This is a genomic window from Polynucleobacter sp. Latsch14-2, from assembly GCF_018881925.1.
Classification (GTDB): domain Bacteria; phylum Pseudomonadota; class Gammaproteobacteria; order Burkholderiales; family Burkholderiaceae; genus Polynucleobacter.
The window spans coordinates 1-230686 of record NZ_JACVPL010000003.1 but is presented as its reverse complement, the minus strand read 5'-3'; the positions used below and the strand labels follow the sequence as shown (position 1 = coordinate 230686).

At 46.0% G+C, this 230686-nt stretch carries 232 protein-coding genes, 2 tRNA genes, 1 other RNA gene and 1 pseudogene (1 of these 236 cut by a window edge); 158 read left to right on the top strand and 78 right to left on the bottom strand.

What is annotated here, in order from left to right; all coding sequences use genetic code 11:
- The 10 genes from ICN46_RS04935 to ICN46_RS04890 all read left to right on the top strand — a co-directional run.
- Positions 1–1031, top strand: partial view of a class I adenylate-forming enzyme family protein gene (locus tag ICN46_RS04935; RefSeq protein ID WP_216205335.1) — the 3' portion only. 562 nt of this gene lie to the left of the window's left edge; 1031 of the gene's 1593 nt are visible here — the last part of the coding sequence; its start codon lies beyond the left edge, outside the window; the stop codon is at positions 1029–1031.
- A gap of 34 nt (positions 1032–1065) precedes the next feature.
- Positions 1066–2055, top strand: coding sequence for a Bug family tripartite tricarboxylate transporter substrate binding protein (locus tag ICN46_RS04930; protein ID WP_216205331.1), 990 nt, complete (start codon positions 1066–1068; stop codon positions 2053–2055).
- A 33-nt stretch (positions 2056–2088) separates the two neighbouring features.
- On the top strand, positions 2089–2463 hold the full coding sequence (locus ICN46_RS04925; RefSeq protein WP_370625484.1) for a Zn-ribbon domain-containing OB-fold protein: 375 nt from the start codon (positions 2089–2091) through the stop codon (positions 2461–2463).
- 8 nt (positions 2464–2471) lie between these two features.
- A complete protein-coding gene (locus ICN46_RS04920) occupies positions 2472–3623 on the top strand; it encodes a thiolase family protein (RefSeq protein WP_216205328.1) in 1152 nt (383 codons plus the stop codon).
- 86 nt (positions 3624–3709) lie between these two features.
- Positions 3710–4600, top strand: a complete 891-nt coding sequence (locus tag ICN46_RS04915) for an SMP-30/gluconolactonase/LRE family protein (RefSeq protein ID WP_216205325.1) — start codon at positions 3710–3712, stop codon at positions 4598–4600.
- Positions 4601–4614: 14 nt separating this feature from the next.
- On the top strand, positions 4615–5538 hold the full coding sequence (locus tag ICN46_RS04910; RefSeq protein WP_216205322.1) for an SMP-30/gluconolactonase/LRE family protein: 924 nt from the start codon (positions 4615–4617) through the stop codon (positions 5536–5538).
- 55 nt (positions 5539–5593) lie between these two features.
- The gene (locus ICN46_RS04905; RefSeq protein ID WP_216205319.1) at positions 5594–6595 is read left to right on the top strand and encodes a Bug family tripartite tricarboxylate transporter substrate binding protein; all 1002 of its coding nucleotides are present in this window, start codon (positions 5594–5596) and stop codon (positions 6593–6595) included.
- Positions 6596–6625: 30 nt separating this feature from the next.
- Positions 6626–8242, top strand: coding sequence for a class I adenylate-forming enzyme family protein (locus ICN46_RS04900; RefSeq protein WP_255538748.1), 1617 nt, complete (start codon positions 6626–6628; stop codon positions 8240–8242).
- An 88-nt stretch (positions 8243–8330) separates the two neighbouring features.
- Entirely contained in the window at positions 8331–9275 is a 945-nt protein-coding gene (locus ICN46_RS04895; RefSeq protein ID WP_216205317.1) for a Bug family tripartite tricarboxylate transporter substrate binding protein, read from the top strand.
- A gap of 4 nt (positions 9276–9279) precedes the next feature.
- On the top strand, positions 9280–10449 hold the full coding sequence (locus ICN46_RS04890) for a cupin domain-containing protein (RefSeq protein ID WP_216205315.1): 1170 nt from the start codon (positions 9280–9282) through the stop codon (positions 10447–10449).
- A 21-nt stretch (positions 10450–10470) separates the two neighbouring features.
- Here ICN46_RS04890 and ICN46_RS04885 read toward each other — a convergent pair whose 3' ends face one another.
- From ICN46_RS04885 to ICN46_RS04875, 3 genes are all read right to left on the bottom strand, one after another.
- The gene (locus tag ICN46_RS04885) at positions 10471–11163 is read right to left on the bottom strand and encodes a hypothetical protein (RefSeq protein ID WP_216205312.1); all 693 of its coding nucleotides are present in this window, start codon (positions 11161–11163) and stop codon (positions 10471–10473) included.
- A gap of 53 nt (positions 11164–11216) precedes the next feature.
- Positions 11217–12443, bottom strand: coding sequence for an ATP-binding response regulator (locus ICN46_RS04880; RefSeq protein ID WP_216205309.1), 1227 nt, complete (start codon positions 12441–12443; stop codon positions 11217–11219).
- 540 nt (positions 12444–12983) lie between these two features.
- Positions 12984–13577: a response regulator transcription factor gene (locus ICN46_RS04875; protein WP_216205305.1), complete on the bottom strand. Its 594-nt coding sequence runs from the start codon at positions 13575–13577 to the stop codon at positions 12984–12986.
- A gap of 287 nt (positions 13578–13864) precedes the next feature.
- Between ICN46_RS04875 and ICN46_RS04870 the strand changes: the two genes are divergently transcribed.
- The 6 genes from ICN46_RS04870 (at position 13865) to ICN46_RS04845 (ending at position 18383) form a co-directional block, all read left to right on the top strand.
- Positions 13865–14017 (top strand): hypothetical protein, encoded by a 153-nt coding sequence (locus tag ICN46_RS04870; protein WP_216205302.1) that lies wholly within the window; start codon positions 13865–13867, stop codon positions 14015–14017.
- Positions 14018–14037: 20 nt separating this feature from the next.
- Entirely contained in the window at positions 14038–14358 is a 321-nt protein-coding gene (locus ICN46_RS04865; RefSeq protein WP_216205299.1) for a hypothetical protein, read from the top strand.
- Positions 14359–14416: 58 nt separating this feature from the next.
- The gene (locus ICN46_RS04860; RefSeq protein WP_216205296.1) at positions 14417–14731 is read left to right on the top strand and encodes a winged helix-turn-helix domain-containing protein; all 315 of its coding nucleotides are present in this window, start codon (positions 14417–14419) and stop codon (positions 14729–14731) included.
- Between the two features lie 177 nt (positions 14732–14908).
- Positions 14909–16612, top strand: coding sequence for a thiamine pyrophosphate-binding protein (locus tag ICN46_RS04855; RefSeq protein WP_216205293.1), 1704 nt, complete (start codon positions 14909–14911; stop codon positions 16610–16612).
- Positions 16602–17495: an SMP-30/gluconolactonase/LRE family protein gene (locus tag ICN46_RS04850; protein WP_216205290.1), complete on the top strand. Its 894-nt coding sequence runs from the start codon at positions 16602–16604 to the stop codon at positions 17493–17495. The genes ICN46_RS04855 and ICN46_RS04850 overlap by 11 nt, the downstream gene beginning before the upstream one ends.
- A 9-nt stretch (positions 17496–17504) precedes the next feature.
- Positions 17505–18383 carry an SMP-30/gluconolactonase/LRE family protein gene (locus tag ICN46_RS04845; protein ID WP_216205287.1) on the top strand — a complete coding sequence of 293 codons (879 nt, stop codon included), beginning with the start codon at positions 17505–17507 and terminating at the stop codon, positions 18381–18383.
- Here ICN46_RS04845 and ICN46_RS04840 read toward each other — a convergent pair.
- The 4 genes from ICN46_RS04840 to ICN46_RS04825 all read right to left on the bottom strand — a co-directional run bounded on the left by ICN46_RS04840 (position 18380) and on the right by ICN46_RS04825 (position 21482).
- Positions 18380–18913 carry a cupin domain-containing protein gene (locus tag ICN46_RS04840; protein WP_216205285.1) on the bottom strand — a complete coding sequence of 178 codons (534 nt, stop codon included), beginning with the start codon at positions 18911–18913 and terminating at the stop codon, positions 18380–18382. The two genes, ICN46_RS04845 and ICN46_RS04840, sit on opposite strands and share 4 nt — an antisense overlap.
- Positions 18913–19497: a cupin domain-containing protein gene (locus ICN46_RS04835; protein ID WP_216205282.1), complete on the bottom strand. Its 585-nt coding sequence runs from the start codon at positions 19495–19497 to the stop codon at positions 18913–18915. The genes ICN46_RS04840 and ICN46_RS04835 overlap by 1 nt, the downstream gene beginning before the upstream one ends.
- Before the next feature lie 10 nt (positions 19498–19507).
- Entirely contained in the window at positions 19508–20470 is a 963-nt protein-coding gene (locus ICN46_RS04830; RefSeq protein WP_216205279.1) for a Bug family tripartite tricarboxylate transporter substrate binding protein, read from the bottom strand.
- 106 nt (positions 20471–20576) lie between these two features.
- Positions 20577–21482: a LysR substrate-binding domain-containing protein gene (locus tag ICN46_RS04825; protein ID WP_216205276.1), complete on the bottom strand. Its 906-nt coding sequence runs from the start codon at positions 21480–21482 to the stop codon at positions 20577–20579.
- Positions 21483–21581: 99 nt separating this feature from the next.
- Here ICN46_RS04825 and ICN46_RS04820 point away from each other — a divergent pair, with 99 nt between their 5' ends.
- Positions 21582–22034, top strand: coding sequence for a GlcG/HbpS family heme-binding protein (locus ICN46_RS04820; protein WP_370625483.1), 453 nt, complete (start codon positions 21582–21584; stop codon positions 22032–22034).
- A gap of 6 nt (positions 22035–22040) precedes the next feature.
- Here the strand turns inward: ICN46_RS04820 and ICN46_RS04815 are convergent, their stop codons facing one another.
- Genes ICN46_RS04815 through ICN46_RS04785 form a run of 7 tightly spaced genes read right to left on the bottom strand, consistent with a single transcriptional unit; the run spans position 22041 to position 28702 of the window.
- A complete protein-coding gene (locus tag ICN46_RS04815) occupies positions 22041–23021 on the bottom strand; it encodes a tripartite tricarboxylate transporter substrate binding protein (RefSeq protein ID WP_216205274.1) in 981 nt (326 codons plus the stop codon).
- Positions 23022–23026: 5 nt separating this feature from the next.
- Positions 23027–23824: an alpha/beta fold hydrolase gene (locus ICN46_RS04810; RefSeq protein WP_216205271.1), complete on the bottom strand. Its 798-nt coding sequence runs from the start codon at positions 23822–23824 to the stop codon at positions 23027–23029.
- Between the two features lie 11 nt (positions 23825–23835).
- Positions 23836–24399: a carboxymuconolactone decarboxylase family protein gene (locus ICN46_RS04805; RefSeq protein WP_216205267.1), complete on the bottom strand. Its 564-nt coding sequence runs from the start codon at positions 24397–24399 to the stop codon at positions 23836–23838.
- Positions 24399–26075: a thiamine pyrophosphate-binding protein gene (locus ICN46_RS04800; protein ID WP_255538747.1), complete on the bottom strand. Its 1677-nt coding sequence runs from the start codon at positions 26073–26075 to the stop codon at positions 24399–24401. Before ICN46_RS04800 ends, ICN46_RS04805 begins: the two co-directional genes overlap by 1 nt.
- Before the next feature lie 28 nt (positions 26076–26103).
- Positions 26104–27141, bottom strand: coding sequence for a Bug family tripartite tricarboxylate transporter substrate binding protein (locus ICN46_RS04795; RefSeq protein ID WP_216205263.1), 1038 nt, complete (start codon positions 27139–27141; stop codon positions 26104–26106).
- Positions 27125–27712 carry a cupin domain-containing protein gene (locus tag ICN46_RS04790; RefSeq protein ID WP_216205260.1) on the bottom strand — a complete coding sequence of 196 codons (588 nt, stop codon included), beginning with the start codon at positions 27710–27712 and terminating at the stop codon, positions 27125–27127. The genes ICN46_RS04795 and ICN46_RS04790 overlap by 17 nt, the downstream gene beginning before the upstream one ends.
- 36 nt (positions 27713–27748) lie before the next feature.
- The gene (locus tag ICN46_RS04785) at positions 27749–28702 is read right to left on the bottom strand and encodes an alpha/beta hydrolase (RefSeq protein ID WP_216205257.1); all 954 of its coding nucleotides are present in this window, start codon (positions 28700–28702) and stop codon (positions 27749–27751) included.
- Positions 28703–28752: 50 nt separating this feature from the next.
- Here ICN46_RS04785 and ICN46_RS04780 point away from each other — a divergent pair, with 50 nt between their 5' ends.
- From ICN46_RS04780 to ICN46_RS04740, 9 genes are all read left to right on the top strand, one after another.
- Positions 28753–29733, top strand: coding sequence for a Bug family tripartite tricarboxylate transporter substrate binding protein (locus ICN46_RS04780; protein WP_216205253.1), 981 nt, complete (start codon positions 28753–28755; stop codon positions 29731–29733).
- Positions 29734–29781: 48 nt separating this feature from the next.
- Entirely contained in the window at positions 29782–30738 is a 957-nt protein-coding gene (locus ICN46_RS04775; RefSeq protein WP_216205250.1) for a Bug family tripartite tricarboxylate transporter substrate binding protein, read from the top strand.
- A 97-nt stretch (positions 30739–30835) separates the two neighbouring features.
- On the top strand, positions 30836–31702 hold the full coding sequence (locus ICN46_RS04770) for an isocitrate lyase/PEP mutase family protein (RefSeq protein ID WP_216205246.1): 867 nt from the start codon (positions 30836–30838) through the stop codon (positions 31700–31702).
- On the top strand, positions 31699–32661 hold the full coding sequence (locus ICN46_RS04765) for a tripartite tricarboxylate transporter substrate binding protein (RefSeq protein ID WP_216205243.1): 963 nt from the start codon (positions 31699–31701) through the stop codon (positions 32659–32661). Before ICN46_RS04770 ends, ICN46_RS04765 begins: the two co-directional genes overlap by 4 nt.
- Before the next feature lie 82 nt (positions 32662–32743).
- Entirely contained in the window at positions 32744–33547 is an 804-nt protein-coding gene (locus tag ICN46_RS04760) for a substrate-binding domain-containing protein (protein WP_216205240.1), read from the top strand.
- Position 33548: 1 nt separating this feature from the next.
- Positions 33549–34520: a Bug family tripartite tricarboxylate transporter substrate binding protein gene (locus ICN46_RS04755; protein ID WP_216205236.1), complete on the top strand. Its 972-nt coding sequence runs from the start codon at positions 33549–33551 to the stop codon at positions 34518–34520.
- A 47-nt stretch (positions 34521–34567) separates the two neighbouring features.
- Positions 34568–35776: a CaiB/BaiF CoA transferase family protein gene (locus ICN46_RS04750; RefSeq protein ID WP_216205233.1), complete on the top strand. Its 1209-nt coding sequence runs from the start codon at positions 34568–34570 to the stop codon at positions 35774–35776.
- Positions 35777–35864: 88 nt separating this feature from the next.
- Positions 35865–36851, top strand: a complete 987-nt coding sequence (locus ICN46_RS04745) for a tripartite tricarboxylate transporter substrate binding protein (RefSeq protein ID WP_216205230.1) — start codon at positions 35865–35867, stop codon at positions 36849–36851.
- An 11-nt stretch (positions 36852–36862) separates the two neighbouring features.
- Entirely contained in the window at positions 36863–37837 is a 975-nt protein-coding gene (locus ICN46_RS04740) for a fumarylacetoacetate hydrolase family protein (RefSeq protein WP_216205227.1), read from the top strand.
- Here the strand turns inward: ICN46_RS04740 and ICN46_RS04735 are convergent.
- From ICN46_RS04735 to ICN46_RS04725, 3 genes are read right to left on the bottom strand one after another with little or no spacing between them, the layout of a single operon-like run.
- Positions 37824–38792 (bottom strand): Bug family tripartite tricarboxylate transporter substrate binding protein, encoded by a 969-nt coding sequence (locus tag ICN46_RS04735; protein WP_216205224.1) that lies wholly within the window; start codon positions 38790–38792, stop codon positions 37824–37826. The two genes, ICN46_RS04740 and ICN46_RS04735, sit on opposite strands and share 14 nt — an antisense overlap.
- A 21-nt stretch (positions 38793–38813) precedes the next feature.
- Positions 38814–39872 carry an Ldh family oxidoreductase gene (locus ICN46_RS04730; protein ID WP_216205221.1) on the bottom strand — a complete coding sequence of 353 codons (1059 nt, stop codon included), beginning with the start codon at positions 39870–39872 and terminating at the stop codon, positions 38814–38816.
- Position 39873: 1 nt separating this feature from the next.
- Positions 39874–40791, bottom strand: coding sequence for an SMP-30/gluconolactonase/LRE family protein (locus tag ICN46_RS04725; protein ID WP_216205219.1), 918 nt, complete (start codon positions 40789–40791; stop codon positions 39874–39876).
- Between the two features lie 86 nt (positions 40792–40877).
- Between ICN46_RS04725 and ICN46_RS04720 the strand changes: the two genes are divergently transcribed.
- From ICN46_RS04720 to ICN46_RS04690, 8 genes are all read left to right on the top strand, one after another.
- Positions 40878–41831 (top strand): tripartite tricarboxylate transporter substrate binding protein, encoded by a 954-nt coding sequence (locus tag ICN46_RS04720; RefSeq protein ID WP_216205215.1) that lies wholly within the window; start codon positions 40878–40880, stop codon positions 41829–41831.
- A gap of 80 nt (positions 41832–41911) precedes the next feature.
- Entirely contained in the window at positions 41912–43102 is a 1191-nt protein-coding gene (locus tag ICN46_RS04715; protein ID WP_216205211.1) for a CaiB/BaiF CoA transferase family protein, read from the top strand.
- Positions 43102–43917 (top strand): enoyl-CoA hydratase, encoded by an 816-nt coding sequence (locus ICN46_RS04710; protein WP_216205208.1) that lies wholly within the window; start codon positions 43102–43104, stop codon positions 43915–43917. Before ICN46_RS04715 ends, ICN46_RS04710 begins: the two co-directional genes overlap by 1 nt.
- A 17-nt stretch (positions 43918–43934) precedes the next feature.
- Positions 43935–44909 (top strand): zinc-binding dehydrogenase, encoded by a 975-nt coding sequence (locus ICN46_RS04705; RefSeq protein WP_216205206.1) that lies wholly within the window; start codon positions 43935–43937, stop codon positions 44907–44909.
- Positions 44910–44958: 49 nt separating this feature from the next.
- Positions 44959–45933 (top strand): Bug family tripartite tricarboxylate transporter substrate binding protein, encoded by a 975-nt coding sequence (locus tag ICN46_RS04700; protein WP_216205203.1) that lies wholly within the window; start codon positions 44959–44961, stop codon positions 45931–45933.
- A gap of 30 nt (positions 45934–45963) precedes the next feature.
- Positions 45964–46908: a hydroxymethylglutaryl-CoA lyase gene (locus ICN46_RS11975; protein ID WP_255538746.1), complete on the top strand. Its 945-nt coding sequence runs from the start codon at positions 45964–45966 to the stop codon at positions 46906–46908.
- Positions 46909–48108, top strand: a complete 1200-nt coding sequence (locus tag ICN46_RS11970; protein ID WP_370625482.1) for a CaiB/BaiF CoA transferase family protein — start codon at positions 46909–46911, stop codon at positions 48106–48108.
- Positions 48108–49079, top strand: coding sequence for a Bug family tripartite tricarboxylate transporter substrate binding protein (locus ICN46_RS04690; RefSeq protein ID WP_216205201.1), 972 nt, complete (start codon positions 48108–48110; stop codon positions 49077–49079). The genes ICN46_RS11970 and ICN46_RS04690 overlap by 1 nt, the downstream gene beginning before the upstream one ends.
- Positions 49080–49112: 33 nt before the next feature.
- Here ICN46_RS04690 and pcaF read toward each other — a convergent pair whose 3' ends face one another.
- Positions 49113–50330 (bottom strand): 3-oxoadipyl-CoA thiolase, encoded by a 1218-nt coding sequence (gene pcaF / locus ICN46_RS04685; RefSeq protein WP_216860298.1) that lies wholly within the window; start codon positions 50328–50330, stop codon positions 49113–49115.
- Between the two features lie 3 nt (positions 50331–50333).
- Positions 50334–51113: an IclR family transcriptional regulator gene (locus ICN46_RS04680; protein ID WP_216205198.1), complete on the bottom strand. Its 780-nt coding sequence runs from the start codon at positions 51111–51113 to the stop codon at positions 50334–50336.
- 112 nt (positions 51114–51225) lie between these two features.
- Here ICN46_RS04680 and ICN46_RS04675 point away from each other — a divergent pair, with 112 nt between their 5' ends.
- Genes ICN46_RS04675 through ICN46_RS04625 form a run of 11 tightly spaced genes read left to right on the top strand, consistent with a single transcriptional unit; the run spans position 51226 to position 64384 of the window.
- Positions 51226–52179, top strand: a complete 954-nt coding sequence (locus ICN46_RS04675; RefSeq protein WP_255538753.1) for a tripartite tricarboxylate transporter substrate binding protein — start codon at positions 51226–51228, stop codon at positions 52177–52179.
- 22 nt (positions 52180–52201) lie between these two features.
- Entirely contained in the window at positions 52202–52999 is a 798-nt protein-coding gene (locus ICN46_RS04670) for an enoyl-CoA hydratase/isomerase family protein (protein ID WP_216205194.1), read from the top strand.
- Positions 53000–53008: 9 nt separating this feature from the next.
- Positions 53009–55105: an acetate--CoA ligase family protein gene (locus ICN46_RS04665; protein ID WP_216205191.1), complete on the top strand. Its 2097-nt coding sequence runs from the start codon at positions 53009–53011 to the stop codon at positions 55103–55105.
- 6 nt (positions 55106–55111) lie between these two features.
- Positions 55112–55930, top strand: coding sequence for an alpha/beta fold hydrolase (locus ICN46_RS04660; RefSeq protein WP_216205188.1), 819 nt, complete (start codon positions 55112–55114; stop codon positions 55928–55930).
- Between the two features lie 11 nt (positions 55931–55941).
- Positions 55942–58002 carry a 3-hydroxyacyl-CoA dehydrogenase NAD-binding domain-containing protein gene (locus tag ICN46_RS04655; protein ID WP_216205184.1) on the top strand — a complete coding sequence of 687 codons (2061 nt, stop codon included), beginning with the start codon at positions 55942–55944 and terminating at the stop codon, positions 58000–58002.
- Between the two features lie 2 nt (positions 58003–58004).
- A complete protein-coding gene (locus tag ICN46_RS04650) occupies positions 58005–58955 on the top strand; it encodes a D-2-hydroxyacid dehydrogenase family protein (RefSeq protein ID WP_216205183.1) in 951 nt (316 codons plus the stop codon).
- Between the two features lie 36 nt (positions 58956–58991).
- The gene (locus tag ICN46_RS04645) at positions 58992–60137 is read left to right on the top strand and encodes an acyl-CoA dehydrogenase family protein (RefSeq protein WP_216205179.1); all 1146 of its coding nucleotides are present in this window, start codon (positions 58992–58994) and stop codon (positions 60135–60137) included.
- 49 nt (positions 60138–60186) lie between these two features.
- Positions 60187–61161 (top strand): Bug family tripartite tricarboxylate transporter substrate binding protein, encoded by a 975-nt coding sequence (locus ICN46_RS04640; RefSeq protein ID WP_216205175.1) that lies wholly within the window; start codon positions 60187–60189, stop codon positions 61159–61161.
- 3 nt (positions 61162–61164) lie between these two features.
- The gene (locus ICN46_RS04635; protein WP_216205172.1) at positions 61165–62508 is read left to right on the top strand and encodes an MmgE/PrpD family protein; all 1344 of its coding nucleotides are present in this window, start codon (positions 61165–61167) and stop codon (positions 62506–62508) included.
- Between the two features lie 59 nt (positions 62509–62567).
- Positions 62568–63353, top strand: a complete 786-nt coding sequence (locus ICN46_RS04630) for a class II aldolase/adducin family protein (RefSeq protein WP_216205170.1) — start codon at positions 62568–62570, stop codon at positions 63351–63353.
- A 14-nt stretch (positions 63354–63367) separates the two neighbouring features.
- The gene (locus tag ICN46_RS04625; RefSeq protein WP_216205166.1) at positions 63368–64384 is read left to right on the top strand and encodes a D-2-hydroxyacid dehydrogenase; all 1017 of its coding nucleotides are present in this window, start codon (positions 63368–63370) and stop codon (positions 64382–64384) included.
- Positions 64385–64408: 24 nt separating this feature from the next.
- On the opposite strand, the gene ICN46_RS04620 is transcribed toward ICN46_RS04625, so the two are convergent.
- Positions 64409–65446 (bottom strand): alpha/beta fold hydrolase, encoded by a 1038-nt coding sequence (locus ICN46_RS04620; protein ID WP_255538745.1) that lies wholly within the window; start codon positions 65444–65446, stop codon positions 64409–64411.
- A gap of 62 nt (positions 65447–65508) precedes the next feature.
- On the opposite strand from ICN46_RS04620, the gene ICN46_RS04615 reads away from it, so the two are divergent.
- Positions 65509–66483: a dienelactone hydrolase family protein gene (locus ICN46_RS04615; protein WP_216205159.1), complete on the top strand. Its 975-nt coding sequence runs from the start codon at positions 65509–65511 to the stop codon at positions 66481–66483.
- A 16-nt stretch (positions 66484–66499) separates the two neighbouring features.
- Here ICN46_RS04615 and ICN46_RS04610 read toward each other — a convergent pair whose 3' ends face one another.
- The 4 genes from ICN46_RS04610 to ICN46_RS04595 form a co-directional block, all read right to left on the bottom strand.
- The gene (locus tag ICN46_RS04610) at positions 66500–66877 is read right to left on the bottom strand and encodes a hypothetical protein (protein ID WP_370625481.1); all 378 of its coding nucleotides are present in this window, start codon (positions 66875–66877) and stop codon (positions 66500–66502) included.
- A gap of 14 nt (positions 66878–66891) precedes the next feature.
- On the bottom strand, positions 66892–68499 hold the full coding sequence (locus ICN46_RS04605) for an MFS transporter (RefSeq protein WP_216205156.1): 1608 nt from the start codon (positions 68497–68499) through the stop codon (positions 66892–66894).
- A 64-nt stretch (positions 68500–68563) separates the two neighbouring features.
- On the bottom strand, positions 68564–69268 hold the full coding sequence (locus ICN46_RS04600; protein WP_216205154.1) for a substrate-binding domain-containing protein: 705 nt from the start codon (positions 69266–69268) through the stop codon (positions 68564–68566).
- Between the two features lie 60 nt (positions 69269–69328).
- Positions 69329–70420, bottom strand: a complete 1092-nt coding sequence (locus tag ICN46_RS04595; protein WP_216205150.1) for an NHL repeat-containing protein — start codon at positions 70418–70420, stop codon at positions 69329–69331.
- 211 nt (positions 70421–70631) lie between these two features.
- Here ICN46_RS04595 and ICN46_RS04590 point away from each other — a divergent pair, with 211 nt between their 5' ends.
- The 6 genes from ICN46_RS04590 (at position 70632) to ICN46_RS04565 (ending at position 77313) form a co-directional block, all read left to right on the top strand.
- A complete protein-coding gene (locus tag ICN46_RS04590) occupies positions 70632–71198 on the top strand; it encodes a phasin family protein (RefSeq protein ID WP_216205147.1) in 567 nt (188 codons plus the stop codon).
- A 90-nt stretch (positions 71199–71288) separates the two neighbouring features.
- Positions 71289–72269, top strand: a complete 981-nt coding sequence (locus ICN46_RS04585) for a quinone oxidoreductase family protein (RefSeq protein WP_370625480.1) — start codon at positions 71289–71291, stop codon at positions 72267–72269.
- Between the two features lie 166 nt (positions 72270–72435).
- Complete coding sequence (locus tag ICN46_RS04580; protein WP_216205144.1) at positions 72436–73296, top strand: metal-dependent hydrolase; 861 nt, start codon at positions 72436–72438, stop codon at positions 73294–73296.
- A gap of 160 nt (positions 73297–73456) precedes the next feature.
- Positions 73457–76147, top strand: coding sequence for a bifunctional acetate--CoA ligase family protein/GNAT family N-acetyltransferase (locus tag ICN46_RS04575; protein WP_216205141.1), 2691 nt, complete (start codon positions 73457–73459; stop codon positions 76145–76147).
- 52 nt (positions 76148–76199) lie between these two features.
- On the top strand, positions 76200–76655 hold the full coding sequence (locus ICN46_RS04570; protein WP_216205137.1) for an OB-fold nucleic acid binding domain-containing protein: 456 nt from the start codon (positions 76200–76202) through the stop codon (positions 76653–76655).
- A gap of 91 nt (positions 76656–76746) precedes the next feature.
- A complete protein-coding gene (locus ICN46_RS04565; protein ID WP_216205134.1) occupies positions 76747–77313 on the top strand; it encodes a hypothetical protein in 567 nt (188 codons plus the stop codon).
- A gap of 18 nt (positions 77314–77331) precedes the next feature.
- On the opposite strand, the gene ICN46_RS04560 is transcribed toward ICN46_RS04565, so the two are convergent.
- Positions 77332–77532, bottom strand: a complete 201-nt coding sequence (locus tag ICN46_RS04560) for a hypothetical protein (RefSeq protein ID WP_216205131.1) — start codon at positions 77530–77532, stop codon at positions 77332–77334.
- Between the two features lie 132 nt (positions 77533–77664).
- On the opposite strand from ICN46_RS04560, the gene ICN46_RS04555 reads away from it, so the two are divergent.
- The 18 genes from ICN46_RS04555 (at position 77665) to ICN46_RS04470 (ending at position 97334) form a co-directional block, all read left to right on the top strand.
- Positions 77665–79695 carry a PAS domain S-box protein gene (locus ICN46_RS04555; RefSeq protein WP_216205129.1) on the top strand — a complete coding sequence of 677 codons (2031 nt, stop codon included), beginning with the start codon at positions 77665–77667 and terminating at the stop codon, positions 79693–79695.
- On the top strand, positions 79692–80339 hold the full coding sequence (locus ICN46_RS04550) for a response regulator transcription factor (RefSeq protein WP_216205125.1): 648 nt from the start codon (positions 79692–79694) through the stop codon (positions 80337–80339). The genes ICN46_RS04555 and ICN46_RS04550 overlap by 4 nt, the downstream gene beginning before the upstream one ends.
- 143 nt (positions 80340–80482) lie before the next feature.
- Positions 80483–80839 (top strand): c-type cytochrome, encoded by a 357-nt coding sequence (locus tag ICN46_RS04545; RefSeq protein ID WP_216205121.1) that lies wholly within the window; start codon positions 80483–80485, stop codon positions 80837–80839.
- Positions 80840–80896: 57 nt separating this feature from the next.
- Positions 80897–81874 (top strand): DmsE family decaheme c-type cytochrome, encoded by a 978-nt coding sequence (locus tag ICN46_RS04540; protein WP_255538743.1) that lies wholly within the window; start codon positions 80897–80899, stop codon positions 81872–81874.
- A gap of 30 nt (positions 81875–81904) precedes the next feature.
- Positions 81905–84262 (top strand): MtrB/PioB family decaheme-associated outer membrane protein, encoded by a 2358-nt coding sequence (locus tag ICN46_RS04535; protein WP_216205118.1) that lies wholly within the window; start codon positions 81905–81907, stop codon positions 84260–84262.
- Between the two features lie 51 nt (positions 84263–84313).
- Positions 84314–84913 (top strand): NapC/NirT family cytochrome c, encoded by a 600-nt coding sequence (locus ICN46_RS04530; protein WP_216205113.1) that lies wholly within the window; start codon positions 84314–84316, stop codon positions 84911–84913.
- 67 nt (positions 84914–84980) lie between these two features.
- On the top strand, positions 84981–85634 hold the full coding sequence (gene ccmA, locus ICN46_RS04525; RefSeq protein ID WP_216205111.1) for a cytochrome c biogenesis heme-transporting ATPase CcmA: 654 nt from the start codon (positions 84981–84983) through the stop codon (positions 85632–85634).
- Positions 85631–86296, top strand: a complete 666-nt coding sequence (ccmB, locus tag ICN46_RS04520) for a heme exporter protein CcmB (protein ID WP_216205108.1) — start codon at positions 85631–85633, stop codon at positions 86294–86296. Before ccmA ends, ccmB begins: the two co-directional genes overlap by 4 nt.
- Entirely contained in the window at positions 86293–87069 is a 777-nt protein-coding gene (ccmC, locus tag ICN46_RS04515; RefSeq protein ID WP_216205106.1) for a heme ABC transporter permease CcmC, read from the top strand. The genes ccmB and ccmC overlap by 4 nt, the downstream gene beginning before the upstream one ends.
- Positions 87069–87260: a heme exporter protein CcmD gene (ccmD, locus tag ICN46_RS04510; protein ID WP_255538742.1), complete on the top strand. Its 192-nt coding sequence runs from the start codon at positions 87069–87071 to the stop codon at positions 87258–87260. Before ccmC ends, ccmD begins: the two co-directional genes overlap by 1 nt.
- Positions 87257–87688 carry a cytochrome c maturation protein CcmE gene (gene ccmE / locus ICN46_RS04505; protein WP_216205103.1) on the top strand — a complete coding sequence of 144 codons (432 nt, stop codon included), beginning with the start codon at positions 87257–87259 and terminating at the stop codon, positions 87686–87688. Before ccmD ends, ccmE begins: the two co-directional genes overlap by 4 nt.
- 11 nt (positions 87689–87699) lie before the next feature.
- Entirely contained in the window at positions 87700–89610 is a 1911-nt protein-coding gene (locus tag ICN46_RS04500) for a heme lyase CcmF/NrfE family subunit (protein ID WP_216205463.1), read from the top strand.
- A gap of 30 nt (positions 89611–89640) precedes the next feature.
- Positions 89641–90171 carry a DsbE family thiol:disulfide interchange protein gene (locus ICN46_RS04495; protein WP_216205099.1) on the top strand — a complete coding sequence of 177 codons (531 nt, stop codon included), beginning with the start codon at positions 89641–89643 and terminating at the stop codon, positions 90169–90171.
- Between the two features lie 3 nt (positions 90172–90174).
- Entirely contained in the window at positions 90175–90654 is a 480-nt protein-coding gene (locus ICN46_RS04490; protein WP_216205096.1) for a cytochrome c-type biogenesis protein, read from the top strand.
- The gene (gene ccmI / locus ICN46_RS04485; RefSeq protein WP_255538741.1) at positions 90654–91859 is read left to right on the top strand and encodes a c-type cytochrome biogenesis protein CcmI; all 1206 of its coding nucleotides are present in this window, start codon (positions 90654–90656) and stop codon (positions 91857–91859) included. Before ICN46_RS04490 ends, ccmI begins: the two co-directional genes overlap by 1 nt.
- A gap of 26 nt (positions 91860–91885) precedes the next feature.
- A complete protein-coding gene (locus ICN46_RS04480; RefSeq protein WP_216205091.1) occupies positions 91886–92371 on the top strand; it encodes a hypothetical protein in 486 nt (161 codons plus the stop codon).
- Between the two features lie 201 nt (positions 92372–92572).
- Entirely contained in the window at positions 92573–93835 is a 1263-nt protein-coding gene (locus ICN46_RS04475; protein WP_370625479.1) for an NAD(P)H-dependent flavin oxidoreductase, read from the top strand.
- Positions 93816–97334: a ribonucleotide reductase barrel domain-containing protein gene (locus tag ICN46_RS04470; RefSeq protein ID WP_216205088.1), complete on the top strand. Its 3519-nt coding sequence runs from the start codon at positions 93816–93818 to the stop codon at positions 97332–97334. Before ICN46_RS04475 ends, ICN46_RS04470 begins: the two co-directional genes overlap by 20 nt.
- On the opposite strand, the gene ICN46_RS04465 is transcribed toward ICN46_RS04470, so the two are convergent.
- Complete coding sequence (locus tag ICN46_RS04465) at positions 97335–98096, bottom strand: SDR family oxidoreductase (RefSeq protein WP_216205085.1); 762 nt, start codon at positions 98094–98096, stop codon at positions 97335–97337. It abuts the gene before it with no gap.
- Positions 98097–98213: 117 nt separating this feature from the next.
- Between ICN46_RS04465 and ICN46_RS04460 the strand changes: the two genes are divergently transcribed.
- Genes ICN46_RS04460 through ICN46_RS04440 form a run of 5 tightly spaced genes read left to right on the top strand, consistent with a single transcriptional unit; the run spans position 98214 to position 103002 of the window.
- The gene (locus ICN46_RS04460; protein ID WP_216205082.1) at positions 98214–99515 is read left to right on the top strand and encodes a TAXI family TRAP transporter solute-binding subunit; all 1302 of its coding nucleotides are present in this window, start codon (positions 98214–98216) and stop codon (positions 99513–99515) included.
- Positions 99516–99548: 33 nt separating this feature from the next.
- Entirely contained in the window at positions 99549–100520 is a 972-nt protein-coding gene (locus tag ICN46_RS04455) for a Bug family tripartite tricarboxylate transporter substrate binding protein (RefSeq protein ID WP_255538740.1), read from the top strand.
- Between the two features lie 14 nt (positions 100521–100534).
- Entirely contained in the window at positions 100535–101290 is a 756-nt protein-coding gene (locus tag ICN46_RS04450; protein WP_216205080.1) for a 2OG-Fe dioxygenase family protein, read from the top strand.
- A gap of 27 nt (positions 101291–101317) precedes the next feature.
- Entirely contained in the window at positions 101318–102670 is a 1353-nt protein-coding gene (locus tag ICN46_RS04445; protein WP_216205078.1) for an acyclic terpene utilization AtuA family protein, read from the top strand.
- Positions 102670–103002: an AtuA-related protein gene (locus tag ICN46_RS04440; protein ID WP_216205074.1), complete on the top strand. Its 333-nt coding sequence runs from the start codon at positions 102670–102672 to the stop codon at positions 103000–103002. Before ICN46_RS04445 ends, ICN46_RS04440 begins: the two co-directional genes overlap by 1 nt.
- Here ICN46_RS04440 and ICN46_RS04435 read toward each other — a convergent pair whose 3' ends face one another.
- Positions 103003–103986 (bottom strand): Bug family tripartite tricarboxylate transporter substrate binding protein, encoded by a 984-nt coding sequence (locus tag ICN46_RS04435; protein ID WP_216205071.1) that lies wholly within the window; start codon positions 103984–103986, stop codon positions 103003–103005.
- An 85-nt stretch (positions 103987–104071) separates the two neighbouring features.
- Here ICN46_RS04435 and ICN46_RS04430 point away from each other — a divergent pair, with 85 nt between their 5' ends.
- The 10 genes from ICN46_RS04430 (at position 104072) to ICN46_RS04385 (ending at position 113246) form a co-directional block, all read left to right on the top strand.
- A complete protein-coding gene (locus ICN46_RS04430; protein WP_216205068.1) occupies positions 104072–105295 on the top strand; it encodes an MFS transporter in 1224 nt (407 codons plus the stop codon).
- 11 nt (positions 105296–105306) lie between these two features.
- Positions 105307–107742: a heavy metal translocating P-type ATPase gene (locus ICN46_RS04425; protein WP_216205064.1), complete on the top strand. Its 2436-nt coding sequence runs from the start codon at positions 105307–105309 to the stop codon at positions 107740–107742.
- 9 nt (positions 107743–107751) lie between these two features.
- Positions 107752–107937: a cbb3-type cytochrome oxidase assembly protein CcoS gene (gene ccoS / locus ICN46_RS04420; RefSeq protein WP_216205061.1), complete on the top strand. Its 186-nt coding sequence runs from the start codon at positions 107752–107754 to the stop codon at positions 107935–107937.
- 145 nt (positions 107938–108082) lie between these two features.
- Entirely contained in the window at positions 108083–109525 is a 1443-nt protein-coding gene (gene ccoN, locus ICN46_RS04415; protein ID WP_216205058.1) for a cytochrome-c oxidase, cbb3-type subunit I, read from the top strand.
- 10 nt (positions 109526–109535) lie between these two features.
- Positions 109536–110186 carry a cytochrome-c oxidase, cbb3-type subunit II gene (gene ccoO / locus ICN46_RS04410; protein ID WP_216205055.1) on the top strand — a complete coding sequence of 217 codons (651 nt, stop codon included), beginning with the start codon at positions 109536–109538 and terminating at the stop codon, positions 110184–110186.
- Positions 110187–110205: 19 nt separating this feature from the next.
- A complete protein-coding gene (locus ICN46_RS04405; RefSeq protein ID WP_216860296.1) occupies positions 110206–110373 on the top strand; it encodes a cbb3-type cytochrome oxidase subunit 3 in 168 nt (55 codons plus the stop codon).
- Positions 110370–111296: a cytochrome-c oxidase, cbb3-type subunit III gene (gene ccoP / locus ICN46_RS04400; protein ID WP_216205052.1), complete on the top strand. Its 927-nt coding sequence runs from the start codon at positions 110370–110372 to the stop codon at positions 111294–111296. The genes ICN46_RS04405 and ccoP overlap by 4 nt, the downstream gene beginning before the upstream one ends.
- A 2-nt stretch (positions 111297–111298) precedes the next feature.
- Complete coding sequence (ccoG, locus tag ICN46_RS04395; protein WP_216205049.1) at positions 111299–112753, top strand: cytochrome c oxidase accessory protein CcoG; 1455 nt, start codon at positions 111299–111301, stop codon at positions 112751–112753.
- Between the two features lie 29 nt (positions 112754–112782).
- Positions 112783–112986 (top strand): hypothetical protein, encoded by a 204-nt coding sequence (locus tag ICN46_RS04390; protein ID WP_216205046.1) that lies wholly within the window; start codon positions 112783–112785, stop codon positions 112984–112986.
- Positions 112983–113246, top strand: coding sequence for a hypothetical protein (locus ICN46_RS04385; protein ID WP_216205044.1), 264 nt, complete (start codon positions 112983–112985; stop codon positions 113244–113246). The genes ICN46_RS04390 and ICN46_RS04385 overlap by 4 nt, the downstream gene beginning before the upstream one ends.
- On the opposite strand, the gene ICN46_RS04380 is transcribed toward ICN46_RS04385, so the two are convergent.
- Positions 113243–114016: a fumarate/nitrate reduction transcriptional regulator Fnr gene (locus ICN46_RS04380; protein ID WP_216205041.1), complete on the bottom strand. Its 774-nt coding sequence runs from the start codon at positions 114014–114016 to the stop codon at positions 113243–113245. The two genes, ICN46_RS04385 and ICN46_RS04380, sit on opposite strands and share 4 nt — an antisense overlap.
- A gap of 78 nt (positions 114017–114094) precedes the next feature.
- Here ICN46_RS04380 and ICN46_RS04375 point away from each other — a divergent pair, with 78 nt between their 5' ends.
- A complete protein-coding gene (locus ICN46_RS04375; protein WP_216205038.1) occupies positions 114095–114814 on the top strand; it encodes a sulfite exporter TauE/SafE family protein in 720 nt (239 codons plus the stop codon).
- Here the strand turns inward: ICN46_RS04375 and ICN46_RS04370 are convergent.
- Both ICN46_RS04370 and ICN46_RS04365 read right to left on the bottom strand, forming a co-directional pair.
- The gene (locus ICN46_RS04370; protein WP_216205031.1) at positions 114811–116442 is read right to left on the bottom strand and encodes a SulP family inorganic anion transporter; all 1632 of its coding nucleotides are present in this window, start codon (positions 116440–116442) and stop codon (positions 114811–114813) included. The two genes, ICN46_RS04375 and ICN46_RS04370, sit on opposite strands and share 4 nt — an antisense overlap.
- An 18-nt stretch (positions 116443–116460) precedes the next feature.
- Positions 116461–116862, bottom strand: coding sequence for a DUF2177 family protein (locus tag ICN46_RS04365; protein ID WP_216205029.1), 402 nt, complete (start codon positions 116860–116862; stop codon positions 116461–116463).
- Positions 116863–116947: 85 nt separating this feature from the next.
- Here ICN46_RS04365 and ICN46_RS04360 point away from each other — a divergent pair, with 85 nt between their 5' ends.
- Complete coding sequence (locus ICN46_RS04360; protein ID WP_216205025.1) at positions 116948–117385, top strand: universal stress protein; 438 nt, start codon at positions 116948–116950, stop codon at positions 117383–117385.
- A 79-nt stretch (positions 117386–117464) separates the two neighbouring features.
- Here the strand turns inward: ICN46_RS04360 and ICN46_RS04355 are convergent, their stop codons facing one another.
- Together ICN46_RS04355 and ICN46_RS04350 are read right to left on the bottom strand one after the other, a co-directional pair.
- A complete protein-coding gene (locus ICN46_RS04355) occupies positions 117465–118928 on the bottom strand; it encodes a M23 family metallopeptidase (protein ID WP_370625478.1) in 1464 nt (487 codons plus the stop codon).
- 96 nt (positions 118929–119024) lie between these two features.
- Positions 119025–119951, bottom strand: a complete 927-nt coding sequence (locus ICN46_RS04350; protein WP_216205022.1) for a 3-hydroxyacyl-CoA dehydrogenase NAD-binding domain-containing protein — start codon at positions 119949–119951, stop codon at positions 119025–119027.
- 106 nt (positions 119952–120057) lie between these two features.
- On the opposite strand from ICN46_RS04350, the gene ICN46_RS04345 reads away from it, so the two are divergent.
- The 3 genes from ICN46_RS04345 to ICN46_RS04335 all read left to right on the top strand — a co-directional run bounded on the left by ICN46_RS04345 (position 120058) and on the right by ICN46_RS04335 (position 123302).
- Positions 120058–121191 carry a mandelate racemase/muconate lactonizing enzyme family protein gene (locus ICN46_RS04345; RefSeq protein ID WP_216205019.1) on the top strand — a complete coding sequence of 378 codons (1134 nt, stop codon included), beginning with the start codon at positions 120058–120060 and terminating at the stop codon, positions 121189–121191.
- Positions 121192–121196: 5 nt separating this feature from the next.
- Positions 121197–122252: an Ldh family oxidoreductase gene (locus ICN46_RS04340; RefSeq protein ID WP_216205016.1), complete on the top strand. Its 1056-nt coding sequence runs from the start codon at positions 121197–121199 to the stop codon at positions 122250–122252.
- A 69-nt stretch (positions 122253–122321) separates the two neighbouring features.
- Entirely contained in the window at positions 122322–123302 is a 981-nt protein-coding gene (locus ICN46_RS04335) for a Bug family tripartite tricarboxylate transporter substrate binding protein (RefSeq protein ID WP_216205013.1), read from the top strand.
- Positions 123303–123332: 30 nt separating this feature from the next.
- Here the strand turns inward: ICN46_RS04335 and ICN46_RS04330 are convergent, their stop codons facing one another.
- From ICN46_RS04330 to ICN46_RS04315, 4 genes are all read right to left on the bottom strand, one after another.
- Entirely contained in the window at positions 123333–125345 is a 2013-nt protein-coding gene (locus tag ICN46_RS04330) for a TRAP transporter permease (protein ID WP_216205010.1), read from the bottom strand.
- Positions 125346–125406: 61 nt separating this feature from the next.
- Entirely contained in the window at positions 125407–126357 is a 951-nt protein-coding gene (locus ICN46_RS04325) for a TAXI family TRAP transporter solute-binding subunit (RefSeq protein ID WP_216205007.1), read from the bottom strand.
- Positions 126358–126387: 30 nt separating this feature from the next.
- Positions 126388–127314 (bottom strand): dihydrodipicolinate synthase family protein, encoded by a 927-nt coding sequence (locus ICN46_RS04320; RefSeq protein WP_216205005.1) that lies wholly within the window; start codon positions 127312–127314, stop codon positions 126388–126390.
- 12 nt (positions 127315–127326) lie between these two features.
- On the bottom strand, positions 127327–128256 hold the full coding sequence (locus ICN46_RS04315) for a 2-hydroxyacid dehydrogenase (RefSeq protein ID WP_216205000.1): 930 nt from the start codon (positions 128254–128256) through the stop codon (positions 127327–127329).
- Between the two features lie 84 nt (positions 128257–128340).
- Here ICN46_RS04315 and ICN46_RS04310 point away from each other — a divergent pair, with 84 nt between their 5' ends.
- Positions 128341–129282 carry a 3-hydroxyacyl-CoA dehydrogenase family protein gene (locus tag ICN46_RS04310; protein ID WP_216204997.1) on the top strand — a complete coding sequence of 314 codons (942 nt, stop codon included), beginning with the start codon at positions 128341–128343 and terminating at the stop codon, positions 129280–129282.
- Positions 129283–129320: 38 nt separating this feature from the next.
- On the opposite strand, the gene ICN46_RS04305 is transcribed toward ICN46_RS04310, so the two are convergent.
- A complete protein-coding gene (locus tag ICN46_RS04305) occupies positions 129321–130526 on the bottom strand; it encodes an MFS transporter (RefSeq protein WP_216204993.1) in 1206 nt (401 codons plus the stop codon).
- A 43-nt stretch (positions 130527–130569) separates the two neighbouring features.
- Here ICN46_RS04305 and ICN46_RS04300 point away from each other — a divergent pair, with 43 nt between their 5' ends.
- Positions 130570–131253, top strand: a complete 684-nt coding sequence (locus ICN46_RS04300; protein WP_216204992.1) for a cytochrome b/b6 domain-containing protein — start codon at positions 130570–130572, stop codon at positions 131251–131253.
- Here ICN46_RS04300 and ICN46_RS04295 read toward each other — a convergent pair.
- Positions 131240–131686: a c-type cytochrome gene (locus ICN46_RS04295; protein ID WP_216204990.1), complete on the bottom strand. Its 447-nt coding sequence runs from the start codon at positions 131684–131686 to the stop codon at positions 131240–131242. The two genes, ICN46_RS04300 and ICN46_RS04295, sit on opposite strands and share 14 nt — an antisense overlap.
- Before the next feature lie 73 nt (positions 131687–131759).
- Positions 131760–132422: a site-2 protease family protein gene (locus ICN46_RS04290; RefSeq protein ID WP_216204989.1), complete on the bottom strand. Its 663-nt coding sequence runs from the start codon at positions 132420–132422 to the stop codon at positions 131760–131762.
- Positions 132423–132450: 28 nt separating this feature from the next.
- Between ICN46_RS04290 and ICN46_RS04285 the strand changes: the two genes are divergently transcribed.
- Genes ICN46_RS04285 through crcB form a run of 4 tightly spaced genes read left to right on the top strand, consistent with a single transcriptional unit; the run spans position 132451 to position 133979 of the window.
- Complete coding sequence (locus tag ICN46_RS04285) at positions 132451–132618, top strand: hypothetical protein (RefSeq protein ID WP_216204986.1); 168 nt, start codon at positions 132451–132453, stop codon at positions 132616–132618.
- A 44-nt stretch (positions 132619–132662) separates the two neighbouring features.
- Entirely contained in the window at positions 132663–132800 is a 138-nt protein-coding gene (locus ICN46_RS04280) for a hypothetical protein (RefSeq protein WP_216165368.1), read from the top strand.
- A 12-nt stretch (positions 132801–132812) separates the two neighbouring features.
- Positions 132813–133592, top strand: a complete 780-nt coding sequence (ygiD, locus tag ICN46_RS04275; RefSeq protein WP_216204983.1) for a 4,5-DOPA-extradiol-dioxygenase — start codon at positions 132813–132815, stop codon at positions 133590–133592.
- 9 nt (positions 133593–133601) lie between these two features.
- The gene (crcB, locus tag ICN46_RS04270) at positions 133602–133979 is read left to right on the top strand and encodes a fluoride efflux transporter CrcB (RefSeq protein ID WP_216204980.1); all 378 of its coding nucleotides are present in this window, start codon (positions 133602–133604) and stop codon (positions 133977–133979) included.
- A gap of 52 nt (positions 133980–134031) precedes the next feature.
- On the opposite strand, the gene ICN46_RS04265 is transcribed toward crcB, so the two are convergent.
- The 6 genes from ICN46_RS04265 to ICN46_RS04240 are packed head-to-tail and all read right to left on the bottom strand — an operon-like array spanning position 134032 to position 139536.
- Positions 134032–135012: a Bug family tripartite tricarboxylate transporter substrate binding protein gene (locus ICN46_RS04265; protein ID WP_216204979.1), complete on the bottom strand. Its 981-nt coding sequence runs from the start codon at positions 135010–135012 to the stop codon at positions 134032–134034.
- Between the two features lie 49 nt (positions 135013–135061).
- Positions 135062–135583, bottom strand: coding sequence for a chromate transporter (locus ICN46_RS04260; RefSeq protein WP_216204976.1), 522 nt, complete (start codon positions 135581–135583; stop codon positions 135062–135064).
- The gene (locus ICN46_RS04255) at positions 135580–136119 is read right to left on the bottom strand and encodes a chromate transporter (RefSeq protein ID WP_216204973.1); all 540 of its coding nucleotides are present in this window, start codon (positions 136117–136119) and stop codon (positions 135580–135582) included. Before ICN46_RS04255 ends, ICN46_RS04260 begins: the two co-directional genes overlap by 4 nt.
- A 10-nt stretch (positions 136120–136129) precedes the next feature.
- On the bottom strand, positions 136130–137107 hold the full coding sequence (locus ICN46_RS04250) for a D-2-hydroxyacid dehydrogenase family protein (protein WP_216204971.1): 978 nt from the start codon (positions 137105–137107) through the stop codon (positions 136130–136132).
- A 23-nt stretch (positions 137108–137130) separates the two neighbouring features.
- Positions 137131–138504, bottom strand: a complete 1374-nt coding sequence (locus tag ICN46_RS04245) for an MmgE/PrpD family protein (protein WP_216204969.1) — start codon at positions 138502–138504, stop codon at positions 137131–137133.
- Positions 138505–138534: 30 nt separating this feature from the next.
- Positions 138535–139536, bottom strand: coding sequence for a Bug family tripartite tricarboxylate transporter substrate binding protein (locus tag ICN46_RS04240; protein ID WP_216204966.1), 1002 nt, complete (start codon positions 139534–139536; stop codon positions 138535–138537).
- Positions 139537–139627: 91 nt separating this feature from the next.
- On the opposite strand from ICN46_RS04240, the gene ICN46_RS04235 reads away from it, so the two are divergent.
- Positions 139628–139930: an antibiotic biosynthesis monooxygenase family protein gene (locus ICN46_RS04235; RefSeq protein ID WP_216204963.1), complete on the top strand. Its 303-nt coding sequence runs from the start codon at positions 139628–139630 to the stop codon at positions 139928–139930.
- Between the two features lie 51 nt (positions 139931–139981).
- Here ICN46_RS04235 and pcaD read toward each other — a convergent pair whose 3' ends face one another.
- From pcaD to ICN46_RS04210, 5 genes are all read right to left on the bottom strand, one after another.
- Positions 139982–140779, bottom strand: coding sequence for a 3-oxoadipate enol-lactonase (gene pcaD / locus ICN46_RS04230; RefSeq protein ID WP_216204960.1), 798 nt, complete (start codon positions 140777–140779; stop codon positions 139982–139984).
- Positions 140780–140791: 12 nt separating this feature from the next.
- Complete coding sequence (locus ICN46_RS04225) at positions 140792–141760, bottom strand: Bug family tripartite tricarboxylate transporter substrate binding protein (RefSeq protein ID WP_216204957.1); 969 nt, start codon at positions 141758–141760, stop codon at positions 140792–140794.
- 25 nt (positions 141761–141785) lie between these two features.
- The gene (locus ICN46_RS04220; protein ID WP_216204954.1) at positions 141786–142544 is read right to left on the bottom strand and encodes a substrate-binding domain-containing protein; all 759 of its coding nucleotides are present in this window, start codon (positions 142542–142544) and stop codon (positions 141786–141788) included.
- 4 nt (positions 142545–142548) lie between these two features.
- On the bottom strand, positions 142549–143523 hold the full coding sequence (locus ICN46_RS04215) for a Bug family tripartite tricarboxylate transporter substrate binding protein (RefSeq protein ID WP_216204951.1): 975 nt from the start codon (positions 143521–143523) through the stop codon (positions 142549–142551).
- Between the two features lie 68 nt (positions 143524–143591).
- Positions 143592–144362, bottom strand: coding sequence for a sulfurtransferase (locus ICN46_RS04210; RefSeq protein ID WP_216204949.1), 771 nt, complete (start codon positions 144360–144362; stop codon positions 143592–143594).
- An 88-nt stretch (positions 144363–144450) separates the two neighbouring features.
- Between ICN46_RS04210 and ICN46_RS04205 the strand changes: the two genes are divergently transcribed.
- From ICN46_RS04205 to ICN46_RS04180, 6 genes are all read left to right on the top strand, one after another.
- Complete coding sequence (locus ICN46_RS04205) at positions 144451–145452, top strand: tripartite tricarboxylate transporter substrate binding protein (RefSeq protein WP_216204946.1); 1002 nt, start codon at positions 144451–144453, stop codon at positions 145450–145452.
- A 35-nt stretch (positions 145453–145487) separates the two neighbouring features.
- Positions 145488–146039 carry a carboxymuconolactone decarboxylase family protein gene (locus ICN46_RS04200; protein WP_216204943.1) on the top strand — a complete coding sequence of 184 codons (552 nt, stop codon included), beginning with the start codon at positions 145488–145490 and terminating at the stop codon, positions 146037–146039.
- A 15-nt stretch (positions 146040–146054) separates the two neighbouring features.
- The gene (locus ICN46_RS04195; RefSeq protein ID WP_216204940.1) at positions 146055–146909 is read left to right on the top strand and encodes a pirin family protein; all 855 of its coding nucleotides are present in this window, start codon (positions 146055–146057) and stop codon (positions 146907–146909) included.
- On the top strand, positions 146909–148066 hold the full coding sequence (locus ICN46_RS04190) for a 50S ribosomal protein L11 methyltransferase (RefSeq protein WP_216204937.1): 1158 nt from the start codon (positions 146909–146911) through the stop codon (positions 148064–148066). Before ICN46_RS04195 ends, ICN46_RS04190 begins: the two co-directional genes overlap by 1 nt.
- Before the next feature lie 230 nt (positions 148067–148296).
- Complete coding sequence (locus ICN46_RS04185; RefSeq protein ID WP_216204934.1) at positions 148297–149286, top strand: Bug family tripartite tricarboxylate transporter substrate binding protein; 990 nt, start codon at positions 148297–148299, stop codon at positions 149284–149286.
- Positions 149287–149306: 20 nt separating this feature from the next.
- On the top strand, positions 149307–151055 hold the full coding sequence (locus ICN46_RS04180) for a CocE/NonD family hydrolase (protein WP_370625477.1): 1749 nt from the start codon (positions 149307–149309) through the stop codon (positions 151053–151055).
- 114 nt (positions 151056–151169) lie between these two features.
- Here ICN46_RS04180 and ssrA read toward each other — a convergent pair.
- The 4 genes from ssrA to ompA all read right to left on the bottom strand — a co-directional run bounded on the left by ssrA (position 151170) and on the right by ompA (position 153655).
- Positions 151170–151528: a transfer-messenger RNA gene (gene ssrA / locus ICN46_RS04175) on the bottom strand.
- A gap of 72 nt (positions 151529–151600) precedes the next feature.
- On the bottom strand, positions 151601–152293 hold the full coding sequence (locus tag ICN46_RS04170; RefSeq protein ID WP_216204931.1) for an HAD family hydrolase: 693 nt from the start codon (positions 152291–152293) through the stop codon (positions 151601–151603).
- Positions 152290–152979 carry a bifunctional 2-polyprenyl-6-hydroxyphenol methylase/3-demethylubiquinol 3-O-methyltransferase UbiG gene (ubiG, locus tag ICN46_RS04165; protein ID WP_216204927.1) on the bottom strand — a complete coding sequence of 230 codons (690 nt, stop codon included), beginning with the start codon at positions 152977–152979 and terminating at the stop codon, positions 152290–152292. Before ubiG ends, ICN46_RS04170 begins: the two co-directional genes overlap by 4 nt.
- A gap of 97 nt (positions 152980–153076) precedes the next feature.
- Complete coding sequence (ompA, locus tag ICN46_RS04160; protein WP_216204924.1) at positions 153077–153655, bottom strand: outer membrane protein OmpA; 579 nt, start codon at positions 153653–153655, stop codon at positions 153077–153079.
- Positions 153656–153813: 158 nt separating this feature from the next.
- Here ompA and gyrA point away from each other — a divergent pair, with 158 nt between their 5' ends.
- The 13 genes and pseudogenes from gyrA to rfaD all read left to right on the top strand — a co-directional run bounded on the left by gyrA (position 153814) and on the right by rfaD (position 169664).
- Positions 153814–156522: a DNA gyrase subunit A gene (gyrA, locus tag ICN46_RS04155; RefSeq protein WP_216204921.1), complete on the top strand. Its 2709-nt coding sequence runs from the start codon at positions 153814–153816 to the stop codon at positions 156520–156522.
- Positions 156523–156550: 28 nt separating this feature from the next.
- Positions 156551–157648, top strand: a complete 1098-nt coding sequence (gene serC / locus ICN46_RS04150) for a 3-phosphoserine/phosphohydroxythreonine transaminase (RefSeq protein ID WP_216204917.1) — start codon at positions 156551–156553, stop codon at positions 157646–157648.
- Positions 157648–158730, top strand: a complete 1083-nt coding sequence (gene pheA, locus ICN46_RS04145) for a prephenate dehydratase (RefSeq protein ID WP_216204913.1) — start codon at positions 157648–157650, stop codon at positions 158728–158730. Before serC ends, pheA begins: the two co-directional genes overlap by 1 nt.
- A 26-nt stretch (positions 158731–158756) precedes the next feature.
- Positions 158757–159878: a histidinol-phosphate transaminase gene (gene hisC, locus ICN46_RS04140; protein WP_216204907.1), complete on the top strand. Its 1122-nt coding sequence runs from the start codon at positions 158757–158759 to the stop codon at positions 159876–159878.
- A complete protein-coding gene (locus tag ICN46_RS04135) occupies positions 159878–160753 on the top strand; it encodes a prephenate dehydrogenase (RefSeq protein ID WP_216204904.1) in 876 nt (291 codons plus the stop codon). The genes hisC and ICN46_RS04135 overlap by 1 nt, the downstream gene beginning before the upstream one ends.
- Positions 160753–162081, top strand: coding sequence for a 3-phosphoshikimate 1-carboxyvinyltransferase (gene aroA / locus ICN46_RS04130; RefSeq protein ID WP_216204901.1), 1329 nt, complete (start codon positions 160753–160755; stop codon positions 162079–162081). The genes ICN46_RS04135 and aroA overlap by 1 nt, the downstream gene beginning before the upstream one ends.
- Positions 162082–162100: 19 nt before the next feature.
- Positions 162101–162769: a (d)CMP kinase gene (cmk, locus tag ICN46_RS04125; RefSeq protein ID WP_216204898.1), complete on the top strand. Its 669-nt coding sequence runs from the start codon at positions 162101–162103 to the stop codon at positions 162767–162769.
- 129 nt (positions 162770–162898) lie between these two features.
- On the top strand, positions 162899–164572 hold the full coding sequence (gene rpsA / locus ICN46_RS04120) for a 30S ribosomal protein S1 (protein ID WP_216204895.1): 1674 nt from the start codon (positions 162899–162901) through the stop codon (positions 164570–164572).
- Positions 164573–164626: 54 nt separating this feature from the next.
- Positions 164627–164965, top strand: a pseudogene (locus ICN46_RS04115) (integration host factor subunit beta); the annotation flags it as partial.
- Positions 164966–165040: 75 nt separating this feature from the next.
- Complete coding sequence (gene lapB, locus ICN46_RS04110) at positions 165041–166252, top strand: lipopolysaccharide assembly protein LapB (RefSeq protein ID WP_216204887.1); 1212 nt, start codon at positions 165041–165043, stop codon at positions 166250–166252.
- A 71-nt stretch (positions 166253–166323) separates the two neighbouring features.
- Positions 166324–167688 (top strand): UDP-glucose dehydrogenase family protein, encoded by a 1365-nt coding sequence (locus ICN46_RS04105; protein ID WP_216204884.1) that lies wholly within the window; start codon positions 166324–166326, stop codon positions 167686–167688.
- A 30-nt stretch (positions 167689–167718) separates the two neighbouring features.
- A complete protein-coding gene (rfaE1, locus tag ICN46_RS04100) occupies positions 167719–168648 on the top strand; it encodes a D-glycero-beta-D-manno-heptose-7-phosphate kinase (RefSeq protein WP_216204881.1) in 930 nt (309 codons plus the stop codon).
- Positions 168645–169664: an ADP-glyceromanno-heptose 6-epimerase gene (rfaD, locus tag ICN46_RS04095; protein WP_216204877.1), complete on the top strand. Its 1020-nt coding sequence runs from the start codon at positions 168645–168647 to the stop codon at positions 169662–169664. The genes rfaE1 and rfaD overlap by 4 nt, the downstream gene beginning before the upstream one ends.
- An 8-nt stretch (positions 169665–169672) precedes the next feature.
- On the opposite strand, the gene ubiM is transcribed toward rfaD, so the two are convergent.
- Entirely contained in the window at positions 169673–170872 is a 1200-nt protein-coding gene (ubiM, locus tag ICN46_RS04090; protein ID WP_216204874.1) for a 5-demethoxyubiquinol-8 5-hydroxylase UbiM, read from the bottom strand.
- Positions 170873–171119: 247 nt separating this feature from the next.
- Between ubiM and ICN46_RS04085 the strand changes: the two genes are divergently transcribed.
- Positions 171120–171539: a ComEA family DNA-binding protein gene (locus ICN46_RS04085; RefSeq protein ID WP_255538736.1), complete on the top strand. Its 420-nt coding sequence runs from the start codon at positions 171120–171122 to the stop codon at positions 171537–171539.
- Between the two features lie 41 nt (positions 171540–171580).
- Positions 171581–172492 (top strand): cysteine synthase CysM, encoded by a 912-nt coding sequence (gene cysM, locus ICN46_RS04080; protein ID WP_216204872.1) that lies wholly within the window; start codon positions 171581–171583, stop codon positions 172490–172492.
- Here the strand turns inward: cysM and ICN46_RS04075 are convergent.
- A complete protein-coding gene (locus ICN46_RS04075) occupies positions 172489–173745 on the bottom strand; it encodes a lytic murein transglycosylase (protein ID WP_216860295.1) in 1257 nt (418 codons plus the stop codon). The genes cysM and ICN46_RS04075 overlap by 4 nt on opposite strands.
- 75 nt (positions 173746–173820) lie before the next feature.
- On the opposite strand from ICN46_RS04075, the gene ICN46_RS04070 reads away from it, so the two are divergent.
- The 5 genes from ICN46_RS04070 (at position 173821) to ICN46_RS04050 (ending at position 180038) form a co-directional block, all read left to right on the top strand.
- Positions 173821–174741 carry a histone deacetylase family protein gene (locus ICN46_RS04070; RefSeq protein WP_216204869.1) on the top strand — a complete coding sequence of 307 codons (921 nt, stop codon included), beginning with the start codon at positions 173821–173823 and terminating at the stop codon, positions 174739–174741.
- Positions 174742–174767: 26 nt separating this feature from the next.
- The gene (locus ICN46_RS04065; protein WP_216204864.1) at positions 174768–176420 is read left to right on the top strand and encodes an acyl-CoA synthetase; all 1653 of its coding nucleotides are present in this window, start codon (positions 174768–174770) and stop codon (positions 176418–176420) included.
- An 85-nt stretch (positions 176421–176505) separates the two neighbouring features.
- Positions 176506–177255 carry an electron transfer flavoprotein subunit beta/FixA family protein gene (locus ICN46_RS04060; protein ID WP_216204861.1) on the top strand — a complete coding sequence of 250 codons (750 nt, stop codon included), beginning with the start codon at positions 176506–176508 and terminating at the stop codon, positions 177253–177255.
- Complete coding sequence (locus tag ICN46_RS04055) at positions 177256–178200, top strand: electron transfer flavoprotein subunit alpha/FixB family protein (protein ID WP_216204859.1); 945 nt, start codon at positions 177256–177258, stop codon at positions 178198–178200.
- Positions 178201–178250: 50 nt separating this feature from the next.
- A complete protein-coding gene (locus tag ICN46_RS04050; RefSeq protein WP_216204856.1) occupies positions 178251–180038 on the top strand; it encodes an acyl-CoA dehydrogenase in 1788 nt (595 codons plus the stop codon).
- A 38-nt stretch (positions 180039–180076) separates the two neighbouring features.
- Here ICN46_RS04050 and ICN46_RS04045 read toward each other — a convergent pair whose 3' ends face one another.
- Together ICN46_RS04045 and ICN46_RS04040 are read right to left on the bottom strand one after the other, a co-directional pair.
- A complete protein-coding gene (locus tag ICN46_RS04045) occupies positions 180077–180511 on the bottom strand; it encodes a hypothetical protein (protein ID WP_216204853.1) in 435 nt (144 codons plus the stop codon).
- A 26-nt stretch (positions 180512–180537) separates the two neighbouring features.
- Positions 180538–181068: an META domain-containing protein gene (locus ICN46_RS04040; protein WP_216204849.1), complete on the bottom strand. Its 531-nt coding sequence runs from the start codon at positions 181066–181068 to the stop codon at positions 180538–180540.
- Positions 181069–181305: 237 nt separating this feature from the next.
- On the opposite strand from ICN46_RS04040, the gene rpsP reads away from it, so the two are divergent.
- The 6 genes from rpsP (at position 181306) to ICN46_RS04010 (ending at position 185255) form a co-directional block, all read left to right on the top strand.
- Entirely contained in the window at positions 181306–181551 is a 246-nt protein-coding gene (gene rpsP, locus ICN46_RS04035; protein ID WP_216204846.1) for a 30S ribosomal protein S16, read from the top strand.
- 93 nt (positions 181552–181644) lie between these two features.
- Positions 181645–182208 carry a ribosome maturation factor RimM gene (gene rimM / locus ICN46_RS04030; RefSeq protein WP_216204845.1) on the top strand — a complete coding sequence of 188 codons (564 nt, stop codon included), beginning with the start codon at positions 181645–181647 and terminating at the stop codon, positions 182206–182208.
- A gap of 25 nt (positions 182209–182233) precedes the next feature.
- On the top strand, positions 182234–182980 hold the full coding sequence (gene trmD, locus ICN46_RS04025) for a tRNA (guanosine(37)-N1)-methyltransferase TrmD (RefSeq protein ID WP_216204841.1): 747 nt from the start codon (positions 182234–182236) through the stop codon (positions 182978–182980).
- Between the two features lie 126 nt (positions 182981–183106).
- Positions 183107–183499: a 50S ribosomal protein L19 gene (gene rplS / locus ICN46_RS04020; protein WP_216204838.1), complete on the top strand. Its 393-nt coding sequence runs from the start codon at positions 183107–183109 to the stop codon at positions 183497–183499.
- 62 nt (positions 183500–183561) lie between these two features.
- Positions 183562–184299, top strand: a complete 738-nt coding sequence (locus ICN46_RS04015) for a CoA pyrophosphatase (RefSeq protein ID WP_216204835.1) — start codon at positions 183562–183564, stop codon at positions 184297–184299.
- The gene (locus ICN46_RS04010) at positions 184296–185255 is read left to right on the top strand and encodes a CobD/CbiB family protein (protein WP_216204832.1); all 960 of its coding nucleotides are present in this window, start codon (positions 184296–184298) and stop codon (positions 185253–185255) included. Before ICN46_RS04015 ends, ICN46_RS04010 begins: the two co-directional genes overlap by 4 nt.
- Here ICN46_RS04010 and rsgA read toward each other — a convergent pair.
- From rsgA to ICN46_RS03985, 5 genes are all read right to left on the bottom strand, one after another.
- On the bottom strand, positions 185200–186213 hold the full coding sequence (rsgA, locus tag ICN46_RS04005) for a ribosome small subunit-dependent GTPase A (RefSeq protein WP_216204829.1): 1014 nt from the start codon (positions 186211–186213) through the stop codon (positions 185200–185202). The genes ICN46_RS04010 and rsgA overlap by 56 nt on opposite strands.
- A gap of 6 nt (positions 186214–186219) precedes the next feature.
- Positions 186220–187479: a M48 family metallopeptidase gene (locus ICN46_RS04000; protein ID WP_216204827.1), complete on the bottom strand. Its 1260-nt coding sequence runs from the start codon at positions 187477–187479 to the stop codon at positions 186220–186222.
- Between the two features lie 105 nt (positions 187480–187584).
- Positions 187585–188958 (bottom strand): MmgE/PrpD family protein, encoded by a 1374-nt coding sequence (locus ICN46_RS03995; protein ID WP_216204824.1) that lies wholly within the window; start codon positions 188956–188958, stop codon positions 187585–187587.
- A 26-nt stretch (positions 188959–188984) separates the two neighbouring features.
- Positions 188985–190343, bottom strand: a complete 1359-nt coding sequence (locus ICN46_RS03990; protein WP_216204821.1) for an MmgE/PrpD family protein — start codon at positions 190341–190343, stop codon at positions 188985–188987.
- Between the two features lie 9 nt (positions 190344–190352).
- Complete coding sequence (locus ICN46_RS03985; RefSeq protein ID WP_216204819.1) at positions 190353–191381, bottom strand: Bug family tripartite tricarboxylate transporter substrate binding protein; 1029 nt, start codon at positions 191379–191381, stop codon at positions 190353–190355.
- Between the two features lie 199 nt (positions 191382–191580).
- Here ICN46_RS03985 and orn point away from each other — a divergent pair, with 199 nt between their 5' ends.
- Positions 191581–192165: an oligoribonuclease gene (gene orn / locus ICN46_RS03980; RefSeq protein WP_216205443.1), complete on the top strand. Its 585-nt coding sequence runs from the start codon at positions 191581–191583 to the stop codon at positions 192163–192165.
- 41 nt (positions 192166–192206) lie between these two features.
- On the opposite strand, the gene mog is transcribed toward orn, so the two are convergent.
- Positions 192207–192830 (bottom strand): molybdopterin adenylyltransferase, encoded by a 624-nt coding sequence (gene mog / locus ICN46_RS03975; RefSeq protein WP_216204816.1) that lies wholly within the window; start codon positions 192828–192830, stop codon positions 192207–192209.
- Between the two features lie 26 nt (positions 192831–192856).
- Here mog and pmbA point away from each other — a divergent pair, with 26 nt between their 5' ends.
- Complete coding sequence (gene pmbA / locus ICN46_RS03970) at positions 192857–194203, top strand: metalloprotease PmbA (RefSeq protein WP_216204813.1); 1347 nt, start codon at positions 192857–192859, stop codon at positions 194201–194203.
- 62 nt (positions 194204–194265) lie between these two features.
- Complete coding sequence (locus ICN46_RS03965; RefSeq protein WP_216204810.1) at positions 194266–195348, top strand: TRAP transporter substrate-binding protein; 1083 nt, start codon at positions 194266–194268, stop codon at positions 195346–195348.
- A gap of 67 nt (positions 195349–195415) precedes the next feature.
- Here the strand turns inward: ICN46_RS03965 and ICN46_RS03960 are convergent, their stop codons facing one another.
- The 4 genes from ICN46_RS03960 to fdxA are packed head-to-tail and all read right to left on the bottom strand — an operon-like array spanning position 195416 to position 198158.
- A complete protein-coding gene (locus ICN46_RS03960; RefSeq protein ID WP_216204807.1) occupies positions 195416–195904 on the bottom strand; it encodes a dihydrofolate reductase in 489 nt (162 codons plus the stop codon).
- 16 nt (positions 195905–195920) lie between these two features.
- On the bottom strand, positions 195921–196715 hold the full coding sequence (locus ICN46_RS03955; protein ID WP_216204804.1) for a thymidylate synthase: 795 nt from the start codon (positions 196713–196715) through the stop codon (positions 195921–195923).
- A gap of 37 nt (positions 196716–196752) precedes the next feature.
- Entirely contained in the window at positions 196753–197799 is a 1047-nt protein-coding gene (locus tag ICN46_RS03950) for an NAD(P)/FAD-dependent oxidoreductase (RefSeq protein ID WP_216205440.1), read from the bottom strand.
- 35 nt (positions 197800–197834) lie between these two features.
- Positions 197835–198158 (bottom strand): ferredoxin FdxA, encoded by a 324-nt coding sequence (gene fdxA, locus ICN46_RS03945; RefSeq protein ID WP_216204801.1) that lies wholly within the window; start codon positions 198156–198158, stop codon positions 197835–197837.
- A gap of 150 nt (positions 198159–198308) precedes the next feature.
- Here fdxA and ICN46_RS03940 point away from each other — a divergent pair, with 150 nt between their 5' ends.
- Positions 198309–199295, top strand: a complete 987-nt coding sequence (locus ICN46_RS03940) for a 2-hydroxyacid dehydrogenase (RefSeq protein ID WP_216204798.1) — start codon at positions 198309–198311, stop codon at positions 199293–199295.
- A 15-nt stretch (positions 199296–199310) separates the two neighbouring features.
- Here ICN46_RS03940 and ICN46_RS03935 read toward each other — a convergent pair whose 3' ends face one another.
- The 5 genes from ICN46_RS03935 to ICN46_RS03915 form a co-directional block, all read right to left on the bottom strand.
- Positions 199311–199604, bottom strand: coding sequence for a hypothetical protein (locus ICN46_RS03935; protein ID WP_216204795.1), 294 nt, complete (start codon positions 199602–199604; stop codon positions 199311–199313).
- Between the two features lie 11 nt (positions 199605–199615).
- A complete protein-coding gene (gene moeA, locus ICN46_RS03930) occupies positions 199616–200932 on the bottom strand; it encodes a molybdopterin molybdotransferase MoeA (RefSeq protein WP_216204793.1) in 1317 nt (438 codons plus the stop codon).
- Complete coding sequence (gene mobA / locus ICN46_RS03925) at positions 200929–201534, bottom strand: molybdenum cofactor guanylyltransferase MobA (RefSeq protein ID WP_216204790.1); 606 nt, start codon at positions 201532–201534, stop codon at positions 200929–200931. Before mobA ends, moeA begins: the two co-directional genes overlap by 4 nt.
- The gene (gene moaA / locus ICN46_RS03920; protein WP_216204787.1) at positions 201534–202649 is read right to left on the bottom strand and encodes a GTP 3',8-cyclase MoaA; all 1116 of its coding nucleotides are present in this window, start codon (positions 202647–202649) and stop codon (positions 201534–201536) included. Before moaA ends, mobA begins: the two co-directional genes overlap by 1 nt.
- 83 nt (positions 202650–202732) lie before the next feature.
- Positions 202733–205351 (bottom strand): Rne/Rng family ribonuclease, encoded by a 2619-nt coding sequence (locus ICN46_RS03915; RefSeq protein WP_216204784.1) that lies wholly within the window; start codon positions 205349–205351, stop codon positions 202733–202735.
- A gap of 453 nt (positions 205352–205804) precedes the next feature.
- On the opposite strand from ICN46_RS03915, the gene ICN46_RS03910 reads away from it, so the two are divergent.
- From ICN46_RS03910 to ICN46_RS03900, 3 genes are read left to right on the top strand one after another with little or no spacing between them, the layout of a single operon-like run.
- Complete coding sequence (locus ICN46_RS03910) at positions 205805–206824, top strand: RluA family pseudouridine synthase (protein ID WP_216204781.1); 1020 nt, start codon at positions 205805–205807, stop codon at positions 206822–206824.
- 19 nt (positions 206825–206843) lie between these two features.
- Positions 206844–207524, top strand: coding sequence for an HAD-IA family hydrolase (locus tag ICN46_RS03905; protein ID WP_216205437.1), 681 nt, complete (start codon positions 206844–206846; stop codon positions 207522–207524).
- Positions 207525–207562: 38 nt separating this feature from the next.
- Positions 207563–208522, top strand: a complete 960-nt coding sequence (locus ICN46_RS03900; protein WP_216204778.1) for a S49 family peptidase — start codon at positions 207563–207565, stop codon at positions 208520–208522.
- 30 nt (positions 208523–208552) lie between these two features.
- On the opposite strand, the gene ICN46_RS03895 is transcribed toward ICN46_RS03900, so the two are convergent.
- Together ICN46_RS03895 and ICN46_RS03890 are read right to left on the bottom strand one after the other, a co-directional pair.
- Positions 208553–209326 (bottom strand): SAM-dependent methyltransferase, encoded by a 774-nt coding sequence (locus ICN46_RS03895; protein ID WP_216204774.1) that lies wholly within the window; start codon positions 209324–209326, stop codon positions 208553–208555.
- Between the two features lie 12 nt (positions 209327–209338).
- Positions 209339–209953 carry a Maf family nucleotide pyrophosphatase gene (locus ICN46_RS03890; protein ID WP_216204771.1) on the bottom strand — a complete coding sequence of 205 codons (615 nt, stop codon included), beginning with the start codon at positions 209951–209953 and terminating at the stop codon, positions 209339–209341.
- A 43-nt stretch (positions 209954–209996) separates the two neighbouring features.
- Between ICN46_RS03890 and ICN46_RS03885 the strand changes: the two genes are divergently transcribed.
- The 17 genes from ICN46_RS03885 (at position 209997) to nagZ (ending at position 225341) form a co-directional block, all read left to right on the top strand.
- Positions 209997–210578, top strand: a complete 582-nt coding sequence (locus ICN46_RS03885) for a YceD family protein (protein ID WP_216204768.1) — start codon at positions 209997–209999, stop codon at positions 210576–210578.
- 102 nt (positions 210579–210680) lie between these two features.
- Positions 210681–210860, top strand: a complete 180-nt coding sequence (gene rpmF, locus ICN46_RS03880) for a 50S ribosomal protein L32 (RefSeq protein WP_011902241.1) — start codon at positions 210681–210683, stop codon at positions 210858–210860.
- 84 nt (positions 210861–210944) lie between these two features.
- Positions 210945–211955, top strand: coding sequence for a phosphate acyltransferase PlsX (gene plsX / locus ICN46_RS03875; protein ID WP_216204765.1), 1011 nt, complete (start codon positions 210945–210947; stop codon positions 211953–211955).
- The gene (locus ICN46_RS03870; RefSeq protein ID WP_216204763.1) at positions 211955–212941 is read left to right on the top strand and encodes a beta-ketoacyl-ACP synthase III; all 987 of its coding nucleotides are present in this window, start codon (positions 211955–211957) and stop codon (positions 212939–212941) included. Before plsX ends, ICN46_RS03870 begins: the two co-directional genes overlap by 1 nt.
- A gap of 44 nt (positions 212942–212985) precedes the next feature.
- Positions 212986–213921 carry an ACP S-malonyltransferase gene (fabD, locus tag ICN46_RS03865; protein ID WP_216204760.1) on the top strand — a complete coding sequence of 312 codons (936 nt, stop codon included), beginning with the start codon at positions 212986–212988 and terminating at the stop codon, positions 213919–213921.
- Positions 213922–213948: 27 nt separating this feature from the next.
- Positions 213949–214692 carry a 3-oxoacyl-ACP reductase FabG gene (gene fabG / locus ICN46_RS03860; RefSeq protein ID WP_216204757.1) on the top strand — a complete coding sequence of 248 codons (744 nt, stop codon included), beginning with the start codon at positions 213949–213951 and terminating at the stop codon, positions 214690–214692.
- Between the two features lie 103 nt (positions 214693–214795).
- Positions 214796–215035, top strand: coding sequence for an acyl carrier protein (acpP, locus tag ICN46_RS03855; protein ID WP_015421596.1), 240 nt, complete (start codon positions 214796–214798; stop codon positions 215033–215035).
- Positions 215036–215067: 32 nt separating this feature from the next.
- Positions 215068–216315, top strand: a complete 1248-nt coding sequence (gene fabF / locus ICN46_RS03850; protein WP_216204754.1) for a beta-ketoacyl-ACP synthase II — start codon at positions 215068–215070, stop codon at positions 216313–216315.
- 52 nt (positions 216316–216367) lie between these two features.
- On the top strand, positions 216368–217816 hold the full coding sequence (locus ICN46_RS03845) for a Do family serine endopeptidase (RefSeq protein ID WP_216204751.1): 1449 nt from the start codon (positions 216368–216370) through the stop codon (positions 217814–217816).
- 136 nt (positions 217817–217952) lie between these two features.
- Positions 217953–219758, top strand: a complete 1806-nt coding sequence (lepA, locus tag ICN46_RS03840; protein ID WP_216205434.1) for a translation elongation factor 4 — start codon at positions 217953–217955, stop codon at positions 219756–219758.
- Positions 219758–220564: a signal peptidase I gene (lepB, locus tag ICN46_RS03835; protein WP_216204749.1), complete on the top strand. Its 807-nt coding sequence runs from the start codon at positions 219758–219760 to the stop codon at positions 220562–220564. The genes lepA and lepB overlap by 1 nt, the downstream gene beginning before the upstream one ends.
- A gap of 3 nt (positions 220565–220567) precedes the next feature.
- Entirely contained in the window at positions 220568–221359 is a 792-nt protein-coding gene (gene rnc / locus ICN46_RS03830; RefSeq protein ID WP_216204746.1) for a ribonuclease III, read from the top strand.
- A gap of 44 nt (positions 221360–221403) precedes the next feature.
- Positions 221404–222300 (top strand): GTPase Era, encoded by an 897-nt coding sequence (era, locus tag ICN46_RS03825; RefSeq protein WP_216860294.1) that lies wholly within the window; start codon positions 221404–221406, stop codon positions 222298–222300.
- A gap of 5 nt (positions 222301–222305) precedes the next feature.
- The gene (recO, locus tag ICN46_RS03820) at positions 222306–223040 is read left to right on the top strand and encodes a DNA repair protein RecO (RefSeq protein WP_216204740.1); all 735 of its coding nucleotides are present in this window, start codon (positions 222306–222308) and stop codon (positions 223038–223040) included.
- Between the two features lie 12 nt (positions 223041–223052).
- Positions 223053–223796, top strand: coding sequence for a pyridoxine 5'-phosphate synthase (pdxJ, locus tag ICN46_RS03815; protein WP_216204736.1), 744 nt, complete (start codon positions 223053–223055; stop codon positions 223794–223796).
- Positions 223797–223821: 25 nt separating this feature from the next.
- Entirely contained in the window at positions 223822–224214 is a 393-nt protein-coding gene (acpS, locus tag ICN46_RS03810; protein ID WP_216204733.1) for a holo-ACP synthase, read from the top strand.
- A 53-nt stretch (positions 224215–224267) separates the two neighbouring features.
- Positions 224268–225341, top strand: coding sequence for a beta-N-acetylhexosaminidase (gene nagZ / locus ICN46_RS03805; protein WP_216204729.1), 1074 nt, complete (start codon positions 224268–224270; stop codon positions 225339–225341).
- Positions 225342–225416: 75 nt separating this feature from the next.
- Here the strand turns inward: nagZ and efp are convergent, their stop codons facing one another.
- Together efp and earP are read right to left on the bottom strand one after the other, a co-directional pair.
- Positions 225417–225977, bottom strand: coding sequence for an elongation factor P (efp, locus tag ICN46_RS03800; protein ID WP_216204727.1), 561 nt, complete (start codon positions 225975–225977; stop codon positions 225417–225419).
- Between the two features lie 87 nt (positions 225978–226064).
- The gene (gene earP, locus ICN46_RS03795) at positions 226065–227120 is read right to left on the bottom strand and encodes an elongation factor P maturation arginine rhamnosyltransferase EarP (protein WP_216204724.1); all 1056 of its coding nucleotides are present in this window, start codon (positions 227118–227120) and stop codon (positions 226065–226067) included.
- Here earP and uvrC point away from each other — a divergent pair.
- From uvrC to ICN46_RS03770, 5 genes are all read left to right on the top strand, one after another.
- On the top strand, positions 227119–229032 hold the full coding sequence (uvrC, locus tag ICN46_RS03790; protein ID WP_216204721.1) for an excinuclease ABC subunit UvrC: 1914 nt from the start codon (positions 227119–227121) through the stop codon (positions 229030–229032). The genes earP and uvrC overlap by 2 nt on opposite strands.
- A 23-nt stretch (positions 229033–229055) precedes the next feature.
- Positions 229056–229631, top strand: a complete 576-nt coding sequence (gene pgsA / locus ICN46_RS03785) for a CDP-diacylglycerol--glycerol-3-phosphate 3-phosphatidyltransferase (protein WP_216204718.1) — start codon at positions 229056–229058, stop codon at positions 229629–229631.
- 126 nt (positions 229632–229757) lie between these two features.
- Positions 229758–229833 (top strand) — tRNA-Gly (locus ICN46_RS03780).
- A gap of 49 nt (positions 229834–229882) precedes the next feature.
- Positions 229883–229956: transfer RNA gene (locus tag ICN46_RS03775), tRNA-Cys, on the top strand.
- 86 nt (positions 229957–230042) lie between these two features.
- The gene (locus ICN46_RS03770) at positions 230043–230501 is read left to right on the top strand and encodes a hypothetical protein (protein WP_216204716.1); all 459 of its coding nucleotides are present in this window, start codon (positions 230043–230045) and stop codon (positions 230499–230501) included.
- Positions 230502–230590: 89 nt separating this feature from the next.
- Here the strand turns inward: ICN46_RS03770 and ICN46_RS03765 are convergent.
- Positions 230591–230686: IS3 family transposase (locus ICN46_RS03765; protein WP_216205431.1), on the bottom strand; the 96-nt coding region annotated here is incomplete at its 5' end.

Genomic DNA, 230686 nt, shown 5'->3' with positions numbered 1-230686 from the left:
AAGGTGCGATGCATAGTCAACGAAATTTCATCACCTCAGGCGAGGCCAATATTTCAAGGCTTTGGTTGCAGACTGATGAGAGAGTGTTAACAGTGCTACCCTTATTCCATATCAATGCTTTGTTTTACTCGCTAGCAGGAACGATTGCAGCTGGGGCTACGATTATTATTGTTGAGAGATTCTCAGCGAGTACCTTCTGGGACACTGCCGCCGAGACAAGGGCAACGCAGGTCAATTTTATTGACACTGTTGGACTAATTCTGAAATCGAGACCGCGTTCAGAATTTAACCCTAACCATCAAATTCGGATTATCTATGGACTACGTCCTGAAGAAGAGGCTTTTTTCCAAGAGACATTTAAGGTAAGCGATTTAATTAACGGAATTGGCATGACTGAGATTCCTGGAATTATTTGCAACCCCTATGATGGCGAAAGAAAATTTGGCAGTCTGGGCCCGGTTGGTCGCCATCCAGATCCTAATAAACCATGGGCACAATGCCGCCTAGTGGATGACGATGGTGTTGATGTAGCCACTGACGAAGTTGGTGAGTTATGGGTTAAGCACCCAATAGTGATGCAAGGTTACTATAAGAATCCTGAGCAAACAGAAGCGGCTTTTGAGGGTGAATGGTATAAAACTGGCGATCTGATGAGACGCGATTCAGATGGATACTTTTACTTTGTCAGTCGTAAAAAAGACTTGATCCGTCGCCGTGGTGAGAATATTGCTGGCGCAGAAATTGATAAAGCTGTGGCATCACACCCCTCTGTTAAAGAGGTGGCTGCTGTTGGAGTGCCTTCCGAGTTGGGTGGCGAAGAAATTTTGGTTGCTATTGTGACCCATCCCAACGCCAAATTGGATGCTGCTGAGGTGGTTTCATGGTGCGCTGAACGTTTAGCAAAGATCAAGATCCCAAGATATGTTCTTTTTGTCGATGATCTGCCTCATACACCCACTTACAAAGTAGCTAAAAATGTATTGAAGTCTGATCCAAATTTAATGCAACAAGCAATTGATACTGAGGCTTAGAAGTCCTAATAAATATAGTTATCTGGAGGCGCCAATGTTTAAGTGTGTACAACGGTCTATTCTGCCTGTCTTGCAAATCGCGGTTTTGCTTGCTGGTACCTATTTATCAGGACCAACCTTCGCTGCTGATTATCCAACCAAGCCAATTAAGTTGATTGTGTCTTTTGCGCCAGGTGGCGGCACGGATGTCATTGCGCGAATTATTGGCAAATATCTTTCTGAAGATCTCGGGCAACCAGTCATTGTGGAAAATAAAGCGGGTGGCGGCGGCAACATTGGAGCCCATTTTGTGGCCACCGCGGAACCAGATGGCTACACCATCTTGGTAACTAGTACGGCATTCGCAATTAATCCAAGTCTATTCAAAAATGCTGGCTATGATCCGATAAAGCAATTTACCCCAATTATTAATGCTGGATATAGCCCTACAATTATTTTTGTTCACCCAGATGTTAAAGCCAATAATTTAAAAGAGCTTCTTACCTTAGCCAAGACAAAAGATTTGTCTTATGCCACCGCTGGTATTGGGACCGTGCCTTTCTTGACTTCTGAGAATCTTAATAAAATGGCCTCGGTTAACATCACCCACATACCTTTTGCGGGTGCCGGACCTGCTTTGAATGCGGTCATCGGCGGGCAGGTGCCTGTAGGTTCTGCTGCATTTGCAACTCCAGGGCTGATTGATTGGCTTAATAGCGGAAAAATTAGGCCTATTGCGATTTCTAGCGCGGTTCGCTCCAGATTTGTTCCCAATGTCCCAACGATTATTGAGTCTGGTTATCCTGGCGTTGTTGATGACACCTGGATTGCTTTCTTTGCGCCAGCTAAAACACCTAAAGATATTGTGGTGAAGCTCAATCAAGCGATCTCTAAGATCATTAAGCAACCGGTTGTGCTTGAGCAAATATCTAAAATTGGCTTTGATTGGAACCCCAATACTAGTGATGAGTTTGCTCAATATATTCAGGGTGAAGTGACTAAGTGGGGCAAGATTGTGAAAGAAACAGGAATTACACAAGAGTAAGTATTTATCAAGAACGATGTGAGGAGGCAGGCCGTGGCTGCAATTAGTTTAGTGACAACATCCCCTTTTGGGGAGTATCAAAAATATTTAACAGAGGGAAAACTGGCGTACCAAGAATCTGCTAGTGGCAAAGCCGTTTTCTATCCCAGGGTTTGCGCTCCTGGCACAGGGGAAGCTTTGACTTGGAAGATCTCAAAGGGTTTAGGCGAGGTGTACTCCACAACAGTCATTTATAAAAAAGATGTTCAGCCATACAACGTTGCCTTAATTAATCTTGATGAAGGCTTTCGAATGATGAGTCGCGTGGAGGGGATTGCTCCTGAAGCTGTGAAGATTGGTATGCGCGTGAAGTTTGTCGCAGCCAAAGATAAAGATGGTAATCCTTTAGCAATTTTTAATCAGGTCTAGGAATTTATATGCACGGTCTTAAACGAGGAAGTGTTGCGATAGTTGGGGTGGCGGAGTCGGATTTGGGCTTATGCGCGCCTGGTACTCAGGTGGTTGATCTAATGGCGCAAGCAACCATGCGGGCTTTAGATGATTGCGGATTAAAGCTTTCAGATATTGACGGTATATTTACTGCAACTACTCAAATGAGGATGTCGAGCTTAGCTCTCAAGGAGTATTTAGGGATTGATCCAAAGTACCAAGACAATACCCAGATTGGTGGCTCCTCCTTTATGTCGCATGTTGGGCATGCAATGCTCGCAATTGAGCATGGCTTATGCGAGGTGGCTTTAATCACTTACGGTAGTACACAAAAATCAGTGAGTCGCGCCTTGGCTAGCCCACGTGAATTTAATGCTTATGAAACTCCATACGATCCATTTATTCCACCTACAGCTTACGCAATGGCTGCGGCTAGGCATATGCATCAATACGGCACAACCCGGGAGCAATTAGCTCAAGTGGCTGTTGCTGCAAGACAATGGGCTTTGCTTAATCCTGTCGCCTGGGAAAAGAAGCCTTTAACAGTGGAAGAGGTTCTCAGTTCGAGGATGGCCTCCTATCCACTCACCGTACGAGATTGTTGTTTAGTCACTGATGGTGGCGGAGCAATTATTCTCACGAGTGCTAAGCGTGCTAAAGAGCTCAAGAAAAAGCCTGCATATGTATTAGGTGTTGGTGAAGCTTTATCGCATGCAAATATTTCCAGCATGCCAGATTTAACCGTTACGGCTGCTAGCCGTTCTGGTCCCCAGGCATACAAAATGGCTGGTTTAAAACCAAGCGACATGGATGTCGCCATGCTATATGACGCCTTTACGATCAATACCATTTTATTTTTAGAGGATCTTGGTTTTTGTCCAAAAGGCGAGGGCGGTCACTTTATCGAAAATGGTGCGATTGCACCGGGCGGTAAATTTGCGGTTAATACCAATGGAGGTGGTTTATCGTATTGCCACCCTGGAATGTACGGCCTATTTTTACTAATCGAGGCAGCACGACAAATTCGTGGTGAGTGTGGCGATAGACAAGTTTCTAATTGTGAACATGCCTTAGCACACGGTAATGGTGGTGTCTTATCTAGCCAAGCAACTGTGATTCTAGGAGCAAGCCCAGACTGAGGTAGTTGATATCAAGTGAGCGCTTCATCAAATTAAATAATAAGAAGTGCTCACTATTAAGACGCAAGATAAAGAAGGAGACAAAAATGGAAGTAGATATGGCCGTGCCTGGTTTCGACAGGATCGTTCCTAAGGAGTCCTCCCTAAGGCTGATTGCAGACGGTGTACGGTTTGGTGAAGGACCTGTTTGGAATAAAAGAACGCAAGAGCTTTTCTGGGTCAATATCGTTGGCGACAGTATTTGGAAGTGGAAAGAAGGCGTTGGTAAGTCAGTTGTCATGAACCCAAGCTACAAAGCGGATGGCATGACATTTGATCAAGAGGGGCGTTTAATAGTTGCTGGCTGGTCTTGGCGTCGAGTGTGGCGTTTAGAGCATGATGGTTCGGTAACGACATTATGCTCAGAATTTGAGGGCAAAACACTCAATAGCCCAAACGATATTATCGTTAAATCAGATGGCTCTATTTATTTTACTGATCCTACTGGCGGCTTATATAACGTTGAAATGCATGGCGATGATATCCAGCGCTACATAGATTACAACGGTGTATATCGAATCGCTCCAGATGGCAAAACTACCCTGGTGACAAAAGATTTTACCTACCCTAACGGCTTGGCATTTAATGCAGATGAATCATTGCTATATATCAATGATTCACGAGACGATTTAATTAATGTGTTTGATGTGAACGCTGATGGCAGCATTCAGAATGGACGTTTGTTTTATCGTTTGATTGGTCGTGAGCCTGGTGTAGCCGATGGTATGAAAGTAGATGTCGAGGGTAATGTGTATTGCACAGGCCCTGCTGGTATTCATGTAGTTTCCCCTGGTGGAGAGTTGCTCGGACGAATCAAGATTCCAGGACATTCCACCAATTTATGCTTTGGAGATGAAGATTGGAAGGGGCTTTATGTCACTACCTATGACTCAGTATTCAAAGTGCGGCTTGGTGTTGCCGGTATTGCTGTTTGGTAAACAAGGGGAAAAAGATGACTTGGAATTTTGAAAAAGTTTATGGCGATGCAAATAGACCCCTGGGCGGATTAGCCTGGGATGGTCAAAGGATGTTGGTCACCGACATCAATGACGGAACTTTGCTTGCCTTTGACCCTAATACAAAGAAGACGGAAGTAGTTCGCCGACATCTTAATCGGGTCAACGGCATTGCCTTTGGTAATGATGGCGCTTTGTATGGATGCCAAGAAGGATCCCGGCGAGTTATCAGGATGTTAGAAGACGGTTCTGCCACGATTACTGCAACACAAATTCATGGAGAAAATCATAATCATCCGCATTTGTTGACTGTAGATCATAAGGGCAGCATCTGGTTTAGTGACATTCATCATCCAGTAAAAGCATCCGGTCCGCAGATATTCCCTTACTTGCATCATCAGTCAATCTTAAAGTTAACACGTGAGTCAAGGCCGCGAGCTCATTGGCATATTGATAGGATGACTATTGATACCGTTAACCCAACAGGTTTAGCCTTATCGGTAGATGGAAAGACGCTCTATGTTTCTGAAAATAATCTAGAGCATGACGGCGTGCGGGAACTGCGCGCTTACCCTATTTTAGAGAATGGTAAGTTGGGCTTGTATCGTGTCTTGCATACATTTGGCAAGGATAGTTATGGGGTGCATCAGGGCATTAGCGGCATGTGTGTTGATGAATCTGGCAATATATTTGCCTGTGCCGGCTCAAAGGAGAGCGGTCCTGGCCCCATGATTTACGTGTTCTCACCACAAGGAGTCATCCTTGGTGCATACCCATTTCCCGTGGATATGCCGACTAACTGTGCTTTTGGGGATTCGGACCACAAAACGCTCTATGTAGCGACTTCTAACGGCAGTTTATATAGAGTTCAGGGCACGGAATATAAAGGATATATCCCGTATACAAAAGTCTCAAAGTAAAGTTTTTAATCCACTTGCTTATTTGAATTGAATTTATCGAGAGATTGAATTTGGTATGAAGCAATTAACACTATCGAATGTATTTTTTCGTGCTGATCTAGTAGTTGGCTTGATGTTGACTGTCCTATTGACAAGCTTTACATCAAACGCTTTTGCACAAAATTACCCCACACATCCCATAAAAATTGTGGTGCCATATCCGCCAGGTGCAGTGGGCGATATTATGATTCGATTGGTGACGCAAGGCTTATCCGATAAATATAAGCAAGGATTTGTGATTGAAAATAAAGCAGGTGGGGGCGGTATGGCCGCTGCCGAGGGGGTCGCAAGAAGCCCGGCTGATGGTTATACCCTTTTGTTTAACGGCCCAAATCACGTAACAAACTTAGCCTTATATAAAAAAGTGCCTTATGACCCAGTCAATGATTTCACACCCATTAGTTATGTAGCTTATTCACAGACTGTCTTGGTAGTTCATCCGAACACAGGCATTAAAACAGTCCAGCAGCTAGTAGATGCTGCAAAAAGTAAGCCAATGAGCCTGAACTATGGATCTTCAGGCAATGGCACAGGGTCGGCCTTGAAGATGCAGATGTTGATGCGCGTTACGGGAATGCAGATGACGCATATTACCTATCGGGGATCTTCTCAGGGAATAGTAGCGCAAGCAGCAGGCGAAATTGACACCTCTTTTGCTTCTACGCCGGTCGTTCTCGAATTTATTCGATCTGGAAAATTAACTCCATTGATGGTTAATGGTACCCAGCGCTATCCTGGCTTACCTGATGTCCCTACATCCAAGGAGCTAGGACTGCAAGACTCTGATGTTGAGGTTTGGTTCGGCTTATTTGGACCCAAAAATACACCCCCCGCTATTGTGAAGATGCTTTCGGAAGATATTCAGAAGGTATTAAGTGATCCTGCGGTGGCTGAGAAATTTAGTACTGTCGGTTTAACAATAGTTGGCTCGAATCCAACGCAGTTCGCCAATTTTGTCAAAAGCGAAACAATGCGTTGGCCAAAACTCATTCGTGAATTTGGTATTAAAGCTGAATAAGTGATTTTTAACTACTAAGGATTTTTGTATATGAATCAAAAGAAGCATATGAGCCCATTGGAAGTCATTGGCCTCTATCCCAATCATCATTTCACATTAACGTCCCTGTTAAAGAGTCGCTTAGACCTTGATCCCAGTCGACCCTTTATCATTTTTAATGAAAAAACGATTACCTGGGGTGAGTTTGCTGCCGCCAGGGATAAGACGGCGCAGATGTTGCTTGCCAGGGGTGTTAAAAAGGGCGACAGAATTGCAATCATGGCTCATAACCATGATGCACATGTTTTATTGCTGTTCGCCTTGGCTCGAATCGGAGCAATTATGGTTCCGGTAAATCCGGAATTTGGAGTGGAGGAGGCAAAATATATCCTCAATCATTCAGGCGCTTTGGGCATCTTTTGTTCGGCTCAAACTTATCCTATTGCCAAAGAGGCTACCCAAGGTTTTGATGTGCAGCCTTGGTTCTGTTCAATGGACGGTGAGATTGTGCAGGTGCCCGATCTGATGCAAAGCATTGCCGACCCTAAAGCGGTGGCATTACCAGAAGACGTGTTTGCTGATGATATTTGTGTATTAGTGTATTCATCAGGAACCACAGGATTTCCAAAAGGCGTCATGCATAGTCAACGTAATTTAGTGCTCTGTGCTGAGAGACAGGTTGCGCGTGTAGAGTTGCAGCCGGACGATCGCTGTATGTGTGTACTTCCGATGTTCCATGTCAATGCTTTGTTTTACTCTATCTTAGGTACGGTTGCAGCTGGTTGCTGTTTAGTGATCGTGGGTAAATTTAGCGCATCCAAATTTTGGGAGACGGTAGCCAAAACGGGTACTACCCAAGTCAATCTCATTATGGCAGTGACATCCATATTGGCGAGAAGATCTAGGGAAGAGTTTGTGCCTGGTGTGCGTCTACGTTGTGTGAGCGGCTCCCCATTTACAAAAGAGACTATGGATGTCTTCTTGAATGAATTCGGTGTTGAGCGAGTCATTGAAGGATTTGGTATGACTGAAATCCCCGGAGCATTTAGTAATCCCTATGATGGCCCACATCTTTTAGCTTCCATGGGCTATCCAGGTAAGCACCCAGATCCTGATATGACATGGACAGAGGCTAGAGTAGTTGATGATGATGGAAATGATGTGCCCCATGGAACTACTGGTGAGTTGGTGGTGAAGATTCCTACGATGATGAAAGGTTACTTCAATGACCCAGAGCAAACTGCCGCAGCGTTTCGAGATGGTTGGTTTTTGACGGGTGACTTGGTCTACCGAACCCCAGAGGGATGTTTCTATTTCGTAGCAAGGAAGAAAGATATTATTCGTCGCCGTGGAGAAAATATTGCAGGGGCTGAATTAGATCGCATTATTGGTCAGCACCCTAATGTACTTGAGGTTGCAACTATTGCCACTGACTCTGAGCTTGGGGAAGATGAGATTATGGCGGTAGTAGTCCCAAGGCCGGGCACCAATTTAGTTGAGGAAGATGTGCGCACTTGGTGTACTGAGCGTTTGGCTGCGCACAAAATTCCTCGATTCGTTATTTTTGTCGACAAGTTGCCTTACACACCAACACACAAGATTGCAAAATTTGTGTTGAAAAAGGATCCTTCTTTGCGTGCAAGAGCCATAGACTTTCAGAATCGCTAAAGGGTAACTTGGGGCAATAATGAATAGCAAAAAAACAAGGCAAGTTTTCTCAAGACCAATCCAGTGGCTCTGGTGGGCCACTGTTTTCTTGAGTATATTTTTTGGCAAGAGCATCTTAGCTCAGCCCACTGATGATTACCCCAAAAGACCCATTCGACTCATTGTTTCATTTGCTCCAGGCGGCGGCACTGATATTATTGCGCGCGCTCTCACAGTCAAATTATCGGATATATTGAAACAGTCAGTCTTTATTGAAAATAAACCTGGTGCTTCAGGCAATATTGGCACGCAGTATGTTGCTAATGCTGTGCAAGATGGCTATACATTTCTGATGACTTCTTCAGCTTATGTAGTGAATTATAGTTTTCAAAAGAATCAATCTGGTTACGACCCTGTCAAAGATTTTTCGCCGGTGATCATAGCGGCTTCGCAACCGATGGCTATTGTTGTCAATGAAAAATTTGCCGCTAAAAATATGCAGGAATTAAAGAATCTGGCAGCAAAGACCTCTTTATCCTATTCTTCTGCGGGCGCAGGCACTCCGCCACAAATCACCTGTGATGGTTTATTCAATGGGGTTTGGAAGAGTGATGCGGTACATATTCCCTATAAGGGTGCTGCGCCAGCTTTAACTGCCTTGATCAGTGGAGAGGTGCCTATTTTTTGCGGCACTGTTGGCGGGGTTAGCCAATACGTCAAGCAGGGTTCAGTTCGTATTTTGGCTATTTCCAGCGAGAAGCGTTTGGCATCAATGCCAGATATTCCGACCCTCTCTGAGTTGGGTTATCCGCAGTTAAAAAATGATGTTTGGCAAGGGATGTTTGCTCCAGCAAAAACGCCAAAGTATATGGTTGAGAAAATGAATCAAGCCATGAATCAGGCCTTAAAGAGTGAAGAGATACAAGAGAAGTTTAAAGGTTTAGATTTAGTAATTGTTGGGGGTAGCACTGCGCAAACCACTGAATATATTCAGTCTGAATTAAAGCGCTGGGACTGGATTAGTAAAAACAGTAGTACTTTAAAGATTGATTAAGTAAATGACTCTCGATACATTTAAATTCATTAGGCGTCTTGTAACGGCGAACAACGAGCAAGGCTTATCTTATGTATTGCTTGATGGGCCAGCACCAAAGTCTCATCAGAGAGAAACGGGGCCTGTGCGTGGCCATACCGATTTGTGGGTTTGGGATCAAACACCCCTGCCATTGGGTGGTAGCGAAGATGCGGGTAATTTCCCTTATGATTTTCCTGGTTCAGCGGCTGGTGGTCATTTACGCGCCGTGCAATCTCGGTCTAAGCCAGAGTCATATGATGTGACGAAAGATCCAGCCATTGTTCCAGAGCACCCAGTGAAGGTCATGGCTAACGGCAGAAGATGGGATCGAGGTGGAAGCAGTACTTTTGTGGGCGCTATGCACAAAACACAGACGATCGATTACGCTATTTTGATCGAAGGGGAGCGCGTTTTAGAGCTTGATGACCGTGAAATTCGCTGGCAGCCTGGAGATGTTGTGATAGATGTGGGTGGCTGGCATCGCTGGAATAGCCCAAACGAAGAGGGTATTGTCGTCTTTGACATGATCGCAGCAGAATTTGTGGATGGTCCCGATGGTTTGATTCAAGGGAGCGATCCAGTATTGGTCGGCAAGCCCCAAACGCAGCTACCTCCTGGGGTGGAGCCCACGCGTCGCATTGTTGTGGGGGATTGCGAGCCAGGATTATCTAAGGTGTTGAGCGATGGCTTTTCTCCGGAGATGTATTTGGATCCAGCTAGGCCTGGGTACGCATCAAGCAAATTGTGGATTGTTCAGGATTTTCCCGCCAAGCTCTTTTTTGAAACCATTCATTTGCCGTATCCAATGATTCCACCTAAAGGTGGGTCACTTTGTCGTATGGTGACGCTTCCGCCGGATCGCTCATGGCAGGGGAAGGTTACCCCCAAGGATGTCGAAAACTTCTTTCAAGATATGAAAGCACCAGCGGCCTCCACCGGCGGAAATAATGCTAAGCATCCTTATATGCAAAAAACTGAGACTGTGGATTTTTGCGTGATTATTAGTGGCGAGGTCACCCTCATTTTGGATACAGAAGAGCGCATTTTAGGCGCTGGTGACGTGGTGATTTTAAGAGGTGCAAATCATGCGTGGAGTAACCACTCATATGCACCAGTCAAGATTGCGATTGCGTCGCATGATGCGGTTGCCTAATGATTCAGGGGCTTATTAAAACTAAAAACGGTAACCAATACCAAATATAAAATCATATCCAGTGGCGTTAGCAGTAGAATTCACCACAGCTCCATTATCAGTGACTACAGTGACGGGTTTTGCCCTATTAACAGCATAATTTCCTTCGCCAAAAGCATAAATTGAGCCTGAAATAATTTGCTTGTAACCAAAGCCATACACCGTACCATTGACATGGGTGACTTGTTCCGGGTAATGTCCGGCTGAGCTGGCATGAATATTGGATCCAGCATATCCAATTTTGGCGTAGATCAAGCGGTCATTGTCGATCACATATCCCGGTAGCAAGCTGAAACTAAACACATTGGATACGTCATAAACCCCTGAGCTAACAGTCCCAGCGCTACTTGCTGTTGAACTGGCAGATCTCGAGTGCCCTGGATACAAGCTGGCTCCAATGCCTAATGTATAGGTACTATTGATACCAAAGTTATAGCCAACGGAGATATTGGCAGCAGGGCCATTGGCATGGTTAGCGGTAGAGCTATTGCTATAAGTATTGCCAAGGTATGTAGTTGTACCGCTAGATGCTTTTGGAATATAACTCTCGTAGCCAATTAGGCCAATTTGACCATAGGCGCCCTCCCAGGCATTTGTGCTCGACTGTGCCATCGAATTGCCGAGGCTTAAGGCGCTGATGGCTAGGCCGATTAAGTGTGCGTAATATTTTTTCATGATTGTCTCTGCTATATTTTTTTATATATTGATTGGTCTCTTGAGGATATGACTTAAGGATTTTTAAAGAGCAGTGATTTAATGGCGTCAACTATCTCGCTATATCCGATTGGCTTATAGAGTACATTGATGTTTAGCTCGCTGAACAATTGAATATGCTGTGGGGAGGTATCTGCGGTAATAATAATTGCCGGAATATCCACCCCAAAACTATCTCTGAGTTGCTGAATGATAAGGTCGCCAGTTGTCGAGGTCAGTCTGTAATCACTTAAGATGCAATCAATATGATTAATGTTGGCCAGTTGATTTGCCAACTCAGCACTATTTTCGGGGAGCGAGATAATCGAAAAACCATTTTGCGATAACGCCTTTTGGTAGGCATCAAAGATAGTTGGATCATCCTCAAAAATAGCAATATATTTGGTTGTAAATAAAACCTCTTGTTTATTTTTGCTATGCGTTGAGACGTCCCGATCATATTCTTTGGCGGGATTGAGTAATGTTGAAGTTAAATATTGGGTTTGGATATTAAAGACTGTGCCAGTGCCGAGTTCAGATCTTACGGCAAGCTCGGCGTGAGCAATTTTGCAGAGCCGTTTGACAATCGAAAGGCCTAATCCAAGACCATCATGCATATTTCTTGTGGTATCAACCCTAAAGAACTCATCAAAAATTTTCTCGAGGGCTTGTGAGTCCATCCCACACCCAGTATCTTTAATTTCCATATGTAGGCAGTGATTTACTGTTGTAAATTTTACCAATACCATACCCTGTAGGCTGTATTGAATTGCATTTGAAATTAAATTGCCAAGGAGTTGCTGTAATAACAAGCGATCTCCATCGATCATAGAATTAACATATTCAAACTTGATGTCAATATTCTTGATCGAGGCAATCGGGGTGTAAGTGCTCGATAGTAAGGAGGCAAGTTCAACAAGCTCAAAGGGTTTTTGTAGCTTATCTGATGAGCCCGAATCAAGTTTGCTGAGATCTAATAGTGAGTTGAACATGGCATTTAAAGAATGAATGCTCTTTTTAATTTGTAAAAAATTAATACGATCTTTGGGGTTGAAGCCCTGGGCCTCAAAAAGGTCTAGGTAAATATTTACTGCATGCAGTGGTTGCCTTAAGTCATGGCTAGCGGTTGCAATAAATTTAGATTTTGTAATATTTGCTGAAATAGCTATATTTCGTTCTAGCTCTAAGTCTTTATTGAGAATCTGATTTTGAATTTTTAGGCTGACCGTTTTGATCCATGAGTCAGAAAAGTAAGATGCCATTTTTAATGTGTACAAGGCAAATGCAAACTCGCCCAAAAGAATAGGCCAAGGAAAAATAATGGGCGGAATGAGTGAGATGGTAAATTGGCAGATAAAAATCGGCAAAGCAAAACATAGAAATGTTGGGCGATGAATTGAGTACCCGTATAAGCCAACGAATATCGCCGTTGAACTCATCAATAGATAGAGGCACTGCAGGTTAAATACTAGGGTTGGAACTACTATGAGCCATCCAAGGCCCCAGCAGGCGGTTACTGAAAAGACGCCTAACCCTATATTGAAAATCTTACGCTCAGTCGAGAGATCCCCCTTTTTATTTCTTATAAAAACGATATAGGCTCTAAAGGTAACGCAAGCAGCCATAACTGAAAGCCATATCGCCAGCTTTCGAAGGTCAGTGTCTTGGAAGATTAGCGCAGCAGTTAATAGGGGCCCCAGGATAGTTCCAAGCGTATTGGTCTTGGAGGCAGTTTGGAGAAAGAGATATTTTTCCTCTTATAGCAGTGAGGCATCTTGATTGATGGAAATCGACTTCATGTTTTAGACCCAGCCATTTTCTTTGGCTTTAATAACCGCTTGAGTCCTATTAAAAACTTTGATTTTCTTAAAGATTTCTCCGAGGTGTACTTTGACTGTTTGTTCGCTAATATTGAGTGAATAGGCGATCATTTTGTTGGAGTGCCCCTCAGAAATTTGAGCCAGAATTTCTTTTTGCCTATCAGTCAATTGGGTTATTTGAGGGTCTGGAGCAGTCAGGCCCATTAATGTGCAAAGGCTTTCATAGATGCTGGTGCTATCGCTATTTTTTGAGATAAAGACACTGCATCCAGCATCTAGGCATGGTTTTTCGATCACATCCCTTTCGAGACCAGAAATTGCAGCGATAGCCATGACGTTTTGAAGCTCTTTGAATTCTTGAATGCCGGAAAGTTGATTTTTTGAATCTGGCATTAGTAAATCTAAAAGTACGACCCAACTTGTCGATCTACTTTCGGCAATAGCCACCCCTTCGGAAACCGAGCTAGCAGAAAATACTTGGACGTTACAGGGTAAAAATTTTCTGGTTAGGAATTGATATAAAGCATCTCTATAAACCGGATGGTCATCAACGATTAATACTGAAGCAGATTTCATAACACTACCCTTTTTTTTGGGTTTTATATTTAATTTTTGGCTCGGTTTTTGATTATGGCACTCAAGCTCTCCTGCAATCTAGTACTTTAGTGCTATATCAAAAATTGACCAAGATCAATTATTTTCTTTTGCTAACGATTTTTAGAGTGCTCAAGGGGGTTTGTCTGCATCGACTTTGACAGTTGTACTGGCAGGCCTTGAAGGCTTTTTTTCTATAGAACTAAAGTTCTATATCTAATGCTAACCTTACTTCCTAATATGAGCTCATTACTGTCTTTGAGGTCATGATGAATAGATTAATTAGTTACCTTTTGATTGCTGCTGTTGCCTTTTTTGCTGGCCTGGTCAGCGCTTCGAATCTTGGTGTGTCAGGCGCTCAGTCAACACAAAGCATCGTTTCATATTTCAATGCGGCCATTGCGCAAGATCAAGCTTATTAAGTAGAAAGATACAAATGTTTATGAATAATATTTTGAGTCGGCACCCGCGCATGGGTTTTTTGGCTATTACTTCTATATTAATTGGCTGCATAGCGCTGATAGGTACTAAAGCAGTAGCCAATATCGATAAGCAGTCCGAGGTGACGCGGGCCAATCCCCATCATCTGCCTGATGATCTTAACCCAAGAGTCAAAAGAACTTTAGAGTATCTAGAGCCTATTGCCAATGTAATTAAAGGTGAGGTAACGGAGTCTGTCAATACCCTTCATAGTGGCGCTTTTGGAAAGCGTTTTGCTTATGTTCAGCCTACCTTTGATTACACAACGGGCACGTCGAATTAAGGCCTAATTTAATCGCATTCCGACTTCTAAATTTCATTACCCCTGACAGCCTGCCAATATGCTTAGTCAAGTGCAAATATTGCGTAATGCTGAAATATTTGAAGCGCTCGGGCATGAAACCAGGTTAAAGGTATTTCTTTTCATCTATCAATCAGGCAAAAAAGGCGCTAGACCCAAGGAAATGATTGATGAGTTTGGTGTGGATTCAGGAACTCTTGATTTTCATCTCAAAAAGCTTGTGGCTGTTCGATTAATTGCCCTGAAAGAGGGCTGCCCAAGAGGTACATACTGTCCAAATGAGCATCTCCCCCTCGATCTAGCTTTGTTAATGCCGGCCGGAGCAGTCGCTCGACCATCTGTTCAAGAAAATTAAGCTAAGTCTAGCTATAGTACTAAGGGTATTTCCGCAGCAGTCGTATCTTGTGGGGCGGGGATGGCTGGTCTTTTTTCTCTTCAATGATAGCTGGGCAATCTAGAGAATAACCAATAGTTCATATTCAACTACAAGCCCTTTTAGTATGATTTATCAACACTAATTTAGGGGGATACCATGACTCAAATGACAGGATCGCGTCTTTTTGCTGAGATGCTGCGTGATTATGAAGTAAGTCATGTTTTTTATATTCCGGCCATTATGTTGGGCGCGATTGCCGAGATGGAAAAAATGGGCATTAAGAGAATCATGACCCATGGTGAAAAATCTGCAGCTTATATGGCTGATGGCTATGCGCGAGCAAGTCGTAAGCCTGGTATTTGCATGTCCCAGCAAATAGGTGGCTCCAATTTGGCGGCAGGCTTGCGGGATGCCTACATGGCATCCGCTCCTTTGATTGCGATTACGGGTGGCCCTCCTACTCATGCGCATTATAAAAATGGCTACCAGGAAGTGGAAGACATGAGTCAATTCGATAGCGTGACTAAATTTAATGCGCGCGTTGAGGATATCTCCAGAATTCCAGACTTACTACGTCAGGCTTTTCGTGAGGCAACTAGCGGCTCTCCAGGCCCAGTGCATTTGGAAATTAGAGGCCCTCATGGTCAGATTGCCAACGCCCAAGCAGACCTCAACCCGATGGTTGAAAAGCGTTATGTCAAGACGCCACCATTTAGGCCAATGGTTGATCAAGCACAGATCGATGAGGTTCTGAGTTTCATTAAGCAATACAAAAAACCCATTATTGTTGCTGGTGGGGGTGTGATTGCATCGGGAGCAGAAGGTCAGCTCAAGGCATTTGCCGAGCAATTGCAAATCCCGGTGGCTACATCTTTAAATGGCAAGGCGAGCATGCCAGATAATCACCCGCTATCTGTGGGCGTTGTGGGTAATTACTCAAGAGAATGTGCCAACCGGGCCGTGTGTGAAGCAGATTTAGTTTTCTTTATTGGTAGCAAAACGGGCGGGCAAACTACGGTTGATTGGGCGGTTCCGCAAACGGGTACCGCAGTAATACAGCTCGACATTAATGCGGTTGAACTGGGTAGAAATTATCCAAATTCAATGTCACTCAACGGTGATGCTAAAGCTATCCTTCAGCAGCTAACTACGACTGCTCAGCAAGAAAAAGGAGCTGATTTCAGTGCATGGCTCAGCCATACCCAAGGGCTGGTAAGTGAGTGGCGCAAGCACTTTGAACCACTCCTCAAATCAAATGCAACCCCAATCAGACCCGAGCGGATTTGTCAGGAAATATCAAATGCACTTCCTGCGGATGGCGTGGTGGTTTCAGATACAGGCCATTCTGGAATGTGGACTGGAGCGATGATTCAACTCAATCAACCGGGTCAATCCTATGTACGTTGCGCAGGCTCAATGGGCTGGGGCTTTCCAGGTGCAATGGGTGTGAAATGTGCGTTGCCAGATCAAGCGGTCGTTTGCTTTACAGGTGATGGGGCCTTTTATTACCATATCGCCGAACTAGAAACTGCGGCACGATTTAATATTAATTTGGTTGTAGTGGTGAATAACAATGGTGCGCTGAATCAAGAAATTCCGCTATGGGACAGCGCTTATGGCAGTAAAGAGGCTGCAGCGCAAGCCGATCCAAATCCTTTATGGAAATTTGAGCCGATTAATTTTGCAGAGTTAGCTGAATCATTAGGCTGTGTCGGTATACGCGTGACTGATCCCAATGAGCTGCAGGGTGCTCTCAAAAAAGCATTTTCATTAAATGCCCCAGTAGTGATCGATGTTGTAAGTGACATTAACGCTTTTGCTAAAAAGGCTTGGACGCCGAAGGATACATATGGATATTGAGTCTTATGCACCAGAGTTCCTAGATATTGTTGATCCTCACCCTCCCTTGGTGAATGTTGCCCAGGGCTTCACTTTTGCTGAGGGTCCTGTCTGGGACAAGCGCACTAATCAACTGTTCTTTGTCGACATTATTGGTAGCAAAGTATGGAAATGGAAACCTGGCGTTGGTAAGGAAACCATCTTAAATTCTTCTGGCCACATGAATGGCATGACATTTGATCATCAGGGCCGCTTAGTCGTTGCTGGATGGTGTAACCGTGCCATTTTGAGGTTTGAAAAAGATGGCAGTATCTCGACCATAGCCTCGCATTTTGAGGGCAAGAAATTTAACAGTCCGAATGATATTGTGGTGGATTCAAAAGGAGCTACATACTGGACTGATTCTGCTGGGGGTTTAGTAATTCCTGGGATGGTTGCAAACGATGTACAGCGTTACTTAGACTACCAAGGAGTTTATCGCCTGTCACCAGATGGGAAAGAAGTGAGCTTGGTTATCGGAGATTGCACTTACCCCAATGGCTTGGCATTTTCGCCGGATGAGAAGTTACTCTATGTCAACGATACCCTCTTAGCCCAAATTCGGGTATTCGATGTTAAGTCCGACGGTAGCATGGGCCCGGGCAGAGTATTCCATCAGTTGACAGGCTCGGAAGATGGTGTGGCTGATGGTATGAAGGTTGACAGTAAAGGTAATGTTTACTGCACTGGTCCTGGTGGAGTCCATGTGATCAACCCCGAGGGAAAATTAATTGGGCGCATGAGAATTCATGAGCACTGCACCAACATGGCCTGGGGTGATGACGATTGGAAATCACTGTACATCACCACCTTTAATAGTATTTATCGCACACGAATCAATATCCCTGGTATTGAAACTTGGTAAGGACGTAACATGACTTGGAATTTTGAATGCGTTGCCGGCCCTTTTAATAGTGAGCTTGGCGGAATTCTGTGGGATGAGGGTGGATTAATTTTTAGCCTGATTAATGAATTGCAATTGCAAAAATTAAATCCAGCCAATGGTTCAATTTCAGCATTTAGATCTTATACAGGTCGAATGAATGGATTAGCAAAAGCAAAAGATGGCAGCATCTTTGCTTGCCAGGACGGCGGTCGTAGAGTCATTCAGCTGCAGCCAGATGGCAGTGCTAACGTTACCGCCACTCGCTTTGAGGGGCAAATTCATAATCATCCCTACGATCTCTGTGTCGACAGCAAAGGGCGTGTTTGGTTTTCAGACCCCCATAGTGCGACCCCAGCTTTTGGCCCACAAATTTTCCCGCCTTTGCCATACGCTTCTATTATGCGTTTGGAGCGTGACAGAATTGGTCATTGGATCATCAAGCGGCTTAGTTTTGATACTACTGCTCCCAAAGCCATTCTACTTTCAGATGACGAGAAGACTTTGTTTGTAGCTGAGAACCCGGATGATGAGCATCGTAACCGCGAGCTGCGTGCCTATCCCATTGATGAGGATGGAAATTTAGGAGAGTTTGCTGTCTTACATAGCTTTGGCAGGGATCACAAAGGATTGCATGCTGGCATTCATGGCATGTGCAAAGATAGTGCTGGCCAAATATATGCCTGTGCAGGCGATACAAAGAGTGCGCGACAGGCTTCTATCTATCAGTATTCAAGTGCAGGCCAATTATTGCGAGCCATTCCTTTTCCACATGGAACACCCATCAGATGTTGTTTTGCAGGTGAGGAGGACAAACACCTTTACATCACTAGTAGTGATAAATGCATTTATCGCTTAACGTTGGGTTAAATCTGTTTTGCGCAGTGCGAAGAGATGGCAATAGTGCAAGGATGCGAACTTCGATTGCTCCATGCATGACGAGTAGCCCTTTGCACAACTGAATCACCCTCCTGTAAATCCACCTCGGCAGTATCAAGAACGAGTGTGATTTTTCCTTGCAGGATGATGCAGAGATCAAGGGTATCTGTTTTTTGCATGTAAGGATGCACCCCTTTACTTCTTTCTATCAGGTGCTCTGCATTCACGGATTTGAAATACTCCGCTACTTTTCTAGAGTCAATATTTCCCTTCCATGAGCTATCGGGTGGAAATTGGTAGATATGAAACAGGGATCCCCCTTCAAGAGGCTCTAAAAGCTCTGGCGCTGAGTCGACCCAAGACATATCATTTATTCTGGCAGGGCTAGAGTCGGTCATCCATATTTTTTGACGAAAAAATCCTGGTCTAGCCAAATCTAATAATGGTGCTTGTAGATCTTCATCTGCAAGCGCAAAGGATTTTTCATCCGCTCCATCGATGGTAATAATTCGCCTTACCATTAGGATTTATCCTTTGGAGGGTGTGCTCTGGGCACGCCACCCATCATAATAAATGCCATAGAACTTTCTTCATTGGGGTTGGTCCAGCCATGCCAGTTAGCTAGTTGGACAACCGTATCCCCTGGTAGCATTTCTCGTAGGCCATCATCCAGAATTAAGGTGCGTTTGCCAGACATCATCACGCCATAGTCAATCGTTTCGGACTGGTGAACTGGTGAACTGTAGGCATTTTGCCCGCCACGATCCCATGTATGGCCATTGGGTCTGAGTCGAGCCTCATGAAGAGGAACGGCTGTTGTATCCAAGTCGGCCCTATAGTCGGCCGGCTTACCGGCGGATTGAACAATTCTGAGATGCCCACCTTGAGCAGGAGGGTCAAATGCAAAGGGGAGGTTGCCATCATCTCGCACGCCGGTGACTGGGGCTGGAGTTTGGTGATACACCCAAACATCAGTCATTCCAGCGCTTGCTGCAACAGTGCCAATATTGACATTCGGAGCATCGCTATCAAATATCACTCCAGAGCGACCGAGCTGATCGTTGCCGGTCACTACTCTTCGAACGGGGCGCATTTTGAGGGGCATGATCAATCGCTTAGAAGGGTTGTATATTGCCGGCCTTAATGACTTCACTTGAGCGGGCGATATCCCGTTTCAAAAACTGAGTGAATTCATCTACGGAGCTTCCAATGGGTTCAAAACCTGCGGCGATAGCTTTTTCTTGCACATCTTTTTGATGCATGATCTTAACGAACTCTTTATTCAATTTCTCTATAACATTGGCGGGTGTCTTGGCTGGAACGTTAATGCCATTCCAACCCACAATAGCAAAGTTAGGATAGCCTTCTTCGGCAACGGTTGGAACCTCTGGTAATACAGAGTAGCGTTTGGGGCTGCTAACAGCTAAGGCGCGTAATTGATTAGCGCGAATAAAGGGTAAAGCTGAAGGCGCAGGTACAAACATTAAGTTCACTTGTCCTCCTAGTACATCAGTCACTCCAGCGGCTGCGCTTTTGTACGGAATGTGGGCAATATCGATGCCTGTCATTTGCTTGAGCATTTCACCGGCTAAATGGGCTGGAGTCCCATTGCCCGAAGAAGCGTAGTTGAGTTTTCCAGGTTGAGATTTTGCGCTGGCGACTAAATCTTTGACCGACTTAATTGGTGAATTTGAGTTGACTACCAAGATAAATGGCAGGGTAGCCAGTAGGCTAACGGGGGACAAATCCTTTTGGAAGTCGTAAGGCATTTTAGGTTGTAAAACACTGTTAATCGTATAGGATCCAGTGCTTAACAAGAGGGTATAGCCATCAGGCGTGGCTTTTGCAACGGAATCTCCAGCCACTATGCCGCCGGCTGCTGGTCGAGGATCCACAATGACGGCTTGCCCCCAGTCTTCGGTTATTTTTTCACCAGCAATTCTGGCAAGACTATCTGGCCCTGGTCCAACAATAATTCGAATGGGTTTATCGGGGTAGGTTTGGGCAAAACTAACTGATGTGTAGGAATAAAAAAGGGAGAGAATGACAAGAAGTAATCTTGAGATAAGAGATTTCATTTGAGTTGGCTGCCTTTTGAATAAATTGCCCAAGCCTAGTATAGGGTCAACAAATACTACATTAATAACAATTGCTTATTATTCATTTATTCAGGTTATAAGTCGATTACCCGCTAGTTTTTTGGGGTCTTGCCAGGTTGACCATGGAGATAAAATCTTCCATGTAGTGCCTGAGATACTTGCCTTGCCTAATTTGAATAAAAATGGGCGTTGGTGGAAATAAGTGAGAGGCATCTAGGTAGCGCAATGCTTTGTCCCTGTCTGGGTCGAAGGCAATAGATGGAACAATAGCTACACCATGTCCGATTTCAACATAGGTTTTGATAACGTCTGTATCGGCGGCACTTAAAACAATGTTGGGTTTAAGGCCACATTCTTCAAAGACTTCTTTGACGGATGCGCCACCTGCAAAATTAGCGTCCAAGGAGATCAGCGGAAATTTTGCCAAGGCTTCGAGTGTCAGAAGTTTGATCTTTTCTAAGGGGTGCTTCGCTGAAAATAATATACAGCGCTCAATGGTTGAGTACGGCATTAATACAAGCTCTTCGTGACCCTCTGTCTCCGCCGCACTAATGGCAAGATCCACTTCGCCAGAGATAATCCAGTTGGCAATTTGTGCGGGGTGCCCCTGTCTTAAGCTGACTGTAACATTTGGATATTTCTCACTAAATTTATGGATAATTTTAGGGAGGGTGTAACGGGCATGAATATGAGTGGTTGCAACCACTAGCAGACCTTTATTTTTTGAGGAAAATTCTTCCCCAATTTTTTTGAGATTGCCAGCATCGCTCAGCATCCGCTGTGCTACAAGATAGACTTCTTTTCCTGGGGGAGTAAGGCCAATGATGCGGTTACCCTTGCGCTCCAGCAAAGTTACTCCAAGCTCGCGCTCGAAAAGCTGAATTTGTTTACTGATACCGGGTTGCGAAGTGTATAGACGATCCGAAGCTTTAGAAACGCTAAATTTAGATTCAACAACCGCGCAGAGATATTTCAGTTGCTGTAAATTCATAAATTAAGAAAGGTGTAAATACTTAATGATAGGATATATGATGGATGCTGAACAGCATTTTAAGTAGCTTAAATCATTTCAACTTATTCTGGGGACACTGTGACACTTTCTATTCAGACGATATCTCTTAAATCGGCATTGACCATTGCTCAAAACACGCTTGAATGCGCAAGATCTGAGAAAATGCAGCCAATGACTGTCGTAGTGTTGGATGTGCGTGGGGTTGTAAAAGCCTATTTGGCCGACGACGGAACGAGCCTGCTAAGGTTTGATATTGCGTTAGGTAAGGCTGCGGGGGCATTGGGAATGGGTTTTGGTGGCCGAGAGCTTGAGCGTAGAGCTGTTGCCGTCCCTCATTTTATGGGCGCCCTGCAAGCCATGACTGACGGCAGAATGGTTCCAGTGAGGGGTGGATTGCTAATAAGGGACCAGCAAGGTCAAATTGTTGGTGCTATTGGCGTTAGTGGCGATACCTCGGTAAATGATGAGGTTTGCGCTATCAAGGGAATTCAAAGTGCCGGTCTTGTTGCTGATCACGGCGACAAAGAATAGTAAAAATTAATCTAGCTGAATATTGGCTTCTTTAATTACTTTTGCCCATTTAGCAATGTCTTTGGCGATGAGGTGCTGAAACTCTGCAGGCGTGCTTGTTGAGCCTGTAGCACCTTCTTGACGGAGTTTTTTTGTGAACTCCACAGAAGCAACGGATTTAATAATTGCCTTGTTGAGTTTTTCGATTACATCTGGAGGGGTTCCTGCCGGAGCAAGAATTCCATTCCAGCCCTGCACATCATAACCTCGGACAATTTCAGACATTGAGGGCGTGTTAGGCAGGATTGACAATCTATCTTTTGTACTCACGCCTAAGGCTTTGATCTGCTTGGCCTTGATGAGAGGTAGCGCACTGCTGGCAGATGCAACGAGATACATATCAGCCTCTCCAGTTACCAATGCTGTCATGGCTTGCGGACTTCCTTTATACGGAACGTGTGTCATCGTGGCGCCAATCATTGAATTAAAGAGCTCGGCACCAAGGTGTCCTAGACTGCCACTGCCCACAGTTGAAAAATTCAATTTCCCTGGATTGGACTTTGCGTAAGTAATAAATTCTTTGAGGCTATTTGCTGGAGAATCTTTTGGTACAACAAAGACCATGGAAACGCTACTAACAAGGGAGACAGGGGAAAATGCCTTGGTGGTGTCGTAAGGCAGCTTGCTGAATAAAGATGGGTTGGTGACGTGAGAAGGAAACACCATTAACAAGGTATAACCATCAGGTGCAGCGGTGGCAACAAATTGTGTGCCACTAATGCCGCTGGCTCCCGGACGATTTTCAATAAAAACTTGCTGACCCAGGTTTTGACTAAGCTCTATGGCCAGCAAGCGCGCCAGACTATCTGTTACGCCACCCGCCCCAGAGGGAACAACCAGGCGGATGGGGTGCTCTGGAAAAGCGGCCCGCAGGTGCTCAATGAAGGTCAGGTTACAAACTAGCAGTAGGACATAAAAAATATTCTTATAGGAGCGATTCATATTCATTGACCTTACTTCATTGGATGTTTGGCTAAAAAATCCAGAATAACTTCGCTGCATTGGTCTGGTGCAACAGCTCCCGTGTGGTATCCGTCTACATCGATCATGGCTAATTCGGCGTTTGGTATGAGTTGAGTGTATTGTTCAAATTGGGCGCGACCACGGCGTTTTGATTCATTGCCCACTATCAATACCGATTGCTTTACTTGGGGCAGGCTGGCTTCTAAATTAACGCCAGATACCCATCTTAAGTAAGCGTGGGCTGTACTTGCGGCTGTTTTCCCCATGAGATTGATCCACCATTCAACTCCAATTTTAGGCATCTTGCTACCCAATCTATCGCCCATCGTCCATCTTGCCCAACTAGTCATTCCGTGCAAGTCAATATGCTCCAGCCAGCCCGTGGCTTCCGGAGCCTTAATAGCAGGACTTACCATCGAGATCGTCTTGACTAGCTCGGGATGGGCAAGCGCTGTAGCAATGGCGCAAATATTGCCACTTTTCCCAGCAATGAGATGAACTGGTTTGTCTGGAGAGACGGTTTGAATGAGTTGCGATAGATCGCTTACAAGTAGTTCGGTAGAGTAAGTAAATGAATCTGGCACCGATCCAGAACGTCCAAAACCTCTTTGATCAAAGCGAACTATTTGATACTTTCTAGCGAACTGCGGAATCCAGCAGCGCCAAACTTCAGTGCTTTCTGTAAATCCGTGGACAAAAATAATAGTTTCAGGCGTATCCCACGGATTGGTGCTGTCATCAAGGCTATAGAATAATTTTGAATTTAACGCAACATCTAATAACGGCATATTTAACTTGTTTATAATTGGGGTAGCTGTATGCCGCCTTCTGGGACTGGCTGACGAATGGCGTTCAGTATGACAGAAACAAAGCCAAAGTAGCTGGTGGTAACTAATATATCTAGCACTGTGAGCTCACCAAAGCGTGCGAGCGTTGCGGCGTATGTGTTGTCGCTGATATCTTTATCGTCGAGAATCTCAGTGCAGAACTGATAAATGAGACTTTCGTCTGCAGTTAGATTTTTAGGCTTCTCACCTAGACCAATAGCATCAATAGTCTCTTGTTTGATGCCAAGCTCGGCAGCAAGTTTGCTGTGGGCATGCCACTCATATTTTGCCGACCAAAATCTTGCAGTAATCAGAATCGTAAACTCTCTTAAGGCAGGCGGTAAAGAATTTTCAAAGCGAATGCTATCGCCTAGTTGACGCACGCGATCCGCTAATAATGGGTTTCGTAATAAAGCATTAAAAGGCCCACGAATACCTCCGCGAGGGCCATTAATGAGTTTATCTGCTGTAGACTTTTGCTCTTCAGACATTGCCTCAAGAGGAATGGGTGCAAAGCGTATTGGAGTAGTTGTCATTACACTGGCACCCATGCTAGTTGTGCTTGATAGGCAAACTCTGTTTTAACATCGATCACTGCCGGTAGATTACTCGCAACTGCAGCATCAAATGCCGCTTTGAAGTCCTTTGGATCTTCCACTGTTACTCCGAAGCAGTTGAACGATTGAGCAATCTTGGCGAAATCTGTTTTCTCGTAAACATAGCACTCAGATTTGCGTGTGTGTGCTCTATCGCCATAGGCGATGTTTAAGTTCTTCACGCCTTGGGAGAGGCATTCATTGTTGTTCACAATCACAATGACATTTAAGCCCATGCGTTTGGCCGTCTCTAATTCTGGCAGGTGGTATGAGAAGCCACCATCTCCGGTAAAGCAAACGACTGTTCTGTTTGGGGCGGCAGCTTTAGCGCCAATCGATGCCGGGAAAGACCAGCCTAATGAGCCGGCAGCGCGCATATAAGTTTGCTTGGGGTGCAGCATATCGACCAAATTACCAGTCCATAGCGCTGAGTAACCAGTATCTGCAACCAAAATAGCATCGTTTGGCAGTACCTTGGTTAATTCATGGCATAGTCTTTGTGGGCGCATGGGAACATCAGATCGCGTGAGCTCAACCTGCATTTCAGTTTTCCATGCATCTACCAGTGATTGAGTGTGTTTTAGCCACTCATCACGCTTTGCAGCTGCTGCTGCATTTGCTAGAGCTTCTAAGCCAAGCTTAACGTCACTTTGAATACCAATTGTGCCAGGGTAGTTTCTGCCAATTTCGACTGGATCTAAGTCGATCTGAATGATAGGAGTTCCAACTTTTGGCAACTTCCAGTTTGCAGTGGTGTGGTCACTAGTATTGCTACCTGCATAAATAATTAAGTCAGCTTCATCAACAATGTGATTGGTGCAGCTACGACCATACAAACCAACCATTCCCCTGAATAGTGGATCGGTTTCTAGGATCGCTGATTTAGCATCTAGGGTTGCTGTGATGGGGGCTTGAATTTTTTCACCAAGAGCCTTCAGTGCATCCTTTGCTCCGGAGATGATTACACCTCGATCGGCAATGACGACCGGTTTTTTACTTTGGGCAATTGCTTTAGCTGCGCGCTCGATTGCGGAAGTATCTGGCGCAGGCCTAAATGCAGGGAAGCGTGTATGACAGTCATCGACTGAAATATCAGCCTCAAGCTCTAAGGGGGTAAGTGCATCGCCGGTAAATCCAGCCACATCTAGATGTACTGGTCTTGGGGTGGCTGTAGTAGCTTCGCGAAAGGCTTGGCGGATGAGATGTGGCATCTGCTCTACCACTTCCATCTGCGCATGGAATTTGGTTACCGGCGTAAAGAGTGGCCCATGCTCTACCTCTTGATAAGAATTACGATATTGCATCGCTGCAATATGTCGACCAGTCAGAGCAATAACAGGAGAGTGACCAAGATAAGGGTCTTGCATGGAGGCGGCTAAATTAGCTGCGCCTACTGACTGCGCCATACAAATACCTGGACGACCAGAAATACGCGCATAGCCATCGGCCATATATCCCACACCCTTTTCTGAATGCCCTAGCACTCGAACAATTTTAGTGTCTTCAACTTCAGCCAAGGCGCGTCGCAAAATCGCATCCATGAAGAAAATATGAGTAACACCATATGCTTCTAATAGTTGCGCAAAGTATCTTGCACCAGTCATTTTTTTGGACATGATTTTTCCTTAATCGGTTGAGTGTTAGTTAGCTTGGTTGAATATTGATTTTTCGCATAATGTCGCCATAACGATGGACATCATCTTTTAGTTGTTTTGAAAATTCGGCAGGCGAACTCCCGTCTGCAACATAGCCTGACACACCATTGACCCACGCTTGCTTCAGGGCGGGCTGTTGTATTGCTTTGGTGATGGCCTGGTAAAGACGATTAACGATGGCTGGAGATAGTGCCTTAGGCCCTAGTAATCCCATCCATGTGCCCTCAAAGACAAAATCATTCACTCCAGCCTCAGCCATAGTTGGGACATCTGGTAAGTCGGCCAATCTCTTTTTGCCTGTGAAGGCTAAGGCTTTCAATTGCCCGCTACGAATAAACGGCATCACAATCGCTGGGGGCATAATGCCGATCTGAGCCTCGCCAGAAACGATGGCATTCAAAGACGGTGCACTGCCCTTGTAGGGGACATGCATAAAGTTGGTGCCAGCCTTTTGATTAAATAGTTCGCTGGCAATATGAACTGTATTGCCAATACCTGGCGAGCTATAAGTGAGAGTGTTGCCACTCTTTTTGCCAAGGGCAATGAGTTCTTGAAGTGTATTGACTGGAACTGAACTATTAACAATCACGATAAACCCAACCCCTTGCATTAATGCGGAAATCGGCGTGAAGTCCTGCAGCACATCGTATTTTAGGTTTTTATAGATGCTAGGATTCAAGGCAAAAGAAGCCGAGGTTGCAATTAAGGTATAGCCATCCGAGGGTGAATTGGCAACATACTCTGCGCCAATCACGCCATTGGCACCTGCACGATTATCAAGATATACCGTTTGACCCAAGATAGTCGATAGTTGTTGGCTTAATGGACGCATTGCAACATCAAGAGTGCCGCCTGGCGCAAACGGAATCACAATGCGGATCGGTTTGGTCGGGTAAGAACCTGCGGCCTTAGAGGCACCAGGGAGCCCCACTGCAAATCCAGCCAAGCTGGCCCCAGCACCTTTTAATAGTAATCTTCGTTTCGGATTGGTGTGACTATTTTTACCCACTTTAAAGTTCTTTCCCAATCGTAAACTTCCAACCAAGGTTTTCTAATTTATCTACCATTCCTTGACCATGTTTTTCTGCAATTGCTTGTGCTGTTTCAGGAACGCGATCAACATCATCAAATTCATCTCGCTTCCCTTGGATGATGACCATTAGATGTGCATCATCTTGCGACCGATTGATAAATCTTCTAGTAACTCCTGGCGGCATCGCAATTAAATCAAGATGATCGAGCATCACCGATTCTTCCCCATGATCACCCCATTGAATCTCCCATTTACCAGTTAACGCCATAAATGTTTCATGCGTGTTGTAGTGCACATGTAGTCCTGGACCTTGATTGGGTGGGCAAGTGGCAATACCTAGGCGAAAGACGCCCGCATCTCCACCTTCAACAGCAGGCTTTGGAGAAAGTTGCCCAGGCAGGGGGCCTGGAGACATTACATTCCTAGTGGTCTTGGCCATAATCATCTCGAGGACATCGGGGGGAATCCCTTTTTCTTCAAGATGTAGTTTTTTTACAGAAGCCACTTCTTTGAAGCGAGCTATGCGAGGTTTCATTTCTTCTTGTGTTGGGGTCCAGCGCTTCATACAATCTCCATAAAAAATACTGAGTAAAAATCTTATTTAAAGGTGGTTTAGATTAGCTTTTGTTGCCAGTGCAGCAGACTGCAGCGCATCATAGGCGGGCTTTAAGGTGCCGCTGTACATAACAAATGCATGTGGAAGATTTGGATAGCTCACAAGGGTGGATTGCCCGCCAGCAGCCAGTATTTTCTGATGCGCCTCTACCGTATCGCTCATGAGTGGATCATTTTCGCCAACGCCTAGCCAGGTTGGTGGTAAGCCATGCAAATCGTCCAACAAGGGTACTGCATTCGAATTGGTAGAAAGGCCATCATGACCAAGATACTGCTTCCAGACCCATTGCGAATAAGCTCTTGCCGAAGGTTTTGGTCCACCAGCGTTGGTGTAAAAGAGGGTCAGGCCTGAAATGGATGTATCCGCCTTGTCTCTAAGAGATAGTGCGCAAGAGAGCGCAATGGTAGCTCCTGCAGATTCACCAAATAAAGCCAGCTTATTATTGAGCCCCCATTTTTTACCGTTTTCTTTGAGCCAGCTAATTAAATAAAGCACCTCATCTCTTTGGGTGGGGTACTGATACTCAGGCGTGCGCCGGTAATCAATTGCGCACACTACGCAGTTACTCATGAGTGATAGGCTGCGGATAGTTCTTGCATGGGAATCTAGTGAGCCCGCCCACCATCCTGCGCCGCGAATGAAAATGATGCAGGGTAGCGGCCCTGTTGCATCGGGATATACCAAGCGAATGGGAATATCGCCATAAGGGCCCGGTATGTGGAGATTTTTCTCGGCATGAACTTCAGGCAAGTCTTGATTAAGACTTTGAAAGTACAGGTCTTGTTTTGCGCGAGCATCTTCAATGGGAGTAAGTAAGGGATCTGCCGCAGCAAAGCCTGATAGAGACTGCTGTTGAGCGGCCTCGGTATATGTAGCAAACAAATTGTCTCCTAATTCTTTTTTATGATGCGTCAGCTTATTGCTAACAATTTTTTTCATTCTATGCCTAAAATCAATTAGTATCAAAAAAAACAAGAATGGAGACAAATATGCACCGCAAAATAATGTCGTCGTTAGTTCTGGTATTAGGGTTTTCTCTAGGTTCTTCAGTGATATTTGCTCAGTCAAGCACCTACCCGAATCGACCCATTCGCATGATTGTTCCTTTTGCTCCTGGTGGCTCGGCAGATGTTGCCGCACGCATCTTGTCGCAAAGGTTATCGGAAATTTTTAAGCAGTCTGTTTTTGTTGAGAATAAGGCTGGTGCTGGCGCCAGCATCGGCGTGCAATTTGTTGCAAACGCAGCACCTGATGGCTATACCTATTTAATGACCTCCCCAGCTCTATTGGTAAATGCAGCATGGAGCGGAAATGCAGGCTACAACCCAGATAAAGATTTTGCGCCCATCAGTATGGCGAGTAATACCCCTATGGGTATTTTTGTTGGTGAAAAAGTGAACGCTAATACCTTGGAGGAGTTAAGGCAATTGGCGATGAAAGAAAAACTATCTTATGCGACTGCTGGCGCCGCTACGCCACCTAACATCACTTGCGAAAATTTATTCAACCTTATTTGGAAGGCTGACATAACCCATATTCCCTATAAAGGCTCGGGCCCTGCGCTGTTAGCTACAGTTGCGGGAGAAACAGCAATTACTTGTGGGGCAATGACAGGCGTTAGTCAGTTTGCGAAGCAGGGCAAAGTAAAAGTGCTGGCTATTTCTAGCGAGAAACATTTACCCAGTCTGCCTAACGTTCCTACATTGACCGAGCTTGGATATCCAAACTTGAAAAATGATTTATGGAATGGTGTTTTTGCACCTGCTAAAACGCCGATGAATATTAAAGAAAAAATGAATCAAGCAATTAATCAAGCGCTTCTCAATCCGGATTTGATTGAGAAGTATGACCAAAATGATATGCTGCCTTTCGGTGGCAGCATCAAGCAAACAACCGAATTTATCAATGCCGAGAGTGATCGATGGAATAAAACGATCAAAGAAATGAAGGCGAAGGGTCAGGGTAATTGATCGAATTGTTATTTCACGTCTAATCAGAATTTAAAGGGTCCTCATTCCATGAAATTGGTAAAGATATTGCTGCCGGTCATATTGTTTTGTTTGACGAATGTATGTGTTGCACAGGGGTACCCAAACCGAACTCTCAAGATGATCATCGGCTATCCAGCTGGCTCCTCTGTAGATTTATACGGCAGAGCAATTGGCTCAAAACTGCAGGAAAGTTTTAAGCAGGCTGTGGTTGTTGAAAATAAGGTGGGAGCTGCGGGGACTGTTGCGGCAGAGTCTGTAGTTCATTCGCCTGCAGATGGCTATACGCTGCTCAATACTGCGTCGCAAATTGTCATCAACCCTTTTGTACAGAAACTATCGTTTAATACCGAGAAAGATTTAACTCCGGTTGCGCAAACCCTTTCTATTAGCTATGTTTTATTAACGGGCCCGAATTTTCCAGCGAACAATCTGACTGAATTGATTGATTACGTGCGAAAAAATCCCAAGAAATTTAACTATGGTTCTTATGGCAATGGCTCGGGACCACATTTAGCAATGGCGATGCTGCAGAAGGCCTCCGGTATTGAGGTAACGCATGTCCAGTACAAAGGGTCCGGACAAATGTTAACGGCTTTAATGGCGGATGATATTCAATTAACTTTTGATACCACTACCACCACTCTAGAGTTGCTAAAGGCTGGAAAATTAAAAGCTATCGCCATCGGTGGACCTAAGACTGTTGACGTGCTTCCTAATGTTCCGCCCATTGCGCAAAATTATCCGGGCTTTAATTCTGATGGCTGGCAGGGTATCTTTGTCGCTGCAGGAACTTCAGATGCTGTCGTTAAAAAGCTTAACTTAGAAATTAACAAAATCATTCAAGCTAAAGAGTTTCGTGATTTAGCTCGGTCTAGAGGGGTTGCGGTAGCGCCATCAACTCAAGAACAATTCGCTGCTTTTGTGAAGGCCGAGTTCAAGAAGTACGAACAACTTGTCCGCGAGAATAATATCTACTTAGAGTAAAAGTATGGCAATGAGGTCTTTACCAGCATTGGTGAAGATTTCTGAGATTAATCTGCCCCATATAATCTAGATAATCATGATAAAAAAAGGGGCTGGCATGCCAAAGTATTTAGGAACTACTTTACGAGAATTGGTCAATCAAAAGCGTGGGCTATTGGTCCCTGGGGCTGGTAACGCACTCGCTGCACGCGTGATTGAAGATGCCGGATTTGAGGCCGTTTATTTGAGCGGTGCTGGATTGACCAATCAGTTTTATGGCATGCCCGATTTAGGGTTTATTCATTTACATGATGTTGCGTCCCATGCGGCCGCAATTTCTGATGCTGTGCAAATTCCCTTGATCGTTGATATTGACACTGGTTTTGGGAATGCGGTCAATGTTTATCACAGTGTAAAGACATTAGGGCGCGCTGGCGCTCATGCTGTTCAAATTGAAGATCAGTCCATGCCTAAACGTTGCGGGCATTTTGCTGGTAAACAAGTGATTTCTAAAGAGGAAATGTGCGGGAAAATTAAGGCAGCAGTAGATGCTCGGGTGCACGATGATTTTTTGATTATTGCCAGAACGGATGCAAGAACTGTAAACGGCTTAAGCGATGCCTTAGATAGGGCTGTAAGCTATTCAGAAGCAGGTGCTGATATGACCTTTATTGAGGCTCCTGAAAGTATTGAGGAAATTAAAACGATTGCCTCTCAATCGTACTGCCCCCAACTCATTAATATCGTCATTGGTGGTAAAACACCTTCACTGTCTCAGGCGGAGTTATCTGAAATGGGTTTTGGGATAGTCCTGTATGCGAATGCCGCTTTACAAGGCGCTGTTCGTGGCATGACAAATGCGCTAAATCATCTGAAGCAGTTCGGTGAGTTGACTGAAGATCCCTTGCTGGTAGCCACTTTTGCAGAACGACAAAGCAGTGTAAAAAAAGAGTATTTTGATTCTCTAGAGAAAAAATTTTCATGAAAAAAATTAAAGCGCTAACCATCATCCTTTCCCTTTGTGCGGCAAATTTGGTTTTTGCTGATACTTGGCCAAGTCGCCCAATTAAATTTATCGTCGGTTTCGGTCCTGGAGGTGCAAACGATCTCGTTGCACGTGCCGTTGCTGAGGGTATGAGCAAGCAACTGGGTCAGCCGATTATTGTTGAGAACAAGCCAGGCGCGGGTTCGGTGGTTGGTGGAGATTATGTTGCCAAGAGTGCGCCTGATGGCTACACCTTTTATGCTGGTGCAGCAGGTGGCGTAGTTACCATCCCTATGCTGAGAAGCAGCATGCCCTACAAGCAGGAGGACTTAGTTCCTGTAGGCATGATGGCTGTAAGTCCATCGATCATCGTTGTCAACGCGGATTCGCCGGTTCAGAACCTAAAAGATTTAATTAAAAAAGCTCAGAGTACCTCGGGATTGACATTTGCAACTGCCGGTAGCGGCAGTACACCGCACTTTGTCGCTGAAATGCTTAAGCTCTACACAGGCGGCGGCAATTATGAAATTATTCCTTACAAAAGCGGTTCGGAAGGCGTCTTTGCTGTGGTGTCAAAACAAGTTGACGCTACATCTGAGGCTAGCGTAGTGGTGTTGCCGCAAATTGAAGGTAATAAGTTAAGGCCCATTGCCTCCACTTGGAATAAGCGCATTACTCGCCTGCCAAATGTACCCACTACTAAAGAGTTGGGCTATCCCAATATCTTTATTGGCCATTGGTCTGGAATATTTGCGCCCAAGGGCACGCCTGCTGACATTATTCAGAAAATGAATGTTGCTTTACAGGCTGCGTTGGATACGAATGCACTCAAGGCACGCCTCATTCCACAAGGCATCGAGCCAACCCCAGGATCTCAAGCAGACTTTATTAAGTTTTTGACTGAAGAGAGAAAGCGCCTTCAGCCTATTGTCAAAAACGCTAATATGAAAGATGAATAGGCCTGAGCTATTTGATTTCAGCGGCGCCTTTACGCAATGAATAACAACGAATCATTTTTTAAGAGACGAATGGAATGTCGATATGAAATCAAAGCTGAGTTTTAAATACTTGCTGCATTTTTGTTTTTTGCTAATCCTCCCAGCGCAAGGTGTGCTGGCTGCTGATGTTAAGGTAATGATTTCAGCTGGATTCTATGGGGTATATGAGAAGCTTGCACCTGCATTTGAGAGTGCTACCGGAAATAAATTAATCACGATACGGGGGCCTTCAATCGGAGATTCACCAGAAGCAATTCCAACCCGTTTAGCTGCTGGTCAGCAAGCTGATATGGTTATCTTGGATGGTGAAGCTGCAGAAAATTTAGCTAAGCGCGGATTGGTAAAGCATGATTCGATAACTATTCTTGCTCTATCGCAGATAGGCGCAGCTGTGAAGTTGAATGCGCCTAAGCCAGACATTAGTAATGTCGATGCATTTAGAAAAACATTGTTAGCTGCTAGCTCAATTGCTTATTCTGATAGCGGCAGTGGTACCTATATTGCGAACACCATGTTTAATAAGCTTGGGATCTTAGACCAGGTAAAGAGCAAGAGCATTAAGGTGCGTGGCCCACCTTCAGGTGAGGCTGTTGCAGCCGTGATTGCCCGTGGTGAAGCAGAGATAGGATTTCAGCAGGTCAGCGAAATTATTCACACCCCTGGGATTACATACCTTGGCCCGATTCCCAAAGATTTGCAGCCTGGATTTAGCTTCGCAGGAGCTATTACTACAAATTCCACTCAGCCAGATGCTGCTGCTGCTGCATTGATTCGTTTTTTAAGCTCACCGAACGTGATTGACGTGATTAACACTGCTGGGCTCATACCCGCGCCGCGATCTAAATAAGATGAATTCAGTCATTAAACTTGCCGTCTTTGGATTGATGGCGACCTTGGGATTGCTTGCTCGCGCTGAAAACTTTCCGGATAGACCAATCAAGATTATTGTTGGTTATGCTCCGGGCGGAGGAACCGATTTAGTCGCCAGAATTCTTGCGCCTTCTTTAGGTCGGGCTTTAGGTCAGCCGATTGTGATAGACAATAAACCAGGGGCAGGTGGATCGGCTGCAGCATCATTTGTTGCTAAGTCAAAAGCCGATGGCTACACATTGCTGATTTCGAGTGCAAGCAGTGTTTCTATTTATCCTGCCCTCAATTCTAAAGCGGACTATAAGCAATCTCAATTTGCTCCCGTATCTCAACTCACCATTGCACCTCTGGTACTGGTTGTGAACAAGGACTTAGGGGTACATTCTGTGCCCGAGCTGATAAAGCTAGCAAAATCAGCTCCCGGAAAATTGAACTACTCAAGCTCGGGGATTGGCTCTGGACCTCATTTTGCTGGCGTGCTATTTAATGAAGTTGCTAATGTGCAAATGACGCACGTACCATTTAAGAGCGGCTCTCCAGCCGTAGTATCGGTAGTGGCTGGCGAATCGCAGCTTACTTTTGCCACCACGCCTACTGTGATGCAGTTAATGCGCTCGGGCCAGTTAGTTGGTCTCGCAGTAACCAGTAAAGATGCTTCACCTATTGTTCCTAATCTTCCAGGTATGCGGGCTGCAGGCCTGTCGGGTTATGAAATATTTCAGTGGAATGCTATTTTTGCTCCTGCGGGAACGCCGCCAGATGTGGTTGATAAGCTTTATGCTGGAATCAAGACGGCCATGAATAGTCCATCAGTACGGCAGTCATTGGAGTCAGACGGAACTGAGGTTTTTGTTTCGGCGTCACCAGAAGCGTTTGGTCAGTTTTTAAGAAGCGATACTAAATTTTGGGAAAAGTTGATCGCTACTGGTGGCATTAAGGCGTTTGAATAGATCTCACTTTTGGATCATTTTTAAGTATTGTTTTTAGAAAGATAAAGATGCAAGCTTTTGATGGAATTCGAGTTCTTGATGTAACCCGTGTCCTAGCCGGGCCTTATGCTTCATATCAGTTGGGGCTTTTGGGTGCAGATGTTATCAAGATTGAGCCAGCCGGCAAAGGTGAATCTACCCGTTGGCGTTCGGAGGGTGATGCAAAGCTAGGGGATGTCGGGATGTCCCCATCCTTTTTAACTCAAGGAGCCAATAAGCGCTCTCTTGCTTTAAATTTGGATAGCAAAGAGGGTCAGGAAATATTTCTGAAGCTGGCATCTACCGCAGATGTCATAGTCGAAAATCTGAGAACTGGTTCCATGGCCCAAAGGAATATCGGCTATGAGCAGGTCTGCAAGGTCAAGCCGGATATTATTTACTGCTCTATGACGGGCTATGGTCAGAATGGGCCTAAAGCACGTTACCCTGCATACGATAGCGTGATTCAGGCTGCGGCAGGATTTATGAGCATCACTGGCAGCCCTGAAAGCGGACCCCTCAAGTCTGGCCCTCCTGTAGTCGATTATGCGATGGGGATGTCAGGTGCGTATGCAATATCAGCAGCTCTATTTCAGAGATCTCGTAGCGGTAAAGGCCAGCATATTGATATTTCAATGCTGGATAGCTGCATGGCTTTAATGTCGAGCATCCTTACTACCTATGTCAATACTGGTAACCCTCCGGGCTTGCGCGGGAATGAAGCGCCGAGCCGCTCGCCCGCTTCGACTACCTTCAAAACAGCCGATGGCTTGCTAGCGATCGCGATTAACGAGCAACATCAGTTCATGAATTTACTTAAATCCATTGGCTTAAGTAGTTTGTTGCAGGACGATCGCTTTAAAGATGCAGCCAGCAGAAGAAATCACACTCAAATTTTGCGTGAGGCAATTCAAGGGGCTTTATTAAAAGATTCCGCCCAAAATTGGGAGCCTATTATTAATAATGCTGGAGTGCCGGCTGCTAAAGTATTGAGCATTCCTGAGGTAATGGAAAGCGAACAGGTAAAAGCCAGAGAATTTTTTGGAGTATTTTCTCAAAAAGATTGTGGCTTGGATCGGGATATTAGACTGCCTAAGGCGGCATTTCAGTTTCTAACGGATGGCCCTCAGTTGCACAAATCGCCACCGCGTATTGGTGAGGATACGGATGCTTTGTTGGATAGCCTTGCGTATTCTGCCGACGAGATTGCAGCGTTTAAAAAATCAGGTGTGATTTAATGTTTCATGCACAACAAGCAAGGTTGATAGCATAGCAATCGACCTATTCACTCTTTAACCAACTATTATTTTTTCCTCGATTGCCATTATGAATTTTAATATCCGTAGCTTTCGCATTCTTTATATGTTCTCTATCTTATTTGCGCTACTGGTGACGCAAGGATCCTATGCGGTGGAGGCGTCGGATAGGATTGTTAATTTGATTGTGCCGCTAGCCCCCGGTGGAATTGCTGATATCACAGCAAGACCCTTGGCGGTTCCTTTGGGCAAAGAATTGGGCCAAGCTGTCATCGTTGAAAATAAAATTGGCGCTGGAGGTGCTGTGGGAATGGCGTATGCAGCTAAGCAAAAACCAGACGGCAATACACTTCTGATGGCCTTATCTAGCATCCTTATTATTCCTGAATCTGAAAAGGTGTCTGGCAAGCCTCAGTCTTATACGATGGCTAATTTCACGCCGATCGCTTTGGTCTCTGCTGATCCAACGGTACTAGTTGTGAAAGCTGATAGCCCCTGGAAAACAGTTGGCGATTTGATTAAAGATGCAAAAGCCAATCCTGGGAAGTTTTCCTATAGCTCTTCTGGAATTTATGGCACTACCCATGTTGCACAGGCCATGCTGTGGCAGGCGGCTGGGGTTGATCTTGTGCACGTGCCGTATAACGGCGGCGGGCCATCTATGACTGCCTTATTAGCAGGGCAGGTGGATGTCGTAGCGCAAGCTCCCGGCACTGCTGCGGCACATCAAAAAGCAGGCACAGTACGATTTTTAGGCACGTGGGGTGCAGAGCGTTTGAAGGCTTACCCCGATCTGCCAACGATGAAAGAGCAAGGCTATGATGTCGAGTTTTATATTTGGTCGGGCTTATTTGCTCCAGCAGGCCTATCTCAAGCAAAGCTGACACAGTTACGTAAAGCCGCAAAAAATTCAATTAACGACCCGGGATTTATAGCTGCAATGGGCGGAATGAATACGCCAATCAAATATCTTGATGGGGCTGATTTTGAAAAATTTATTGCCCAAGACCAGAAGCGACTTGCGTTAGTTGTGAAGAAAATGGGCAAACTAGAATAAGCGAAAGCATTATGAAATTAATTCGATTTTCAACAGTCAATCAACCGGATTTACCTAAGCTTGGTTTTTTATTAAACAATCAAGTGGCTGAAATTCATGCTTTGTCTGATAGGGGGGCTGTTTATCCCGGAGATATGGCGGGGCTCATCAAGCTATCCGCTGAAAAGAAAATAGATTTGCTGGCAATCCAGAAACATGCTTTTTTGGATCAGCAGAAAGTGCATGCACTAGATCAAATCAACTTACTTGCCCCAATGATTCCAAGCACTATCTTGTGCTCTGGAAGCAACTACCATTCTCACAATAAAGAGAAGGCAAATGCTCCCTTATCTGGCAAGGAGCCAGAATTCTTTGTAAAAACTGGGGATTGTGTTGTGGGACCTAATGAGGCGATTATCTATGACCCTTTGTTAACGGAAAAGCTCGATTCTGAAACAGAATTGGCGATTGTGATTGGTAAGCCGGGGCGGCATATTCCAGTGGAATCCGCCTTAGACCATGTCTTTGGTTACACAATTGTGAATGATGTTACTGCTCGCGACCGTCAAGTGCGCTTTAAGCCTGATGGTAGTACTTGGTATGAGCTTGGTAGGGGTAAAGCATTTGATTCATCTGCACCTTTAGGCCCCTGCATTGTGACGACCGATGAGATTAGGGATCCACAAACCTTAAGTCTACGAACCAGAATTAATGGTGAACTTCGCCAGTCAGGAAATACAGGGGATATGATCTGGACCTGCGCTGAATTAGTTCACTTCTTCTCAATTAATTTCACTCTGAGGCCTGGCATGGTGATCATTACGGGAACTCCGGCGGGGACCGCCTGGTCTTCGGATAAATCTTTGGGCGGCAATTGGATGCCACCAGAGGATGGTGAGAAGTTAGTACCCGCTAAAGGCTATAACCAGCCTGGAGATATTGTGGAGTCAGAGATTGAGGGTATTGGCACCCTCATTAACCCGGTGAGTCGATTTAATCCGGTTTGAGATTCCTGGCTTTAATAGTTTGCGCCCACAGATCCATTTCATTATTGACAAATACCTTGAATGCTTCTGGGGTGCTTCCAACTAAATCAATGCCACTTGAGCCAATCTTGTTTTGAATATCTGGTGTTTTAATCGCTTTATTCAAATCACTTGCCAGTTTCTTCATAGAGGCATCTGACATCGTTTGATTTGCAAAGATCCCATACCAGAGGGGGACTGAAAAACCTGGAATTGCAGCTTCCGCGACGGTGGGGAGTTCGCTTAATACGGGTGCGCGCTTGCTGGTGGTTACGGCAAGCGCTTTCACTTTACCCGCTTTAATATTGGGCACGCTTACTGGTAGTCCAGGTAAGTACATCTGTACATCACCGGCCATTACAGCATTCAGCGCCAATGCGCCGCTAGTGAATGGCACATGGGTCATTGTGATCCCAGCCTGAGCATTTAGTAATTCTCCCGCCATATGATCAGCGTTACCAATGCCTGCCGAACTAAAGTTCAATTCATTAGGGCGTTGTTTTGCGTACTCTATTAATTCTTTTAGATTTTTAACGGGGAGATTATTATTCACCACAACCACTAAAGGCATTGAGGTGATTTGACTGACAGGCTTTAAATCCTTCTTCAGGTTATAAGAAAGTTTTGGATAAAAAGAGGCGCTGATCGTAATAGCATTTTGCGCAATCAAAATGGTGTGATCATCTTCAACCCCAGCTACATAACCAGCAGCGACGTTACCTGCAGCCCCGGTTTTATTTTCCACTATGACCGGTTGGCCCCAAATCTCAGAAAGGGTAGGCGCTATTGTTCTAGCAACCAAATCCATGCTGCTCCCAGGACCTAACCCAGAAACAATTTTGACTGTTCGTGTAGGCCATGGAGCCGTCGGCTGAGCAAATCCTAGGTGGCTTAATACACAGCAGATGATGAAGCATAAATATTGGATGGTTTTCATGGATATCTTGGGTGATTCGATTTAGAAAGGGAGCAGCTTTTCTTGTCCAGATTCGATGGCAACTTGTTTGAGACTGAGTATGGTGTCCTCTGGCAGCAAAAGACCTAAGCGCCGATTTTCAGCATCTGCTTGTGCTTCCATCTCTCCGGGGAAATAAACTTGCTTATGTCCCTCGGCAAGTGGCACATCTTTCAATGAGTGAATGTATTCATCCATGCGCTCTTCAAATTCAGCTAGGGGTTGAAAGGCTGCTACATTTAAAGAGATGGCTAAGTGACCGGCACCACTTCTATTGACAGGGTCGTAAGGGCCGTGAACTTGATCTAAAAATGAGCTACCAGAAAGAACGCCAGACAATATATCGACCATGACGCCCATGACATACCCTTTGTGGCCTGCCATCGGAAGAATAAAACCTTCAATGGCTGCTTGCGGATCTGTTGTCGGGCGCCCATCTTTATCGATTGCCCAGTCATTTGGTATAGGCTGGCGACGCTTCTGAGCTAAATAGATTTTGCCGCGTGCTACGCCGGAGTTAGCCATATCCATCACGACTGCCCCATGTTTACCAGCAGGCACTGCGATTGACCAGGGATTGGTGCCGATTTTCTTTTTGCGACCGCCCCAAGGCGCCATGTTAGGCCCCGCATTACTCATCAGAATCGTAATGCAACCATTTTTAGCCCCCATTCTGGTGAAGTACATGCAGGTACCAAAATGATTTGAGTTTCTGACTGAGACGATGCCAACACTATGTTTCTTAGCGCGCTCAATTGACTCTTCAATTGCGCGTTTAGCAATCACTTGACCTACTCCATCGCCACCATCGAGAACGGCGATAGCATTGGAATCAACCGCTAGTGTGGTGTTGGTCTGCGCCTTCATGGCGCCAGAGCGAAGCCGAGCATAGTACCAAGATAGTCTCAATAAGCCATGTGACGAGTGTCCCCATAGCTCAGATTGAACTAAAGTGTCGGCGGCTAAATGCGCATCTTCCTTTGGGACTCCTTCGCTTTCGTAGACGGCTTGAGTGAATCGAACGAGGTCTTCCGACTTGATGTATTTTTGTTGATTGGTCATATTATTCGTGAGAGTAGAGAGGGAGTCCAGGGGTATCCATACGTGCTACAAGGATGCTGCCTGATTCAGATTCTGTAATGTAAAGATCTTGGCGATCTTTTCCACCAAAGGCAATGTTGGTTGTCATGAGTCCAGTACAAGAGTTGATGCGTAGCAGGGGCTCACCTTGTGGCGAGAATTTCCAAACAGCACCAAAGCCTGCATGAGCTACATAGATGTTACCAGTCTGATCAAGTGCTAGCCCATCAGGGCCCGAGCCGCCAGACATTTGTATAAAGTTGCCAACCCGAGTGATAGAGCCATCAGGAAGTAGCATTGCACGCCAGACGCTATTAGCACGAGTGGCGGCAATATATAAAACACTTTCTTGGGGGTTTAGGGCGATCCCGTTGGGGCTTGGAACATTATTCAAAAGACAGGCTAAATCTCCTGCTTTATTGAGACAGAAGACTCGACCGGATGGGTCTTGAAGGCCAGTTTGCCCTTGATCTGTGAAATAGAGATTACCATTTTTTGAAAAAACCAAATCATTTAAGCCCTTAAATGACTCGGTTTTATAGCGCTCAATAAACGGCTTTACCACGCCTTGAGGCTGATCTAAAAGCATTAAACCATTTTTATGATCCGCGATAAAAATCCGCCCATCTTGATGGATTTTGAGGCCATTAGGCTCACCATCATATTCGGCAACTAATTTCACCACCCCTTGGGGGCTAATTTGATAAATTAAGCCAAAGGCAATATCAACAATGTAGAGGTTACCCTCTCGATCAAATGAGGGTCCCTCAATGTAGCTATCGGTTTTAAGGGTGCCTTTTCCGGCCTGTAGGCGTTCGTTTGAGAGTTGTCCAGCTTTACGGTACTGATCGGGAATGCGAGCAAACACCTCTGTGCCTAGAACAGGGGGTGCATTAAACATTTTGTCTCCACTTTTTTAATTTATAGTTAGATGAATAACAAAGATCTTACTTGCCAGCTCTTTTTAAAACAAGGTAATAGGACTAAATGAGACTATTTTTAACTTTCTTTCTAGCGGTTTTCTGCCAATTTTCATTGGCAGCGAATGCTGCCGATTATCCCAATCGCACAATCAGGATGATTATTCCTTTTGCGCCTGGAGGTGGGTCAGATGCCTTGGGCCGAGTGTTGGCTGAAAAAATATCTGGGGAGTTGGGGGTTGCTGTCATTGTCGACAACAAACCTGGTGCTTCAAGCATTATTGGCACAGAGGCAGTTGCCAAAGCTGCTCCGGATGGCTACACCATTTTATTAACCAATAGCGCCATTACGAGCAACCCAACATTTTTTAAGCTGCCATTTGATACGCAGAGTTTGGTGGCCATTACTAAGGTTGCTAATGCCCCCCAATTGCTTGTTGCATATCCTGGTGCGCCCTTTAAAAATTTAAAGGAGTTATTGGCGTATGCAAAAGCAAATCCTGGGAAGGTGACAATCGGTACTGCTGGTGCTGGTCAGATCTCACATCTAGCGGCTGAGTTACTCGAAAAATCTAGCGGAACTGAAATGACAATGGTTCATTACAAGGGCAGTGGAGGAGCTTTAGCTGATTTGCTGGGGGGTCAAATTAACATGTCCTTTGGAACGGCTCCGGGTTTAATGCAGCATATTCGTAGCGGCAAGGTCATTCCAATTGCGGTCTCAAGTGGCCAAAGAATGCTATCGCTACCTAATGTTCCTAGCGTTGCTGAAGTGTTGCCGGGCTACGATATCAATAATTGGTTTGGTATTTTTGCGCCTCCACAAACTCCAAGGCCAATTGTCGATCGTATTTATCTGGCTATTACGAAGTCATTATCAAGTCCGGAGTTGAGTAAGAAGTTTGGCGATGAGGGCTTTGATATTATTGCCACTCCACCGGATAAGTTTGAGAAATCTTTTAAGCAAGAAATCCTGTATTGGCAGAAATTTGCAAAAGACAATAACCTGAAAATTGATTAATCAAGTGGGGCTTCTAGTTTTTTAGAGGCCCTGCGTTTCCAGAATTCATCCGAATATATTGATATTGAAGGCGCACTTTTATGCCACATTTACCCGCTTCTGCTGCACTCTCCCGTTTTCGCGTTATTGACTTAACGCAAGTTCGTGCTGGACCAACGGCTTGTCGCCAACTAGCCGATTGGGGTGCTGATGTCATTCAAGTGCAAATGCCAGAGCATATGCGTGGAGATGACACCTTAGGAGGTCAGGACGGCTCTGACTATCAATATACCCATCGCAATAAACGTTCAATCACTCTGAATTTAAAAGAGCCAGAAGGAATTGCCGTACTAAAGCAGTTGATTGCCACAGCGGATGTCGTGGTTGAAAATTTTCGGCCTGATGTCAAATTTCGCCTTGGGATTGATTACGAGACTTTAAGTAAGGATCACCCTAGTTTGGTTTATGCGAGTATTTCTGGTTTTGGACAAACTGGTCCACTAGCACAGCGTCCAGGCTTTGATCAGATTGCACAAGGCATGAGTGGCTTGATGTCAGTTACCGGCAAGCCTGGTGATGGTCCTATGAGAGTCGGTATTCCCATTGCCGATTTATGTGCCGGTATTTTTGCGGCCCAAGGTATTTTGGTGGCCCTCTTAGAGCGTGAAGCTTCGGGGAGGGGGCAGTGGCTACATACTTCTTTGCTGGAATCCATGGTGTATATGATGGATTTCCAAACATCGCGTTGGCTCATTGATAGTGATGTGCCGACTCAGGCTGGAAACTACCATCCAACCAGCATACCAACAGGTGTATACAAGGCAAAAGATGGGTATATGAATATTGCAGTATTTGGATCGAAGATTTGGGAGCGATTCTGCGACATTCTAGGCGCCCCGGAATGGGTGACGGATGAGCGCTATAAAGATAAGCAAGGCCGCTCTATTCATCGTGATTCCATTAATGCGGAAATCAATCGTCGCTTAGCCACTCAAGAGCGCGCTTATTGGGTTGAGAAGTTTAATGCCGGTGGTGTTGCCTGTGGTTTGATTAATGATGTCAAAGGCGTATTCGAAGAACCTCAGATACAACATCTAGGAATGGTTAAGGATATCGTATCTATTCATCAGGGCCCTCAACGGTTGGTGGGTCAACCAGTACAGTTAGAGCGTACACCGAGCACTATTGCTCGTGCAGCACCTAAACGTGGCGAGCACAGCGAAGAGATTTTGCGTGAGTTGGGCCTAGAGACCGACACGCTAACGCGTTTGAAAGCACAGGGAGTTTATTAATGAGCAGTATTCAATATGTATCAACAACTGATCGTGTAAAAGCGTGGATGGATCCCGATGGTAGTACCTTACACATCCAATTTAATAATCCAGCGCGTCATAATGCCCTATCGGTTGACATGTGGGAAGCAGTAAACCCCTTGCTGGCTCAAGCTGAGAGCGATGACAAGATTCGTTTGGTCGTTTTTTCTGGCGCAGGAGAGAAGGCCTTTGTTTCTGGTGCTGACATTACTCAATTTGAAGATATGCGCGCTGCCAAAGAGGCTGTAACGAGATATGAGTCCATGGCAGAACAAGCATTAATGGGAATTTATAACTTTAGCAAACCAACCTTAGCGTGTATTCGTGGTTATTGTATTGGCGGCGGCGTTAATGTGGCCATGAGTTGTGATATTCGTATCTCTAGTGCTGATGCTGTATTTTCTATTCCCGCTGCTCGTTTGGGGTTGGGTTATCGATATTCGGCATTAAAAAATTTAGTTGATCTAGTTGGGCCTGCTGTTGCCAAGGATTTATTTTTTACGGCACGTCGGATTGATGCTCAGGAAGCGCATGATGTTGGATTGATCACTCGTGTGTGCCCTACAGAAAAATTGAACGATTTGCTGAGCGAGTATCAGCAGTCATTGGCCGCCAATGCGCCCATCACAGTGAGCGCTGGTAAGGCAATTATTGCTCAGATATTAAAACCATCACCTGAGATTGATCATCAAATGTGCAATCAATTGATCCGTAATTGTTTTGAGAGTGAAGATTATGCGGAAGGTCGAAGCGCCTTTATGGGTAAACGTAAGCCCGTTTTCCGTGGCAAGTAAATTAACAAAGGAAATATATGCAATCGTATTGGATGCGGATAGATGGCGATAAAGCTGCAATTGAAATTCGTGAGCTTGAGCGCACTGCCCCAGGTGCACAGCAAATTGAAATACGCGTGCGAGCTGCAGCCCTAAATCGTGGTGAATTTATTTTGAGTCATGGCCTCCATAAACCCGGAGCTGCCAAGGCCATCGGCATGGAAGCTGCAGGGGAAGTGGTGGCTTGCGGTGAGAGTGTGAAAAATTTCAAAATTGGCGATCGCGTCATGGGGCGTTGTTCAGGTGCCTTTGCTGAATATGCCTTGATGGATCAGCGTGAGGCTATGCCCATGTCAAATAATCTAAGTTGGGAGCAAGCAGCAGCCTTGCCTTTAACTGCGATGGTCGTATTTGATATGGTGGTGATTCAAGGCCATTTGCGCGCAGGAGAATGGGTTTTGATACCCGGGGTGACTTCAGGTGTAGGTGTTACAGCGCTTGCCATGGCTAAGGCTCTTGGCGCAAAAGTCATTGGCACTTCCGGCTCTCAGGCGAAGTTAGATCGACTTCAATCTGAAGGCTTAGATTTAGGTTTATGTACACGTAAGCCTGACTTTTATGAGGCTGTTATGAGTGCCACTGAAGGGAAGGGTGTGAATCTTGTAATCAATACCGTGGGTGGGTCGATGTTTGCAGAATGCATTCGTGTAATGGCTTTTGAGGGGCGCCTGGCTACGGTTGGTTATGTAGATAATGTTCTAAATGCCGATATTGATATTCAGGCATTGCATACAAAGCGCCTTACTTTGTTTGGAGTCTCAAATAAATTGCGCACGCCCGAACAGCGTTCAGAAGCCGTCCCCGCTTTCAAAGAGCAAATTTTGCCTTTAATTAATGAGGGAAAAATTAAACCAATCATTGAACGAGTATTTCCTTTTCAGGATTTGATTGCGGCCAAGGAAATGATGGACACCAATCAGCATCTTGGAAAAATTGTTTTAAATGGCTTTTAGTCAGTATTGAATCAATAAATTTGAAATCATCGGCTAGGAGGAGACCCTAATGCATCAGCTAAATTTGTTATTTGTTGCCTTGGTAATGAGTGTTGTGTCATCGGTTGGCAATGCTCAGACTCCTGCCTACCCGAGTAAGCCGGTGAGATTGATTGTGGGCTTTGCGCCCGGTGGTGCAGCTGACTATGTTGCTCGAAATGTGAGTGTCGCTCTAGGGCAAGCTCTCGGTCAATCCGTCATTATTGAAAATAAACCAGGAGCTGGCTCTAGTATTGCTGCAGAGCAGGTTGCAAAATCGCCACCCGATGGCTACACCTTGCTGATTGCCAGCCCAAGCAGTATTTCAGTGAATCCCGCACTAAGCCCTAAGTTAGGTTATCGGCCAAGTGATTTTCAACCGGTCACGAAGTTAACAAGTTCACCGGTTGTGATTGCAGTTTATCCAGGGATAGGCATTACTTCAGTAAAGGAATTGATTGCAAGGGCGAAGCAAGATCCAGGCGGTTTAAATTATGGCACCTCAGGCAATGGATCTGCGCCTCATTTGGCGGCGGCGCTTTTTGGCCAAGTAGCGGATGTTAAGATGACGCACATCCCATTTAGAGGCGGCTCATTGGCTATTCAATCGGTTATTGCGGGTGATACGCAATTGACTTTTGGGACGCCTCCATCTGTATTGCCTATGATTCAAGCGGGTCGATTGCGGGGGCTTGCAATTTCAGCTCGTGAACGCTCTCCGCTGGCACCAAGCTTGCCTGGGATGCGCGAAGCAGGCTTACCCGATTATGCGATTGAATTTTGGTATGGTTTTTTTGTTCCTGCTGGAACGCCGCCTGCGATTGTGCAGAAAATTTTTGATGCAATCCAAACAGTGATGCGTCAGCCTGGCATAAAAGCTGCTCTAGCACGAGAGGGTACTGATGTTTCGCTCTCTTCATCGCCAGCACAGTTTGCTAAATTTTTAGCTGAGGATGAAAAGTTTTGGGTAAACCTAGTAAAGTCTGCCGAAGTTACTGTTGACTAAATATTGCACGAAACTTGTATAAGATAGAACATGATAAATACTGCAGCTGTAGATGTGTTAATTAGTGAGGTAGGCCCTCGCGATGGTCTGCAGTCAATTAAGTCCATCATGCCTACATTTGCCAAAAATGCTTGGGTTGATGCGCTGTATCAAGCGGGAGTTCGGGAGATTGAAGTTGCTTCATTTGTCCCCGCGAAGCTATTGCCTCAAATGGCTGATGCAGCGGAGGTGGTCAGGCATGCAAAAACTTTAGCGGGTTTGACGGTGATGGCATTAGTTCCAAATCTGAAGGGGGCTGAGGCGGCAATTGCGGCAGGCGTTCATAAAGTCACCATTCCTGTGTCAGCGAGCGCTGCACATTCACTTGCCAATGTTAGAAAAACCCGTGAAGAGATGATTCAGGAAGTTGCTAAGATTGTGCAATTTCGCAATGAATATGCCCCATCAGTCAAAATTGAGGCAGGCATTGCAACTGCGTTTGGATGCACCATACAGGGCTTGGTCTCAGAAGATGAAGTCATTTGGATGGCCGAACAAGTAGTGAGTGCTGGAGCGGATGAATCGGGTTTATCTGACACCACTGGTTATGCAAATCCCGCTCAAATTAAAAGACTGTTTCGTCGTCTCAAGGCTGCTATTGGCAGCAAAGCAGGGGCGGCACACTTACACAACACTCGTGGTCTTGGCTTGGCTAACTGTCTGGCGGCATATGAGGAAGGGGTTACTTCCTTTGATTCTTCCATGGGTGGTCTAGGTGGATGTCCATATGCGCCAGGAGCATCTGGCAATGTTGTAACTGAAGACCTAGTATTTATGTTTGAAGCCATGGGGGTGAAAACTGGCATCAATTTAGATTTGCTATTTGAGGCACGTAAACCGCTACAAGCAGGCATACCAAATGAAATGCTATATGGCATGGTACCCGAGGCTGGGGTACCCAAAGGATTTGAATTAACCAGCAAGTGGGAGGTCTAGGTGGATAAGCAGAAGTCCTTGCCTTACGCTGGTGTTCGAGTGGTGGAATTTACCCATATGGTGATGGGTCCAACTTGCGGAATGGTATTGGCCGATCTTGGTGCTGAAGTGATTAAGGTTGAGCCGATCACTGGCGATAAGACGCGTAAATTGCTGGGTTCAGGCGCTGGCTTTTTCCCCATGTTCAATCGTAATAAAAAGAGTATTTCGGTGGACATGAAGACCCCCGAAGGCATCGAGATTATTAAAAAATTAGTTGCTACTGCCGATATCGTGAGTGAAAACTTCAAACCAGGAACCATGCGCAAGTTGGGTTTGGATTATGAAACTCTTAAAAAAACGAATCCAAAGCTTATCTATGTTTCTCATAAAGGATTTTTGCCCGGCCCATATGATCATCGCACTGCATTAGATGAGGTAGTGCAGATGATGGGCGGCTTGGCTTACATGACCGGTCCTGAAGATCGCCCTTTGCGTGCAGGTACATCTGTTAATGACATCATGGGAGGGGTCTTTGGTGCGATTGGTGTGATGGCGGCATTAAGGCAGCGAGATGAAACTGGCTTTGGGCAGGAGGTTCAAAGTGCACTTTTTGAAAATAATGTTTTTCTCGTTGGTCAGCACATGATGCAATATGCGGTCACTGGTAAGGCCGCCAAACCAATGCCTAGTCGTATTTCTGCATGGGCAATTTATGATGTTTTTGAAGTGGCTGAAGGTGAAAAGATTTTCTTGGCAGTGGTATCGGACACTCAATGGAAGATTTTTTGTGATGCATTTGATTTTCAGGATCTATATGCAGATCCTAATCTGAAGCAAAATAATCAACGTGTCGAAGCAAGGTCGACCCTTATCCCCGAGGTAAAAAAACGCCTAGCGCCATTTAGTGCAAAACAAATTAGTGGGATCTTTGAGGAAAATGGCTTGCCATTTGCCCCAATCACAAAACCCGAAGAGTTATTTGAGGACCCTCATTTAATTGCTACTGGGGGACTTGCTCCGATCCGCCTGACTGATGGGCCCAAAGCCGGTCAAGACACCACTACTCCTTTGCTGCCCTTGATGATGGATGGTAAAAGATTGGGTATTCGACATAGCCCGCCTAATATTGGCGAGCAAACCGAAGAGATACTTTCCCAATTGGGTTTTTCTAACGACGAGATCGCTCAATATTTAGCCAATGGAACGATTCATTTTTAATGAACACAAAACTGATTCTTGCAATATTGTTATTGGTGGGCGCTACTGTTCAGAGCCTCTCCTATGCGCAAACCTATCCAGATAGGTCTATTAAGTTGGTTGTTCCCTACACTCCGGGTGGTGGCACTGACGCAGTTGCCAGAATGATTGCGGAAAAAATTTCTACAGACCTCAAGTGGACTATTTTAGTAGACAACAAACCAGGCGGTGGCGGTAATATTGGGATGGATTATGTTGCCAAGGCAAAGCCAGATGGGTACACCATTGGTATGGGGCAAACCTCTAATTTAGCAATCAACCCAGCGGCAATATCCAAGATGCCTTTTGATGCAGTCAGGGACTTTATACCTGTGGCACTTGTCGCAGAAGTCCCTATGGTTCTGGTTGTGTCAACGACATCCCCTTGGAAAACTTTAGGCGACTTAGTTAAGAGTGTTAAAGCTAAGCCTGAAGAATACAAACAAGCTACCGCTGGTGCTGGAACAGTTGGGCATATCGCAGGTGAAATGTTGGCCAATAGGGCAGGTTATAAAGTTTCTTTTATTCCCTATAAGGGGGCTTCACCTGCAATTACAGATCTCATCGGCGGTCAAACAGAATTTATGTTCGCCACACCGCAGTCAGTATTGGGTATGATTGCCGGCGGCAAGTTACGAGCTTTAGCAATTACTTCTGCTAAACGTATTCCCATTCTTCCTAAGGTGCCCACTGTGAGTGAAGAGGGTTATAAAGGATTTGAGGCGGTGGATTGGAAGGTGGTGGTTGCCCCTGCAGGAACGCCGCAGGAAGTGATCAGGCAACTGAATACTGCGATTCAGAAATCCATGAGAAGCCCGTCGCTGATTGAAAAACTACGCGAAGAAGCAAGTGCACCGATGTATGGCGACCCCGAAGAGGTGAAGAAATATATTCGCACTGAACAGGCGCAGTGGGATATTGCGGTAAAAGCTGCCGGGATAAATTTCGATTAATTTACCTCGGCAGATTTTCAACCTCAGAGTTAGTTACACTCGTTCAATCACAATAGCAATTCCTTGCCCCACCCCAATACACATTGTGCAGAGTGCATAGCGCTTTTGTTTTTCTTCTAACTCGACTAAGGCGGTTGTCACTAAACGTGCACCACTCATGCCTAGTGGATGGCCTAGTGCTATTGCGCCGCCATTGGGATTCACGCGCACATCATCGTCGGCAACACCCAGATCGCGCAAGGTAGCTAAGCCTTGTGCCGCGAATGCTTCATTTAATTCAATCACATCCATTTGATCTATCGAGAGGCCTAAGCGCTTTAGTAATTTTTTAGAGGCTGGCGCTGGACCAAATCCCATAATGCGAGGTGCAACGCCGGCTGTTGCCATCCCAATAATCTTCGCTCGTGGCTTTAGGTTATATTTCTTAGCTGCCTCTTCGCTCGCAAGCAGAAGTGCACAAGCCCCATCATTGACACCTGAGGCATTGCCCGCTGTTACTGTGCCATCCGCTCGCACAATCGGCTTAAGTTTCCCAAGTACTTCCATAGTAGTAGCACGTGGGTGTTCATCTTGAGTAACAATAATAGGATCTCCTTTTTTCTGAGGGATCACTACCGGTGTAATTTCTTTAGCTAAGCGCCCGCTAGCTTGAGCTGCAGCAGCTTTATTTTGACTTCTCACAGCAAACTGATCTTGATCTACCCGATTGATCTTGAAATCGTCAGCAACATTCTCAGCAGTTTCTGGCATGGAATCTACACCGTAGGCTTGCTTCATTAAAGGATTGATGAAGCGCCAGCCAATGGTTGTGTCGTGCACTACATTACTTCTGGAAAATTCTGACTCTGCTTTGGGCATTACAAATGGAGCTCGGCTCATGCTCTCTACGCCGCCAGCGATCATCAGATCATTTTCTCCTGAGGCAATTGATCTTGCAGCAGTACCAATCGCATCCATACCTGAGCCACATAGGCGATTAATCGTGGCTCCTGGAGCTTCTTGAGGGAGACCTGCAAGCAATGAGCTCATCCGCGCTACGTTGCGATTGTCTTCGCCCGCTTGATTGGCGCATCCATAGATCACATCATCGACTTGATCCCATTGGACTTGTGGATTGCGCTCCATAAGGGCTTTAATTGGCACAGCCCCAAGGTCATCGGCCCGAACGCTCGATAGAGAGCCGGCATAACGGCCGATTGGGGTTCTGATAGCATCGCAGATATAGACGGTACGGATATTTTTAGTTGTCATTTTTTAAGTTGAGCTTGTTAGTGTTTGGATTTCAGTTTGAATCTTATCTCTTAATTCTAGCAAGTGGTCGGAGTAATTTTCTAAAACCCGATTCAGATTGCTGTCACCTGGGGTGCTAAAGTTAAGTGATGCATATTGGCCGTTAATCAATTGAACCGATGTTGAAATAGCGCAGATTTCTGGTAACCAGGAAGCAACACAATAACCTTTTTTGTGTATTGATTCAATTGATTCAATAATTTCTTTTTCAATCTGTAGCCAGTTCTTATTTTTTTGTTTTTTGATTTGAGATAGTAGTTGCTTACGGGTATCAGGATTTAGGTGTGCTATCCATGCCCTGCCTAGAGAGGTTCGCTCTATGGGCACTCTTTGGCCAGCGACAACATTACGTAGGGCAATATTCTTCGTGTACCGAATCGTTTCTAGATAAACCATTTCTAGTCGATCGGCAACAGCAAGGCCAACATTGAGCTTGAATTTTTCCGAAGCTTTGCGCATCAAAGGTTCTGCAATCTTAATCTCTTGAGAGCCTGTTTTGTAGGCGTGACCCAAACTCAACACAGTTGGGGCTAATCGATACGCTGAGTGTTGGTGATCATGCTCTAGAAACCCAGATAACACTAAGGTTTGCGTTAGTCGACTAATAGTTGAGGGGGGCAGGCCGGTTTTTTCGGCAATTTCACCATTGCCCAGTAAGTCTGTTCCGGGTTTGAAGCAGCGCAAGATTTCAATTCCCCTCACGAGGGATCGATTGAGTTTGGGGCCGGTCTTTTCTAATTCCATCTAGTGGAATTAGACCATAAAAATACCTTCAAGTTGAGCCATACTTGCTTCCAAATAATTCCAGTAAATATCAGGCAGGAGATCCATTTTGAAGGTTAACCAAGTTTTAAGACTGTGCACCTTATTTTTTTGCTTTATTTTGGACTTGGGTCTAGCACATGCAGTTTATCCGGACCGACCGATTCGAGTGATCGTGCCTTTTGCTCCAGGCGGGGGAACTGATTTAGTAGCCAGAACGCTTGGTCTCACGATGACTGAGGAATTACATCAACCCATTATTGTTGATAACAAACCAGGCGGTAGCACCATTGTTGGAACTGATGCCCTTGCCAAAAGTGCTCCAGATGGCTATACCTTAGTGGTGGCTACTTTGGCTCATGCAGTCAATCCTAGCCTAAAAGTAAAACTTCCATACTCTCAGGATAAAGACTTTGCTCCGGTTATTTTGGTTGGAATTTCTCCGAATGTGCTTGTTGTCTCAGCGGATAGCCCCTATAAAACATTTCAAGACTTTCTAGCGGCAGCTAAAGCAAATCCAGGGAAACTCTCCTATGCCTCGCAAGGTGGCGGAACCTCAGCTCACCTGGCGGGAGAATTATTCAATTCGATGGCTGGTACAAACCTAGTACATGTGCCATACAAGGGTGCCGGTCCCGCCTTGACAGATGTTATGGGCGGTCAGGTAGATGTGATGTTTGCCACAGCCTCGGCGGTAGGTAGTCTGATAGAGGGTGGAAAGTTGCGCGCCTTAGCAGTCACAACTCTAGTGCGTTCCAGCACGCCCTTGTTGGCTAAAGTCCCAACAGTCTCTGAGTCAGGGGTACCGGGATATTCGGCTGGTAGTTGGTATGGTTACTTTGCCCCAGCGGGCACGCCAATTTCGGTCGTTAATAAATTGAATGCCGTCATAAAAAAAGGCGCGCAATCATCTGTGTTTAAAAATCGGGTCGAAAGTGAAGGTCTTGTTATTAAGACTGGCTCTCCTGACGATTTTGGAAAGTTTGTCAAGTCCGAAGAGGCACGTTGGCGAACTGTGATCAAGAACGCCAATATTACTGCTGACTAAATTTGCAATGAAGGAAGAAAATATGACTTATAAATTAATTCAGTTGGACGTAGCAAATGGGATCGCAATTTTGCGCCTAAATCGTCCAGAAAAAAGAAATGCAATGAGTGATGACATGCGCTCTGAATTTATTGATGCGCTTGAAGCGGTCACTGCTGATAAAGCGATTCGCGCATTGGTTTTGACTGGTAATGGCAAAGGATTTTGTGCTGGTGGAGATATTGCTGGGATGGAAAAGCGCATGAATTCTCCGACTGGTGAAATTGCATTTAATGGCTGGCATCGTCAGCAACGTGTACATCATGCTCAGTCTCTTTTGTACATGATGCCTAAACCTACGATCGCAGCAGTCAATGGACCTGCATCAGGATTGGGTGCTGATACAGCGCTTGCATGCGACTTTATTATTGCATCAGAGGGTGCTAATTTCACATGGTCATATATTAATAGAGCTATTATTCCTGATGGCGGTGGAATGTACTTTTTGCCAAGACGTGTGGGTCTAGCAAAAGCAAAAGAGCTAATTTTCTCTGGTAGAAAAGTAGAACTTGAGGAGGCCGCTCAAATTGGGATTGTTGACCGAATTGCCACTGCCCATTCTTTGGTTGACGATGCTCAGGCTTGGGCTGCAGAGCTTAGTAAGGGCTCCGCTACTGCGTTAGCCTTAGGTAAAACTATTCTCAATCAAACCTTTGAAACCAGTGCTGATCAGGTATTTGCACAGGGTAGTCAGGCTCAAGGCATTTGCTATTCCAGTACTGAACACCGCGAATCCGTACTCGCTTTTCTTGAAAAAGCTGCGGCTGCGAAGAATAAATAAGGTAGATCAATGAGTAATGCAATTCAGAAGCTAATGGAACCACGCAGTATCGCGATTATTGGTGCCTCAACTGATCCCAAGAAAACTGCAGGTAGGCCGATTGCTTATTTGCAGAAGCATCATTTTAAAGGAAAGATTTATCCAGTAAACCCTCGGGTTGAAGAGATCTCTGGATTGAAATGCTATCCAGATATTGGAGCTCTGCCAGAAACCCCAGATGTAGCCATCATTATGGTCGGAACCGATAAGGCCTTAAGTGCGGTAAAAGAATTGGCAGCATTAGGAACGCCGGCAGCTATTGTCCTTACTAGCGGTTTTGCCGAGCATGGTCCTGAAGGATTGAAGAAGCAAGAAGAGCTCATTGCTGCCGCTGGAAGTATGCGTATTCTTGGGCCCAACACTATTGGTATGGTCAATATTACCGATGACATTCCTTTGTCGCCGAGTAGTGCTTTAGAAATGGATGAGTTCCCTAAGGGTTCAGTAAGTGTTATCTCGCAAAGTGGCGGCATTTTGGGTTCGCTCTTATCACGAGCAACCGCTTGCGGCCTCGGATTGTCAAAATTGGTTTCAACCAGCAATGAGGCTGATCTTGGGCTGGCCGATTTTGTGGATTACTTGGTCAATGATTCGAGCACTAAGGTGATTGTGCTTTATATCGAAAGCATTCGTCATCCCGAGAAATTTCGTGCATCAGCCCTAAGAGCAAGACAAGCCGGTAAGCCAATTGTTGTCTATAAGGTTGGCAAGTCTGAAGCGGGTGTTAAGGCTGCCATTTCTCATACCGGCGCCTTAGCTGGTTCAGACAAAATGTACGATGCCTTATTTAAGCAGGTTGGTATTATTCGCGCCAATACATTTGCTGAGTATCTGGATATTCCTGCAGCATTAGCTTCCGGAAGAGTTCTCAAAGGTAAGCGAGTTGCGATTTTGACTTCAACCGGCGGTGCGGGAACATTGGTCGCAGATAGTTTGGGTGAATGGGGTTTCGAAACCCCTGTACCCGATGAAAAAACTGCTGCACGTTTGCGTGCGCTGCAGCCCGGGGATCAAGCTGTTTTAGATCGCAATCCAATTGATGTCACTTTAGCTGGTTTACAGCCCGATTTATTGCGAAGCGCAATCGGCGCCTTATTGGATAGCCCCACTTACGATGCCTTGATTTTAATTTTGGGCTCTTCTAGTTTATCAATGCCGGATTTAATGGCGGGTGCGGTCCGCGACTGTATGCTAACGAGCGATAAGCCTGTGATCGCCTATGTCAGTCCTCATGCGCCAATAGCAGGCGCTTTAATGACAAAGCTTGGCGTGCCAGCATTTTCACAACCAGAAAGCTGTAGCGTTGCCTTATCAAGCATGTTTCATGTCAGCAAGCTAAAAGAGAATACTTTGGCAGAGGGACTTGTTGCTCGGTCGTCAAAAAATCTCGATATAGATGCATTGCATGGATCTCTCAACGAACATCAGGCAAAAAATCTCTTTGCGGCATTTGGTATTGCTGGTGTTAAGGAATTAGTAGTTTCTGCTGGACAGGCGCATTTCGATGCGGCCAGCGAATTAGGTGAAAAGGTCGTTGTAAAAATTCTCTCAAATGAAATTTTGCACAAGACAGAAGTTGGTGGCGTTGCCTTGAATGTTCCAGTCTCTGGTATTGCTAGCAAAATTGCCGTAATGGCCCTGGAAGTCAAGGAAAAGTCGGGCGTTACTATTCAAGAATTTTTAGTGCAAGAAATGGCATCTGGCGGAATGGAATTTATGGTGGGGATGCATTGTGACCCACTTGGTACCGCTATTCTAGTAGGTATGGGGGGTGTTACTGCCGAGCTCTTTAAAGACACCCAGATGCGCTTAATTTCTCCAGGAAAGGCATTGAGCGGCGATGAAGTCCTAGAGATGTTGAAGGAGCTTAAAACCTGGCCTTTATTAGACGGTTATCGCGGAAGGCCTAAGTGCGATGTCAAGGCTTTAGTCGAAGCAATAGTGAGTTTTTCAGAGTTGGTGGCATCTTTAGATGGGCGACTAATAGAATGTGAGATAAATCCTTTATTTGTGTTTTCTGAAGGTAAGGGCATTAAAGCTGCAGATGGTATTGCAGTTCTAAGTTAACTCACCATGAATCAAAACTCTTCCAAGGTAATGCGCCCAATTCCATATCAAGATGGATATGTCGTTTGGCACGAATTTGGCGCACCGCGAGGTGATGCCTTGCCTTTGATCCTGTTGCACGGTGGGCATGGTAGCTGGGAGCACTGGATCAGCAATGTTGAGGCTCTATCAAAGCACTTTTATGTATTGGTGCCTGATATGCCTGGATACGGAGAATCCTCTCTATTTGACAGTCAATTCCAGGCGGGGATATTAGATCCCTTATTGACAACGATCAATGCGCTACTGGGGGCCGAGCAGTCATTCAACATTGCTGGCTTTTCTTTCGGTAGTTTTGTGGCGACTCATTTAGCCCTTCAAAGAAAAGACATTAATAAAATCGCATTATTAGGAACTGCTGGACATGGTGGGCCGAGACGTCCACGCGGCGATTTGCTGAGCTGGAGAAGTCTTTATGCCAAACGGGATTGGGATGGCGTAAGCGCTATCATGCGCAAAAATTTATATCTTCACATGATTAGCGAGTACGACAGGATTGATGCTTTAGCCATGAGGCTGCATCAAGACGCTTGCGTTGCTGCGCGCTTTAAAAGTAGGCCGATTTCTCGAGCGGGTGGTTTAGTGGAGCTCCTGCAGGATTATGGTGGAGAGGTTTTACTCATCTGCGGCGAGCATGATGTTACCTGTGTGCCGGAGTATTTAGAGGAAAGATTAGTGCATGGTCATTCCAATCGACAGATGGAGTTGGTAAAGGATGCAGGGCATTGGGTCCAATATGAAAAAGCAGACCAGGTAAATGCATCTTTGATTAAGTGGTTTGAGTAACGATTAAAAATATGACAAGCAAAATTAAAATTCACCATGAATCAGAGGTGATGGTAATCACTGTAGATAATCCTCCGATCAATGCCGGGTCAATCGAGGTTCGCCAAGGTCTTTTGGATGCCATTGCCGAGCTTGAGAGCCATGCTGAGTTGAAGGCTGCCATCATTATTGGTGCTGGCAGCACTTTTATTGCTGGCTCCGATATGAAGGAGTTCTCCCAACCATTAGCAGAGCCTCATTTGCCTAAGGTAATTGCAGCCATCGAAAATTGCCCAAAGCCAGTTGTTGCGGCATTGCATGGGGCGGCCCTTGGGGGTGGTTTTGAGCTAACCTTAGCTTGTGATGCACGCATTGCGTTGGTAGGTTCTATTATTGGTTTGCCAGAAGTAACGCTTGGCATTATTCCGGGCGCCGGTGGAACGCAGCGATTGCCTAGACTTATCGGCATTGAAAAATCGATCGAATTAATTTGTGCTGGAGCACGACTTAAGGTTGATGAGGCTCTCAAGCTAGGGATTATTGATCAAGTAGTTAAAAGTGATTTATTAGCCAATGCTATTGCGCTTGCAAAATCAATGGTGGGCAGCAAGAAAAGAATTCGGGATATTTCAACGCCGATCTCAACTGATCAAAGTATTCAAGCGGCTACACAAAAGGCATTAAAAGCGGGCAAAAATCGTCCGCAGGTGCAAGCGGCAATCGATATGATTTGCAATGCACAGGCGCTTCCGATTGACGAGGGACTAGCTCTGGAGCGTGAGGCCTTTCAAAATTTAAGAGTATCTACTGAAGCCAGAGCTTTAAGGCATCAGTTCTTTGCCGAGCGTAAGTTATTCAAGGCATTGAGTGGGAATGACGTTAAAGCGCAGCCAGTGAATCAGGTAGCGGTCATTGGCGCTGGGACGATGGGTTCTGGTATTGCAATAGCTTGCTTGTCAGCCGGATATTCTGTACTTCTTTTGGACCAGAGCGAGGCTGCCCTGGCTAGCGGCGTTAAAAAGCTTCAGCAATTTTATGCATCTCGCCTCAGTAATGGCAAGATGAGCCAAGAAAAGGTAAATGAAATTTTGCAACATTTTTCCCACTCTTCTGACTGGGCTGCGATTGCATCGGCGGATTTAATTATTGAAGCCGTGTTCGAAGATATTGATGTAAAGCATGAGGTGTTTCAGAAGATTGAGGCTCATGCAAATCAGAATGCTCTTTTGGCTTCAAATACTTCCTATTTAGACATTGATGCGATTGCAGCTAGAACCCGTAACCCATCTCGTGTGTTTGGGCTGCATTTCTTTAGCCCTGCCCAAGTGATGAAGTTACTTGAAATTGTGCGTTGCAAAGCTACATCACCAGCTGCAATTGCTACCAGCCTTAGTTTTGCAAAGCGCTTAGGAAAGATGCCCGTCATTAGCGGCAATACTTTTGGTTTTATTGGTAATCGTATCTATGCTGCATATCGTCGCCAATGTGAATTTATGTTGGAAGAAGGGGCCTATCCGGAGCAAATTGATAAGGCTTTGGAAGAATACGGTTTTGCTATGGGACCATTTGCTGTTGCGGATATGTCGGGCTTAGATATTGCATGGGGTATGCGCAAGAGTCAGTCCGCTACTAGAAATCCAGAACACCGCTATGTAACTATCCCGGACACCTTGTGTCGCCTAGGCCGCTTTGGGAGAAAGTCTGGTGCTGGGTACTACCAATATCTAGAAGGTACAAAGTTTGGCGCAGTCGATCCCTTGGTGACGCAATTGATCGATCGGGATAGCGTAGAAAAAGGTATTGTTCGCCGAGAGTTCACGTCACAAGAAATAGTTCATCGAGTTCTGATGTCAATGATTAATGAGGCCGCGCATGTAATGTCAGAAAAAGTAGCCTCTGTAAGTTCCGATTGTGATATTGCTTTAGTGAATGGGTATGGATTTCCGCGCTGGCGGGGTGGCCCTGTTTTTATTGCTGGCGAGATGGGGCAGGAGACCTTGGACGCTGAGTTAAAAAAACTGGCGGTAGTAAGTGGGGCAGGATTTGTGCAGGCCAATACGACTTTATTGTTTAAAGATCACGCAGAGGGATAAGTATGCGCATTGTTATTTCAGATGATCATCAAGATTGTATTCGGCATCTTGCTTGTTTTGACAAGCTCAAAAACCATCAGGTTGATATCTACAACGATACCGTTTCTGGAGTGGATGCTTTGGCCAAGAGATATCAAGATGCAGAGGCAATCGTCTTGATTCGAGAGAGGTCGGCAATCAATAAAGAGTTGCTGGATCGACTCCCAAAACTAAAAATCATTTCTCAAGCCGGCAAGATTGCTAGCCATGTCGACCTTGAGGCCTGTAAACAAAAAGGTATTGTGGTGGTGGATGGCAGAGGTTCTGGAACTGCTACTGCAGAGTTGAATATGTTGTTAATTCTGGCAGCTTTGCGTAGGTTTGTAGAAGAGGTAAATCGCCTAAAGAATGGTCAATGGCAAGGTTACCTGGGTGATCAGTTGTCTGGCAAGGTGTTAGGCGTCTATGGTTTTGGCCGAATTGGAAAGCAGGTTTGTGATCTCGGTAAGGCATTTGGAGCAAAGCCTCTGGTTTGGGGGCGGCAGAGCACTTTGGATAAAGCGATTCAGGAAGGTTTTGCTGTTGCCGAATCGAAGGAAGCGTTTTTCTCAACTAGCGATATTGTTTGCTTGCAGCTCAGACTCAATCCCCAGACACGCGGAATAGTTAGGGCTGCTGATTTAGCGCTTATGAAATCCACATCGATTCTGATTAATGTAAGTCGTGCAGAACTGATTGAGGATGGTGCGCTTGAATTTGGACTTAAGCAAGGACGACCTGCTTATGCAGCAGTAGATACCTATGAGGCTGAACCGATTTTAGAGTCAAACCATCCTCTGTTGAAGTTATCCAACTGTCTGTGTACTCCCCATATTGGTTTTGTTGAAAGGGATAACTATGAAGCTTATTTTGGGATAGCTTTTGACAACATTAACGCTTACATAGCCGGCACACCTCAGAATTGTGTTGATTGAAAATAGTAATGATGAATTATTTCGAAGGGTCTTGAAATGGATTTCAATTTAACAAGCGAGCAAGTTGCTTTTGCTGATGCGGTGCGTAAATTTTCTGAAAAAGAGCTTGCTCCTGGCGCACTAGAGCGGGCGCACAGCCCTAAATATCCTTGGGGTATTGCTGAAAAACTGAGCGCCCAGGGTCTTTTGGGCATTGCCTTTCCAGAAAAGGATGGCGGCATGGGTGGCACCTTAATGGATGCAGTTATTGCTATTCAAGAGGTTGCCTTACATTGCCCTAAGTCAGCCGACATTGTCCAGGCGGGAAACTTTGGCGCAATTAGAACCTTTGTTGAGTACGCAAGCGATGCACAAAAAGAAAAGTATCTCCCTGCTTTGTTGGCAGGGAAGAAAATTCTGGGGCTGGGTATGAGTGAGCCTGGTGCCGGCTCAGCTGTCACTGAATTAGTGACCTCTGCCAAAAAAGTGGATGGTGGTTATTTAATCAATGGCTCAAAGGTATTTTCAACTCATAGCCCTGAAGCAGGTGTTTTTTTGGTATATGTCCGTTTTGCTCCTGGACTCGATGGCATTGGCTCGGTCTTGGTCGATCGAGATGCGCCAGGTTTGACTGTAGGCCAGCCCAATAGTTTTATGAGTGGCGAGGAGTGGTCACAGTTATATTTTGAGGACTGCTTCATTCCAGACGAAGGTTTGTTACTAGGGCCAGGTGGCTTTAAGAAGCAAATTAGCGGTTTTAATGTGGAGCGTATTGGCAACTCATCACGCTCTCTGGCTTTGGGGCGTTATGCATTTAATAAAGCCAAAGAATATGCTACGGTACGTGAGCAGTTTGGTAAGCAGATTTGTGAATTTCAGGGCATACAGTGGAAATTTGCAGAAATGGCAGTGAAGTTAGATGCCGCTCAATTAATGCTTTATAGGGCTGCCGTTAATGCAGAAATCGGCCTGCCTTCTGCCTATGAAACAACTGCTGCTAAATTAATATGCAATACCACTGGTTTTGAAGTGGCAAATGAGGCACTGCAAATCATGGGTGCTACTGGTTATAGCCAGGAAACTTTGGTTGAGTATTGTGTGCGTCGCACCCGTGGGTGGATGATTGCAGGTGGTTCTATCGAGATTCTGAAGAATAGGCTTGCCGAAGAGGTGTTTGATAGACGATTTAACCAAAGAGCTTAGCATTTAATGTAGTATTTTTAAAAATAATGATTAGAGACAAGATAACGATATGAAATTTATTCAAAATATTGCAGTTCTTCTTGGGTGTGTATTGGGTGTTTTGCCAAACGCCTTTTCTCAGTCGGCTGCCAATTATCCCGATAGACCAATTAAGATTATTGTTTCATTCACTGCAGGCGGAACCACTGATATTTTGGCGCGAGAAGTTGCCAATCAATTGAGTATCCGCTGGAAGGTTCCCGTGATTGTTGAAAATAAACCGGGTGCTGCGGGCAACATGGGTACAGAGGTTGTCGGTCGAGCTGCACCTGATGGTTATTTGTTGTTGGCCAATTCAATTGGGCCTATTTCCATTAACCCCACTCTTTTTGGTAATCTGGCAGTCAATCCTCAAAAGGCCTTGCAGCCAGTGGCCCTTTTGGGTGATGTACCAAATATTTTGGTGGTCCCAACCACTATTGGGGTTAAAAACTGGAAGGAGTTCGTGGCTTATGCGAAGGCAAATTCAGGGAGTCTTAACTATGGTTCTACTGGCATTGGCACGACGGCTCATTTAATTAGCTATCTGTTTTCGCAAAAGGTAGGGCTGAATGCAAGCCATATCCCATACAAGGGTGCAGAAGCAACGCGAGATTTAATTGCTGGTCGCTTGCAATTTATGTTTGCGACTGCGCCATCAGTAGTGCCTTTAATCAAGGCTGGTCAGCTCAATGCGATTGCCGTGTCTTCTAAAAAAAGAATTAGCGCTATGCCAGATCTGCCAACTTTAAATGAATTGGGTGTTGATATTGCAACCGGCGCCTGGTTTGGTTTATTTGCGCCCATCGGCACAAATCCTGCAATTGTTAAAAAGCTGAATGAAACAGTTGTGAGTATTCTGGAAGAGCCGGTGATTAGGCAGAAACTGCTTAGCCTTGGAGCTGACCCAATTGCAATGAGTGTGCCGGAATTTACGAAATTTGTGCATAACGATTACGCCATGTGGGCGCCTATCGTAAAGGCCTCTGGTGCAAAACCTGAGTAAGTTATGACTTTATTACAAGAGTTTGGCCAATTTATTGAGGCGAGTCACCGCACTTCATTTACTCAGCACACAATGCATAGTGCTCGTAGAGCACTATTGGATTGGCATGGCGCACTGATTGCTGGCTCTGATACTGATGCTGCAATCAGACTCAGATCTGCCTATGCAGAGGAGTTTGGTGCTGGAGAGTGCTCGATAGCTGGCATTGATCAAAAAGTATTTTCTAGGGCTGCAGCATTTATGAATGGGACCATCTCCCACATCGCAGAGTTTGACGATATTTTTCGTGATGGCGCTTTCCATCCTGCATGCCCAACGATTGCAGCTGTTTTTGCTCTAGCTGAGCAGCGCAATGACTCCATAGAAGAGCTGCTTACTGCAATTATCGTTGGCTACGAGGTTTCCACCAGGATTAGTAAAGTTATTCAACCTAGTCACTATCAATTTTTCCATACGACAGGAACCGTTGGTGTGTTTGGGGCCGCTGCAGCTTGCGCATATTTACTCAATCTCAATGCGGCACAAGCATGCGATGCACTTGCTACGGCCGGAACATTTGCAAGTGGTCTGCAGCAAGCCTTTCGGTCTGATTCCATGACAAAGCCAATGCACCCTGGGCACGCAGCTGAGGTTGGATTAAATGCTGCGCTAGTGGCTCAGGCTGGCATGACTGGTACTCCAGATTTATTAGAGGGAGATGCAGGGTTTGGCGCTGCTCTTTGTGATGGCCCTCGATGGCATGAACTGTTTGATAATCTCGGCTCCACCTGGAACATTGATCAGATGACCTTTAAGAACCATGGGTGTTGCGGTCATAATTTTCCAGCAATTGATGCAGTCGCTAATTTATTAAGCAAACATGCAGTAAAAGTAGCGAAGATTAAAGAAATTAGGGTGGGGGTTTATCGGGCAACTAATGAGGTCTGTCGATATGTTCACCCCACTACGCCTTTTGAGGCGAAATTTAGTTTGACCTATACGGTCGCTGCAAGAATTATTCTCGGACGAGTTCGGGAAAAGGCATTCTTACCAGACGCCTTAAAGAGTCCTGATATTTATGCGCTCGAGGATAAGATCAAGCTATCCATTGATTCAGAATGCACTGATAAATTCCCCGTCCATCGCTCTGCTAAAGTTCAAATCGAAATGCAAGACGGAGAGATTTATACCCATCATCAACTCACTCGCCATGGCGACCCTGATGAGCCGCTCACCGATCAAGAGTTGTTGGATAAGTTCAATGAGTTAACAGAGCCGAGGATCGGCGTAGAGAGAGCGCAGGTTCTGTCTGCACAGATTTTGACTCAGTCAACATCGGTACGACACTTGACTCAATCTTGGTCGTAAATACCCTAATATCAGACGAAATATTTAAACTTAAGCTCTTTCAGTAAGGGATGTTAGATATGAATCCAGGTCGTTTGCAATTACCTTCTTTGAAAAACCAAGTCAGTCCTGAGGAGTGGAACGCTCGGGTTGATTTAGCTGCCTGCTATCGGTTGATTGCTCATTATGGAATGTCTGACATGATGGCAAATCACGTAACAATTCGCGTTCCTGGTGAAGATAATGCATTTCTCACCAATCCATACGGCATGATGTATGAGGAAATGTTTGCTTCATGTTTTATTAAAATTAATCATGATGGCCAAATATTATCTAAGCCTGATTTTGGTGAGCTAAATTATGGCCTTAATAAACCAGGTTATATTTTGCACAGCGCTGTTCATCATGCGCGGCCAGAGGTGAATTGCGTCATTCACACACATACTCCCGCCGGTATGGCTGTCTCCTCTTTGAAATGTGGCTTATTGCCGATTAATCAAACCTCCATGCGATTCTTGAAGATTAGCTATCACGACTATATGGGCGTGGTTTTGGATATGTCTGAGCAAGAGTTATTGGTTCAAGATTTGGGTACATCAGAAGCGATGATTTTGCGTAATCATGGTCTTTTAACTTTGGGTAGAACAGCGGGCGAGGCTTTTAATTGGATGCATCGTTTAGAGACTTCATGTCGCGCTCAACTTGCTGCGATGGCTTGTAATACACCTTTGCAGGCAGTGCCTCAAGCCGTTCTGGAAGAGACTTATATGAATTACCAGCCACAAACGCGTCGTCCTTATGGCTTGATGGAGTGGCCAGCTTTATTGAGAATGCTGGATCGCTTAGACCCAAGTTTTAGGGATTAATTGGCTGTATTGATATGATCCTCAAAGACCTTCAAAAGCCAATTCGTATTTTAGTGAGTCAAGTTGCATTGGTGGATTTGAACTCTAGGCTTGAGGGGCGTACTGATTTATCTTATGAATTATTGTCTAGCAGTAATGTTGCTCCCGGCGCTGAATTTGATGTGGCTCTGATTTCGCGAGATGTAACATCTACTTCTACCAAGCAGAACATTACAGCCTATACGCAGGCGTTTTATGATTTGCTACTAGGTTCGAAAGATTTACGTTGGGTTCAACTGCACTCCGCAGGGGCTGACCGCCATATTTATCTAGACTTGATGAAACGTGGCGTTGTGATCTCCGGATCCTCTGGTGTGAATGCGCAGATTGTGACGCAAAATGCTATTGCTGGCGTTCTGATGCTGGCAAGAGAATTTCCAAAAATGCTTAAGGCGCAGTCTGAGAGGCGCTGGGATTCATTAATTAACTATCCGCTACCACCGGATTTGGCTGGTCAAACTGCCGTTATTCTTGGCAGAGGCCCGATTGGCAATGGGATTGCAAAAATTCTTTGTCTATTGGGATTGCATGTGATTCGTATAGGTTTTTCGCAGCACACAGATTATGTGGCAGAGCTTGGTATTGAAGACCGGCATTTTTCAGAATTGAGGGATTTGCTACCTAAGGCAAACTGGCTCATTTTGGCCTGTCCTCTGAGTAAAGAGACGCATCATTTGCTCAACAAGGAAACGATTGCATTGCTACCTAATGCAGCTCACCTGGTTAATATTGCACGCGGTGAGATCATTTGCGAGCCAGACTTAATAGAAGCATTAGCTGCTAAAAAAATAGCTGGTGCATATTTGGATGTTTTCGCCTCAGAACCCCTAGGCCTAGACTCACCGCTTTGGAGCATAGATAAGGTGATCGTTACCCCTCATTCAGCAGGGCACTCTGCAGGCAATGAAAGTAGGGTTTTAGATCTGTTCGTTGAAAACCTATTGCGTTACGCGCATGGAGAAGTTCTTAAAAATACCATTCAGTCTTCCTGAATCAATCAAGGACTCATTGCCTTGTTAATGAGTCTCTAGAAATTGCTTAAGCCTGTCTTTCCACCATCTAGCCTGGCCAGTAGTGGAGTGCCCCGAAGTTTGATCGCTTGAAGGAATTAAGAATAATTCCGCTGACTTTATTTTCTTCAGCTGCTTTTCCATAATTCCCAGTTCAGGCGGATTTCTTTCGTCATCTGCAGCATTGATGACTAATACTTTTGCCCTAATTTGGGCTACCCGCTCGCCTGGATTGAAATCTCTAGAAGATTCCCATTGGTATAGAAAATCGTTGGCATCCATGGTGAATGGCGCACTCAAGCGCTCATTAATGATGGCATCGGCCTTCTCACTATTAGGGGCTAAGAACTGCAATCGTTTATTCCCACCCGCAGTGGCGGCTCCATAAAAAACACTCACAAATTGAGCGCTCTTGGGTTGCGTTTGATAATTGCCATTATTCCAGTCAGGATCGCGGCGAACGGCTTCAGAGATAAACCTGCGCATCATCCAATTGCGTCCTGACATTGCGCTGGGGGTGGATGCCATGGGTGCCAGATAGTCCATGTATTTCGGGTGCTCAATGCCCCAGAGCCAAGTCTGCATGCCCCCCATAGAGTTGCCTAATACAAGTTTTAGATGTTGTATGCCCAATCCTTCAGATACTAGTCTGTATTGGGCTTGCACCATATCGTCGTAGTTATATTGTGGAAACTGAGTTCTTAAGCCGTTAGAGGGCTTGGTCGATTTACCGACGCCGATTGCATCCGGAATAATGATGAAGTATTTATTTGCATCGAGCACTTGGCCTGCTTGAAAGAGTTCTTCACCAAAGTCTTTGTTGAGCATACCCTTAGCCGATCCTGCAGTGCCATGCAAAATAAGAATAGCCGGGTTATTTGGGTTACCAAGCGTGATGTAACCAATATTGAGCTCCTTAAAGCTCTCCCCAGTATGGAATTGAAAATCTTTTGCAACCCACACCCCCTCTTTTTGATTGGAGTAGTCGACCGCATATGACAGGCTGCTAAGCCCTAGGAGAATGGCCAAGAGGAGTCTTTTCATTGCGTTCCCGTTAGATGTAGTATTTGGCATTAGATTTATAAAACTATACAAGGAGATTGGGGATGTTTCTCAAACATATATTCACCACTACTTTAACTCTATTTTCTATAGCGACTTATGCCGCTGATTTAACTGGTATCGCTGCGCGTTCTGAGATTTATTCGATTCCTACACTTACGATAACTGACAAGCAATTCTTGCTTGGCGATAAAAATGGTAAAGAGGTGCTGGTCGGTGGCATTCTCCGATTTCCGCCTAAGCCAGTAAGTGAAAAAATTCCGGTTATCTTTTTAGTTCATGGCTCTAGTGGCATAGGGGCTAATGTTGATTTTTGGTCAAATCATTTTTTATCTGAGGGCTATGCGACTTTTAGCTTAGATGGTTTTACTGGCAGAGGTTTAACAGTGGTTGGTCCAAACCAAGGATTGCTTGGTAGATTAAATCTGATTTTAGATAGCTACAGAGCCATGGAGATATTGGGTAAGCACCCGCGTTTAGATGCCAATAAATTCGTGATGATGGGATTTTCTAGAGGAGGTCAGGCCGCCTTGTTTTCTAGTATTCAGCGCTTTAATGACACCTGGAATAACAGTGGAACCCAATTTGCAGCTCACATCCCGTTTTATGCAGACTGCGGGACGAGTTATATTGACGATGAAAAGACAACTGGTAAGTTGGTTCAGTTGCATCATGGCAAAGCTGATGATTACAACCCATTAGACTCTTGCAGGCCCTATGTCGCAAAGTTAAAAGCTGCAAACCAGCAGGTGGAGCTAAATGAGTATGATTTTGGACCGCATGCCTTTGACTCACCCTTGGGTGCAAGACCGCCTACTGTTTCTAAAGGGGCTCAGACAGTAAGAGATTGTCGAATTATTGAAAAAACTAAGGGTTTGTTAGTGAATGCAGAAACTAATCAAGAGTTTAAGTATTCGGATGCTTGTGTTCAAATTGGCCCGCATACCGGTATAGATGAGGAAGCTACTCAAAAAGCAGCGCAACGAATTGACGCCACCTTATTGCAGTTATTTAAATAGCGGTCGTTAACTGCTGCTAAATCTGAACGATGAGCTTGAAGTTTAGGGGTCTGATGCGTTCGTCAATGTAATAGCCTCCATACTCCCCATAGCGAAGATATTTGCGACTACAGTCAATGCATTCATATACATCACATCGATTGTAAGGATAGAAGCCAATTGCTATTGGAGCATCAGGAGACCACGAATGCGTGCCATGCGGATGATATTCTTCCCAAATCTCTGGGGCATCTTCTGAGCGCAGTGTGCCAAGCAGTCGCAATGATTTGAGAGGAAAGCTTCCTGGAACCGATTCCCAGCCAGGTCGCATAAGCGCATTGCAGGTAGCGCATTTTGAAGTGGCGTGGCTTGCAGTGGCCATTGCCATCAGCTCGCTAGCATTTAGTGCTTTCACTTTAAGTGCTCTAATTAGCTCTTAATGGCAGAGGCTATGCGCCTCGTTGCCTTAGGGGGGCTTGAGTCGATATGAAAACGATGACGCTCCTCTTGCATCGCTAAATCGTCAGCAGTGAAGCGATCAAATCTTCTAAGGTAATCAGCCCAGGTTTCGAATACAAAATATTCCAAAAACTTACCAGCGTGTTCGGCATCCTCAAATAGACTCCAAGATAACGCACCTTGCTTGAGTCTGGATCTTCTCGTCTTAGCCATTAACTTTTTGAATTCTTCCGAATGACCTTTATTCACGTGGTACTCCATAGAGATCATCACTGGCCCTTCATCAGGATCGATATCTCTGGCTGGATGAGGTCGTTCAATTGGGCAAACTGGACTGAGATCCTCACCGGCATAGCCATCGATTCGATGCTTACGAATAGCGGCTAAGGCAATGAGACCAAAGATTGCGCTAATGCAAACACTTGCAGTGACATTGCTTGAGCTAGTAATTTTCCCCCAAAGAAATGCGCCAATAGCGCTACCGCCCATCAGACTCATTTGATAAAAGGACATGCCTCTAGCCCGAATCCAGTTTGGTAAAGATAGTTGGGAGGAGGTGCCAAGAGTGTTTGCAACACAAAACCAAGACATGCCGCTAATTACCATTAATGGGAGTGCATACCAAATGCCAGGAACAAGCACTACGCCAACGGAGCTGAGCGACAGGATAATAATTCCATAGTTTGCTAGTTGTTGAGGTTTCCAGCGCACTCTAAGATGCTGGAGCTGAGAGCCAGCCAGAATTGCTCCGAATCCTAAAGAGGATAGCAATAACGTAAATGTATTGGCATTACCTTCAAAGTGATCTTTAGCAATCACTGGTAGAAGCGCAAGCAAGCATGAAGATTGGGTATAGAACAAAAATGATCTAAGCAAGATGGAGCGCATTGGCTTAGATTGACGTATATATTGTGCACCAAGTCGCATGGCGCCAAAGAAGCGCTCACCTGGTAACGTGGAAACATAGCTCTGGTTCTTCCATTTCACAACAATCCACGTTGCGCCCAAAGAGAGAATCATGTTGAGTGCAAAGACATACTCAGTACCAAAGCTGGCAATAATCAGTCCGGCAATCAATGGACCCAAAATTCGGGAGGTGTTCATTGCGATGGAGTTCATGCCCAGTGCGAGATGAAGAGAGTCTCTCGGAATAATTTCAGGAACAATGGAGGCGTAGACTGGCCAGCGCATTGCTAAACCCACTCCATTAACAAAAGTGAGTACGAGGAGCAGGCCGGGATCCAGCAGGTTAAAAGTAGAGGATATAAATAATAGGACTGCATTAACTGCAACCCAGAGCTGAGTAAATACTAAAAAGCGCTTGCGATTCAAGATATCCGCTAAGGCACCACAAGGTACACCCAACAACAGCACAGGCAAATTAGATGCGGTTTGCACTAAGGCGATCAGCGTCGCCGAGGTAGTCAGCGAGGTCATCATCCAAGCTGCAGCGACATCGTTTGTCCACATACAGATATTGGCGACAAGCCACGTAGACCATAGCGCCCTAAAGGCGGGGAATTTAAGGGGTGTTAGCCATACCGGTAATTTGGATAACAACGGGATGTGCGTGTTCATAGCGCCAATTTTACTTGAAGCTACCCAGATTGAGTATGCTGCCGCACTCTAGGCAACACTACTTTTATCGCCGGATGAGGTCCATCCCGCCATCTTCGATAGCTTGGGCTGACTGTTTAGAGCTTAAAAGTTGGATGAATTTTTGAGCAGATGCCGATTCTTTTGAGCCCACCACAATAGCCGCAGCAAAAGTCTGAATTAACTGAAGCTCTTGCGGGAGGCGGCCAATGTAATCAATTCCGGCAACATTCACTAGCTCGCTAGTAGGTTGTACCGCCATCGCCACTTGCTTTGCTGCCAATAGTGTAGTTGCCTGGCTGCCACGCTCTGTTACTGTGACTGAGATTTGATTGCTCACACCAAGACTAGGAAATAGTTCATTTGTGAGATAGATGCCGCTAGTGCTTCCTGGTACTGCGATGGACTTGGCATCAATTAGGCTTTGCTTAAATGCTGTGATGGTGCCGATATTGGGTTTTGGACTGCCACTAGGCACTGCTGCACCAAGGGGGGCGTTTGCTAGGTCAACATCCGTTCCAGGGATAATTCTTCCTTGCTCCATCAGTTCGGCAAGACCCTCTCTCGACATGATGACAATATCTGTGGCAATGCCTTTATTGAGCTGAGCTTTAATGGTTTTTGGGCCAGTGCCTTGAGATGCTCCCGAGAGGGTGTTCACGCTAATTCCAGTCATTTTTTCAAAATGGGGAAGCATTTGCTGGTATGGCCCATTAAAGCCGCCAGAGATCATTACGGTGAGTTGTGCCATGGCTGATGAACTAATAAATAGAGTAGCAATGATACTAATAATGTATTTCAATCTGCACCTTTATTTGATTCGAATAAAACGTTGAGCCCGTTTACCAGTATCGACTTCAGTTGTATAAACGCTGCCGTCTGAATCTACGGCAATGTTATGAACCCAGTGAAAATCGCCTGCATTTCGTCCGCTCCTCCCAAAAGAGCCGACTTTCTGGCCAGTCGCGCGATCTAGAACAGCAACTTCATTATTGGTGCCATCGGCAATCAAGATATATTTTTGGCTTGCGTCTGACGGAATGAGATCCCACACAGACCCTGAGCCTTTGGTATCGATTTCATAAGCCATCTCACGAATAAACTTGCCATTCTTTTCAAAAACCTGGATGCGGTTATTGGCACGATCACAAACAAGAAGTGTGTTGTCTTTCATCAGGCGAACACAATGCACTGGGTTGGAAAATTGCGATGACTTGGGATTAAAGCCATCCATCTTCTCATCGCTGGGTGTATTGCCATAAGCGCCCCAATGGCGCTTATAAGCCCCGGTGTTGGAATCAAAAACAATCACGCGTTTGTTAAGGTAGCCATCGGCAACATAAACTTCATTGGCAACTGGGTCTACATTCATATGGGCGGGGCGACCAAGCTGTGAGGTGCTATTACTTCCCAAACTTTTTCCTGATGAGCCGATTTGCAAAAGAAATTTTCCTTGGGGGGTGAACTTCAAAATCATGTGATCAGTCACATCGTTACCACCAACCCAAACATTCCCGGTTGGATCTATGTAAATACCATGCTCATTTTTGGGCCATTCATACCCAGCACCAGGACCGCCCCAAGCATGTAATAAGTTTCCTTGCTGATCAAACTCCAGAACTGGAGGTGCAGGTATGCAGCATTTAGAGCGTTTTGGAGTTAATGTCGCACCCCTCTCATCATCGGTTAATGTTAATGGTCGATGAATAACCCAAATATGATTATTCACATCGGTTGCAACACCGGACACTTGCCCCAAGATCCAGTTATTTGGCAAGGGTTTTGGCCAGCTGGGGTCAACTTTGTATTGAGGTGCTTTTGTGGTGGGAGAATTTTGTGCGAGCGTTGCTCCACCAGCGATCAACATTAGAACCAACAATGAAAGGCGAATAAATGCGCTCATGTAAAAGTCTCCTTTTAATAATTCTTTTTATTGCCAGAAGCTTAGCTCAAAACCATTAGTAGCAAGCCAAAGTTCAGGGGTATTCCCCTAGAATCAAAATGCAGTTCACATAACTTGAGAGCTACTAGTGGTATGTCTCTATAAGAAAGCAATTCAATCAAGAGTAGATTGTTTTTGATGACATTGATTGACCAAAACTGAGGAGACTTTGATGAGCAAGAGCCCATTTGATTTAAATGCAATGGCTAAACAGCAAAAGAGCATTGAGGTATCTAAGGCTGTGGGCCAGGTCGTGATCGAGAGTACTCAGGCAATTACCCAAATCAATCAACAGGCCGCCCAAGAGTTGGCCAGCCTCTTCCAGAAAAAAGTTGCGGCACTACTTAAAACCCAAGACCCTAAAGCTGCCTTTGATGATGTACATGCCGAAGTGTTACAAGATGCTGCGAAAGAAGTTTCCGAATATCAAGCTAAGTTAATGGGTGTGCTCAGTGGCGGCAATAAAGAGCTGAGCCGGATTGCTCAATCTATGATTGAGGAGTCAAAAGTGGACCTTATTCATTTTGTAAATGAAGCTACAAATAATGCGCCCCCAGGTTCCGAAGCTTATGTCTCTGTTTTTAAAACATCCTTCAACACTGCGCTGCAAAATTTTGAATTAGTGCGAGCTGCAATGGCCGATTCCTTCAATAGTTTTGAAAAGAGCGTAGAGAATATGTCTAACCTTGGTACTGCTAAGGCTAAGGTACCTAAGACCTCGACCAATAAGCGCCCTTAAAGTACCCATAGGCTCGTATTGGATAGGTATCACGCATTCATTGCTATTAAGGTATGATATTTTTTTCAATAAAAGTACATAAGGTGACACGTGACAACTGCTCGAATGGTCGTTCTCAAAGAATTGGGAATCGCTGACGTTATTCAATTGACTGACAAAGAATTAACCGCACCTGGTAAGGGTGAGGTACAAATTCGTCAAACAGCGATCGGTTTTAACTTTATTGATGTCTACCAACGCTCCGGTATCTATCCACTCGAACTACCTACTGGTCTTGGACATGAGGCTGCAGGTGTTGTGGAGCTGGTTGGCGATGACGTGACCAGATTTAAGGTGGGCGATCGCGTTGTCTATATGAATGCTGGAATTGGTGCTTATGCTAGTCATCGTAATGTTGCTGTTGATAAATTAGTTCCCATTCCTAGCGATGTTTCGGATGAGGTGGCAGCAGCCATTTTCTTTAAAGCAATGACTGCGCAGTATCTTGTTCAAAAAACCTACAAAGTGAAGGCTGGGGATGTAGTGCTGATCCATGCCGCTGCAGGTGGGGTAGGGCAGATCGTTGCTGGCTGGGCAAAAGCAATGGGTGCGTTTGTTGTGGGCACTGTCGGTTCGCAGGCCAAAGTGGCTGCAGCGAAAGCGGCTGGATGCGATGCAGTAATTGATTATTCGAAGCCTAATTGGGTGGAAGAGGTGCTCAAGGCTACAGGTGGACGTAAAGCAAATGTTGTTTATGACTCAGTAGCCAAAGATACCTTTATGGGCTCCTTGGATTGCGCAGCTCCTTTTGGGACTGTTGCCCTATTTGGCGCTGCATCAGGACCTGCCCCCGAGATTCAACCGGAAATTTTGAACAAGAAGGGCTGTCTATTTTTAACAAGGCCTTCCGTATTTCCTCATAACGCAACACCAGAACTACTTCAAGAAAATGCTCGTGCTGTATTTGAGGCAATTGCTAGTGGTGCCGTCAAAGTGCAGATCGGCGCTAAATTTAGCTTGGAGCAGGCCGCCGAGGCTCATAAAGCTGCTGAAGGTAGAAAGGTACCGGGCGCCATTGTGATGATCCCTTGATGATTTCCTGGGTGATTATGGATATATCAAGCCTCGTGATATTACGGGGCTTTTTTCTTTAGCGTCCCCAGTCAAGCTTAATTTGGTGCATTGCCATATAAGTCAGATGTCCTTTTCTGGGATATAGTTTTGGCAGGTTTATAAAAATATATTGGGAGATTTGTTCATGCGTATTCATTTGTTAAAAAGTTCTGTAGGTGCCACCCTAATGCTTGGCTTATTACTAGCCTTTGCTGCTGCTGGTGCGCAAGCGCAGAACTCCACTACTAGCGGCGCACAGGGTAAGGCTGAGGTCTTATGGCTTGGTCAAGCGGCATTTCGTATCAAGAGCCCTAATGGCAAGATGATTCTGATTGACCCATGGATCACTGGTGGACCTAAAACACCTCCAATGTATAAAAATGATTTATCCGCAATCGGGCCAGTTGATGTGCTGTTGGTGACGCATGCTCACGTTGATCATCTGGGCGATGCGCCAGCACTAGCTAAGATGTTTAACACCAAGCTATACGGCCCTGCAGACATGATCACACCTTTGAACACCTTGGGGGTTTTGCCGGCAGATCTTGGCCATCGTTTCAATAAAACGGGTAGCGTTACTCCAGTGCCTGGCATTAAAGTGACTGCAGTACAGGCAGAGCATTCTTCATTATTGGTTTGGAAAAATCCAGCGACTGATAAATTGGAGTCTCATCCAGCCGGTGAGCCGATGGGCTTCATTGTTGAGCTAGAGAACGGTTTCAAAATCTGGCATATGGGTGACACCGGACTTTTTAGTGATATGAAATTTATCAGCGAACATTACAAACCTGATTTGGTGTTGATTCCGATTGGGGGTAATTTCACCATGGCACCAGAGGATGCTGCGTATGCCTTGAAGACATGGGTTAAACCAAAGATGGTAATCCCGATGCATTACAACTCAAATCCCCTGGCCAAAGGCACTGTAGCTGAGTTCCAGGAGGCGATGAAGGGTAGTTCAATCAAGATCATTCCTATGACAGAGGGGCAGACAGTTCAGTTTTAATGCAAACCTTGCCCGAACGATCAAAACCCTGCGTAAACCGCAGGGTTTTTTTATGGGGCGGAAGAATTTATGCCGCAGTGCACTAAAGTTTGTTCTATATCAAATCCGTTCGCTCGAGGCTATCTGATACTAGAAGCTAAACGGGAATTGATTGATAGCCATGGACAAACATTACCTCTCTTACTTATTTCAGCCCAAAAGCATTGTGGTATTTGTCGGTGAGGCGGATGATTCGATCCGATCAAGTCCTTTTTCCCGGGATTTAGCGCAAGATCTCAATGCCCAGAAATTTAAAGGCACTCTTCAGTATTTGAATATTTATGCTCCCGATACCTTGCTGGAATTAGGTAAGCTCAAAGCGGAGTTGGCGATTATTTCGCTGCCACAGAAGGGTATTGTGACTGCATTAGATATGGCGGCTAGGATCAAATGTAAGGCCGCCCTAGTGATTGGAACCGGTATATCTTCCGGATTGGCTGCGGAAATTCATCAGGCGGCACATCGTCATGGTATTCATCTTTTGGGGCCAAACAGCTTGGGCTTCCAAATGCCAGCACTACAACTTAATGCCAGCGTGATCGGACCGATGGCAGCAGTTGGACCAGTAGGATTAATTTGCCAGTCAGGTGCATTGACAGCATCTATTTTGGATTGGGCCAAACAAAATCAAGTGGGGTTTTCAAATGTGGTGTCACTGGGCCCTAACTCTGACGTTGATATTGCCCAAGTGCTTGATTATTTGGCATCAGATTCACGCACACATAGTATTGTGATTTATCTCGAAGGTATTTCTAATGCACGTAGCTTTATGAGTGCATTACGTTCTGCCGCGAGAGCTAAGCCGGTAGTGGTTTTAAAAGCAGGTAGAAAATCGGCTGCGAATCTGGCTGCACAAACTCACAGCGGCGCCATTGTTGGTAGTGATGAGGTATTTGATGCGGCTCTGAGACGTGCGGGTGCCGTTAGGGTGCGGTCTTTTGTTGAGCTATTCTCAGCCGCTAAATGTTTGGCATCGCGCTATCGCCCAGTGGGCAAGCATTTAGCAGTCATCACTAATGGTGGGGGCCCAGGTGTTTTAGCTGCAGATTGGATTAATGAAATTCATCTGGAGTTAGGGATGTTGTCTCCTGAGGCAGTCGCGGCACTAAAGCCTATCGTCTCGCCACATGCCTCCCTAAGTGACTTGATTGATCTTTCTGAAGAGGCAACGCCAGAGCAATATCGCGCTGCTATTGAGGCTGCCAATAAAGAAAAAGATATTGATGGTTTGCTGGTAATTTATTCTCCAAAATTGGGTGTTGATGGTTTAGCTATTGCGCAGGCGATAGTGGATGTGAAGTCAAATATCAGCAAACCTGTATTGTGTTGTTGGATGGGTGATTCTTCAGTAATTAGCGCACGCGAGCTGATTGCTAACTCAACGATCCCAAGCTTTAGAACACCTGAAGCAGCGGTTGGCGCTTTCGGCAATATTGCCAGCTTCTATCAAAACCAGCGTTTATTGCAGCAAACACCGCCACCACTTTCAAATTTGGCTAAGCCTGACGTGGAGGGCGCGCGCCTGTTAATCGAGAATGTCCTTGCCGAGAGGCGCAACATATTGACTGAGATGGAATCAAAGGCATTACTTGCTGCATTCCATATTCCGGTTACTCAAACGATATTAGCCACCAGCTCTACTGAGGCTATGATGATTGCCACTCAGCTGGGGTACCCCGTTGCTTTAAAGATTGATTCACCTGACATTAGTCATAAGTCAGATGTGAATGGCGTAGCCCTTAATATCATGAACGCAGCTGGTGTTCGTGATGTATATAACGGCATCATTGAATCTGTTTCAGTATTGGCTCCAAAGGCTCGGATTAATGGGGTTACTGTTCAAAAAATGGCGCGTAGTAAACGCGGGCGTGAGCTTTATATTGGTTTAGTGACGGATGAGCCCTTTGGGCCGATGATTGCCTTTGGTGCTGGTGGCACCATGATCGAGTTACTCAATGACCGCACGATGGAACTACCGCCACTAAATCAATACCTAGCACACCGATTAATAGAGCGCTCACGTGTTGCTGAGACTTTAGGGGAGTGGCGTGGAGCGAGTGCAGTTGATGTTGCTTCGCTTGAACAGGTTCTATTACGCGTTTCAGAAATGGCTTGCGAGTTACCGCAATTGCGTGAGATGGATATTAATCCGATCATTGTTGATGAATTTGGCGCTGTAGCGGTTGACGCACGCATTGTGATTGATCGCCCACCTCAACCGGTAGATGGGCAATCACGCGTGTATAGCCATCTAGCGATTTTGCCCTATCCGCTACGCTATGAACAGATTTGGCCGATGAAGGGTGGTGGAGAATATGTCATTAGACCAATTCACCCAGATGATGCCGATATGTTGCAGCAGTTAGTGGCCGGCTTATCTCCAGAGAGTAGGTACTTCCGTTTTGTGGCTACTATCTCTGAGTTATCTCCAGCGATGCTTTCACGCTTCACTTTAATTGACTATGACCGTGAGATGGCTCTAGTCGCTATCTTGAAGGAGCGCAAATCGAATGAAGAAGGTGTTTCAGTTGAAACCCAAAGAATCATTGGGGTCTCGCGCTATATCACCAACCCCGATGTCGTAAGTTGTGAGTTCTCTTTGTTAGTAGCTGACGAATTTAGCGGGAAAGGTTTAGGCTCCCGTTTAATGTTGAGCATTATGGATGTTGCTCGCGACAAAGGCTTGAAGGAAATTGATGGCTTAGTTTTGGCGAATAATCCTGGAATGCTAAAGTTAATGACAGGCCTTGGATATAGGGTGAAAGAATTTGAAGAGGATCCTGATTTCAAAATTGTGACCCATGCCTTGTAGGTGTGGTTAAGATAGCTACTAAACGTTAAACACACTTCGACTGGTAAATATTATGAAAACATTGTTACTTACTGCCTTATTTAGCCTCACTTCTCTAGCCTATGCCGCTGATGCTCCGATGGTAAATCCCCATGGGAGCTCACCTCATGGCGCAGTTGCTAGCGCTGCCGAGGTAGGTGATGTCAATGTGGCTAAGGCTGTCGGTGCTAATGCCTATACGGTTGCTGAAATTATTGACCAATCAAAAATCTTGAAGGATAAGCCGGTAGTAGTTCGAGGCAAGGTGGTTAAATTTAGCCCGGAGATTATGGGTAAAAATTGGATTCATTTGCGCGATGGGTCTGGTACCGCTGCCGCTAAGAATAATGACTTAGTGCTCACCACCAAGGATCAGGCCAAGGTTGGTGCCGTGGTTATCGCGAGGGGCATAGTTCGTACCGATAAGGACTTTGGTCATGGTTATGCTTACGAGGTCATCATGGAGGAAGCCTCAGTTAGCGCTAAATAGCCCTATGGCGAACTTTAGGCTATAAGTTTGAGCTATATCAATATCTAGCAAAATATAGGGAGTACATTTTTCAAGACCAGTAGGAGTCTGAATGTATCTCTTTTTTGAACCAGCTTTAGATGATCCCAGGCGAAGCTTAGAAGACGCCTTGCGCTCCATCTATGGTTTGTCAGTGCAGGCTATTCCTAGTTACTTTTGCGATAACGCCTTTTGTTCTAGAAAGCCCATTAAGAGTTTTAGTCTCATCGAGTTACTCAAATACTATTGGATTAGAAGGTTTGATAAATCAGCGCTTTTGGTGATATTGCCAATTGAGCTTGAATCTGACTCTCAGCTCATTGGACATTTTGGTAGTGCCTATCTAGGATTTGTGTCAGGCAGTATTAAAAAAAGCGAGCTACAGACTTTGGCGCTCTCATATAGAAGGCTAGTGCAGACAGAGGGTAGTAGACGATTTTTCTCAGTGCCAAGCTTCGTGGTAGAAGAGCGACTAAAGCAAACGCCCTTTACTGAGGTAGAAATTAAAACTTTAATCAAACTTCAGGATAAGAACTTAAAGTTGGTTGATCAATTTATTCAACAAAAGGTAGATGATCTAAAGCGTGAGCTCAACACCTTACCGAGTGTTTTTAGAAGGGGGATTGGGCAAGAGGCTTAAAGTAGGTTTATGCAAAAACTAGGCAATATCTCCAAACTTACAGACTGAATTAGATGGGGTATAGCTTTCATTTTTTCTGGGGCTCGCTACTGCTGTAGAGAAATTACCAGCCAACGGGCAGGCGTCATCATCACAACATTCATGAAATGTGATGCAGTTTTCTTGTGTAATATCGACGCGCACTTCCTCATTTAATCGAGGGCACATTAAAGTTTTCATTTGCTGGATTCTCCATTCCTAAGCCGACAATTAAGTATAGGCATTGAAATTTAGCTTTCTATAGGGGCCATGGAGATACATCCCTACTTATTGATATAGATCAAATGCGCATCCATCGGTTAAGATAAAACCATGAATTTCCATGGGCGTCCCGCCTATCCCATTGGCTTTTTTGCCACTATCACGATTGTCATCGTAGCCTTGTCTACGAGCTTATTGTTATGGGACTTGCGTAAACGCGAGTTAGCTCACACGCGGATGGAAACCGTTGGGATTACCAAAATCTTCGTAGAGCAGACTGAGCGCAGTTTTGAGAGCGCTGATCTTGTCTTGAGGGGAGTACAGGATCGATTGAATTCTGTATTTGGTGTTCAGTTTCCCCTAGACAGTCTCGAGGTCCACTTGTTGTTAGGCACACGGGTATTGGGAATGCGCCAGTTAGATGCCTTGTTTCTGATTGATTCGGATGGAAGGCTGGCCAACTCTTCTATTGAGTTCCCTAGTAAAAAGATATCTGCCGTTAATCAAGATTACTTCAAGGCTTTTCTGAATCAAAAGGACAAGGGTCTTTTTATCGGTAAGCCATTTCGCGATCCACAGAAAAAAGAATGGACCTTGTATCTTGCTAGGAAAATTCAAGATCAAGATGGCGCGTTTAAGGGCGTTGTTGTTGGTGCAATTGATATTGCTCATTTCGAGGATATCTATCAATTACTGAAGTTGGATTACCCTCGGCCAGTTTCACTTTATCGTGATGATGGTGTTTTGTTGGCAAGTTTTCCGCATCGAGAGAGTTTGATGGGTGAGAGGGCGCCAGAGCTTGGAGAGTCTCCCCCTAATATTGCGCCTGGAAAAATTCAATTTTCAAGTCATAAAAAAAGTAGTGGTGAGGATGAGATTTTTGCCTTAGGTGCTGTTCCTAAATTCCCACTATTTCTTTCAGTAACAAATGATGAAGAAGAGGCTCTAGCTTCTTGGCGTGAGACGGCTATCCCAATTGTGATGAGCGCTGTATTAGTAAGCCTTTTTATTATCGCCGCCGCAGCTTTATTGATTCGAGAGGCGGTACGCCAACAGAAATTGGCTGATCAGTTGGGTGCCGCACACAATCGTTATCAACATACGATTGAATCAGTGATGGACGCCATCATTGCGGTAGATGAGGGGCAAAATATCATCTTATTTAATCCATCGGCTGAGCGCATGTTTGGTCTTCGAGCAAAGGATGTGATTGGCCAATCTTTGCTGGTGTTGCTACCAGAACGTTTTCGTGGTGCCCATCACTCCCATGTGCAGAAATTCAAAAAAACAGATAGTGGGTCAAGAACCATGGGGCCGCAATTGGGTATTGTTGGTCTTCGGTCTGATGGCACAGAGTTTCCGATTGAATCTACAATTTCTCAGACAGTGATCAATGGTAAAAAGCAGTTAACTGCGGTTCTTCGGGATGTGACCGAAAGGCGTCAGGCTGAAACTGAGTTGCGCGAAATGAATCTTCAGCTACGGGGTCTTTCAGAATCCTTGGAAAATATTCGCGAACAAGAAAGAACCAGAATTGCTCGAGAGTTGCATGACGATTTAGGTCAGCAATTAACGGGACTCAAGCTCGAGTTGTCATGGCTGAGTAATCGTGTGAAAGATGGCCAACTACCTCCAGTTGAGCGTATTACTGAGATGAAACAGCAGTTAGATGGCGCTATCTCATCGGTACGTCGCATCTCTACGGAGCTGCGCCCGATTATTTTGGATGACCTAGGTTTTGAGGAGGCTGTTAAATGGCTTGTGGGGGAATTTACCAAGCGTACGCATATTCCGGTCAATCTGGAGTTGAAGGCGGAAGTTTGCGTTAGCAATACAGATTTGGCGACTGCACTTTTTAGGATAGTGCAGGAGTCATTAACTAATATTGCACGACATGCCCAGGCCACTGCAGTCAATATTTCTCTTGATAAAGATAGCGGCCATTTAGTTCTCCTCATTTCTGACGATGGTGTAGGTCTACCCCCCGAATTGAAGTCTGGAGGATTTGGTTTAGTGAGTATGCGTGAGAGGGCAAATGCGCTTGGAGCAAAGTTTAGTATTGACAATGGCAAGCTAAAGGGCGTTACCATCCGAGTGGAATTTGCACTTGATTCACCAATTTTTACCGAGGCTAATGGATGAAGTACGAAGTACTAGTCGCCGATGATCACGCCATCATCCGTGATGGTCTGCGTAAGATATTGGCTGATACCGACGATTTGGTGGTGGCTGGCGAGGCTGCCAATGGTAACCAAGCGCTAGAGAAGGTGCGCGAGCGGGATTGGAGTATGGCAATTTTGGACTTATCAATGCCTGGCAGAAGTGGTATTGAGCTAATCAAGCTGATTAAGGCTGAGCGCCCTAAGTTACCAATCTTGATATTCAGTATGCATCCAGAAGAACAATACGCAGTACGTGCGATTCGGGCTGGAGCATCTGGTTATCTATCCAAGGAAGAAGATAGTGATAACTTCTTACCTGCGATCCGGAGGGTGGCAGCAGGCGGCATGTTCATTAGCCCTAAAGTTGCTGAATTACTTGCTGCAGATGCCTCTCCTGGGGCTGCTCACACCCATGCGCATAGCAAGCTTTCCAATCGAGAGCACGAAGTCCTCGTACGCATTGTGAAGGGGATCAGTCTTACTGATATTGCAGATGAGTTCTCTCTCAGCATTAAGACCATTAGCACTCATAAAACTCACATTCTTTCTAAATTGGGTTTGGCTAGCCAAGCTGACTTGATTCGCTATGCCATTGAGCACAAATTGCTAGATTTAGATAAATAGGCAGATTAGTCCTATCTCCTATAGGAATATTCCTATAGTTATTTACCTTAGCAATCCTATATCTATAGGACCCGTCAAAAAATAAAATTCTCTTTAAGCAATGAAGTCTTGGGCATTCCCAGGCTAGAACAAAGGAGAATTAAATGACACAAGCTAAACAAATCATCCGTGCTGTAGCAATCACTGCTGCAGCTTTGGTATTCACATCACTCGCTCACGCTGCGCCTGATGCAGATGCTGCAAAGGCATTGGCTAAGCAAAACAACTGCTTCAAATGCCATGCAGTCGATAAAGATAAAGATGGTCCTTCCTACCATAGTGTTGCTGAGAAATACAAAGGCAAACCAGGTGCTGAAGCCAAATTAATTAATCATATTACTTCTGGTGAAAAGGCCAAGTTTCCAGATGGCCACGAAGAAGAACACAAGATTGTTAAAACATCACCCCCAAAAGATCCTGAACAAATCAAGAATTTGGTTCAGTGGATTTTGGCTCAGTAAGTATTAATAAAAAAGCAATCTAAAAAACACTCGAAATCGTAAGCACGAGGAATGCAAATGAAGATCTTCAAAAAACTTCTAGTAATAAGCGCAGTAATGGGTGCCATAGGTTTGGCGCCCGTTGCGTTTGCACAAAATAACTTGCCTGATTTAGGTCAGTCAAAAGCGAATATTGCAAAAGCCGCATTTACAGAAGATGCCAAATGCACCAAGTGTCACGACGAGAGTGAAAATGCCCCAGTTCTTTCTATCTATCAAACCAAGCATGGTGTGAAGGGTGATGCTCGCACACCACAATGCACATCTTGTCACGGCCAAAGTGATAAGCACTTAGCTGGTGATAAGGATGGCAAAGGTCGCCCTTCCCCGGATTTTGTATTTAAGAAGGGCGTATACGATAAGAGCCCAAGTGCAGAACGTATGGATCGCTGCCAAACTTGCCACAAGGGGGAGAAACGCACGAATTGGAATGGCTCACAACATCAGGTAAACGATGTGGCTTGTAATGATTGCCATGTAGTACATAACCCGGTAGATAAAGTCAGAGTTAAAAAGACTCAAACCCAAGTTTGCTATGCCTGCCATAAAGAACAACGTGCAGATAGCTACAAAACTTCTACACACCCAATTGAGGTAGGAAAAGTAGTGTGCTCGGATTGTCATAACCCACACGGCTCTGCAGGCCCATCATTGCTCAAGAAAAATACTCTGAATGAAACCTGCTTCCTTTGTCATGCAGAGAAACGCGGCCCGGTATTGTTCGAACATCAACCAGTGGTTGAGAACTGCGCAAACTGCCACACACCTCATGGTTCCAATATCACACCATTGCTGAAAGATCGTCCACCATTCTTGTGTGACGACTGCCATGATGGTCCTCATAACAGTAAAACCCCCGTTGGTCTAAATGCTGGTGGAAAACAAGTTGCACCCGGCACCTCCCCGAGCACTAGCTATACCGGTCGAGCTTGTATGAATTGTCATGTGATGGTTCATGGATCAAATAGTCCAGCTGGCGGATTCCTACAACGTTAATGAATATGGTTGACAGATAAGAGGCTTGTGATGAAAAACGGATCTAAATTTAATTTAAAGTTAAGCGCAATTACTTTGGGCGTACTCGGATTATTCGCAGTAAGCTCTGCGATGGCAGATGATGAGGAAATCAAAGCATTAACTCAGCCACAAAGTACCGTTCAGGTTGAGGTGATCGGGGTAGACCAAAATTCTGCAAAATTTGGTGAATATAACGGTCTTTATGGCCATCCGTCTGGCGCATACCCCAATGGCGCTCTAAACGTTCGTGGAGGCAGTGCCTATACGAATAATGAACAAGGTGAAACCACTCGTTGGTCTGTAACTGGAGATAATCTTGGCCTAACGTCAAGATCAGCCAATGCCTCGATTGCCGATCAGGGTAGTTGGAATTTTGGAGTGAACTTTGATCAGCTCCAGCACAACATTACTAATTCGTATCAAACGCCCTATCAAGGGACTATGGGTGGCAATAGGTTTGTTTTGCCAAGTGACCTACAAAATACAAATATTGTTGATAGCGCCAGCAAGATTCCAGGCAACCTAGGGGCGATGACCATTTCAACAACCAGATATAACACCACAGTTAGCGGTGCTGCAATTGTCGATAAAAATCTTAATTTCACATTTGAATATAACAATTTGATTCAGACGGGGGCAAAATTACAGGCTTTCTCTGGAGCAACAATTCCAACGGGCGCCTCCTCTGGAAATGGCTCTGCAATTTCAATCCTACCTAACCCTACAAACTATACGACTGACACTGTCAATCTTGCAGCTAACTGGAAGAATGACAATGCACACTTTACCGCCTCTTATTTTGGTTCATTTTTTAATGATGGATATAACGGCGTAAATTGGCAAGTGATTAATAAATCTGCTGGTGGCACCACAACTCCGATACAAACAATGAGCACAATGCCATCGAATGCTTTCAATCAACTCAATCTCAATGGTGGTTATGACTTCTCAAATAAGACAAAACTAACGGCTAATTTATCGGCAGGTCAAAATACTCAAAATCAAGGTTACTCTGGTAGTTATGATCCAGGCATGGTCATTGGCACGCTGCCAGCGGCTTCAATGAATGGCTTAGTAAATACCACTCACGCAGACGTCAAGTTGACCGATCAATCGATCAAGGATTTAACGTTGGGCGCTATGGCGAAATTTGATCAGCGAGATAATTTATCGCAATCAAACATGTATAACTTTAATTCGATTGCTGCAGCGCCTAATAGTGGGCAGATTCCTAATACACCAATGAGCTTCAAGCAAAACCAGTTAGCACTGTCAGGTGACTATCGCATAACTAAAGATCAGCGAGTTGGTTTGGTTTTGGCAAACAATGCTGTTGATCGTTGGTGTAATCAGTACGGAACACCGGGGACAACGGTCACAAGCGCTACGGGCGGGCTTAACACCTACAATTCTTATTACAACAGCGCTAGTTGTGTTTCAGCTACATCTAGTAATGAAAATAAGGCTGACTTAACTTATAAGCTTAAAGCCTCTGAGTCGGTGAGTCTTAAATTTGCTGGTGGATATAGTAATCGGAAAACCCAGTGGAATCAAAATGCAATAGTTGCACTACCACTTGCCACTGAAATTAGTTATCCATCAGCTCAACCCGTTGGCTATAACAGCGGAAATGTATTGGGATTCCAACCATTTTTTGAAGCATCACGCAAACAATTTGTTGGAAAAGCTAATGCAACCTGGCAGGCAGACGATAAATTATCCTTTACCGTGGGTGGAAAGTATACGAATGATATCTACCCTGACTCCACTTATGGTGTTCAAAATGGCTACTCATGGAGTTTGAATCTAGATAGCACCTATGCTTATGCCGAAGCCGGTTCTTTAGTGGCCTATGTAACGCAGCAAAATCAACAGCGCTCGGCATCAAATGCAAATACTGTTTATACGGCTGGAGCTCTTACGGCACTGACCACATGGCAGAATAATTTAAAAACCAACGCTACTACCTTTGGTGTTGGTGTGCGCCAAGGAGAATTACTAGATGGCAAACTATTGCTAACTGCCGATGCCACAGTTTCATTAGCCAACTCTATTTACAGTACAAATACTCAATACGCAGGATCGGCATCTAGCAGTAATTGCTCTGCGGCTACGACTCAAACTTGTGGAATCCTGCCAGGCATTCAAAATAATATGGCAGCTATCAAACTTGGCGGAAATTACCAGTTAGATAAGAATTCAAAGGTGGGATTAATGTATTGGTATCAGCACCTGTATAGCAATGATTGGCTGAATAACCCCTATCAAGTCGGCTATACCCCATCTGGCGTTATGCCGACCAATCAGAGTTCGAATGGTTATAGCGTAAATGTAATCTCCGCTAATTACACCTACACATTTGATTGATGTTTGATTTTTGCTTTCGGAATACCTTTAAATAAAAGAACGGATTAAATTATGGATACCAAACAACCAGGCGCCATTAAGAGGTTTTGGGCCTTCGTCAAGAAGCCTAGTGCCAAGTATTCCATCCTGGCCATTTTCTCCGTTGCTTTTATCTCGGGTATTTTGTTCTGGGGTGCATTCAATACTGGTTTGGAGATGACCAATACCTTGGAGTTCTGTACTACTTGCCATGAGATGCGTGACAACGTGTATCAGGAGTACAAGGAAACGATTCACTACAGTAACCGCAGTGGCGTGCGCGCTATTTGTTCTGATTGTCATGTGCCAAAAGACTGGACTCATAAGATGATTCGTAAGTCCAAGGCTGCCTTTGAGGTTTGGGGCAAGATCACTGGTTCTATCGATACGCGCGAGAAGTTTGAGGCAAAACGCATGGAATTAGCTGGTCATGAGTGGGCTCGCATGAAGGAAAATAATTCACGGGAGTGCCGTAACTGCCATGATTTTGATGCGATGAGCCCTGAATTGCAGAAGCAAACCCCTTATAAGAAGCACATGAAGGCAAAAGAGGCTGGTAAGACCTGTATTGACTGCCATAAGGGTATTGCACATCAGTTACCAAAAGAGTACGAAGAGCCAGATGAAGATTAACGTTTGACAGCCTGTTAAGGCTCTTGGACAATGGCTGGGATGGTTCAATCCCGGCCATTTTCTATTCATGACAGTTCATATCCCAGCCCCCTCCAATTTGCTTTTAAATCAAGCCTCCCTCCGCGCTGAGGCATTAACTTGCATTCGGGGAGAGCGCACTCTTTTTACGGGGCTGGAGCTCCAAATTTCAGCGGGTGAGTGGCTACATGTCCGCGGCGAAAATGGCATTGGTAAAACAAGCTTGCTACGCCTACTAGCTGGACTCTCTATACCAGCAGCAGGAACAATCTCTTGGAATAATCAGTCTATTGCGACCGATCCTTCCGAATATCGCCGTAATTTACTCTTCTTAGGTCATCGTGATTCTCTTAAAGAAGATCTCACTGCGCTTGAGAACCTTTCCATAGCCACTGCATTGGATGGTCTAGCTGTTTCTGAAGACGAAATCTTGCTCGCATTGCATCGCTTTGGATTGCGAGGGCGGGAGGATCTTCCTATCCATTGTTTATCTGCTGGCCAAAAGCGTAGGGTGCTTCTGGCCAGATTGCTATTGCGCAAGGCAAAACTCTGGATTTTGGATGAGCCCTTTAACGCTTTGGATGTGCGTGCTATTGAAATGCTGTCTGAGCTGATTGGTGAGCACATTGCTGGCGGCGGTATGGCAATTATGACTAGTCATCAAGAGATTCCAATGCCTAACGGTAGGGTGGTGCAGCTATGAGCGCATTCTTGGCTGTTATTCAGCGTGATTTACTCTTGGTAATGCGCCGCAAGAGCGAAGTGCTCACGATCTTGTTCTTCTTTGTGATTGTGACTAGCCTATTTCCCCTGGGTATTGGGGCTGACACAGCATTACTGCGTAAGATTGCACCTGGGGTTATTTGGGTCACCGCCTTGCTCTCGACCATGTTAGGGCTGCAACGTCTTTTTGCTACCGATTTTGCTGACGGCACCTTAGAGCAAATGTCACTTTCTCCAACGCCTTTAGCCCTACTCGTGGGGGGTAAAATTACTGCACACTGGTTGGTTTGTGGGTTGCCGTTGGTTTTGTTGTCGCCAGTGATAGGTATTCAGTTTGATCTGGATGCCAGCACCTTAGGAACTGTGATTTTGACACTATTAATAGGTACACCGATTTTGTCTTTGATTGGAGCAATTGGCGCTGCATTGACTCTAGGTGTGCGTGGAGGAGGAGTGTTATTAAGCCTTTTAGTTTTACCTCTCTACATTCCGGTGCTCATTTTTGGCGCTGGCGCTGTCTATGCGCAAAGTGTTGGACTTGATGTGGGCGGACATTATTCGTTATTAGCCGCTTTGCTAGTCTTGGCTTTATTTTTTGCTCCCTGGGCAACCACCGCTGCAGTAAGGATTGCAATCGAATGAATTCTGTTATTGATAGTCGTTCTGGCCACAGTAACCAGTTAGTCAATTGGTTTAAGTTTTCCAGTCCCGCCACTTTTTATCCGTTGGCTGGAAAGTTGATTCCATTCTTTTGGGTGCTCGCAATCATTTTCGGTATTGCTGGTTTATGGATTAGCTTCTTCGTTGCCCCAGTAGACGCAGTGCAAGGACAAGGCTACCGCATCATTTTTGTACACGTACCAGCTTCGTGGATGTCGATGTTTATCTACATCATGATGGCGATTTGGGCTGGCTTAGGTTTGGTGTTTAATACACGCCTATCTGCCATGATGGCTCAAGCTTTAGCGCCTACTGGTGTCTTGATGGCCTTCATATCACTGTGGACTGGTGCTTTCTGGGGTAAGCCCATGTGGGGTGCTTGGTGGGTATGGGATGCCCGCTTAACTTCCGAATTAATTTTGCTCTTTCTGTATCTTGGTTTTATGGCTTTGCAGGCGTCGATTGATGATCCGCGTCGTGCAGATAAAGCCGGCGCAATCTTAGCTTTAGTTGGTGTTGTCAATGTTCCGATTATTTATTTTTCGGTGAAGTGGTGGAACACTTTGCACCAAGGCGCCTCAGTTTCCATTAATAAATCACCTTCGATGGCGCACACCATGCTATGGGGCATGCTCCTAATCGCTTTGTGTTTTTGGATGTACTCAATTGCCATTGCATTGATGCGAGTGCGGGCGATTATTTTGGAACGTGAGTCTCACTCTGAATGGGTTAGAGCTTTGGAAGAGGTGCGGTAATGATGTGGAATTCACCAGCAGAATTTTTCGCGATGGGTGGCTATGCTCTATATGTATGGAGTAGCTTTGGTGTTGCGGCACTGATTTTGGTACTAGAGCCGATTGCAATTAACGCTCGCCGCAAGGCAATTTTGCAAAGATTGCAGCGCGAGATTCGTGCTGAGAAATTCGATAAAGAAGGAATGAAGTGAAACCAAGACATAAACGGGCGCTGATTATTGTTGGGGCCTTAGCGACATTAGCCATTGCTGCAGTTCTGATTCTGAATGCTTTAAATAGCAATATTGCGCTTTATGTGACCCCCAGTGAAGTTGCTGCTGGTAAAGCCCCTAAAGACCAAACATTTCGTATTGGCGGCATGGTGAAAGACGGCTCGCTCAAGCGTGATGAATTGGTTGTGCATTTCATCATTACCGATTTGGTTAAAGAGATTCCCGTTTCATATAAAGGCATTCTTCCTGATTTATTTAAAGAGGGTAAGGGTGCGGTAGTCCAAGGTAGACTCAATCCGGACGGACAGTTCATTGCTAGCGAAGTTTTGGCTAAGCATGATGAGAACTACATGCCGCCAGAGGCAAAACATGCCCTAGAGCAAGCACAGAAAAACGGAGCCAAATAATGGAATACTCAATGATTCCGGAGATTGGTCATTTCGCATTAATCCTAGCGCTGTGCGTTTCCATTATTCAAGGTGTATTGCCATTGATTGGTGCACAGCAGGGCCGTCGTGAGTGGCTTGTGCTTGCCAGGCCTGCAACGCAGATTGCTTTCGTGCTACTGGCGATTTCATTTTGTATTTTGGCTTGGTGCTTTTATGTCAATGATTTTTCTGTGCTGTATGTGGCAGAGCATTCCAATTCACAACTGCCCACTGTTTATCGCTTAGGTGCCGTTTGGGGCGGTCATGAAGGTTCTTTATTGCTGTGGATCTTCTTATTAACTGGCTGGGCCTTTGCGGTTGCGCAACTCTCTAAAACATTAGATGAGTTTATGGTTGCACGCGTACTTGGCGTTCTAGGCTTAGTTGCTACAGGGCTCTTGCTCTTTGTATTGGCTACTTCAAATCCATTCGAGCGTTTATTGCCTGCAGCCCAAGATGGTCGCTCTCTAAATCCATTGCTACAGGATCCAGGCTTGGTGTTTCATCCGCCAATGCTCTATATGGGTTATGTTGGTTTCTCAGTAGCCTTTGCATTTGCGATTGCCTCTTTATTGTCTGGCAAGCTCGATGCTGCTTGGGCGCGTTGGTCACGCCCTTGGACAACCACTGCGTGGATCTTTCTAACACTCGGTATTGCGCTCGGCTCTTGGTGGGCTTACTACGAGTTAGGTTGGGGTGGTTGGTGGTTCTGGGATCCGGTTGAGAATGCTTCATTCATGCCGTGGCTGATTGGTACTGCCCTATTACATTCTTTAGCAGTGACTGAAAAGCGTGGCGGCTTTAAAAACTGGACGGTGCTCTTAGCCATCATTGCCTTCTCAATGTCTTTGCTCGGAACCTTCTTGGTGCGTTCTGGCGTTTTGACATCAGTACACGCCTTTGCTACCGATCCCCGTCGTGGCATCTTTATTTTGATTTTGCTTTCTTTGGTAGTCGGCTCATCATTATTCTTGTACGCCTTAAGAGCTCCAAAGAGCACGCTAGGCGGTGCCTTCTCACTGATGTCGCGCGAAACATTGATGCTCTTAGGTAATGTTTTCTTGGTAGTGGCTGCAGGCTCTGTTTTATTAGGAACCTTGTATCCCTTGCTTATTGATGCTTTGAATCTTGGCAAGATCTCAGTTGGCCCCCCATACTTCAATGCCGTCTTTGTGCCAATCATGGTTCCTGTTCTATTCTTGTTGGCAATTGGTCCATGGGCCAACTGGAAGAGCACCAATCTTGCTGCATTGCTCAAGCGTTTATGGTTAGCAGCAGTCGTTGCCGTAGTTGCCGCCATTTTGATTCCACGCATGATGGGTGAATTCACAATTCTGACGGCATTGGGTTTCTTGCTCTCATTTTGGATTATTGCTTCTGGTGTATTACAAGTTATTCGGCAGTTCAAGGTTGGCAAGCCAACCCGTTCTTTTATCGGCATGCAATTAGGTCATATTGGTATAGCTGTATTTGTTATCGGTGTAACGATGGTTGGTGCATATCAAGAAGAAAAAGATGTGCGTATGGCGCCGGGCGATACAGTATCTGTTGGCGGTTATCAAATTCGCTTGGCTGAAGTGCGCCCCGCACAGGGGCCTAACTATCAAGCTACTCGCGGCACCTTTGAACTAAGTCGCCACGGTAAGACTGAAGAAGTTTTGTATCCAGAGAAGCGCAATTACGATTCATCGACGATGCCAATGACCGAAGCAGCCATTGATGCTGGTCTTACCCGTGACATCTATGTTTCACTTGGTGAGCCTTTAGAGGGCAATGCTTGGGCGGTGCGGGTGTATTACAAACCATTTGTGGATTGGATTTGGGGCGGCTGCTTACTAATGGCTTTGGGTGGACTATTTGCCGTATTAGATAAGCGCTATCGTCTGCGTCTCAAGAAATAACAAAACTCACTTACGAATAGATCAGTAAACATGAAAGCAAAATTCGTTATTCCGCTAATACTCTTTGTTGTACTGGTGGGATTTTTGGCGGTGGGCTTAAATCGTGACCCACGTGAAGTGCCTTCACCTTTGATTAACAAGCCTGCGCCAGCATTTAAGGTTTCTCAGTTGGCCGATCCAAGCAAGTCATTCTCACCGGTAGAGATGAAGGGGCAGGTCTGGGTATTAAATGTTTGGGCTTCATGGTGTGTAGCTTGTCGCGAAGAGCATCCCATGTTGGTTGAGATGGGCAAGTCTCAAGTGGCGCCTTTAATTGGGCTTGATTACAAAGACAAACGCACTGATGCAATCGAGATGTTGGCAAGACAGGGCAATCCATACAACTTATCGGCATTTGATAGTGATGGGCGTGTTGGCATTAATTATGGCGTCTATGGCGTTCCTGAAACTTACGTGATTGATAAAGCGGGGATTATTCGCTTTAAGCAGATTGGTCCAATCACTAAGGAAGTGTTGGAGAAGTCGATGTATCCCATCATTGCTCAGTTAAAAAAGGAATAAGCAATGAACAGCGCATTTAAAAAACTCTGGCAGTCACTTCTTTGCGTTTATTTGGCAGCGCTTATAAATATTGCCCATGCGGATGAGGCAACACCTTTGGCTGCTGATCCAGTTTTGGAGCAAAGGTTAATCTCTATTTCAGAGGAGATGCGTTGCTTGGTATGCCAAAACGAATCACTCTCAGGCTCTCGTTCAGAACTGGCCCAAGACCTTCGCCGGGAAATCCGTGATCTGATTAAGCAAGGTAAGACCGACGCAGAAATCAGGACCTTTATGGTGGATCGTTATGGAGATTTTATTTTATACCGCCCTCCAGTGAAGCCCACTACCTGGTTGCTTTGGATTGGGCCATTTGTATTGATGTTTGCAGGTATTGTGGCGTTGTTGATGTATTTGCGCCGCCGTAACACTCAAGTGACTACGACCTCACTTTCTGATGATGAAAATAAGCGCATAGATGCTCTATTGCGAGATAACAAATGATGACTTTTTATATTGCCGCTGTTATTTTGATCTTATTTGTTCTGGTGGCTCTGTTTCGGCCATTCTTGTGGAAGTCAACTGCGCAACATGCCTCCCGTCAGCAATTAAACGCTGCGATTTATAAAGAAGAGATTGCGAAGCTGGAGAAAGAGCGAACTGAAGGTTTGATCGATACTGCAAGCTATGAGATATCTCATGCAGAGATGCGTCAACGTTTATTCCAGGATACAAGTGAAGATGACGGCGTGGCTGTACTGGGCTCCCCCAAGAAAACCATCATTGCGCTGACTATTTTTATTCCAGTGATTGCCACTGCAATGTATTTTTGGCTGGGCAGCGCTCAGCAGATTGCAGATGGAGGCGCTCAGCAGCAGATTGCTCAAAAAGATGTTGAAAAAATGGTCGCTGGTTTGGCTGCCAAAATGGAGCAAGACCCAACTAATTTGAAGGGGTGGGCAATGCTGGCTCGCTCTTATAAAGTGATGGGTCGCCCTAAAGATGCTGAAAAAGCCTATGACCGTGCGGGTGCATATTTAGATGGTGATGCGCAATTACTGGCTGATTATGCTGATGTGTCCGCAAGTAATGCCGATGGTAATTTTGAAGGTAAGCCACAAGCCATTATTAATCGTGCCCTGAAGGCTGATCCCAATAATATGATGGCACTTTGGTTGGCTGGTACAGCTGATTACAACCGTAGTGATTACAAGGGTGCTGTTCAGGTTTGGGGTCGTCTAGCAAAATTACTCCCTGCAGATTCTGAGGACATGAAGATGATTCAGGGCTCCATCATGGAGGCGCGTGGCAAAGCGAATTTGCCATCTGAGTCTTTGGTAAGTCAGCCAGTATCTCCTGCGGTGAGTGGGAAAAATATTAGTGGGGTAGTAGAGATCAAGCCGGATCTTAAATCCAGAATCAAGCCAGACTATATTGTGATGGTGATTGCCCGTGCTACTGGTGCCCGCATGCCAGTAGCGATTATGCGAGGTAAAGCCGCTGACCTTCCACTTCGTTTTGTCTTGAATGATGCTCTGGCAATGACGCCGGATAGCCTGATCTCTAATCTGAGTGAGGCAACTATCGAGGTGCGTATTTCTAAATCAGGTCAAGCCAAGGCAGAGCCTGGTGATTTATTTTCTCAAATTCAGACTGTTAAGGTTGGTAGTAGTAATTTGAAGATTGTGGTCGATCAAGTTAGGCCTTAGTGGATGTCCTAGGCCAAGATCAGAAGATGAGGCACTTAGCCATTGGATTGGGTCTAGCATTTGGCATGATCTTTTCTGTTGGAGCTGCAGCACAGAGTTCTAATAAGTTTGAATCAAAGTTGATTGGTAGATGGGTAGTGGATAGTCAGGCCATGTGCGCTAATCCCAAATTCAAGGGCGCTGGAGTCTATTATTTCTACGATAAATCGGGCAAGCTCGTTAACGAACTCAGATTGCCAAGCAATAACCAAGTGCAAGTGGTTAGGCGCGGCATCTACAAATCGATTGAGATATTTGATGAAGCGAGTTTAGTGATTAAGACTGTGGCTCAGTCAGAAAACTTACAAACCAAGGAAACCTATCTCACCACATCTTTGATCCAGTTTTCGGAAGACTTCCAGATGCAATCAATATTAGATCAGAGCATGAATGGTAGTTTTAATATTAGGGACAGTATTGTTTTGGCGACCAAGCAAAAGCAGTCACCTTTTCATAAATGCGACTCTGAGTAGACCACATTAAGACTTGATATCACCCATCTTGGCGCTGTTGCAAACACCCCCCGATTCTCCTGAATATTGATTTATAAGCACTTTTTAATTTCTGTTTGATATCTGTAGTAAGCCTCAAAAAATACCAAATCCTTTCTTGATTTGAATCAAAAGCTTTGATATGGACTGCCTTCATCATGTTTTGATGGTGAAATTTTTAATATGTCAAAGTGGGCGCCTCTTGGTGCCGGGGGTGGATTAATGCAGCTTCGAGTGCCGGTCAGTTTTGAGCTGCCTTTAATAACCAGTGGCTTGAGCCCGCTGATCATTAAAGGTAAACGCATTCTTCCGATTGTTCAGGGCGGTATGGGTGTTGGTGTCTCTGCGCATAAGTTAGCCGGTGCGGTTGCAGCCTGTGGCGGAATGGGGACGATCTCATCGATTGATTTGAGGCGCCTTCATCCCGACTTGATGGAAAAGACCAAGGCATTGGCGCCATCTCAGGAGAGTAAGGCATATATTAATGAAGCTAATATTGAGGCGCTCACCAGAGAAATTCATTTAAGCAAACAGATCGCTGCTGGTCGGGGCTTGATAGCAGTCAATATCATGCGGGCAGTAAATGAGTACGCGCCATATGTGAAGTGCTCCCTAGAAAATGACGTTGATGCCCTAGTGGTTGGTGCAGGTCTTCCGCTCGACTTGCCAGACCTTGCTAGTGATTTCCCCGATGTAGCTTTGATTCCGATTCTTTCGGAGTCCAGGGGTATTCACCTGCTCTTACGTAAGTGGGAGAAGAAAGGCCGATTACCTGATGCCATCATCATTGAACATCCACGATTAGCTGGCGGTCATGTCGGTGCAGCAAGTATTGAGGATATTCAAAATCCTAAATTTAATTTTGAGAATGTTATTCCAGAAACCCTAGCCATATTTAAAGCGATGGGCTTAGAGGGTAAGATCCCATTAATACCTGCTGGTGGCATCAGCAGTCATGAGGATATTAGGCGCTTGCAAGATCTTGGTGCATCTGGTGTGCAATTGGGAACTGCATTTGCAGTGACCGTTGAAGGTGATGCGAGCGATAGTTTTAAGAAAGTCCTGGCAGATGCGGGTCCGGATGACATGGTAGATTTCTTAAGTGCAGCCGGATTGCCCGCTAGAGCTGTTAAAACACCTTGGCTTAAAAAATATATTGAAGTTCTGCCTGCTTTAAAGTCTGTAGCAAGAAAAAAACCACGCTGCACAATGATTTTTGATTGTCTACATGATTGCGGACTGCGCGATGGTAATGAACAGTGGGGCCAATTCTGCATTGATAAAGTATTGGGCAGCGCCTTAGTGGGCCACGTGCAGAAAGGACTTTTCTTTCGCGGAGCGGGAGAACTCCCTTTTGGCAATCAAATTAAATCCGTATCCGAATTAATTAACAAACTTTTAGAAAAATCTTTGGAGCCCGTAGCTTATGTCAATTCAGCCAATTAGCACTGATGTACTTATTGAAAAATATGCCAAAGATGGCGAATATGAACCGGATCAAATTTTTCAACGTGTTGCTAAAGGTTTGGCGCTTGTAGAGGATGTTGCCATTCGCGCTGACATTGAAAAACTCTTTTTAGAAAACTTGCGGAATGGTGCGATTGGCGCAGGCCGCATCATGAGTGCTGCGGGTACGGATATTCAGGCGACCCTAATCAATTGTTTTGTACAGCCTGTAGGAGATTGTATCCAAGGTGTTGATGCCGATGGCTTCCCGGGAATCTATGAGGCACTCAAGCAGGCGGCAGAGACAATGCGTCGGGGTGGCGGTGTTGGCTATGATTTTTCGCGCATTCGTCCAAAGGGCGCCGAGGTTAAAGGCACCGCTTCCATAGCTTCTGGCCCTTGTAGCTACATCAATGTCTTTGATATGTCTTGCTCGACAGTGGAAAGTGCTGGCGCTAGGCGGGGTGCGCAGATGGGTGTTTTGCGAATTGATCACCCTGATATTTTTGAGTTTATTACCGCCAAGAGGACAACTGGTCGCTGGAATAACTTTAATGTTTCTGTGGGCGTATCTAGCGCATTTATGAAGGCCGTAGAAAGTAACCAATCGTGGGAATTAATTCACAAGGCAAAGCCAGCTAAAAACGGAATTGCCGACGGCGCTTATCAAAGGTCTGATGGACTTTGGGTTTATCGCAAGGTAGATGCAAAAGAAATCTGGGAGGCAGTGATGAGGTCCGCCTATGATTTTGCGGAACCTGGAATTTTGTTTCTAGACAACATCAATCGCGATAACAACTTAAATTATTGCGAAAGTATTTCAGCGACCAATCCATGTGTTACAGCTGATTCTTGGGTTTTAAGCTCAGAAGGTCCGACTCAGGTTAAAAATTTAATAGGCAAAAAATTTGTTGCTGTGGTTAATGGGCAAGAACATCAATCTGCTGATCAAGGCTTTTTTAGTACTGGGATTAAAAAAGTTTTAAAGTTAAATACCAAAGAAGGGTTTGGACTTAGATTAACCGCAAACCATCTGGTGCGAAAAGTAACAGAACAGACTCGTTATCGCCAAGTTTATGAATGGGTGGAAGCTTCGACCTTAAAAACTGGAGATCAAATTGCTTTGCATAACCATCGTGCTTTCGGTGGTTGGGAGGGTGTATATTCCAAGGACCAAGGGTACTTAATCGGCTTATTGCTTGGTGATGGCACCCTAAAGTCTGAGTGCGCTGTTCTGAGCGTGTGGGATAAAAATGTAGCGGTAGGGAACGGCGCTCCTTTAGCATCTCAAAATGGAATTATTTCTGCAGCCGAAAAAGCATTCGCACAAATGCAGGCTAGATCTGATCACGGGGGTTTTAGTGCGGTTTCTGATCGTAATGAATTCCGTCTCAAGAGTTCAAGTTTAAGGGATTTAGCGTATGAATTAGGAATGTCAGTTGGTAATAAAAAGATTACCAATGATCTTGAATCGGCATCATCAGATTTTTATGTGGGCTTCTTGCGTGGTTTTTTCGATGCGGATGGCTCTGTTCAGGGCTCACAAGAGAAGGGTATTAGTATTCGCCTGGCTCAATCAGACTTTGATACTTTAGCTAGAGTTCAGCGGATGCTAATGCGTCTAGGAATTGTTTCTACGATTTATAAGAACCGTCGCGGTGATAAACCATTATTAAGGTTGATGCCAAATGGCTTAGGTGGAAATTCAGAATACTTATGCCAAATAGAGCATGAGCTGGTAATCAGCGGCGATAACATTGGTATTTTTGCGACCAACATTGGATTTTCCGATGATGATAAATGTGCCGCCCTCGAGCGTGCATTATCAAGTTATTCTCGCAAGCTGAATCGTGAGCGTTTCATTGCCACTATTGAGTCTTTGGATGACGGTGGGGAGGAGTTGGTCTACGACGTCCAGATTCCAGGCATTAATGCATTTGATGCGAATGGACTCTATGTGCACAATTGTGGTGAACAACCATTACCGCCATATGGTTGTTGTGATTTAGGTCCGGTCATCCTCCCACGTTTTGTCAAAAACCCATTTGGCTTTGCTGGTGAACCAAGCTTTGATTTTGAGGCATTTATCTCGGTCGTTAAGATTCAGGTGCGTATGCTTGATAATGTTTTAGATGCTACTTTTTGGCCGCTACCTGAGCAGGCTGAAGAGGCCAGGATTAAGCGCCGCATTGGTGTGGGCTTTACTGGTCTTGGTGATGCCTTAGTGATGTTGAAGCTTCCTTATAACGAGGAGGGTGCTCGTATTGTGGCTGCCAAGATTGCGCGCGTAATGCGCGATGCTGCATACGAAGCATCAGTAGAATTAGCAAAAGAAAAGGGCGCGTTTCCAAGTTTGGATGTTGATCAATACCTTGGTAGTGATAGCTTTGTTAGTCGACTCGATGACAGGTTGAAAAATGATATTCACCAGTTTGGTATTCGCAATAGTCATTTGTTATCAATCGCTCCTACTGGTACTGTGAGTTTGGCATTTGCTGATAATGCTTCTAATGGTATTGAACCCGCCTTCTCATGGGTCTATCGCCGAAAGAAGCGTGAGGCAGATGGCACTACTAGTGAATACGCAGTTGAGGATCATGCGTGGCGCATGTATCGAGATTTAGGCGGTGATGTTGAGAAATTGCCAAAGTATTTTATTTCCGCTTTGGAGATGTCGGCCACGGATCATATTGCCATGATGGAAGCAGTTCAGCCCTTTGTTGATACCGCCATCTCTAAGACTGTGAACGTGCCCGCTAACTATCCATATGATGACTTTAAAAGTCTTTATACCCAAGCATGGCGTGCAAATTTGAAGGGCCTAGCCACTTATCGTCCGAATAGTATTTTGGGTTCAGTATTAGATCTTGGTCCTAGTAAGGATGACTCTCTGGCATCAAATGACGGCGCCATCGATCCAATGAGAATTGTTGTGGAAAGTCGTCCCAAAGGAATCTTGCCTGCCGTGGCTGAAAAAATTGAGTATTGGACGCAAGAGGGGCATAAGACTTTATATCTAGTGGTGTCTTTCATTGCGATCCCCTTAAAGGGTGAATCTGGCGGTTCGATTGAGCGGGCCATTGAGTTCTTTATGCCGGTTGGTCAAAATGGTGAATCTCAGCAATGGATTACTTCAAGCATGCGCTTACTCTCGCTGGCGGCGCGTGGTGGTTTCTTAGAGCGCGCCTTAAGTGATATGCGCAAAGTTGCTTGGGATAGGGGTGCGGTAAGACTTGGTACTTTTGAGAAAATTGATGGCACTCGTATGCCTTTATGGCATGACTCTGAAGTGGCTGCAATTGCTTACGCTATTCAAAACATCATTGAGCGCCGTAATGGCGGTGCTACCAATGATCTATCTGAAGCGCCTATTCGTGGGGCATCTACCCCGCCAGTAATGGTTGGTAAGAAATGTGCTGAATGTGGTGCACATGCAGTCATCCGTAAGGATGGTTGCGACTACTGCACTCAATGTGGGCACTTGGGCAGTTGCGGTTAGTTAGCCTCGACCTACAAAAGGCATGTTAGTCGCCATGATAGTCATGGATAGGATGTTGCTTTCAAGGGGCAGTTGAGCCATGTGCAGTAAGGCTTCTCCCACATGATCTACATTCATTCGGGGCTCAGCTTTGATGGATAGATCGGCTTGAATAATGCCGGCAGCCATGCGTTCTGTCATTTCTGTCGCTGCATTACCAATATCAATTTGGCCGCAAGCAATATTGAAGGGGCGACCATCCAGGGCAATTGTTTTAGTAAGCCCGCTAATGGCATGCTTGGTTGCTGTGTAGGGAGCTGACATTGGGCGAGGCGCATGTGCAGAGATTGATCCATTGTTAATAATTCTGCCACCCTGCGGAGATTGCATTTTCATCATGCGAATAGCCTCTTGCGAACACAAGAAGGCACCACATAAATTAGTGTTCACTACATTCATCCACTGTTCGTAAGTTAAATCTTCCATCGGAATGCCTGGGGCACCCATTCCAGCATTATTGAAAAGTACATCAATCCGCCCAAAGTGTTTTTTGACTTCAGAGAATAGAGATTTAACTTGTTCAGGTTTGCCTACATCACAAGCGACAGCCAGACAGTTTTCTGAATTTCCACCAATATCGACAATGGCTTTTTGCAGTCTTTCTAGAGTCCTACCGGTTAAAACAACTTTGTAGCCACCTTTTAGGAGCGCATTGGCTGCTGATTTACCGATGCCTGCTCCAGCACCCGTGACTAAAGCAACCTTATTTTTCATTTGGCTCATTGCGGTCTCGATGATTGTGTAAAAAATGACATCTTATCCCGAATTATTTGACTAAAGCCTATTCTTTTGCGTATTTTTGGGGTGGGGGCATAATGCAAAAAAAGAAAAGAGATTTTTATGAATTTCCTGCAAAAACAACTCTATAACCCTGTATCGATTGGTCTGGCAATCCTGCTGTTGATTGCTGGGCTTTTTGGCGTACTGTGGGTTCTAGTGCCGCCACCTCCCAAGACTATTACGATGGCTACTGGCCTTCCCACGGGACTTTATTACCACTTTGGTGAACGCTTAAAAAGTGCTTTAGCCGATGAGGGTGTGACGCTTAAGCTTGAATCTACTGGTGGATCTATCGATAATCTGGCTTTGCTAGGTGATCCAAAATCTGGTGTTGATTTTGCAATGGTGCAAGGTGGCGTTGCAGATCTCTCTAAGTACCCCAATTTAGTTTCAATTGCCGGTATGTTTTATGAGCCTATTTGGGTTTGGTATCGGGAGTCAGCATTTAAAGTTGATGGTGGTCGACTCAGTATTTTGAGTCAATTAAAGGGTAAGCATATCTCAGTTGGTAACGTTGGTAGCGGGACGCTAGCATTGAGTAATGCGCTGCTCAATTTTAGCGGCCTCAGCGAAGATGAGGTTCTCGCGGAAAAATTAACGCCCGACCAGGCGCTAGCTAAATTAAAGAGCGGGGAGCTAGACGCAGTCTTCATTATTGCGGCCGCCGAGGCGCCAATCTTGGAAAAGTTTTACACCATCCCCGGAATGCGGTTAATGAATTTTGAACACGCAGACGCTTACACCCGCAGTTTTCCTTACCTTTCAAAGGTGAATATTCCAAGAGGAGTTCTCAGTATTGCGAACGACTTACCTCGTCAGGATATCCAGGTACTTGCACCTACGGCAACTTTGGTGGGGCATGCTGATATTAGCCCTGCCCTCGTAACCTTATTGCTAAGTGAGGCATACGATATCTTGAAATCCTATTCTCGCTTGCAAAAGGCTGGCGAGTTCCCATCGGATGCGGGCTTGGATTTTCCTTTGCATGTTGATGCTGAGATTTATCTCAAGGATGGGCCTTCATTATTGCATCGCTATCTACCATTCTGGACGGCGGTTTGGGTTGGCCGATTTGCAAAAATTGTGATTCCTTTATTGATGATTTTGATTCCGTTATTTACATACATTCCGACCGCCAAAAATTTAATGTTGCGGCTGAAGCTTTCCCAGGTATATGAAGAGCTTAAAACTCTTGAAGCAAATGCCTCCAATCCCAATTATCGGGAGAAAAATTTTAAAGATTTAGAGGCTATAGAAAAGCGCGTCGCCAATCTGAAAGTGGCAAGATTAGATGCCAAGGAGCTTTATGATCTCAAGGGCCACGTGAGTGAAACACGGGAAAGATTAAATTCCATGCTGTAGTGTCGTGTTAATGAGAATAAAAAAGGGGTGGAGATGTTTAAAGAAGCGATGATGAAGATTGGTCTAGCTCTAGTCTTAAATGCATTAGCTACAGGGGTATTTGCACAACCTTACCCCAATAAATCTATTAATCTGGTTGTGCCTCAGACTGCGGGTGGGACCAATGACATTGTTGCGCGTTTAATTGCGCCTTCACTCGGTGAGGCGCTGGGCACTTCTATTGTGGTTGAAAATCGACCTGGTTCTGGTGGCAATATCGGCACACAAAGTGTGGCACATGCTGCAAAGGATGGATATACCTTGCTGCTGACGATTAATAGCGCGCAAGCAATTAACCCAGTACTCTATAAAAATCCCGGCTTTGATCCTGTTAATGACTTTATTCCACTGTATTACATTGGGGCCACTCCTTACGTATTGGTAACCCCTCCAGGCTCACCATTAAAAACATTGGCGGATGTGGTTGCGGCTGCCAAAAAGAAGCCGGGTGAGTTGGCTTATGCATCTGCTGGCAATGGAACGATTAGTCACTTATTGGGCGCAATGCTCAATACAAGTGCTGGCATTGATATGCAGCATATCCCCTACAAAGGTGTAGCTCCTGCTATTAACGATGTATTGGGTGGTCAAGTTCCCTTGGCCTTTGCGAGCCTGCCGTCTGCCTTAAATTACATCAAGGCTGGAAAATTACAGGCCATCGCCATTAGTTCAGCAAAGCGTTCCGGTGCCGCCCCCGATATCCCGACGCTTGCAGAAACTTATCCCGATTGTGTGGGTGAGGTTTGGGTGGCGATTTTTGCTCCTGCGGGCACCAATCCGCTTGCCGTAAAAAAGATTCAATCTGCCATGAAGAGTATGCTTGCAATACCGGATGTTAGGGAAAAGCTGATGGCGCAAGGTTTAGATTTGACGCCCATAGCTCCCGAAAAGCTGGGCACCCTTTTGAAGGATGAATTGGTGAAATGGGCGAGAATCGTGAAAGCCTCCGGTGCTCAGCTGGATTGACCTAAAATGGCATGATGAATATTGCTACTCTAGCTCCCCCTCTTACTCCTGCCAAAGAATTGGTTCAATCTCTGCGTACCAATGGCTATGTAGTGGTTTCAGCCGAAACGGTTTGCGAGATTGCTAAGGTAGAGTTGCCGGATCTTTTGGCATTGAATGGTTTTTGGAATGATTTGCCGCGTGATCCTTTTTTGAAAGATGGAGGCCGCTATCGTTATCGCCGCCATGCTAGCTATGAGATTAAAGGTGACGCTCTTTTGGCGGTACCCCATCGCGCACATTGGCAATCCGTTGATTACAACGCCTTGCATGGCGGAATTGAGCGCTGGTTTGAGCCACTGCAGGCGCAACTAGCTAATAGCCCGACCTGGAAAGCGCTATTGCTTGGTATGGCAAATCTTTTGAGTAGTCTCAAACCGGTAAGCACTTGGTTTGTAGAAGCACATGAATTTAGGATTGATACCACCGATGGTATTGGCCGCCCAACGCCTGAAGGTGCACATCGCGATGGACACGATTTTGTGGCGGTTTTTATATTGGATCGCGTGAATATCAAGGGCGGCGAAACCCGTGTCTTTGAGGCTAACGGCTCTACTGGTTTGAGATTCACACTGAGTCAACCATGGTCTTTATTGCTGATGAATGATGAGCGCATGATTCATGAATCAACACCCATTCAGCCAATTGGAAAGCATGGCCATCGTGATACCTTGGTTTTGACTTATCGATCAAATGGCTTTCAGGACTCACCAGTCGGTGGTCAACAGTAAAAGCCGTCTGCTGCATTCGATACCCAGATGAGTAATCTTTATCGGGTTGGGTGCGCTGCTGGATTTTCTGGCGATCGTCTTGGCGTTGCTCGACCTATCGTCAATGAATTCTTGAGGTTGGGTGAACCCGCTTGCTTAATATTCGAAAGTTTGGCGGAAAGAACTCTAGCTCTTGCTCAGTTGGACCGGCGCCAAAACCCAACTGCTGGTTATGAGCCTTTATTGGCGGAGATGCTCGAGCCTATATTGGCTGATTGCGTATCGAACAACATCTCAATCGTAGGAAATTTTGGCGCTGCAAACCCTGAAGGCGCTGCGCGTCTAATAGCGAGAATGGCGAAAGCTCAAGGTCTTCCTTTAATCAAGATAGCCATTGTGAAGGGCGATGAAATATCTGCCTCTATATTTACTGATTACCTTGGCGAGCAAGATAAAAAAGCTTTAGAGCAAAGTAGTCTTGTCAGTGCTAATGTGTATTTGGGGGCGCGTGAAATTGCTGATGCGCTCATCGCGGGGGCGCAAGTGGTTGTGACTGGACGCGTTGCTGATCCTGCTCTCACTGTGGGTCCCATAATGGCCCACTTCAAAAAAGATTGGGAAGACTGGAATTTTTTAGGTCAAGCGACCATGGCTGGTCACTTACTTGAATGTGGGGCACAGGTGACGGGGGGTTACTTTGCCGATCCCGGAGTGAAAGATGTGCCAAATTTATCGAATCTTGGATTTCCGATTATTGAGTTTGATAGTTTTGGAAATTGTTCTATTACCAAGCCGCCCAATACCGGTGGATTAGTAAATCGTATGACGGTGACGGAGCAACTTCTCTATGAGGTACATGACCCCGCTCGATACCTCACCCCGGATGTGATTGCTGATATCAGTCAAGCGCAATTGGAAGTGCTTGGGGAGAATAGAGTGCTACTGAAGAATGTATTTGGTCACAAGAGACCTGCAAGTTTGAAGGCTAACATTTGTATTGACGGTGGTTGGTTAGCTGAAGCAGAAATTTCCTATGCGGGTCACCATGCTTATGAGCGTGCTCAGATAGCTGGGCAAATTATTCGCGAAAGACTCTCTGCAGTATTGGACTTGAGAATAGATTACATTGGATCGGCTAGCGTATTTACAGCTGATGATGGCAGTGGCCCATCCTTTAGGGCGCAAAATGGGTTTGAGGATATTCGCTTACGTGTGGCTGCTGCTCACCAAGACAAGGCGACTGCAAATCGCTTATGCCGAGAGTTAACAGCACTTTATACCTGTGGTCCTGCTGGCGGGGGTGGGGTGCGCACTAGTCTGCGACCACGCTTGAACACTTTAGTGGCCTATGTACCTCGTGACTTGGTGCAATCTTCTTACGAATTCTTTTCGGAAGAGTAATGATTTTGGCAAAGCAAACACTTCCCTTATATCAAGTTGCCCACGCGCGGACGGGTGATAAAGGTAATCGTTCCAATATTAGTGTGATTGCTTATCGACCCGAAGATTTTTCTCTTTTACTCAGGGAGGTTACGGTTGATAAGGTACGTGAACATTTTTCTTTTCGTAATCCTTCGACGGTGCAACGCTACGAATTACCTGAACTTTATGCGCTCAATTTCGTCATCGATGATGTCTTAGATGGTGGGGTAAATCTCTCTCTGAATCTTGACGCCCATGGCAAGAGCCTTTCTTATTGGCTCCTAGCCATGGAAATCGACACCAGCCTTTAATTACTCAGCTTCCATACCGGCGTCTTTAATTGCTTTGGCCCACTTAATGGTTTCCAGTTTAATTTTCTTATCTAGCATTTCAGGGGTGCCAGGCTGAGATTCGAATCCCATTGAAGCAAAGCGATCTACTAGATCTTTCGATTTGGCGGCTTCATTAATGGCTTTGTTTAGTTTGATGACTGCATCTTTAGGCATTCCTGCTGGGCCAAAGGCAGCGAAGAAGGCAATGAGTTCATAGTTTTTAATGCCTAGCGATTCATTGACAGTTGGTAATTCAGGAATGGCGGATGAGCGTTGTAACGAGGTAACTGCAAGACCGCGTACCTTACCTGCTTGCACTTGCGGCAGCATTACTGCGAAATCTGCGGTGAACATATTTACCTGACCGCCGATTAAATCGGTCATGGCATTAGGACCGCTCTTGTAGGAGATCCCCGTCATCTTAATGCCCGCAACACTTGCCAGAATTTCTGAAGACACGCGTTGCGAAGTGCTGGCATATGCGAAAGTCATTTTCCCTGGATCTGCTTTGGCTAAAGCAATAAAGCCGCCTAGTGTTTTAGCGGGGACATCATTATTAATAGCCACAATGAGTGGTACGGATCCAAAATAACCGATCGGCGTAAATGCGGTGTCTTGGTTGTAGGGTAAGTTCTTAACTAGGCTTTTAAGGGCGGCATTAGTGCTATTGGTTCCAAAGAGCAGGGTATAGCCATCTGCAGGCGCTTTGGCGACAACATCAGCACCAATCATGCCATTTGCACCAGGTCTGTTTTCAACTACAACAGGCTGTCCTAATGTCTCTGCAATTTTGGCGGCAAAGGCACGTCCAATTTGATCGGTTGCGCTACCGGGCGCAAAGGGAACGATTGCCTTAATGGGTTTATTTGGATAGCTATCAGCCAATGCAAGGGGGCTCGCAAGCATGATTAAAAAAGCGGCACAGTACTGAATCAAGCGGTTTTGGGTATGCGGGGTATTCATAGGGCCTCCATTATGTTTTCGCTAGTTTAGCGGGTCTTATTCTAGTTTGGGGCGAGTAGAATGAACTATCTTTTAGTGACCCCTTATGCGCTTTCGTTCTGCTGGCTACACCCCCCTTATGCTTATGGCGCAGACTTGTGCGCTTTTAGGCTTTTCATGTTACGCAGTGGTATTGGCGCCATTGCAGGATGAGTGGCAGCTAAGCAATCTACAGTCCGGGTTAATTGCTAGCACTTTCTTTTTGGGGTACATGTTGGCCGTACCTCTGGCAACTGCGCTCACTGATCGGGTGGATGCGCGGAAGGTATATTTGGTAGGGGGTCTTTCGGCAAGTTGTGGCTTGTTGGGGATGGGCCTATTTGCCCATAATTTTGTCACAGCAATATTGTTCATGACGCTTAATGGTGTGGGCCTGGCGGGCACTTATATGCCAGGCCTCAAAATTTTGTCTGATCGCATTAAGTCTGGCGAGTTAACCCGCCACATTGCTTTCTATACAGCCTTCTTTGGTATTGGTGCTGGTCTATCTTACTTATGTTCTGGATGGATCTTGCATAACTTTGGTTGGCGTTATGTATTTTCTGTTATCTCTATCGGACCATTTATTGCATCCTTGATTGTGCTCTTTTTGATTCCACCATTGCAGCATGCAAGGTGGCATGGTCCATTCCGAATTTACTTAAGAGATATTTTTCCGGTCAATAAATGGATATTAGTTCTTCGTAATAAAAAAGCCTCGGGATTCATTTTTGGTTACACCGCTCACTCTTTAGAGTTATTTGCTTCAAGAAGTTGGATTGTGGCTTTTTTTGGTTTGTGTGCAGCAGTCTCCGGAGAATCCTTTTTCCTGAGTGCCACAGCTTTGGCTGGCTGTATTAATTTCTTTGGCGTGCCATCGTCTATTGTGGGTAACGAAATTGCTTTGCGTGTAGGTCGTCAGAAGTGGGTTTGTTTTGTCATGATCATGAGCGCTGTGATGGGCATTACGCTAGCTTGCTCCACCGGGCAGTCTTGGTGGCTCATTGTTGCTTTGGCTATTGGGCATACTATTTTTATTATGGCGGACTCAGCGACCCTCACGGCAGGTTTGGTGACTAGCGCCCAAGAGGATATTAAGGGTGCCGCTATGGGCTTACATTCCTTGCTGGGTTTTGGCGGCGGCCTCGTGGGCCCAGCCATTTTTGGTTTCGTGTTGGATCTAACGGGCTCCAGAACTTCCCAGATATCTTGGGTGTGGGCTTATGCGGCTATTGTCATTTGGGGTGTGTTATTTGTAATTTATGAGCGACGTAGGGGTTGGGTTAATTAAAGGTCAATATGATGAATAAGACCGTAAATAGTGTGTGCTATCACTGCGGTAGTGCGCTAACCCTGAATGATGCTTACTCTATCGATTTGGGTGGGGTAGCAAGATTATTTTGTTGTGTTGGTTGTATGGCAATTGCGCAAACCATTCACGGTGAGGGCTTGGAGGTTTTTTATGCAAGACGTGCACAGTCGGGTGATAAGCCTGCTGCATACCTAGCTTCTGATGAAATTCCAGTACAACTTCTGCCATATGATGATCCTTCCCTATTGGGGCGCTTTACGCGTGGCGTTGGCGATGCAGGGGATCTCGAGACAACACTACGTTTAGAAAAGATCCGTTGTGCTGCATGTGTTTGGTTGTGTGAGCAACATTTGCGTCGCACTCTTGGCGTAAAAGATGTGCAAATTAATTACGTGACACAGAAGGTTAAGGTTGTCTTTTCACCGAGTCAAGTTGGCTTGGCTAGACTACTTTTTGAAATTGAACGCATTGGCTATGAAGCGTGGCCATTTGAGCCGTCACTTTCGATTGCAAAGTCTCAGAAAGAAAAGCGCCAACTACTCACCAGACTCGGTGTTGCTTTATTGGGGATGATGCAGGTCATGATGTATGCCTGGCCATCCTATGTCGGCGCTAATGACATCACGGTTGAGTATGATTTGCTCTTAGGTTGGACGAGCTGGGTGTTAACTGTGCCGGTGATCCTGTACTCGGCCGGGCCCATTTTTCAGGCTGCGTGGCGCAGCATTCAATCCTGTAGACAAACTCATATGTTGGGGATGGATGTACCCATTGCATTGGCTTTAGCGTTAGCATTTATTGCTGGCACGATCAATTTAGTGACGGGGTCTGGTCAAAGCTATTTTGATTCAATCACCATGTTTGTCGCTTTTATTTTGGCTGCCCGTTATGTAGAGTTACTTGCAAGGCAAGATGCTCAGGGTGGTGCGGAGGCATTGGCCAAGCAGCTGCCTGCAACATGTGAACGTGTTCTCGATTACCCGCACGCTCAGCAGATTGAATTAGTCCCAGTTGTGAACTGTATGCCCGGTGAAATATTGAGAGTATCTCCAGGTGAGGTGGTGCCAGCAGATGGCGTTTTGATTGCTCATGAAAGTTCTGTAGACGAGTCTCTCTTAACTGGCGAATCAAAACCAATCGATAAAAAAATTGGTGATCGTGTTTATGCCGGAACTCATAATATTTTAAATCCCCTCCTGATGAAGATAGATGCAGTAGGGCAGTCAACCAGAATTGCAGGAATTGCCTCTTTGTTGGATGAGGCTTTACTGGCTAAGCCAATGATGGTGAGTCTTGCTGAGAAGTGGGCTGGATATTTTGTGGGCTTCTTATTGCTCTGTGCTTTCTTATCATCAGCAATCTGGCTGTATATCGACCCTAGCAAAGCATGGACAGTTTTAGTAGCCGTCTTAGTGGCAAGCTGTCCTTGTGCTCTCTCGCTAGCCGTACCAACTGCAATGGCAGCCGCGCAAGGTGCGGTTACCAGACTCGGTCTATTGATTGTTCGTGGGCATGTGATGGAGGGCTTGGTTAAAGCAAGTGATCTTGTGCTCGATAAGACCGGCACATTAACCATGGGTGAGCCAGAGCTTAAGGAGGTTGTGAATTTACGTCCTCATTACTCTCGTGAGGATGCTTTAGCTTTAGCCGCCGCGCTAGAAGCGGGGCAGCGACATCCTTTGGCGCTCTCCTTGCTACGTGCTGCTGAACTTGAAAATCTCTCACTACCAGTTTTATCCGAACCCGTGATAAATCAACTCGGTAAAGGTTTGAGTTCTGGAGGCTATCGCTTGGGTAGCTCAAGCTGGATTGGTGCACATCAAGATCTTGAGACTGGGCAATATGGTCAGGTGCACTTAGCTGACGAGCAAGGACTGATTGCGAGTTTTATCTTTTTAGATACACCAAGAGTCGGTTTACAAGATTTTTTATTAGCCGTGCGCGCAAGAAATATTACTGTACACCTGGTCTCAGGAGATGATCCAGCGACAGTCGCTTGGTGGGCTCAAAAAGTGGGTATTGAAAGTTATCAAGGTGGATGCACACCTGAAGATAAGTACGGCTATATCGAGCGATTACAAAGTACAGGGCGCTTTGTGTGGGCAATTGGGGATGGTGTGAATGATGCCCCTTTGTTGGCGCGTGCTGATATTTCTATTGCGGTTGGTGCTGGTGCGCCACTTGCTTCTGCTGGTGCGGATGCAATTTTGACGGCGAGTTCTCTGACGCCATTGGCAAAAATATTATTGTTAGCAGATAAAACTCAAATGGTAATTAAAGAGAATCTTATTTGGGCTTTGGTGTACAACTTAGTCGCTATTCCTGCGGCAATGATGGGTTTGGTGAACCCTTGGATTGCAGGGGTCGGCATGTCTTTATCCTCCTTAGCAGTCACTTTGAATGCTTGGCGATTGAGAAAGGCTTAGACTTCACGTATGGAAAGTCTATTTCTCTTGATTCCCCTCTCCTTAATCCTGGTTGGTGTCTTAGCTTGGATTTTGCGTTGGTCGGTTAAAAATGGGCAGTTTGATGACCTTGATGGACCAGGTCAGGCCATCTTGATGGATGACGACGCTCCTCAGTCTGGAAACGGCAAAAGCCCCACTCAAAATACTCAATAAGATCGTTTTTTGGGATTTTGGCGCCTTTGTGGGTAATCACCTAAGACCTTTTTGATGTAGATCAAAACTCCTCTTTGGGCTTAATTCGATAATGAATTGAGTCTATTTGAATTATGTCGCTGTTTGGCCACAAAAAGGAGAAACCATGGGACTTACCGTGGGGAGTAATCAAAATACTTTCAATTACAAGGTTGTCAGTCAATTCGCCATTGTTACCGTGCTTTGGGGGATCGTGGGTATGTTGGTGGGGGTTATCCTTGCTGCTCAGCTCATTTGGCCTGAAATCACTTTTAATATTCCATGGTTGAGCTACGGTCGTTTGCGTCCATTACATACGAATGCAGTTATTTTCGCTTTCGGTGGCTCAGCACTTTTTGCAACTTCTTATTACATCGTTCAGCGTACCTGTCAGGTGCGACTTTTTTGTGACAAATTAGCCGCCTTTACTTTTTGGGGTTGGCAGGCAGTGATTGTCTTGGCGGCTGTGACTTTACCCTTGGGTTTATCTACCTCTAAAGAGTACGCAGAGTTGGAGTGGCCAATTGATCTTCTAATTACTGTAGTTTGGGTGGCATATGCTGTCGTGTTCTTTGGAACAGTGATTAAGCGCAAAACCAAGCATATCTATGTTTCGAACTGGTTCTTCGGTGCTTACATTTTGACCATTGCCATCTTGCATATTGTTAACAACATTGAAATGCCGGCAAGTTTGTTCAAGTCATACTCTGCTTATGCGGGCGCGCAAGATGCCATGATTCAGTGGTGGTATGGCCATAATGCAGTAGGCTTTTTCTTGACTACCAGCTTCTTGGGCATGATGTACTACTTCATTCCAAAGCAAGCCGAGCGCCCAATCTATTCATATCGTTTGTCTATCGTTCACTTTTGGGCTTTGAACTTCACTTACATGTGGGCTGGCCCTCATCATTTGCAACATACCGCCTTGCCAGACTGGACTCAGTCTTTGGGTATGGTGTTCTCCTTGATCTTGTTGGCACCATCTTGGGGTGGCATGATCAACGGCATCATGACTTTGTCCGGGGCATGGCATAAATTACGTCGCGATCCGATCCTGAAATTTTTAGTGGTTTCTTTGTCCTTCTACGGTATGTCTACCTTCGAGGGCTCAATGATGTCGATCAAGACCGTGAATAGCCTGTCTCATTACACTGACTGGACCATAGGCCATGTTCACTCTGGCGCCTTGGGTTGGGTTGCCATGATTACGATTGGCTCTCTGTATTATTTGATTCCGCGACTTGTTGGGCAGCGGGACATGTATAGCACCAAGTTGGTTGAGTTACATTTCTGGATTGCCACTATTGGTGTGGTGATCTACATAGCTGCAATGTGGATTGCCGGTGTGATGCAGGGATTGATGTGGAGAGCTTTCGAGGCTGATGGCACATTGACTTATAGCTTTGTAGAGTCAGTGAAAGCAACTTATCCCTTCTATGTGATTCGTTTGTTAGGTGGATTGTGCTACTTAAGTGGCATGTTATTGATGGCCTACAACGTTTACAAAACAGTCATTCATAAAAAATTCGTAGACGCTCAGATTCCACAAGCGTCCATAGCTGCTCACTAAGGATAAGAACATGTCAGAACAACGTCGATTTTTTTCCCACGAAACGCTTGAGCGTAATGTTGGTTGGCTGATCATAGCCACTATTGCAGCAGTTGCTGTTGCCGGATTAGTGCAGATTGTCCCTTTATTTTTCCAACACTCGACAACCGAGCCTAGCCCTGGGGTTGTGCCTTATACAGCCTTGCGTTTAGCTGGTCGCGATATCTATCAGCGCGAAGGATGCTTGGGTTGTCATTCGCAGCAGATTCGTACCCTACGTTCCGAAGTAGAGCGTTACGGCCCTTACTCCTTAGCTGGCGAGTCTGTATTTGATCATCCATTCCTGTGGGGTAGTAAACGTACCGGCCCAGATTTAGCTCGTGTTGGCGGTCGCTATTCAGATGCATGGCATCAGATTCATTTACAAAATCCACGTGATGTTGTCCCTGAATCGAATATGCCTGCATATCCATGGCTAGCAAAAAATCTGGCAGATGCGAGCACCATTCAGTCGCATTTAATTGCAATGCGCCGTTTGGGTGTGCCCTATACCGATGAACAGATTGCTAATGCGCCAAAAGAACTCGAGGGAAAAACTGAGTTAGATGCGCTAGTGGCCTATCTTCAAGGTCTGGGTATTAATCGCAGATATATTACCGTTGACGAGGTAGTTGCCAAGTAATTTCTTGGGAATGAATCATATGCAAAATATCGCACCCTACCTCTCCGCTATATCTACTGTACTTGGATTGGCATTTTTTTTAGGAATTGTTTGGTGGTCTTGGTCTACAAAAAGGCAGTCCGCCAATCAAGAATCCGCCGAACTTCCGTTCGATCTTCCCGATGAATTTAGTAAGGATAAATCATGAGTGACTTTCTTGGTGCTGGTTGGAGTACCTATATCGCCTTAGTAACTTTAGTCGGTATTTTTTGGTGCATCTGGCTGTTATTTTCCGTTCGTAAAGTGAAGGCTGTTCTGAGGCCTGACGGCGAAGTTGCTGATACAGGGCATGTTTGGGATGGTGACTTGCGCGAACTTAATAATCCACTGCCACGTTGGTGGATGTGGATGTTCTTAATCTCCTGTATTTTTGCTTTGGTGTACTTAGCCCTCTATCCAGGCTTAGGTTCTTATCCAGGGCTCTTGGGCTATAGCACCGATGGTGCTTTGATGAGCTCCATGACTACTGCCAATGATGAGTTGAAACCTGTATATGCCAAATATGTAAAGATGGATATCGTCGATGTTGCCGCCGATCCAAAAGCGCGTGAAATGGGCCAACGTCTTTTCTTGAACTCGTGTGCACAGTGTCATGGCTCAGACGCTGGTGGTGGTAAAGGCTTTCCTAATTTGACCGATAGCGATTGGCTCTATGGCGGCTCACCAGAAAATATTAAAACCACTATCACCAATGGCCGTGGCGGTGTAATGCCTCCATTTGGGGCGGTGTTAAATGCCGGTCAGGTTCAAGATGTTGCCAACTATGTTCGTAGTCTTTCCGGGCTTCCTGCGGATGACTTAAAAGCAGCGCGTGGTGCCGATGTCTTTAAAGCTAATTGCGTAGCCTGCCATGGCCCAGACGCAAAGGGTAATATCGCTTTGGGTTCACCTAACTTAACTGATAAGACTTGGTTATATGGCGCTTCAGAGGCAACCATTACCGAGACTGTGACTAAAGGCCGTACAGCAATGATGCCTGCTCAAGATAAAGTGTTAAGTCCTGAAAAAATTCAGCTTTTAACAGCATATGTCTGGGGTCTCTCTAACAATAAGCCAGTACAAGCCAAGTAGTCGTGTCAGATACGCCTGTCGGGAAACCTATTCCTATTAATGTTATAGGGGAATCGCTCTACGAGGTGCGCAGTAAGATTTATCCACGTTCTGTAAGCGGGCTCTTTGCCCGCTGGCGGTTCGCCCTAGTTATAGCCACCCAGCTACTGTTTTACGGTCTGCCATGGTTTAGCTGCAATGGTCGTCAAGCAGTTTTATTTGACCTCATTGCGCGTAAGTTCTATATCTTTGGTCTAGTGCTTTGGCCGCAGGATGTGATCTACCTTACGCTGTTGCTGATCCTCTCGGCATTGGCACTCTTTCTCTTCACGGCAGTTGCTGGCCGCTTGTTTTGTGGTTACGCGTGTCCGCAAACTGTCTACACCGAAATCTTCATGTGGATCGAGCGCAAGATCGAGGGTGATCGTTTTGCACGTATTCGTCTCGATGGTGAAGAGTGGCCCTGGGGTGTCCGTAAGTGGCGCATCAAAATTACGAAGCATCTTGTTTGGCTCCTAGTGGCATTTTGGACGGGCTTTACCTTTATTGGTTATTTCACACCCATTGATACCCTAAGCACTGCAATACTTCATCTCGCCCTAGGGCCTTGGCAGTTATTTTGGCTATGTTTTTATAGCTTTGCTACTTGGGGTAACGCAGGCTTTATGCGTGAGCAAGTATGTAAATATATGTGCCCGTATGCACGCTTTCAAAGTGTGATGGTGGATAAAGACACTTTCTTGGTAACCTATGACAAGGTTCGTGGCGAGCCTAGAGGAAGTCGTAGTAAGTCAGTCAACCATGAATCTTTGGGTTTGGGTGATTGCGTTGATTGCAGTATATGTGTGCAAGTCTGCCCAACCGGTATTGATATTCGAGATGGTCTGCAGTACATGTGTATTGGGTGTGGCGCTTGTATTGATGCTTGCGATCAAGTAATGGAAAAAGTAGAGTATCCAAAGGGTCTGATTCGGTATACGACAGAACGTGCCATTGAAGACAAGGAATCAAATCAAAGTGCAATTAAACATATCTTGCGCCCTAGAGTGTTGTTTTATACGATCTTCATCACCGTCTTAACAACTGCATTTTTGATTTCGATTGCTACTCGCAACCCTTTGCGTGTCGATGTCATGCGCGATCGTGGTGCTTTAGCGCGTGAAGTGGATGGGACGCGAATTGAAAATATCTATCGTATTCAAATTATGAATGCCTCCGAACATGCCATGCAGGTTTCGGTGAAGGCTTCAGGACTGAAAGATCTAAAGATTTTGAATTCTCAAGGCAAAGAAATTAATGAGATCGCGGTTGGTCCAGCAAGTAATCAACTATTGCCCATTAAGATTAGCACTACGATTGGCGAGAATGATCCTGGAAATTATCCGATACATTTTGATGTTATTGCTCAAGAGATGATGGGTGAAAAATCTATCCAGAGAACGCGTGAAGAAAAATCCACTTTTATTATTCCTCGTTAGACTTCAACGTAAATTAGGGAGACATCAATATGACAGATCAGCAGACAATAAAACCTTGGTGGAAACAGTTGTGGCCTTGGTTATTAATTAGCGGTCCTGCAGTAGCGATGATAGGTTGCGCTATCACCATCTGGTTGGCGGTCAATTTATATGCTGATAAGCCCCTACATGATGGGGTTGTGAAGCGGGGGCTGAAGGTTGAGCAGATCAAAGATACGCAGGCAGGCAAATGAAGTACCGCCTTTTGATTTGGATTATGTGGCCATCCTTTTTAGTGGCAGGCTTAGCGGAGGGCTTACTATTTAGCGTGATCCATCCTTCTGAACTTTTATTCTTTGGTCACCATCCTGATATTTCGGATGAGGGAATCTACACCCTAGGGTTTTTTGTAATTTGGATGTTCTGCGCATTTTCAAGCGCCTTAACGGCTTATATTTTGCCGGGTATAGAAGCCCCTAAAGATGGTGATCCTGTTGATCGCGGCTTAATTTAAATCTTTTGAAACCTGGCTTCAGGGCTGCAAACTTTTCCATTGCGCTCTGGATTTGGAACCCCAGCTAATTCATAGAGACCATTCATATCAATGAGCTTGATATGACGTTGTTTAATTTGAATTAATCCAGCCTCAGAAAACCGAGACAGCATCCTACTCACAGTTTCAATCTGAATGCCTAAGTAGCTACCAATTTCCACGCGACTCATTCGTAAGTAGAATTCATTATTAAGATAACCGCGCGCAGCTAAACGTTGGGAGAGATTGAGTAAGAAAGCGGCTAAGCGCTCTTCGGCACGCATAGTACCCAGAGACAGTAAATGGCGTTGATCTTGAGTGAGCTCTCGGCTCATGATCTTATGAAACTGCTGCTGTAGGACTGGAATCTGCTGTGCCAAATCTTCAAATGCTTCATAGCGAATGATACAAACTTCACTTTCTTCCAAGGCAATTGCATCCGATTGATAGTGACCTTCACCAATGCCATCTAGGCCCAATATTTCACCAGGTAGATGAAAGCCAATGACTTGCTGACGACCATCTTGGAGGCAGTATTCAGTCTTAAGAGTGCCGAAACGAACGCTATAAACCGAGCTAAGGGGATCACCATGGCGGTAGAGACTTTCACCTTTCTGTAGATGAACCCTTTCCTTCACTAAGGCGTCTACCCTGCTGACATCGATAGCGCTAAGGCCAACCGGCAGGCAAAACTGCCCTAAAACGCAAACTGAGCATTTGCTGTTTGGGGAGTCTGAGGTTGTGTAATTCATATTGGATGTAATTATGAGACCAGTTTATTCTATTGGGGTGATTACTAAGCCTTTTCTTCCTTTTATTGCGGCATTTCAATGCTAAGCGCTAGCCTCTTATTTGCCACTTTTTTGGGCTCGCTGGTGAGTGGTTGGCACTGCGCCTTGATGTGCGGTGGAATAGCGGCCGCAATAGAGCGCCCAGCACTCATTTCAGGCACGATTCATAGCAAATCTAAGCTCTTTTCTCTGCAATTAATCATGCACTTAGGTCGCTTAACGACTTATGCGCTGCTAGGAGCCTTAGCTGCTTGGTTAGGGGTGTTTGTATGGCAGCAAAGTCTTATCCCTCTCCAGCGCCCCTTATACGCTCTTACAGCAGGTTTTTTGATCTGGATGGGGATTCGTCTGCTCTGGAAGGGGCGCGCGCGCCAAGCCTCCCCAGGTAGGTGGTTTGGAGCAAAAATGGCAGTCTATTGGGCCCATTATTTTGGGCAGATGGCCAGCCGACCATCCCGGTGGTTCAGTGGGATGCTCTGGGGTTTAGTGCCATGTGCATTGGTCTATAGCGTCCTACCCTTGGCTTTTCTGTCGGGTGATGTGTTGACTGGCGCAGCTTTAATGCTGGCATTTGGCTTGGGTACTTTGCCCAATCTGTTATTAATCTCAAAATTTTCGGCGGCGCTGACTCAGTTTGGCCATTACCGCGGGGTCCGATATTTATCTGCGGGTTTATTTTTTTCTGCCGGAGGATTTGGTCTTTACAGGGCCTGGGTTCTACCTGAGGCTTTGTTAAAAGGTGGCTTTTGTTTTTCTTAGAGAGACTTGGTTGCTGCCAAGACGCCTAAACTAAGGTCGGAATATTGACAGTCAGTATTTAGTGACTTTAATAGACCGCTTCGTTCAGCAACATCACGCGGCTGGTGATCTAGCCCACAAATAATGAGCTTGACGCCTGCCGCATCACATAGGTATTTCAATTCCATGATGGTATCCATCCCCGAGGCATCAACATAGATCACATTTTTTAGATCGAGTATTAAGGTTTCGCTCGGCAAATTCTTTTCAATGTTTTCCAGTAACTGTACGGCACCAAAAAAAATTGCGCCATAGATACGGTAGGCATCAATCTTCCCAACTTGATTTTTCAAGATTGGAAAATCTTTAAGATCAGCATGCTCGCAACGAGATAGGCTAGAAATTCGATAGATAAATGTGACAAATGCAAGCAGCAGTCCAATTTCAACCGCTATTGTCAAATCCAGTATGACGGTTAACGCGAAAACACTCAGCATGGTGAGCCGGTAGGCTAAGCGAAATTGCTTAAGATCAAAAAACTTACGCCACTCACCCATATTCCAGGCAACAAACATCAAAATGGCTGCGAGACTGGCTAATGGGATATTTTTTGCGAGTGGAGCCGCAAATAAAATCACAAACAAGAGTGTGAGCGCATGAACGATGCCTGCGATTGGTGTGCTCCCGCCGCTTTGTATATTGGTGACAGTTCGAGCAATGGTGCCTGTTGCTGGCATGCCGCCAAAGAAAGGACTAGCTAAATTAGCAATACCTTGGGCCATGAGCTCTTGGTTGGGTTCGTGGCGATCATGAATCATGCCATCGGCTACTCTAGCGCAGAGTAGCGACTCAATTGAACCAAGCAATGCAAGGGTCAGCGCAGGCATGATCATAAATTGCGCGGTATCCCAATTGACAGGGATCCATTCAAAATGCGGGAGTCCGGAAGGGATTCCACCAAAGCGACTGCCGATCGTATCGACAGGAAGATTTAGGGTTGCGGTAAAGATGGTGGCCAATAGCATTGCCACTATAGTGCCGGGGAGATGACTTAACCAACCTAAGTGACTTTGAAAACGCCTCCAGAGGACAAGTAAGGTCAAGCTACCTATTGCTAGCGCTAATGCAATGAAATTTACCGTATCGGCAGCTGTATATAGCGCTTGAACACTGCCAAAAAAATTGGCCGGCATTTTAGGGGTGGTGAGACCAAAAAAATCTTTAAGCTGAGAGAGGCCGATCAGAAAGGCAATGCCATTAGTAAAGCCAATGATGACTGCAATCGGAATAAATCGAACTAAGGTGCCCAAGCGAAGTAGGCCCATCGCAAATAGAAATACTCCGGACATGGCTGTGGCTAGTAATAAATTGGCCACGCCGTAGCGATCAACTATGCCATACACAATGACAATAAACGCCCCGGCGGGTCCACCGATTTGTACGCGACTACCACCAAGTAGAGAAACCAAACTCCCTGCAATGATGGCAGTGAAAATACCGGCCTCTGGTTTAAGTCCGCTTGCAATTGCAAACGCCATTGCTAAAGGTAGGGCAACTACGCCTACCGTTAGTCCCGCAAAAATATCTTTCGTAAAGAGGGCGCGGTTGTAGCCCTTAAAAGAGCTTAGAAGTCTTGGGTAAAAAAGCATGGAAAAATTATGGGCGCTCTAGGAGACTCGAGTGCCTGCCCAGTACGCGAGACTAGAACATGCTGCGGTGACCAGACTTCCCCAGGCAATATCCACGAATGCTAAGCGTGTCGGAAAATCTCTTATGACGGCGAGGTTGGTGAGGTCGTAAGTCATATAACAAAATAGACCAAAGAGGGCGCCAAATTGCAATGCATAAATCCAAGATTGCCTTGAAAGGGCTGGAACGATGACGAAAGTGCATACCCCAATTGCATATAAAAGGTAGAAGCTCAGACCGGCCCAAAGCTTGGGTTCAAGGGCCATTAGATCGCCCATATCATCGCGATAGAGGTTTTTGGCGATTCCTAGTAGCCAGATTAAGTCAATAGTCAGCAGGCTAAGTAGAAACGTGAGATAGACTAATAAATACCGGAGCAATTTTTACCCTTTGTACTTTTGCATCTTGTTATTCAGTATTATGATGGAAAGAGTAGTGAATTAGTTTAATTTAAAGGGAGTTGATATGTTTAAGCATTTATTGGTACCCGTGGATGGTTCTGACGTAAGTAAGAAGTCCTTGAAAAAGGTTGCTGAACTTGCCAAGGCTGATGCTGCCGCGGTGACTTTAGTGTATGTTTCTGATCCTTTACCTCCAATGGTGTATTCAGATAGCACTATGGCATATGGCGTTAGTGCAAAAGAGCACACCAAGGCATGTGATGCCTACGCAGCAGATGTGTTTAAAAAAGCACAAACGCAACTTGGTACAGTAAAAGCGAAGACACTGCATATCAAGACCTCTAACTTGGCTGAAGGTATTTTGGATGGCGCCAAAAAAGCAAAGGCAGATGTTATTGTGATGGCATCACATAAGCGTACTGGTATTAAGAGCATGCTTTTGGGTAGCGAAACTCATGAGGTGATTGTCCACTCAAAGTTGCCCGTGTTGGTGTTGGGCTGATTGCGATCCGCTTAAATAGAATGGGGTCCGGAAGGGCCCTATTTTTTTATCCACAGATAACCGGGATCAAGGGTTGATCCTAAAGCTTGGGTGGGCTACCCAATAGAAGAATTTCTCGAGTGAGCTGACCGCTCTCAGTGTCGCGCATTGACCATAAATCTAATTGCATGCGAGAAGAATATGGATCTACATAGACCCCATCTTTTCTGAGTTCGAAGTGGAGATGCGGACCAGTCGATCTCCCCGTAGTTCCTACGTAACCAATTTCAAGGCCGCGCCGTACTTCATTGCCTAGGGCGAGTTCAACGTTGTAATTACTCAAGTGTGCGTAGTAAGTTCTATACCCCCCGTCATGCTCGAGGATGATGAGGTTGCCAAATGCACCACTAAAGCCAAGGTGGACTACTTTGCCATTTGCTACGCTAAATATGGGTGTGCCAATTGGGGCTGCATAGTCAACTCCCATGTGTGCTCGGTAACGTTGTTGGGGGACTGCCGCCGGTTTTGTGGCGTTGGTATTGGCGGCAATCTTGCTGGGTTTTCTCCGAGAAACCGGTACATTCCCAACCCCACGGGAAATTCGTCGATAGCTTAGAGGGTTAGTCCAAAAAGCGCGTTCAATAGCTTCGCCGCTTCCAGTAAAGAAGCCGCCTGGAATGTCATCCCGCTCTAACCAGAAGGCACTGGCGAATACCTCTTTAGTGCTGGGGTCTAGGATTTCTGTCGCCCAAATTTGCGCCCAATGATCGCGATCTCCAAAGTCGACTAGTAAACGCACAATGCTGTCAGTGTTTTCTAGGGAATTACTTTCTTCAGGGTAGATTTGCTTAATCAGCGAGTTGAGCTCCCACACAAGTTCTACCGGAAGCTTGTCACTCACTTTGCGCGGGTCGTAGAGAACGTCCCGAAGCGGTAGCTCAATTTCGGTATAGCGCGAAGATTCATCTTTTAGGTAATCTTGTTGCACCAAGAAGCCACCAGCTGCTGATGGGGTGAAGGTCAAAATCTCTGTTTTGCTATCCTGTATAGGGCCATTCATGATGCTCAGAGAATCAAAGCGATTACGACTTCCAAAGGCAACTGCGTAAGGGATGCAATTACCACGCATCCGATCAAAAAAGCCCTTGGTTTGATTCTTAAAAAATTCAGAAAGTTGAGGGTTGTCGATGCTTAGGTTGGCTGGCAAATTACTTTCGCTGAAACTGCGTCTATAGCAACCACGTTGCACGCGGTAATCCAAGTTACCCAGAGTATCGCCAACAAACTCGTTAGCATCTTTCTTGCGGAAGAGTTCAGGATTTAGGCTATTCGATTTGGATAACTTGCCTGCTGCTATATCTTTAAACCCAACCGATTTCGTACTGGGGATGGAAGTTTTTTGGCGTATTTGCGGCGTTTTTTTATTAGTCGTTTTATTGGTTTGTGCTTGGCTAATGCCAATCAGACCAATACTAGGCCATTGAATTGCTATAAAGAAAGCGAGGCTGATAGCTAGCAGCAATTCTCTGGGAAGGAGTCTGCAGCGGTTCACATTTATTTTCACTGGCTCATTATCTAATAATGTGAATACCACCCCAGATATTTATGTTGTATTGCAGCAATTTGACCTGCACCCTCAAGGTCTATTGCGCGTGCGGGGTTAAGTTTCATCTGGCGCTATTTTTAGCACATCAAATGCTGCTTTTAGACGGATTTCATAATTCTTTTTCACTCTAGCAGCCTCGTCTGTTGGCCATTTCTTAAAGCCTTCACCTTTGGCAATACCACTTTTACCGGCCTTTACAAGATCCATCACGCAGGCAGGGGGCGCGGCAATATTGGAGAGGGATGGATAAATCACTTCGGCAGCCAAAGTCATACCTTCCCAACCAGAAATTTCTTTTTGCGTCATGGGACCTACTGCAGCATAGCGAAAACCAAAGCTATAGCGCACGGCAGTGTCTATATCTTCTGGGGTCGCAATGCCCTCTTGAACTAGCGAGAGAGCTTCACGCATTAGGGCGTGTTGAATGCGATTAGCTAAAAAGCCAGGAATATCTTTTTTAACAAGTACCGGTTTTTTGCCATGCGCACGATAGAAGTCACATACCTTCTCAGCTAAGGTGGGATCTGATTTTTCGCCTAAAACAATTTCCACTAGCGGGACAACGTGAGCCGGCATGAAGTAGTGAGCATTAAACATCCGGTTAGCGGTTGTTAAGCCTTTTGCAATATTGCTAATTGGAAAGCCTGAACTGTTACTACCAATCGGTACATGCGCTGGAACACGCTTATCTAAGTCTGCAAAAAGCGCTATTTTGAGATCCATGCGCTCTGACACGGTTTCAACAACAAGGTCGGTATCAGCCCAGTCATTCCAAGCGGCGATAGTCCCACCGATGAGTTGCCCGCCCAGATCACGCCATTTAGGATCAACTGCGTCAGCGTAAGCCTCAATTGCTTTAAAAGTACCATCAGCCTTAGCCTGATCGCGACCCAAAATAATGGTTTTTGCGCCATAAGCTAGAAATCCGGCGGCGATACCAACACCCATTGTGCCTGTGCCAATGATCACGACTTTACTCATATTTCACCCATTAACAATATTGGTTTGAACCTGAATTATTCCTTATTTAAGAATGCTCTGACGATTTAAATTCTAGATACAATCATTTTTTGATTAAGGAGCCCATATGCCTATCATCGAGTCCATACAAGTTGCCTCAGTTGCAGTCCCTTTAGATAAGGTAACCTCTTTTTCGACAAGAACTGTTTCGGAACGCCATTATTGTTTAGTGAAGGTGCGCGGCAAAGATGGTAATGAGGGTATTGGATTTTGTTACGTCGGTAGCGCAGGTGGCGACATTGCTAAAGTGGCAGTGGAACAATTACTTGCGCCTAAACTGATTGGACAAAATAGCCATCGGAGTGAAGGCTTGTGGATGGAGATGTATAACGAATCCATTTTGCAAGGTCGTTCGGGTGCCGTCATGAGGGGCATCTCTATTTTAGATACAGCACTTTGGGATCTCAATGCGCGCGCTGCCAAACTTCCCCTGCATCATTATCTTGGTGCTGTTGTTGAGGATCGCGTGCCTGCTTATGCAAGTGGCGGCTATTACCTAGAGGGTAAAACGCCTGCCAAGTTAGGTAAGGAGATGGAGTCGTACGTAAAACAAGGTTTCAAGGCCGTCAAAATGAAAGTCGGTCGACTATCTCCTCGCGAAGAGGAGGCGCGTGTTAAGGCTGCTCGCAAAGCAATTGGCGAAGATGTTTTGCTAACACTCGATGCTAATAATGCTTGGCGAGATTTGCCAACAGCGCTTGAGTATGTGCGGCGCTTTGAGGCCTACAACCCATACTGGATTGAGGAGCCATTTTCTCCAGATGCAATTGATTTGCATGCTGCCTTGGCTCGTCAAACTAAAATTAATGTAGCGACCGGCGAGATGGAGGCGGGTCGCTGGCGTTTTAGGGAATTGATTGATGCGGGTGGCGCAGCCATTTTGCAATCAGACGCTGCTGTCTGTGGCGGTATTACTGAGTGGCGCCGTATCTCTGCCTATGCTGATGTCAAGGGTATTACGGTTTGTCCGCATTGGATGCACGACTTGCATGCACCTTTGGTTGCAGCAACTCCAAATGCGCGTTTCGTAGAGTTTTTTTTAGATGATCAAGTACTCAATTTCCGTCGATTGATTAATAAACAATTGACCTTTAAAAATGGTGATTTGATTTTGCATAAAACCCCTGGCTTAGGATTCGAGTTTGATGAAGCGGCCGTAAAAAAATATGCCGGTAAAGCGGCTTGGACCAAGATTGCATAAATAAAATGACTACAAAAAAAATTACGGTTGCAAGGGCCGAAGAATTCATTGCACAAGTACTGGTAGCAGCAGGAGTTCCTGCGGATGATGCTCAGCAAGTAGGACATCTCATGGTGTGTTCTGATCTAGCTGGCGCGGACGGGCATGGCATTTTTCGTTTGCCGGCTTACATGAAGCGCATTAAAGCTGGGGGTGCTAATTTGCAGCCTAATATTCGGGTAGACAAGGATCGTGGCGCAACAGCTTTGATCGATGGTGATAATGCGTTAGGGCACTTGGTCATGGCTAAATCCGTGGAGCTTGCAATTGCACGAGCGCGTCAATTTGGGGTGTCATGGATTGGCAGTCATCATGGTAATCACTCAGGCGCTGCCTCTGTCTATGTAAGAACGATAGCAGAGGCTGGTTTAGTCGGAATCTATATGGCAGTTGGAAATGCCAATCATATGGCTCCTTGGGGAGGTATTGATTTGCTGCTCTCAACCAATCCTATTGCTATTGCGGTGCCTGCCAAAAATCGACCTATTGTTTTGTTGGATATGGCTACTACTGTGGCAGCTTATGGAAAGGTCAAGTTGGCGGCTCAGCGCGGCGAACAGATGCCTGAAGGTTGGATGATCGATAAGCAGGGTAAGCCTTTGACGGATCCACAGCGCTCAGGCGAAGGCTCCTTATTACCGATTGGTGATTACAAAGGATATGGCTTGGCATTAATGGTGGGCTTGCTAGCTGGATCTTTGAACGGGGCTGCTGTAGGTAAAGACACGATTGATTTCAACGCTAGTCACGAACTTACAACCAATACTGGGCAAGTCGTGATTGCAGTTGACCCGGCCGCCTTTGGGGACGTAGATTTATTTTTGGCACGCGTGACACAGGTGGTTGAAGATATTGCTCAATCAAGAAAGTTGCCTGGCGTTGAGCATATTCATATTCCGGGAGAGGGCGCGGCTGCAACGTCTGCTAGACGAAGGAAGGAAGGTATTCCGATTTCACCAGAATTGCTTGCCACTCTGAATGCATGTGCAGCAGAGTGGGGCGTTGCATCTTTAATTACATAAGTTGCCAATATACTGATAAGCTAGATTCGTATCAATCATTCAAACTATAAAAAGTACCCGGAGATATCAATGAAGTTTTCATCCCCCTCTGTTTTTTGCCGACAATTTTTGCTTGCTGCTACTTTTGCGCTTGCGACAAGTTCAGGTATTGCCGCTTATCCAGACAAGCCTATCAAAATGTTGATTGGTTATGCGCCAGGTAGCTCAACGGACATCGTTGGACGGATGGTTGCGCAAGACCTGAGTTTGCTGTTGAAGCAACCAATTATTGTCGAGAATCGCGGAGGAGCTGCTGGCAGCATTGCAGCAGAAGCTGTTGCCAAAGCATCTCCAGATGGCTACACCATTTTGTTTGCTCAAAACGGCTTAGCGATTAATGTGGCGGCTAACCCAAAGCTACCTTTCAATGGCATGAAAGATCTGGTACCGGTGGTGGGTGTTTCTGCAACTCCCCATATTTTGATTATGAATATCAACTCCCCCATTAAAAATGTTGCAGAACTGATCGCAGACTTAAAAGCCAATCCCGGCAAGCGAAGCTTTGCCTCCTCAGGTATTGGTAATTCTGATCATATGGCTGGCGAGTTATTTTTATCTTTGACTAATACTCAAGCAATCCATGTCCCATACAAAGGTGGCGCCCCTGCGGCAACTGATGTACTAGGCGGACAAATTGACTTCTACTTTGCAGGTATGCCAGTAGGCTATCCCCTTTATAAGGCTGACAAAGTGCGTGCTTTAGCGGTCACCAGCAAGCAGCGTTTCAGTGGAGCCCCAGAGTTGCCAACTGTTTTGGAGTCAGGGGTTGCGGAGTACGATATGTCTTTATGGCAAGGCGTTTTTGTGCCTGCTGGTACACCAAAAGAAGTGATGAACACTCTGACTGCTAGCGTTCTAAAAATCCTAGACACCCCTGAAATGAAGGACCGCTTCATCAAGGCTGGAGTGCAAATTGCACCCTTAAATCAGGTGCGCTTTAGCGATCTATATTTCTCAGACATCACCCGCTGGAAGCGAGTGATTGAGAAGGTAAATATCAAACTAGATTAGAGAGATGGGTGCCAACTGCTGTTGAAGTCTTTAAGCGGCAGTTGGTTTTGATCTTAAATGGGCAATCGTTTGAGTTACGAGCACGAGCCCAAATCCAATGAATCCAATCAGGTCCGCTTCGGTTGCTGGGTAGGCTAAGGCAACACCAGAGATCACCATCACGATGCGCTCATAGACCCTAGTCTTTTCAATAAACCATCCCTGCAGTCCACCTGCCAAGCAAATAATGCCGACTACTGCTGTGAAGGAGGTCCAGGCAATTTGCATCCAGTCTGCTTGGGCTAGCGCATCCATTGAGCCCATTAGGAGTAGACCGGTGCCAGATTTGTCTAGTACAAACATGAATGGCACCAAAATTGCGGGGGCAACATACTTCCAGGTTTGCAAGGTTGTTTTATAGGGATTACCTTTGCAGATCGCCGCCGCTGCAAATGGGGAGAGGGCGGTGGGTGGGGAGACTTCTGATAGCACTGCGTAATAAAAGATAAACATATGCGCCGCAAATGCGGGCACACCTAGATTAATTAGTGCTGGAGCTGCGATTACAGCGCAAATAATGTAGGAAGCTGTTACTGGAACCGCAAGGCCAACAACCCATACAACGAGCGCAGTAAAGATGGTTGTGAGCAATAGTGAGCCACCGGCGTACTGAATCACGATAGAGCTAAATTTAAGGCCTAAACCAGTGAGAGTCACTGTACCAACAATTAAGCCTGCACCCGCACAAGTAGCGGCAATAGCAAGTACGCCCGTTGATCCAGAGGCCAAGGCCTTGGTGAGATTGGAGTTATATAAACCACCTAGGATTGGTTCTTTGCCCTTAAACCAAGCCCAGGGAATGATTGCGGTATCTTCTCTCAGCATGCTCGAGAAGGCGGAGACAATCGTTGCCCAGAATACCGACATGACGGGCGAAAAACCAAAAAGCATGAAGACAACAATCGAGATCAATGAAAAGAAATGGAACCAATATTTTTTGGTTAATTGCCAAGCAGTTTCAGTGGCTTCGAAGTGAATATTTTTCATGCCATATTTGCGTACGTCGATTTCGACCATCACAAATAAACCGAGGTAGAAAAGAATGGTGGGGATCGTTGCCATTAGCAATACATCTAAATAGGAAATCTTTAGAAAGTCTGCAATAAGAAACGCGGCAGCGCCTAATACTGGTGGCGAGATAATGGCGCCCAAGCCGCCAGCAGCCAGCAGACCGCCAGCCGCATTTTTTTCATAGCCAACTTTTTCAAGCATGGGCGCAGCAACAGAGCCTACGGTCACTGTAGTGGCTACCCCGGAGCCTGACGGGCCACCCATTAAGAATGAAGACAAAACGATGGTTCTGCCAACGCCAGAAGATTTTCCACCCATTGCCGCAAATGAGAAGTCAATGAAGAATTTACCCGCACCCGTAAATTGTAAGAAGGCGCCAAAGATTGTGAAGAGAATAATGAGGGTTGCTGAAACGTCTACAGCTGTTCCATAAATACCCTCAAGCGTCATATACATGTAACCCACTAAGCGACCAAGGTCGTAGCCTTTATGGGTCCATGGTGCTGGGAGGTAGTTGCCAAATAGGGCATATGCTAAAAATAGGCTAGTCACCCCAACCAAAATCATGCCATTCGTTCTGCGCACGCTTTCTAGGATTAAGAGAATAAGGCCAAGGCCAACCATAATGTCAGTTGTATTGGGGGCAGTGTTTCTATCAGAGAAGTCATCGCCACCACTGAGGATGTAATAGGCAATTGCAGCCGAGCCAATGGCAAATAAAACATCCCACCACATGAGACGATTTTTAAATTTCGCCGCAATCGGAAAGCTTAGAAAGACCAAAAATAACACTAAGCCAACGTGGATGACTCTAAGTTGTTGCGTCGGCACAATGGAATAGGCTGCATACAAGTGGAACAGAGACATGCCAACCGCGACCAGAGTAATGAATTTTGCAAGCATTCCCTTGTAGTCATTGGAATCACCTTCCTCTTGCTTAATAAAGGCATCCAGTTGCGCTTGGGTTTCGTGATCAATCACATTTTCAGTCATGGCTCATCCTGCTGTTTTATTTTTATGTTGATACATCAAAGCCCTTAAGGGCTTTGATGGTTTAATTTACTTTGATATTTTTTTCTTTGAAGTACTTCAAAGCGCCTGCATGAAAATCAATCGGCGTAGATTTTTGTTTTTGACCCTCTAGGGTGACATTGATGTACTCTTGGTGCGTGCGAACTAACTCAAGCTTGTTGTCAAAAACGGCTTTAACAATTTTATAAGCATCAGCATCTGACATGTTTGCATTGACAACCAAAATATTTGCAACCGCAGCAACTTTATTATCTTTGGCCATGCCACTGTAGGTTGCTTTGGGGATGACAGTGGGGAAGTAGAGGTTGCCATATTTCTTATTCATGGCGACTACTTCATCATTGGTATCTACCATCACAATTTTCATGCCTGGACTATTTGCTAAGTCGGTAACAGCAGCCGTTGGTAAACCTCCTACCCAAAAGAAAGCATCGATCTTACGATCCTTGACGGCATTTACTGATTCAGCAACACTCAGACGCTCACGTTTCACATCCTTATCTTTATCAAGACCGGCAGCTTCAAGCAAGCGGAAGGCCATTACTTCAGTTGCGCTACCAGGTGCGCCAGTACTAATGCGTTTGCCTTTGAGGTCCTTCATTGACTTAATGCCGGTGCTCTCCACTGTTACAACATGCATTAAATTTGGATAAAGCACCAGGAGGGTCCTTAGATCTACTTTCTTGCCAGCAAATTTGTCGTTCCCAACTTGAGCATCTTTGGCGGCATCCGCCATAGAGAAGCCAATGTAGGGTTTTCCGGTCCCAATAAGATTGAGGTTATCTACTGAGCCACCAGTGACTTCTGCAGTTGCGGACATGCCGGGAACTTTGCTCGAAAGTACTGAGGCAAGACCGCCGCCCATTGGGTAGTAGACCCCACCTGTACCGCCAGTGGCAATTGAAATATTCTGCGCCTGCGCACTACTTCCGAGGATGGCTAGCGATAAAGCAATTATTTTTAGAAATTTCATTCTGTTATCTCCTATTGGATTACATTTTGATTAAAGACCTGGCATGCTGAAATTGATTTTCTGTAATTCGCTAAGTAATTTAGCTTGTTGATCTGGATTTAATTGCATAAGTGGAGGGCGCACTCTAAGCCACTCGGGGTTTTTGCTGAAATGCGCAACTGCTGTTTTCATACCGGCAATCATTTGGTATTGAGAAAAGATGGCACGTACTTGATCTAAGTCTGCTTGTTTTTGATCGGCATCAGCTGCATGCCAATTAGTCGCTACGTCGGCTATGGCTTTTGGGTTAACGTTAGCTGTTGCTGAAATACATCCTACACCGCCAGCCCGTAATGTGCGCATGAGAAAAACTTCGCTACCAGCATAAACACGAAAGCCTGCCGGGGCTAAGAGTTTAATGACGGATTCGGTATATGCCCAATCACCAGAACTGTCTTTCATGCCCACTACTGTTTTTGGATATTCTTTTACTAGGCGCTCCAGCAAAGAAAGACTCAAAGTGATTTTAGTGACTGGAGGAATGTTGTAAATATAGATTTGTAGCGCCGCATCTCCAACTTTTTGGATGACTTCAGAGTAGTAAGCGAAAAGGCCATCATCAGTGACATCCTTGTAATAAAAGGGTGGCAACATCAATACGCCAGCGCATTTGTGATTGACTGCATGGCGAGTCATGCTGACCGTTGCATCAATCGATGTGGCTCCAGTGCCCGGCATCATATGGGCAGGATTAAGGCCACCTTCAACAAGCGCTGTCAAAGTGCTCATTTTTTGTGGAGCCGACATAGAGTTTGCTTCGGAGTTTGTGCCAAATACCGCTTGACCAACGCCGTTTGCCTCAAGCCATTGACATTGTTTTAGTAGAGCTTTGGCGTCAGGACTGCCATCAGCTTTGAAGGGTGTGAGCACCGGCGAGAGAACTGCGGGCAATGTGGAAGGGTGCAAAGTGATGGTCATGCTAACTCCAAATTAATTTTCTACTTCTGTCAGTAGTGGCTGTTGATTAAAAAAGGCTTCTAAATTATCCACGGCAAAGTTAGTCATGGCTATACGCGTTTCCGAGGTAGCGCTTCCAATATGGGGTGTGAGTAGAACATTGTCGAGGTCAAGGAAGGCTGAATCTGGATTAGGCTCATTGTCGAACACATCGAGGGCTGCGCCAGCAATTCTTTTTTGCTGCAGCGCATATAAAAGTGCACTTTCATCTACGACGCTGCCCCGGGCAATATTAATCAGATATGAGCTTGGTCCGAGAGCCTCAAGAAGCTCAGCATTGATGATTTTTTCTGTTGCTGGGCTTGCGGGGCAGGCCAAGAATAAAACATCAGATTCTCTTGCAAGTTCTGTAGCGTCGGCTATGTAGCGGTATGGGACATCCTTCTTAGAGGGGCCGCTGTAGATAATCTCCACCTTGAAGGGCTCAAGCCGTTTTGCCAGATCCTGTCCTATCCTCCCCATCCCCAGAATTCCAACCTTTTTTCCGGCTAAGGTTGTGGTGATAGCAAAAAGTCCTTTTGACCACGCCTTGCTCTTCACAAATTCATGCGCTTCTGGAATGCGCCTCATAAGTCCAAACATCATGCCAATCGCCAGCTCACAAACTGCGTCATTCAAGACGCCTGGGGTATTGGTGGCTTTAATGCCTTGTTGTTTAAGGTAGCCTAGAGGTAGGTTGTCGTAACCTACTCCACAGGTGGTTATAAGTTGAATGCTGGGGAGCTGCTTGACCAGTGCCTCAGGTAATTTTGTGTTGGATCGCACCAAAATGGCCTGGAAATTACCTTCTGGTGGTGGTGCGTTAGGATCTAGGAGGCAGGTAGGGCTAAAGCGGCGATTGATTTCCGCCTGCATGAGTTCAGGAAAGTGTCCGACCTGCAGTACTGAATTGACTGGGATCATGTCTCGCTTACTTTTTTATTGAAATAATGGAGTCATTGTAAGTGGATTTCTTATCCGCTTTTACCTCTTTTAGGAGAAAACCAGATGTTGTTTACCCCGGCTGAAACTAAAGTAGTAATCGTAGGTGGTGGCACCATGGGTGCCGATGTGGCTGCCGTATGTGCGCGAGGAGGTTGCGCGGTTCAGGTGGTCGAGCCCACCACTGAGAGGCGTGCTCTTTTGCCTGATTACTTTGCCAATACATTGAGCGAGTTGGGTTATGAACATCGCACGCACTTACTATCTGTTGCTGGAGCACTTGAAGAGGTCGATTGGTCTAATGTTGATTTGGTGATTGAGTGTGTTCCTGAGCGAGTGGATATCAAGCAGCAGTTATTCGCGAAGCTAGAGCAGTGCGTAAATCCTGAAACCGTTTTAGCAAGCAATAGCTCTAGTTTTCCGATCAGTGAAATTGCTAAGGGTCTTAAAACTGCTGCACGGATGATTGGGCTACATTTTTTTATGCCCGCACATTTAGTGCCATGTGTTGAAGTTGTTTATGGTGAGAAAACATCGCCAATGGTTGGCGAGAGCTTGTCTCGCTTGATGACTGCGTGCGGCATGGTTCCTGTCACAGTCAAGAAAGATTTGCCCGGCTTTTTAGCTAATCGCTTGCAGCATGCCTTATCTCGCGAAGCTTTTGACATGGTGGATTCTGGGATTGCTAGCCTTGAAGATATTGATAAGGCGGTGCGCTTCGGTTTTGGTTTTCGTTACTTAGCCGCCGGCCCTGTAATGCAGCGCGATCACGCTGGACTTGAAGTTCATGGTGCAGCAGGCGCGAGTATTTACCCATCTCTCAATAACTCTCCCAATATTGCGAAGTGTTTAAGTGATCGTGTAGCCAGCGGGAAGTTGGGCATGAAAACTGGAGAAGGATTTTTCCCGTGGACAGCGGAAACTATTAAAGCAGAGCGTGAACGTTATGAAAGTTTGCTACGTGCTGGGTTGAAGTTAATTCAGAAAGAGTTGCCTGAAATTAAATAATTAGCTCAAGCTGAGAGTTGTCAAGGCTCTCAGCTTCTTTAGGACATATCTCTGAGGTGTAGCTTGCTTAAATGCGGGGCAAGTTTATAGGTAATTAAAACCACTGCGATGGTGGCTACACCACCAAAGATAATTGAAGGCACCAATCCGAGTAGGCTTGCTGCCAAGCCAGATTCTAGAGCCCCCAATTCGTTGGATGAGCCAATGAAAATGCCGTTGATTGAGCTGATGCGACCGCGCATGTGGTCCGGGGTCGTCAACTGCAAAATACTGCTACGAATCACAGCAGAGATGGAGTCGCAGACGCCAGAGACAAAAAGGAAAAACGTGCATATCCATAGGTTTGTTGACAAGCCGAATGCGATGATAGATAAGCCAAACCCAGCAACAGACAGCAGGATATATTTTCCCGAGTCATTCAAAACTGGGCGCCTTGCTAAGTAAACCCCCATTAAGACTGAGCCAGCCGCAGGCGCTGCCCTAAGTATGCCGAGCATTTCGGGGCCGCCATGAAGTACCTCACTGACAAAAGCAGGTAGGATAGAAACGGCACCTCCAAATAAGACTGCAAACATATCGAGAGCCATCGTACTCAGAATAAATTCATGTTTTCTGACGTAGTCAAAACCTTCCATCAGACTTTTGACAACTTGACCTGCTGGATTAGACGATTTCTCTTGCTGTGCCTGAATCAGCGTAACCCCATAAAGACTAATTAAACCCGAGAGAGCGGCAAAAGCATAGGTCCAAGTCAGGCTAGTAAAGCCAATCAAGAGACCGCCAAGTCCAGGCCCTACAACGACACAGATCTGAAAAGAGGCGGTTGCGTAAGCCGTATATTTGGTTAACTCTTCACGCGGAATAATTTGCCCAAATAACGCTTGATAAGAGGGGCGAAGCAAGGCTCTAGCAACCCCAATAAAACCAACAGCTGTATAGATCAGCGGCACCGGTGGTGCCAAGAATCCCAGCGCAATGGCAGTCAAGAACAGGGCCACCAAAATATGGATGGCAGATGCCAGCGCAGAAATCTTTTTGCGCGAATAGTGATCAACCGCATGCCCAGAATAAAGCGCTAAAGCAAAATAAGGCACGAGTTCCGCAAGCCCAATGAGGCCAAGCGAGACTACGCTATGGGTAATCTCGTATATATGCCAACCTACTGCAACCATCATAATTTGGTAGCTTAAGGTCGCACCAACGCGGTAGAGTAAGAGGGTTCTAAAGGCTTTACTTGTTTTCATGAATTCCCTTTAGTTTAAGGGAGAACCTGTTTATTCTAATGTCATGAAGAAAATCATCCGAATTTGGGACTTACCCATCCGTCTTTTTCACTGGGCCTTAGTGGTCTGCATCGTTGCTAGCATTATCAGCGTGAATATTGGCGGTAATGCGATGCAATGGCATGCTTATTGTGGCTATACCATTCTGGCGTTATTGATCTTCAGGATTATTTGGGGTTTGCTAGGGTCAACCCATGCGCGTTTTGCCAACTTCGTTCCAAGTAAGGCAGCTCTGTTGGGTTATTTGCGTGGAAAATCTAAGGCAGTCTTGGGGCACAACCCACTTGGTGCGCTATCGGTATTGGGTTTATTGGGCGTCTTACTGCTTCAGGCAATCACTGGCTTATTTGCTGATGACGAAATTGCTTTTCAGGGGCCATTTGCTAAATATGTTTCAGAAACAGTTATCGGGATCTTTTCCGAGGTGCATGAAGCAAATGCAAATCTGATGTATGGTTTGATCGCACTGCATTTAGCTGCTATTTTTTATTACCAAAAAATCAAGGGCGAAAATTTAATTAAGCCAATGTTCACTGGCGATAAAGAAATTGACCCAAGCGAGGAGGTGAAGTATTCACCTGCTGTTTTGGGTCAAGCCTCAAAAGATGGAAGTCTGCAACGTGGCTTGGCTTTGTTATTGCTCAGCGTGATTGCGATAGTGCTGGGTTATTTCATTACTTCTTCTTAAAGTCATCATGACAGGCTTTACAAGCTTGCCCTGCAGCGCCAAATGTTTTCTTAATATTGTCCAAGTCGCCAGATTGGGCTGCTTTGTTGAGGTCTGCTACAGCTAGTTGCATTTTTTCTGAAGCACTTTTGAATTTTGCATTGTCAGACCATACCTCTGGTTTTGCTTTTCCGCCTTCAGTCCCCGGCCCAAAAGCTTGCCAAGGCAGGTTAGACAGCATCGCAACAATGGCAGCGTTCTTAGCAAGTTCATCTTTGTTGAATGGAGCCTCACCTTTCACAACGGCGCCAATTCTGCCAAAATGATTACTCATAACAGTGAAAACGCTCTGGCGATACTCAACGGCTTTTTCCGCATTTTGGAATTGGGCAAATGCACTGCCATTGATGGTGAGTAATGCTGCTGCGCTTAAAACGATTTTGCTTAATTTCATGAGAATTCTCCGTTGGTGGGGCTGGAAGACTGCTTGGAGTGAGCATATCCCAGAACAAAATTTCTTGCTTGAGCTAGAAAATCATCCTGAGGGGGCTTGTCATCAGAAGGATTAACCACTCAAAGAAGCTCATTAAAGGTGCCATCCAGAGGCTAGCAATGATCCCAGTAAAAACTAGGCCAAGGACGATAAAAAATCCCCATGGCTCCAGCTTGCCTAAGGCGATAGATTGACGGATCGGTAGTAAGCTAGCAAGAATACGGCCGCCATCTAAAGGCGGAAGTGGGAATAGATTGAAGACTAGTAAGCCAAGATTCCAAGAAATACCAGCCTGCGACATAGAAATCAGAAATTTTTCATCTATCCCAACCCCCACGAGCGCTATCAGCAAAATAAGCCAAATAAGGGCCTGGATGAAGTTGGAGCCCGGGCCTGCTAGGGCCACCCAAATCGAGTCGATTCTGGGATTGCGCAGTCGCCCAAAGTTCACTGGTACTGGTTTTGCGTAGCCAACCAGAAAGGGGGAGCCTGTCAAAATCAGCGCAAGGGGGATGAGAAGCGTCCCAACCGGATCAATATGTTTCATGGGGTTCAGGCTTACTCTGCCTAGGGCATAGGCCGTGTTATCGCCGAACTTGCGGGCTGCGTAGCCATGGGCTGCCTCATGGATCGTGATGGCAAAAATGAGGGGAATCGCATTAATGGCGACGGCTTGGATAGAATAGTCAGTAATCATGGCAATATGATATCTATAGGAGTGAATTGTGACTGACGAAAAGAAACCCGAAGCAAAAACTGTGGCTAAACCCGTTGTGGCAAAGCCAGCCCCACGCCCACCAGCTCCTAAAGGCCCTTCCGGCCCAGCTGGACGCCCTCAGGCAGGCTTTGGTGGTGGAAAAGCCATGATGCGCAAGGCAGGTCGCGGCCGATAGTGGATAATTGAGCTATTAATTAATGTGTTTAACGAGGATTTAGCATGAACGAATGGCACAACGAGCCCAAATCAGAAATCAATAAAAAGATCATTACTTTGATCGTGATGTTGGCAGCAGCCACAAGCTTGGCTATTTTGTTTGCATTAGTCGCAGCCCATACTGGTTACGTATTCGGCTAATACCCGTTATCCATGACTAGCCATCGCCAACCTGCTGTATTCGCTGGCCATGGTAGTCCAATGTATGCTATTGAGCCCAATCGCTATACAGCGGTCTGGGCTGAGTTGGGTAGCTCACTAAAGCGCCCTGAAGCCATATTAGTTATTTCGGCGCATTGGGTCACTCGAGGTGTTTGGGTTACCGCCATGCCCAAGCCAAAAACAATTCATGACTTTGGCGGATTCCCCCAAGCTCTTTTTGAAATTCAATATCCAGCGCCAGGCAGTCCAGCATTGGCTGAGCGCGTGCAAGAATTATTAAATGTTCCCGTTGTGATGGAGGAGAACGAGTGGGGTATTGATCATGGCGCATGGTCCGTTCTTAAATATCTTTATCCCGATGCCGATGTACCGGTGGTGCAATTAAGTTTGGATGGTTCGATGTCGGCTCGCGAACATTACGAGCTCGCAAAGCAACTGCGCCCACTACGCGATGAAAACATTTTAATTTTAGCCAGCGGTAATGTTGTGCACAATCTGAGAACGATTCATTGGCAGGATGGTGCACAACCTTATCCATGGGCCAAGCAGTTCAATGACTTTTTTCTTTCCGAGATGGCAATGAATCATCACGAGACTTTGATTGATTGGGAGCTTTTTGGGGATGCAGCGCATTTATCTATCCCTACCCCAGAGCATTACTGGCCAGCCTTGTATACACTGGCTTTACAAGCCGAGGGCGAGTCTGCCAAGGTGCTGGTTGATGGAATAGAAATGAGTTCCATTGGCATGCTGAGTTTTTCTATTCAATAGAATATCAATATGTGGCTATCTATTCTTGCAATCTTTTTTGGCGCTGGTCTCGGCGCTCTATTGAGAGCTGGCTTTAATGTACTGACTGTGAGTGCTACCTCAGTCATTCCAATGGGGACCTTGATATCTAATATGGTAGGCGGATATCTCGTAGGTCTTGCTGTAGCATTCTTTGGAAACAATCCCCAACTCTCCCCCGAATGGAGACTCTTGGTTGTGACCGGTTTCTTAGGGGGTTTAACCACTTTCTCTAGCTTCTCTGCCGAAGTAGTGGCTTTTATTCAACGCGGAGAAATTACTTGGGCCCTGGGCACTGCTTTGTTGCACCTTATCGGCTCACTGGTGTTGACCTTCTTGGGTATCTTGACTTATCAAGCACTTAAATAAAAATAAGGGACTACCAGGCCCCTTATTTTTATTGATTGTCATTTCGTCTTTTTTATTCTGGCTTGATGTTCGCAGTTTTGACAACAGTGCTCCATTTTGCTGCCTCTGCTTTGATGAGTGCCGCAAAATCTGCTGGCGTGCCACCACCAATTTCATTGCCTTGAGAAAGCATCAGCTCTCTGAGTTGAGGATCTTTCAATGCCTCATTTGCAGCGGCATTCAGCTTATCAATAATGGCCTTGGGTGTGCCTTTGGGGGCAATTAAACCTTGCCAATTCAGCACTTCAATCTTGGGGTAGCCTACTTCAGCAAAGCTAGGAACATTTGGAAGTAGTGGTGAACGTTTTTTACTGGTGATGGCAATCGGACGCAGTTTGTCAGCCTTAATGCTAGGCATTGCTGAGTACATTTGGTCAAACATCATTGTGACATTACCAGCCATTAAGTCGGTAAGACCAGCTGAACCACTCTTATACGGCACATGAATCATATCGATACCAGCGCTCTGTTTAAATAGTTCTGCGGAGAGTTGGTGACTACCTCCAATACCGCCAGAAGAAAAGGTGAGTTCGCCTGGTTTTGCTTTGGCTGCGTCAATAATGTCCTTAACAGTTTTATAAGGTGAGCTTGGATTGACGACTAAAACGAGTGGACCCTTTTCAATTAAAACAATCGGGCTTAGATCGGTTTCTGGGTCGTAGCGTAAATTACCAAAGAGTGTTTTATTCACTGCCATAGGCGCAAAATTACCCATACCAATGGTGTATCCATCAGGTGCTGCCCTAGCAATAAATTCTGTACCGATATTGCCACCAGCGCCTGGTTTGTTATCTACAATGATGGGCTGATTCAAAAGGATACTCATTTTTTGAGCAATTTGACGGCTGCGTGAGTCTGCACCGCCACCTGCGCCGTAAGGAACGATAAAGTTAATTGGCTTTGTCGGATATTGTGATTGCGCCGAGCTTAATACTGGGCTTAATAGTGAAGCGATAGTCGCTGCACCTAAGAGAATGGGTTTTAACAAGCTCATATGTATTCCTTTGGTAAAAAACTATCTTAAACCGAGAGTGGTCATTAAATTAAAGCAAGCCAAACGCCCCAAGCGCTGCACCGATAGCGATCCAATATAAAGGGTGCCAGCGAGTAAATACTGTAAGTCCAATTGTGATGATGGTCAAGGCGTAGGTTGCTACGCCATGATTAATCTGCAAGGCGATTTGCCATACAGAGGAGAAGATCAGGCCAATGGCTAGTGCCGCCGCCGCATATTGAATTGTTTGCTTTTTGATGGGATCTTTGATTCCCAAAATAATGCGTTGCAAAAAGAAAATTAAAACAGAGGAGGGTAGGGCAATTGCCAGAGTAGCCAAAAATGCTCCAGGGATGCCAGAGACATGCCACCCAAGCAAAGCAATAATCATGAAATTGGGACCTGGAGCGGCTTGCGCTAGGGCAAAGTAATCTGAGAATGTCTGTGCATCAATCCAATGTTCTTGATTTACCGCGATGTCGAAGATGGTCGGAAGTAGAGCATTCACCCCACCAAATGCAATGAGTGATAGAGCTGCAAGCTTGGCAAGAAAGCCCAGAAGAATAGTCATGAGATGCGCGCTTTTTTCGAAGCTAAAAACAGCGCCAAGGGAGAGATGATTAAAACGACCCAACCTAAACCTAGATGAAAATAGTTTGCAGCTAGGAAGGTCGCGATGACCACTAAAAACATCATCGGGTAGCGAAATTCATCACGCAGCATCTTAAAGCCTGTGGCTGCAACCAGTCCGATTCCGACTGCGGTAACGCCACGCAATGCCCCCTTGACTGCATCGAGGTAGCTAAAGTGCTCATACATGAGCGCGATTAACAGTACGACAATGATGGGTCCCAAGGTTAGTCCTAGTGGCGCCGCGATAGCACCTCGCACCCCGCAAAACCGTGAGCCAACGCAAACTGATAGGCTAATAACATTAGGCCCTGGAACAATTTGGCAGATACCCAGAATAGCGCTAAATTCTTCGGAGCTGAGTACTTTATCCCTCTCTACCAATGTGCGTCTCGCCCAAGGTAGAACACCCCCAAAGCCAGACAGACCAATTTTGCTAAAAATAAAGAAGAGCTGGAGTGGGGTAAGTGTTTTCAAAATGGCAATCTTACTGAGCTTTAAAGGGGAGTGGAACGGGCTTTCCCTCTAGCCACGCCTCTAAAGTTTCGGTGATGCCTTTAGAGAAGGTTTCAAAAATCGGTTCGGCAATAAAGCCCAAGTGGGGTGTAACGAGTAAGTTAGGTGTATTGCGCAGAGGGTCGCCGATTGGTAGCGGCTCAATATCAAATACATCTAGTGCTGCTTGTCCAGGATGTCCTGCTTTGAGTGCCTTACAAAGATCGGGCATATTGATCAGTGCCGCGCGTGATGTGTTCACTAAAATGGAGTCAGATCGCATTAAGGCTAGCTGATCGGCGCTGATGATTCCTTTGGTCCCTGATCCTGCGACCAAATGCATCGTCACCACTTTTGAAGTGCTCAGCAACTCAGTAAGGCTAATGGACTTTGCATTTTCAGCGGCTGCGCGTTCGGGAGTCATGTGTGGGCTCCAGGTCACCACTTCCATTCCAAGGGCATGGCCAACACGTGCTACACGACTGCCAATTGAACCTAAACCCATCACTCCAAGGCGCTGACCTGCAAGCATCGGAACGAGGGAGAGTTCATCACGCCATCCGCCTGAAGCAATGAGTTTATTTTCTTCCACCAAGCGTTTAGATGCCCCAAGAATAAGCGCCCAGGTTAATTCAGCGGTGGTTTCTTTAGAAGGGCCACCGAGCGTACATCCTATTGGAATATTTCTGGAGGTGAGTGCACTAGTCGCTAATGTGCCATTACGCTCGCCCGTAAACATCAAAAACTTTAGCTTTGGGAGTCGTGCAATCATCGCCTCATTTAGTGGGGCGCGGTCACGCACCATCGCAATGGCATCGGCATCTTTTATCGCCTCATACAAAGATTCATCATGTAAAGGCTCATGATGAATCTTCAGATTTGCTTGCTGCTCAAGCTTATCCCAGCTAGAAAAGCGACGAAGCGCACGCTCGTAATCTCCAAGGATCACAATGTTTGGTAGTTGGGCCATGTTTACTGAACGGATTTGATTATTTAGTCGGGAGTAGAGAGACTTAAAATTTGTTTAAGGTCTGATGTACTTCCTAATTTCCATAATGCAGAAATTAATTGACGCGTTTTTTCAGTCCCAATAATTGGCTCAGCCAGGCTAGTAAATTTTTGCTCTAAGTTAGCATCGCTCATGGGATTCTCAACAGAGCCTATGGCATTTTTAACAAACACATGAACTTCCTTGCCATTCTTTAGAATTGCTTTTACATCTACCGAGGCTTCGCTGATCGAGGTATCGGTTGTGGCGTTGACTTTGGCGCGCAGAGCAACAACATCAGCGCGATTCACGATGTCATCAGCGTATTCGCCTTCGCCTGCTTGACCAAAGATCAAGCCAACAGCACAGCCGTGGTAGACGCTAAATTTACCTTCGAGACCATCTTTAGGTGTTTTTTTGCCGGTTAGTTCAAGTACTAGTGGATGCACTCGTAATTCAATGCGTTCGATATCTTCGGCTTTAACACCTTGTGCACGTAGTTGAGCGCAAGCATCAATAGCTGGATGAATCACAATGCCACAAGCAAATGGCTTATAGGTGTTTAAAGAAATCTCAAATGATTTTCCAAGTTCGCGGTCAATTTCAGACCAATCACATTTGGTGGAAACTGTTTGCATGTAGCCACGACCCGCTTCTAAGGCTTTGGGGCTGGCAGTAAAGCCATGTTTAGCTAAGAGTGCAGAAAGCTGTCCAGCACGAGCTGCTCCACCAGGATGAAATGGTTTGGTCATTGTGCCAAATTGCTCGCGCATACCCACGGGTTGTGAAGCTGCGATACCCAGCGCCATCGTGGTTTGTTGCAGGTCAAGACCCAGAAGGCGGGAACAGGCAGCAGCTGAACCGAGCATGCCGGTAGACCCGGTGATATGCCAGCCGCGGTGATAGTGGTCTGGATACATAGCATTACCAACGCGACAGGCAACATCAATACCTAAAATCAGTGAGTCGATGATTTGACGACCATTGGCATTAATGTGCTCGCCCAATGCCAGGATGGCTGAAGCAACTGGGCCAGCGGGATGAATCACGGTTTTAAGGTGGGTATCATCAAAGTCAAAGGTATGAGAGCTAATGCCATTGATCAAGGCTGCGCCCCCCATATCAACGCGGTCTTTGCGACCTAGAATACTTGCTTGAGCAGCTGGTTGGAATTCGCGAATGGCTGCCAATGATGATTCCACGCTCTCATGATGAGCCGCACCAATTGCACAGCCTAACCAGTTTAAAAAAGTGCGATGTGCTTCATGATCAACTTCAGGGGTCCAGCCTTGACTGGGGTGTGAAGTAACAAATTCAGCCAATATCTTGGTGACGGGTGGTGCCTTAAGGTCTGCTGCTGCTTGAATGATTTGAGACATATAAGCTCCAATTTCTAGTAAGTGAATGTTTTATTCGATTTCAATTTGGCGGCTTTTCGCGACCTTAGTCCAGCGCGCAATATCTTCTTTGATGTAGTTCCCAAATTGTTGAGGCGTCATCGGCATCAAGGTCATTGCTTCACTTGACATTTCTTGGCTGAACTCTGGACTCGCCAATACTTTATTGAGTTCAGCATTGAGCTTAACCACAATGGCGTCGGGCATATTTGCAGGGCCTGAAATACCATACCACTGCTGCCCATCAAAACCGGCATATCCCAATTCTTTAAAAGTAGGGATATTGGGTTCAGCAGCGCTACGTTTTTGACCGGTAACCGCTAATGCATGCACGCGACCTGTTTTCAAATAAGGGATGGCAGCAAATAAAGTTGGAAGCATGGCATCAGTTTGCCCTCCAAGGAGATCGGTAAATGCTGGTGCGATACCGCGATAAGGAACATGAACCATGAAGATCCCAGAGGTCATTTTGAACTGCTCCATACCCAGATGGGTAAGTGTCCCAGGACCCGAGGTTCCATAAGTTAACTTGGCGGGATTCTTCTTAGCGTAATCAATAAATTCTATAAGATTTTTAATCGGTAAGGCGGGATTGATGATTAAGACATTCGGTGTTGCACCAATCATACCAACGGGTGTGAAATCTTTAATAGCGTCGTAAGAGAGTTTGCGAACCGCTGGATTGGTGCCGTGTGTACCAACATAGGAAACCATCAGGGTATATCCATCGGGAGCGGATTTGGCAGTGACTTGGGATGCTATTGCACCGCCACCGCCACCCATGTTATCCACAATGATGGTTTGACCTAGGTTCTTAGAGAGTCGGTCGGCTACTTTGCGCGCAAGGTTGTCCAAGCCCCCACCCGCAGCTACAGGAGCGATCAATTTAATGGGTTTGCTGGGATAGTTTGCGGCAGATTGCGCAACAGCATTTAAGCCACCAAATAGGTTAAAGCTTGCAATAATAATAAATGACAAAAAAATCGGCAGTTGCCGATTGGGGATATTAGACATGTTTCGGGTCCAGGAGGTTGTTTTGGATTAATCTTCTAATGCTGGTCAATTTTACTATTTATGACAAATTTTTATTTGCAAAGGAAAACCAATGATTTTGGAACACTGTGATCTTGAGATCAACCCCAAGCAACAGGGCGAGTTCGAGGAGGCAATTATGCGGGGGGTTGAGACGGTTATAGCCAAATCTAAGGGATTTCGTGGCTTTAAGGTCAATCACAGCGTAGAAAGCCCAGCCCGCTACCTTTTATTTATCTATTGGGAAACCCTAGAAAACCATACAGTTGATTTCCGGGGTTCTGCAGCCTTTGCGGAGTGGCGGTCAATCGTCGGCCCGTTTTTCGCAAAACCCCCAGTGGTTGAGCACTTCACTTTAGTGGGCAAGTCAGTCTAAATCGTTCGGCAAGGATGCGCAGTTCTGTGTTTTGCGCTTCTTGTCCGCCATTCAAATTAAGGCTATTTGGGTGTAAAAATCGAGTAAATGTTGGTTGAATATATCCGACTGCTCAATATTGGAGATATGCCCTGCATTTGGGATTACATGAAAAATGGCTTTGGCCATTTGCTCTTTCATGGCTCGGGCCATTTCTGGCGGCGTGCCATGATCTTGTTCCCCGACCATAATCAATGTCGGGCATGAAATTTCACTAAGCCGGTCGAAGGTATTGATGTGGGAGATGGCTTCGCAACATCCTGCAAAGCCATCAATAGAAGTTGTCTCAATGCCTTGGGCAACCTTTTGAATGATGACCGGTTGTCGTTCTCTAAATTCATCCGAGAACCAGCGTTCTAAGGTGCTTTCAACCATTGCGGCCATGCCCTGGTTTTTCGCTTGGGCAATACGCTGTCCCCACATTTGCTGAGCATTTTCAGGGCGTTTGCTAGTAGTGTCAGCTAAAACGAGAGAGCTAAATAATTGAGGGTGTTGCAGGATTAATGCTTGCCCAATCATCCCGCCCATGGATAAGCCAAGCCAGTGCGTCTGTTTAATATCGAGGGCTTGAAATAAGTCCAGTACATCCCGAGCCAACTCATCAAGAGAGTAAGGTCCAGCAGGTGCTGAGCTATGGCCATGCCCTCTAGTATCGAAACGTAAGACCTTGAAATGCCTGGTAAGCAGGGACATTTGTGGATCCCACATTTCCATATTGCTAGCTAGGGAATGCGCGAGGGTTAGCCACGGGCCATTCCCCTCTATTGAGTAGGCAATCTTTATACCGCTGGGGCTTATGATGGTTTGCACGATGAGTCGAGTTTATTCAGGCTTGATGCCAGAGACTTTTGCAAGTCGGGCAAATTCAAGAATTTCTGCGGCAATTAATGCGTCAAATTGTTCAGGGGTACTAGAAACCGCCGTGGTACCCAATTCATCAAAGCGCTCTTTTACGCTAGGTAATTCTAAAATCCGCTTTACCTCTGCATAGATCTTTTGCAGAATGGGTTTTGGAGTTTTTGCAGGGGCAAGTAAGCCATACCAAAACTCCCATTTATATCCCGGCACTCCAGACTCAGCTACTGTCGGCAGGGATGGGAAATCTTTAATACGTTTTGTGCTGGTTACCGCAATTGCTCGCACTTTACCCGCTCGAACCAGGCTAATAGCACTGGCATAGGGGCTAATAAAAAAATCTACTCTTCCGGACATGACTTCTGTGATGGCATCGGGAATACCTTTTGTGGGGATGTGTAGCAAACTAATCCCTGCTTTAGCTTGAATAAGTTCCGCAGCAAAATGAGAGCCACTTCCTACGCCTGCAGAACTATAAGTTACCTTGCCGGGATTTTTGGCGGCATAGTCAATTAGCTCCTTAACGCTATTGACTTTGAGGTTTGGCGACACCAATAAAAAAGCTGGGCCAGTAGCTGTTAAGGTCACTCCGGAAAAATCTTTCAAAGGGTCAAACGACATCGATGAATAGATGGCTGGTGAAATTGCAAAGGCAGAAGAAATAGATAGCAGGGTATAGCCGTCAGATGGGGCATTGGCTACAACTTGAGCGGCAATATTACTTCCAGCGCCCAGTTTATTTTCGACCAAGACAGGTTGCTTCCAATGCTCACTCATGTGCTGCCCAATAATCCGAGCGGCGATGTCAGGAACTCCTCCAGGCGAGAATCCAACCACAATTTTGATAGGCTGCGTTGGATAAGTTTGAGCGCTAAGCGATAAAGGTAACAGGCAGAGTACTGCCAGTAGAAAGTGTTTAGCTAGGTTAGAGGACATATTATTTTTCTAAATGATTGAAGGTTTAGGTTGCAACTAGCCAGGGTGCTTTTGCCATCACAGGTTTTAAGCCTGTCTTTTCAATTCGCATGGCAGCTTCGGGGGATGCTAGAAACTCAATTAAATGTTGGGCCTGATGTTCTTTATTGGTTTGACTGCCGATGCCTGCTGAGAAGAAAAAAGATCTTTGAGCTTCAGGAGCCAAATCCTCCAGAATTTTTATTCCTGAAATTGGCAGCAATTCACTCAATTGCTGAAAGCCAAGATCAGCTTCATTTCTGACTAAAATTGTGCCAACGCGTTCACTAAATATTTTTTTCGCTTTAACTGCCATCTCATCCGCGATCCCTAGTTGAGGAAATAATTCAGTAGAAAGATAGGTACCGCTGGCGCTAGCGGAGTATGCAACTCTGCCGACAGTTAGTAAGGTATTTTTTAGGGCAGCAAGAGTGCTAATGTCAGGCTCAGGATCTCCTGCGCGTACCGCCGCAGCAATTTGAGAGGAGACTAGGTCAAGCCTTGTATTGTCTTGAATATGACCTTGTTGAATGAAGCTATCGAGCGCTGATCCAGCCAAAATAAATACATCAAACTTTTCTCCCTGACTTAATCTAGTAGGAATGGAGTCATGAGCAGCACCAATGGAAGACCCAAATGCTAGCTCTACCTTGAGGTGGTATTGATTCTCATAAATAGGGACAAGCTCTTTTAAGGCTGCTGCAAAAGCCCCAGAGGTGATAACCCGGAGGGGGCCTAGACTTGAAGGTGCATTAGGATTATTCATTTACTTAGTCTGCTGTAATTTTTGCGCTATCGACAACCCGCTTCCAGCGCACCACTTCTTTTTTCACTAGATCCCCTAATTGTTCAGGAGTTCCAGTTTCCACTTCTGCGCCTTGATCTTCGATCTTCTTTTCATTACCCTTTTCATTTAGGGTCAGATTTAACTCTTTATTAATCCGGGTGATGATGGATTTGGGAGTTTTTGCAGGCGCAAATAATCCGTACCATTGCGTCACATTCATATTAGGAATGCCTTGCTCTTTTAAGGTCGGAACATTTGGTAGAACAGGTGAGCGTTTGTCTCCTGCAATTCCAAGGGCCTTTAACTTTCCGCCAGCAACTTGAGGGTAGGCGCTAAATAGACTGGGGAACATGACTTGGGTAGTGCCGCCAATGGTATCCACAATGGCTGGGGCGGATCCCTTGTATGGCACATGGAGCATTTGAGTGCCAGTATTGAGCTTAAAGAGTTCTGCGGATAAATGCGGAGCTGTACCTTTACCAGCAGAGGCGTAACTAATCGTATCGGGCTTTGCTTTTAATAAAGCCACTAATTCCTTGGCATTATTTACTGGCAGACTCTCGGTAGCGACCAATAAGGTGGGTGAAATGGCGACCATGCCAATAGGCTCAAAGTCAGCTACAGGGTCGTACTTTAATTTCTGTAGGGCTGGGTTGATGCCATGGGTGGCAATGTAGCCAAATAAGATGGTGTAGCCATCTGGCGTTGCGCGCGCTACAAACTCCGTTGCAATTGCACCATTTGCGCCCGGTTTATTTTCAACAATAACGGGCTGTCCCATCTTTTGGCTAAGACCTTGAGCAATGATTCGCGCCATTGCATCATTTGCACCTCCTGGAGCAGTCGGGACAACCAGCATGATTGTTTTGCTTGGATAGGTCTGCGCTTGAATACCCCCAGAAAATAAAGCTGCTAGACATAGGAGACTCAGTATGAGGACATTCCTTGATTTGTTCATTTCTATTCCTTGGTTTTGGGAGCTATTGTTAATAGGTAAATTTTAGAGGTATTGCGAATTGCAAAACTTTATTTTTTGATGCTATTTTTTCGAATAGAGCGCTCAAGCGGAATGGTCTCCAGATTCGGCTCTAAAGCTTCGCGTTCATCAAAGACAAAGCAACTCCCTGTGTAGTGTGCAGAGCCCACTTCTTCAAAGTATTTCAAGATCCCACCCTCTAATTGATAGCTGTGTTGCATACCAATTTCACGCATATAGAGACCAGACTTTTCACAGCGAATGCCGCCGGTGCAAAAGCTGACTAATGTTTTATCCGCAAGATTTTCTTTGTGGGCTTTAATAGCGTCCGGAAACTCAGTGAATTTTTGGATATTAAAGTGCAATGCATTATTGAATGTTCCGTAATCCACTTCAAAAGCATTGCGTGTATCAACCATTAATACTGGGCGACCGAGATCGTCTGTTCCACGATCAAGCCATTCTCGTAATTTTTTGGGTGTGATGAAATTAGCGCGACCTTGTTCAGGGCGAATCGTAGGGTGATTCATGCGAATAATTTCATTCTTGAGTTTGACGAGCATTTTTTTGAAAGGCTGATCTTCCGACCAGCTTTCCTTAGCTTCAATGCTTTTGAACCGAGGGTCTGAACGGAGCCATTCTAAAAAGTGACGTAACTCTTTTTCTGTACCAGCTAGGAACATATTAATTCCCTCGCCAGTAAGCAAAATAGTGCCTTTCAATTGCAATAAATTGCATTGATCCAATATTTTTGTCCGTAGCACAGGCAAATCCTCCAGGCTGACAAATAAATACGCGGCGATGTTCAAAATAGGCTTCATGATTCATATCTTATGGCTACGACCCCCATTATCAAACATGCGCCTCATAGGGGTGGTAATCTTGTCCCTTAATTTAAGGAGATATGGCATGCAAATTTACTCAAACATGGCTAAAAAAGCCATATTGTTCGTTTTATTGCTCGTTGGGGTAGTCGGCATGGTTTCCGCTCAAACCGCTGGAGTTGGAGCATGGCCCACCCAAAAACCTATTCGACTGATCGCGGTTTTCCCGCCCGGTGGATCTGTGGACCAGGTTGCGCGTATCTTGGCGCCTGCACTGCAAGCAGAGTTGAAGCAAAACGTGATTGTTGAAAACATTGGTGGTGCTTCTGGAGTGATTGGAACGGCAGCAATGACGAGATCTGATCCTGACGGGTATACCTTTGCAGTGGTCTTTGATACCCATGGCGTCAATCCAAGCCTCAAAGACAAACTCCCCTATGACACCATCAAAGATATTGCACCGGTGACCTTAATTGGTACATCTCCAATGGTATTGGTTGCGAGTAAGAATTCCGGAATCACCAGCTTTAAGCAGTTACTCGAACAATCTAAGGCTGGTAAGAAATTTAGCTATGGTTCTATTGGAATTGGTAGCTTAGGGCATCTTGCAATGGCTCGCTTTGCTAAGCAGGCTGGCTTTGATTGGAACCACATTCCTTATCGTGGTGGTGGTCCTTTGATGCAGGATGTATTGGGCGGTCAAGTTGAGCTAGCGGTTGGTTCAGAATTTTTAGTAAAGCCACACATTGAGAGCGGCGGCGTGATTCCTTTGGTCATTACAACTACCAAAAGAGCTGCTGGATTGCCTAATGTTCCCACTATTGCAGAAAGTGGCTACCCAGGATTTAATGCCCCTGCGTGGTGGGGAGTGTTAGCGCCAGGAAAAACGCCCCCAGCGATTGTGAATGCGATGAATCAGGCGATTACTAAATCTCTCAAGACACCTGCGGTAGCTGATAAATTCAAAGCCCAAGGAATTGAAATCATCGCCGGAAACCCTGAAACATTGCGTGATTTCATAGGTAAGCAGATTGCCGTGTGGGGTAAATTTGTTATTGAAAATAATATTAAAGAAGCGGCGCAATAAGCACTTAATAGTGCTTACGCCCTAAGAAAGTATTTATGTCTGAACGTTTAATTCCTTATCAACCAATGGATTTGGCTGAGCCTGCTGATTTAGTGAGCGCTATTCGTAAGCGACGTGGTGGTCAGTTTATTAATTTAGATCGGATGTTGTTGCATAGCGTTCCGATTGCGGAGGGCTGGAATCACTTTATTGGCGAGGTTCGTAACAATTTATCGCTAGATCCCAAATTGCGTGAACTAGCAATGTGCGGTGTTGCGGTTCTGAATGGTGCTGAATATGAGTTTTTTCACCATGCACCTCCCTTTAAAAAAGCGGGTGGTACCGAAGCGCAAGTACAGGCTTTGCGACTCATTGGCCAAGCCAATTTTCCGGTTGACTTATTCAGCCAGACTGAAAGAGATGCTGCAGAGCTGACTTTTCAGATGACACGCAATATTAAGGTTGAGCCAGCCCTGATGAAGCGCCTACAAGAGTCACTGGGTAATACCGATACCGTTGAGTTAGTAACAGTCATTGCTGCTTACAACATGGTATCTCGCTTCTTAATTGCTCTGGATGTAAATCCAGAAGATCACCCGCCGGCCTAGCTAATTTATATCCACATGATTCGCAATATTCAGGCCATGATTCCTGGTGTCGCCACTTCTGATGGTGCTGGCGTAAAGCTGCGTCGTAGCTTGGGCGGTCAGCAGCAGGTCCGGCTTGATCCATTTTTAATGTTGGATGAGTTTTCTTCGAATGACCCAAATGACTATGTGGCTGGCTTTCCTGCCCACCCTCATCGTGGTTTTGAGACGGTGACTTACATGTTGGAGGGTCATATGTTGCACGAGGATCATCTTGGAAACCAAGGGCACTTAAAGACCGGCGGAGTGCAGTGGATGACTGCAGGGCGCGGCATCATTCATTCCGAGATGCCTCAGCAGGTGAGTGGCGCAATGCGTGGTTTTCAGTTGTGGATTAATTTGCCCGCAAAAGAAAAGATGAAGGCGGCCGCTTATCAGGATATTCAGGTGGAAGATATTCCGAAGGTAGTCCTAGTGAATGGTGGGGTGGTTAAGGTTATTGCAGGAGCTTATGAAAATAATGGCGTTATCGTCCAAGGTCCGATTCAGGGAATTACTACAACGCCCTTATTTTTGGATGTGCAACTTGCTCCCCATGCGGAATTCGAGCACCGCATCCCCAAGGAGCTAAATGCATTTGCATATGTTTACGAAGGGGAGCTGAGAATCGGTAGTCCACTCCAAGAAGCGTCGAAACAAGCTGCGATTGTGCTTGGCAGTGGTGACGATTTTAAAGCCAAGGCGGGGGCACAAGGGGCTCAATTTATTATCTTGGCCGCCTTGCCCTTGCATGAGCCGATTGTTCAATACGGCCCTTTTGTGATGAATACTCGTGCCGAGATTGAGCAAGCCATTGATGATTACCAAAACAACCGCTTTGTGATTTCTTGATGATTCATTGGAACGATGGCGGTCAAACCCATTCCGCTAAATGGCATTCAGAAAATGGCATCGACCCGCATAAAAAAATTCAGATTGCCGATGACACTCTCACGGCTGATGTAGCCTATCGTTTAGCCTGTGAGGGTAAAGCAATACTCTATCAAGGCGACTTTCAGAACGCCCGTCAGTTACTACAGGCTTTGATGAGAAGGGTGGATAAACCTTCTAAGAAATCTAAAAGAGTTGATCGGGTTGAAAAGGAGAAGGTGAGGAGTCCCCTTGATACCTTTAATGCGCATCGCCTAGCCCAATCGCAACGTGCCCGTATCTTGGGGATGTTGCTCATTCAGTGCAATGCAGATCACTCTATTCCATTGCGTCGCGCACCAGATGTAAAGCAGGCTTGTCATGAAGTCTATGGAGGTCAGACAGATCCCTATGTAATTTCGTTACGAGAATTGCTCGGAGTGATTAGCGCTCATGAGTGGCGCAAGAATGGTGTTCCCATTCTGGCTCGAGGGGACGAGGCAATCTGTATTCATCCTCATTACGGTGTATTTTCCCCGGTTCGCGGTGAATATATACAATTAATTTGTAATGCATCTTGGCCCAAAGCTATACAAGCTCACTCGATTGCATTTGATATTGGCGTTGGCTCTGGTGCGCTATCGGTAGTTTTAGCAATGCGAGACATTCAAAAGATTGTTGCCACAGATGTCGATGAGCGCGCGATTGCTTGTGCACAAGATAATATTAAAAGACTCGAATTAAGCTCTCAAGTTGACATTCAAAAGACGGACTTATTTCCATCTGGAAAGGCTGCATTAATTGTCTGTAATCCCCCATGGCTCCCAGCTAGGCCAAGTTCATCACTGGAACATGCGATCTATGATCCAGGCAGTCGCATGCTCAAAGGTTTTTTAGCTGGGCTTAAAGATCACCTTCTTCCTGATGGTGAGGGTTGGTTGATTCTTTCTGATCTAGCTGAGCATCTGGGCTTACGTACAAGAGCAGAATTGCTCGACTGGATTGCGTTAGCTGGACTTCGTGTGCTTGGACGAGAAGACACTAGACCCGAGCATAAAAAAGTCTTCGATAAGAGTGATGCCTTGCATGCTGCCAGATTGGCTGAGGTCACCTCTCTATGGCGTTTGGCAGTGCAATAAAGTCGCTGTAGGGCGCTTAAGTTGATCCCAGTAGAGCGCACTTTCTACATGTAACTACCTGATTAATATGATTTTTATCTTCCTCAATCTAATTGAGGTCACGCGCGTTATATTCCGCTTGCATTTAATTTAAACACTTGTTTAAATACATACATAGAATTTCAGTGTTCGATTTATCGTTTCAAGCATTTTTAATCAGCCACTCATGGCTGTTATTCCGGAGGCTAGAGATGTTAGTTAGGATCTGTTTCGTCATTATTTCGTTATTTGGCATTTCAAGTCAATCTGCATACGCGCAGCAAGCGAAAGTTGCGCAGGATTTCCCCAATCGCACAATTAAACTGATTGTTCCGTTTACCCCCGGAGGTCCGGCTGATGCTCTAGCTAGACCGCTGGCAGAAGCTTTAAATAAGAAGTATGGCTATCAAGTGATTGTCGAGAATAAACCCGGGGCAAATGCTGCGATTGCTTCTCAATTTGTTGCAAAGTCCCAGCCTGATGGTTACACCCTATTGTTTGCTAGTGACGCTGGAATGTCTTTGGCACCCGCAACTCAAAAATCACTACCCTATAACTCAGCAAAAGATTTTGTGGGTGTTTCGATGGTTGCCCAGCTTACCCAATTATTGTTCGTTGGCGAAGCGGTCCCAGTGAAAACAATTCCTGAGTTAGTTGCCTATGCAAACAAAAATCCCAATACACTCAGTTATGCCTCTATTGGTGCTGGCAGCCAAAGCCATGTGGCCTTTGAGACCTTGAGTCGTATGCTGAAAATTCAATTGACTCATGTGCCCTACACGGGTGCCACCACCGCCTTGACTGACGTCGTTGGCGGCAATGTACAGGTCATGATGTCTACTATTTCTGGACCATTGCCTTTTATCAAGTCGGGAAAAATTCGTCCATTGGCCCTAGCTGGCCCGGAGCGAAATAAGGCCATTCCGAATGTCCCTACATTTGCCGAGGCAGGGATTGCTGGATATGAATCCCGTGGCTGGTTTGGTATTGTGGCGCCAGCAAAGACGCCTCCTGAAGTCGTAAATATTCTTTCGAAAAATATTTGGGAGATTGTTCATTCCGAGCAATACATTTCTCAAGTGATTGATCAGCATGGTTTTGATGTTGCCAAAATTCCCCCAAATGAATTTCCAGAATTCTTGGCAAATGATCGTTTGAAATGGAAGAATTTGGTTTCCCAAATGGGTGATGTATTTAATTAAAAAAATAATAGAGGACGACTGTGAATTCTGTAAGTAGCGAAGTGAGAGATGGTATGCAGATTGATTGGGATGTTGCTATCCCAATGGCTGATGGTGTGGTTTTGCGAGCCGATATATTTCGCCCTTTAGGTGATAAAAAGGTTCCTGTAATTGTGAGTTACGGACCTTATGCCAAGGGCCTAGATTTTCGTGTGGGATACAAGAGTCAATGGGCTCGCGTGGTCGAGGCTGTCCCAGAAATCTTAGAAGGCTCCAGCAACAAATATCAGAATTGGGAGTTAGTTGATCCTGAGCGTTGGGTGCCTGAAGGTTATGCATGTATGCGCATAGACTCACGAGGAGCAGGGCGCTCACCAGGCTTATTGGATTGCTGGTCACCATTGGAAACGCAAGATTTTCATGAGTGCATTGAATGGGCCGGCACTCAACCTTGGTCTAATGGCAAAGTGGGAATCAACGGGATTTCTTATTACGCCATGAACCAATGGACGGTCGCTGCAACCCAACCTCCACACTTAGCAGCCATCTGCATCTGGGAAGGTTCATCTGACTACTACAGAGAGCTTTGTCGTCACGGCGGTATTTTGTGCGACTTTCTCAATAGTTGGTACAACCGACAAGTCCTTACTGTACAAAATGGCGTTGGAGATAACGGCGCTAGGAGCGCAGTCACTGGTGTAACGATTGCTGGTCCCGATACCCTGAGCGAAGAGCAGTTGAAAAAGAATCGATTGGCAATTGATCTGGAAGCAGAAAACCGCCATTTGGTCGATGAATACTATAAGTCTCGTACTCCTGATTTTTCAAAAATTACCGTTCCCTTGTTATCTGCCGGCAATTGGGGTGGTATGGGTCTGCATACGCGTGGAAATTTTGAGGGCTATCTCAGGGCTGCATCCAAAGATAAATGGCTGGAGGTGCATGGCGATACTCACTTCACGCATTTCTACAGCACTTATGGTGTTGAGTTGCAGAAAAAGTTTTTTGCGCATTTCTTGAAGGGTGAGCAATCGGGCTGGGATCAACAGCCAAAAGTTTCATTAAATATTCGCCATCCTCATGAAACATTTAAATTACGGGCTGCTAATGAATGGCCGCTTGCCAATACTCAATGGACCAAATTTTATTTGCAGCCAGAAGAAGCAATCATTGATACAAAAGAGCCTGGCGTAATTGCGGACAGTCAAATTAGTTATGAGATTGCCGGCGACGGCCTAACCTTTTTGACCCCAGTTAGAGACTATGACTTTGAGATTACTGGACCGGTTGCAGCTAAGCTGTTCCTATCTTCTGAGACCACTGACGCTGACGTGACTTTAGCCTTGCGACTCTACGATCCTAGTGGCAAAGAGATTTCATTTATTGGTTCTAATGACCCGCGGGTGCCAGTTGGTCTTGGCTGGTTGCGGGCTTCGCATCGCAAGTTAGATCCTCAAGAAACAAAACCTTATCGCCCTTGGCATAGCCATGATGAACTTCAGCCTTTGACACCAGGGGTGCCTGTGGAGCTCGACATTGAAATTTTGCCTACTTCTATTGTGGTTCCCAAAGGATATCGCTTGGGGTTAAATGTGCGTGGCTCTGATTATGAGTTCGATGGTACTGATGCTGGAGTTGCGCATGCGCCATACCCTATGAAAGGGGTTGGACCATTTACACATACCAATGCAAGTGATCGCCCTGCAAATGTTTTTTCTGGAAAAAATACGCTTCATTTCTCAAGCAAGATGAAGCCTTATTTATTGCTGCCGATCATTCCAAAAGAATGAGATGACTTCAGAATAAGGTAGCTTTACTCAGTTAGCTGCGGAAAGTAAAAACCCCTTAAAGCTTTTGCTGTAAGGGGTTTTTTTACTGCTGCTTGTTATGGCAGCTGTTAATAATGGTGGAGTCGGCGGGAATCGAACCCGCGTCCGCAAATCCTCCACAGCAAGTTCTACATACTTAGTCATATCATTTAATTTAGCCAGTTAGTCACAGATTGACATGTTCCACACTGGCGATTCACTAAATTTTCGAACCATTTCCCGTGACATGAGATGGTCTTATCTCTTGTAAATGACCCTGACCTAGCTTTCGCTAGCTGACCCAAGAGAGAATCAGTTCAGGGGCAACCGCAATTAAGCGGCTAGTGCGTAACGTTCGTCGTTAGCAGTTATTACATTCCCATTGATTTACGAGATAACGGGTCCTCGGTATGCCCTTGATGCTTTGTAATCCACGTCGAAACCATGTCGACCCCGGAGTTCATGCATTGGAAGGTCTATTTTAAGGCCGTCAGCCTTAAATTGTTGAATATCTTGAATATTGCTAACTAAACCCTACTGGGAAAGACGATTTGTAGGAGGTCTTGTGGGGTTTGGATGAGGAAGTCTGCCCCCCAAGCCTCTGGAGGCTCTTCGCAGCCGCAGTAGCCGTAGGCAGCTGCTACCGTTTTCATGCCAGCGGCTTTGCCGGCAACGATATCCCTAATGTCGTCCCCAACGTAAAGCGACTTGCTTGGATCGATATTGGCAATTCTGGCGGCATGCAGAATGGGTTCTGGATGAGGCTTGGAATGCGGTGTTGTATCCCCTGAAACAGTCGAAACTGCCCTTTGACTGAGTCCCATGAGCTCGGTTAAAGGGTTTGTAAAGCGTTCACTCTTATTGGTCACAATGCCCCAGGACAGGCTTGCTTGATCTAGTTGGTTGAGCAAATTATCGATTCCTTCAAATAACTTGCTTTTGACTAGCAGGGCATTTTCATAGTTACTAAAGAACTCATCGCGTAAGGGTATGAAGTCTGGATGCTGCGTATCAATACCAAAGGCTCCCAAAATCAATCCTCGCGCCCCAGCGGAGGCGCAGGGGCGTAATTGCTCATAAGGCTTTAAAGGGAGATTTCGAGCGCTTAGGAGCCGGTTTGTAGCTGCCACCAAATCTGGGGCGGTATCTACCAGGGTGCCATCTAAGTCAAAGAAGACCCCGTGATAGGGGCTTTGGGATTGATTCAAGCTCTGGCTCATTTGCGTGTTGCAATCATATAGTTCACATCCACATCATCAGTAAGGCTATAAATTTGCGTTAGGGGGTTGTAGCCTAAACCTTTCATGCCAATCATCTCTAGGTTTGCTTGGCGAGTAAATGCAACAAGCTCAGATGGTTTAATGAATTTCGCGTATTCGTGAGTACCCTTTGGAAGCAGTCTGAGTAGGTACTCGGCGCCAATAATGGCAAATAAGTAGGACTTAGGGCTGCGGTTTAGGGTACTGAAAAACAAAGTGCCGCCAGGTTTACAAAGTGCTGCACAAGCACGCACAACTGATGCGGGATCTGGAACATGCTCAAGCATTTCCATGCAGGTCACAATGTCGTATTGTTCGGGTTGCTCTTCTGCCAAAGCTTCTACGGCGATAGATCGATAGCTGAGCGTTGCGCCAACCTCGAGAGCATGAAGCTGAGCAACTTTTAATGCCTTTTCAGACAAATCAATGCCACAGGTATCTGCACCAGATTGCGCCATAGATTCTGCGAGGATGCCACCACCACAGCCCACATCCAACACTTTCTTGCCGCCTAGATCCACAAAGGACTTAATCCAAGAGAGGCGTAATGGGTTGATGGCGTGGAGAGGCTTAAATTCGCTTTCTGGGTCCCACCAGCGATGGGCTAGGGCGCTAAATTTAGCAATTTCTGATTGGTCTACGTTCATGTATATCTTCGATTGGTGCTGATGTTTCGGGCTTCTTGCAAATATAGCGGAAATAAAAAAGCCCGCAAGAAGCGGGCTTTTTTACAAGTAAGTTGAATTACTTAGCAGCTGTACCAACAACTTCGATGTCGGTACGGCGGTTTTTAGCGCGGCCTTCAGCAGTTGCATTGCTTGCAACTGGATTGCTCTTGCCTTTTGATTCTGTGTAGATACGGCTACCGTCAACACCTTTGCTTGTCAGGTAAGCTTTAACTGACTGAGCACGACGTTGGCCAAGAGCCATGTTGTATGCATCTGTACCAACGCTATCAGTGTTACCAACAGCAATGATCACTTCTAATTTGATCTTGTTCAAATCAGCAGCGATTTTGTCCAAAGTGGCTTTGCCTTCTGGTTTTAAATCAGATTTGTTGAAGTCATAGAGAGTGTCAGCTTGCAAAGTAATTTTGCTTTGGCTAACGCCAGCAGCAGCGGCAGCAGGTTTTGCAGCCAAGGCACCATCACAACCAGCAGAAGCTGTTGCAGGAGTCCAGCTGCTATCACGCCAGCACAATGTGCCAGTTGCATCTTTCCAAACTAGGGCGCCGTCGCCGTTTGTCCAGTTATCAGAAGCCATTGCTGCAGATGCAGAAACAGTAATAACAGAAGCGAGCAACAGTTTTAGGGTTTTGTTCATTTTTAGTCCTCAAAAATCTCTTTTAATTAAAGTCAAACTTAAATGTAATTCGCCCTACTTTGAAGCAAAAAACCGCAAAGCGACACATCTCAATTTCGTACAAACTGACAGAATCTTAGCATAGGGGCTACCTGCCATCAAAATGATATTATTTCCAGATGGAACAAGTCGCTAAAGAAACACTACCAATATCCCTTGAAGACGAAATGCGGAGGTCCTATTTGGACTACGCAATGAGCGTCATCGTCGGCAGAGCCCTGCCAGACGTGCGTGACGGTCTCAAGCCTGTACATCGACGGGTCTTATTTGCGATGTATGAATTAAACAACGATTGGAACCGAGCTTACAAAAAATCTGCTCGTATAGTTGGCGATGTCATCGGTAAATACCATCCACATGGCGATTCTGCGGTCTACGACACCATTGTTCGGATGGCCCAAGACTTCTCTTTGCGCTATATGTTGGTTGACGGACAGGGCAACTTTGGCTCCGTTGACGGCGATAACGCTGCTGCAATGCGGTATACAGAGATCCGTCTGCGCAAGATAGCCCATGAGCTTTTGGCTGATTTGGATAAGGAAACGGTCGATTTTGGGCCAAATTACGATGGCAGCGAGAAAGAACCCCTGATTCTTCCTGCAAAAGTGCCTAATTTGCTGATTAACGGCAGTTCCGGCATTGCTGTGGGTATGGCTACCAATATTCCACCCCATAACCTAGATGAGGTGGTTTCAGCCTGTCTGCACGTGTTGCACAACCCAGAGTGCACGATTGATGAGCTAATTGAGATCATTCCTGCGCCAGATTTCCCAACCGCCGGAATTATTTATGGCGTGCAGGGTGTGCGTGAAGGCTATCGCACTGGTCGCGGTCGTGTTGTGATGCGCGCCAAAACTCATTTTGAAGATCTTGATAAGGGTGCACGTCAAGCCATCATCGTTGATGAGTTGCCGTATCAAGTAAATAAAAAGAACTTGCTCGAGCGTATTGCTGAGCTGGTAAATGAGAAAAAAGTAGAAGGCATCTCTGATTTGCGTGATGAGTCTGACAAGTCAGGCATGCGCGTCGTGATTGAACTTAAGCGCGGTGAAGTGCCTGAGGTAGTGCTCAACAATTTATACAAGAGCACACAACTACAAGATAACTTCGGTATGAATATGGTGGCTTTGGTGGATAACCAACCACGCCTGCTGAACTTGAAGCAGATGCTTGAGTACTTCTTGCAACATCGTCGTGAAGTGGTAACGCGTCGTACGATTTTTGAATTGCGTAAAGCTCGTGAGCGTGGTCATGTATTAGAAGGTTTAGCTGTCGCATTGGCAAATATTGATGAGTTCATCGCGATTATTAAAGCTGCCGCTAATCCAGTAGTGGCCAAACAAGAGTTAATGGGCAAAGCTTGGGACTCTTCGATGGTGCGTGAGATGTTGGCGCGCGCAGAGACAGATACTCCTGGCGGACGTAATGCGTATCGCCCTGAAGGTTTGTTGCCTGAGTATGGCATGCAGACAACAGGCTTATATCGTTTGTCCGATAGTCAGGCGCAAGAAATTTTGCAGATGCGTTTGCAACGCTTGACAGGTCTTGAGCAAGACAAAATTGTCAATGAGTACAAAGAAGTGATGGCGGAGATTTCTGATTTGCTTGATTTGCTTTCCAAGCCAGAGCGTGTCACTTCCGTCATTGAGAGCGAACTCAAGGAAGTGCAAGCCGAGTTCGGTATCGCAGGTGGCGATAGTGGTCGTCGTTCATTTATTGAAATGAATGCAACCGAGTTGTTCACTGAAGATTTGATCACGCCGCAAGATATGGTGGTGACGCTTTCAAATACCGGCTACATGAAGAGTCAGCCATTGAGCGAGTACCGTGCACAAAAACGCGGCGGTCGTGGCAAGCAGGCTGCAGCAACGAAGAACGAGGATTGGATTGAAACCTTATTCGTTGCTAATACGCATGACATTATTCTCTGCTTCTCTGATCGTGGACGCATGTATTGGTTGAAGGTATGGGAGGTGCCACAAGGTAGTCGCAATTCACGCGGTAAACCGATCGTCAACATGTTCCCGTTGATTGAGGGTGAAAAGATTACGGTGATTCTGCCAATCAAAGGCTATCAAGACGATCATTACGTATTCATGGCAACCAGCCTGGGTACTGTGAAGAAAACCCGTTTATCTGATTTCTCTAACCCGCGTAAAGCCGGCATTATTGCTGTGGACTTGAATGAGAATGATTTCTTGGTGGGCGCGGCGATCACAGATGGTAAGCATGATGTGATGTTGTTCTCTGACGCTGGTAAAGCAGTTCGCTTTGATGAGAATGATGTCCGTCCTATGGGCCGAACCGCTCGCGGTGTACGCGGTATGAATCTGGTCGCTGGGCAACAAGTTATCGCTATGTTGGTTGCTCCCGCTGAAGCTACTGAAGGAGCAGAGGCTGCAACGGTTGATGCTGATGGCACCCCAATTCCAAGTAGCGTATTGACAGCAACTGAAAATGGTTACGGTAAACGCACGCCAATTGGTGAGTACACTCGCCATGGTCGCGGCACAAAAGGCATGATTGCCATTCAGACAACCGAGCGCAATGGTAAGGTAGTTGCCGCTGCATTGGTATCGCCCGAAGATCAAATCATGTTAATTACCACTGGCGGAATATTGGTGCGCACGCGCGTGTCTGAAATTCGTGAGATGGGGCGTGCTACACAAGGCGTCACTTTGATTAATGTGGATGAGGGCACCCGTTTGTCCGGCTTGCAGCGTATTGCTGAAAGTGATTCAGATGAGGATGTTGATGGTGCGGAAGAGGGTGATGTATCCGCTGATCCTGCGCTCGATTCTGATAATGACGCTGCTGGTGATGCCTAAGGCATCCATTCAAGATTAGGTAGCCATCATGACGTTTGACCGCCGCATCTTTAATTTCGCAGCGGGGCCTGCTACCTTGCCTGAAGAGGTTTTGAAGCAAGCTGCTGATGAAATGCTCAATTGGCGAGGGCTTGGCACTAGCGTGATGGAAATTAGTCACCGCAGTAAAGAGTTTATGGCGGTCTATGAGGAGGTATTGCAAGATCTGCGTACCTTGATGAACATCCCAGATACCTATGAGATCTTGTTGTTACAAGGTGGTGGTATTGGTCAGAATGCCGCCATTCCAATGAACTTAATGCCATTGGGTAAGAATGGCCCGAAGGCAGATTTCATTGTGACGGGCGTTTGGTCTGAAAAATCTTTTAAAGAGGCGCAGAAATACGGTACAGCAAACTTAGTTGCTTCTTCTGCCGCTGAAAAATTTAACACCATTCCACCAAGATCTAGTTGGCAGCTATCAGATGATGCTGCCTATGTGCATTACTGCGCTAATGAAACTATTGGTGGCGTAGAGTTTCCTGATGTGCCCAATGTTGGCAACACACCTTTGGTTGCAGATATCTCTAGCAATATTCTCTCTAAACAGATGGATGTCACGCAGTGCGGCGTTTGGTTTGGCGGAGCCCAAAAAAATATTGGTCCTTCAGGCGTAACGATAGTAATCGTTCGGAAAGATTTGCTTGGTCAAGCCATGGCCATTACCCCAACTATTTGGGATTGGTCTGTGCAGGCAAATACACAGTCGATGATTAATACGCCACCAACGTTTTCGATCTACATGGCGGGACTTGGATTTAAGTGGCTACTGAAGCAGGGTGGCGTTAGAGCAATGGAGAAACGCAATCAAGCAAAAGCAGAGTTGCTCTACAACTGTATTGATCAAAGCAGTCTTTACGAGAATCGCGTTGCAAAAGAATATCGCTCGAGAATGAATGTCACATTTTTCTTAAGGGATGAGAATTTAAATGCTGAATTTTTGGCGCAATCCAATGCTGCAGGATTAGCTGCGTTGCGTGGCCATAAGGCTGCAGGCGGCATGCGAGCTAGTATCTACAATGCAATGCCCTTAGAAGGCGTCCAAGCCTTGGTTGAATTTATGCGCGACTTTGAAAGGCGGGCTTAATGAGCACTGAAGAACAACGTCTCGTACCCTTACGAGAAAAAATTGATGCCTTAGATGCTCAAATTTTGGATCTGTTAACTCAACGGGCTAAAGCTGCCCAAGAGGTCGGGCATGTAAAGGGTGGTTTTTCAACGCCCGTATTTCGCCCCGAGCGCGAGCGTCAGGTCGTCGCCAGACTGCAAGAGATCAACACTGGTCCTTTATTGTCTGATGGTGTTGCCGCTATTTGGCGTGAAATTATGTCCGCTTGCAGGGCGCTAGAAGCTCGCCAAACGATTGCATATCTAGGTCCAGTCGGCACCTTTTCAGAGCAGGCTGCGCAAACCTATTTTGGTCAGTCTATTGCTGGCTTGCCTTGCGTCAGCATTGATGAAGTATTTAAATCAGTTGAAAAGGGCGCCGCCCAATTTGGCGTGGTTCCGGTAGAAAATTCAAGCGAAGGCGCAATCTCTCGCACATTAGATTTGTTGTTGGATTCCCCTATGCAAATTAGTGGTGAGGTTGTATTGCCCATTCGGCATCATTTGTTGAGTAAAAGCGGTAATTTGGATGGCGTTACGACTGTTTGTGCGCACGCTCAAGCCCTAGCGCAATGTCAGCAATGGCTTAGTCAACATGCCCCACAATTAAAGCGACAGGCCGTTAGTAGCAATGCGGAGGCTGCCCGCATGGCTGCAAGTGATCCTACTTTGGCTGCCATTGCTGGTGATCCTGCGCAATTGGCTTATGGCTTACAGGCGGTTGCCCTGCAAATCCAAGATGATCCACATAATCGCACACGCTTTGTTGTGATTGGGAATTACCACTGCCAATCAACGGGTAACGATCAAACATCATTAGTGTTGTCCGTAGATAACCAACCGGGCGCTGTACATCGCCTGTTGGCGCCTTTGGCGAAGCACGATGTGTCTATGAATCGCTTTGAGTCGCGGCCGGCACGTAAAGGTACATGGGAGTATCACTTTTATATTGATATTGCCGGCCATGCTGAAGATGGCAAGGTGGCTAGGGCTTTAGAGGAGTTGCAAAATACGGCAGCTTTTTACAAGAAATTAGGTTCATACCCTCGTTCAGTAGTTTAATAAATTTATAACGTGCGTTACTAGTGATGACTTCAAAACTTGGCTTAAAACATATTCAGGAGATTGCGCCATATGTAGGTGGGCGCCCGATTAGTGAGGTGGCGCGTGAGTATGGTTTGGACGAAAGCAAAATTATTAAATTAGCTTCTAATGAAAATCCATTGGGTATGCCAAAGTCAGCCCATGATGCAATGCTTGCTGCAGCAAATGATTTGGGCCGTTATCCAGACTCAAACGGGTTTGAGCTAAAAAAAGTATTATCTGCGCGCTTAGATGTTCCCGCTGATTGGATTACTCTAGGCAACGGTAGCAATGATATTTTGGAGTTGGCTGCTCGTGCTGTTGCGCAATTTGATGACGCTATTATTTTTTCTCGGCATGCTTTTGCCGTTTACCCGCTTGCCTCTCAAGCGGTTGGTGCGCGCGCAGTAGAAGTCGCGCCCACACCCAACTATGGTCATGATCTGCCTGCCATGCTCAAAGCCACTCAATCGGCTGGAGATAAAGCGAAGTTGGTTTTTGTAGCGAACCCAAATAACCCGACGGGAAGTTATTTAACGCCAGCCGAGATCGAATCTTTCTTGCAAGCTGTGCCATCCAATGTGGTGGTGGTTCTGGATGAGGCTTATAACGAATACCTTGCCCCCGAACAGCGCTATGACGCCATTGCGTGGGTCAAACGTTTCCCTAATATGATTTTGTCTCGCAGTTTTTCCAAGGCTTATGGTTTGGCGGGTTTGCGGATTGGCTATGGTGTTGCTCAGCCTGAATTAACCGATTTACTTAACCGAATTCGTCAACCCTTTAATGTGAATAGTCTTGCTCAGGCTGCAGCAATCGCCTCCTTTCAGGATCACGCTTTTTTACAAAAGGGCTATGAAGTTAATCGTGCCGGCTACCATCAATTGGTCAAAGCCTTTGATGAAATGGGCTTGACCTACCTACCTTCAGCCGGTAACTTTGTATTGGTTAAGGTTGGAGAGGATGATGCTGCTGGCGCACGAGTGAACTTGGTTTTGCTCAAGCGCGGCATTATTGTTCGACCAGTTGGTAATTATGGGTTGCCACAATGGCTGCGTATTTCAATTGGTTTGCCTGAAGAAAATACAGCCTTCATCAACGCCTTCCGTGAAATTTTGGCGAAATAATGACTGCCACTCGAGCTCAATTCGGAACTGTCACAATTGTTGGCGTTGGGCTCATTGGAGCCTCCTTGGGTTTGGCTTTAAAACAGGCTGGAGTGGTAACCAAGGTTTTAGGTGTAGGTCGTAGTAAAGCAAATATTGATCAAGCACAGAAGATGGGCGCGATCGATGGTGTGGTTGATTTAGTTGAGGCTGCCAAGCAATCCGATGTAATTGTGTTGTGTGTGCCGGTTGCTCAGATGCGAGCTACCTTTGAAGCAATAGAACCTCATCTTGAATCTCAGACCATGATTACCGATGCGGGTAGCACTAAAGGTGATGTAATCTTGGCCGCTAAGGAAGTGTTGGGCAAGAAGGCTTGTCAATTCGTGCCGGCTCATCCCATTGCCGGTGGTGCACAGCATGGTGCCAGTGCCGCTAAGGCGGATTTATTTCAGGGTAAGCAAACGATTATTTGCCCTATACAAGAAAACTCTCCACAAGATACTGATCTCATTATTCGTTTTTGGGAATCGACTGGCTCAGTAGTGAAGAAAATTTCAAGTACGCAGCATGATGCGATTTATGCTGCCGTTTCTCATTTGCCGCACATTCTGTCTTATGCCTTAATGGCTAGCGTAGTCAATTCTGAAGATGCCGAGCAAAAACTCAGTCATGTTGGAGCCGGGTTTAAAGATTTCACGCGCATTGCTGCATCTAGTCCAGAAATGTGGCGCGATATTTGTTTAGGTAACCGCACTGCAATCCTAAAAGAGTTAGATCAGTACTTGGCCATCGTGAGCCATATGCGTAAATTAATTGCAGAGAATGATGGCGTCGGTTTAGAAAAATTATTTAATAAAGCAAGCAAGGCGCGTCAAGACTTGGATGGCCTTTGATGAGTGCTTTACCTAGTATTAAGATTGGCCCGTTTACTCGCGCTCAGGGCTCGATTATTTTGCCTGGCTCTAAAAGTATCTCGAACCGTGCCTTGCTTTTAGCGGCTCTTTCATGCGGGGAAACTACCCTGACTAATTTATTGGATGCGGATGACACGCAGGTGATGCGCAATGCTTTGCGCACATTGGGATTGTCGATCGTAGATCAGCCCGATCATGTATGTATTGTGAATGGTTGTGGCGGCCAGTTTCCTGTTCGCGAAGCTGACCTCTTTATGGGTAATGCTGGGACAGCCATTCGCCCTCTAACTGCAGCACTGGCGATGCAGGGTGGTAACTATCGTTTATCGGGCGTAGCTCGAATGCATGAGCGCCCCATTCGTGATCTAGTCGATGGTTTGCGTCAGGTTGGCGCTGATATTGCTTATGAATTACAGGATGGTTATCCGCCGATCCAGATTTCTGCAGCACAGATTCATATTAAAGAGGTGGTCAAAGTACGTGGAGATGTTTCTAGTCAGTTTCTCACGGCATTACTAATGGCGCTGCCCCTCGTGGCGCAAGAGCCGGTTCGCATTGAGGTGATCGGTGAACTGATTTCACGTCCTTATATCGAAATTACATTGAAGTTAATGGCGCGCTTTGGTGTCAATGTGACATGTCCAGATGCCCAGTCTTTTGTAATTCCAGCAAAGAATTCTGGTGCTATGTACCAAAGCCCAGGTCAGCTATCTGTTGAGGGCGATGCATCTTCGGCATCCTATTTCTTGGCGCTGGGCGCAATTGGCGGCAGCTCAGTTCGTGTACTTGGTGTTGGGCGCGACAGTATCCAAGGCGATGTTGCGTTTGCGGATGCGCTTGCTCTAATGGGCGCCAACATTAGCTCGGGTAAAGATTGGATTGAAGTTGCCGGTGTTAACAATCCCAATGGAAAACTCAATGGCATCACGATTGATTGCACAGAGATTCCCGACGCTGCGATGACTTTGGCTGTTGCCGCATTATTTGCTGATGGTCAGACTCGTCTTAATGGAATTGCGAGTTGGCGAGTTAAAGAAACTGATCGAATTGCGGCGATGACAAAAGAGCTCAGGAAAGTTGGAGCTGATGTTGTGGAAGGTGAGGACTATATTATTGTCAGCGCCCCTAAAAAATTGGGCGACTGGCGCTCACCCTCGGATGGTATCGATACTTATGATGACCATCGTATGGCAATGTGTTTTTCTTTGGCGGCTTTTGGTCCGAATAGTTTGATGATCAATGATCCTAATTGCGTTGCCAAGACTTTCCCTGCCTACTTTGCAGAGTTTGCAAAGATTGCTTCTTAATTCCCCACTGTCAAATTCAATGCCACTACCCCCAGTTATCGCGATTGATGGACCTACAGCCTCTGGAAAAGGGACTGTTGCTGCTGCCATTGCGCAAAAGCTGGGTTTCCATTATTTAGATAGTGGGGCTCTATATCGTTTGGTTGCTTTGGCCAGCAAAAATCAGTGTATTGATATTGGGAATAGCGCTCAATTGGCTGTTTTGGCGGAAAAACTGCCAATTTCTTTTGAAAATGGACATATTTTCTTGGGCGAGGAGAATGTTACTGAGGCAATACGAACAGAAGAGATTGGTTTAAGGGCGTCAACTTTGGCGGCCTATGTCGATGTGAGACTTGCTTTGACAGGGCTGCAGCGAAGTTTTCTTAAGCCGCCGGGCCTAGTGGCTGACGGCAGGGATATGGCCAGCGTCATATTTCCAGGCGCTATTTTGAAGGTTTTCTTGACCGCTACTGCCCAAGCTAGGGCTGAACGTCGTTATAAGCAATTGATAGCTAAGGGAATTCCTGCTAAACTTGAGGACTTGCTGCGAGATTTGCAGGAACGCGATGCCCGCGATAGTAATCGAGGTGCCGCACCCTTGTTAGTGGCGGATGGTGCAAAAGTGCTTGAAACATCAGATTTATCGATAGATCAGGTAGTTGCGGTAGTTTTAGATTGGTATCAATCTGTGATTGCCCAGCACTAGAAGTTGTTTTATTAGTAGTAGTTTTGGTGTCTTAAGAAACTCCACAACGCGACGATCTAATTTAGCGTGTTTCTTGAGGCTTTTTTAACCTAACCCGTCAGGTCTTCTGGCGGCACAAAGTGAATACACATGTCTGAATCATTTGCAGAATTATTTGAAGAATCATTAACCCGATCGAATATGAAGACCGGCCAAGTTATTTCGGCTGAAGTCCTTCGCATCGACCATAATTTCGTCGTTGTTAACGCTGGCTTAAAGTCTGAAGCGTTTATTCCTGTTGAAGAATTCCATAACGACGCTGGCGAGATTGAAGTAGCTCCTGGCGATTTCGTTTCTGTTGCTATTGACGCCCTCGAAAACGGCTATGGTGACACCATCCTCTCTCGTGATAAAGCTAAACGCTTGGCATCATGGATGAATTTGGAAAAAGCTCTCGAGCAAGCTGAGATCGTTACTGGTACTGTTACCGGTAAGGTTAAAGGCGGTTTGACTGTGATGGTTAACGGTATCCGCGCATTCTTGCCTGGATCACTGGTAGATACACGTCCAATTAAAGACACTAGCCCTTACGAGGGCAAGACAATGGAGTTCAAGGTTATCAAGCTTGATCGTAAGCGTAACAACGTAGTGTTGTCACGTCGTGCGGTTGTTGAGGCTAGCCAAGGTGAAGAGCGCGCTAAGTTGATGTCTAACCTTAAAGAAGGTAGCGTTGTTCAGGGTATCGTTAAGAACATCACCGACTACGGCGCATTCGTTGATCTTGGTGGAATTGACGGCCTCTTGCATATTACTGATTTGGCATGGCGTCGCGTGCGTCACCCAAGCGAGATGTTGACTGTTGGTCAAGAAGTAACTGCTAAGATTTTGAAGTTCGACCAAGAGAAGAATCGTGTTTCACTTGGTGTAAAACAACTTGGCGATGACCCATGGGTTGGTATTGCACGTCGCTACCCACCAAATACCCGTTTATTCGGCAAAGTAACCAACTTAACTGACTACGGCGCGTTCGTTGAAATCGAGTCTGGTATTGAAGGTTTGGTACACGTTTCTGAAATGGATTGGACCAACAAGAACGTTGCTCCAAGCAAAGCTACAGCATTGGGAACTGAAGTTGAAGTCATGGTTCTGGATATTGATGAAGACAAGCGTCGTATTAGCTTGGGCATCAAACAGTGCAAAGCGAATCCTTGGGAAGAGTTCTCACGTGCGCAGCAAAAAGGCGACAAGCTTACTGGCGCAATCAAGTCGATTACCGACTTTGGTGTGTTCATCGGCTTGCCTGGTGGCATCGATGGTTTAGTACACCTCTCAGACATCTCATGGAATGAGCCTGGTGAAGAAGCTGTTAAGAAATACAAAAAAGGTGATGAAGTTGAAGCCACCGTATTGGCAATTGATGTTGAAAAAGAGCGTATTTCTCTCGGCATTAAGCAATTGTCTGGTGACCCATTCAATAACTACACATCTGTTAGCGACAAAGGCAGTCTTGTCACTGGCACTGTGAAGGCTGTTGATGCTAAGGGTGCAACGATTCACTTGGCTGATGAAGTTGAGGCTTACTTGCGCGCTTCTGAGATCTCTACCGATCGCGTTGAAGATGCACGCAATGTATTGAAGGAAGGCGATAGCGTAACTGCAATGATCATTAATATTGATCGTAAGTCACGCGTCATTAATCTTTCAATCAAAGCTAAAGACAGCTCTGACCAACAAGATGCTATGAGCAAGCTCCAAGGTGATGCGCAGTCTGGCACTACCAACTTGGGTGCTCTGTTAAAAGCAAAGATGGATAATCAAGGCTAAATCAATATCGCCGCTTTCCATTAGGGGGGGGCGGCGGTTTTTTATTGATAGATCATGACGGATCAAGAGCACCAAGCAATTACCCGCTCCGAACTAGTGGAGAGTCTCGCGGAACAGTTTCCGCAGCTTTTACCTAGGGATGTGGAGTTAGCGGTAAAAACTTTACTAGATACAATGACTCACGCTTTAGCAGAAGGTAAGCGTATTGAGTTGCGTGGCGTTGGTAGCTTTGTATTGCATCATCGCCCTGCCCGTACCGGTCGTAACCCCAAGTCTGGTGAAAAGGTATTGATTCCAGAAAAACGAGTTCCCCATTTCAAGCCTGGCAAGGAACTGCGTGAACGCGTTGATTACAAGCCGCTAAAGCAAGTGGGCCCTAAAGAGGGTTCTGGTGCTTAATCAGCAAGCACATCAGTGGTCCATTAGGACCATTTTTTATTTAAGCTCTTCATTGATGTTATCTACAAGATGATTCAAATCGCTACATCCTGGTTATTGTTACTGCCGGTCTTATTTGGGTTGGGTTGGTTGGCGTCACGCTGGGATTTGCGTCTTGAGAATCGCATGGATGAGCGCGAACGGATGCGTCAGCAGCGTTCGACCTTTAAAGGTTTAAGTCTTCTATTAAATGAGCAGCCGGATCAAGCCATCGAGACATTGGTCAAGATTGCCCAGCTTGATCCAGAAACTATTGAGTTGCATTTTTCCTTGGGTAATTTATTTCGTCGTCGTGGTGAGACTGAGCGCGCTATTCGCGTCCATCAACACCTGGCAAATCGGGATGACCTAAAACCGCGCGATCGTGATCATGCTGCCTACGAGTTGGGGCGTGATTTCTTGAGGGCAGGGCTATTGGACCGTGCAGAAGCCTCTCTTAATCGAGTGGGTGATGGGAAATATGCAGCTCCGGCCAAGGAGAGTCTTTTGGAGATGTATCAAATTGAGCGAGATTGGACAAAAGCCATCATCTCTGCCGCTGAGCTTGAGGGCCTTCAATCCAAATCTCATCAAACTGAGATCGCCCAGTTTCATTGTGAATTAGCACAAGAAGCTCTGCGTCGTAAAGATTTGGTTGGTGCTGAACAATCTATTGAGCGCGCTCTTCAGGCAGTTCCTAACCACGCTCGTGCATTGATATTGCAAGGCGACCATTTTGTTGCCTTGGAACGGCCAGCGCAGGCAATTCAGGTGTGGAGTTTGGTTGCTGATACACACCCAGCTTATATGCATTTACTGGGTGATCGCTGGATGGCCGCTCATACCGCTATCGATAAGGCTGGTAGCGGTCTGGAGAGGCTCTGCGAATTGTTAAAAACACAGGCTTCTGGAGAGTTGCTAGACATTGTGCAAAAGCACTTTATTCAACTTCGTGGACCGCAGGCGGCTGAGCTGATGTTGGTTGATGTCATGCAGCATTCTCCAAGCTTGAGTGCCTTATCTAAATTGGCTGAGACTCGTTTGGTTCTTGCAGAGGGCAATGGCACGCCTGAGAAAATTTCTGAGATTCAGTCAATTTTGGGTTTATTAAAGCAAAGAACAAATAGTTTGGCGCGATATACCTGTGGAAATTGTGGTTTTCGTGCGAGACGTTTTTATTGGCAATGCCCTGGTTGCAACCATTGGGAGGCATACTCTCCAAGGCGCAGTGAGGGTGCGGCACCAAGTGTTCCTTCGATGTAAGCTATTAACTAAATTGTCATTAAGCCTGTGTTTAATGACGGCGTATAAATGAGAAATAAACTGGAGTTCATTTGAAAGTCACCATCATTGGAAGCGGTTATGTAGGTCTTGTTACAGGCGCATGCCTTGCCGAGCAGGGTAATAATGTTTTTTGCGTAGATGTAGACCCGAAAAAGATTGAGATTCTCAATTCTGGCGGCGTGCCCATTTATGAGCCAGGACTCAAAGAGATGATCGAGCGCAATCGTGCTGCAGGGCGCTTACAGTTCTCTACTGATATTGCTGCCTCTGTTGCTCATGGCGAGATTCAGTTCATAGCAGTTGGTACTCCTCCCGATGAGGATGGTTCCGCTGATTTACAGTATGTCGTCGCTGCTGCTCGCAATATTGGTCGACACATGACTGCTCCTAAGGTGATCGTGGATAAATCCACCGTGCCGGTAGGTACTGCCGATAAGGTGTCAGCTGCAGTAATTGAAGAGCTGCAAAAGAGGGGTTTAAGCGCAGATTTATGTTCGGTAGTCTCTAACCCTGAGTTTTTAAAAGAAGGTGCAGCGGTAGAAGACTTTATGCGCCCAGATCGGATTGTGATTGGGACTGAGAGTACGCCATCCGGCCTGCATGCCAAAGAGCAAATGCGCAAACTCTATGCCCCGTTTAATCGTCACCATGAACGCACTTATTACATGGATGTAAAAAGTGCTGAGTTAACAAAGTACGCGGCCAATGCGATGTTGGCAACTCGGATCTCTTTTATGAATGAGCTGGCTAACCTAGCCGATCTAGTCGGGGCTGATATTGAATCTGTCCGTCAAGGTATTGGTTCGGATTCCCGTATCGGATATGGCTTTTTGTACTCTGGCACAGGTTACGGTGGCTCTTGCTTTCCAAAAGACGTATCTGCACTCTCCAAAACAGCCATTGAGTACGGCAGAGATCTGAAGATCCTCGATGCCGTAGAGGCAGTCAATGAAGCTCAAAAGACGATTTTGGTAGAAAAGATTGAAAAGCGTTTTGGCTCTGACCTCTCCAATATGAAATTTGCTCTTTGGGGCTTAGCCTTTAAACCCAATACAGACGATATGCGCGAAGCCCCAAGTCGCGTCATTATTCAAGAGCTGGTAAAGCGTGGTGCACAAGTTGTTGCTTATGACCCAGTAGCGATGCCAGAAGCATTGCATTGTCTTGATCTTGACTTCAAAGGTAATTCTGAGGGCCTCAAGAAAGTCTCGATGGTGGCAAACCCAATGGAAGCCGTAGATGACTGCGATGCCTTGGTGATTGTGACGGAGTGGAAGGTCTTCCGCAGTCCAGATTTTGATCTTCTACTGCAAAAGCTCAAACGTCCGATCATTTTTGATGGCCGTAATTTATATGAACCACAGGCTATGCAAGAATTAGGCATTGAGTACCAAGGTATTGGTCGTCATAATTAAAAATAGCTTAAATAAAGAAAAAGTCTGCCCGTGGAAAAAGCCAACCGAGAACAGTTCTCCCAGACCCGCTTACTAGTGGTGGGTGATGTCATGCTTGATCGTTACTGGTTTGGCGATACCAACCGCATCTCTCCGGAGGCACCTGTTCCTGTTGTTCAAGTTAGTAAGATCGATGAGCGTTTAGGTGGTGCTGCAAACGTAGCACGCAACGTTGCTGCATTGGGTGCCAAGACAACTATTCTGGGCGTGATTGGTGATGATGAGGCTGGTCGTCGCGTGACTGAGTTGCTAAGGTTTAGTGGTGTTGATAGCCAGCTTGAGGTTGACGGTAAAGTGCCTACCACGGTGAAGTTGCGTGTGATTGCACGGCAACAGCAATTGATTCGTTTAGATTTTGAAGAGGCGCCTAGCGAGGCTGCTTTGGCCCATAAATTAGAACGTTTTGAAAAATCCTTGGCTGATGCTGATGTGATTATTTTGTCTGACTATGGCAAAGGTGCTCTAGGTCAAGTAAGTCTTATGATTGAGCAGGCACGCGCACAAAATAAAGTGATCTTAGTAGACCCTAAAGGTGAGGATTATGAAAAGTACCGCGGCGCTACTGTCTTAACACCCAATCGTAGCGAGCTACGTCAAGTGGTGGGTCAGTGGGCAAATGAAGAGGATTTAAACCGCAGAGCACAAGATCTTCGACAGTCTCTTAAGCTACAAGCCTTATTGCTTACTAGATCAGAAGAAGGTATGAGCTTATTCACAGATGCTGGCGTAAGTCATGTAAAAGCGCAAGCGCGTGAGGTCTTTGATGTATCTGGTGCTGGCGATACGGTAATTGCCACTTTAGCGGTCGCATTAGCCTCTAAATGGCCGCTTGAAAAGGCTATGGCCTTGGCTAATCGTGCGGGTGGCATTGTGGTTGGTAAGTTGGGGACGGCAACCGTTACTTCGGAGGAGTTGCAATGACCATCATTGTTACTGGCGCAGCAGGTTTTATTGGTGCGAATATTGTCCAAGCTTTAAACGCGCGTGGCGAAAAAAATGTTATTGCAGTCGACGACCTTCGTCCTGCCGACAAATATCGCAACTTAGCAGATTTAGATATCACTGATTACTTAGATAAAGACGAGTTTCTAGAGGCCTTTAGAAGTGGTCGATTAGGCAAGATTCGCGCGGTATTCCACGAGGGTGCTTGCTCCGATACCATGGAAACAGATGGCATATTTATGATGGCGAATAACTATCGCTACACCATGGATCTGCTTGATATCTGCACCGACCAGAAGGTGCAGCTACTTTACGCTTCTTCGGCGGCAACCTATGGCGGTTCAGATGTATTTATTGAGAGTCGTGAGCATGAGAAGCCGTTGAATATTTATGGCTACTCTAAATTTCTTTTTGATCAAGTCATGCGTAAGCGTTTTGCTGAAAACGCAAATAGCGCCCAAGTTGTTGGCTTCCGCTACTTTAATGTGTATGGCCCCCGTGAATCTCATAAAGGTCGCATGGCATCAGTCGCATTTCATCAATATCACCAGTACAAGGCCAATGGGCAGGTAAAACTATTTGGTGAATATGGTGGTTATGCTGCTGGTGAGCAAAGTCGTGACTTTGTTTCCGTTGAAGATGTGGTCAAAGTAAATCTATTTTTCCTGGATCATCCTGAAGTCAGCGGTATCTTTAATTTAGGTAGCGGTCGTGCGCAACCTTTTAATGATGTTGCATGTGCAGTTGCTAATGCAATGCGCAAAATAGATAAGGCAAATCCAGCAAGCCTAGAGGAGTTGGTAAAAGAAAAAGCCATTGAGTACATTCCATTTCCAGAGGCACTCAAAGGTAAATACCAGTGCTTTACGCAGGCGGATTTAACGAAGCTACGCGCTGCTGGCTATACGGAGGCCTTTCTCAATGTTGAGCAGGGTGTTAGTCGTTATATCGACTGGCTGTCAGCTAATGCTGATTTCTTGTCGGCGCCACTATAGAGACTGCTTTATCGGCCTGTTAATGCTAGGGCAATTGATTTCTTAAATGGCGTTAAGCGTTCGCTGACATGCAGAAGTGCTGTTCTAGCGAATTTTGCTGGCAGAGATTCTTTGGAATAGATTTCTGTAATCAATCTAGTCATTAAAAATAGTGGCCGAGTTTTACGCTTATGGATTTTTTCATAACGCAATAAAAGGACTTGATCGCCAATATCCTGTCCGATTTGATGAGCGCTTAAAATTTCTTGAGAAAGCTTCTGAACGCCCAGTAAGCCGAAATTAAAGCCATGCGCAGTGACTGGATGCATCCCAACTGCTGCATCTCCAACCGTGGCAAACCTATTAGCCACCAATCTTTTAGGATATACGGATACCAGTGGGTAGGAGTGGATTGTGCTGACCAGGTTCATATCTCCAAGTCGATTATCAAATCGCTCTCGAATATTTTTTGACAACGCTTCTGGACTCAATTTCATAAGCTCATCAGCTTCATCGCTTGCCACTGTAATGACTACCGAACTGCGGTAGAGTCCGGTGGTTGGATCTGGGTTCATTGGCAGCAGCGCAAGAGTCTGGCCGTAATCAAACCACTCCCATGCAATATGCTCATGAGGTACATCATGCGTCATACAGCAGACCAGCATATTGCGACCAAAGTCATGCATATCGGCGGCAATACCCATCATGCGACGCGTCGTGGAAAAGCGATTATCGGCAGCCACTACGAGTTTGGCTTTAATTTTCCCCCCATTATCCAGTGTGACAGAGGCATCGTGCTGAGTTGTTTGTACTTTAGTGACTTTGCATCCGGGAATCAATTGGATATCGTCGTTGAGTTTGATGGCTTCCTGTGTAGCGTCATATGCAGCCCTTCGAATGATGTGGTTTGAGATTAACCACCCAAGTTCTTGGTACTGGCTGAGTTGATGGGGAATCAGCATTTCAAACTGGGATCTGCCATCTAGGATTTTGGCATCGCGTAACTGCGAAATCGCCTTGGGTTCGATGAGTTGCCATAAGCCAAGTTCTTTCATGGCGGTGGCTGAGTGTTGTGTAAGTGCAATTTCCCTGCCATCAAACGCTGGATTAGCAATAGCATCTATTGGCTGTTGTTCAACGATTGCAATACTTAATCCTCGGCCACTTAGGGATCTTGCAAGACATAGTCCTGATGGACCTGCTCCAATAATAACAATATCAACATCCATGTTTTTTCCAATATCTTAAATAGATCTCCCTTGAGTATAGATTTTCAAAATCAACTATTTGATTCAGAAAATGATTGGGCGTCCTAGTTTTTGATGTGGATCAAAAATTTCACGAGATATCTGCTTTTATTAAGTCAATGTTCAGTACTTTCTGATTTTTCTGAAGGTCGTCAACAGACCCCATCTTGCATCGTTGTAATTGATCCGCGCATATTTCATGTTTGCGGATTTTATGATTGGAGAAAGAATGACACATCAATTCAAATTAGGTAGTGCGCATCGTTTTTTAAAGGCCGTAGCATTTGCTACATTGTTAGCGTCTTCGGCAGTGATTGCATCACCAATTAATGTCAATACTGCCACGCAAACTGAATTGGAAAGCATTAAGGGGATTGGTCCCTCCAAAGCTAAAACAATCATCGCTGAACGACTAGATGGTGGCCATTTTCAAGATGCTAATGATTTGCAAAAACGTGTACGCGGTATCGGCATGAAATCCGTTGAAAAAATGGTCGATAACGGTTTAACCATCGAAGCCCCGGGCTCTTTTCGTGAGCCGAATGGCAGGACAAAAAAAGAAGGTTCTGGTGCTGGCCGACGCAGCACACGTGGTCAAAATAGCCCTCGCCCTAATGAGGGTCGTGCGGGAGCAGGTCGCCGTAATTAAGCCCTTCCGTGTGTAGTTGGCCTTACGGCTAAAATGGGTCCATGAGTAAACCCTCCTACTTAACTATTTCACAAACTGTTGGCAATACGCCTTTAGTTCGCTTGCAACGTATTCCTGGTCTTGAAAACGAGACTAATGGCAACGTGATTTTGGGTAAGTTGGAGGGGAATAATCCAGCCGGGTCGGTGAAGGACCGACCTGCGCTGTCGATGATTGTGCGCGCACAAGAGCGTGGTGAAATTAAACCTGGTGACACGCTAATTGAAGCAACCAGTGGTAATACGGGTATTGCGCTAGCAATGACTGCAGCAATGCTGGGCTACAAGATGGTCTTAGTTATGCCAGAGAACCAGAGTATTGAGCGTCGCCAAAGTATGGCCGCTTATGGAGCAGAATTAATCCTGACGGCTGCATCAGGCGGCATGGAGTTTGCAAGAGATTACGCCATGCAACTGCAAAAAGAAGGGCGTGGCAAGTTACTTGACCAGTTTGCTAATCCGGATAATCCGCGTGCCCATATTGAAACTACAGGTCCTGAGATTTGGCGAGATACTGATGGGCAGGTTACCCATTTCATTTCTGCGATGGGGACTACGGGTACCATTACTGGCGTCTCTACTTATCTTAAGTCCATGAATCCCGAAATTCAAATTATTGGCGCACAACCTGAAGAGGGCTCGCAAATTCCTGGGATTCGTAAATGGGCTCCAGAGTATCTTCCAAAAATCTATCAAGGCAATAGAGTTGATCTCATTGAGTATGTTACTCAGGCTGAAGCAGAGGAGATGGCGCGCCGCTTGGCTGCGGAAGAAGGTATCTTTTGCGGTATCTCTGCTGGTGGCGCTCTAGTGGTAGCTTTGCGTGTCGCCCGTCAAGTCAAAAATGCTACGATCGTATTTATTGTCTGTGATCGGGGGGATCGCTATTTATCTACGGGCGTTTTTCCAGCTTAAGATGATTTAGGCTTTTTCTTTGACTTGGTTTTTTTAACTTTTGTTTCCTCGGCTTTCATCGATGTAGCTCCGTTGATCGATTTGCTCGTTGGTGCGGCGCTCTGGTTCTTATAGCCCAAGGCCTCTGCAAACTCGGCAACGCTTTGTGCATAAAAATAGCTACGGTTGTACTGCACAATCGTTAGAAAATTATTTAAACCAACTACGTAGTGAACTTGGTCCCTATCTTCAGCATCAGGGTAGGGAAGATCCACAATAAATGCTTTACTATCCGGCGCCACTCCACCGGCTTGGAGGTCGCCTTGCGCTGACTTTAGAATTCCCTTGCGAATCAGTTCTTCAACGCTGTATTTAAGTTGGGGCTCACCATCGGCCAGCAATTTGGCTTCGCTTAAACCAGAGTCTTGAACTGGGAAGGAGATTGGCATTCCAGGTTGCCAACCATGTTTCTTCATGAAATTACCCACGCTGGCGATAGCATCTTTGGTGCTAAGGCGAAGGTCAATGCGGCCATCTCCATCGCCGTCTATCGCGTAGCTGCGAATACTGCTGGGCATAAATTGAGGTAAACCGATAGCTCCAGCATAGGAGCTATTTTGATTAAGGCAGGTGTTAAAGCGTTGATCACTAATCCCCTGAACATTATTTTGGGCCGGCAGCTTACCGCCTGCATCCGACCAGCACATCAAAATAAGCTCTTTCAGTTGATCTTTGAAGAGTTGTTCGCGACTGGCTTTATTAGGTGTATTGGGGTAGCTAAAGGCCAGCGTTGATAAGACATCTTTGACTCTGAAGTTGCCGGTTTGACGCCCATAGATGGTTTCAATGCCAATGATGGCGACAATGATTTCGGCAGGCACCCCGGATTCTTGTTCAATCTGACTCAAAAATGCATGGTTTTGCTCCCAAAAGGCCTTTCCAGCTTTTAGTCTGACTGGCTCAATAAAGCGTTTGCGGTAAGCCACCCAGTTCTTCTTAAAAGTGCCGGATGGGGGTAATACCAATTTGCGTATCGAGGGAATTGTCTTAGCATCGCTAAAGCTAGTTTCAAGTATGGGGAAAGGGATTTCCTGGGTCCGTGCTACTTCCGCTAGTAATTCGTTGATATTTTGGGTGAGCAGGACCTCAGATGCTGCTTCATCGGTTTGGTTTACGATAGCTTGAGTAGTGCTACTTTGTGGTGCGGGGGTGCTAGAGCATGCCCCAAGAAGCAGGGTCAAAATGAGACCAGAGATTTGGAAATAGATTTTCAAGTGATTTCAGCTTTGGGATAACGGCACGTTGATTAAATTAAAAAATTGTAGTTTTGTTTTTGAAAGTTTTAAATAATGACAACAGGATACATAACCCATCCAGATTTTCTAAAGCATGAGATGGGTAGCCACCATCCTGAGTGCCCGGAGCGCATTCAGGCGATTAATGATCAGCTCATACGTAGCGGTTTAGACCCATTTCTCCAACATTTAGATGCACCGTTGGCAACAGAAGATCAATTGGAGTTGGTGCATAGCCCCGATCATATCGCTTTTGTAAAAGAGTGCTCTCCAGAGAGTGGTTATTTTATGCTTGACGGTGACACCATTATGAATCCACACACATGGAGGGCATGCTTGCGTGCGGCTGGAGCTGCCATTGCGGGAGTGGATGCGGTCATGAAGGGGGAGGTAAGCAATGTTTTTTGTGCTGTTCGCCCACCAGGACATCATGCCGAGCCAACGCGCTCGATGGGATTCTGTGTTTTTGATAATGTTGCCATCGCAGCGCGTTATGCCATGGAGCAATACGGCATCAAACGCGTCGCGATTATTGACTTTGATGTCCATCATGGAAATGGCACTGAGGCTGCTTTTTTTAATGACACCAATGTGCTGATGTGCAGTTTCTTTCAGCATCCGTTTTATCCGTACAGTGGTTTAGATGGCGCGAAGAATATGGTCAATGTCCCGCTGCCGGCATCTACAAGAGGTGATGTAGTGCGTTCGATCGTGGAGGAGCAGTGGTTGCCACGCTTGCGAGATTTCGAGCCAGAGCTGATTGTTATTTCTGCTGGCTTTGATGCACATCGTGAAGATGATCTGGGGCAGATGGGTTTGGTAGAAGATGATTATGTCTGGATTACCCATCAATTAAAGGGGGTGGCGGAGCAATATGCTCACGGTCGAATAGTCAGCTGCCTAGAAGGTGGTTACAACCTTTCCGCATTGGGTCGTAGTGTTGTTGCTCATGTGAAAGCTTTGGCAGACCTCTAATTAAAATCAATATCAAGGGTAAAGTAATGGTAAACATTTTCGAGCAAGGTTTGGAGCGTAATTCAGCAAACTTCACACCCATTACCCCGCTATTATTTTTAGAGCGATCTGCAGAAATTTATCCAAATCGCTTAGCAGTAATTCATGGGAATTTACGTCAAACTTGGGGGCAAACTTATGCCCGCTGCCGACGTCTCGCAAGTGCACTCAGTCAGCATGGTATTGGGATTGGAGATACGGTAGCCGTGATGTTGCCCAATACGCCGCCCATGGTTGAGGCCCATTTTGGCATTCCAATGGTAGGTGCTGTTTTAAATGCCCTCAATACCCGTTTAGATCCTCAGTCTATTGCTTTCATGTTGAATCATGGTGAAGCAAAAGTAGTGATTGTTGATCCTGAATTTTCAGGGACCATGAAAGAGGCATTAGCGATTGCGAAAAAAGAAAGCGGCCGAGATTTTTTGGTGATTGATGTGGAGGAAAACGAGTTTGATGTTTCTGGTGTAAAGCTAGGCAGTCTTACTTATGAACAATTATTAGCACAAGGTGATCCACAATATCTATGGCAAGTTCCTACGGATGAGTGGCAAGCAATCTGCTTGAATTACACCTCTGGTACAACTGGGAACCCGAAGGGTGTTGTTTACCATCATCGTGGTGCTGCAATCAATGCAGTCTCGAATATTTTAGATTGGGATATTAATAAGCATCCAGTGTATTTATGGACCCTGCCGATGTTCCATTGCAATGGTTGGTGTTTTCCTTGGACTGTAGCAGCACGTGCTGGTATTAATGTTTGCCTGCGTCGTGTTGATGCACAACATATTTTTGCTGCAATTAAAGAGTACAAGGTGACTCATTACTGTGCAGCTCCAATTGTTCATAATCTGCTAGTCAATGCCCCCGAGGAGATGAAGCTGGGTGTTCCAACTGGTGTGAAAGGTCTGATTGCGGGCGCCGCACCACCGGCATCGATTATTGAGGGCATGGAGAAATTAGGCTTTGACTTAACTCATGTCTATGGACTTACTGAAGTGTATGGCCCGGCAGCAGTTTGTGTGAAACAGGATGAGTGGGATGACTTAGATATTGGTGAGCGTGCGCGCCTAAATGCGCGCCAGGGGGTGCGTTACCACATGCAACAAGCTATTACCGTATTAAATCCAGAGACAATGCAGCCTGTACCCGCTGATGGTGAAACCATGGGCGAGATTATGTTCAAGGGTAATATCGCGATGAAGGGGTATCTAAAAAATGAGAAAGCCACTAAGGAGGCTTTTGAGGGCGGCTGGTTTCATTCAGGTGACTTAGCCGTCATGAGTCCCGATGGTTACGTCAAGATTAAAGATCGTAGCAAGGACATTATTATTTCTGGGGGAGAAAACATTTCTTCCATCGAGGTGGAGGATGTGCTTTTTAGGCATCCCGCTGTGATTGCTGCTGCGGTTGTCGCGATGCCCGACCCGAAGTGGGGTGAAACGCCCTGTGCGTTCTTAGAAATAAAGCCGGACGCCCAAGTCACCATACAAGAGATCATCGCGCACTGTAAGAGGCATTTAGCAGGATTTAAGGTCCCTAGGGCGGTAGTTTTTGGGGAGCTACCCAAGACCTCCACTGGCAAAATCCAAAAATTTGAGTTGCGGAAAAAGGCTGGCTCTGCTTCTGCGATTGATGTTTAGTCTAAGCCTTCTTAAGGCGTCTAAAATAGACAAGTACCCCGTTTTTAATCAATGAGCACCGTTTTTTGAAGATTGAGAAAGTAAGATGAAGATTTTAGTAGCAGTCAAGCGTGTGGTGGACTACAACGTCAAAGTGCGCGTCAAATCTGATAACAGTGGCGTAGATATTGCCAACGTCAAAATGAGTATGAATCCATTCGACGAAATTGCGGTGGAAGAAGCTGTGCGCTTAAAAGAGGCTGGCATTGCTACCGAAGTAGTGGCAGTTTCGGCTGGTCCGAGTCAATGTCAAGAAACCTTACGTACCGCTTTGGCTATTGGTGCTGATCGTGCAATCTTGGTCGAAAGTAATGCTGAACTGCAACCATTAGCTGTTGCTAAGATTTTGAAATCTCTCGTCGATAAAGAGCAAGCCCAGATCATGATTTTGGGTAAACAGGCAATCGATGACGACAGCAATCAAACTGGTCAGATGTTAGCTGCATTGTTAGATATCCCGCAAGCTACTTTTGCATCCAAGCTTGTTGTAGCAGACGGTAAAGCGAGTGTGACTCGTGAAGTTGACGGCGGTTTGGAAACTATTGCCATTTCAATCCCGGCAGTGATTACTACGGACTTGCGTCTCAATGAGCCTCGTTATGTGACTTTGCCTAATATCATGAAGGCCAAGAAAAAGACTTTGGAGATTGTTAAGCCAGAGGACTTGGGTGTCGACATAACCCCACGTCTTCAGACAATCAAAGTAGAAGAGCCTCCAAAACGAAGCGCTGGCGTAATGGTTGCCGATGTGGCGGCCCTTGTGGAAAAACTAAAAAATGAAGCGAAGGTGATTTAAATGGCTGCCCTAGTTATTGCTGAACATGACAATCTTTCTTTAAAAGCTGCAACACTTAATGCCGTTGCTGCTGCCTTGCAGTGCTCTCCAGAGGTAGATGTTTTAGTCTGTGGACACAACGCTGATGTTGTCGCACAGGCTGCTTCTCAAATTGCGGGTGTTCGTAAAGTACTCCAAGTTGAGGCGCCTTCCTTGGCTGATCAGCTGGCCGAACCCTTGGCAGCTCAGATTCTCTCTTTGGCCTCGCACTACACTCATATCTTGGCTCCAGCAACGGCGAACGGTAAAAATGTTCTTCCGCGAGTAGCGGCAAAGCTGGATGTTGCTCAATTATCTGATGTGACTAAAGTCCTCTCGCCCGATACCTTTGAGCGTCCTATCTATGCAGGCAATGCCATTGCTACGGTGCAATCTAGCGACTCGCTTAAAGTGATTACTGTGCGTACCACGGGCTTTGATCCAGCTCCCGCAACGGGTGGAGCTGCTGGTATTGAAAAGCCGGCTGCTGATGCTGCAGCCAGTAATTCTTCCTCATCCACCTTTGTGGGTCGTGAGCTGACCAAATCGGATCGCCCAGAATTAACTGCAGCCAAGATTATTGTTTCTGGTGGTCGTGGTTTAGGTTCAGGAGATAAATATCAAGAATTGATAGTTCCATTGGCCGATACACTAGGCGCTGCATTGGGTGCATCACGCGCCGCGGTTGATGCCGGTTATGTTTCAAATGATTATCAGGTGGGTCAAACTGGCAAGATCGTTGCCCCACAACTTTATGTTGCTGTTGGAATTTCTGGTGCGATTCAGCATTTAGCGGGGATGAAAGACTCTAAGGTGATCGTTGCCATTAACAAAGATCCTGAGGCGCCAATCTTTAGTGTTGCTGATTACGGACTCGTGGCTGATTTATTTACAGCCGTTCCCGAATTAACGAAAGCGCTTGGCTAGATCATTAATGTTTCTATTTAATGATTTGATCTAAATAAAGAGGAGTTGTAATGCCATATGTAGCCCCAGTCAAAGACATGCTATTTGTGATGAACGAATTAGCGGGGCTATCTGATGTGGTTGCTTATCCTGAGTATGCCCAGACTGGTGCCGACGTGGATTTAGCCCCTGCTATTTTGGAGGAGGCGGCAAAGTTTAATCAAGATGTAGTTGCTCCACTCAATTGGCCTGGAGATCAAAACCCGAGCGCTCTACGTGATGGTGAGGTCTATACCACTCCTGGTTTTAAAGAGGCTTTCGAGCAATTTGCTGCGGCTGGTTGGCAGGGTGTTATTCATCCCTCCGAATTTGGTGGTCAGGGTCTACCTAAGCTAATCGCAACCGCCTGCTTTGAGATGGTGCATTCAGCAAGCCTGTCATTTGCCTTGTGTCCGATGTTGACTGATGGCGCAATCGAGGCCCTATTAACTGCTGCTAGCCCAGAGCTGCAAAAGCAATATGTTCCTAAAATGATTTCCGGTGAGTGGACTGGCACCATGAATCTCACGGAGCCGCAAGCAGGCTCAGATTTATCTATGGTGCGTTCACGCGCCGTGCCACAGGATGATGGTACTTATAAGATTTTTGCTACCAAGATCTTTATTACCTATGGCGAACACGACATGGCTAAGAATATTGTCCATCTCGTATTGGCGCGTACTCCTGATGCGCCTGAGGGAGTAAAGGGTATTTCTTTATTTGTGGCTCCCAAGTTTATGGTCAATGCTGATGGCTCCTTAGGTGAGCGCAATGATATTCAATGTGTTTCTTTGGAGCATAAGTTAGGTATTAAGGCGAGTCCTACTGCAGTATTGCAGTTTGGTGATCATGGTGGCGCTATTGCTTATTTGGTCGGAGAGGAAAACCGTGGCCTAGAGTATATGTTTGTCATGATGAACGCAGCACGCTTCTCTGTTGGTATGCAGGGCATTGCAGTGGCTGAGCGTGCCTATCAGAAGGCAGTGCAATATGCCAAGGATCGCATTCAAAGCCGTGATCTTACCGGCTCCCCTGGCCCTGTGGCGATTATTCACCAGCCTGATGTGAAGCGTATGTTGATGACGATGCGCGCGTACATTGAAGCCTCAAGGGCTTTGGCGTATTACGCCGCTGCAGAGTGCGATGCGCAACATGCTTCGCCGCAAGAAGAGACTCGTAAAGCCAGCCAGGCAATCTATGAATTTTTAGTCCCTATCGTAAAAGGCTTCTCTACTGAGATGTCGATTGATGTAGCTAGTTTAGGAGTTCAGGTACATGGTGGCATGGGCTTCATTGAGGAAACTGGTGCTGCTCAACATTATCGCGATGCCCGTATTCTGACTATTTATGAAGGGACAACCGCGATTCAGGCCAATGATTTAGTTGGCAGAAAGACTGTTCGTGATGGTGGTGCCACAGCTCAAGTCTTGGTAGAAAAGATGAAGCAAGCAGAAAAGGATCTGGCGGCAGCTAGTAGTGCTGATGCTAAAGCCGTCCTTAAGCAATTTATTCCCGCACGCGAAGCTTTTGAAGCTTCCGTTGCTTATATTTTAGCTAATGCTAAAAAAGAAGTGAAGGCTGTTTATGCTGGTAGCTTCGCTTATCTGCGCTTGTGTGGATTGGTTTTAGGTGCATGGCAAATGGCTCGCGCACTTCTAGTTGCCGAAGGTTTGTATGACGGCGACCCCCATTTTTATGGTGCCAAAATTGCTACTGCGCGTTTCTTTGCGGAAAACTTATTGCCTCAGGCGCAGGCCTTATCTACTTCCATTTTAGAGGGTGGTCACTCTACTAATGCTTTAGCGGTCGAGCAGTTTTAACGCACCCATTACCACTTATTATTAATAAGCTATCCGCATTACTGGGATAGCTTTTTTGCTTCTGTAATTTGGGAGATGAAAAATTGCTCAAAGGAAATGGCTAAGAAGGTCATCATTACGGCCGCTCCAAATACCAATGAAAAAATGACTGTCAATATCACTGGCCAGCCCGATTGTGTTTTTCCTGCCGAATTAAATTGCGCATCCCACTTTTCATCTGCCCGCAATCCCAAGGCAATCGTTGTGAGCCAGCTAGCCTCCATTGCCATAAAGCCTAGGGTCAGTAGAACCCAGCCAGGCGCAGAATGAAAATGCGCCGCCTTTAAGAGAAACCAGCCACCAACACCGCCAAGCAAAGAAAATAATTGCGCCCATGCCCAAAAAGATTTGAGGCCGAGTAAGTAGATGCAGTTAAAGCCGGTTCCTGGAAAAATAAATCCTAGTAAGCAGAAAATAAATTTAGAGTGCTTCATTAAAACCTTCGTGTTATTAATTGAGATTATTTTTTGTTGACTTCACGTTGCGCAAAGCTCAGCACTTCACGGTCACGACCAATAATGAGTAATCGATCGCCATCACGCACAATGGTTCGGTAATCATTGAGCTCATAGAGAAAATCGTTCTCGAGTTCCATGCGTTGTGGACTGCAGACCATTTTGGTGTTGGTGATTTTTTCTAGGGTAAAGCCACGTTCATCTTCGCTAATCTGGGCTGTAAATCGATTGCAACCTGTGGAGCCGCTAAGGCGTTCGCCATTCGCATCAAATACGATTTGAATGGGGTTGCTACTTTCACCTTGGGGAATTTGCCTAGCGCGCACCTCACCGTTGCTGTTGGGGGTGAGATTCCAGCGGATAAGCTCCCACTGGGTATTTTTGAGTTCTCGAGTTGGGGGGCTGATCTTCGCTCCGCAGGGGGGGATGACATTGGCGCAGGCCGTTAAAAGACTTAAACCTAGACAGGAAAATGCCAGGAATGAATGATTTAAGCTGCTTCTAAACGAACTAGCGAGGCTATTTTTGCGGGACATATTTATCTAACTCGTTGTTTTTTAATCAATTTTTATCACCTTGAAGCAGCTATTCTACTGACTTAGGACTTCAAATAGGTGGAATAAGTAGGGGTTTTCGTCTAGAATATGAGGTTTTCCGCTATACCGTGCATTTGTTTTACTTATTTGCTCGGTGAGCTTGAGCCCAAGATTTTTGTAGAAATGTCGTTGGGTTGTAATCAACCTGTTTTTAATTTTAGATTTTAAGGAATAACTATGGTCGTCATTCGACTAGCACGCGGCGGTTCTAAGAAGCGCCCTTTTTACAGTATCGTTGCTACTGACAAGCGCAATCGTCGCGACTCGAACTTTATCGAGCGTATTGGTTATTTCAATCCTAAGGCAGCTGAGTCAGAGCAAGCAATGCGTATTGCTCAAGACCGTTTGACCTACTGGACTGGTGTTGGTGCGCAAATTTCCCCAACGGTTGTTCGTTTAATCAAGAATAATCCTGCAGTCTAAAGACTCCATTTCTAGAAACCCTATCTAAATGATGGGGCTTCTAGTAGCAGGATTCATCAGCAGTGTTATCTAGGGAGACCGGGTGAATTCATTATGAGCGCGCCATCCCTAAGCGATTTGATTGAGCTTGGTGCAATCGCTGATGCTCAAGGTTTACAAGGTCAAGTGAAGGTTCGCCCTCATTCCCCTGACCCTGTAGCACTTCTTTCTTCAAAAGAAATTTGGCTTTCTCTGATCCCCCGACGGGACGCAGGTGTTTCTGCATTTCAAGAGCAGGCCTCTTTACGTCCATACAAGGTCAAGCAAGCAAAAATGCATAGCGGTACTGTCATCCTTGCTTTGGATGGCATCGCAGACCGTGATCAAGCGCTTGCATTAAAGGGTGCTCGAATCTTGGTTGGGCGCAAGGATTTTCCGCAGGCTGATCAAGATAGTTATTACTGGGTAGACTTAATTGGTTGTCAGGCAAATAATCTTCAGGGCGAACATTTAGGTGAGGTTTTGGATGTTACCGAAAATGGTGCTCATGGTGTCATTGCTATAGGGGACTCCGTCAGTCGGGCAATAAAACAATTGGTGCCTTTTGTAAAAGAGGTTGTTCACAATGTGGATCTACCCAATAAATCGATTACGCTAGATTGGCAAGCTGACTGGTAAGTCGGTCAATACTTTTAACCCTACTATGCGCTTTGATGTCGTCACCTTATTTCCAGAAATGTTCCAAGCTTTAACGCAGTGGGGTATTACTGGGCGTGCCTACGAAAAGGGTTTGGCTAGCATCAATCTGTGGAATCCGCGTGACTATTGCAGTGATTCTCGTAAAACAGTGGATGATCGTGCATACGGAGGTGGTCCTGGCATGGTCATGATGGCTAAGCCATTGGAAGATACGGTAAATGCTATCAAGGCGGCTCACGAGTCTGAAAACATTAAATCTGGACCGATTTGTCTTTTGGCGCCCCAGGGAGAAACTTTTTCCCAAAAGACGGCCTCTGAGATTCTGAGTTACGGCAATATCAACTTTATTTGCGGTCGTTATGAAGCGATTGACCAGCGTTTTGTAGATCGCAATATCGATTTACAGCTTTCTATTGGCGATTTTGTGGTTTCTGGGGGTGAATTGCCTGCTATGGCCATGATGGATGCGGTTATTCGGCTTATCCCAGGGGCGCTGGGCGATGATGATTCTGCTGTCCAGGATAGCTTTATTAATGGTCTTTTAGACCATCCGCACTATACCCGCCCTGAAATATATGAAAATTTATCGGTGCCGGACGTGCTTTTAGGCGGACATCACGCTAAAATAGCAGATTGGCGTCGGCATAAGTCTTTAGAGCTGACGCTTAGGTTAAGGCCGGATTTAATTGAATCCGCCCGAGCCAAAGGGTTGCTAACCCGAGAAGATGAGTTATTTCTTCAATCACTGTGAGTCATCTCAGTGTTGAATAAGGCGCTTATGTTTTGGTTTAGTGAAATTGATTTAACTGCATCCTCTGTCTGGTCCGTTGATTTATATCTCGGGATTAAACGCTGACAAGATGTTTAAGGATTAAAAATGAATTTGATTGAAAAAATTGAGCAAGAAGAAATTGCTCGCTTAACTGCCAATAAAACACTGCCAAGTTTTGCTCCTGGCGATACAGTGATTGTTGGTGTAAACGTAGTTGAAGGTACACGTAAGCGTACCCAGGCCTTTGAAGGCGTTGTGATTGCCAAGCGCAATCGTGGACTCAATTCCAGCTTCATCGTTCGTAAGATTTCATCTGGCGAAGGTGTTGAACGTACATTCCAAACTTACTCACCATTGATTGCTAGCATTGAAGTGAAGCGTCGCGGTGATGTACGTCGTGCGAAGCTGTACTACTTGCGCGATCGTTCAGGTAAGTCTGCACGTATCAAAGAAAAGCTTCCTGCACGAAAAGCAGCGGCTGTACCAGCTGCTGAATAATGATCGGCTTGAAGTGAAAAAGGCGGCCTTGGTCGCCTTTTTTGTTGCCCTAAAATAACAATATGCCCAAGATATCGAAACCTGAAGAACATGTAATCAATGTTGCAGCTCCTGCAGGTTTTGATGCGCAGGCAGTCCCTATCAGAGGCATTTGCGATAACCAGACTAAGGTGACCCCTCATCTTTTAAGTCCTTTGGCCATTCAAGAGCGATTTCAGTCTCCGCCCGAATGGGAGCCAGAAATTACCGATGAGAATCGACATGTGATTGCAGCTGACATCATTGCCAAGCGTCAAGCAGCTGGGAAGGTTACGCGTGCTGCCGTACTGATTCCTTTGCTACTAAACCCGGATGGTTTATCGATCTTATTGACCCAGCGAACTAATCATTTGCGGGACCATGCTGGTCAAATTAGCTTTCCGGGCGGTCGCATGGACCCTCAGGATACCGGTCCTCATGAGACAGCTTTGCGCGAAAGCAGGGAAGAAATTGGTCTAGAGCGAGAGCGGGTCGAGATTATTGGTCAATTACCTGAGTATTTGACGGTTTCCGGTTACAGCGTGACCCCAATTGTTGGCTTGGTCAAACCTCAGGCAGAATATGTCTTGGATGAATTCGAGGTAGCGGATATATTTGAGGTACCTCTGCAATTTTTGATGGATCCAGCAAATCACCAGATTCGGGTTTGGCAGAGCGACCAAGGTAGCCGCAGCTTTTATGCAATGCCCTACAAGGATCGCTTTATATGGGGAGCGACAGCTGGAATGTTACGTAACCTGTATCATTTATTAAAAGTATGACTTTCTTTTCTATTCTATTTGCCCTGATCGCCGAACAGTATCGTCCGGTATCAGTTAATCATTGGATCCATCGTGTAAGTGCTCGATGGCTAGATTGGGTCGCCGGTGAGTTTGGTGGCAAGACTGAGGATGGAGCAAGCCCGGTGGGTGCGCGGATGGCCTGTTTAGTCGCCTTCATTCTTCCCACCTTTTTAGTTTTTATAGTGTATGTAGCCTGCATGCTCACTTATCCAATCTTGGGTTTTATTTGGAATGTGACTATTGCTTACTTATTTTTTGGTTTTCGTCAGTTCAGCCACTCATTTACTTTGGTGCATGAAGCGATTGAGAATCATGATTTACCTGCAGCTCGTCTCGCCTTAGGTGAGTGGTATGGTCCTGAGTTGGACGTATCCAGTTTGAATGAGGCTGAAGTTATATCCCTGGCTTTAGAGCGTGCGATTATCGGCTCTCATCATCATGTATTTGGGGTCTTGTTCTGGTTCATGATGCCTATGGGCCCAGCAGGCGTTGTGCTTTATCGCTTGGCCGATATTGCAGCCCAGCGTTGGTCGGACAGGGGTGACTTTAATTTAAGTGAGGCAGCTCGCCATTTCTTCTATGTATTAGATTGGATTCCAGCCCGGATTACTGCAATGGGTTTTGCGATCGTAGGTAATTTTGAAGGTGCAGTCTATGCTTGGCGTTATTTGACTGGCAAATGGGCTGATTCATTATCAGCGGTGATTCTTGCGGCAGGTAGCGGTGCGCTTGGTGTGCGCTTAGGAGAGCCTTTAAGCGAGCCTGATAGCGATGAAGCTTTGCGTATGGCTGAAGCGGGTGAACCTATTGTTTATGAAGTAGGTCTTGAGCCAACTGAGCGGACAATGCGTTCCGCAATTGGTTTGGTGTGGCGCTTGGTTATCGCTTGGATGGCTTTATTGCTAATGCTGACCATCTCTCTTTGGCTTGGCTAATCCCTTGAATCTGCGTATCTGCTGTTTTTGAATCAGATCGCAATTGCCTAAATAGCGCCAGTCTTTCTGGCGCTATTTCATTTTTAGCTACTGCATCACGGACCGCACAATCAGGCTCAGATTGATGTGCACAATTATGAAAACGGCATTTACCAATCAGCCCCTTGAACTCTCTGAAAGCATGTTCTAGCTCACTTACTGACATATGCGCTAAACCAAATTCCTGAAAGCCTGGCGAATCAATGAGCGCCCCCAGTTTGCCATGAGCATCTCTTCCCCAGGTCTTTGGTAGCTCGAAGTAACGGCACGCTGTAGTGGTATGTTTTCCCGTATCTAGTCTTACCGAATACTCTTGGGTAAGGGCGGCAGCATTAGGTACCCAAGCGTTAAGAAGACTCGATTTACCCATGCCAGATTGCCCTACAAATACCGAGACCTTGCCTTGCAAGGCAGGGCGCAATGCTTCCATTGAAGTTGCATCAAACTTGGCAGAAACTTCACTGACTGGGTAGCCCATCCGCGCATAAGGCGCAATGATTTTGCGAGCCTGTTCTAAGTTGTCTGGTAGATCGCATTTATTTAGGATGATATGCAAGCCAATTTGATTAGTTTCTGCGGCCACGACTGCTCTGCCCAATAGGTCTGGTGAGAATGCAGGTTGCGTTGCCAAGACAACTAAAATTTGATCAACATTAGATGCAATGAGTTTGCTCTTAAAGGCATCCGATCGATAGAGAAGGTTTTCTCTGGGCTCGATTTGAATGATGCGCGCTTGATCTGCCGAAGTCATCTCTAGCAACATTCGATCACCTACGGCACCGATATGTTGTTTAGCAGGAGTGCTTACCTGAATTAGCGGGCCATCGGGAGATTCATTTTCATGAGTGTCTTTGATTAAACGCTGCGCTAAATAGTGCCTTCCGTAGGAAGCAATTAGTAACGCATGAAATTGCTCCATCAGTATTTAACTTTGACGTTGAAGATTGGCAATGCGAAGTGGTGCAGGAGGATGAGAGCTGTAAAACGCGGTATAGATCGGATCAGGCGTTAGGGTGGAAGCATTATCCTGATACAGTTTTACCAGTGCCGAGATAAGATCTTTTGCTGAAGATTTACTGGCTGCAAATCCATCCGCCTCGTATTCATGTTTACGAGAGGCAATGCTAGCTAGAGGTGTAAAGAAGAAGCTAAATACTGGCGATACCAGCATAAATAGAGCTAGTGCTAGCCCACCGTTGTAGCCATTCAGATTGGGCATGACGCCAAGGTCTGTATAAAACCATAGTTGAGTGCTGATCCAACCCAACAAGGCAAACATACCAAAGCTGAGGGCAAATGACACCAATAAACGTTTGCGAATATGGTTGCACTTAAAGTGACCAAGTTCATGAGCCAATACCGCCTCAACTTCGTCGGGATTTAGTTTTTCTATTAAGGTATCAAAGAACACAATCCGTTTGGCTTTACCCATGCCAGCAAAAAATGCGTTGCCATGAGCGCTTCGCTTGCTGCCATCCATGACAAATAAGCCCTGGCTCGCAAAGTCGCAACGCGTCAAGAGGGCCTCAATTTGAGTCTTCAGGGCACCCTCTGGGAGAGGCTGAAATTGATTAAATAAAGGCGCAATAAAGCTAGGAAAAATCCACTGCATTAGCAGGCTAAATAGAGTTAGTACAACCCAAGCCCAAAGCCACCAAAGGTCTCCAGCCTGTGCCATCAAGCTCAAAATGGCCCACAGCAGTGGAACACCAATTGCCGCACCAATACCAACACCTTTAATCAAATCGATAAAGAATAGTTTCTTATCCATGCGATTAAAGCCAAAGCGCTCCTCAACATGAAATTGCTTGTACCAGGAGAAGGGTAGGTCAATTACTCCGGAAATAATAGCAATCGAGCCCAGTAAGGCAATCTGCTGGGCAATACCATCACCGAACAACTGCAAAAGAGATAGATTGAGAATCTGCAATCCACCGAGCAGGGTAAAGGCAATCAAAATAATGGCGCTGACACCGTTCTCTAAAATACCTAGCCGTAATTTGGCGATAGTGTAATCCGCTGCCTTTTGATGTTCTGCTAGCGTGACCTTTTCAGTGAACTCTATGGGTACATTTATCCGATGTTGAGCGACGAAGCGCATTTGACGTTGAGCTAGCCAGTGGCGTATGCCGAAGCTTGTAATGAAGGCAATGAGGAAAACAATGGTGAATGTCATGACCCCCATTATATTTATAGTTTTGCTTTAAATGAGATAAGCCTAAAACTTTTCTCGTAAGCAGTGCTTTTGACCAAAACTAGGCTATCCCTAAAACACTAACTCGTCGAGAAATTACTTTTTTGTTAATAGCAATGCAAAATCTCGAGCCGAATCACAGGTTTCAAGTTCCCAGACGGCTTGGCAAATTTTTCTGGCTTGCTCGGCGCCCAGGATCGGTGAAATCAAGTCGGTACATTTTCTGTCGAGTTCTATCCGAGTCATTGAATTATTTGGTGTACCCTTCACATCCCGTGTATAAACTTCAAAGCTCTCGCCAGATTGGAGTGTTAGTCGCACAATCCCTTGTCTAGTCGGCATATTTTTTGATAGCTCATCACTGCCTTCTAGGGTAATGGATTTTCTAAGCTTGAGCACTTCAGGATTTGCCATCTTAGTTCGATCGTGAGCCAGGTGAAAATCCATTTTGCCTTCGATAATCATTAAGGCAACTAGATGCTGTAGACAGATTTCAGGCATCTCTCGATTGTTAACGATGGTTAAGGATTCATGTGGAATCTTGACGTGAATGTTAATGATATTAGATGGGTCAAGTTTTTTTCCAAGGGTATGAATTAATTCATCTACACAGTCAAGGGGCGCTTGAATTGGAGAGCCAACGGTCCAGCGTTTAATACTAGTTTGTAAAATTTCATAACGAATGCCTAGGTCAACACCAAGTTCTTGTCTGAGTGGATCAATTCCATAGGCGTCATAGAAATTGCGTTCACCTGAAAAAACATCATCCACACCTGTAAAACCATTGGCGACCATCATCGCCGCAGTAACTCCATTTCTAGCGGCCATTCCTCCAAAATCAAAAGCTTTTTCGATGTGGTCTTTATCGCGCATCCAGCATGAAACTCCTGAGGCTTGTTGAGCTGCATAAGACAAGAGATATCTGGCTTGGATTGCGTTGACCCCAAAAAGGGCGCCAGCAGCGGCAGCAGCGCCAAAGTTCGGTCCAAAGGTGTGAGATGAATGCCCATTCGCCCTAAATTGATAAGGGTGTAAAGACTTTGTTAGACGACAGCAAATGTCGTAACCCAGAGTCATGGCTTTGAGCAGGTCGATGCCTGAACTATTCTGTAGCTCTCCTGCAGCCATTACCGCGGCAACAATGCCGCAGCCGGGATGGGTCAAGGACTCTGCATGAGAGTCATCGGTTTCATCAGCATGGCCGAACATTCCATTTGCTAAGGCAGCATTAATGGCCGTTGTTTTCAACCTCGTACCGAGAAGGCTGGCCTGAGGAGCGGCTGCACCTTGTGCATTGATGAATTGAATTGCTCTTTCACCTGCCAACATTGTGGAGCCAGAGATCATGGATGCAACGGTGTCTAAAAAATGAAACTTCACTTTTTCAAGAACATGGTCCGGCAGATCCTGCTTGAGTGCATTGGCGATGTACTCAGACACTTTTGGCATCGGTGATGATATTAGTTCCATAGGGTGCTCGTGATGAGGTGAGTTGTTTATCTGCAAAGCTGTAAAAGCTTTTTCATATCCTGCTCACGATCAATATCCCATATCATTTTTTGGGCTTGTTGGGCATTCTGAGCTCCAATGACTGGAGTGGCATTAGAGAGAAATTTCTCAATGAGATCTTCATCTGACATGGGGTGGTCAACTGTTCCCTTGGCATGTTCAATATAAATTTCTTCCGAGCCAGCGTTAGTATTAATGCGAGCATATGCTTGATCTCTTTGTAGGGATTCATCAACGGCCACTGTAATTTTTTGACGTAACTTTTCAACTATTGGATCCAATACCCTACGATCAGAGTATTGCTCAATGCCCGCTTTGCCATCTAGGAAAGCAACTGCAATACTATGGTAGATACTAAATTTTGAATGTAGACCAGAGCTAGGATTTAGTGTGCCAGTAATAGATACAACTAGGGGATTGACCTTAACCTCAATCGACTCAATGGCGTCATGATCCCATTGCTTCAATTGGCGCAGTGCTATGAGCGCATCAATCGCCGGGTGCAATACAACACCACATGCATAAGGCTTAAAGCCATTACGGGCAATCTCCCAATCAACACCCAATTCATGAGTCATGCGCTCCGGCGCCGAGCTAGCGCTGTAGATGCGACAGAAACCTCTTTTGCCTTCCACGATTTCTACGCTGCTATTAAAGCCCTTCATAGCTAATCGTGCAGATAAGATTCCATTAGCGGCAGCTTTTCCCGCATGGAAAGATTTGCACATGGTTCCGCGGTTTTGTTGCATGCCGCTAGCTTGCGTGCCTGCTATACCCATTGCGTGCGTCATTTGGCTAGCATTTAGTCCCAATAGCTTTGCTACAGCTACTGCTGCTGAGAAGTGCCCCAGAGTGCCCGTGAGGTGCCACCCTCCTGCATGATGGGCGGGAGATGATTGGCCAACCCGAACGCCAGCCTCAAAACCGCAAATATAGGCAACTAGAAAATTTTTACCACTACTAGCTTGGCGTTGCGATTCAGAAAATAGTGCGGATAAAGTAGGGGAGCTAGCATGCAGCACAACTCCACCCATATGGGTGTCATCAAAATCTAATAAATGACCCATCTGACCATTTACCATTGCCGCATTGATATAAGACAGGGATGATTTTTTACCTAAAACAATCGCCTGAGGTTCTGCCCCATCTTCCTTAAGGGTCTCTATTAAGATGTCTGGAGTGGAATCAAGACTGCCAATCAAGGCGCATCCAAGCCAGTCTAAGATGCCTCGCTTACCAGCATGAATTGTTGCGGGAGATAAATCTTCAAATTTAACCTTAGAGATGTGTGTGGCGAAGTCCTCTGTATATGCAGGACTTCCATCTTCTTTAATATGCATTCCCATTTTTAATCCTTAATCAGCGTAAATATTTGCTTTAGTAATGACTTCTGTCCAGCGCTTTGTCTCAGCATCCAGCATATCGCCTGCCTCTTTTGAGCCACCTTGTACGGGCTCCATGGCATATCTTTTTAGTAATTGCTGAATGCCATCTGAGGCCAAGGTGAGTTCGGCCGCTTTTCTTAATTTCGTCAATACATCATTGGGTAAATTGGCTGGTGCGTAGACACCATACCAGCCCGCAACATCGTAATCCTTCACGCCGCCCTCAATCATGGTCGGTACATCGGGGAGCGTGGAAGATCTAGTGTTGGTAGTCACGCCAATCGCTCTAAATCGTTTTGCCTGAATTTGAGATTTCAATTCTGCGACAGAGCCAAACATCATTTCCACATCTCCTGCCATTAAGGCATTCATTGCGGGGCCCGCACCTTTATAGGGGATGTGGGTAATATCAACCCCTGCTTTATTTTTAAAAAGCTCAGCCGCAAGGTGAATGGCCGATCCAGAGCCGGCAGATGAATAATTAAATTTTCCAGGGTTAGCTTTTAATAGGGCGACTAATTCAGGTACGTTCTGAGCGGGAAAATCATTTTTCACTACCAATACATAAGCCGATCTCCCAATCAATGTGATCGGCTGAAGGAGTTTAAGATTGATTGTGGATTTTGGGTACATCGCAGGCGCAGAAGCGGTTGCAATATTGCCCAGTAAGAGCGTATATCCATCAGGCGGCGCCTTAATAACACTCAGTATGCCGATGGTGCTCCCTGATCCAGGTCGATTATCAACAATCACAGTTTGACCTAAATTTTTCCCAAAATCTGAGGAAAAAAGTCGCGCGATTCCATCTACAGCTCCAGCGGGCGCAAAAGGGACAACCAGTTTTACGGGGTGATCAGGGTAGGCAGCAAATGCTAGAGCTGGCACACACAGGCTCGCTATAAGACTTGCTTGACCCAATGCATTTTTAAGTTTTTTGACAGGGTGGAAGGCGCGAATGCAGCCTGCAATAAAAAGAGAAGCTTGACTAGATTGAGACATATAAGGTTGCCTAGCGTATTGAGAAATAAAGATTAGAAATATTCATTATTTGCTATCTTACACATGGAAATAAAATCAAATACTTTCCTTTAAATTGGCTGGGTTTAAGCGAACCTAAAGCATGTGCGTACATGTTTGCTAAGCTTGCGCCTTCCTTTTTTGCTGGCGGACTCTTTTAGAGCATAAAATGCCTTTTAATATGAGCGAACAAATTGATTCACCGATAACAAAGCCGGCTCCAGCCAATGAGTACCTGGTTTGGCTTGACATGGAGATGTCAGGCTTAAATCCTGAATCTGAGCGCATCCTTGAGATTGCAATGATTGTGACGGACGGGCATCTTAATACCATTGCCACCGCCCCCGTTTGGGTAGTACACCAAGAGGACGCTGTGCTCGATGCCATGGATGCTTGGAATAAGGGCACTCATGGGCGCTCCGGTTTGATTGATAAAGTAAAAGCCGCCAAACAGGATGAAGCTGCTGTTGAGGCTGAATGTATTGCTTTTTTGAAGCAGTATGTGAAGGCTGGCGTCTCCCCAATGTGCGGCAATACGATTGGACAAGATCGTCGTTTTATGGCCAAGTACATGCCTAAATTAGAGGCCTACTTTCATTATCGGAATGTCGATGTTTCCACTTTGAAGGAATTATGCAAGCGCTGGCATCCAGAATTGCTCAAAGGCTTTACAAAGAAACAGGCCCATACAGCACTCGCTGATATCGAAGAATCTATTGAAGAGCTAAAGTATTATCGAGAAAAATTCATCGCTCCCTTGCCGTAAATAGGCTTGGTACTGCATAAGGCCCGCTATGTGGGCCTTATTTATTTTTTGAGGGCGCTTTTTGGTCTAAAGGCTTTAATGATGGATTCATTGGTTTCGATGTAAGGTCCGCCAATCAGATCAAGACAGTAGGGTACGGCGGCGAAAATACCAGGAACAATGGACTTACCATCTTCATCCTTCAGCCCCTCAAGGGTCTGGGCAATCGCTTTTGGTTGTCCCGGCAAGTTAATAACCAGGGCGGCATGCCCTTCAATTTCGCGTAGTACGGCGGTTTGGCGTGACAAAATAGCTGTCGGCACAAAATGAAGGCTAATTTGGCGCATTTGCTCACCAAAGCCGGGTAACTCTCGTGTTCCGGCATCCAGAGTGGCTTCGGGGGTGACATCTCGGCGAGATGGGCCGGTGCCGCCCGTAGTGAGTACCAAGTCACAGCCCATTTCATCAACGAGCTCCACAATAGTCTCGGCAATGACTTCATGCTCGTCAGCTATGAGGCGTTCATGGAAGAGGTATGGCGTGCTAATAGCACCCATTAACCAGCGCTGTAGGCTTGGAATGCCCTCATCACTATAGACGCCCTTGCTGGCTCGGTCTGAGATCGAGATTAGACCAATTTTGATTTCATTTGGAGTATTGCGTTTCCAAGCTTCGGTATGCTTCATGCTTCTATTCTAGCTATTATTAGGATATGTTTACATACACATCACACCAGTTCACCGAAATTATTGACTTCATGCTATCTGAGGCCCGAAAGCGAGGGGCATCTGATGCTATTGCGGAGATTTCAGAGGGGCAGGGCTTATCCGTAACCGTTCGCAAAGGGGAGGTTGAGACCATTGAGCAAAGTTTAGATAAACAGGTTGGTGTAACGGTCTTTTTGGGGCATCGTCGCGGCAATGCTAGTACCAGCGATTTTTCTAAACATTCATTAAAGGCTGCGGTAGAGGCTGCTTATCATATCGCCCAACATACAGCCGAAGACGATTGCGCGAGTCCTGCGGAGGCAGAGCTTCTAGAAAAGAATCCATTAGATTTAGATTTGTTTCATCCATGGTTATTGGAGTCGGAGCAAGCAGTTGAAATTGCACGGGCTGCTGAAGGTGCGGCATTTGCCGTTAGTAGGCAAATCAACAATAGCGATGGCGCTTCTGTATCGGCTCATCATGCACACTTCATGATGGGAACGAGCCATGGTTTTATGGGCGGCTATCCCTTTTCAAGGCACTATATTTCTTGTGCCCCGATTGCAAGCGAGGGCGGAAAAAAATCTGCAATGCAACGTGATGATTGGTATTCAAGCTCTCGCATTCCTGAAGCATTGGCTGATCCTGCGTCGATTGGAAGGTATGCGGCACAGCGGGCGTTATCGCGTTTAAAGGCGCGCTCAATTAAAACGCAGCGTTGTCCTGTTATTTTCGAGGCGCCCTTGGCGGCGGGGTTGGTGGGCGGATTGGTACAGGCGGTATCTGGTGGAGCCCTGTATCGTCGTTCGAGCTTCTTACTAGATAGCTTGGGCAAGCAAGTATTGCCCAAGCACGTAAGTTTGTTTGAGAATCCCCACATGAAGTCAATGACAGGTAGTGCACCTTTTGATGAAGAGGGTGTGAAAACTGCGGCGCGCACTGTTGTGAATAAAGGAGTTCTGGAGGGTTATTTTTTATCAACCTATTCCGCTCGCAAACTAGGCATGAAAACTACAGGCAATGCTGGCGGTTCACATCATCTGATGCTGCATAGCAGTAAAACTCCCACAGGAGGGTTGCTTGGTCTGTTGAAGCAAATGGGCACAGGATTATTGGTAACTGAATTAATGGGGCAGGGCGTGAACTATGTCACTGGGGATTACTCGCGCGGTGCTTTTGGCTACTGGGTAGAAAACGGCGAGATTCAGTACCCGGTCGAGGGCATTACGATTGCTGGTAATTTGCGAGACATGCTACTCGATATTGAGTTGATTGGCGACGATACTTTGATCAGAGGTACCAAAGAAACTGGTTCCATCCTTATTCGGTCTATGACTATAGGCGGTAAATAAGTTTATTGATTGGAGATGGATATACTTTTTACACTGCATTAGAAAAATTAATGGAGATCACTATGCAAAGACGTTCCTTTTTAAAAAGAGCTGCCGTAGGAGCGGGTACTGCCGCTCTAGCGAGCCCTGCGCTTGCGCAAGGTTTGCCCACCTTGAATTGGCGTTTAGTTTCGAGCTTCCCCAAGTCTTTAGATACCTTATATGGCACACCAGAAGTTTTCGCTAATGCCTTGCGTAAAGCTACGGATGGCAAATTTAATGTCAAAGTGTTTGCTGCTGGTGAGGTGGTGCCCGCACTGCAAGTATTGGATGCTGTGCAAAATGGTACCGTTGAATGTGGGCATACAGCGAGTTACTATTATCTCGGTAAAAATAGCGCCTTTATTTTTGATACTGCAGCACCTTTTGGAATGACCGCTCGTCAACAAACAGCTTGGATGCTACATGGCAATGGCATGAAGTTGATGCGTGAGTTATATGGAAGCTATAACTTAGTGAACTTTCTTGGTGGTCAGACCGGCACTCAAATGGGAGGGTGGTTTCGGAAAGAAATCAAATCCCCTGAGGACTTAAAAGGCTTGAAATTTCGGATCGCTGGTTTTGCTGGTCAGGTGTTATCTAAGCTTGGTGTAGTGCCCCAACAGTTACCAGCCGGAGAAATTTACTCCGCTCTTGAAAAGGGTACGATTGACGCAGCTGAATTTGTTGGCCCATATGACGATGAAAAATTGGGCTTGGCTAAAGTGGCAAAAAATTATTATTACCCAGCCTGGTGGGAGGGTAGTGCTGCACTCTCGTTTCTTGTGAATAAGAAAAAGTGGGATGAGTTACCACCTTCTTATCAGGCAGCTTGGGAGGCGGCTTGCTACGAAGCCCATACTGATATGTGCGCTAAGTACGATGCCCTTAATCCACCGGCCCTACAGCGTTTAGTTCAGAGTGGTGCAGTATTGCGCAAATTTAATACGTCGGTAATGGATGCTTGTTTTAAGGCTGCACAAGAAACTTATGCCGAAGAGTCTGCTAAAAACCTGCAGTTTAAAAAGATATTTGATGACTACCGCGTGTTCAGAAATATGGAAGCCCAGTGGTTTGGCTTGGCAGAGCAGGCCTTTGCCCAATACAGTTTTAGCAAGAAGCTTTGATTGATGGGATTTATGCTGATAAATAAAAGGGCTCCTAGGAGCCCTTTGAGCTTTCAAGCACACTGTTTTATTTGCGCTCTAGCGTTAAAAAGTTAAAACTAATATCCCCTTCGCTCCCTGGAGTGCGCTCCACTTCTTGCCACTCCTCTGAATTAGGTATTTCAAAGAAGGTATCCCCGCCATCTATATCGATATCAATCTCCGTAAGATAGAGCCGATCAGCCTTAACAAAACCTTGTGTGAAGAGCTGCTCTCCGCCGATGACAAAAACGCGGGAAAATTCAACTAGACGATTAAGAGCTTCATCTAGAGACCCAGCAACTTCGGCGCCCACTAATTGCAATTTGTCATTTCTGCTAACAACAACATTGCGCCTTCCAGGCAGGGGGCGTCCAATTGATTCCCAAGTCTTGCGACCCATGATGACGGGGTGCCCCATAGTTACTCGCTTAAAGAATTGCAAATCTGCGGAAATTTTCCAGGGCATTTGATTGTCGCGACCAATTACGTGATTGCGTGAGCGCGCAACAATCATGGAGATGGCTGGTTGAGTCATAACGGGTTGAATTTTCTTAAATGGCTACTGGGGCTTTGATGTGTGGGTGAGATTGGTAGCCAACAATCTCAAAGTCTTCAAATTCGTAATCAAACAAAGAATCCGGTTTGCGTAGAATCTTGAGTGTGGGTAATGGGTAGAAATCCCTTGAGAGCTGAAGATCTACTTGTTCCAAGTGATTGCTATAGAGGTGACAGTCGCCACCAGTCCAAACAAAGTCACCAACTTCTAGATTGCATTGCTGAGCAACCATGTGGGTTAGTAGTGCATAGCTTGCAATATTAAAGGGCACGCCTAAGAAAATATCTGCACTACGTTGGTAGAGTTGACAGGAGAGTTTTCCATCAGCTACATAAAACTGAAAGAAGGCGTGGCAAGGCGCCAATGCCATGCGTGGAATATCAGCAACATTCCATGCCGACACAATAATGCGGCGTGAGTCTGGATTCTTTTTGATAGTCTCAATGACCTCAGAGATTTGATCGATATGTTGGCCATTGGGTGCAGGCCAAGAGCGCCACTGGTAGCCGTAGATTGGACCCAGGTCACCATCGGGTGCCGCCCATTCATTCCAAATAGAAACACCGCGTTCTTTGAGCCAGTTATTGTCGGTGCTCCCCTTGAGAAACCACAATAATTCGTAAATGATAGATTTGAGGTGCAGCTTTTTGGTTGTGACCATTGGGAAGCCGTCGGCCAAATGAAAGCGCATCTGATGTCCAAATACGGATATCGTGCCAGTGCCTGTTCTATCGGACTTTTTAACGCCCTTGGCCAGGACTTCCTTCATCAGATCGTGATATTGGTGCATATAAATAATGTCTAAAAGTAGAGGATTTAGATAGAGCTTACTCGAATGTGGGACTCTTTACCCCAAGTACCTTATGAAGTTTGGTTGAGGTAGTGGTGTATTGGAGTGGAATTTGTTTTTCGGGTTGTAGATATTCAGCTGCAGCGAAGGCTGCCAGCGCTGTTTCATGAAATCCTGACAAAATCAGCTTCTTTTTCCCGGGATAGGTATTGATATCACCAACCGCATAAATCCCAGGAATACTGGTTTGAAATGTGGCTGTATTCACCACGATTTGCTTGCGATCAATCTCCAGCCCCCAGTCCGCAATCGGCCCTAACTTTGGAGATAGACCAAAAAAAACTAATAAGTCATCTAAGGGTATTGCGCGAAGCTTGCCGTCAATGTCGGTAACCTGGATTTCAGTAAGCCGATCGTTAGAGGCATGAAACCCAGTAGGTTGACCAATGACGAGTTCCATATCGTTGCTCGTACAGAGCGCACGCATTTGCGCGATGGAGTTTGGGGTGGCTTTGAAGTCGTCTCGGCGATGAATAAGGGTCACACTTTTAGCCTTACCGACTAGGTGTAGGGCCCAGTCCAGAGCGGAATCTCCACCGCCGCAAATGACAACACGCTTACCCTTTAATTTTTCAGGATCTTTGACACTATAAAAAAGTTGCTTGTTTTCAAAAGCGTCGATGCCATCTAGTCGCAAGGTACGAGCTTGAAAAGCACCAACCCCCGCCGCAATGAAAACAGTTTTGGAAATAAATTTTTTGCCAAGAGAAGTCTCTAATTTCAGGCGACCATCTTCCTGCTTTGCGAGGGCAACAACTTCTTGTCCCAAGTGGAACTGTGCGTCAAATGGCTCAATTTGTTTTAAAAGATTATTGGTGAGCTCTTGTCCAGTGCATACTGGAATTGCAGGGATGTCATAGATGGGTTTGTCGGGGTAAAGCTCTACACATTGACCACCTGGAACCGGTAGTGAATCAATGACATGCGCCCTAATTTCCAGAAGGCCTAGCTCAAAGATCTGAAAGAGGCCCACCGGACCGGCGCCAATGATGACTGCATCGGTTTCAATAGTTTGTGGCAACAGTCAATCTCTTGCTTGTGTCTAAGAGTGGCTCAGAATTACTTGGCTAGTTGATCAAGCTTGTTTTTGACATCTTTCCACTCATCAGCATCCGGCAATGCGGCTTTGGATTTGGTAATGGAGGTAAAAGATGGGGACAATTCTGCATTCAGCTTGATGAAGTCTTGTTGGTCGCCAGGAACATCATCTTCTGCATAGATGGCATTGACTGGACACTCAGGAACGCATACAGCGCAGTCAATGCACTCATCTGGGTCGATCACTAAAAAATTAGGGCCCTCACGAAAGCAATCAACTGGACAGACATCAACGCAGTCTGTGTATTTGCAGCGGATGCAGGATTCGGTAACAACGTAAGTCATAATATTTTTTGTATTAAGGGCCCTTGAGGTTCATGGGCTACTAAGTTATAAAAGCTCAATTTTAGCTGAATTAGCCTATTTTTCAGGCAAAAACCGCAATTTAGTTGAGGTAAAGTTCCAAGCATGACAATTTCAGAAAATATCCAAGTTATGTCCAATAAACCCAAAATTTTGGTTGCCAGAGCGATATTTCCAGAGGCGCTTGCTAAATTGCAAGAGTCTTTTGAGGTCCGCTCTAACCAGACTGATCAAATTTTTACACCCGCAGAATTGCAAAAGGAGCTTTCTAGCGTTGTTGGAGCATTGGTGGCTGGCAGCGAAAGAATTGATGCCAGCGCCTTATCTGGCGCACAGGGTTTAAAAGTGGTTGCAAACATTTCTGTTGGCTACAACAACTTTGACGTCCCGGCAATGAGTGCTGCTGGTGTGATGGCAACCAATACGCCAGATGTATTGACGGACACCACCGCTGATTTTGGTTTCGCTCTTTTAATGGCGACTGCTCGCCGCATCACTGAATCAGAGCACTGGATTCGTGCTGGCAAATGGGATCAATGGTCAATAGTGAATAATCCTTTGGGTATGGATTTGCATCACAGTACCATAGGCATTATTGGCATGGGGCGCATTGGACAGGGCATTGCAAAGCGCGCCTTAGGTTTCGGCATGAAGGTTATCTATCACAATCGCAGTCGCCTAGCGGAGGTCGATGAAAAAGCTTGTAGCGCTACCTATGTTTCGAAGGAGGATTTGCTTCGAAACGCGGATCATGTGGTGTTGGTGCTACCTTACACTACTGAAAACCACCATACGATCGGTGCAAAAGAAATTGCTTTGATGAAGTCCACTGCAACCCTGGTCAACATTGCCCGCGGAGGTATTGTGGATGATTTCGCTTTAGCCCAAGCACTAAAGACTAGGAAGATTTTTGCAGCAGGCTTAGATGTGTTTGAGGGGGAACCCACAGTCAACCCAGAATTACTTAAATTGAGTAATGTGGTTCTCGCACCGCATATTGCCAGCGCTACTGAAAAAACACGCAGAGCAATGGTAGATCTCGCAATTAAAAATTTACATGCTGCGCTCGATGGTAAGAAGCCACCAAGCTTAATTAATGCGGAATTATTTAAGGTTTAAAAACAGAAATTAAAACTATTCAGTTTCAATTTCTTCAGGCAACTCTTTAATGGCAATCTCAATGCCGCCAAAGGTATCTGCAACCCAGTTGTAGACTTTGCATGCAATCCACAGCAAACCAAAACCAAGCAAGGCATTGAGGATGAGGGCCGAGAGTACTGTAAAGCCGGGGATTGCGCCATCTCGAATGAAGGCTACAAAAAGGGCTAGCAAAACAATGGGAACGGAGAAGCAAAGGTAAACCAAAACAAGTGTTTTGGCGGTATGCATGGGATCGAGAAAGACAATTTCTTTTTTGCTAAGTTTCATGAGGAACAATATTAAAGCAGTCCATCAAAAAGCGCCACATCTACCCAGTTTCCGGGGGTAACATTTCCTTGGTCGTGATGGAGGATGACGAAGCAATTTGCCTCACTCATCGAGCGCAAAATCCCAGCGCCCTGACTGCCAGTGAGCTTAACTACCGGCTTGCCATCCTGGCCGCGCCTCAAAATGGCCCGCTGAAATTCTGTTCGACCAGGTTTCTTACGGATGGCAGATTCTGCAATGGCCTGGGTGATTGGGGGTGCGGTTAGGGTGGCGCCATTGAGTTGCAGAAGCGCTGCCCGGACAAATTGATAGAAGGTCACCATGACAGCAACAGGGTTGCCTGGTAAGCCAAAGAATAGGGTTCTACGTGCTGTTGATTGGCCTGTGATGGGCTTGAGCGTTCCAAATGCCATCGGTCTGCCTGGACGCATCGCAATCTTCCAAAAACCCACATCCCCTAGCTCTTGCATGATTTGTTTGGTGAAGTCTGCTTCGCCAACAGAGACGCCGCCAGAAGAAATGAGTACATCCGCAACCTTTGCAGCATTGCAGAAAGCTTCCTTAAGGGCATCTGGGTCATCACGTACGATGCCACAATCAATAATTTCGAGATTTAAGCGATTCAACAAGCCAGTGAGGCTATGGCGATTGCTATCGTAAATGCCGCCAGCAGCTAATTCTTGCCCTAGAGCGCACAACTCATCGCCAGAGGATAGGATGGCGACTTTGAGTTTGCGATACACCTTGAGAACGGGCACTCCCAGAGAGGCTGCTAAACCGAGATCGGAGGGTCGCAAGAGTCTGCCAGATTGAATTGCGGGTTTTGCTTTTTGGAGGTCTTCTCCACGCAAGCGACGGTTTTCACCTGGTTTTAGTAGGTTCCGCTTGAACTCAATGGATGTATCGCATTGGGCACTCACTAGCTCTTGCGGAATGACGGTATCACTACCAGTCGGCATGACTGCGCCCGTCATGATTTTTAGGCATTCCCCTTTACCAATCTCCCCTGTAAACGGTTTTCCTGCGTAAGCGGTGCCGATGATCTTTAATGAAACGCTATCTTCGGGAACCCCAAGGCAATTACCATTGAAAGCATAGCCATCCATCGCCGAGTTATCGGCCGCTGGCACATCGATGGGGGATAGTAAGTCTTGGGCCAAAATGCGATTGATTGCTTGATCTAGGGGTACTAGTTCAATATTGCTAGGATCAACTAATTTTTTAGATTCTTCAATGAGCTCAATAACTAGGTCGGAGATAGCTTTGCGTGCCTCGTCAACATGTAGCGAGGAGTTTAAAAGTATTGGGTTATTAGGAGATAGTTTCATTTGATGAGATCTTCTAGCTGCTTAAGCTCTTCTGGAGTATTTACATTTGCAAAGGCCTGGGCATGCTCAAAAATAACGGTACTAGTATGTAAACCATTAAACCAATGATCAATTTTGAGATCACCTTTACGAAGAAATGTATCCAAAGAGTCGGCGATATCACTGCGCATTAAACAGAAGACCGGTTGCTTCCAGACCTTGCTATTAAATTCTTTTGTTGAAGCGTAAACCAATTGGTAATTGCCACTTTCAAGCTCTTCTGCAAGCTTTGAGCCTAAATCGAGCGGGAGGAGTGGGGAGTCACAGGGCGCGGTTAGTAGGTAGGGTGTTTTGCAAGCTTTAAGCCCAGCGCTAAATCCAGCCAAAGGTCCCGAAAAGTCAGGGGCCTCATCTCGGATAACTGGGTATCCATAGACAGAATAATGAGTGATGTTGCGATTTGCATTGATGAGAATATGCCCAACTTGATTCTTGAGTCTGTTGATTGCCGACTCAATCAAGGCATTTCCATGAAAGGGAATCAGGCCCTTATCAATGCCTCCCATCCGCTGAGCACGGCCGCCAGCCAAAATAAGTCCGGTAATTTGATTTGCAGAAATCATTAGCCACCGATATAAGACATTTCAACTTTCCGGTTACCGGAATTTGGATTGGCAGTATTGGAACCACGAATTTCAGAGTAATGATCGTCGCGAGCGGCCCAGATTGCCATCAGGGCATTGCTAATTTCTAGGTCGGACTTACCTGAACGCATGAGGGTTTTAAAGTCAAAACCCTCATTGGCAAAAAGGCAGAGATACATTTGTCCATCAGTTGAAATGCGCGCACGCGTGCATTCGTGACAGAAGGTTTGCGTCACGCTGGAGATCACACCGATTTCACCGCTGCCATCGGTATAGCGCCAGCGTTGAGCTACTTCTCCTGAGTAATTTGCACCGATGGGCTCCAGCGGAAATGCTTCATGTATTTTGGCGATCACCTCTTTGGATGGAAGAACCTGAGTGAGGTCCCAGCCATTTGAGCTGCCAACATCCATAAACTCAATGAATCTCAAAACAATGCCGCTACCCTTAAAGTGCTTTGCCATTGCTACGATTTCATGATCATTGATATTTTTCTTAACGACCATATTAACTTTGATGTTCGAGAACCCAGCCTCTTGAGCTGCGGCAATGCCATCGAGAACATCTGCAACAGGAAAATCTACATCATTCATTTTTCTAAAGGTCTCATCATTTAGCCCATCAAGACTGATGGTGATGCGATGTAAGCCGGCATTTTTTAACGCCAGGGCTTTCTTGCGCAGAATACTGCCATTGGTTGTGAGCGTGAGATCTAAGGCATCTCCAGCTGGCGTGCGAACATTTGCTAACATCCCAATCAGGACTTCTATATTTTTTCGGAGCAGTGGTTCACCACCGGTTAAGCGAATTTTTTCTATGCCTAAGCCTGCAAATATAGAGCTGAGCCGAGTAATTTCTTCAAAGCTCAGAAGTTCGCTGTGCGAGAGATAGGGATAGTGTTGATCGAATACTTCCTTTGGCATGCAATAGGTGCAACGGAAGTTACAGCGATCAGTCACCGAAATTCGAAGATCGCGCAGAGTGCGCCCACGTAAATCCTTGGTATGGGGATGTGCTTGAACCAAATCCTTGGGAATGGATGGCTTAAGGCCTTTGCCTTCATCGATTCGAATAGGGATTACTTTATCAACCATAAGGTGATTATGGCTGTGAAACGTAGTTTCTGCCAAGTTGCCAAATATCCTTGTGAGATAAATGACAACTTGTAGAAATTAGCTTAGACCGTTTTTTCTTGGCCGCCGGTTTCAACTAAAACCATTGGGCCTTCCGGGAGGGATGCTGGTGGCTTTGGTGCTCTACCTAAATTAGATATTACGGGTTCTGCCTTAATTTGGTTTTGCGCTTCCGTATGTTTGCTTGAGTCAGTTGCTACCCAAATCATTCCAGCTGATTGCACAACACTATGCAAAGGTGTTTCCTCTAGTGCCTGAAACGAAACTTTTGGAAGTTCAGGCATTGGCTTTGCAATCACTTCAATAGCAGGGGTCGCCACTGTCACTGGAGTGGTTTCTTGAGAAGGACGAGGCGCGCGTGGAGCTCTATCACCACGTGGCGCTCTTTCAGCTCTTTCTTTTGGCTCGCTCGCTACTGCTTGGCGATTACCAAAACTACGACCTAAGTCTTTGGTTGGCATCGTTGCGGAAGCGCCGGCCATGCCTACAGGAGGGCCGGTGAATGAAGTCGTTACTGCAACTATGGAAGCAATGGCATCATCACCATTGGCATCTGTACGCTCACGTTGACCACGACCACGACCACGACGATTGCGACCACGACCACGACGCTCTTCACCATCTGCGCTTGGAGCGGTTGCACCATTTGGAGCCGCGTCGGTTGCCGGTGTTGCTACAGCTTGGTTGCGAGGAGTTTCTGTGCGTTCTGGCTTTGGACCATTTTGATTGCGATTACCGTTACGATTGCCGTTGCGACCACGATTATTATTGCCGCCCTCAGTGCTAGCACCTTCAGCACCAACTGTTGCTGGACGCTCAGCGCGCTCACCATTACGGTCATTGCGCTCACCACGACGACCACGGTTACCATTCCGGTTGTTGCGATCACCATTGCGACCTTGGTTGCGACCACGAGGGGCTACAGGTTCAGGCTTTGCTTCTGGTGTTGATGAAGAGAAGAGACTTTTGATGAAGCCAAAGAACCCGCCTGAGCTTTCAACTTTAGCCGGCTCTCCGCGTGGTGGACGTGGCTGACTTACTGGCGCTGGAGCGTTAGGGGTAATGCCTTTAACGGCGGCCTCAGGACGGGACTTCACGTCCGCATCTTTTTTACTAACGGTCGTATCAGTTTCCAATTCGCGAGCAGCTTCTTCAGCCATCACGTAGCTGGCTTTTTGATCATCAAGACGAGGGTCGTCATGGCGTAAGCGCTCGAGCTTGTAATGCGGTGTCTCTAAATGCTTATTAGGAATCATTAAGACATTGACTTTGAAGCGACTCTCAATCTTGATGACTTCAGGACGTTTTTCATTGAGGAGGAACGCTGCTACTTCTACTGGTACCTGTGTATGAATCGCCGCGGTATTTTCTTTCATCGCCTCTTCTTGAATAATGCGCAAGACTTGCAATGCTGATGATTCGGTATCGCGAATATGGCCTGTACCGTTACAACGTGGGCAGGTGACATGGCTACCCTCGGAGAGAGCAGGTCGCAAGCGTTGGCGTGACATTTCCATCAAGCCAAATTTGGAGATCTTACCCATCTGAACACGAGCACGGTCATGACGCAAAGCATCGCGTAGGCGATTCTCAACATCTTTCTGCGCTTTGCTCGACTCCATATCAATAAAGTCGATGACAATCAAACCGCCCAAGTCACGTAAACGTGCTTGACGAGCAATTTCATCAGCGGCCTCTAAATTGGTGCGGGTTGCGGTTTCTTCAATATCAGAACCGCGTGTTGCGCGCGCAGAGTTCACGTCAACTGATACCAGTGCTTCGGTATGGTCGATCACAATCGCTCCCCCAGATGGCAGCGGCACAGTCCGTGAGTACGCCGTTTCAATTTGATGTTCAATTTGAAAGCGAGAGAACAAGGGCACGTCATCTTGATAGCGTTTTACTCTTGGCAGATTGTCCGGCATTACTACCGACATAAATGCAGCAGCTTGCTCATAGATGTCATCGGTATCAATCAGGATCTCGCCAATGTCAGGCTGGAAGTAATCGCGTATTGCACGAATAACCAAGCTGGACTCGAGGTAAATTAATAGAGGTGCTGAGTTGCCTTTAGCGGCTTCATCAATGGCGCCCCATAACTGCATGAGGTAGCTTAAATCCCACTGTAACTCGGTGGCGTCACGACCAATACCAGCGGTACGCGCAATGATGCTCATACCATCTGGTATATCTAACTGGGACATTGCATCGCGGAGTTCTTGACGGTCTTCGCCTTCAATACGACGGGATACGCCGCCCCCACGTGGATTATTGGGCATTAAAACCAAATAACGGCCAGCCAGGGAAACAAAAGAAGTTAAAGCTGCACCTTTTTGGCCACGCTCTTCTTTTTCTACCTGAACAATGATTTCTTGACCTTCGCGCAGAGCTTCTTTGATGGAAGCATTGCGGACGTCGATACCCTCTTTAAAGTAGGTTCGGGCAACTTCTTTAAATGGCAGGAAGCCATGGCGCTCTTCGCCGTAATTTACAAAGCACGCTTCTAGCGACGGCTCGATGCGAGTAATTACCCCTTTGTAAATATTGCCTTTGCGTTGTTCGCGACCGGCAGCTTCGATATCAATATCAATAAGTTTTTGACCATCGACGATGGCAACTCGCAACTCTTCTTGTTGAGTTGCATTAAATAACATGCGTTTCATAACACTCTCCTATGGGGGAGGGCGTCGCTGCGGCGGTGCGTTAGGGGCAGTTTAAGCACTTGGGGCGTAGCCCACCAGTGGCTTTATGAGTGTGGATCAAACAAATCTAGGCATATCTTGCCTAGTACACCAGATTGAGCCTTGGCTTAATCAGTGCCACACTTGACGATCGCCGCAGAGACCTCCTTTAGGTCATCAATGCAGGCGCGCGCCTGAAAACTGTCTTCTAATCGCGGGTCGCGGCATACGGCACACCAACCCTGCGCCTCATTACAACGGGGGAGGGGCGACCCCGAGAGTCTATTAAAGGGCGACTCCAAGCTCCACGATTCAAACCTGACTTCAGGTAGGGATCAAGCCAATAAATTGGCTAGAGCGTTGATTATACGGCACAAGTTGAATGACAATGGGGTATTGTTGAGTCCCTCGCCGAGGTGGCGAGAGAGATAAATCATGAAATCCGAATCCATTCCCAAGCCTGAAAACCCTAAAACCGCTACTCCTGCAACGGTTCTTCTGCAAACTATCGGTCCGGAAGAGGCTGGTCAGCGCCTAGATAACTATCTGCTGCGTTGGGCAAAAGGTGTACCCAAAAGCCATGTTTACCGCATTATTCGGTCTGGCGAGGTGCGGGTTAATAAGAAGCGGGCTGAGCCAACCACTCGCTTAATTGAAGGTGATGTTGTGAGATTACCGCCCGTTCGTTTGGCAGAACCCGCTCAGATGGCAGCAGTCAATAGTGCCCAAACAAAATCTCGCGCTCAAGGCTATTCGGACAAAATGCCCATCCTGTTTGAGGATGAGGCACTGTTGATTGTGAATAAGCCCTCTGGATTGGCTGTCCATGGGGGTTCTGGGATTGCTTTAGGTGTCATTGAGACTTTGCGGATTACCCGTCCAGAATTGCATTTTTTGGAGTTGGTCCATCGCCTAGACCGAGATACCTCTGGAGTTTTATTGCTAGCGAAGAAGCGGAGTGCCTTGGTAGAGATGCATCGCCAAATTCGGGAGGGTCAAACGGATAAGCGTTACTTCTTACTGGCTCATGGCGAGATCGAGCAAGGTGCTGGAGTTATGCAGTTGAAATTTCCGCTGCATAAGTATTTATTAGCCAATGGCGAGCGCCGAGTGCGTGTTGATCCTGATGGCTTGCCTAGCCATACCGCCTTGCGTGTCATTAAGGTAATGCAGCGAGGGGAGGCCTCAATTACTTTGGCTGAAGCCCAATTGAAAACGGGGCGTACGCACCAAATTCGTGTTCATCTGCAAAAACTTGGGCATTCGATTTTGGGTGACGATAAGTATGGCTTTGAGGAGCGTGATAAGTTAATGAAACCTAAAAGACTCTACCTTCATGCCCACTTGGCTGGGTTTACTCATCCCCGTACTGGTGAGAAGATGCGGATTGAATCCCCATTACCTCCTGAGTTCGAGGCCATGATGAAAACTTTTGAAGTTCGAAGTGCCGATTGAAAAGGTAACTTTAGTAAAGATGACCGAAGTTAAGAAACTCGATAGACGTTATGACTTAGTGGTGTGGGATTGGGATGGGACCATCATGGATTCCACGCCAACTATCGTCTATTGCATCCAACAGGGGTGTCGGGATTTGGGTCTGAAGGAGCCGGATGATTCTTTGGCGAGTTCGGTGATTGGTTTGGGTATTCATGATTCATTGCGAAGAGCAGTCCCCTGGATTGAGCCAGCCCATTTCCCCAAATTGACGGAACGCTTTCGCTATCACTATTTGGCAAAGGATCACGAGTTACATCTGTTCTCTGGCATTCGTGAGTTGCTAGAGGGTTTGCGTGCCGATGGCTATCTGCTAGGGGTTGCTACTGGTAAATCTCGGGTTGGCCTTGATCGTTCATTGGGCTTTCACGACATTGGGCATTTGTTTCATGAAACCCGAACTGCAGATGAGTCGTTCTCAAAACCTCATCCTGGGATGTTGCTAGAGTTATCGGATGCCACTCAAGTGCCGGTCCGCCGCATGCTGATGATTGGAGACACAACGCATGACTTGGATATGGCCTCAAATGCTGGCGTGGATGCTGTCGCAGTGACTTATGGTGCTCATCCACCTGATACTTTAAAAACTTCAAAATCATTAATACATGTTGATAGTGTTCGGCAACTAGATCAATGGCTAAAAGAAAATTTAACCGTGTAAGTGTGATGCACGTTTGCAAGAATAAGGAGTTGTAAAAGATGGACCGCAATCAAAACGAAAATGCCAATCAACCTTGGGAGCGTCAAGCGCTTGAGCATTTGCTCTTGGAGAATCTAAAGGAGACCCGTAAGGCGCGTTGCTGGAAAGCGGTCTTCAGAATCCTGACATTGTTAGTCATGATTGCCATAGTGTTAGCGGTATTTGATATTCATCTACCGGGTCGGGGTATGGGTGTAGAAAAGCATACGGCTTTGGTAAGTCTTGAAGGCGAGATTTCTTCTAGCTCAATGGCTAATGCTTCAGACATCAACGCATCTTTGCTGGCTGCCTTTGAGAGCGAGAATAGCGCCGGTGTAATTTTGCGAATTAATAGCCCTGGCGGATCACCAGTACAAGCGGGCATGATGAATGACGAGATTCATCGTTTGCGCAAGCTTTATCCAACTAAACCATTCTATGTTGTGGTGGAAGATATTTGCGCATCTGGTGGCTACTACGTTGCTGTTGCTGGAGATCAAATCCTAGTCGATAAAGCGAGTTTAGTTGGCTCTATTGGTGTGATCATGGAGGGCTTTGGCTTCACAGGTTTGATGGATAAATTAGGGGTAACACGTCGTATGATTACTGCGGGCTCTAATAAGGGCATGATGGATCCATTTAGCAAAGAGAATCCCAAGCAGGTGGAAATGATTAAAGGCATGCTCGCTGAAATTCATCAGCAATTTATTACCGTTGTAAAGGAAGGGCGCGGTGAGCGCTTAAAAGATAATCCCGATTTATTTTCAGGGCGCGTCTGGAGTGGCGAGCAAGCGGTCAAAATTGGCTTAGCTGACGGCTTCGGTACGGTTGACTCAGTGGCACGCGATATCTTTAAGGCGCCTGATATTTTGGATTACACCGTCAAAGAAAATTTTGCTGAGCGGGTCGCAAAGCGCTTTGGAGCTGAAGCGGGTTCTGCTGCCGGTAAAGCTTTGATTAAAAGCCCTGATTTAAAATAAGAAAAAAAGTACAAAAGATTTATAGCAAACCTAAGCTAGTAATAAAAATACTGCTGGTCGGTTTTGCAGGGTTGCGCAAGCGGCCTCATTAGGGTAGCGCTTGCGCCATTCGCCAATACTTAATGTCAGAATCATTTCTGATGACAGGCTAAGATCCATGCCAAGGCAAAGCAAGGAGTGGGGGGCTAAAGAAGTTAAGCAAGCCATCACCATTGCGGCATTGCGATAGGGTGTCTCAATCCAGATCTGAGTTTGCTGTAATTTTTTAGACTCTGTTTCTAGTTGCTTGAGTCGTGCGCTCCGCTCATGAGTCTCATGCGGCAAATAGCCTTGAAATGCAAAGCGCTGACCATTTAAGCCACTTGCCATAAGGCCTAGCAAAATAGAGCTAGGCCCCACCAGTGGCTTTACTTTCGCGCCGAGCTGATGCGCGGCCAAGACTAATTCAGCGCCTGGATCTGCTACGCCCGGTACACCCGCCTCCGACATTAAGCCAACATCATTTCCTGCCAACAGTGGTTTCAATAAATCAGCGGGTTTAATGGTAGCGCCGTACTTGGCATTTCGAGCGGCACCGCGCCATTCATTCATCTGCATTTCTTGAATCGTGCAAATCAATGGGGAAACACTATCAATCGCTTTTAGAAAAGCGCGCGCGGTTTTGGCGTCTTCCACAATCCAGTGTTTTAGTTTTGCTGTTTGTGTGATCGTTTCGCTTGGCAGAACCCAAGCCAGTTGTTCTTCACGAGCATGATCACCCAAAGTGTTGGGAATTAAAAAAAGGGTACCTAGCTTTGAATTCATTAGCCGCTTGTCTTAAGTATTTTCGAGGGGGGATTTTTTCGGCGGGATCATAAATCCTGCGTCGCGAAGTAATCCAGTTAAAGCAATAAGGGGTAAGCCAATTAACGCAGTTGGATCATTGCTTTTGATGCTTTCTAGCAAGACGATTCCCATGCCCTCAGATTTTGCGCTACCTGCGCAATCATAAGGCTCTTCCGCCAGAAGGTAAGACTCTAAAACTTCATCAGACAGGTTTCGAAAGGTCACTTCTGTGGGAACGGATAAGGTAGTTTCTGTACCCCCCTTCATTAAGCACAATGCGGTATGAAAGGTGACCGTTGATCCGCGCATTAACTGTAGCTGTGCCATAGCCCTCTCAAAATTACCCGGCTTGCCAATTGCTGCCCCGCATAAGTCAGCCACTTGATCCGAACCAATGACCCAAGTGTTGGAATGTTCTTTGGCAACTGCTGCCGCTTTAGCTCGAGCTAGGCGTAACGCTAATTCCAGCGTACTTTCTCCTGGGAGAGGGGTTTCGTCTACCTGGGGTGAGATCACGGTAAACGATAGCCCTAGACGCTCGAGAAGTTCACGGCGATACACCGAGGTTGAAGCGAGAATAAGACTTGGATTGGATGGATTACTCATTGCCACATGTACTTTCACTATTGCCTTCATTTAGACTGATGCTATGAATCGTAATCATGTTTTACCTCAAGTTGAACTCACTTCTGATGCTGGCAGTCTGCGTAAGGTCGATCTTTGTGCGCATCAAGCCTACGGCGGGCATGGATTTTTGGGTATCCGGGAGCTGCCAAGAGTGGCTGAAGAAGCTTCTACGGTAGAAGCTGAAGACGGCTTTCATTGGAAAGTGGAGACTTATTTTGAGGATTCTCCAGGGTCTGAGCCCCTTCAGTTTATGAATTTGGATTTAAAAGGGCGAATCCACTTGGTTTGCCAGCGTTGCCTAAAGGATTGCCCCATTGAGCTATTGGAGAGTCGGCGCTTTGCCTTGGTGCAGTCCGAGGATGAGGCGGACACCTTTCCGTTAGAGGATGATCAGCAAGAGCCCCTAGTGGTTAGCCAGCATTTTGATGTCCTAGAAACTATAGAAGATGAGATTTTGTTGTCTTTGCCCTTAATTCCAAAGCATTCTGAGGGGGGTTGTGAGGCTCACGCCTCTTCTTTTGGGGCTGATACAGGTGCATCTGAAGCACTTGAAAATCGTGAAAACCCCTTTAACATATTGAAAAATATCAAGAAAAACTCTTGAGGCGGGGGAGGGTACAAGACTTGCCTGAGATTTACTTTGTCAGTAAATCAAGCATTTAGCACCTTTTCCATGTTAGAATATCGCCTTGCTTAGGAGTTCAATATGGCCGTCCAACAGAATAAAAAATCACCTTCCAAACGTGGCATGCATCGTGCGCACGACTTTTTGACCGCACCCGCTACGGCTGTTGAAGCCACAACTGGTGAGGCTCATTTGCGCCACCACATTTCACCAAACGGCTACTATCGTGGTCGTAAAGTAGTTAAAACCAAAAACGACTAATTTTTTAGTCTAAACAGATAGAAGCGGCTCCACAAAAAGCCGCTTTTTTCTTGGAAAAACCTACTTGCAGCAGCTAACGATTTTATGAGCGTCACTCTTGCTATCGATGCCATGGGCGGAGATCATGGAGTGGTCGTTACTGTCCCTGCTTGCTGCGATTTCCTCGAAAAACACACCGACGTAAAGATAGTCTTGGTTGGTGATTTAGATGTGCTCAAGCAAGCCTTAAATAAATTTCCTAAAGCGCCAATGGAGCGCATCCAGATCATTGCCGCCAGTGAAGTGGTGCTCATGGACGATCCTATCGAAATTGCTTTGCGTCGCAAAAAAGATTCATCAATGCGTGTGGCAATTGAGCAAGTCAAGGAAGGTATGGCTGATGCCATCATCTCGTCTGGCAATACTGGCGCATTAATGGCAATTTCACGCTACATCTTAAAAACACTGGATGGTGTTGATCGCCCTGCGATTGCTACTGCTATCCCAAATGAACTAGGGCTTGGCACCACTATGCTGGATTTGGGTGCCAATGCTGATTGTGAGCCTATGCATTTATTGCAATTCGCGCATATGGCAAATGTGATGGTGCAGGTAGTAGATGGAAAACCACACCCCTCCATTGGCCTTCTGAACATTGGTGAAGAGGTGATTAAAGGCAATGAGGTTGTGAAGCAGGCCGGCGAACTTTTGCGCGCTAGTAAATTAAACTTTTATGGCAATGTTGAAGGTAATGACATTTTTAAGGGCACGACAGATATTGTGGTGTGCGATGGTTTTGTTGGAAATGTTGTTTTAAAGGCCAGTGAAGGTTTAGCAAAAATGATGAGCGGTTTAATCCGCCAAGAATTTAATCGCTCTTGGTTTACAAAATTAATGGCAGTTGGTGCAATGGTGCCTTTATTAAGGGTACGCAAGCGCGTTGATCATCGTCGCTATAACGGTGCTGTATTGTTAGGTCTGCGTGGTTGCGTGATTAAGAGCCATGGCTCAGCTGACCGTTTTGCTTTTGGCTTTGCTTTGGATCGTGCTTATGAAGCTGCGAAAAATCGTATGGTTGAGCGAATTGCCGAAGCATTTGTGGCGGAGACAAAGTAATGAGTACCTATTCAAGAATTGCTGGAACTGGTAGCTATCTGCCAGAGCTACGCTTAAGCAACCAAGATTTGGTTGAGCGCCTAGCAAAAACAGGTCTGGAAACTAGTGATGAGTGGATTAGCACTCGCAGCGGTATTTCTGCACGTCATTTTGCTGCTGAAAATGAGCTCACGAGTGATTTGGCGCTGAAGGCTGCACAAGCCGCCCTGACTAGTGCCAACATTACTTCTGAAGATTTGGATCTCATCGTTCTTGCAACCTCAACGCCGGATCATTTGGGCGGTTTTCCAAGTACGGCTTGTGTTGTTCAAGATAAGTTGGGCGCTCATACTTCTTGTGCAGCCTTTGATGTGCAAGCTGTATGCGCAGGCTTTACTTATGCCTTGGCGATTGCTGATGCATTTATACGCACTGGTACCTATAAGAAAGTATTGGTGCTAGGTGCTGAAACGTTCTCGCGTATTTTAGATTTTCAAGATCGCACTACATGTGTTTTATTTGGCGATGGCGCTGGTGCCGTGGTGCTTGAGGCTTCAAATGAGCCTGGCATTCTTTCGACTGCATTGCATGCAGATGGCAGTCAGCGCGATATTTTGTGTGTGCCTGGGCGCGCTGGCAATGGTGGGGTTCAAGGCTCTCCCTTTATGACGATGGATGGCCAAGCAGTTTTTAAGTTGGCTGTGAAAGTATTGGAACAAGTTGCCCATGAGGCTTTGGCAAAGGCCAATCTCAAGCCGGAGCAAATTGATTGGTTGGTGCCTCATCAAGCTAATATCCGCATCATGGAGGGCACTGCCCGCAAGATGGGTATGCCAATGGATAAAGTTATTGTTACCGTTCATGAGCACGGCAATACTTCTGCCGCATCAATTCCGCTAGCTTTGGATGTCGGTATTCGTTCTGGTCAAATTAAGCGCGGTCAGCATCTCCTGCTAGAGGGGGTTGGTGGCGGTTTTGCTTGGGGTGCTGTTGCTCTCAAATATTAAGCAATTGATCCATTATTTAATAACTTACAAATAAACTTATTCTCATGACATTTGCATTCGTATTTCCAGGTCAAGGATCTCAATCTGTTGGGATGTTGAGCTCTATTAGCGATCGCCCAGAAGTGCGCGTTATCCTCCAAGAAGCATCTGAAGCCTTGGGTGAAGATGTTGCCAAGTTAATTGCCGCAGGGCCGGCAGAAGCGCTCTCCCTGACAACCAATACTCAGCCAGTGATGTTGACGGCGGGCGTTGCTTTTTACCATGCATGGTTAGCTGCTGGTGGTCCCTTACCTAAAGTGATGGCTGGTCATAGCTTGGGTGAGTACTCTGCTTTGGTTGCTGCTGGCGTGATTGCGTTTAAAGACGCCATTCCCTTGGTGCGCTTTCGTGCAGAGGCGATGCAAGGTGCTGTACCTGTAGGTACTGGTGGTATGGCTGCCATTCTGGGCTTGGATGATGCAAGCGTAATCAAGGTCTGCGCTGAAGCTGCTGCTGCCTCAGGTGGCGTGGTCGAGGCGGTGAACTTTAATGCTCCGGGACAGGTGGTGATTGCCGGTGGAAGTGATGCTGTCACCAAAGCCTGTGAGCTGTTAAAGGCTGCTGGCGCAAAGCGCGCTTTGCCATTGCCTGTATCTGCCCCATTCCATTCTTCACTATTGCAACCTGCCTCTGAAAAACTCAAAGGCTATTTAGCCAATATTGAATTTAAGGCGCCCTCGATTGCCGTTATTAATAATGTCGATGTCGCAATCTTGAATGATCCACTCGCTATTAAAGATGCTTTAGTGCGCCAAGCTGCTAAACCGGTACGCTGGCAAGAAACTATTCAGGCTATGGCAGGCCAGGGCATTACTCAGGTGGTGGAGTGTGGTCCGGGCAAAGTCTTGGCGGGCTTAACAAAGCGCATAAATGATCAAGTGACTGGCGTCCCAGTTTTTGACGAAGTAAGCTTGAATGAGGTGTTGGCAAGCTTCAAATAAAGAACATAGCAATTACGGAAGACAAATATGAATCTCGACTTAACTGGACAAATTGCATTAGTTACTGGCGCCTCACGTGGTATTGGCCAAGCGATTGCCGATGAATTGGTGAAATGTGGCGCCAAGGTGATTGGCACAGCCACTTCGGCTGATGGTGCAAAAGCCATTGACGAGCGCTTAAACCCTTCGGGTGGTAGCGGCTTGGTTTTAAATGTCACTGCGCCAAATGCTTGTGAAGAAATTATTGACCGCATTGTGAAAGAGCATGGCGGCATCAATATCTTGGTTAATAACGCCGGTATCACCCGTGATCAGCTTGCTATGCGGATGAAGGCGGAAGAGTGGACAGATGTCATTGACACAAACTTGAATGCCGTTTTTCGCCTCTCTCAGGCTGTGATGCGTCCGATGATGAAGGCGCGCGGTGGTCGCATTATCAACATTACCTCCATTGTTGGGCATATGGGCAATCCAGGGCAGGCAAATTATGCAGCTGCCAAAGCCGGTGTTTCTGGTATGACCCGTGCTCTAGCACGTGAAATTGGCAGCCGAAACATTACCGTGAACTGTGTGGCACCAGGCTTTATTGATACTGATATGACCCGTGCACTGAGCGAAGAGCAGCAAAATGCCTTAAAAGTGAATATTCCCTTGGCAAGACTGGGTAGCCCAGAAGATGTAGCCCAGGCAGTGGCATTTTTAGCCTCTCCAGCGGCTGGTTACATTACGGGTAATACCCTACACGTCAATGGCGGACTCTATTTAGCCTAACGGCAAAGCGGGGATTTACTCATTTTTTGGTGGATTTTGCTGATTTTGTCCGCCATGCTGATAAAATCCTTCCATCGTTTTTTTACAACCCTTGGGGGAATTAATGGATAACATCGAACAACGCGTTAAGAAGATCGTCGCTGAGCAATTGGGCGTAGCAGAAGCAGATATCAAGAATGAATCTTCTTTTGTGAATGACCTAGGCGCTGACTCTCTTGACACTGTTGAGCTTGTAATGGCTTTGGAAGATGAATTCGGGATTGAAATTCCGGATGAAGAAGCTGAAAAGATCACCACAGTTCAGCTCGCGATTGACTTCGCTCAATCCAAAGCTCAGGGTTAATTCCCTAGCTTAGTAAATACTTAGCTATTACTGTGTCAGCATCAAATGGCCGACGCCGGGTTGTAGTCACCGGCTTAGGCCTCATCTCACCTGTCGGTAATTCAGTTGATGTAGCTTGGTCTAATTTGCTCGCGGGCAAATCGGGCATCGCGACAATCACTAAATTCGATCATTCTCTACTGAGCGTGCATTTCGCTGGAGAGGTGAAAGATTTTAATGTCGAAGAATATGTTTCTGCCAAAGAAGCGCGTCACATGGATACTTTTATTCATTACGGCATTGCTGCTGGCACGCAAGCTATTCGGGATAGTGGCATTCAGGTTACAGAAGAAAATGCAGAGCGAATCGGCGTTATGGTCGGCTCAGGCATTGGTGGCTTGCCAATGATCGAAGAGACTGGCGCCGAGTTATTGGCGCGCGGTCCACGGCGAATCTCTCCCTTCTTTGTACCTGGCTCAATCATTAATATGATTTCTGGGCATCTCAGTATTTTGTTTGGTCTCAAGGGGCCAAATATTGCTGCTGTGACTGCCTGCACAACGGGCTTGCATAGCATTGGTTTGGCGGCGCGTTTAATTCAGTACGGCGATGCAGACGTGATGATTGCTGGTGGATCTGAGTCAACCATTTCTTCATTGGGTGTTGGTGGTTTTGCTTCGGCACGCGCCTTGTCAACACGCAATGATGATCCTGCAACCGCTTCTCGTCCCTGGGATATTGACCGCGATGGTTTTGTTCTTGGTGAGGGTGCTGGTGTTGTTGTGATTGAAGAGTATGAGCATGCTAAAGCCCGTGGCGCAAAGATTTATTGTGAGCTTTTAGGTTTTGGTATGAGCGGCGATGCGTACCATATGACAGCCCCAAATATGGACGGCCCACGTCGTTGCATGGTTAATGCCATGCGCGATGCTAGTTTAAATCCCGATCAGATTCAGTATGTCAATGCGCATGGTACTTCTACACCTTTGGGTGATAAGAATGAGACTGGCGCTATTAAGGCAGCCTTGGGGGATCATGCTAAGAAGGTTCTGGTGAATTCAACTAAGTCAATGACAGGCCATCTTTTAGGTGGTGCTGGCGGCTTGGAATCTGTTTTTACTATCCTAGCCTTGCATAATCAAAAATCCCCACCAACCATTAATATCTTTAATCAAGATCCTGAGTGTGACTTGGACTATTGCGCCAACGTTGCCAGAGATGTAAAGATTGACCATGCCGTGAAAAACAACTTTGGTTTTGGGGGTACTAACGGCACCTTGATTTTTGGCAAATTGACCTAATATTAGTTTTATCTTCGATTTTTTGGTTTTTGCCAGCTAGGTCCACAGCATCATGAAAAAGTATCTCATTGCCATCTTGGCTATTTTTAGCTTTGGTCAGTTCTCGTTTATGCCAAGTGCAGTGGCACAATCTCCACGCGTGAGCATTCCAGACTTTGCCGATTTAGTTGAGCGCGCTAGTCCTGCCGTGGTGAATATTCGCACTACAGAAAAAGTAGTGGTTCAGCAGTCACAAGGCGGCATTCCGGGACTCCCTGAAGATCAGGCGGAGTTCTTTCGCCGCTTCTTTGGGGTGCCTATTCCCGGATTGCCAAGCACTCCAAAACAAGCGCAACCAAACTCTGGGAAACCTCAAGAAGCTGATCGTGGCGTAGGCTCCGGTTTCATCATCGAGTCCAATGGCTTGATTCTGACAAATGCTCATGTTGTAGAGGGGGCTAACACTATCTATGTCACCTTAACTGATAAGCGCGAGTTCAAGGCAAAACTGCTGGGCATGGACAAGCGTACCGATGTGGCGGTTGTCAAAATTGATGCCCGTGATTTACCAAAGTTGCCCCTGGGGGATTCCTCGCGGGTGAGGGTGGGCGAATGGGTTCTGGCTATCGGCTCACCCTTTGGTCTTGAGAATACGGTGACGGCCGGAATTGTTTCCGCTAAGAGTCGTGACACTGGTGATTACTTGCCTTTCATCCAAACGGACGTTGCTGTCAATCCTGGTAACTCTGGTGGACCCTTGTTAAATACCGCCGGTCAAGTCATCGGCATTAACTCTCAAATCTTTAGTCGTTCCGGTGGCTATATGGGAATTTCATTTGCCATCCCAATTGATGAAGCTATGCGCGTTGCCGACCAGTTACGCTCTAATGGAAAAATGGTCCGTGGCCGTATAGGCGTAGCCTTGGGCGATATGACTAAAGAGGTTGCTGAAAGCCTTGGTTTGGGTAAGCCACGAGGGGCTTATGTTCGTAATGTTGAGCTTGGTGGCCCAGCTGCAGCTGGTGGGATTGAGTCTGGTGATGTGATTCTGAACTTTAACAGCCATGAAATAACAAAAGCCACAGATTTACCTAGGGTGGTTGGCGAAACTAGACCTGGGACTAGTGCCACAGTTCAGGTTTGGCGCAAAGGCGCCGCCAAGGAGTTAGTGGTCGTAGTGACTGATGGCGAGGCTTCCGTTGCTGGGGTCAAAAAGTCTGAGAGCCCTAATCTGAATAGCGGTGGCGCTAATGCTTTTGGCGTTACGGTCATTGAGGTCTCTGAGGCCAAGAAAAAAGAGCTTAATATCCGCGGTGGCGTTGAGGTTACTAGCTTAAATGAAGGTCCATTGGCCCGCTCTGGGGTTCGTCCTGGCGATATCATCATTCGCATTGCAGACGCAGATATAAGCGGGGTTAAGCAGTTTGAAGCCCTTATAAAAGGCCTAGACGCCAATAAGGCTGTGCCGGTATTTGTACGCCGCGCTGACAGCACCTTGGTGATCCCTGTTAAGCCAAAATAAGCCGATTTTGGGCCAATGAAGAGGGTTCGGCGCTATTTCGGCGCCACCCATTACAATCTCTCCAAGACGACTTTTTGCAGCGCATCATTGTGGTGCGTTCTGACAAGGCGTTTTTTGAATGACCAATGAAGACGCTATGGATTTAATCCGCAATTTTTCTATCATCGCCCACATCGATCACGGTAAATCTACGCTCGCAGATCGCATCATTCAGCTATGCGGCGGCCTTTCTGATCGTGAAATGGAAGCCCAAGTTCTCGACTCAATGGACATTGAACGTGAGCGTGGTATCACCATTAAAGCGCAAACAGCCGCTTTGAATTACAAGTCTAAGGATGGCAAGACTTACAACATCAATTTGATTGATACCCCTGGGCATGTCGACTTTTCATATGAAGTAAGTCGATCTTTATCTGCTTGCGAGGGCGCGTTATTGGTGGTGGATGCAAGTCAGGGTGTTGAGGCGCAAACGGTTGCCAATTGCTATACCGCCATTGAATTGGGCGTAGAAGTTGTTCCGGTGCTCAATAAGATTGATTTGCCACAAGCCGACCCCGAGCGTGCTAAACAAGAAATTGAAGACGTCATTGGCATTGATGCAAGCGATGCGATCACCTGTTCTGCGAAAACTGGCCTAGGTGTTGTTGAAGTCATTGAAGAGATGATTCACCGCATACCGCCGCCTAAAGGCAGTGCTAGTGACCCATTGCAAGCCTTAATCATTGATTCTTGGTTTGATAACTATGTCGGTGTAGTGATGTTGATTCGTGTAGTTAATGGCACATTAAAACCCAAAGATAAAATTCTGCTGATGGCTAATGGCTCAATTCATTTGGTTGAGCATGTGGGCGTCTTTAGTCCAAAGTCTGTGGATCGCCCAGAGCTCTCGGCTGGTCAAGTGGGTTTTGTGATTGCCGGTATCAAAGAATTGAAGGCGGCAAAAGTAGGGGATACCGTTACTCACGCACCAGGTCAACAAGGTCGTACGCCTGCTAATGCACCGCTACCTGGATTTAAAGAAGTGAAATCACAGGTGTTTGCGGGTCTTTATCCTGTTGAAGCCAGTGAGTATGATCAGCTGCGTGAATCGCTCGAGAAATTGAAGCTCAACGATGCATCACTGTTGTACGAACCAGAGGTTTCACAAGCTTTAGGATTTGGATTTCGCTGTGGTTTCTTAGGCCTGTTGCACATGGAGATCGTGCAAGAGCGTTTAGAGCGCCAGTACGATATGAACCTCATCACTACTGCTCCAACCGTGGTGTATCAGGTAGAGCAGTCAGACGGCACGATGATGATGGTGGATAACCCATCAAAGATGCCAGAGCCTAGCAAGATTGCTACTATTTTAGAACCAATTGTCACCGTCAATCTCTACATGCCTCAAGAGTATGTTGGATCCATTATTACCTTATGCGTTGGAAAACGTGGCATACAGACCGATATGAATTATTTGGGTCGCCAGGTAAAGCTTACCTATGAGTTACCCATGGCTGAAATTGTGATGGATTTCTTCGATAGGATGAAATCTATTTCACGTGGTTATGCCTCGATGGATTACGAGTTCAAAGAATATCGTCCTGCTGATGTGGTCAAGGTTGATATTTTGATTAACGGTGAACGTGTTGACGCTCTATCGGTCATTGTTCACCGCAGTAATAGCCAACATCGTGGACGCGAGGTTGTCGCAAAGATGCGCGGCATTATTCCTCGTCAAATGTTTGATGTGGCTATACAGGCGGCAATTGGTAGCAATATCGTTGCACGTGAGAACGTGAAAGCCTTGCGTAAAAACGTTTTAGCTAAGTGCTATGGCGGTGATATCTCCCGAAAGCGTAAGCTCTTAGAGAAACAAAAAGAAGGTAAGAAACGCATGAAACAGGTCGGTAATGTGGAGATTCCACAAGAAGCTTTCTTGGCTATTTTGCAGGTGGAGGATTAATGAACTTTGCCCTCATCCTTTTTGTGTTGGTGATTGTTTCGGGAATCGCCTGGGTGGCAGATAGGCTCTACTTTGCGCCGCAAAGACGTGCTGCTGGTATTGATCGTATGCCGCTCTGGTTAGAATACTCAGCCAGTTTTTTCCCGGTGATTTGTGCGGTGTTTGTATTGCGCTCATTTTTGGTTGAGCCATTTAAAATTCCTTCCGGATCAATGATTCCAACTCTGCAAATTGGTGACTTTATTTTGGTAAATAAATTTACTTATGGGATTCGTTTACCGGTCATCAATAAGAAAGTAGTTGAATTGGGTTCACCTAAGCGCGGCGATGTGGTGGTGTTTCGCTATCCTCGTGATGAATCTGTTGATTACATTAAACGTATTGTGGGTTTGCCAGGTGATGTGATTGAGTATCAAGATAAGCGCCTCACCATCAATGGCCAGCCTTTAGCCTATAGTGGTGGTGAAGCCTATCTTGATCCCGAGAGCATGCGCTATGCAAAGGAGTTCACCGAGAGCTTCCCATCTGATTTGGGTGGCAATCGCCATCAAATCTTGAATAACCCCGATCGCCCGGCTGGTAATTTTCCGGCGGAACATTTTCCAGGGTTTGAAAACTGCCAATATCAAAATGCTGGCTTGACTTGTAAGGTCCCTGCCGGACATTATTTTGCAATGGGCGATAACCGTGACAACAGTGCTGACTCGCGTTATTGGGGTTTTGTACCAGATCAAAATATTGTAGGGCAAGCCTTTTTTGTTTGGCTCAATCTTGGCTCCTTAGGTCGTATTGGCGGATTTCAGTAAATCATGAACGCCCGTGCCGTCATTGAAACTGTGCCACTCCAGGAGCGTCTTGGATACAGCTTTAAAAAGATAGAGTTACTCAATCAGGCCCTTACGCATCGCAGTCATAGCAAGAAAAATAATGAGCGCCTAGAGTTTTTGGGGGACTCGATTCTGAACTGCGTAGTTGCTGAAATGCTTTATGAGCGTTATTCGGATTTAGATGAGGGCGACCTTTCGCGCGTGCGTGCTAATTTAGTAAAACAGCAAGCTTTATATGAAATTGCCCAAACCCTCTCTTTATCTGACTATCTTCGCCTAGGTGAGGGTGAGTTAAAGAGCGGAGGATTTCGTAGGCCATCTATTCTTGCGGATACGCTTGAGGCGGTTACTGGAGCAATTTTTCTAGACGGTGGCTTTGATGCTGCCAAAACTTGCTTGCGCAAGCTCTATTCAGTCATATTGGCAAATGTAGACCCTAAAACATTGGGTAAGGATGATAAAACTCTCTTGCAGGAATGTTTGCAAAGTTATCAATTACCTTTGCCAACATACAACGTGACAGGCACTACTGGCGCTGCGCACAATCAACAATTTGAGGTTGAGTGCCTTATTCCAAGTCATAAAGTAGCAGTCAAGGGTGAGGGCGCTTCTCGCCGCGCTGCTGAGCAAGCGGCTGCCAAGTTGGCTTTAATTGCAATGCTGAAAGCTTTGCCACAAGAGTCTCGCAAACCTAAGAAGACTAGGTCTGCAAAAAAGAAGGCGGCAAAGAAAGAAGTGACCGAAGAGCAGTTCAATCTAAAGCTGAAGGGCTAACCGTGTTTAGATGCGGCACTATCGCCATTGTCGGGCGTCCCAATATGGGCAAATCGACTTTACTGAACGCAGTGGTTGGTCAGAAGATTAGTATCACTTCGCGTAAGGCCCAAACCACGCGTCATCGTATTTTAGGTGTGCAGAATCGTGAAGCAGCGCAATTTATTTTTATTGATACGCCTGGTTTTCAGACGCGCCTCATGAATACTTTGAACAAGGCGCTGAACCGAACAGTGACAACTGCATTACAAGATGTAAATGTTGCTTGTTTTGTGGTGGAAGCTGGCTACTTTGGTGAAGACGACAAGAAGGTTTTGAAGCTGTTGCCAGCTGACCTGCCAGTAGTGCTAGTGCTTAATAAGCTTGATTTATTTAATAGTCGTTTTCAGACCCCCTCTGAGCGGGACCAGGCGCTACTCAACTTTATGAAGGAAATGTCCTTGCCTTGGAGTCAGATTGGTGGGCATGAGGATCAGGATAAATGTGAGTTTTCTGAGATCGTGCCAATGAGTGCAAAGAGTCCTGCAGATGTTCAGAGATTATTAGATGTCTTAGAGGGATATTTGCCTGAAGGCGATGCTATCTATGATGTCGATACCGTCACCGATCGTAGTGAGCGCTTCTTAGCTGCAGAGATCTTGCGGGAAAAGGTCTTTCGATTTACTGGTGAAGAGTTGCCTTACACCAGTACCGTGGTGATTGATCAATTTAAGATGGATGGCAAGATGCGTCGGATTGCTGCGACTATTTTGGTTGATCGTGACAGTCATAAGGCAATGATTATTGGTGCTAAAGGCGAGCGCCTAAAAAAGATCTCAACGGATGCTCGCATCGATATGGAAAAACTGTTTGATGGCAAGGTCTTCTTGGAGACGTGGGTGAAGGTAAAGCGCGGCTGGGCAGATGATCGCGCCGAACTTCGGGCACAGGGCCTGGAGTAACATTCATGGCTTCGATTCGTGTAGCTGACGAACCCGCTTTTGTATTGCACAGCATCCCCTATAAAGAGACTAGCTTAATTCTGGATGTGTTTACACGGCAATATGGTCGCATGGCTTTGATTGCTAAAGGCGCCAAGCGGCCACACTCCACTTTACGTCCTGTTTTGCAACGCTTTCAGCCACTACTTGTGTCGTGGAGTGGTAAATCAGAATTACGCACGCTCACTAAGTCTGAATGGGTTGGTGGTACACCATCGTTAGTTGGAGATGCGCTGCTTTGCGGTTTCTACCTCAATGAGCTATTGGTTAAGTTTTTGGCGCGTGAGGATGAGTATGAAAAACTCTATGACCGCTATACGGAAACCATCTCCGCTCTATCTAATCTGGAGTTTGAATCTAAGGGATTGGAAGAAATTCTGCGACCTTTTGAGCTGGCATTATTGCAAGAAACTGGTTATGCAGCAGCATTAGATCGTTGTGTTGAGACCAATTCATCCCCAGTGCTTGATCAGCATTATGTGTACCAGCCTGAGCGCGGCGTTCGACCAGTGCAGGCAGACGATCCCGGTCACTGGCCGACCCTAGCGGGCAGATCCCTCTTGGCGATATCAGTCGGGGATTTTTCAGATCCAGAAACACTTGCTGAGAGCAAACAGTTGATGCGCTTCCTCTTGGGTTTGCATTTACAGGATCAGGTTTTGACAACCCGTCAAATTTTGATCGATCTCAAGAAAATCTAGTAATCTAGCTAAATGAGTTACTCTAAAGCGCTCGAGCTCGGCATCAATATTGATCACATAGCGACATTGCGTAATGCGCGTGGGACGATTTACCCCGACCCCCTTAGGGCGGCACGCTTAGCTGAGGAGGTCGGGGCTGATTTAATCACCCTACATTTACGCGAAGACCGCCGCCATATTAAGGATGCGGATTTATTTGCATTGCGACCATTAATCAAAACTCGTATGAATCTTGAGTGTGCAGTTACAGCGGAGATGTTGGGTATTGCTTGCCAAGTTAAGCCGCATGATGTTTGCCTCGTTCCCGAGAAGCGTGCAGAGGTGACTACCGAAGGTGGTCTAGACATATTGGGTCACTTTGAGGTGGTTAAGGCCGCTGTCATTCAGTTAAAAAATGCGGGTATTCGGGTGTCGCTATTTATAGATCCGGAAGAAAAACAAATTCAGGCATCTAAAGATGTGGGCGCCACGGTAGTGGAATTGCATACTGGCCGTTATGCAGATTTTGATGGTGATGCTCAAGCAAAAGAGCTGGAGCGCATTAGAAAGGCCGCTCAGTTTGGTGTCAGTATTGGTCTAAGGGTCAATGCTGGGCATGGCCTTCACGAGGGCAACGTATTGCCGATTGCTGCTATTGCTGAATTATCTGAGCTCAATATTGGGCACGCTATTGTTGCCGAAGCCCTCTTTAAGGGTTGGCAAAAAGCCATCACTGACATGAAGGCGCTCATGCTTCAGGGCAGAGCAAAGTCTTAAAATATTCAAGTTAGATAAATAGAAAATGATCATTGGTATTGGCACCGACATTCTTCAGATTGAGCGTTTGCAAGCAGCTTATGATCGCACTAATGGCCGCTTAGCCGAGAAGATTCTAGGCCCCGACGAGATGTTAGTTTTTAAACATCGTCTTGCTAGAAATCACAAGCGGGGCATTGCATTCTTGGCAACACGTTTTGCTGCCAAAGAGGCTTTTTCTAAGGCCATTGGCTTGGGGATGCGCATGCCGATGACCTGGCGCTCTTTACAAACATTGAATGAGCCTAGCGGCAAGCCTGTCACTTCGTATTTGGGGGTATTGGCTCAATTTATGGCAGAGCGCAATTGGGAAGCCCAAGTAACAGTTAGCGATGAGCAAGATATGGCAATTGCCCATGTGATCGTTGTTCAGAAATAATCTCCAATATAAAAAAGTTATTCATAACACTCAAGAAAGATTCAGAGGAAAATATGAGTCAGTCGAACATGAGCCCAGGCCCCATCACTTTAGACGTTGTTGGTCTTACGCTAAATGCTGAGGATCGCCGTCGTATTCTGGACCCATTAACAGGTGGCGTCATTTTGTTTGGTCGTAACTTTTCTAATCGCAAACAACTCACCAAGCTAACTACTGAGATTAAAAAGCTACGTCCCGATGTGCTGATCTCGATTGATCATGAGGGTGGGCGAGTACAGCGCTGTAAGGCGGATGGCTTTACACATCTTCCAGCGATGCGTAAATTGGGTGATCTCTGGGCAGCAAAAAATACATCTCATCATGCGGCTGAATCAGCCGCGCTAGCTATGGCTGCCACAACTGCTTGTGCTTATGTCTTGGCTGCTGAATTACGTGCTTGTGGCGTTGATTTTAGTTTTACCCCGGTACTTGATTTAGATTTTGGTCGCAGTGGTGTGATTGGTGATCGTTCTTTTAGTCGTGATCCGCAAATTGTTTTTGCTCTAGCCAAGAGCCTGAATGAAGGTTTGCGTTTGGCTGGTATGGCTAACTGTGGGAAGCATTTTCCAGGCCATGGCTGGGCGGAGGCAGATTCTCATGTGGCCATTCCAGTAGATGAGCGATCTTTAGCGGAGATTTTGAATAACGATGCTAAACCCTATGAATGGTTGGATCTCAGCTTGGCGGCCGTAATGCCGGCGCATGTAATTTATCCCCAGGTCGACAAGCTCCCCGCTGGCTTTTCTAAGATCTGGTTGCATTCAGTGTTGCGTCAAGAGTTAGGTTTTGAGGGCGTGATCTTTAGTGATGATCTCTCGATGGAGGGCGCTAGTGTTGCTGGTTCTGTTGTAAAGGGTGCTGAACTGGCGCTTGAGGCAGGCTGTGATGCCGTCTTAATTTGCAATCGCCCCGATCTTGCAGATCAACTACTCTCAAAGCTCAAGGTATCCAAAGCGAAGCGAACCGAGTCAGTTACCCGTTTGAACCGATTGATGCCACAAACACCAGCATTGCCTTGGGATGCCCTTCAGAATGAGGCGGAATATCAGCATGCTAAAGGCTTGCTGCAGCAATTGAATTTAGTTTGAGAATAAAAAAGCCCGGCATGCCGGGCTTTTGGGTCAAACGCTGCAAGATCAACATTAATGCGATTATTTGGATGCTTAGTTAGCGCGACTGCGATATTCGCCAGTGCGAGTATCGATTTCAATCTTGTCACCAGTATTGCAGAACAGGGGCACTTGCAGTTCATAGCCAGTTGCTAATTTTGCACTCTTCAATACTTTTCCAGAGCTGGTATCACCTTTAACTGCTGGCTCAGTGTAAATGATTTCACGAACCAAGGAGTTTGGCATTGCTACAGAAAGTGCTTTACCTTCGTAGAACACCACTTCACAGGGCATGCTTTCTTCAAGGTAGTTCAGTGCATCACCCATGAATTCAGCTTCAACTTCATATTGGTTGTATTCGGTATCCATGAATACATACATTGGGTCGGCGAAGTAGGAGTAAGTACACTCTTTCTTATCAAGAATCACTACATCAAACTTGTCATCAGCTTTATAAACACCTTCGTTAGGTGCGCCAGTTAATAAATTCTTGAATTTCATTTTCACAACAGAGGAGTTGCGGCCAGAGCGGCTGTATTCTGCTTTCAAAACGACCATGGCATCGGTGCCGATCATCACTACGTTACCAACGCGGAGTTCTTGTGCTGTTTTCATCTTGCTATTCCTGGGTGCAGGGTTAAATTTCTGCGAGTTTTATCAAAGACAAGATTGTAACCGCCCACAGATCTTTTCCGTGCAGGCTTAAGCGACAAATCGCACCAGACGGCCCGCTAAGCCCCCATCAGCTTGTTTTTCGAGTAAATGCGCCCGCCAGACCCTGGAATGGCTACTCCAAGCATCTAGGGATTTGAGCCACTCTTGGGGCATTGCCCAAGACATCGCTGCGATAGAGGCGGTTTTAAGCTCTTGACTGGCCGACTCAAGATAGAGATCAAGAAAGGCTGCCAATTTCACTTGATGTGCGCCATCGTCCTGAGGGTAGATATGCCAAATGAATGGCTTTCCAGCTAGTTGGGCTCGCACGAAGGAGTCTTCGCCGCGGACGATATTAAAGTCGCATTGAGAGAGTAGCCAGTCATATTCATCTTGCGTCACAAATGGGATAGAAAGCAATTGAATCGTTTTTGGAAAGTGTATTTGTTGGCCCACATTAACTCCCAGCAGTTGGGCGTGACCATGTGTCAGAACAATATCAAAATTTTCACCGATTGAACCAAGGTCTTCTAACCATTTTCGCAATGGTGCGCCTGGATAACAAAAGATGCTAATTCGTTTGGCATTGGGACGCAGCTTTGACCAGGCGGCTTCTAGAGTTGCGGGTAGCTTAGACTCTTTTGGAATGGGGTCGACAAGAAGTCCGCCTGCATTGTCTTGAAAACCCGGAAAGAAAAAGTATTTTGCAATGCCGTGCGCTTGGGGTGAAGGTTTCCCATGAAATTCAGTAATCCATGGCTCAGCACTCAGATATTCCAAGTTAATGATGATGGGTTTTTTGGGGGCAATCAGTAAGTTGGTGAGATATCTTTCTGGTAGGTTGCAGCCAAAAGTCTCAACAACAACATCCGGCGCTTCTGTAGGATGTCGTGCATTATTAAAGCTAGCCTCCCAAGGTAGAAGATCGATTTTTCGCTTAACGGATTGGTCTACGCCCAAAGCGAGTAAATTGAGGGTTGGTAGGTCGTCACAGAAGATGCGGACATCTTGACCGTGAAGACTTGATAAGCTTCGGGCTAGACGCCAGCAAATACCGGCATCACCATAGTTGTCTACGATTTGGCAGAAAATATCCCAACGCATGAGTAATTCGCTTTTTCAAAACCTTCAGCAAGACGTTAAACGGCTTCCCGGATTGCCGGGGGTGTATCGCTTTTTCGACGAAGCGGGGCAGATTCTATACGTAGGTAAAGCCCGCAACCTAAAAAAGCGTGTTTCTAGTTATTTCCAGCGCACGCAACTATCACCGCGCATTGCGCTGATGGTGGGTAAGATTGCTCGCTATGAAACAACAGTAACACGGACTGAAACAGAAGCACTCATTCTAGAGAACAATCTGATTAAAGAATTGGCTCCGCCGTTTAATATTTTGTTTCGAGACGACAAGTCTTATCCCTACGTCATGTTGACTGGCCATGAGTTTCCCCGGTTAGCCTCTTATCGTGGAAAAGTAGATAAGCGCAATCATTACTTTGGTCCATTTCCTAATTCTTGGGCGGTGCGCAATAGTGTGCAAATTTTACAAAAAGTATTTCGCTTGCGAACTTGCGAGGATTCGGTTTTTAAGAATCGTAGCCGCCCATGTTTATTGCACCAAATCCATCGTTGTAGTGCGCCTTGTGTTGGGCGTCTAAGCTCTGTGCAGTATGGTCAAGATGTTGCACAGGCAACGCGATTTTTAGAGGGTGATCATGGTCGAGTCTTAACTGAGCTTGAAAGAGAAATGCAATCGCATAGCGAGGCAATGGAATTTGAAATGGCTGCGGTATTGCGTGATCGTATTGCTGACCTATCGAGTGTTTTACAGCAACAGTCAATGGATACGGTTGCTGAAGGCGAGGGTGATGTTGACATCATTGCTGTGGCGCAGATGGAGGGTATGATCTGCGTCAATCTGGCGATGGTGCGCGGTGGCCGCCATTTAGGTGATCGAGCATATTTTCCTAGAGGTCGACAAGCATCTGGTGATTTACTTACCCCCACTGAAATATTGGAAGCATTCATTACGCAACATTATTTAGATGGTCTCACTGAAGGTGAGTCTCCATCTGCTCATTTAATCCCATCAGTCATTATTTTGAATCACTCACTGCAGTCTTTGAGTAATGATGCTGGGGACTTAACTGAAAACCCGCCGGAGGATTTGCAAGATCTGTTCAATGCGCAGGCTGGTAGAAAAATTACCTTCTTGCATCAACCCCAAGGACAAAGGCGTCATTGGCTGGCGATGGCAGAAGGCAATGCCAAGCTTGCTCTGACAAAGCGCCTTGTTGAAACTGGCGGTCAGTTGGCGAGAGCGCGCGCCCTTGCTGACGTGCTGAGTTTAGAGTTGGAAAGCTTAGATCAACTGCGAATCGAATGTTTTGATATCAGCCATACTTCAGGCGAGGCAACCCAGGCCTCTTGCGTGGTCTATGCAAAAAATGCGATGCAGCCTAGTGAATATAGACGCTTCAATATCAATGACATTACCCCCGGTGATGATTACGCAGCAATGCGCCAAGTTTTACAAAGACGCTATGCTAATTTTCAAGAATTGCCGGTCGAAAAAGTCCCGCAGGTCATTTTGATTGATGGCGGTAAGGGGCAGGTTGAGATGGCAAGGCAAGTGCTTTCTGAATTTGGCATGGATGTCAGTTTGATCGTTGGGGTTGCCAAAGGTGAGGGGCGGAAGGTGGGATTGGAGACTCTCATTTTTGCTGATGGTCGAGAGGCTTTAGGACTTGGGATTGATAGCGCCGCGCTTTTATTGATTGCCCAGATTCGGGATGAGGCTCACCGCTTTGCTATTACCGGTATGCGTGCTAAACGAGCAAAAACAAGGACGATTTCTCGCCTAGAGGAGATTGAAGGTATTGGCGCCAAGCGTCGTCAAAAGCTATTAGCGAGATTCGGTGGCCTGCGAGGCGTAGCCAATGCCAGTATTGAAGAGATTGCTAGCGTAGAGGGAATTTCGATCATTCTTGCAGAGCAAATTTATCGACAGCTTCATTGAGCTCATTGGGGTATGCTTACGTTATGCCATTCAATTTACCAATTGCCCTGACCTGGTTGCGCGTTGCAGTCATTCCATTGATGGTTGCTATCTTTTATTTGCCACATACTTGGCTAATGCCTTTTGAGCAAAATCTGTTCGCGACCATCTTATTTGTCTTTGCGGCGGTGACGGATTGGCTAGATGGTTTTTTGGCGCGCCGCATGAAACAGGAGTCTGCATTTGGGCAGTTCTTGGACCCTGTAGCCGATAAGCTAATTGTTGCTGCTGCTTTGCTGGTATTGCTGAATATGGATCGAGTGCAGGTATGGGTGGCGCTGGTGATTATTGGTCGCGAGATCACTATCTCAGCATTAAGGGAATGGATGGCACTACTTGGTGCTGGTAAAAGCGTAGCAGTGCACATGGTGGGCAAATTAAAAACAACTGCTCAGCTTGTAGCGATTCCATTTCTGCTGCTAAATGACACCTTATTTGGGTGGTTAAATTGTGCTCGCGTGGGTACTTGGTTAATTTGGGTTGCCGCATTTCTTACATTGTGGTCAATGTTTTACTACCTGCAAAAGGCTTTGCCCCAGTTGGTAGGTAAGGTCGACTAAAAATCTTTGACACGCCAAGACCTAATCTCCATAAGGCTTTGCCGTGTATTTAGTGATGGGCAATTCATGCTCAGTGGCGGAAAAGTGCTTTCTTTTGAATTGTTTGTTAAACTATCCCCCTGTTATGCGGGAATAGCTCAGCTGGTAGAGCGATACCTTGCCAAGGTATAGGTCGGGAGTTCGAACCTCCTTTCCCGCTCCAAGTTCGATGGGAAGCCCTAAAAAGCTTCCCATTTTTGATTCAGGCATATGGCGCGTTGGCCGAGTGGTTAGGCAGGAGCCTGCAAAGCTTCGTACGGGGGTTCGATTCCCTCACGCGCCTCCAGTTAACTCTGTGAGATTGCAAGTTAATCTCTTGACGAATTGGGCGCTTCCCCTAAAATGTTCTCATTAAGTGGCCTGGTGAAAATAATGAATGCCTTTTTAATTTCTAGATACATAGCTTTTGCTGCACTGGTGGCGCTATTGGGTGCATGTGCATCTTCTGGCGACTCTCCAACCGGCACCCCTGCTGAGGTTCAAGAAACTCAAACTCAGTTATTGGGTGATATGCCTTTGCCAGCAGCCTCCAAAATTATTGGCTCTGATTCATTAATTATTGGTCGTGGCGATAACTGGGTTGGTCGTGTAGTGCTCTCGGGCGTGCAATCACCAACCGATATTTATGCCTACTTCCAATCTGAATATCCTAGGGCAGGCTGGACAACGATTAGTGCCGTCAAATCTAAAACGAGTATTTTGGTTTTTACAAAAGGAGATCGCACTTCAACTATTGAATTAAATGAGGGCTCGCTAACTGGACCAAAAACACTTATCACCATCACCTCATCGCCTAAGAATGCAAATGTAGTTGCACCTAGCAAGAAATAAACTACTGCAGTTCCAGTATCAATATTTTTGGATGTGCGGGAATAAAAAAGACCTCAACTGAACTGACCCACAAAAGTTGGACAGTTTAATTAGGTTAGCACGAGGGATTGAGTTCGGTAATTAACCGGGCTCAATCCCTTCAGTTTTTGTTTGATCCGATCATGGTTGTAATAGTCGATATATTC

Excerpts from the sequence above, each read along its gene's own strand:
- ICN46_RS04930 (WP_216205331.1), top strand. The coding sequence starts at position 1,066 with ATGTTTAAGTGTGTACAACGGTCTATTCTGCCTGTCTTGCAAATCGCG.
- ICN46_RS04920 (WP_216205328.1), top strand. The coding sequence starts at position 2,472 with ATGCACGGTCTTAAACGAGGAAGTGTTGCGATAGTTGGGGTGGCGGAG.
- ICN46_RS04915 (WP_216205325.1), top strand. The coding sequence starts at position 3,710 with ATGGAAGTAGATATGGCCGTGCCTGGTTTCGACAGGATCGTTCCTAAG.
- ICN46_RS04910 (WP_216205322.1), top strand. The coding sequence starts at position 4,615 with ATGACTTGGAATTTTGAAAAAGTTTATGGCGATGCAAATAGACCCCTG.
- ICN46_RS04905 (WP_216205319.1), top strand. The coding sequence starts at position 5,594 with ATGAAGCAATTAACACTATCGAATGTATTTTTTCGTGCTGATCTAGTA.
- ICN46_RS04900 (WP_255538748.1), top strand. The coding sequence starts at position 6,626 with ATGAATCAAAAGAAGCATATGAGCCCATTGGAAGTCATTGGCCTCTAT.
- ICN46_RS04890 (WP_216205315.1), top strand. The coding sequence starts at position 9,280 with ATGACTCTCGATACATTTAAATTCATTAGGCGTCTTGTAACGGCGAAC.
- ICN46_RS04885 (WP_216205312.1), bottom strand. The coding sequence starts at position 11,163 with ATGAAAAAATATTACGCACACTTAATCGGCCTAGCCATCAGCGCCTTA.
- ICN46_RS04880 (WP_216205309.1), bottom strand. The coding sequence starts at position 12,443 with ATGGCATCTTACTTTTCTGACTCATGGATCAAAACGGTCAGCCTAAAA.
- ICN46_RS04875 (WP_216205305.1), bottom strand. The coding sequence starts at position 13,577 with ATGAAATCTGCTTCAGTATTAATCGTTGATGACCATCCGGTTTATAGA.
- ICN46_RS04870 (WP_216205302.1), top strand. The coding sequence starts at position 13,865 with ATGAATAGATTAATTAGTTACCTTTTGATTGCTGCTGTTGCCTTTTTT.
- ICN46_RS04865 (WP_216205299.1), top strand. The coding sequence starts at position 14,038 with ATGAATAATATTTTGAGTCGGCACCCGCGCATGGGTTTTTTGGCTATT.
- ICN46_RS04860 (WP_216205296.1), top strand. The coding sequence starts at position 14,417 with ATGCTTAGTCAAGTGCAAATATTGCGTAATGCTGAAATATTTGAAGCG.
- ICN46_RS04855 (WP_216205293.1), top strand. The coding sequence starts at position 14,909 with ATGACTCAAATGACAGGATCGCGTCTTTTTGCTGAGATGCTGCGTGAT.
- ICN46_RS04850 (WP_216205290.1), top strand. The coding sequence starts at position 16,602 with ATGGATATTGAGTCTTATGCACCAGAGTTCCTAGATATTGTTGATCCT.
- ICN46_RS04845 (WP_216205287.1), top strand. The coding sequence starts at position 17,505 with ATGACTTGGAATTTTGAATGCGTTGCCGGCCCTTTTAATAGTGAGCTT.
- ICN46_RS04840 (WP_216205285.1), bottom strand. The coding sequence starts at position 18,913 with ATGGTAAGGCGAATTATTACCATCGATGGAGCGGATGAAAAATCCTTT.
- ICN46_RS04835 (WP_216205282.1), bottom strand. The coding sequence starts at position 19,497 with ATGCCCCTCAAAATGCGCCCCGTTCGAAGAGTAGTGACCGGCAACGAT.
- ICN46_RS04830 (WP_216205279.1), bottom strand. The coding sequence starts at position 20,470 with ATGAAATCTCTTATCTCAAGATTACTTCTTGTCATTCTCTCCCTTTTT.
- ICN46_RS04825 (WP_216205276.1), bottom strand. The coding sequence starts at position 21,482 with ATGAATTTACAGCAACTGAAATATCTCTGCGCGGTTGTTGAATCTAAA.
- ICN46_RS04815 (WP_216205274.1), bottom strand. The coding sequence starts at position 23,021 with ATGAATATGAATCGCTCCTATAAGAATATTTTTTATGTCCTACTGCTA.
- ICN46_RS04810 (WP_216205271.1), bottom strand. The coding sequence starts at position 23,824 with ATGCCGTTATTAGATGTTGCGTTAAATTCAAAATTATTCTATAGCCTT.
- ICN46_RS04805 (WP_216205267.1), bottom strand. The coding sequence starts at position 24,399 with ATGACAACTACTCCAATACGCTTTGCACCCATTCCTCTTGAGGCAATG.
- ICN46_RS04800 (WP_255538747.1), bottom strand. The coding sequence starts at position 26,075 with ATGTCCAAAAAAATGACTGGTGCAAGATACTTTGCGCAACTATTAGAA.
- ICN46_RS04790 (WP_216205260.1), bottom strand. The coding sequence starts at position 27,712 with ATGAAGCGCTGGACCCCAACACAAGAAGAAATGAAACCTCGCATAGCT.
- ICN46_RS04785 (WP_216205257.1), bottom strand. The coding sequence starts at position 28,702 with ATGAAAAAAATTGTTAGCAATAAGCTGACGCATCATAAAAAAGAATTA.
- ICN46_RS04780 (WP_216205253.1), top strand. The coding sequence starts at position 28,753 with ATGCACCGCAAAATAATGTCGTCGTTAGTTCTGGTATTAGGGTTTTCT.
- ICN46_RS04775 (WP_216205250.1), top strand. The coding sequence starts at position 29,782 with ATGAAATTGGTAAAGATATTGCTGCCGGTCATATTGTTTTGTTTGACG.
- ICN46_RS04770 (WP_216205246.1), top strand. The coding sequence starts at position 30,836 with ATGCCAAAGTATTTAGGAACTACTTTACGAGAATTGGTCAATCAAAAG.
- ICN46_RS04765 (WP_216205243.1), top strand. The coding sequence starts at position 31,699 with ATGAAAAAAATTAAAGCGCTAACCATCATCCTTTCCCTTTGTGCGGCA.
- ICN46_RS04760 (WP_216205240.1), top strand. The coding sequence starts at position 32,744 with ATGAAATCAAAGCTGAGTTTTAAATACTTGCTGCATTTTTGTTTTTTG.
- ICN46_RS04755 (WP_216205236.1), top strand. The coding sequence starts at position 33,549 with ATGAATTCAGTCATTAAACTTGCCGTCTTTGGATTGATGGCGACCTTG.
- ICN46_RS04750 (WP_216205233.1), top strand. The coding sequence starts at position 34,568 with ATGCAAGCTTTTGATGGAATTCGAGTTCTTGATGTAACCCGTGTCCTA.
- ICN46_RS04745 (WP_216205230.1), top strand. The coding sequence starts at position 35,865 with ATGAATTTTAATATCCGTAGCTTTCGCATTCTTTATATGTTCTCTATC.
- ICN46_RS04740 (WP_216205227.1), top strand. The coding sequence starts at position 36,863 with ATGAAATTAATTCGATTTTCAACAGTCAATCAACCGGATTTACCTAAG.
- ICN46_RS04735 (WP_216205224.1), bottom strand. The coding sequence starts at position 38,792 with ATGAAAACCATCCAATATTTATGCTTCATCATCTGCTGTGTATTAAGC.
- ICN46_RS04730 (WP_216205221.1), bottom strand. The coding sequence starts at position 39,872 with ATGACCAATCAACAAAAATACATCAAGTCGGAAGACCTCGTTCGATTC.
- ICN46_RS04725 (WP_216205219.1), bottom strand. The coding sequence starts at position 40,791 with ATGTTTAATGCACCCCCTGTTCTAGGCACAGAGGTGTTTGCTCGCATT.
- ICN46_RS04720 (WP_216205215.1), top strand. The coding sequence starts at position 40,878 with ATGAGACTATTTTTAACTTTCTTTCTAGCGGTTTTCTGCCAATTTTCA.
- ICN46_RS04715 (WP_216205211.1), top strand. The coding sequence starts at position 41,912 with ATGCCACATTTACCCGCTTCTGCTGCACTCTCCCGTTTTCGCGTTATT.
- ICN46_RS04710 (WP_216205208.1), top strand. The coding sequence starts at position 43,102 with ATGAGCAGTATTCAATATGTATCAACAACTGATCGTGTAAAAGCGTGG.
- ICN46_RS04705 (WP_216205206.1), top strand. The coding sequence starts at position 43,935 with ATGCAATCGTATTGGATGCGGATAGATGGCGATAAAGCTGCAATTGAA.
- ICN46_RS04700 (WP_216205203.1), top strand. The coding sequence starts at position 44,959 with ATGCATCAGCTAAATTTGTTATTTGTTGCCTTGGTAATGAGTGTTGTG.
- ICN46_RS11975 (WP_255538746.1), top strand. The coding sequence starts at position 45,964 with ATGATAAATACTGCAGCTGTAGATGTGTTAATTAGTGAGGTAGGCCCT.
- ICN46_RS04690 (WP_216205201.1), top strand. The coding sequence starts at position 48,108 with ATGAACACAAAACTGATTCTTGCAATATTGTTATTGGTGGGCGCTACT.
- pcaF (WP_216860298.1), bottom strand. The coding sequence starts at position 50,330 with ATGACAACTAAAAATATCCGTACCGTCTATATCTGCGATGCTATCAGA.
- ICN46_RS04680 (WP_216205198.1), bottom strand. The coding sequence starts at position 51,113 with ATGGAATTAGAAAAGACCGGCCCCAAACTCAATCGATCCCTCGTGAGG.
- ICN46_RS04670 (WP_216205194.1), top strand. The coding sequence starts at position 52,202 with ATGACTTATAAATTAATTCAGTTGGACGTAGCAAATGGGATCGCAATT.
- ICN46_RS04665 (WP_216205191.1), top strand. The coding sequence starts at position 53,009 with ATGAGTAATGCAATTCAGAAGCTAATGGAACCACGCAGTATCGCGATT.
- ICN46_RS04660 (WP_216205188.1), top strand. The coding sequence starts at position 55,112 with ATGAATCAAAACTCTTCCAAGGTAATGCGCCCAATTCCATATCAAGAT.
- ICN46_RS04655 (WP_216205184.1), top strand. The coding sequence starts at position 55,942 with ATGACAAGCAAAATTAAAATTCACCATGAATCAGAGGTGATGGTAATC.
- ICN46_RS04650 (WP_216205183.1), top strand. The coding sequence starts at position 58,005 with ATGCGCATTGTTATTTCAGATGATCATCAAGATTGTATTCGGCATCTT.
- ICN46_RS04645 (WP_216205179.1), top strand. The coding sequence starts at position 58,992 with ATGGATTTCAATTTAACAAGCGAGCAAGTTGCTTTTGCTGATGCGGTG.
- ICN46_RS04640 (WP_216205175.1), top strand. The coding sequence starts at position 60,187 with ATGAAATTTATTCAAAATATTGCAGTTCTTCTTGGGTGTGTATTGGGT.
- ICN46_RS04635 (WP_216205172.1), top strand. The coding sequence starts at position 61,165 with ATGACTTTATTACAAGAGTTTGGCCAATTTATTGAGGCGAGTCACCGC.
- ICN46_RS04630 (WP_216205170.1), top strand. The coding sequence starts at position 62,568 with ATGAATCCAGGTCGTTTGCAATTACCTTCTTTGAAAAACCAAGTCAGT.
- ICN46_RS04625 (WP_216205166.1), top strand. The coding sequence starts at position 63,368 with ATGATCCTCAAAGACCTTCAAAAGCCAATTCGTATTTTAGTGAGTCAA.
- ICN46_RS04620 (WP_255538745.1), bottom strand. The coding sequence starts at position 65,446 with ATGAAAAGACTCCTCTTGGCCATTCTCCTAGGGCTTAGCAGCCTGTCA.
- ICN46_RS04615 (WP_216205159.1), top strand. The coding sequence starts at position 65,509 with ATGTTTCTCAAACATATATTCACCACTACTTTAACTCTATTTTCTATA.
- ICN46_RS04605 (WP_216205156.1), bottom strand. The coding sequence starts at position 68,499 with ATGAACACGCACATCCCGTTGTTATCCAAATTACCGGTATGGCTAACA.
- ICN46_RS04600 (WP_216205154.1), bottom strand. The coding sequence starts at position 69,268 with ATGGCACAACTCACCGTAATGATCTCTGGCGGCTTTAATGGGCCATAC.
- ICN46_RS04595 (WP_216205150.1), bottom strand. The coding sequence starts at position 70,420 with ATGAGCGCATTTATTCGCCTTTCATTGTTGGTTCTAATGTTGATCGCT.
- ICN46_RS04590 (WP_216205147.1), top strand. The coding sequence starts at position 70,632 with ATGAGCAAGAGCCCATTTGATTTAAATGCAATGGCTAAACAGCAAAAG.
- ICN46_RS04580 (WP_216205144.1), top strand. The coding sequence starts at position 72,436 with ATGCGTATTCATTTGTTAAAAAGTTCTGTAGGTGCCACCCTAATGCTT.
- ICN46_RS04575 (WP_216205141.1), top strand. The coding sequence starts at position 73,457 with ATGGACAAACATTACCTCTCTTACTTATTTCAGCCCAAAAGCATTGTG.
- ICN46_RS04570 (WP_216205137.1), top strand. The coding sequence starts at position 76,200 with ATGAAAACATTGTTACTTACTGCCTTATTTAGCCTCACTTCTCTAGCC.
- ICN46_RS04565 (WP_216205134.1), top strand. The coding sequence starts at position 76,747 with ATGTATCTCTTTTTTGAACCAGCTTTAGATGATCCCAGGCGAAGCTTA.
- ICN46_RS04560 (WP_216205131.1), bottom strand. The coding sequence starts at position 77,532 with ATGAAAACTTTAATGTGCCCTCGATTAAATGAGGAAGTGCGCGTCGAT.
- ICN46_RS04555 (WP_216205129.1), top strand. The coding sequence starts at position 77,665 with ATGAATTTCCATGGGCGTCCCGCCTATCCCATTGGCTTTTTTGCCACT.
- ICN46_RS04550 (WP_216205125.1), top strand. The coding sequence starts at position 79,692 with ATGAAGTACGAAGTACTAGTCGCCGATGATCACGCCATCATCCGTGAT.
- ICN46_RS04545 (WP_216205121.1), top strand. The coding sequence starts at position 80,483 with ATGACACAAGCTAAACAAATCATCCGTGCTGTAGCAATCACTGCTGCA.
- ICN46_RS04540 (WP_255538743.1), top strand. The coding sequence starts at position 80,897 with ATGAAGATCTTCAAAAAACTTCTAGTAATAAGCGCAGTAATGGGTGCC.
- ICN46_RS04535 (WP_216205118.1), top strand. The coding sequence starts at position 81,905 with ATGAAAAACGGATCTAAATTTAATTTAAAGTTAAGCGCAATTACTTTG.
- ICN46_RS04530 (WP_216205113.1), top strand. The coding sequence starts at position 84,314 with ATGGATACCAAACAACCAGGCGCCATTAAGAGGTTTTGGGCCTTCGTC.
- ccmA (WP_216205111.1), top strand. The coding sequence starts at position 84,981 with ATGACAGTTCATATCCCAGCCCCCTCCAATTTGCTTTTAAATCAAGCC.
- ccmB (WP_216205108.1), top strand. The coding sequence starts at position 85,631 with ATGAGCGCATTCTTGGCTGTTATTCAGCGTGATTTACTCTTGGTAATG.
- ccmC (WP_216205106.1), top strand. The coding sequence starts at position 86,293 with ATGAATTCTGTTATTGATAGTCGTTCTGGCCACAGTAACCAGTTAGTC.
- ccmD (WP_255538742.1), top strand. The coding sequence starts at position 87,069 with ATGATGTGGAATTCACCAGCAGAATTTTTCGCGATGGGTGGCTATGCT.
- ICN46_RS04500 (WP_216205463.1), top strand. The coding sequence starts at position 87,700 with ATGATTCCGGAGATTGGTCATTTCGCATTAATCCTAGCGCTGTGCGTT.
- ICN46_RS04495 (WP_216205099.1), top strand. The coding sequence starts at position 89,641 with ATGAAAGCAAAATTCGTTATTCCGCTAATACTCTTTGTTGTACTGGTG.
- ICN46_RS04490 (WP_216205096.1), top strand. The coding sequence starts at position 90,175 with ATGAACAGCGCATTTAAAAAACTCTGGCAGTCACTTCTTTGCGTTTAT.
- ccmI (WP_255538741.1), top strand. The coding sequence starts at position 90,654 with ATGACTTTTTATATTGCCGCTGTTATTTTGATCTTATTTGTTCTGGTG.
- ICN46_RS04480 (WP_216205091.1), top strand. The coding sequence starts at position 91,886 with ATGAGGCACTTAGCCATTGGATTGGGTCTAGCATTTGGCATGATCTTT.
- ICN46_RS04475 (WP_370625479.1), top strand. The coding sequence starts at position 92,573 with ATGTCAAAGTGGGCGCCTCTTGGTGCCGGGGGTGGATTAATGCAGCTT.
- ICN46_RS04470 (WP_216205088.1), top strand. The coding sequence starts at position 93,816 with ATGTCAATTCAGCCAATTAGCACTGATGTACTTATTGAAAAATATGCC.
- ICN46_RS04465 (WP_216205085.1), bottom strand. The coding sequence starts at position 98,096 with ATGAGCCAAATGAAAAATAAGGTTGCTTTAGTCACGGGTGCTGGAGCA.
- ICN46_RS04460 (WP_216205082.1), top strand. The coding sequence starts at position 98,214 with ATGAATTTCCTGCAAAAACAACTCTATAACCCTGTATCGATTGGTCTG.
- ICN46_RS04455 (WP_255538740.1), top strand. The coding sequence starts at position 99,549 with ATGTTTAAAGAAGCGATGATGAAGATTGGTCTAGCTCTAGTCTTAAAT.
- ICN46_RS04450 (WP_216205080.1), top strand. The coding sequence starts at position 100,535 with ATGAATATTGCTACTCTAGCTCCCCCTCTTACTCCTGCCAAAGAATTG.
- ICN46_RS04445 (WP_216205078.1), top strand. The coding sequence starts at position 101,318 with ATGAGTAATCTTTATCGGGTTGGGTGCGCTGCTGGATTTTCTGGCGAT.
- ICN46_RS04440 (WP_216205074.1), top strand. The coding sequence starts at position 102,670 with ATGATTTTGGCAAAGCAAACACTTCCCTTATATCAAGTTGCCCACGCG.
- ICN46_RS04435 (WP_216205071.1), bottom strand. The coding sequence starts at position 103,986 with ATGAATACCCCGCATACCCAAAACCGCTTGATTCAGTACTGTGCCGCT.
- ICN46_RS04430 (WP_216205068.1), top strand. The coding sequence starts at position 104,072 with ATGCGCTTTCGTTCTGCTGGCTACACCCCCCTTATGCTTATGGCGCAG.
- ICN46_RS04425 (WP_216205064.1), top strand. The coding sequence starts at position 105,307 with ATGAATAAGACCGTAAATAGTGTGTGCTATCACTGCGGTAGTGCGCTA.
- ccoS (WP_216205061.1), top strand. The coding sequence starts at position 107,752 with ATGGAAAGTCTATTTCTCTTGATTCCCCTCTCCTTAATCCTGGTTGGT.
- ccoN (WP_216205058.1), top strand. The coding sequence starts at position 108,083 with ATGGGACTTACCGTGGGGAGTAATCAAAATACTTTCAATTACAAGGTT.
- ccoO (WP_216205055.1), top strand. The coding sequence starts at position 109,536 with ATGTCAGAACAACGTCGATTTTTTTCCCACGAAACGCTTGAGCGTAAT.
- ICN46_RS04405 (WP_216860296.1), top strand. The coding sequence starts at position 110,206 with ATGCAAAATATCGCACCCTACCTCTCCGCTATATCTACTGTACTTGGA.
- ccoP (WP_216205052.1), top strand. The coding sequence starts at position 110,370 with ATGAGTGACTTTCTTGGTGCTGGTTGGAGTACCTATATCGCCTTAGTA.
- ICN46_RS04390 (WP_216205046.1), top strand. The coding sequence starts at position 112,783 with ATGACAGATCAGCAGACAATAAAACCTTGGTGGAAACAGTTGTGGCCT.
- ICN46_RS04385 (WP_216205044.1), top strand. The coding sequence starts at position 112,983 with ATGAAGTACCGCCTTTTGATTTGGATTATGTGGCCATCCTTTTTAGTG.
- ICN46_RS04380 (WP_216205041.1), bottom strand. The coding sequence starts at position 114,016 with ATGAATTACACAACCTCAGACTCCCCAAACAGCAAATGCTCAGTTTGC.
- ICN46_RS04375 (WP_216205038.1), top strand. The coding sequence starts at position 114,095 with ATGCTAAGCGCTAGCCTCTTATTTGCCACTTTTTTGGGCTCGCTGGTG.
- ICN46_RS04370 (WP_216205031.1), bottom strand. The coding sequence starts at position 116,442 with ATGCTTTTTTACCCAAGACTTCTAAGCTCTTTTAAGGGCTACAACCGC.
- ICN46_RS04360 (WP_216205025.1), top strand. The coding sequence starts at position 116,948 with ATGTTTAAGCATTTATTGGTACCCGTGGATGGTTCTGACGTAAGTAAG.
- ICN46_RS04350 (WP_216205022.1), bottom strand. The coding sequence starts at position 119,951 with ATGAGTAAAGTCGTGATCATTGGCACAGGCACAATGGGTGTTGGTATC.
- ICN46_RS04345 (WP_216205019.1), top strand. The coding sequence starts at position 120,058 with ATGCCTATCATCGAGTCCATACAAGTTGCCTCAGTTGCAGTCCCTTTA.
- ICN46_RS04340 (WP_216205016.1), top strand. The coding sequence starts at position 121,197 with ATGACTACAAAAAAAATTACGGTTGCAAGGGCCGAAGAATTCATTGCA.
- ICN46_RS04335 (WP_216205013.1), top strand. The coding sequence starts at position 122,322 with ATGAAGTTTTCATCCCCCTCTGTTTTTTGCCGACAATTTTTGCTTGCT.
- ICN46_RS04330 (WP_216205010.1), bottom strand. The coding sequence starts at position 125,345 with ATGACTGAAAATGTGATTGATCACGAAACCCAAGCGCAACTGGATGCC.
- ICN46_RS04325 (WP_216205007.1), bottom strand. The coding sequence starts at position 126,357 with ATGAAATTTCTAAAAATAATTGCTTTATCGCTAGCCATCCTCGGAAGT.
- ICN46_RS04320 (WP_216205005.1), bottom strand. The coding sequence starts at position 127,314 with ATGACCATCACTTTGCACCCTTCCACATTGCCCGCAGTTCTCTCGCCG.
- ICN46_RS04315 (WP_216205000.1), bottom strand. The coding sequence starts at position 128,256 with ATGATCCCAGTCAATTCAGTACTGCAGGTCGGACACTTTCCTGAACTC.
- ICN46_RS04310 (WP_216204997.1), top strand. The coding sequence starts at position 128,341 with ATGTTGTTTACCCCGGCTGAAACTAAAGTAGTAATCGTAGGTGGTGGC.
- ICN46_RS04305 (WP_216204993.1), bottom strand. The coding sequence starts at position 130,526 with ATGAAAACAAGTAAAGCCTTTAGAACCCTCTTACTCTACCGCGTTGGT.
- ICN46_RS04300 (WP_216204992.1), top strand. The coding sequence starts at position 130,570 with ATGAAGAAAATCATCCGAATTTGGGACTTACCCATCCGTCTTTTTCAC.
- ICN46_RS04295 (WP_216204990.1), bottom strand. The coding sequence starts at position 131,686 with ATGAAATTAAGCAAAATCGTTTTAAGCGCAGCAGCATTACTCACCATC.
- ICN46_RS04290 (WP_216204989.1), bottom strand. The coding sequence starts at position 132,422 with ATGATTACTGACTATTCTATCCAAGCCGTCGCCATTAATGCGATTCCC.
- ICN46_RS04280 (WP_216165368.1), top strand. The coding sequence starts at position 132,663 with ATGAACGAATGGCACAACGAGCCCAAATCAGAAATCAATAAAAAGATC.
- ygiD (WP_216204983.1), top strand. The coding sequence starts at position 132,813 with ATGACTAGCCATCGCCAACCTGCTGTATTCGCTGGCCATGGTAGTCCA.
- crcB (WP_216204980.1), top strand. The coding sequence starts at position 133,602 with ATGTGGCTATCTATTCTTGCAATCTTTTTTGGCGCTGGTCTCGGCGCT.
- ICN46_RS04265 (WP_216204979.1), bottom strand. The coding sequence starts at position 135,012 with ATGAGCTTGTTAAAACCCATTCTCTTAGGTGCAGCGACTATCGCTTCA.
- ICN46_RS04260 (WP_216204976.1), bottom strand. The coding sequence starts at position 135,583 with ATGACTATTCTTCTGGGCTTTCTTGCCAAGCTTGCAGCTCTATCACTC.
- ICN46_RS04250 (WP_216204971.1), bottom strand. The coding sequence starts at position 137,107 with ATGGCCCAACTACCAAACATTGTGATCCTTGGAGATTACGAGCGTGCG.
- ICN46_RS04245 (WP_216204969.1), bottom strand. The coding sequence starts at position 138,504 with ATGTCTCAAATCATTCAAGCAGCAGCAGACCTTAAGGCACCACCCGTC.
- ICN46_RS04240 (WP_216204966.1), bottom strand. The coding sequence starts at position 139,536 with ATGTCTAATATCCCCAATCGGCAACTGCCGATTTTTTTGTCATTTATT.
- ICN46_RS04235 (WP_216204963.1), top strand. The coding sequence starts at position 139,628 with ATGATTTTGGAACACTGTGATCTTGAGATCAACCCCAAGCAACAGGGC.
- ICN46_RS04225 (WP_216204957.1), bottom strand. The coding sequence starts at position 141,760 with ATGTCCTCTAACCTAGCTAAACACTTTCTACTGGCAGTACTCTGCCTG.
- ICN46_RS04220 (WP_216204954.1), bottom strand. The coding sequence starts at position 142,544 with ATGAATAATCCTAATGCACCTTCAAGTCTAGGCCCCCTCCGGGTTATC.
- ICN46_RS04215 (WP_216204951.1), bottom strand. The coding sequence starts at position 143,523 with ATGAACAAATCAAGGAATGTCCTCATACTGAGTCTCCTATGTCTAGCA.
- ICN46_RS04210 (WP_216204949.1), bottom strand. The coding sequence starts at position 144,362 with ATGAAGCCTATTTTGAACATCGCCGCGTATTTATTTGTCAGCCTGGAG.
- ICN46_RS04205 (WP_216204946.1), top strand. The coding sequence starts at position 144,451 with ATGCAAATTTACTCAAACATGGCTAAAAAAGCCATATTGTTCGTTTTA.
- ICN46_RS04200 (WP_216204943.1), top strand. The coding sequence starts at position 145,488 with ATGTCTGAACGTTTAATTCCTTATCAACCAATGGATTTGGCTGAGCCT.
- ICN46_RS04195 (WP_216204940.1), top strand. The coding sequence starts at position 146,055 with ATGATTCGCAATATTCAGGCCATGATTCCTGGTGTCGCCACTTCTGAT.
- ICN46_RS04190 (WP_216204937.1), top strand. The coding sequence starts at position 146,909 with ATGATTCATTGGAACGATGGCGGTCAAACCCATTCCGCTAAATGGCAT.
- ICN46_RS04185 (WP_216204934.1), top strand. The coding sequence starts at position 148,297 with ATGTTAGTTAGGATCTGTTTCGTCATTATTTCGTTATTTGGCATTTCA.
- ICN46_RS04170 (WP_216204931.1), bottom strand. The coding sequence starts at position 152,293 with ATGAGCCAGAGCTTGAATCAATCCCAAAGCCCCTATCACGGGGTCTTC.
- ubiG (WP_216204927.1), bottom strand. The coding sequence starts at position 152,979 with ATGAACGTAGACCAATCAGAAATTGCTAAATTTAGCGCCCTAGCCCAT.
- ompA (WP_216204924.1), bottom strand. The coding sequence starts at position 153,655 with ATGAACAAAACCCTAAAACTGTTGCTCGCTTCTGTTATTACTGTTTCT.
- gyrA (WP_216204921.1), top strand. The coding sequence starts at position 153,814 with ATGGAACAAGTCGCTAAAGAAACACTACCAATATCCCTTGAAGACGAA.
- serC (WP_216204917.1), top strand. The coding sequence starts at position 156,551 with ATGACGTTTGACCGCCGCATCTTTAATTTCGCAGCGGGGCCTGCTACC.
- pheA (WP_216204913.1), top strand. The coding sequence starts at position 157,648 with ATGAGCACTGAAGAACAACGTCTCGTACCCTTACGAGAAAAAATTGAT.
- hisC (WP_216204907.1), top strand. The coding sequence starts at position 158,757 with ATGACTTCAAAACTTGGCTTAAAACATATTCAGGAGATTGCGCCATAT.
- ICN46_RS04135 (WP_216204904.1), top strand. The coding sequence starts at position 159,878 with ATGACTGCCACTCGAGCTCAATTCGGAACTGTCACAATTGTTGGCGTT.
- aroA (WP_216204901.1), top strand. The coding sequence starts at position 160,753 with ATGAGTGCTTTACCTAGTATTAAGATTGGCCCGTTTACTCGCGCTCAG.
- cmk (WP_216204898.1), top strand. The coding sequence starts at position 162,101 with ATGCCACTACCCCCAGTTATCGCGATTGATGGACCTACAGCCTCTGGA.
- rpsA (WP_216204895.1), top strand. The coding sequence starts at position 162,899 with ATGTCTGAATCATTTGCAGAATTATTTGAAGAATCATTAACCCGATCG.
- lapB (WP_216204887.1), top strand. The coding sequence starts at position 165,041 with ATGATTCAAATCGCTACATCCTGGTTATTGTTACTGCCGGTCTTATTT.
- rfaD (WP_216204877.1), top strand. The coding sequence starts at position 168,645 with ATGACCATCATTGTTACTGGCGCAGCAGGTTTTATTGGTGCGAATATT.
- ubiM (WP_216204874.1), bottom strand. The coding sequence starts at position 170,872 with ATGGATGTTGATATTGTTATTATTGGAGCAGGTCCATCAGGACTATGT.
- ICN46_RS04085 (WP_255538736.1), top strand. The coding sequence starts at position 171,120 with ATGACACATCAATTCAAATTAGGTAGTGCGCATCGTTTTTTAAAGGCC.
- cysM (WP_216204872.1), top strand. The coding sequence starts at position 171,581 with ATGAGTAAACCCTCCTACTTAACTATTTCACAAACTGTTGGCAATACG.
- ICN46_RS04070 (WP_216204869.1), top strand. The coding sequence starts at position 173,821 with ATGACAACAGGATACATAACCCATCCAGATTTTCTAAAGCATGAGATG.
- ICN46_RS04065 (WP_216204864.1), top strand. The coding sequence starts at position 174,768 with ATGGTAAACATTTTCGAGCAAGGTTTGGAGCGTAATTCAGCAAACTTC.
- ICN46_RS04060 (WP_216204861.1), top strand. The coding sequence starts at position 176,506 with ATGAAGATTTTAGTAGCAGTCAAGCGTGTGGTGGACTACAACGTCAAA.
- ICN46_RS04055 (WP_216204859.1), top strand. The coding sequence starts at position 177,256 with ATGGCTGCCCTAGTTATTGCTGAACATGACAATCTTTCTTTAAAAGCT.
- ICN46_RS04050 (WP_216204856.1), top strand. The coding sequence starts at position 178,251 with ATGCCATATGTAGCCCCAGTCAAAGACATGCTATTTGTGATGAACGAA.
- ICN46_RS04045 (WP_216204853.1), bottom strand. The coding sequence starts at position 180,511 with ATGAAGCACTCTAAATTTATTTTCTGCTTACTAGGATTTATTTTTCCA.
- ICN46_RS04040 (WP_216204849.1), bottom strand. The coding sequence starts at position 181,068 with ATGTCCCGCAAAAATAGCCTCGCTAGTTCGTTTAGAAGCAGCTTAAAT.
- rpsP (WP_216204846.1), top strand. The coding sequence starts at position 181,306 with ATGGTCGTCATTCGACTAGCACGCGGCGGTTCTAAGAAGCGCCCTTTT.
- rimM (WP_216204845.1), top strand. The coding sequence starts at position 181,645 with ATGAGCGCGCCATCCCTAAGCGATTTGATTGAGCTTGGTGCAATCGCT.
- trmD (WP_216204841.1), top strand. The coding sequence starts at position 182,234 with ATGCGCTTTGATGTCGTCACCTTATTTCCAGAAATGTTCCAAGCTTTA.
- rplS (WP_216204838.1), top strand. The coding sequence starts at position 183,107 with ATGAATTTGATTGAAAAAATTGAGCAAGAAGAAATTGCTCGCTTAACT.
- ICN46_RS04015 (WP_216204835.1), top strand. The coding sequence starts at position 183,562 with ATGCCCAAGATATCGAAACCTGAAGAACATGTAATCAATGTTGCAGCT.
- ICN46_RS04010 (WP_216204832.1), top strand. The coding sequence starts at position 184,296 with ATGACTTTCTTTTCTATTCTATTTGCCCTGATCGCCGAACAGTATCGT.
- rsgA (WP_216204829.1), bottom strand. The coding sequence starts at position 186,213 with ATGGAGCAATTTCATGCGTTACTAATTGCTTCCTACGGAAGGCACTAT.
- ICN46_RS04000 (WP_216204827.1), bottom strand. The coding sequence starts at position 187,479 with ATGGGGGTCATGACATTCACCATTGTTTTCCTCATTGCCTTCATTACA.
- ICN46_RS03995 (WP_216204824.1), bottom strand. The coding sequence starts at position 188,958 with ATGGAACTAATATCATCACCGATGCCAAAAGTGTCTGAGTACATCGCC.
- ICN46_RS03990 (WP_216204821.1), bottom strand. The coding sequence starts at position 190,343 with ATGGGAATGCATATTAAAGAAGATGGAAGTCCTGCATATACAGAGGAC.
- ICN46_RS03985 (WP_216204819.1), bottom strand. The coding sequence starts at position 191,381 with ATGTCTCAATCTAGTCAAGCTTCTCTTTTTATTGCAGGCTGCATTCGC.
- orn (WP_216205443.1), top strand. The coding sequence starts at position 191,581 with ATGAGCGAACAAATTGATTCACCGATAACAAAGCCGGCTCCAGCCAAT.
- mog (WP_216204816.1), bottom strand. The coding sequence starts at position 192,830 with ATGAAGCATACCGAAGCTTGGAAACGCAATACTCCAAATGAAATCAAA.
- pmbA (WP_216204813.1), top strand. The coding sequence starts at position 192,857 with ATGTTTACATACACATCACACCAGTTCACCGAAATTATTGACTTCATG.
- ICN46_RS03965 (WP_216204810.1), top strand. The coding sequence starts at position 194,266 with ATGCAAAGACGTTCCTTTTTAAAAAGAGCTGCCGTAGGAGCGGGTACT.
- ICN46_RS03960 (WP_216204807.1), bottom strand. The coding sequence starts at position 195,904 with ATGACTCAACCAGCCATCTCCATGATTGTTGCGCGCTCACGCAATCAC.
- ICN46_RS03955 (WP_216204804.1), bottom strand. The coding sequence starts at position 196,715 with ATGCACCAATATCACGATCTGATGAAGGAAGTCCTGGCCAAGGGCGTT.
- fdxA (WP_216204801.1), bottom strand. The coding sequence starts at position 198,158 with ATGACTTACGTTGTTACCGAATCCTGCATCCGCTGCAAATACACAGAC.
- ICN46_RS03940 (WP_216204798.1), top strand. The coding sequence starts at position 198,309 with ATGTCCAATAAACCCAAAATTTTGGTTGCCAGAGCGATATTTCCAGAG.
- ICN46_RS03935 (WP_216204795.1), bottom strand. The coding sequence starts at position 199,604 with ATGAAACTTAGCAAAAAAGAAATTGTCTTTCTCGATCCCATGCATACC.
- moeA (WP_216204793.1), bottom strand. The coding sequence starts at position 200,932 with ATGAAACTATCTCCTAATAACCCAATACTTTTAAACTCCTCGCTACAT.
- mobA (WP_216204790.1), bottom strand. The coding sequence starts at position 201,534 with ATGATTTCTGCAAATCAAATTACCGGACTTATTTTGGCTGGCGGCCGT.
- moaA (WP_216204787.1), bottom strand. The coding sequence starts at position 202,649 with ATGGTTGATAAAGTAATCCCTATTCGAATCGATGAAGGCAAAGGCCTT.
- ICN46_RS03915 (WP_216204784.1), bottom strand. The coding sequence starts at position 205,351 with ATGAAACGCATGTTATTTAATGCAACTCAACAAGAAGAGTTGCGAGTT.
- ICN46_RS03910 (WP_216204781.1), top strand. The coding sequence starts at position 205,805 with ATGAAATCCGAATCCATTCCCAAGCCTGAAAACCCTAAAACCGCTACT.
- ICN46_RS03905 (WP_216205437.1), top strand. The coding sequence starts at position 206,844 with ATGACCGAAGTTAAGAAACTCGATAGACGTTATGACTTAGTGGTGTGG.
- ICN46_RS03900 (WP_216204778.1), top strand. The coding sequence starts at position 207,563 with ATGGACCGCAATCAAAACGAAAATGCCAATCAACCTTGGGAGCGTCAA.
- ICN46_RS03895 (WP_216204774.1), bottom strand. The coding sequence starts at position 209,326 with ATGAATTCAAAGCTAGGTACCCTTTTTTTAATTCCCAACACTTTGGGT.
- ICN46_RS03890 (WP_216204771.1), bottom strand. The coding sequence starts at position 209,953 with ATGAGTAATCCATCCAATCCAAGTCTTATTCTCGCTTCAACCTCGGTG.
- ICN46_RS03885 (WP_216204768.1), top strand. The coding sequence starts at position 209,997 with ATGAATCGTAATCATGTTTTACCTCAAGTTGAACTCACTTCTGATGCT.
- rpmF (WP_011902241.1), top strand. The coding sequence starts at position 210,681 with ATGGCCGTCCAACAGAATAAAAAATCACCTTCCAAACGTGGCATGCAT.
- plsX (WP_216204765.1), top strand. The coding sequence starts at position 210,945 with ATGAGCGTCACTCTTGCTATCGATGCCATGGGCGGAGATCATGGAGTG.
- ICN46_RS03870 (WP_216204763.1), top strand. The coding sequence starts at position 211,955 with ATGAGTACCTATTCAAGAATTGCTGGAACTGGTAGCTATCTGCCAGAG.
- fabD (WP_216204760.1), top strand. The coding sequence starts at position 212,986 with ATGACATTTGCATTCGTATTTCCAGGTCAAGGATCTCAATCTGTTGGG.
- fabG (WP_216204757.1), top strand. The coding sequence starts at position 213,949 with ATGAATCTCGACTTAACTGGACAAATTGCATTAGTTACTGGCGCCTCA.
- acpP (WP_015421596.1), top strand. The coding sequence starts at position 214,796 with ATGGATAACATCGAACAACGCGTTAAGAAGATCGTCGCTGAGCAATTG.
- ICN46_RS03845 (WP_216204751.1), top strand. The coding sequence starts at position 216,368 with ATGAAAAAGTATCTCATTGCCATCTTGGCTATTTTTAGCTTTGGTCAG.
- lepA (WP_216205434.1), top strand. The coding sequence starts at position 217,953 with ATGGATTTAATCCGCAATTTTTCTATCATCGCCCACATCGATCACGGT.
- lepB (WP_216204749.1), top strand. The coding sequence starts at position 219,758 with ATGAACTTTGCCCTCATCCTTTTTGTGTTGGTGATTGTTTCGGGAATC.
- rnc (WP_216204746.1), top strand. The coding sequence starts at position 220,568 with ATGAACGCCCGTGCCGTCATTGAAACTGTGCCACTCCAGGAGCGTCTT.
- era (WP_216860294.1), top strand. The coding sequence starts at position 221,404 with ATGGGCAAATCGACTTTACTGAACGCAGTGGTTGGTCAGAAGATTAGT.
- recO (WP_216204740.1), top strand. The coding sequence starts at position 222,306 with ATGGCTTCGATTCGTGTAGCTGACGAACCCGCTTTTGTATTGCACAGC.
- pdxJ (WP_216204736.1), top strand. The coding sequence starts at position 223,053 with ATGAGTTACTCTAAAGCGCTCGAGCTCGGCATCAATATTGATCACATA.
- acpS (WP_216204733.1), top strand. The coding sequence starts at position 223,822 with ATGATCATTGGTATTGGCACCGACATTCTTCAGATTGAGCGTTTGCAA.
- nagZ (WP_216204729.1), top strand. The coding sequence starts at position 224,268 with ATGAGTCAGTCGAACATGAGCCCAGGCCCCATCACTTTAGACGTTGTT.
- efp (WP_216204727.1), bottom strand. The coding sequence starts at position 225,977 with ATGAAAACAGCACAAGAACTCCGCGTTGGTAACGTAGTGATGATCGGC.
- uvrC (WP_216204721.1), top strand. The coding sequence starts at position 227,119 with ATGAGTAATTCGCTTTTTCAAAACCTTCAGCAAGACGTTAAACGGCTT.
- earP (WP_216204724.1), bottom strand. The coding sequence starts at position 227,120 with ATGCGTTGGGATATTTTCTGCCAAATCGTAGACAACTATGGTGATGCC.
- pgsA (WP_216204718.1), top strand. The coding sequence starts at position 229,056 with ATGCCATTCAATTTACCAATTGCCCTGACCTGGTTGCGCGTTGCAGTC.
- ICN46_RS03770 (WP_216204716.1), top strand. The coding sequence starts at position 230,043 with ATGAATGCCTTTTTAATTTCTAGATACATAGCTTTTGCTGCACTGGTG.